This is a genomic window from Burkholderia sp. JP2-270 (genome assembly GCF_003233675.1).
Taxonomy (GTDB): Bacteria; Pseudomonadota; Gammaproteobacteria; order Burkholderiales; family Burkholderiaceae; genus Burkholderia; species Burkholderia pyrrocinia_C.
Genome location: NZ_CP029825.1, coordinates 1,780,788 through 2,004,521 on the forward strand (window position 1 = coordinate 1,780,788; position 223,734 = coordinate 2,004,521).

Below are 223,734 nucleotides of genomic sequence, written 5' to 3' on the forward strand. Positions count from 1 at the left end.
CAACTGCGAGACGACCTGCCCGTCCGGCGTGCGCTACCACACGCTGCTCGACATCGGCCGCGCGGAAGCCGAGAAGCGCGCGCAGCGTCCCGCGCGCGAGCGCCTGCTGCGCGCAGGGCTGCGTCACGTGGTGCCGCGCCCGGCGACGTTCGCCGCGTTGCTGAAGGCCGGCCGCACGCTGCGTCCGCTGCTGCCCGGCACGCTGCAGGACAAGATTCCGGCCGCCGTGCCCGCGGCCGCGCCGCGCCCGGCCGCGCGTCACGCACGGCGCGTGCTGATGCTCGAAGGCTGCGTGCAGCCCGCGCTGTCGCCGAACACCAATGCGGCCGCCGCGCGCGTGCTCGACCGGCTCGGCATCAGCGTGAGCCCGGCGCGCGAGGCCGGCTGCTGCGGCGCGACCGAATATCACCTGAACGCGCAGGACGCCGGCCTCGCCCGCGCACGCCGCAACATCGACGCATGGTGGCCCGCGATCGAGGCCGGCGCGGAAGCGATCGTGCTGACGGCGAGCGGCTGCGGCGCGTTCGTCAAGGAATACGGCGACCTGCTGCGCTCCGACCCCGTCTATGCGGAGAAGGCGCGCCGCGTCAGCGCGCTCGCGCGCGATCTCGCCGAGGTGATCGCGGCCGAGCCGCTCGACGCGCTGGCCGATGCGACGCCACGCCGCGTCGCGGTCCACTGCCCGTGCACGCTGCAGCACGCGCAGCGCCTCGGCGGCGCGGTCGAAAGCATCCTGACGCGGCTCGGCTTCGATCTGACGAATATCGCCGACGGCCACCTGTGCTGCGGCTCGGCCGGCACATATTCGCTGACGCAGCCCGAACTCGCGACGAAACTGCGCGACAACCGGCTCGACGCGCTCGAAGCCGCGCGGCCGGACCTGATTGTCACGGCCAACGTCGGCTGCCAGACTCACCTGAACGGCGCGGGCCGCACACCCGTGCGCCACTGGATCGAGCTCGTCGACAACCGACTGATCAACTGACCTGGTTCCGGAGGAAATCCATGCAGACGAAACCCGAACTCGAACTCGCCGATGCAGACCGCATGCTCGCCGCCGCCCGCGCGGAGGCGGAACGCCACGGCTGGGCCGTGTCGATCGCCGTCGTCGACGACGGCGGCCACCTGCTCGCGTTCGCGCGGCTGAACGGCGCATCGCCGGCCAGCTCGCATATCGCGCAGGACAAGGCGCGCGCGGCGGCGCTCGGCCGTCGCGAGACGAAGGCTTATGAGGATATGATCAACGGTGGCCGCACCGCGTTTCTCAGCGTGCCGCTGACGGGGTTGCTCGAAGGCGGCGTGCCGGTCACGGTCGGCGGCCGGATTGCGGGCGCGATCGGCGTGTCTGGCGTAAAGTCCGAGCAGGACGCGCAGATCGCCCGCGCCGGCACACAAAGCGTCGCGGAATAAAGGAGGGCCTGCTCACGCTAATAACGGGCTTGCGCTGGCCACCAGAAGGGCCGAGCGCAAGGAGCATGACGCAGCGATCGGCCCTTCTGGTGGCCAGCCCCATAAATGGTTTTTTTAAATCACGGGAACGAGCCTTGCCGGCCGCATTGCGGCGTCGCGCGTCGCTTGTTTGGCTCGGCCAAACGGCGCTCCTTGCTTCTTGCACTGCGGCCGGCAAGGCTCGTTCGCAAGCCCGTTATTAGCGTGAGCAGGCCCTCTAGCCGCGCGCGCATTTTTCCCCGGGAGGATAACGATGATCGACCAAGCAGGACTGCAAGTCGCGCCAGCGCTGAGCCAGTTCATTGAAAACGAAGCACTGCCGGGCACCGGCATCGACCAGGCCGCATTCTGGAGCGGTTTCTCGGCCCTGGTGCACGATCTGGCGCCGCGCAACCGCGAACTGCTCGCGGAACGCGACCGCCTGCAGCAGGAACTCGACACCTGGCACCGCGCGCACCCCGGCCCCGTGCGCGACCACGCCGCTTATCGCGCGTTCCTCGAAAAAATCGGCTACCTCGTGCCGGTCCCGTCGAACGTCGCGGCAGCCACCGCGAACGTCGACAGCGAGATCGCCACGCAGGCCGGCCCGCAGCTCGTCGTGCCGCTGTCGAACGCGCGCTATGCGCTGAACGCCGCGAACGCCCGCTGGGGCAGCCTGTACGACGCGCTGTACGGCACCGACGCGCTGCCCGAGGACGGCGGCGCCGAACGCACCGCGACCTACAACCCGACGCGCGGCCAGCGCGTGATCGACTACGCGCGCAACGTGCTCGACAACGCGGCGCCGCTCGCAAGCGGCTCGCACGGCGACGCGCTGCGCTATCGCGTGCAGGACGGCCAGCTCGCCGTCGAAACCGCGAAGGGTGTCGTGCATCTCGCACAGCCGGCGCAGTTCGTCGGCTACCAGGGCGCAGCCGGCGCACCGTCCGCGATCCTGCTGAAGCACAACGGCCTGCACATCGAGATCCAGATCGACGCGTCGACGCCGATCGGCCGCGCCGATCTCGCGAACGTGAAGGACGTCGTGCTCGAAGCGGCGGTCAGCACGATCATCGACTGCGAGGATTCGGTCGCGGCGGTCGACGCCGACGACAAAGTCCAGCTCTACCGCAACTGGCTCGGCCTGATGCAGGGCACGCTGGTCGAGGAAGTCGCGAAGGGCGGCAAAAGCTTCACGCGCCGCCTGAACGCCGACCGCGACTACACGACGCCCGACGGCGGCACGCTGTCGCTGCACGGCCGCTCGCTGCTGTTCGTGCGCAACGTCGGCCACCTGATGACCAACGGCGCGGTGCTCGACCGCGACGGCAACGAGATTCCGGAAGGGATCCTCGACGGCGTCGTCACGACGCTGTGCGCGCTGCACGACCTGAAGGCGAAGCGCAATTCGCGCACGGGTTCGATCTACATCGTGAAGCCGAAGATGCACGGCCCGGTCGAAGTCGCATTCGCCGATACGCTGTTCGCGCGCATCGAGGATCTGTACGGCCTGCCGCGCAACACGCTGAAGATGGGCATCATGGACGAGGAGCGCCGCACCAGCGTGAACCTCGCCGCGTGCATCGCGGCCGCCGCCGCGCGTGTCGCGTTCATCAACACCGGCTTCCTCGACCGCACCGGCGACGAGATGCACACCGCGATGGAAGCGGGCCCGATGATCCGCAAGGGCGACATGAAGTCGTCGGCCTGGATCACGTCGTACGAGCGCAACAACGTGCTCGCTGGCCTGTCGGCCGGCCTGCGCGGTCGCGCGCAGATCGGCAAGGGCATGTGGGCGATGCCGGACCTGATGCACGCGATGCTCGAGCAGAAGATCGCGCATCCGCGCGCGGGTGCGAACACCGCGTGGGTGCCGTCGCCGACCGCCGCGACGCTGCACGCGCTGCACTACCACCTCGTCGACGTGCAGGCCGTCCAGCAGGAGCTCGAAAAGACGCCGTACGCGAGCGAGCGCGACACGCTGCTCGAAGGCCTGCTGACCGTGCCGGTCGTCGAGCGTGCCAAATGGAGCGAAGACGAGATTCTGCGCGAGGTCGAGAACAACGCGCAGGGCATCCTCGGCTACGTCGTCCGCTGGGTCGAACAGGGCGTCGGCTGCTCGAAGGTGCCGGACATCCACGACGTCGGCCTGATGGAAGACCGCGCGACGCTGCGCATTTCGAGCCAGCACATCGCGAACTGGCTGCGCCACGGCGTGATCACCGAGGCCTTCGTGCTCGACGTGTTCAAGCGGATGGCGCGCGTCGTCGACCAGCAGAACGCCGGCGACCCGAACTATCGCCCGATGGCGCCCGGCTACGACCAGTCGACCGCGTTCAAGGCCGCGTGTGCGCTCGCGCTGCAGGGCACGTCGCAGCCGAGCGGCTATACCGAGCCGCTGCTGCACCGGTTCCGGCTCGCGTACAAGGCGCAACAGCGCGGCGCCTGAGCATGCGCATGCGGCCCCCGCATGCCGGGGGCCCGTATGCCGGGGGCCCGTATGCCGCTTCACGAAACGGGCGGCCGTCATGGCCGCCCGTTTTCATTTTTACGTTCGCGCGGCCATTGAAAACCGTATGTAGAAACCGATAATCGGCGCATATCGCGCGCTTTCAAGTTTCGCATGCGCCCGCCGTTAAACCGCCTACGCGGCGCGCTTGCACCGCCTTGCAGCAAAGCCTTGTGCTGCAACGCTCTGCCCAATATTTGCAAGCCCGGGATTTCACTGTTATTTGACCCCCATCAACGGGTCGCAACATTTTCCGCGCACGCGAATGCGCGCGTTATACTCGGTTGAATCCGCGCCGCCCGATTCGTCGGATCGTCGAATCGCGGCAGATGCCGCCAATGAATGCATGACTTACCGGTATATCTGGTCGCGATTACCGATAATCGGTGTCCATTTTCTCCGCCGGGCGGGAAGAAGGTGCCGGAAGAGGGCCGCACACCGGATCGCTGTCGACACGTCATACGAACAATCGCATCGGCCCGCCGCCTGGCGACGATGCCCATCGATCCACGGACCATGGCAGAAACCGACTACGCAATGCCCAGCGAATCCGGCCGGACAAGCCGTGTCGCCGCTCATCTGCGCCGGTTCCTGCTGCCGCACCTGATCTTCTACACGGGGCTGCTGATCGCGCTGGTCCTGCTGCTCCTGTGCGGGGTCCTGCTGTACGAAGGCCGCATCGACGCGCGCGACCGCTCGCGCACGATGCAGCAGAACCTCGCGCTGATGGCGTCGTGGGACATCGAGCGCAACATCGAGATCTATTCGCTGTCGCTGCAGGCTGTCGTCGAAGGCGCGAACGACCCCGCGGTCATTGCGCTGCCGATGCCGCTGCGCCGCCAGGTGCTGTTCGACCGCGCGACCACGGCCAAGTACCTCGGCGGCATCTATGTGCTCGACGCAAAGGGCGACATCGAGGTCGACGGCAAGAGCGACGTGCCGCGCAAGGTCAACTTCAGCGACGAGCCGTATTTCACCATCCACCGCGACCACCCCGACGTCGGCCTGTACGTGAGCAACCCGTACCATTCGCGGCTGCGCGGCGGCTCGCCGAGCATCGCGCTCAGCCGGCGGATCACGAAGCCCGACGGGTCGTTCGGCGGCGTCGCGGTGATGTCGATCCGGCTCGAATATTTCCAGAACCTGTTCTCGCGCCTGTCGCTCGGCGACCGCGGCTCGGTCGCGCTGATCAACACGCGCGGCCTGATGCTCGCGCGCGAACCGTACGACCCGAAGATCGTCGGCCGCGACATCAGCCGCGCCAGCACGTTCCGGCATTTCATGACCGCCAGCGAAGGCAGCTTCGCCGACACGGCGACGATCGACGGCGTGCGGCGCCTGTACGTGTTCCGGCACCTCGATCACCTGCCGCTCATCGTCATGGTCGCGCGCTCGGAAGCGGACACCTATGCCGCGTGGTACGACCGTGCGATTCCGGTCGGCTCCGCGATGGTCGCGCTCGCGATCGGCTTCGTCGGCCTGTCGCTGCTGCTCGACGTGCAGCTGCGCAAGCGCCATCGCGCGGAAACCGAGCTGCAGGCGCTCGCGCGCACCGACGGCCTCACGGGCCTCGACAACCGCCGGATGCTCGACGTCACGCTCGCGCGCGAATGGCGCCGCGCCGCGCGCTCGCAGCATACGCTGTCGCTGCTGTTCATCGACGTCGATTACTTCAAGCACTACAACGACACGCAGGGCCACCAGGCCGGCGACGACGCGCTCGCCGCGGTCGGCCATTGCATCGGCGGCTGCCTGCGCCGCCCGGCCGACTATGCGGCGCGCTACGGCGGCGAGGAGTTCGTCGTGGTGCTGCCCGACGTCGACACGGACGGCGCGGTGACGATCGCCGAGACGATCCGCACGGGCATCCTCGATCTCGGCATCCGGCACGACGCCGGCACGGCCGGCCGCCTGACGGTCAGCATCGGCGTGACGACGAGCTATCCCGAACTCGACGACGACATGCAGGCCGCGCTGAAGCTCGCAGACGATGCGCTGTATCGCGCGAAGGAAGGCGGGCGCAACCGCATCGTCGTACTGACGGCCGCATCTCCCGACAAGCTCGAGTCGCGGCGGGCCTGAGCGCCCGGTCACCTGAGTTGCGGCGGGGCAGCCGCCCGGTCGCAGCCGCCCGCGTGCAAAATCGCCGACAATGTCGGCTCGATACGCGGCCGCGCGGCTGACGCGCCCGGCCGGCCGCACCTGGCCGGCCGCACCTAGCCGGCCGCACCGGTTCGCGGCCGCTTCGCACCACCATGAGACTCAAGGCAAAGATCTTCCTTCTGGCCATCGTGCCGTTCCTGCTCGCGATCGCCGGCATCGGCTTCGGCGTGCGCCAGCAGGCGACGTCGCTCGCGCGCACGCAGCACGCGACGATCCAGGCCGCGTACCTGTCGAGCAAGGAAGTCGAGCTGAAGCACTACGTCGAGCTCGCGACGAGCGCGATCATGCCGCTCTACGACGCGAGCGGCCGCAATGCGCGCGACGACGCGCTGCTGCGCACGCAGGCGCTCGCGATGCTGCAGAAGATGGATTTCGGGCCCGACGGCTATTTCTTCGTGTACGACCTGCACGGCAATTCGCTGATGCACCCGCGCGAGCCCGAGCGCGTCGGTCACAACTTCTGGTCGATGCGCGACCCGCAGGGCGCGCTGACGATCCAGAAGCTGATCGGCGCGGCGTCGCACGGCGGCGGCTACGTGCGCTACGCATGGCAGCGGCCGTCGACGGGCCGCGTCGCGCCGAAGCTCGGCTATGTCGTCGCGCTCGAACGCTGGGGCTGGATGGTCGGCACGGGCATCTATCTCGACGACGTCGACACCGCGCTGCAGCGCATCGACGCGCGCGCGTCCGCGAATATCGAGCGCACGATGAGCTGGCTCACCGCGATCGCGCTCACCGGCGCGGCGGCGATCGCCGTGTGCGCGCTGGTGCTGAACGTCAGCGAGTCGCGCAGCGCCGACGCGAAGCTCAAGCTGCTCGCGCAGCGCGTCGTCGAATCGCAGGAGCAGGAACGCGCGCGGCTGTCGCGCGAACTGCACGACGGGATCAGCCAGATGATGGTGTCCGCGAAGCTGATGCTCGAATCCGCGCTCGCGCGCTTCGAACGCGGCACGTCGCGCGTGCCCGAGGCCGAGCAGGCGCTCGTGTCGGGCGTCGGGCGGCTCGGCGACACGCTGCGCGAAGTGCGACGCATCTCGCATGCGCTGCGGCCGTCGATGCTCGACGATCTCGGCCTCGCGGCCGCGCTCGAGCAGCTGGTCCGCGAACTCGGCGCCGAAAGCGGCATCGACATCGGCTATACGCAGGTCGCGCACAGCGGCACGCGGCCGCTGCCCGAGGCCGTCAACACCGCGCTGTTCCGGATCGCGCAGGAAGCGCTCAGCAACATCGTGCATCATGCGCATGCGACGCGCGCGGCCGTCACGCTCGACGTCGGCGCCCAGTCCGTCATGCTGACCATCGCCGACAACGGCTGCGGCTTCGACGCCGAACGCTCGCAGGCCGACGCGCGCCGCGGCATCGGCCTGCGCAACATGCGCGAACGCCTCGACGCGCTCGGCGGCATGCTGACGATCACGTCGCAGGTCGGCCACACGATCGTCGCCGCGCGCGTGCCGCTGCGCAGCGCCGCGTGACGACGCGCCCCATAACAGGAGACCTTTCACGCATGAGCGCCCCCGACACCGCCCGGCCCGCCGCCCGACTGCTGCTCGTCGACGATCACCCGCTCGTGCGCGACGGCTTGCGGATGCGGCTCGAAGCGGCCGACCTGTCCGTGGTCGGCGAGGCCGGCAACGCCGACGAGGCGCTCGCGCTCGCCGCGTCGCTCGAACCCGATCTCGCGCTGATGGACGTCGGCATGAACGGGATGAACGGCATCACGCTCGCGGGCGTGTTTCACGAGCGCTTTCCCGGCATCCGCGTGCTGATGCTGTCGATGCACGACAACCTCGAATACGTGACGCAGGCCGTGCGTGCCGGCGCGAGCGGCTACCTGCTGAAGGATTCGCCCGCGAGCGAGATCGTTCGCGCGATCGGCGCGGTGCTGGCCGGGCAGACGTTCTTCAGCGAAGGGCTCGCCGCGCGGATGATCCACGCGAGCGCAACCGCGTCGCCGCTCGATCGCCTGACGCCGCGCGAACGCGACATCCTCGATGCGCTGGCCGAGGGATTGTCGAGCAAGCAGATCGCGCAGCAGACGGGGCTGTCGGTGCGCACGGTGGAAACGCACCGGCTCAATCTGAAGCGCAAGCTCGAGATCGAGGGGCAGGCCGAGCTGATCAAGTTTGCGGTCGAGCATCGGCGGCGGTAGGGCAGCGCGGCGCCGTGATCCGCAACGAAAAAGGGCGCCCGAGGCGCCCTTCATGCATCCGGACTGCGAGCCGCGCCGCGGCCGTCAGTTCGTCCGCGAATTGTGCTTCTGCAGATACGCGATCAGCCCGTCGATCCCGCCCGACGCGAGCTGGCTCTTGAACTGGCCCTGGTAGACCTGGATCAGCCACGCGCCCGACATGTCGATGTCGTAGATCTTCCAGTCGTTGCCGACCTTGCCGAGCCGATAGCCGACCGACTGGCTGTCGCCCGGCGTCGTCACCGTCGACTGCACGAGCGCGTCGGCGCCCGACGCGCCGCCGGCCTTGAACGAGAACTTCGCGTCCTGGCTGCCGAGCTGCGCGAGCGACGCGGCGTAGGTGCGCGTCATCAGCAGCCTGAACTGCTTGTACAGCTCCTGCTGCTGTTGCGGCGTTGCCTGCTTCCACGCGTCGCCGACGGCGATGCGGGTCGTGCGCTCGAAGTTGGTCGCGGGCAGGAAGCGCTGCTCGACGACCTGCGTGACCTTCGCCATGTCGCCGCCGCGTGCGGCCGGATCGGCCTTCATCGCGGTGACGGTGCCCTCGACCGCATTACGGACGATATCGACCGGCGCGCTCTGAGCGAAAGCGGAAACCGACACGGCGGCCGCCGCGACGAAAGCAAACAGATGACGTTTCATACGATTATTCGCACTCGATGGGAAAAAACGACCGGCTCTTTGCATCGGCCGGTGCAGCGAAGTATACCGGGCCTGACGCCCGGTTGCCGCGCCGTGACCGACTGTTACCTTTCAGCTGCATTTGTCACAGGCGCGGGCAACAGACGGCGCAGCGTCGATTATGTAAATGCCTACCGACAAACCGGCCGGCCGCCCGTGCCGATTCCTCCGCCGCGAACAAATCTCCTTCCCGCCCCGAAACCCGCAACGTCACGTCAGCCGCCGCGCCGCGCCGGTATACTTGGCTACTTTGCCCTTGCCAGCCGCTCCCCACCGCCACATGGTGACAAATCTCATCGTCCGACTCGTTGCGTGGTCGGTGCGCCGTCCCGTCTGGGTCGTCGTCCTGTCGCTCGTCATCGCTGCCCTCAGCGGTGTCTACGTCGCGCAGCATTTCAAGATCAACACCGACATCAGCAAGCTCGTCGATGCGGAACCGCAATGGGCTGCGCTCGGCCAGGCCGTCGATAAAGCGTTCCCGCAACGCAACGGCACGATCCTCGCGGTCGTCGAAGCGCCCGCGCCCGAATTCGCGAATGCCGCCGCGCATGCGCTGACCGAAGCGCTGCAGAAGCAGGCCGAAGCCGGCCGCATCGGCCAGGTCGCCGAGCCCGGCGGCGGGCCGTTCTTCGAGCACAACGGGCTGCTGTTCCTGTCGCCGCAGGAAGTCTCCGATACGACGTCGCAGCTCGCGAGCGCGCGCCCGCTCGTCAACGAACTCGCGAAGAACCCGAGCCTGACCGGGCTCGCGACGACGCTGGCCACCACGCTCGGCCAGCCGCTCCTGACCGGCCAGGTGAAACTGCCCGCGATGGCGAAGCTGCTCGCGCGCAGCGCCGCGACGGTCGACGACGTGCTGGCCGGCAAGCCGGCCGCGTTCTCGTGGCGCGCGCTGGTCGACAGCGACGCCGCACGGCAGCCCGCGCGTGCATTCGTCACCGTGCAGCCCGTGGTCAACTACGGCGCGCTGAAGGCCGGCGCGGAAACCAGCCAGGTGATCCGCGACGCTGCCCGTTCGCTCGACCTCGAAAAGCGCTACGGCGCGGCCGTGCGCCTGACCGGCGAACAGCCGCTCGCCGACGACGAATTCGCATCGGTCGAGGACGGCGCGGCGCTCAACGGCGTGCTCACGCTGCTCGCCGTGCTCGTCATCCTGTGGCTTGCGCTGCGCTCGAAGCGGATGATCGGCTCGGTGCTCGTCACGCTGTTCGTCGGCCTCGTCGTGACCGCCGCGCTCGGCCTCGCGATGGTCGGCTCGCTGAACATGATCTCGGTTGCGTTCATGGTGCTGTTCGTCGGCCTCGGCGTCGATTTCTCGATCCAGTACGGCGTGAAGTATCGCGAGGAACGCTTCCGCGATCAGCGCATCGATCACGCGCTGATCGGCGCCGCGCACTCGATGGGCATGCCGCTCGCGCTGGCCACGGCGGCCGTTGCGGCAAGCTTCTTCTCGTTCATCCCCACCGCCTATCGCGGCGTGTCCGAGCTCGGGCTGATCGCGGGCGTCGGGATGTTCGTCGCACTGCTGACCACGCTCACGCTGCTGCCCGCGCTGCTGCGCCTGTTCGCACCGCCGGGCGAATCGAAGACGCCGGGCTTCCCGTGGCTCGCGCCGGTCGACGATTTCCTCGATCGCCATCGCAAGCCGATCCTGATCGGCACGCTCGCGGTCGTGATCGGCGCGCTGCCGCTGCTCGCGTTCCTGCGCTTCGACTTCAACCCGCTGCACCTGAAGGATCCGAACAGCGAATCGATGGCAACGCTGCTCGCGCTGAAGGATTCGCCCGAAGCGGCCGTCAACGACGTCACGCTGCTCGCGCCGTCGCTCGCCGAAGCCGATGCGGCCGCGAAGCGTCTCGACGCGCTGCCCGAAGTCGGCCGCACCACCACCCTGTCGACCTTCATCCCCACCGACCAGCCGGCCAAGCGCGCGGCGATCGCCGCTGCCGCGAGCGACCTGCTGCCCGCGCTGACGCAGCCGGCCGCGCCGCCCGCGACCGACGCGCAGCGCGTCGCCGCGCTCAAGCGCGTGTCGGATCTGCTCGGCTATGCGGCGGAAGATCACCCGGGCCCGGGCGCGGCCGCCGCGCAACATCTGTCCGCGTCGCTCGCGAAGCTCGCCGCCGCCGACAGCGCGACGCGCGACCGCGCGGAGCGCGCATTCTCCGATACGCTGCGCATCGCGCTCAACCAGCTCGCGGCGCTGCTGCAGCCGCAGGACATCACGCGCGAATCGCTGCCGCCGCCGCTCGTGCGCGACTGGGTCGCGCCGGACGGTCACGCGCTCGTGCAGATCTCGCCAAAGGTGCCGAAGGGCGTCGACCCGAACGACGACACGATGCTGCGCCGTTTCGCGAAGACCGTAAAGGCCGCGGAACCGGGCGCAACCGGCGGCCCGATCTCGATCCTGCACTCGGCCGACACGATCATCAACGCATTCCTGCATGCGGCGTTGTGGTCGATCATTTCGATCACGATCCTGCTGTGGGTCACGCTGCGCCGCTTCGGCGACGTGCTGCGCACGCTGGTGCCGCTGCTCGTGTCGGGTGTCGTGACGCTCGAGATGTGCGTCGTGCTCGGCATGCCGCTCAACTTCGCGAACATCATCGCGCTGCCGCTGATGCTCGGCGTCGGCGTCGCATTCAAGGTCTATTTCGTGATGGCGTGGCGCGCGGGGCAGACGGGATTGCTGCACTCGAGCCTCACGCACGCGGTGCTGTTCAGCGCCGCGACGACGGCGACCGCATTCGGCAGCCTGTGGCTGTCGCACCACCCGGGCACGTCGAGCATGGGCAAGCTGCTCGCGCTGGCACTGACCTGCACGCTGATCGGCGCCGTGGTGTTCCAGCCCGTCCTGATGGGCAAACCGCGCGTCAAACGCGCCAAGAACCAATCGCAAGGAATCAATGACTAAGGTGCGAATCATTGCGGCGACCGTCGCCGCCAGCGCAATGCTGACCGGCTGCGCGACGGGACCGAACCGCAATCCCAACGACCCGTTCGAGCCGATGAACCGGACGATGTACAAGATCAACGACACCGTCGATTCGAACATCGCCGTGCCGATCGCGAAGGGTTACCAGAAGATCACGCCGACACCCGTGCGCACCGCGATCAGCAACTTCTTCTCGAACCTCGGCGATCTCGGCAACATGGCGAACAACCTGCTGCAGTTGCGCATCACCGATGCGACGCAGGATCTGATGCGAGTGACGATGAACTCGCTGTTCGGCGTCGCCGGCCTGATCGACATCGCGACGCCGGCCGGGCTGCCGAAGCATCACCAGGATTTCGGCCTGACGCTCGCGCGCTGGGGCGTTCCGTCCGGCCCGTACCTCGTGCTGCCCGTGTTCGGGCCGAGCACGATCCGCGACGGCGTCGGCCGTGCGGTGGACGTGCGCTTCAACCTGCTCAACTACATCGAGCCGGCCGCGCGCAACCCGATGTACATCGCGCAGTTCATCAGCGCGCGTTCGGACCTGCTCGGCGCGACCGACCTGCTGAAGCAGGCGGCGCTCGATCCGTATTCGTTCGTGCGCGACGCGTACCTGCAGCAGCGCAAGTCGCTGACGTATCGCAGCCAGTCGTCGTCGACCGCGCTGCCGAACTACAGCGAGCCGAGCGAATCGGGCGCCGTGCCGGCTGCGACGCCGGCCGTGCCGGGGCTGCCGAACTACGAGGATCCGGGCGAGTCGGGCGGCGCATCGGGCGCCGCGCCGAACAATGCGCCGGCTGCGCCCGGGTTGCCGCAGTACGACGATCCGGGTGCGGACCATGCGATGCCCGCGAGCACGCCTGCCGCGCAGTAACGCTGCAACGGCGACCGCCGCAAAGACAAAGAGCGCTGCATCATGCAGCGCTCTTTTTTTGTCCGCTAAAAATGAGAGAGAGAAGGGAAAGAGAAACGCGGCGCGTGCCGCTCAGACAATCCGCATCGCACCGGCACGCTCGAACGCGTGCCGCGCCTGGATCAGCGTCGTGCGCGCCGCGCGCGCATCGCTCGCGACCTGCAGCAGCGGGCCGAGCTGCGACGGCTGCTTCAGCAATTCGCGCAGGATCGGCAGGATCGCCGTGCTGCCGTCGTCGCGCAGGCCGGCCGTCGCCGCGCGCGGCAGCGTGCGCCACGCCGGATCGACGATCGCGCGGCACACCGCGAACGGCACGCCGCGCGCGGCCGCGAAGGCCGCCGCGATATGTGACTCCATGTCGACGGCGAGCGCGCCCTTCGCATGATGCAGCGACGCCTTTTCCTGTTCGCTGACGACCGGCGCGCCGACGGCCGCGATCGTGCCGCGCGTGACGCGCGCCCATACCGGCGTGTCGTGCAGCGCGGCGACGAGCCGCGCGCTCCAGCCCGTATCGGTCTCGACGCGGCCGAACGGCCCGTCGATCGCGTTCGCGATCACGAGCGCGCCGGGTTCCAGATCGGGCGCAAGGCCGCCCGCCGTGCCGAAGCTCACGATGCCCGCGCAACCGTGCGCGGTCGCGTCGGCCAGCGCGCGCTCGAGCCGGTCGGCCCGCGCGGCGAATACGGCTTCGACGCCGTCGCCGCGCGCGATGCGCGCCTCGAACGCCATCCCCGTCACCGCGATGACGGGCAATGCGCCGTTGTGCCGTGATGCGCCCACGCGTTACATCCCGACCGTGACGCGCGTCGCGTTGTCACGCTTCAGGTTGCGGTAGCGCGCGAGCGCCCACAGCGGGAAGAACTTGCGATAGCCGTGGTAGCGCAGGTAGAACACGCGCGGGAAGCCCGTCGCCGTGAAGCGCGTCTCGTCCCACAGGCCGTGTTCCTTCTGCTCCGCGATCAGATAGTCGATGCCGCGCGCAACGGCCGGGTTGTTCACCTCGCCGGCCGCCATCAGGCCGAGCAGCGCCCAGGCCGTCTGCGACGCGGTGCTCGGCGCCTGCTCGAAGCCGCGGTAGTTCAGCTTGTAGCTGTCGCCGTCCTCGCCCCAGCCGCCGTCCTTGTTCTGGATCGACAGCAGCCACTGCGCGCCGCGCTTCATGCGCGGATCTTCCGGCCCGAGGCCGGCCGCGTTCAGCGAGCACAGCGCGGTCCACGTGCCGTACACGTAGTTCATCCCCCAGCGGCCGTACCAGCTGCCGTCCGGCTCCTGCTCCTTCAGCATGTAGTCGAGCGCGCGGCGGGCCGGCTCGCTGTTCGCGGCCGTCTCGCCGAGCTGCGACAGCATCGACAGGCAGCGCCCCGACACGTCGGAGGTCGGCGGATCGAGCAGCGCGCCGTGATCGGAGAACGGGATGTTGTTCAGGTAGTACTGCGTGTTTTCCGGCTCGAACGCGCCCCAGCCGCCGTCGCTGCTCTGCATGCCGACAACCCATTCGCGTGCGCGCGCCATCGATTCGCGATACGCATCCGACTGCCTGAGCTTCTGCGCACGGTCCATCGCCATCACGACCACGGCCGTATCGTCGACGTCCGGGTAGTGCGCGTTCGCGTACTGGAACGCCCAGCCGCCGGGCCGCACGTTCGGGCGGCGCGAGATCCAGTCGCCGCGCACGTCGAGAATCTGCAGCGGACGCAGCCAGTCGAGACCGCGCAGCACGGCTTCCTCGGCGCGCGCATCGCCGGTTTCGAGCAGCGCGTGCGCCGCGAGCGACGTGTCCCACACCGGCGACAGGCACGGCTGGCAATACGCTTCGTCGTCCTGCACGACGAGCAGCTTGTCGAGCGCCTTGCGCGCGATCGCGCGGTTCGGGTGATCCTCCGCGTAGCCGAGCACGTCGTACATCATCACCGCGTTGGCCATCGCCGGATAGATCGCGCCGAGGCCGTCCTCGCCGTTCAGGCGCTCGTCGACGAACGACACGGCCTGACGGATCGCGCGTTCGCGCGTATAGCTCGGGAACAAGCCGTCGGCCGCGCGCAGCGCATGGTCGACCACACGGAAGAACGCGAACCAGCCGGCGCTCTGGTGACCCTGGCGCGGCAGCAGCCCTGCGTTGACGGGCGGATCGATGAACAGCTCGTCGATGCGCACGCCGCGCGGGTTCTTCGCGAGCGGGCGCTTCGCGTTCAGCACGAGCAGCGGCACGATCACGGTACGCGCCCAGTACGACACCTTCGACAGGTGGAACGGGAACCATTGCGGCAGCAGCATGATCTCGACCGGCATCATCGGCACCGCGCGCCACGGAATCGCGCCGTACAGCGCGAGCTGGATGCGCGTGAACACGTTCGACATCTCGGCGCCGCCCATCGCGTGGATCGCCTTGCGCGCGCGCTGCATGTGCTCGGCGTTCTCGTCGTCGCCGATCACCTTCAGCGCGAAATACGCCTTCACGCTCGCGCTGATGTTCGGCGCGCCGTCGGTGAACAGCGGCCAGCCGCCGTCCGCCTGCTGGATGCGGCGCAGATACCGGCCGATCTTCTGTTCGAGCTCGAGGTTCGGCGTCTCGCCGAGATAGTGGACGAGCAGTACGTATTCGGCGGGAATCGTCGAATCGGCTTCGAGTTCGTAGACCCAGTGTCCATCCGCGTTCTGCGCGGCCAGCAGCGCGTCGGTCGCACGCGCGACGGCCGCGTCGATGCCGACCGGCGCGGTGCCGGCGGACAGGGTAGCCATTTCGGTGAGATCGTTCATCGGTCCCTCTGTTATTGCGTCTGGAGCACGTCCGCGGCCAGTTGGCCGGCACGGATCGCGCCCTCGATCGTGGCGGGCAAGCCGGTGGCAATCCAGTCGCCCGCCAGCACAAGATTGGTCCAGCGCGTACGCACGGCCGGACGTTTCATTTCCTGCGACGGCACCGCCGCAAAACCCGCGCGCGGCTCGACGACGAGCTGCCACGCGGGGATGGTTTCCGGGTTCGCGCCGGTCACGCGCGCGACGTCTTCCCAGATCCGCCGCGCGAGCGTATCGCGCGGCATGTCGAGCCAGCGGCCCGCATCGCGGATCGTCGCCGCGAGCTGGCCGCCGCCGGTGCGCACCGCATCGACGACGCCGTTGACGACGGTCGTCTGCAGCGGGCTGCCGGCCTGCGGCTCGACCGCGAAATACGCGGTCACGACCGCGCTGAATGTATCCGGCGCGGTGAGTTCGGGTACGAGCGGCAGCGCGACCTCGGGCGGCACGGCCAGCACGACCGCGTCGCCCGGCGCGAGATCGACGCGCTCGCCGCCGATCACGGCCGCGTCGACCGCATTGCCGTGCGCGCCGAACTCGAACGCGTCGAGCCGCGAGTTCAGCCGGATCTGCGCTCCGCCGTGCTGCAGCATCCGCAGCGCCGGTTCGACGAATGCGCTGCCGAGCCCGTGGCGCGCGACGAGCGGACGGCAGCCGGGGCCGCCCGCGGCAAACGTGCTGCACAGCACTGCGCGAGCGAGCTCGGCACTCGCGTGGCGCGGCTCGACGTTCAGTATCCCGAGCAAATACGGCCGCAGCCAACGATCCCACAGCACGCCGTCGCATCGCATCGTCTGTGCGAGCGAGCGGCCCGTGCGCGCGAACGCGAGCGGGGCGAGCGCGAGGTAGTCGAGCGGTGTCGTGCCCGGCGCGCGCGACGCCGCATCGAACAGCCACGACGGCCAGCGCCCGTTGCCGAAGCGCAGTGTCCAGCGCTGCTGCGACCCGACGTCGACGACCGGAAATTCAGGTAGCGCGGGCCCGACCAGCTGATCGGCCGCGCCGACCGCACGCAGGTAGCGCTGCGTTGCCGCCTGCCCCGCGAAGACCACATGCAGCCCACTGTCGAGCGTCGTGTTCAGCGTCCCGTCGAACCACGAACGGCAGCGGCCGCCCGCATGCGCGTGCGCATCATGCAGCACGATGTGCCGCCCGCGGCGTTGCAGCTCGACCGCGGCCGACAGGCCCGCGAGTCCGGCACCGATCACGTGGACGGTTCTGGGCATCGACTCGGTCGACTCAGAACAGCGCGTAGCGCGCGGCGATCATCAGCATGCGCGCTTTCGGCTTGCGCAGCGGGGCGCGCGGGGCGGCAAAGCCGCGTGCGATCGCGGCTTCGAGAATGCAGCGATACGCGCCCGACATGATGCGCGGCGCCTTCACCTGCGCACGCGGGCAGGTATCCATCACCGCGTCGGCCTGGCGGAAGTGATCGAGCGCGCGCTCGACGAGCGTCGCGCACACGCGCGGCAGCGCCGGATCGCGCACGATCGTCGCCGGATCGCTGATCGCGATGCCTTCGCGCGCAAGCAGCTCGCGCGGCAGGTAGCAGCGGTTGATCGCCGCGTCGTCGTCGATGTCGCGCAGGATGTTCGTCAGTTGCAGCGCACGGCCGAGGTGGTGCGACAGCTCGATCCCTTCGGCTTCCGGCATCCCGAAAATTCTCACCGACAGCCGGCCGGCCGCGCTCGCCACACGATCGCAAAAGAGGTCGAGCGTCGGCTCGTCGGGTGCGCAGATGTCTTCTACCGCGTCCATCGCCATCCCGTCGATCATCGCGTGGAAATCGTCGCGCTGCAGGTTGAATGCGCGGATCTCGCGGTCGAGCGCGGCCAGATGGCGCGGCGGGCGGCCCGCGAAGCACGCGTCGATGTCCGCGCGCCAGCGGTCGAGCCCCGCGGTACGCTCGGCGCGCGGCAGGTCGCTGTCGGCGATGTCGTCGACCGCGCGGCAGAACGCGTAGACCTGGAACATCGCATCGCGCTGCACGGCCGGCAGGATGCGCATCGCAAGATAGAAAGAGCTGCCCGATGTGACGGCAGCGGCGTCGGTTTCTTGTTCGTCCACGACGGAATTGGAAACGGCCAAGACAAGCTCCACGGAGACACCCACGCGGGGCGATTGAAGAAGCCATGCCCGGCTGGGATGGTCAGGGTGTCAAATGCGTGCGAGATATGCGAACGATCGACACAGACAGGCACAAATTACCGGCCGGAAGCCGGAATTGGGCGAAAGTATAGCAATCTTTGAAGTTCGATGGCGGACACGCGCCATGCCCGGCGGGGCGCCGGGAGCCGTTGGCAGGCCGGCGCGGCCGGCCTCGGCGGGAACGGGCGCCGCTCGACATCAGCGGGCGCCGGCGGCCCGTCAGCCGTAAACGATATCGCGCTGCAGGTCGAGCGCAATGAGCCCCATTTCGCGGGTGAGCTGCAGCATCGAGCGGCGTTCGAGGCGCGAGCCCATGAAGCTCGTCACGCGGCCGTCGGGCTCCACGGTGAACTGGAATACCGCGCCGCCCGTGCCGAACCATGCGCCCGGCACGTCGGGCGATTCCTGCCAGTCGATCTGCTCGAACACGCGCGCGATCCCCGCGCGCACCAGCTCGCCCGGGCCGATCGGCGGCGCGATGTCGCCCAGGTCGTCGAGCGAATAGGGGCCGGGTTTGTCCGGCTTCCGGTAGAAGAGATAGTCGACGTTCATGGGGCGCAATTGCGAGCAAAGCAACAAATTAGCGCGCTTCGGCTCAAATTCATATCGGATCCGGACGAAATGTGGCCTGCGCGAGACAAAAGGGACGGACCGCTGTCGATAACGCGATCGCGCCGTGCGTTCGCGCTTGGGCGCGCACGGGTTCGTCTAAGATGACAGCTTTCTCGAAAAAACACGGACACCATGGAGACGAACGTAACCGCCCCCCGCAGGCCGACCATCCCGTGTTCGTGCTCGTGCATGGCGCGTGGCATGGCGCGTGGTGCTACGCGCACGTCGCGGCCGCGCTGGCCGCGCGCGGCTACCTGTCGATCGCGCGCGACCTGCCCGCGCACGGCATCAACGCCCGCTTTCCCGCGTCTTATCTCGAACGGCCGCTCGACAAGGACGCGTTCGGCGCCGAGCCGTCGCCGGTCGCGAACACGACGCTCGACGATTACGCGACGCAGGTGATGCAAACCGTCGACGACGCGTATGCGCTCGGCCGCGGCAAGGTCGTGCTGGTAGGGCACAGCATGGGCGGCCTCGCGATCACGGCTGCGGCCGAACGCGCGCCGGAAAAGATCGCGAAGATCGTCTATCTCGCGGCATTCATGCCGGCCTCGGGCGTGCCGGGCCTCGACTACGTGCGCGCGCCCGAGAACAAGGGCGAGATGCTCGGCGCACTGATGCTCGCGAGCCCGCGCGTCGCCGGTGCGCTGCGCATCGATCCGCGCAGCGGCGACGCAGCCTATCGCGAGATGATGAAGCGTGCGCTTTACGACGACGTGCCGCAGGCCGATTTCGAGGCTGTCGCGAACCTGATGACCTGCGACGTGCCGGCCGCGCCGTTCGCGACCGCGATCCCGACGACCGCCGCGCGCTGGGGCGCGATCGACCGTCACTACATCAAGTGCCTGCAGGATCGCGTGATCCTGCCCGCGCTGCAGCAGCGCTTCATCGACGAAGCCGATGCGTTCGCGCCCGGCAACCCGACCCGCGTGCACCAGCTCGACAGCAGCCATTCGCCGTTCGTGTCGGAACCGGCCGTGCTGGCCGGCGTGCTGGCCGACATCGCGAAAAGCTGAACGCGGCACGCACGGGGCGAAACCGCTTCGCGCGGTGCGGAGCGGGCGCGCCTACGCGTAGGCGACCGAACGGTCGCGCCCGAGCCGCTTCGCGCGATAGAGCGCGGCGTCGGCCTCGTTGACGAGCACGTCGCAGGTCGATGCGCCCGTCTTCGCGCACGCGCCGCCGACGCTCGCCGTCACCGGCACGCTGACGCCCTCGGCATCGACCGGCGAGCTGCCGATCGCGTCGCGCACCTTGTCGGCCACCAGCATCGCCTCGTCGAGATTCGTGCACGGCAGCAGCAGCGCGAATTCCTCGCCGCCGAAACGGCCGAACGTATCCTGCGCGCGCACGATCGACGCGACGCGGCGCGCCGTCTCGCGCAGCACGGCATCGCCGGCCGCATGCCCGAAGCGGTCGTTGATCGTCTTGAAGTGATCGAGGTCGAACAGCAGCACCGACATGTCGCCGCCGTAGCGCTGCCAGCGCGCGAATTCGTCGCCGAGCCGCGCCTCGAAGAAGCGCCGGTTCGCGATGCCGGTCAGGCCATCGCGATTCGCGTGTTCGCGCAGCTTCGCGACCGCTTCCTCGCGCTCGCGCTGCATCACGCTCACATGCGTGACGTCGGAGATCGTCACGCACACGGCCTCGACCTCGCGGCCGCGCGTGAGCGGCATGAACGTGCAGTCCTGCTGCATGTAGTCGACGCCGCCGGTGATCGGCCGGTCGTGCTCGAAGCGGAACAGGTAGGGCCGCTGCTCCCACGAGCTGAACGCGAAGCTGCCGAGCTGGAACACGCTCTCGAGCTTGCGCGACAGCCATGCGCGCGGCAGGTCGGGAAAGCAGTCGAACAGGTTGCGGCCGATCACGTCGGCGGCCGGGATGCCGCTGTGGTCCTGCATGAAGCGATTCCACATCAGCACGCTCATCGAACGGTCGAGCACGAACAGGCCGAAGCCCACCCGCTCGATCACGAGGTCGCTCAGCGACGGTGCGACGGCCGTCATAGCGCGGACAGCAACGCGTCGAGCGCGTCGCCCATCAGCCGGATCGAATCCTCGGCCATCAGCATCACGAAGTGGGCGCGGAACGCATGATCCTCGAGCCCGAAGTTCACCTCGAGCAGCAGCGCGACGCTCCACGCGAGCTCGGGCGGCTGGAATACGTCGTCGAACGACACGTTCGAACCGAGCAGCCCCGGCGGAAAGAACACGGGCTTGCGGCCGAGCTCGTCGAGGATCGACGCGACGCATGCACCCATCAGCACGTTCGCGACGTCGAACATGAGCTCGTCCGGCGTCGCCATCCCGCCGTACACGCCATCGCCGAACGTGCGATCGACGATCGTCATGAGCCGCGCGACGCTCGCGCTGCGGCACAGCACGATCGCCTCGCCCTTGATGTCGGAACGGAAGCCCTGGCGCACGGCGGTCACGTTGTCGTGAATGCCCGTCATCTCGCGCAGCGCGTCGCCCGCGTCGGCCGCTTTCACGACGCGCACGCGCGGCACCGACAGCTCGATGAAGCGCCCGAGCAGCAACGCAAGCCGCGCGGCGGCGCGGCCCATTGCAAGGTTGGCGATCTCCTGCAACGCGTCGCGTTGCTCCGCCGTGAACACCGATTCAGGCATACAACCCATACTCCTTGAGAATGGGCAGCAATGCGTCCGACGTCACGGGCTTGGCAACGAATGCGATCGCGCCCAATTCGCGCACGCGTGCTTGCGCCTGCGGCTGGATATCGGCGGATACCACGATCACGAACGTGTTCAGATCTTCGTGGCGCAGTGTTTCCAGAACCTGATATCCGCTCATGTCGGGCATCGTCAGGTCCAGAAACATCACGGAAGCTTTGCCGTCACGATAGAGCGCCAAGGCCTCGCGACCATTCGCTGCATACGCGACGTCAACGTCCCAGTCTCCCGGCAACGCCTTTGTCAGAAGTTTGCGAGCGAGCAGCGAATCGTCGGCAATTACAATCGGCAAAGGCATGGGGCGATACGGTATACGGAATGGTCTCTCTCGCGTTAACGGCCGCGCGGCGCACTTCTTGAGGCGCCATGCGTTCGGGCGCGGGCAACCACCTGGCGGCCGTGCGCGGGCGCCGCGACGCAGGTGCGCGCGACGCACCGCGCGGCGAACGCCGGCGGGCGCATATATCTGTCATAGGGAAAGCAAGGCGCGATTCTCGGAGTAAACCGAAGTCGGTGCAACTCGCCATTTTCACCATTTCGAACAGAATCGATCCAATCCTGCACCATTCCGAAAACAGCCGCGACCATTTTCGAGATAAGTACGCAAAATTTTTCCTTGTGTACGTTTGCGCTGCCGGATTCGTCGCGTTTTCAATCCGACAATTTCCCCCTGCCGGAATAGGCAGAATTGTGCGTGTACGGCGCGGTGCGGCGGCCCGTCGCAACTCGTTTATGATGGCAGGCACCTCTGCCTCACCCGCTGCCTCGATGACGTCCGACCGGCCTGCCGACTCCCACGCCCCCGCCTCCGCTCCCGCCGACGACTGGCAGGACGACGGCACCTACGCGTCCGGTGCGCCCGAGCACGATTTCGCGGTCCGGCGCGTGACGCTGATCGTGCTGCTCGTCGCGGCGATCGTGCTGCCGTGCATCTACGTGATGGTGATGGCGTACAACGACCTGAAGGCGCGCGAGGCCGCCGCGAGCGACGTGACGATGCGCACCGTGCGCGTCGCCGAAGAGCACGCGCTCAAGGTGTTCGACCTGAGCGAAACGCTCGATGCACGCATCGTCGATCTCGTGCAGGACATGGACGACGCGACCGTGCGCAACAGTGAATCCGACATCCACGACGCGCTGAACACGATCGGCGGCGGCTACCCGCAGGTGGCCGCCGTGTCGATCTTCGGCGCGAGCGGGATGCTGCTCGCCAACAGCCTCTACTATCCGGCGCCCTATGCGTCGATCGCGAACCGCGACGACTTCGCCGGCATCCGCGACGGCAAGGTCATCGAACACATCTCGCGGCTGATGATGGGGCCGCTCAAGCTCGAGAACATTCCCGTATTCAACACGGGCGTCGCGCGGCGCCATAGCGACGGTTCGTTCGCCGGGATGGTGTCGATCGCGCTGAAATCGTCGTATTTCAACGCGTTCTACCGCGACCTGCTCGGCGGCGCGAGCACGCCGATGACGATGGCGCTCGCGCGCTCGGACGGCGCGGTGATCGCATCGTATCCGCCGCCGCCGTCGCTCGCGCATACCGATCGCACGGCCACGTTCGGCGACGCACGCAACGATCCGCGCGCGGGTGTCGTGCGCGTGCGCCACGACGGCTCAAGCAGCGAGATCGTCGCGTACCGCCAGGTCGGCAGCTATCCCGTCTATGTGTCGTGCGCATACCGCACGTCGGCGATCTGGCATGAATGGTACGAACACCTGAGCGTGCTGTTCATCTCGATGTTCGCGCCGTCGATCGCGCTGTGGTCCGTGATCTGGCTGTCGCTCAAGCGGCTGAAGGCGGAAGAGGAGGCGTGGGACCGCTGGCAGGCGGAAGCGTCGATGCGGCGCTCGATCGAATCCGCGTACCGGCAGTCGCGCAAGATGCAGGCGCTCGGCAACCTCGTCGGCAGTGTCGCGCACGACTTCAACAACCTGCTGATGATCATCTCGAGCAATGTGCAGATCGCGCGGCGACGCGGCGTCCAGCATCTCGACAAGGAACTCGGCGCAATCGAACGCGCGCTGAAGAACGGGCAGTCGCTCACGCGCCAGCTCCTTGGCGTCGCGCGCAAGCAGCCGCTGCACAACGAGACGATCGACGTCGGGCAATGGGTCGGCACGTGCCGCGAACTGCTGAAGACGTCGCTCGGTTCGAAATCGTCGCTGGTCGTCGCGATCGAGCCTGGCGTCTGGCCGATCCGCGTCGACGTCGCGGAACTCGAGCTCGCGGTAATCAACCTCGCGGTCAATGCGCGCGACGCGATGGCGACCGGCGGCCGCTTCACGGTCGGCGCGCGCAACGTGACGCTGCGCCGCGAGGACGGCTTTCCGCTGACCGGCGATTTCGTGCAGATCTCGCTCGACGACACGGGCTCGGGCATGGCGCCCGACGTGCTCGCGCGCGCGTTCGAACCGCTGTTCACGACGAAGGCGCAGGGGATGGGGACGGGGCTCGGGCTGCCGCAGGTGTTCGCGTTCTGCGAACGCTCGGGCGGACTCGCGACGATCGACAGCGCCGTCGGCGCAGGCACGTCGGTGCGCCTCTACCTGCCGCGCGCGCGCGCCGAGGACGTCGTCGCTCGGCCGCAGGCCGTCGTGCAAGACGCAAGCGCGCTCGCCGGGCTGCACGTGCTGCTCGTCGAGGACAACAGCGAAGTCGCGGCCGGCACCGAAGCGCTGCTGTCGCTGCTCGGGCACCGCGTAACCTATGCGCCCACCGCCGACGACGCGTTGCGCCTGATCGAAGGCGCAGCCGCGAACGACGCGTTCGACCTCGTGATTTCGGATATCCACATGCCGGGCCGCCTGAACGGCATCGACCTCGCCGAAGCGGTCGAGAAGCGGCCGGGGAAGCTGCCCGTGATTCTCGTCACGGGTTATGCGGAAGAGCTCGACCGCACGCGCACCGTCAACGTCCGCGTGCTGTCGAAGCCGTTCGATATCGCGCTGCTCGACGAGATCCTGCTGGGCATCCGCGAAGCGCGTGACGCGCGGCACACCGGCACGTAACCCGCTGCATGCGGGCCGGTGCCGGTGCCTGCGCCGGCTGCATGAACGGCCGCGGTGATCACGCCGAAGTCGTCAGGCCGCCTTCAGCAGGCGCACCCAGCCCGCGTAGCGATCGACGAAGCCCTGCAGGAACTTGCGGGTGTCCTCGCTGACGATCTGGCCTTGCTCGTCGATGCGCGCCGGGTCGTGCTTGATGAACATCTCGGGCTGCCCGAGCGTCTTCACGTCGAGGTACGCGAGCACGTTGCGCAAGTGCTGCTGCGCGAGCGCCGTGCCCGTTGCACCCGGCGACGTGCCGAGCACCGCGCCCGGCTTGCCCGACCACGAGTTGGAACCCCACGGGCGCGAGCCCCAGTCGAGCGCATTCTTCAGCACGCCCGGAATCGACCGGTTGTACTCGGGCGTGACGAACAGCAGCGCATCGGCGGCTTCGATCGACTGCTTGAAGCGCTTCGCGACTTCCGGGAAATCCGCGTCGTAGTCCTGGCTGTACAGCGGCAGTTCGCCGATCTCGACAAACTCGAACGAAAAATCGGCGGGCGCGAGCGAGATCACGGCGTGCGCGAGCGCGCGGTTCGACGAAGCGCGGCGCAGGCTGCCGACGACGACCGCAATACGATAGGACATGACGTTCTCCTTCCGGTGAGTGAGGAATCGGATCGATTGCTTCCGAACAGGTGACAAAGGTCTGTTTATAGGCAGGCCAGCCCGCGAACCGCCAGACGGGGCCGTCCGGCCGACTTTCCACAAGGTTTTCCACAGAAATTGTGGATAACTCGACCGTTATGTTCTGACGTTACAAACTGCCCGCCGCGCGGCGCCTTCGGCGCGCGATACGGATTTCGGCAAGCATAGCGCAGCGCGCCGGCCGGTTTCGTGAATTCGTGACGGAACATACGTTGCGGGCCGGCGCCGCGCCCAGTAAGCTGCTCGCACCGCGATGCGCCAGCCCGGTGGCGCAAGCGCGATCGCCTCGAGACACTGCTTACCAGACATGCCGTCCGCGTACGACGACCCCGTTTATCTCGCGCAACTGCGGCGCGACCTGCTGCGCTTCGCGCGACTCCAGCTCCGCGATGCCGACGCGGCCGAAGACGCCGTGCAGGAAGCGCTGACCGCCGCTTGGTCGCACGCGGGCGATTTCGCGGGGCTGTCGGCCCACAAGACCTGGGTGTTCGGCATCCTGCGCAACAAGCTGATCGACGTACTGCGTGCGCGGCAGCGGACGGTGAGCCTGTCCGCGCTCGACGCCGAGCTCGACGGCGAGTCCGTGCTCGATCGCGAGCTGTTCAAGGAAAATGGGCATTGGGCCGCGCATGCGAAGCCGCGGCCATGGCCGCGCCCCGAGACGCTGTTGCAGCAGCAGCAGTTCTGGGCGCTGTTCCAGGCCTGCCTCGATCACCTTCCGGAGCAGATCGGGCGCGTGTTCATGATGCGCGAATTCCTCGACGTCGAGATGACGGACATCTGCAGCGAATTGACGCTGACGACGAATCATTGCAGCGTGCTGCTGTATCGGGCGCGCACGCGCCTGCGAACCTGCCTGAGCGAAAAAGGACTGACGACCGAAGATGCTGCCGGGGAAATGTACTGACGTGACGCGCCTGCTGTCGGATGCGCTGGACCGGCATCTGACCCTGCACGAGCGCCTGCAGGTGCGCGTGCACCTGCCGACCTGCAGTGGCTGCAGAGCCTATCGCGGGCAGATTGCACTGCTGCGGACGGCCGCGAAAGCGGCGGCGGGGCGGGAACCGGGCGACGACGACACGTCGTCCGGGGCAGGCTAGATCCGGTCCGCGTTGCCGCTATTGTCCGGGCGGTGGGTGTGCGCTGCCCGGCGATCCCACCGGCTTCAATTGCTGGCGTGCGCGCCGGGCTGATGCAATAAGAAAAATACGCCGGACAAGAATTATTCGAACAGCGCTTGCACCGATTCGGGCGGCCGGCCGATGGCCGCCTTCCCACGATAAACGACGATAGGACGCTGCAGCAAGACCGGATGAGCGGCAATCGCCTCGTAGGCTTGCGCATCGGTCAAATCCGCGCGTGCCAGATCCAGTGTCTTGTACGGCTCCTCGCCGTCGCGCAGCATGTCGCGAACCGGGCGGCCGAGCTGCCGATGCAGCGCCTCCAGTTCCTCGACCGTCAGCGGCGTCTTCAGGTACTCGACGACGTTCACCGTCGAGCCTGTCGTGTTCAGCGTCTCGACCAACGCAAGCGTCTCGCGCGATTTCGAGCATCGGGGGTTGTGGTAGATCGTGATCATCATTCTGGCCTGGATGGGGGAGGGCTGTATTGTAGCCAGTCTGCATCGGGTGTTCCGGTGGGGTCGGCAATGGGGTAGCCGTGCGCGAATTCGATGCTTTGGGGAGGCCGGTTGACGGGAAGACGCCGCCAGCGACACGGGTCACGGGAGAGGCGATGTATCGGGGATACGCTTCAAGGGGCTGATGTGTTTATGCGCATAAAGTCGTGCGGCAAGGATAAGGATTCGTGAGCCTGCGCATCGTGATGCGTGCATGGGTGGCGAAAAGCGCAGGAGCTAGCGTGGTACGCCGATTGGTTTATGCGCATAAACCCAGCGATCGCTCGACAGGGTACCGGGCGATTCATCGCGCCGACGAGCGTCGACAGTCACGGCACCGAAGCAATCGGTCGCATCGATGCGCTGCCGTGTCAGGGCATCCTCGCTTGCCGAATTCATCCAGAGGCGGCACGTGATCGCTCGGCACTCGCCATCCATCGACCTCGGTTTATGCGCATAAACGTAGCGGCTCGGTATGGCGTGATGCCGATGCCCGTAGGCTCAATGGCACACCTACCGAGCTGCATATCTGACCGGGGCGAATAAGATCACACCGGCGCTCAACCATGCTCGACTGTCCTGCCGCATGGTTGGCCTCCCCAGTCGCCGCAGAGTTTATGCGCACAAACTCACCCGCCCGCAGACGAACATCCGCCACCGTCACCCGAAAGGGCAGCCCACGTCGGTATCGCCGGCAACCCGCCGAGCACACCGACGATGCCCTTCGTGACGACGTATCCATCGCGCGGTTCATCGACGTCCGCCGACATCAGCCACGCCATCCGATCACGTCACCGATCATCGCCGGTTCGTTTATGCGCATAAACCGATAGCCCGAATGGCTAACGCGTAGTTGTCGAACGACAATTTCATTGAAATATAAATATCGTCCTGTAGAATTCCAACGACCAAAATAGGAGTGAAAATTGGCCGCGGAAATCATTGCAGTCACTCAACAAAAAGGTGGCGTCGGCAAAAGCACGATTGCCATGCACCTCGGCGCCGCGTTCCATGAAAAAGGGAAGCGCATCCTCGTCATCGACGCAGACCGTCAAAACACCCTGGTTCACTGGTCGAGTGCATCCGGCGACAGCGACACCGGCATTCCGTTTCCGGTCGTCAATCTTGCCGAAGCCGACGGCCAGATCCATCGCGAGATCAAGAAGTTCATCAACGACTACGACATCATCGTCGTGGACTGCCCGCCGTCGATCACCGAGAAGGTATCCGGCGTTGTCCTGCTGGCCGCATCGATTGCGGTGATCCCGACTTCGTCGTCGCCGGCCGATTACTGGTCGAGCGTCGGGCTGGTCAAGCTGATCCAGCAGGCGCAGGTCATGAACGAAGACCTCCGCGCGGTATTCCTGCTGAACAAGACCGAAGAGAAGCGCATGCTGACCCGCGAACTCAAGCGCGCGCTCGAAGAGCTCGGCTTCCCGTTGCTGAAGACGCAGATCCCGACGCGGGAAGCGTACAAGCAGGCGATGGCGCTCGGTCAGACCGTGCTGCAGATGAACGATCGCGGCGGCAAGCTCGCCGCCGCCGAAATTCGCGCATGTGCCGACGAAATCGTCGCCATGCTGCCCTGACTTTATGCGCACAAAGGAGTCACATGAAACCTTCCCAATTTGCAAAAGGATTCCAAGCGCGCCCGGATATCACGACGAGCGAGAAGCGCACGGCGCTCGATCGGCTCAATGCGATTGACGGCATCGTCAAGTCCGAGACGCCCGCCGCGGCACCGACCAAATCCGCGAAGAAAGACATCGCGCTGCCGCCCGCTCCCGAACTCACGCTCGATCCGTCGATCGACGAATCGCAGCAATATCGCGCATGGCGCCTCGAGAACCGCTATGCGCCCGGGCAGGTGATCGAGCTGTCGTTGAAGGCGATCAAGCATAGCCCGTTCAATCCGCGGCACTTCTATCTGAAGTCGTCGATTGCCGAACTCGCGGTCAACCTCGCGAAGCAGGGGCAGCAGCAGGCGATCCACGTGATTCCGGATTACGACAATCCGGGCACGTATTTCGTCAGCGACGGTGGCCGTCGCGTGCGGGCGCTGAAGGAAGCAAACAAGGAATCGGTGAAGGCGATCGTGATCGACGTGCCGATCGGTATCCAGAGCTACAAGCTCGGCTACGATCTGAACGTCCAGCGCGATTCGCAGACGGTGTTCGACAACGCCGTCGTGTGGCGCCGCTTCCTCGACGACAAGCATTTCCAGAGCCAGAAGGAGCTCTCCGAGCATCTCGGCCTCGACGAGTCGACGGTGGCCGTCGCGCTGTCGATCGGCAAGTTGCCGGAAGCCATCATGCAGGAAATGGTCGCGCGTCCCGATCGCTTCGGTTCGAACATGGCGTATCAGGTCGGCCGCTATCACAATGCGCGCGGCACCGAGGCCACGCTGCGGCTGATCAACAAGATCGTGTCGGACGATCTCAGCACGCGCCAGGTGTCGGACATCGTCAAGGGCCGCGTCGCTGCGCAGGAGACGCCGAAGGCCGCGGGCCGTCAGCGCTACGCGCAGCGTCTCGAGATCAAGCTCGGCGGCAAGTCGGTCGGCGACCTGAAGTCGTATGGCGAAGACCGCATCGAATTGCGCCTGCGCGGCCTCCCGAAGGACAAGCGCGACGCGATCCTCGAGCAGCTCGAGCGGATGCTGTTGTCGGAGTGATGGAAGCGGCCGGCAAGGCCTGGTGAAGACGCCGGGCCCGCCCGGCCGGGCAGGCGGCCGGCGGCAGGCCCGTCAGCGGGCCTGAGCGGGCCTCAGGCGGCCCGCGACTGATTCAGCGTGAACGACAGCAGGTCGCCGTCCGTCGGCTCGCCCCAGGTCTTCTGGGCCAGCCAGTCGAAAAAGGCCGTCTCGGCCAGCTTGGAATCGAGGCCGCGCTTGCGCCAGTCGTCGCGCAGATGCGAGCCCATCGTCGGCAGCGCCTCCGACTCGAACGACTCGCGCGCCACTTCGCGCTCGGCGTCACCCTGCTCCTCGTACAGCACCTTCGCTTCCTTGCGACGGAACGCCGAGAATTCGCTCAGCAGGCGCGCCTTCAGGTCGTCCGGCTGCGCCGCTGCGACCTTCGCGGACGGCGTGCCGGCAGGCAGCGCGTCGACCGACTCGACCGGCGGCGCATAACCCTTCTTCAGCGCGTCCTTGAACAACGCCGGCGCGCTGCGCACCGGCGGCAGCGTCGTGCTGCGCATCCGCTGCTCGGTCATCTGCAGTGCGGCGCGAATCCGGTTCTCTTCGCTGTCCGCGTAGAGCGTCTGAGCTTCCTTCAGCGGGATCCCGAGTTTCACCATCCGGTCGACCAGCGTGCTGTCGAACACGTTCGGGTGTTCGTCGAGCGCGAGCATCGGCTGCTTGCGCTCGGTCACGCGAAACTGGATCTCCGCGACCCGGCGCCCTTCGCGGTGCTCGATCAGCTCGACGAAGATGTTGGTGACCGCGTTGACTTCCGCGATCGCCGGACGCAGATAGTCGCGCTTGAAGTACTTGTACTCGCGCTTCGCCTCGTCGCCGGCTTCGGTGTCGGGCGTGCCCGACAGGATCGGCCGCCACCATTCCCACGGCTCGCGCATCGTCAGGTGGCTCGGATTCGTCAGATAGCGCACGCAGATCTCGTACAGCGCGAGGCCGGCGCTGCTGCGCAGCTGGCTCTGGAACTGCAGGCTCAGGCGCGCGTACTGGACCGGGTCCAGCAGCTTCTTCTTGATCTTCGGCGCGAACGAGAATTCGACCCACACGCGGCGGGTCGCCGGATCCTCGAGAATTTCCGCGTCGGCGATCAGCGTCGAGATCCCCCACTTGCGGCCCGGCTTCTGGCTCGAGGTCCCCGTACTCCATTCGACCTGCACCGACACCATGCGGCGCAGGTGTTCCTTCACCAGTGCGGTGTCGTTCGAATCGAAGGCGGAGTTTGCGACGATGTCCGACAGCAGCGCGCGATACGTATCGCCCGAGTCGTCAGCCTGCTGCGCGACGGCCAGCAGGACGTTGAACAGCTTGCGGGTCAGGAGCGTGATCTTGCCGCTCTTCGGCTGAATTGCGATCGCCTCGACGGCCTTGCGCAACTCGGCTGAACTGGCACTCACCACATCCACATCGGTTTTCTTGGCGCGCTTCGTCGTGGCCATACGTCGGGTCGGAGGAGAAGTTTTCCGGAAGGATAGCGCCTGCGGTGATGTGCGTCCAGAACGACATGCTCACCATAGCCGGTGAAGCGCGCGTGCAAAATGGCACTCACCCCAACCGCTCCCGAAAACGCTCACCTGTCCGGAATTGCGGCGTTCCGGACTCATCCAGACGTGCCGCGGGATGCGCCGATTCACAGAATTTCCCCTGTGCATGACACGTGCGAAACTCGCTCCCGTATCGGCTCACCTTTCGATTTGTCGTAATTTTGCGACTGCACGCCCGTGAGTTCGCCACAGGGTCGCGATCGCACCTCATCGTGCGTCACCGATTGCGCCGCATCGAGCTGTATGCATGTACAGGCGGGGCTCGCCGGGTGATCGTGATCGAATCCGGCACCCGGAAACGCGCCGTCGAAACCGGCCCGCGCCGCCCGATCGGACCTGCTGTGCCGGCCCGGGCGCGCATTGTACAGCGCCCAAACCGAGTCGGGTCCCGAATATACTCACCTTGAGCACAGCTTGTCCTTTCGTCTCGACGCCACCGAATGTCCGGCACACGCGGGATTGGCTATCGGAGCCTCCCGAAAACGCTCACCTCATTGAAAAAATGCGGCACAGCAACGGGCACGAGAATGGCTCCCGAAAAACCTCACCGTAACTGTCGCGGTATCAAAAACTCCAATGCCTTCCGATACTTATGCACAGAAGGCATTTGGCTGTGCCCGGCAGACATCCCCCGAAAAACCTCACCTTTCGACGAGAGTCCTTCATACGACAACCGTATGTCGACTCCCGAAAATCCTCACCTGTGCCAAAAAGGGGCACAGCAAAAACGAGATTTCTTCCAGTCCTGGCGGGCTTTTCAGCGATTCCGACCGCTCACAAGTCCCGAAAAGCCTCACCTTTGACCGTTTTTCGAGCAAATACCGTTCCCGAAAATGCTCACCTGTGACCACGATCACAGCCTGTGATCCATGCCCCGAAAAAGCTCACCTCAGTTAGATCAGGGCAGGAAAACCCGGATTTCCCTCCCGAAAAGCCTCACCTTTAGTGCATCACAGGCCCCGGAGAGCACTTTTACTGTGCAAAATGGCGTTCGTTTCCCGGAAATCCTCACACCAAATTCCTGTGGAGTCCCGTGAAACCTCACCTTTCGCCAAAACTGCCTAAAAGATGGGCAGAATCGGGGCGCGAAGAGGGTCCCGCAAATTCTCACCTATGTCTGCACAGGCAGAAAACTGTGCAGTCAGGCACAGTGCGGGTTCTGTGGCTGTGAGGCCCCGAAAACCCTCACCTTTTGGAAATCTCGTGTTTCACTGTGATCCCGAATCCGCTCACGACCTTTCCTGCAACGGCTCACGCAGCTCCCTGAACCCCATCACGTCAGCTCCCGCAGAAGATCACCTTGGCTCCCGTAAAACTTCACCTTGTCGGCCGGAAAGCCTTGCTACATAAGGCTGTGCCGTGGCGTTAACGTTTTTAACTAAGGGTTCAAGGGTGTTTACTTCTAATACTCTCAAGACTTCGGCTGACGAGTTTTCCACAGAGACCCCAAACCCTGAACACCCACAGGGAATCGGATCCGCCGTCACGTGAAACAAATGCCGATTTTCGGGGTCTGCTGGAAAGTACTTGTATTACAAGGACTTGGCTGACTTTCTTCGCTTTGTTTCACGGAATTTTGGGCCACGTTCGTCCAGAGAAGCTCACAGACCCGATTTCTATGCAAAGCGACGTAAATTCGCAACGTCGCCCCGCAGAAGGTATCAATAGATACGTATTTCGTTATGATTTCCACATTTCAATGTCTGCGAACTCTGCCATGACCCTAGACGAAATGCGCCAAGTCATTCGGGACGAACTGGAATCGCTACGTGCAAGCGGTGCGCGGCGCCAGGAATTGTCATTGCATGCGTGCAAGCGCCTGTTCTTCGATCTGGGTATCCGGCCGTCGGCGGCCAACGTCCGCGATCTCACCCAAACCGGCAGCGCCAGCGACATCCCGAAAGACATCGATCATTTCTGGGAGCGCATCCGTTCTGCGTCCAAGATCAGGCTCGACGGTGCGGCAATTCCGAAGGCCGTCGAGGAAAAGGCCGGTGCGCTGCTCGGCGCGCTCTATGAAGAAGCGTTGAAAGCGGCACGCGACAGTCTCGATGGCGATCGCGAGCAGGTTCGAGCCGGCATTGCCGACGCCGAACAGCGGTTGCGCGATGCTACGGTCCGCCATGAGACGCTCGAAAGCGCGCTCGCGCGCGGCGAAGCCCGGAACGAGCAATTGCAGGCGCGCGTGACCGAACTCGAGGTTCAGCTCGCATCACAGACAACGCACGGTTCGGCAAGCGAAGCGACGTTGCTCACCACAGTCGCCCGACTGGAGAAGGAACTGGCCGCCGCAGCCGGCCGCGTCGACGCCGAGCAAGCGCAAAACGCCGTGCTGCGCGACCGCATCGATGCGCTGCAAGCCGAATTGCAGCAGCGCACCGAGCACTACGCTCAGCAAATCAAGGACGCGGTGGCCGAAGCAGAACGCCGCGTCAAGCCGATGCTGGTCGAGCTGGACTCGCTTCGCAGCATGGCGTCGACCTACCAGAGCGGCTTGCGCGACGTTCAGCGCAAGGAATTCGATTTCCTTCAGCAACTGAGCTCGGCCAAGGCACGCGCCGACCGGCTCGAAGAACAGTTGCGCAGCCAGAGCGACGAACTGGAACGTGCGACGCGCGACGCGAGTTCGTTGCGCGCGAGCCGCGGGATGAATCCGGAAATTGCCGCGCTGATCCGGCGCCTGGCCAATGCCGGGCAACTCGATGCGGAAGCGTTTGCCGCGATCGGCACGTCGCTGGATCAAGAGATTCCGGTACCGGCCCAGTGCCCGCGTTGCGATGGCGAACCGGAACTGTCGCAGAGCGACGAGGGTTTTGAAGTGGCGTGCCCTGAATGCGAGCACGCTTCGGGCGCATGGCCGTCCCGATTCGAAGCTATCGCGCGTTTTGCGCACACCTGACCCGAAGATCGGCGGCATCCGCACCGGTGAGACGATCCAGGACGCTTGAGGTGAGGTTTTTCGGGAGCTGTGAAACGGTGAGGCTGCGCCATGCAAGGCTGCTCACGGATCGTGTCGCGAGAGCAGCCGTTTCCGGATCAGTGAGTTTCGTCGCTGTCGGACGCGTCACCGTCACCGTTGCTGTCGGTCAGGCCATCGCGCCAGTTTTTCCACGCGCGATGCAGGCGGCTCGACGAGATCGGCCGCATGAAGCCCAGCCATTTGCCGACCCGTTCGGGCGGTACGTCGTTTTCGAACAGTTCGGCCGCGTAGGTATTGCGCAGCGTCTGCGGGCTCGCGCGCGCGGTACGCGACGACGTGAGCCCGGCCGATTCGACGATCGCATCGATGGCGCGCAGCATCGTCGCCTTGTGCATCGGCCGCCCGGCATGCGACGCCGGGAACACGAGCTCGCCCGGAATTTCCTGGCGCTTGCGCTCCGTGAGCCACGCTTCGAGCAGCGCGATCGCGAACGATGCCAGATGGGTTTCGCGCGCGTAAGCTGGGTGCGCCGACTGGATCTGCAGCGATGTTCCGCTCGTATTGACGCAACTAATCGTAAGCGCACGCGCTTCGCCGGTTTTAATGCCGGCGCCGAGAAACGCGGCCACGAGCGCGCGATCGCGCCGCTCTTTCCAGTACGCGGAACCGGATACGCCGATCGGCGAAAACAGATACGCGAGCAATGTTGCGCGTTCGGCGGGTGTCAGGAAACCGGTCGGCTCGTTGTCGCGCGCCTTGCGCCAGTTCGCTTCGCCATCCTGAGCAATGAAACGGGCCGGGTTGGTCGACGCGTACTCGGTGCGCCGGATGTGGTCGAGCACACGCTCGATCAGCCGCAGATAGCGTAATCGCTGGGTTTTCCGGATCGGCAATTCGCCGACGAAGTTCGCGATCGTTGCCGTATCGACCGTTGCCAGATTTTTCTGATGCGCGCGCATCCACGTGAGAAACGCACCCCATTGCGTGCGATAGACGTCGGCCGACGAGCGGCGATAGTCCTGCATGGCCAGCCACGCGTCGAATGCGGCTTCGGGCGACACAATCCAGTCGGATGCGCCGCGGTCGAACAGATCCTTTTCTTCCGGGCGTGCCGGCGTGTCGGGAGAGGCGGGAAGGGACATGTTATTTATTCCGTTAGTTGCGTATATGGTAGCCCTTTCCGCAACGTCTCGGGCAGCAAGAGGCTGGACAGGCCGCCATGCGCGGCGGCCCGGGTTGGCAGTCAGTCGCCCCACGCCTTGGACGGACGGTGAGCGCGCTCGCGGGGCGCCGTGTCGCGCGACGTTGCCGCCGCTTCGTATGCGAGAACCGCGAACGAAAAGACGGCGGGCAGCGCATTCGAGCGCCCGAAGTCGATCGGATCGTCCGTTTCGGGAAACGCCATGTCCGACGGCCGTTCGAACAATTGACGCATGCCGGCTTCGTGCCGGCTGGCAAAGCCGAGATCGGCGAGCGCCTCGGCTTCGATCGCGTGCAGCAGGCGCCACGTCAGCGGTACGCGCTGACGGATATAGCGCCCGGCAATATGGCGAACGATCAGCTCGAGGTCGTGTGCGGCAGCCTTGAAGCTGAGCGCGGCCAAATCTTGTTCTTCTGTCATCGCAGGCTCCTGTCGACCGGGGCGGGCGCCTCCGTGCGCCGGCTCCGGCCCATGCATGGCGGAATGTCCGTATACTGTACAAACATACAGTATTTTCCGCAACTAGCCCTTTGGTCAGCTACACGCGCCGTCAGCGATGTATCACGATCAGCAGTGCCCGCGCTTCGGCCTTGCCGGGATTGCGGATCGCATGCGGCTCGTCGGCCGGGTAGCGCGCGGTGTCGCCGGCCTTCAGGCGCCGGCTGGCCGCCGCGGCTTCGATCTCCATCGCGCCCTGCAGCACGGTGAGGTGTTCGCGCGTGCCGGGTTCGTGCGCGTTCGATACGAGTGCGCCGCCGCCTGGCAGTGTCAGCTCGTACCACTCGAACTTGCCGGCGAGATCGATCGGGCCCCACACACGCAACTGGTACCGGCCGTCGTGCCCGGCGAGCGTCGGAATGTCGTGCGGGCCGTCTACACGGATCGTCTCCGGCGCCTTCGGCTGCGAGAACAACTCGTCGAGCGTGATGCCGAGCGCGTTGGTCAGCCGCCAGGCGACGGCGATCGTGGGGTTGGCCTTGTCGCGTTCGATCTCGGAGAGCATCGATTTCGATACGCCGGCCGCGCGCGACAGGTCGTCGAGCGTCAGCTTGCGCTCGTTGCGCAGCCGCTGGATCTGCTCGCCGACACGCGGCGGCGTGGCGGCCGGCGGCTGCGATGCGGCGCCGGCAGGCGGGCGCCGCGATCCGGAGGAACTTGCCATTTGGATTCCGTTCGCTTAGAGTTGTTCGATATTTCGAATTCTAGTTCGGAATATCGGATAAATGCGGTCAACCGAACGACCGACTATAACAGTAGCAGGCCGTTGCGCCGCCGCCACGAGCGGCGCGCTGCGGAATGCGAATCCCTGTCAGGAGCTTTGCGATGCGTGATGCCTTTCTCGCCCAGGTGCGCGGGACGCTCGACCAGATCCGCGCGGACGGTTTTTACAAGACCGAGCGCGAGATTGCGAGCCCCCAGGCGGCGGCCGTGCGGCTTGCCGGCGGTGCCGGCGTGCTCAATTTCTGCGCGAACAACTATCTGGGTCTGGCGAACGATCCGCGCCTGATCGACGCGGCGAAAGCCGGCCTCGACCAGGACGGCTTCGGCATGGCATCGGTGCGTTTCATCTGCGGCACGCAAACCGTGCACAAGCAGCTGGAAAGCGCGCTGGCCGCGTTTCTCGGCACCGAGGACAGCATCCTCTATTCGAGCTGCTTCGATGCGAACGGCGGGCTGTTCGAGACGCTGCTCGACGAGAACGACGCGGTGATCAGCGACGAGCTGAACCACGCGAGCATCATCGACGGCATCCGCCTGTGCAAGGCGAAGCGCTTCCGCTACCGGAACAACGACCTGTCCGATCTCGAGGCGAAGCTCAAGGAAGCCGATGCGGCGGGCGCGCGCCACAAGCTGATCGCGACCGACGGCGTGTTCTCGATGGACGGCATCATCGCCGACCTGAAAGGCATCTGCGATCTCGCCGATCGTTACGGCGCGCTCGTGATGGTCGACGATTCGCACGCGGTCGGCTTCATCGGCGCGCACGGCCGCGGCACGCCCGAGCATTGCGGCGTCGAAGGCCGCGTCGACATCATCACGGGCACGCTCGGCAAGGCGCTCGGCGGCGCATCGGGCGGCTATGTCGCTGCGCGCCGCGAGGTCGTCGAACTGCTGCGCCAGCGCTCGCGCCCGTATCTGTTTTCGAACACGCTCACGCCGAGCATCGCCGCGGCATCGTTGAAGGTGCTCGAACTGCTCGGCAGCGACGAAGGCGCGAAGCTGCGCGAGCGCGTTCGTGAGAACGGCGCGCGTTTTCGCGAGCAGATGACCGAAGCGGGCTTCACGCTCGTGCCCGGTGCGCATCCGATCATCCCGGTGATGCTCGGCGACGCGCAGCTCGCGACGAACATGGCCGACCAGCTGCTCGGCGAAGGCGTCTACGTGATCGGCTTCTCGTTCCCCGTCGTGCCGCGCGGCCGCGCACGCATCCGCACGCAGATGAGCGCCGCGCATACGCCCGAACAGATCGACCAGGCGGTCGCCGCGTTCGTGCGCGTCGGCAAGTCGCTCGGCATCGTCTGACGGAGGCGCGACCATGAAAGCACTGGCAAAGCTGGAACGCGGTCCCGGCCTCACGCTCACGCGCGTGAAGCGCCCCGAAGTCGGCCACAACGACGTGCTGATCAAGATCCGCCGCACGGCGATCTGCGGCACCGACATCCATATCTGGAAGTGGGACGACTGGGCGCAGAAGACGATTCCCGTGCCGATGCACGTCGGTCACGAATATGTCGGCGAGATCGTCGAGATGGGGCAGGAAGTGCGCGGCTTCGCGATCGGCGATCGCGTGTCCGGCGAAGGCCACATCACGTGCGGTTTCTGCCGCAACTGTCGCGCGGGGCGCCGGCATCTGTGCCGCAACACGGTCGGCGTCGGCGTGAACCGCGAAGGCGCGTTCGCCGAGTATCTGGCGATTCCGGCATTCAACGCGTTCAAGATTCCGCCCGAGATCTCCGACGATCTCGCGTCGATCTTCGATCCGTTCGGCAACGCGACGCACACGGCGCTGTCGTTCAACCTCGTCGGCGAAGACGTGCTGATCACCGGCGCGGGCCCGATCGGCATCATGGCCGTCGCGATCGCGAAGCACGTCGGCGCGCGCAACGTCGTCATCACCGACATCAACGACTACCGGCTGGAACTCGCGCGCAAGATGGGCGCGACGCGCGCGGTCAACGTCGCACGCGAGTCGCTGCGCGATGTGATGGCCGACCTGCACATGACCGAAGGCTTCGACGTCGGTCTCGAGATGTCGGGCGTGCCGAGCGCGTTCACGAGCATGCTCGAGGCGATGAACCACGGCGGCAAGGTCGCGCTGCTCGGCATCCCGCCCGCGCAGACGGCGATCGACTGGAACCAGGTGATCTTCAAGGGGCTCGAGATCAAGGGCATCTACGGCCGCGAGATGTTCGAGACCTGGTACAAGATGGTCGCGATGCTGCAGAGCGGCCTCGACCTGTCGCCGATCATCACGCATCGCTTTAAGGCCGACGATTACGAGCAAGGCTTCGCCGCGATGCTGTCCGGCGAAAGCGGCAAGGTGATTCTCGACTGGACGGTCTGAGTGCCGAAGGGGCAGCGCGGCTCGTTCGCCGCCTGCCCCGCTTTCGTTTGCATGTGTGTCGTCACGATCGGAACGCGCGAATCCGGGCTTGAGGTGAGATTATTCGGGAGATGTGTTTGCGCGTCGAATTGCGACGCGATCGCACATCGGTGACTTGCAATCGCGCGTTCGCTTCACCTGTCAGCCCTTACCTCGCTTCCCTCCATCACGCCAATCGGCGCCTGTTCCTCCTCTTCCGCACGCTCCCCTGCTTCGCTTGTCGAGCAATTGCTCGCTACGTACCTCATGCGATGCCGTGCCGAACCGGGACGTCAACCGTGAGCTGGTGAACCTCGTTCCCACTCACTCATACGCAACGCAATCTGCATCGAGCGGTGCGCGGACTGCTACCTGGTCTGTTCACCGTTCAACCATCGCGGTTCGAGCTGGAGATTCAACACGACGAGCCAGCGCTTCGGGCACTGCGGCGCAACGTCGATCAGATCGCCGTGCGGGCCGGAAACCGTGACGAACCCGTGCTGCACCGCGTACCGACAGGCGCGTGATGCATCGGCTTGCAGCCAGAAGCTGACGAGCGCACAGGTCACGAAGCGGAACAACAGCAACGTCGCGGCTTCGGGCGCGAAACCGGCCGCGACGAGCAGGCCTTCGAACGCGAACGTCAGCGCATGCGCGACCGCGATCGTGACGATCGTCAGCTTCATCACGCCGCGCAGCCGCAGCGCCGCACGCACGCGTGCCTGCCGGACGGCGAGCTGCGCGCGATCGCCATCGCCATCGTGCTTCTGCACTTCGTGTTTCATGACGCCGCACCTGCTTGCCGCGCAACGTCGATCTGCGCCGTGTCGCAGGCACGCATGCGGTCGTCCGCGACGCCGACGGATTTGCACAGGATCGCGCTGTCGTAGTTGTGTCCCGGAAAACGCATCACGTCGACCGGTTGAAATCCTTCGCGACGATAAAAATCGATGAGCCGGACCGCTGCATACGGCGCGTCGAGCGCGAGGTGCGTCGCGCCGCGCGCGGCCGCCCGCCGTTGCGCGAACGCGAGCAGCGAGCGGCCGATGCCGCGCTCCTGCCAGACGGGATCGACGGCCAGCTGGCCGAGTGTCGCGACGTGCCGGCTGCGATACGGATCGCAGCGTGAATCGGGATCGTGCGAATGCATCGTCATCGTCGCGACCAGATGCGCGTTGCCGAGCGCGACGAAACACTCGCCGGTGAGCACGCGTTCGCGTGTCGCCGATGCCGGCTGATCGACGCACGGGCAGTTGAAGCCCAGCGCGCCGAGCGGCGCGAACGCGCGATGCAGCAGCGCGGTCAGCGCGTCGTACGAATCGCTGCGCGGATCGAAGCGCCGCACGACGACGCGGCCGTCGAGCCGCTTGGCATAAGCCGCATAGGCGCGCGCGGGGCGCGCGGATTCCGGTCGCTGCATGATGTCCTTTCGCCCAGACAGGGTGACCGAAGTGTAGTGAGCGTCACGCATCCGCTTCAAGAAAAAATGTCGTAAACGCGGCGGGCCGCATCGCGCGGCCAGGCCGCGATTCAGCCCTTTCACCGATATGGTGATTTAACACAGGAGTTGACGACGGAGAACGATCGTTCTACCGTAAACGCATGAATACACGACACGACACTTCCGGCGAACCGGGCGTTCGCGACCGGCTGCTCGATGCGGCCGAAGCGCTGATCTATTCGGGCGGCATCCATGCAACGGGTGTCGACGCGATCGTGAAGCGGTCCGGTGCGGCACGAAAGAGCTTTTATTCGCAGTTCGAATCGAAAGAGGCGCTGGTGGTCGCCGCGCTCGAACGTCGCGACGAGCGCTGGATGCGCTGGTTCGTCGATGCAACCCATGCGCGCGGCAACGCGCCGCGCGCGCAGTTGCTCGGCATGTTCGACGTGCTGCGCGATTGGTTCGGGCAGCCCGACTTTCATGGCTGCGCGTTCCTGAACGCGTCGGGCGAGATTCCCGACGCCGACGATCCCGTGCGCGTCGTCGCGCGTATGCACAAGGCGCGCCTGCTGGCATTCGTGCGCGAGCGGTTCGATGCGTATGCCGACGCAACGGGAATCGAGCGCCGCGGGCTCGCGCGCCTTGCGCGTCAGTGGCTCGTGCTGATCGACGGCGCGATCGGCGTGGCGCTCGTCAGCGGCGACGCCAACGCCGCGCGCGATGCGCGCGCGACAGCCGAACTGCTGCTCGACACCGTTTCGCGGTAGTCGGTGCGGCGAATCCGAACCGGCCGCGGTCGTCCGCGGCCAGAACCCTGAACAGGAGCAAATCCATGTCCGCTTCCCCCGAAGTCCGTCCGCCCGTTCCGCCCTTTACGCTCGAATCGGCACGCCAGAAGGTGCGTGCCGCCGAGGATGCGTGGAACACACGCGATCCGCAGCGCGTGTCGCTCGCCTATACGCCGCAAAGCCGATGGCGCAATCGCGCGGAATTCGTGACCGGCCGCGACGAGATCGTCGGGCTGCTGCAGCGGAAATGGACGCGCGAGCTCGACTACCGGTTGATCAAGGAGCTGTGGGCGTACGGCGGCAATCGCATCGCGGTGCGCTTTGCGTACGAATGGCATGACGACGCCGGCAACTGGTTCCGTTCGTACGGCAACGAAAACTGGGAGTTCGACGAACACGGCCTGATGGCGCATCGCCACGCGAGTATCAACGACTTGCCGATTCGCGAGGCGGACCGTCTCTATCACTGGCCGCTCGGCCGCCGTCCGGACGATCATCCAGGGCTGTCCGATCTCGGGCTGTGACGTTCTCGCCGCGCCAGTTCAGCGGATCGGCGAACACATCGACCGTGCTCTATGGTGAGGAAATTCGGGAGTCGATGCGCTTAAGGTGAGATTTTTCGGGACCAGGTGAAATGCCGCGTCGGACTGTGTGCTTCGCGCAGATCGAAACGGCATCGCACCGGGTAAAGCGGACATGTCGATATCGCGTGATGCACCTATCGATGCGCAGCGGTGTGCTTCACCACGCAATGCATCTCACCGATCGAACCGGATCGACGGTCTGTTGGCGATCGGTGTGCGTGAACATGATGTGCAACTCACCGATCGGATCGATTTCAACGAAAGACACTGCAAGCAGTGCGCGTGGCGGTGTGTCGTTGCTCACCGCAGGCTGATTCGTGAAGCCGTTTCCCGGTGCGATTGCTCGCACCGGGCCTGACCGTCAGCCTGCAATCCGCGCGGCGATCGCCTCGCCCACTTCCTGCGTGCCCGCGTTGCCGCCGAGATCGCGCGTATGCGGTCCGGCACGCAGCACGTCTTCGATCGCGGCGACGATCGCATCGTGCGCTTCGCGTTCGAGGCCCGCACCGTTGCCGAGGAAGTCGAGCATCATTGCCGCCGACCAGATCATCGCGACCGGATTTGCGATGTACTGCCCCGCGATGTCGGGTGCGGAGCCGTGCACGGGTTCGAACAGCGACGGAAACGTGCGGTCGGGGTTGAGGTTCGCCGACGGCGCGATGCCGATCGTGCCCGTACAGGCCGGCCCGAGATCCGACAGGATGTCGCCGAACAGGTTCGATGCGACGACGACGTCGAAGCGGTCCGGCTGCAGCACGAAGCGCGCGCACAGGATGTCGATGTGCTGCTTGTCGACGGCGATTTCGGGATAGCGTTCGGCCATCTCGGCCGCGCGCGCGTCCCACCACGGCATGCTGATCGCGATGCCGTTGCTCTTGGTCGCGACGGTGAGGCGCTTCGCGCGCCGCTGCGCGAGCTCGAACGCGAATTTCAGCACGCGCTCGGTGCCGTGACGCGTGAAGATCGACTGCTGCATCACGACTTCGCGGTCGGTGCCTTCGAACATCGTGCCGCCGACCGACGAATATTCGCCCTCGGTGTTCTCGCGCACGATCATGAAATCGATGTCGCCCGGGCGGCGGCCGGCGAGCGGCGACGGTACGCCGTCGAACAGGCGCGCGGGCCGCAGGTTGATGTACTGGTCGAACTCGCGGCGGAACTTCAGCAGCGAGCCCCACAGCGAAATGTGATCGGGCACCGTTGCGGGCCAGCCGACCGCGCCGAACAGGATCGCGTCCATGCCCGACAGTTGCGCCTTCCAGTCGTCCGGCATCATCTGGCCGTGCTGCGCGTAGTAGTCGCAGCTCGCCCAGTCGATCTGCACGAAATCGAAGCGGATGCCGAAGCGTGCGGTCACGGCGTCGAGCGCGCGCAGGCCCTCGGGCATCACTTCACGGCCGATGCCGTCGCCGGGGATCACGGCAATTCTGTAAGTCCTGTCGGTCATGCAAAGCTCCTTGGCTGGTCGGCCTGCTGCCGGGGATGCAGTGGCACGTCACGCCATTTTATTTATTTCCATTCGGATTAAAATCGCACGAAAGGTTAATCGACTTTCCACGAATCGTGAATAAATCACCGAACCTCGACGATCTGCGCGTGTTCAGCCTGGTCGTCCGTCTGACGAGCTTCAGCGCGGCCGCCGAGCAGCTCGCGGTGTCGCCCGCCTATGTCAGCAAGCGCATCGCGCTGCTCGAGGCGCAACTCGGCACGCGCCTGCTGCATCGGTCGACGCGCCGCGTGACGGTCACGGAAGCCGGCGAACGCGTGTTCGCACGCGCCGAGAAGATTCTCGACGACGTCGATCATCTCGTCGAGGACGTGTCGACGACGCGCACGGTGCCGCGCGGCACGCTGCGCATTTCGAGCAGCTTCGGCTTCGGCAGGCACGTCGTCGCGCCGGCGCTGCTCGACTTCTCGGCACGCTATCCGCAATTGAACGTGCGGCTCGATCTGTTCGACCGGCTCGTCGACGTCGCGGGCGAAGGCTACGACCTCGACGTGCGTATTGGCGACGAAATCTCCGATCACCTGATCGCGCGCCGCCTCGCCGCGAACTACCGCGTGCTGTGCGCGTCGCCCGACTATCTCGCGCGACGCGGCACGCCACGTTCGCTCGCGGATCTCGCATCGCACGACTGTCTCGCGATCAAGGAGCGCGATCATCCGTTCGGCGTCTGGCGGCTGAACGTGCGTGGAGAAACGGCCACGGTGAAGGTCGGCGGCGCACTGTCGACGAATCACGGCGAGGTTGCCGTGCAATGGGCGCTGGCCGGGCGCGGGATCGTGTTGCGCTCGATCTGGGAAGCCGGGCCGCTGATCGAACGCGGCGCGTTGTGCCGCGTGCTGCCGGACGCGACCCAGCCCGCGAACATCTGGGCGGTTTATCCGGAACGCGTCGCGGCATCGGCGAAAGTGCGCGTGTGCGTGGATTTTCTGGCGGAGACGCTGGCCGGCCTGAATGCCGCCGCAGGTGACGATATGGCGTGAGGCCGGCCAAAGGTGAGCTTTTACGGGGGCGTGTGCAGGCATCGGTAGACGCTCTTTCACAGCTCGCGAATGGCGGTCGCGAGCATGCAGCGTGCAGCGCGTACAGAAGCATTGCCGGCTGCGCCGCGCTGTCGATCCGCTCGCCGGGCCGGACTTCGACGGTGCCGGCGGGCGGGTCATGCCGCACTCGACGCGCCGAGCATCAGGTCGAGATTCTGCACAGCTGCGCCGGATGCCCCTTTGCCGAGATTGTCGAACACGGCGGACAGCAGCACTTGACCGTGATCGGCATGGACGAACACGCCGAGCCGCAGGTCGTTGGTGCCGTTCAGCACTTGCGGATCGAGATGCGTGATCGCGCGCGTGTCCGCGAGCGGCGTGACATCGACATGACGCGCGTCCGCGTAGTGATGCGCGAGACACGCGTGCAGCCGCTCGCCGGTCACGCCGGCCCGGAGAAGGCGCAACTCGATCGGTACGGTCAGCACGATGCCTTGCCGATAGGCGCCGTACGCCGGCACGAACAACGGACGGTGCGCGAGCCCGGCATGCAGCTGGATCTCGGGCACATGTTTGTGCGCGAGTGCGAGGCCATAGACTTGCAGCGGTTTCGCGCGCGAAGCCCCGTCCGATTCGAATTCGTCGATGGCGGTCCGCCCGCCGCCCGAGTAACCGGAGACGGCATGGATGCTCACCGGATAGTCGCGCGGCAGCAGGCCGGCCTGTTGCAGCGGCCGCAGCAGGGCGATCGCGCCCGTCGGGTAGCAGCCCGGATTGGTGACGCGCCGCGCATGCGCAATTTTCTGCGCGTGCCCATCGACCATCTCCGGAAAGCCGTAGACCCATTCCGGTTCCGTGCGATGGGCCGAACTCGCGTCGATCACGCGTACCGCCGGATTCCGGATGAAGCCGACCGCTTCGCGCGCGGCCGCGTCGGGCAGGCACAGAATTGCGATATCGCACGCGTTGATTGCCTCGGCGCGCCGTACGGGATTCTTGCGTTCTGCCGCCGGCAGCGTGAGCAGCTGCAAATCGTTGCGCTCGCGCAGGCGCTCGTGGATCTGCAGTCCGGTCGTGCCTTGGTCGCCGTCGATATAGACAGTGGGGAGGCTCATGATGGTCACGTTCCTTGCGTTCGGTCGTCGGGAGAAACCGTATCGTCGATCGAACGCCTAGAATATGAAAAGTTGAATTTGCTGATTGTCGGATTCAGTTTTCCTGAACGAGAGGTGGGGAATGCGGGAGATCAGTCTGGACCGCCTGCGCACGCTGGTCGCGATCGCCGACCAGGGATCCTTCGCGGCCGCGGCGCAACTGCTTCATCTCGCGCCGCCGACCGTCAGTCTTCACATAGCGGAACTGGAAAGCCGCATCGGCGTGCCGCTGCTGTCCCGCACGCGCGGAAACGTGCGGCCGTCGACCATCGGTGAAGTGCTGGTGGAGCGGGCGCGCCGTCTGCTGGCCGAGGTCGAGTCGACACTCGACGACGTGCAGCGTCAGGTGCAGGGGCTGACCGGACGGGTGCGCCTGGGTGCGTCGACCGGAGCGATCGCGCACCTGTTGCCGCAGGCGGTGGCGCGGCTGCGCGAACAGCATCCGGACATCGACGTCCAGATCGCGGTGCTCACGTCGCACGACACGCTGGCACGCATTGCGCAGGGCACGCTCGACGTCGGGCTGGTGGCGCTGCCGCAGGCGTCGGTCGCGGGGCTGTCGATCCGCGCGTGGCGGCGTGATCCGGTGATGGCCTTCCTGCCAGCGGACTGGCGGCTCCCGGCTCGCGTGACGCCGGCCTATCTGGCCGCGCGTCCGCTGATTCTCAACGATGCGACCACGCGCCTGTCGCGGCTCACGACGGAATGGTTCGCGCTCGGCGGCCATCGGCCCGAGCCGCGGATCGAACTCAACTACAACGATGCGATCAAGAGCCTGGTCGCCGCCGGTTACGGCGCGACGCTGTTGCCGCATGAGGCCGGAGCGCCGCTGCCGGATGCACGCATCGTCATGCGCGCACTGCGACCGGCGTTGTGGCGGGAACTGGGGATCGCCCATCGGGCGGGACCGGTCGAGCGGGCGACGCAGCACGTGCTTGATGCGCTGTGGGTGCTCGGCGCGCGATAGCGGAGCGTGGCACGGCTGCCCGTGCGTTCAGAGCCGGTTGTCCTTCGCGAGCATGAGGACACGCGCCCAGCGCCGTGCATCGCGCTTGTCCGTCATCGGCAGCTTCCATTCGCTGCGCACCGCGTCGCGCACGCGCACGACGAGATGCCAGCGGCCGCCGATCGGCGCGGCCTGGCAGCCGTCGAGCTGCGACAGCGTATAACGACCGTCCGCGCCTTCGTGCGACAGCCACAGCAGCCCTTGCGTCGCGGACACACGCAACTCGCCCCATGCGCGATGCACGATATGTGTCCAGCCTTCTTCCTTCGTATTCGGCGCGATGTCGCGGCGGCGCTTGATCCACCACGCGACCAGCGCGATCAGGACCGCGGCGGCGAGCACCGCGGCCGCGATCGCGACCGGCTGGCCGAACTGCGCGGCGATGACGTGAAACAGGTGAACCGCGCCCCATCCAATGGCGATAAGCGCGAACAGTGCGATGAAAATCGGCATGTCGAATCGGAGATCGGAGAAAAGGACGGACCGGCGCATGCATCGCCCCGATCCGTCGCACACGGCATCACCGGCGGCGGTGAATGTCGTGCGTCACGAAGCCCGCGTCGTTGTTAGGCAGCGCGAGGCCGTCCTTCACCGCGAGCGTCTTGCGGATGTCGTCGAGGCCCGCGGACCAGTGGTCGCGCATCGTCGACAGACCGAACTGATAGTCCTTGTAGTGATGCTCGTACGCCTTCTGCTGATAGATCAGGTGCTGGATGTTGTACTTCTTCCCGCTCGACATCGCGTCGGCCTCGATGCACCACGGGTCGTTCTTGCGCTGTTCTTCCGGCACCTGCTCGAGCACGTGGCGCAGCACGTTGCGGTAGCGCTGTTCGCGCTGCAGCGTATCGGTGACGAAACGCGTGCGGCTCGAATACTGCACGTCCTTCGTGCGTTCGGCGACGTCGGCCATCGTGCGCGGCAGCGGCCCGCGCGCGCTCCACAGGTCGACCTGGAACGCGAGCGTGTCGCTGCGCGGCCGTGTGCGGAGCACTTCCATCAGCGGCGTGTTCGACACGACACCGCCGTCCCAGTAATACTCGCCGTCGATCTCGACCGGCGGGAACGCGGGCGGCAGCGCGCCGGACGCCATGAAATGCTCGGGTGCGAGACGGATGCGCGAGTTGTCGAAGTACACGAAGTTGCCGGTGCCGACATTGACCGCGCCAACCGATATGCGCGTCTCGCCCGAATTGATCCGGTCGAAGTCGCACAGCTTCAGCAGCGTCGTGCGCAACGCCGACGTGTCGTACCAGCTGATCTTTTCAGGATGGTCGGACACGCCCGGCAGCGGCGGCGGGAAGCGCGGCGAGAAGAAGCCCTGCTGGCCCTGCATCATCGCGCTCGCGGCCTGCGACGCGGTGAAGAACGTACGGATCTGGTCGATGCTGTTGAACAGTGCGAATTCGAACGCGGCCGGAATCGCCGGAAAGAATGCCGGCTGGCAGATCGTTTCCCAGAACTCGCGCAGCCGCTCGACGCGATGCTCGGGCGCATTGCCGGCGATCAGCGCGGTGTTGAGCGCGCCGATCGAGATGCCCGCGATCCAGTCGAGCGGAATGCCCGCCTCGTGCAGCCCTTCGAACACGCCGGCCTGATATGCGCCGAGCGCGCCGCCGCCCTGCAGGACGAGCGCGATCGTTTCGTACGGCAATGACCGCGCAGTGGCCGGCGGGCCGGCTTCGTGATGCAAGTCCGTCGCATCGACGGCCTGCTTTTCTGTACGGGCATGCGGTTTCATCAGTTGCTCCGAGAAATCCCGCCATCGATGGCGGAGAGGAAAGGAGTGACGTCGACAGACGGCATTCCATCGTTGGAGTGATCGGTTTGATCCTTGTCTACCGCTATCGCGTGAAGTCGCTCAACGGACTCCTGAACAAACGGAGCCGTGCGGTGAACTACGTCTGGAACTTCTGCAGCGACACGTGGAAGCACACGCTCAAGCGGAACAGGAAGTTCCGATGCGGACGTGTTTTGCCAGGTGCGGGAATCGCCTCCCGTCAGGGAGGCGAGGGCGTTACTGCATGAACCAGCCGTGGCTGACGATGAACGACTGGCCGGTGAGCGCGGCGCTCGGGAACGCCGACAGGAACAGCACCGTCTGCGCGACGTCCTGCACCGTCGTGAACACGCCGTCGACCGTGTTGCCGAGCATCACCTTCTTCACCACTTCCTCTTCGCTGATCCCGAGCTCCTTCGCCTGCTCCGGAATCTGCTTGTCGACCAGCGGCGTGCGCACGAAGCCCGGGCACACGACGTGCGAGCGCACGTTGTGCTTCGCGCCTTCCTTCGCTAGCACGCGTGCGAGTCCGAGCAGGCCGTGCTTGGCCGTTACGTATGCCGACTTCAGCGGCGACGCTTCGTGCGAGTGCACCGAACCCATGTAGATCACGACGCCGCCGCGATCGTCCTTGTACATGTGCTTGAGCGCGGCCTTCGTCGTCAGGAACGCGCCGTCGACGTGGATCGCCTGCATCTTCTTCCAGTCGGAGAACGCGTAGTTCTCGATCGGGTTGACGATCTGGATGCCCGCGTTCGACACGAGGATGTCGACCGAGCCGAACGTTTCGGCAACCTTGTCGATGCCGCTGTTCACGGCTTCCTCGTTCGTCACGTCCATCGCGACGCCGATTGCCTTGCCGCCTGCCTTGTTGATCTCGTCGGCGACCGCATTCGCGCCGTCCTGGTTCAGGTCGGCGATCGCGACGGCCGCGCCCGCTTTCGCGAGCTCCAGCGCAATTTCCTTGCCGATGCCGCTCGCGGCGCCCGTGACGACTGCGGTTTTGCCATTCAGGTTGCTCATTTCGAATTCCCGTGGTGAAAGGATTGACAGGGAGAAAGGACTGCGGACGTGTTACTGAGCCAGATAATCGTAGACGACTTCGCCGAGACCGAGTGTCAAATCTGCGACGAGGTGCCGGGCTTCGACGATCTCGAGCACGGGCAGGTCGGCTACCGGCGCGAGCGCGTGCGGCGCCAGCTCGAGCGATGCGGGGCCCGTCCACGCGCCCTTCATCTTGATGTCCTGCATGTAGTAGCGCACCAGTTCGCACACGCGCGCGGTGCCGTCGACGTGCGGAATGATCTTCAGCAGGAAATTGGGGCCGGCGAGGCGCTTCGTCTGCTCGGCGATGTCGAGTTCCTTGTGCTTGTAGCCCATCGTGCCGGTCGCGACGCGCACCTTGCCGTAGTCGAGCGTGCCGAGGAGGTGATCGGTATTCACATGCAGGGTGGGCGACGCGAGCTTCTTCGGGAAGCCCCACAGCTCGCGGCCGCCGGCGATCGGCGGGTGATCGTCGAGATACATCGCGAGCGTGTAGCCGCCCGGCTGGCCGTTGTATTCGACGGGAATCACCTGGCCGCTTTCGGTGTAGTCGCCGAAACCGGTCGAATCGGCCATGCGGATGAATTCGTAATGCACGAGCGGCTCGGTGATCTGCAGCGGCTCGGGGACAATTTCACGGAGACGGTCCGGATCGGTGCGATACGTGATGATCAGAAACTCACGGTCGACGAAACGGTACGGGCCCATCGGGAAGGCAGGGCTGGTCAACGGCATCGCAAACGCTTTCGATCGGACATCGCTGGGTTTCATGCGGACTCCTTGTTGTTGATCGCTTCGTGGATGAGTGCTCGTAATCGTATGCCTGTGCGTTGCCGTTGTGCGACGCCGCATCTGGAATTAATTGTTGCCGATTTCGGCGGATTTACCGCGTAAATATTGAGACAAACGACGAAACCGGCGTGGATGGCGCCCGGCGCCCCGATGCTCGCATGCGTCGATGACGCCACGATGTGAAAAAGGTGAGTCTTTACGGGATATCAGGTGAGCCTTTTCGGGAGGCGGTCGCCCGGGAATATGACAATTTCGTGAACTTTTATTGCACTGCAAGCTCTAACTACGTTCGCCGCGGCGGTCGCGCCCTGTCCCGCAGGCCTGCCGCATTAAGCATCGCTTAAGCGGGCGCGCCCTAGCATCGTTCGTGTCCGACCGGGCAACCGGTCGAATCTTTATGTTCCACGCAACCGGATTCATGCAGAACCTCAATCTCGCCCTTTTTTCCGCCATCAACGCCGGGCATGCGCCGCAGCCGGGCGCGGCCCGCGTCGCGATCTTCGCCGCCGACTGGCTCGTCTATGTGCTGCCCGCGATGCTGCTGCTGACCTGGATCTTCGGTGCGCGCCCGACGCGGCGCCAGGCGATCGAAGCCGGCGTAGGCGTATGCGCGGCGCTCGCACTCGCGCAGGTGCTCGGGCATTTCTGGTTCTCACCGCGGCCCTTCACGGCCGGCGTCGGCGCGCAGCTGATTCCGCACGCGCCGGACAGCTCGTTTCCGAGCGATCACATGACGTTCGCGTGGAGCATGGCGGTCGGCCTGATGCTCGGCGGCACGACCCGGTTCACCGGGTTCGTGATGGCCGCGATGGCCGTGGCGATTGCGTGGGGCGTATCTATGCGGGCGTGCACTGGCCGTTCGACATGGCGGGCGGCGTGCTGGTCGGCACGGCCGGCGCGCTGGCCGCGCACCTGTACGGGCAACGTGTGACCGCGCTGCTCGAACGGTTCGGCGATACGGTGCACGCGGTCGTGATGGGGCGCCGGCACGCGCCGTAAGCGGAAGGAAGTCGGGCAGGAGGCCGTCAGCCGGGCGAGCCCGGCGTGTGGGCCGGTTCGGCCGATGCTGACGGGCCGCCGCCCGCATCGTGCAGTTCGGGCGTATCGGCCGGGTGTTGCGCGGCGTCGCGTTCAAGGGCGCTTTCCTTCAGGATCGCGCACATCGCGACGAACAGCGCGAGTACGACCGCGGCGAGGCCGCAATAGCCGGCGATCTTCAGGTTGCGAAGGAAAGGCGAAGCGTGGCTTTCTTTTGTCATGACCGGGCGCTCCTGGACGGGCTGCGGCGGCTGTCGCGTGACAGCGGCGTCGCAGACGTACATATATACCAGCCGCGATGCCGATGCCAAGCCCGTCGGTGCGCCGGCGCCACGGTCGCATCACCCGTTCGCCGGCCGGGTGCCCGTAAGCCGGATACTCGTCGGCGGGAGCCCGTATGCGTCAATCTTCCAGCGTTTCGTGCACGGCCGCCGCGCCGCGCTTCCAGTAGGCCGCCGCGCGGATGCGCGACTTGTCGACGCCGCGCTCGCCGGTCAGGTGCTGGCGCACCGCGCGTATCGACAGCGCTTCGCCGGCCGCCCACACGTAGCCGTCGCCGGACGGCGGCAGCGGCAGGTCGCGAACCGCATTCAGCAGCACGTCGCCGTTCGCCGCGTCGGCTTCCGCACGGAAGCGCCAGATCTCACGCACGTCGGCCCGCGTATCGAACGAAATCTGCGCGGTGCGATCCGCGACTTCCAGCACGACCGCCGCGCGCGCGCCGGCCGGCAGTTCCTCGAGACGCCGTGCGACAGCCGGCAGCGCCGTATCGTCGCCGATCAGCAGGTGCCAGTCGAAACCGGTCGGGACGACGAACGAACCGCGCGGCCCGCCGATACCCAGCCATTGGCCGACGCGCGCCTGCGCAGCCCATTGCGACGCGGGGCCGGGATGGTTCAGCACGAATTCCAGATCCAGTTCGCACGCGGCGCGGTCGAAGCGGCGCGGCGTGAAGTCGCGCGCGACCGGCTTCGGTTCGCTTTCGGGAAACTCGGGGCCGTTCGCGCCGAGTGTCGGCATCGCGGGCCGTTCGGCGCCGGGCGGCGGGAAAAATACCTTCACGTGATCGTCGAACGATGCGGATTCGAAATCCGCGAGATCGGGGCCACCGAGCGTGACGCGCAGCAGATGCGGCGTCACGGCATGCACGCGCAGTACCTGCAGCAGGCGGAACTTGAGGGTATGGCGCACGCGGGTCACGGTGCGCTCGGATGTGTTCTGCATCAATCCGTTCTCCTTGGGTTTGGCGGGGCGGCGCGGATTACGCGCCGGTGCCGCCTTCGATTTCGGCCGTCGCGCGGCGCATGATTGCCGCGATGCGGCGCTGTTCGTCGGGGCCGGCTGCGCTCTTGTGCAGCAGCGCCCGCTTGAGCGCGACGCGCGCCTCGACGAACTCCGGCAGCCAGCCGGCCTGCGATTCGTCCTGCGCGTCGTTGCCTGCCGATTCCCCGGCGAACGCGCGGCGCATGAATTCCATCTTGCGTGCGAGGTGCGTGAGGCGTGCGAACAGCGTGTCGACGCGCTCGCGTTGCGCGTCGAGATGCGCGCGGCCGGCGTCGGTCAGCGCATAGCGCTTGCGATTGCCTTCCGCCTGCGATGCGACGAAGCCGACTTCCTCGAGATACGTGAGCGCCGGATACACCATGCCGGGGCTCGGGCTGTAGAAGCCGTTCGAACGCGTGTCGAGCGCCTTGATCAGCTCGTAGCCGTGGCTCGGTTGCTCGGCGACCAGCGCGAGCAGCAGCAACTGGAGATCGTCGGATGTGAACTGGCGGCCGCGCGGCATGCCGTCGTCGCCGAAATCGCCAAAGCCGCCGCGCCCGCCACGGCCGCCGAACGGGCCGCCGCCGAACGGATCGTGGCCGCGACGGTGGCGACCGATCGCGTACCAGAGACCGGCGAACCAGTCAGGGCGGACATGCGCACCATGACCGTCGCATCGGGCATGGCCGCGGGAGGGGTTGTGTCGCATGATCGTGTCCTATATGTCGTAAAACATATCTAAAGATATATATCGAAAGATATGGCGTCAAGGGGGATTTATTTGGGGTGGGATGGAGGGGTGCCGTGTCCGTCTGTTTGCGATGAGGATTCCCGTCGATGCGTTCCATCGACCTGGCGAGTCGATCGGACGATCGCCGTAAGGTCTGATTTCGCCGTTGCTGCGAGCCATTGATCGTGAGGCACAACTATGCCGCCCTCATTCGCCTGCCGATGACATTGCGAGAAACTCGCCGTGGTGCAACGGGCTGTCGGAATAAATAAAGCAATACTGATTTTAAGAATTCTGGCGGTAATTATTTAAATTACCGAAATGATTTAATTTATTTTCTGTTCATCAAACAAAATTTCTGCGGCTGCAAAGGTGCTTGAATCCGGCCCGTCATTCAATGTGATCTCATCCGGGTAACGCGCGCCGGCCGTGGTTTTGCACGTCGATGAAGATTTTCGACCCTTTATTTGCAGCCCGAAAATTCCTCGAAAATGTAAAGCATTGCAATATAAAACCGAGGATTGAGTATTCCGGTTGCGGCGCGTGATTTTGTTTGGCAGGATTTTCAACAAGTTGCTCGATTTTAAAACGACAAAACGGTCGACCATTCAATTGACCGAAATAACAGGTGCCGGATGAGCAACGATTCGAAAGGAAGCTGACGAGAAATCAGGTAACGAGGCGGCGAACAGTCGACATTGTTCGCGATCATCGAATCAATCTCTCACCCGGCAGCGCCGATGCGTCACTCGAGCGATCCGGGCGAATCCGACGCGGGGCGACCATGGCGATACTCAAGAACGATTCATCCGGAGAAGCGTGCCTGCTCCGCGCCTATCACGTGTTCGGCCGCGATGCCGCGCGCTGCGACACGGTCGTCCGGGACGCGTCGGTGTCCCGAGTCCATGCCCATATCCGCTGGATCGGCGGGCGGTGGGAGCTCCACGATCACAGCAGCAACGGCACGTCGGTTTCGGGCATGCGGTTGCGCCACGGCGAGCACGCGGTGCTGCAGCCAGGCGACGTGATCCGGTTCGGCAGGGCGGGTATCGCGCCGTGGCGCGTCGATGCGCTCGACGATCCGGCCGATACGCTGTGGCCGATACGAGGCGCCGCGCATCCGATCGTGCTCGCGCCGCGCCAGATCCTGGCCGCACGCGCCGCGCAGCCGGTCACGATCGTCCGGTCGCCGGCCGGCGAGTGGCTGTGCGACGACACGTTGCCGCCGCGCGCGCTCCATGACGGCGATGAAGTATCGACCGGCGACGTCACGTGGCGTCTGGCGGTCGTGCGCAACGGCTCGACGATGATGCTTGCCGCGCCTGCCGATTCGGCCGCGCCGGCGCAACTGCTCGAATTCTTCGTCAGCCGCGACGAAGAGCACGTGCGCATGCTGCTGCATGTCCGCGGCGGCGTGGTCGACCTCGGCGAGCGCGCCCATCACTACAGTCTCGTCACGCTCGCCCGGGCGCGCGCGGCCGACATGCAGGCCGGCTACGACGCCGCCACGCAAGGCTGGATCGAACTCGACCGGCTGGCGCGCATGCTCGGCATCGATACGTCCCATGTCAACGTGCAGATTCATCGCGCCCGGAGCCAGTTCGCGGCCCTGCCGGGGCTGGACGCGAGCCAGCTCGTCGAGCGCCGGCGCGGCAGCGTCCGGTTCGGCGAATTTCCGTTCCGCGTCATGCGCGGCGAGCATCTCGAATGCCAGTCGGTGCCGGCCGCCCAGCCGCGTATCGGTGTGCATCGTCCGGCGCCGGACCCGGTCGCCCACTACTCGTGAGCACGGGAGAACCGGCCGTGTTGCCGACCGTGTTCCGCGCGCCCGTCATGCCGGAAGCACTTGAACCCCGGCAACCCCGGCAGCCCGCCGCGCCTTTCGCGGAACTTGCCGGCAAGCGGCATTACCGGCTCGGCTCGCTGCTCGGCGAAGGCGGCAATGGCGTGGTGTTTCGCGCGACCTGCGGCGCGACGGGGCAGGACGTCGCGATCAAGCTGATGCGGGACGACGCCGCGTGTACCGCGACGGAGCGCGCGCGTCGACGCGTGCGCTTTCAGCGCGAGACGAGCCTGTGCGAGGCGCTGCGGCACCCGAACATCGTGACGTTGCTGGACCAGGGGGTAGCGCCCGACGGCCGGCTGTTCGCCGTATTCGAGCTGGTGCAGGGCCGGACCTTGCGCGACCGGCTCGCGGCAGAGGGGCCGCTGTCGGCCGTCGACACGGGCCGGCTGATGACGGAGGTGCTCGACGCGCTCGCGGCCGCGCATCGGCGGGGCATCGTGCATCGGGACCTGAAGCCGCAGAACATCGCGATCACGATGGCCGACGACGGGCCACACGCGAAGCTCCTCGATTTCGGCATCGGCGCGTTGCTGCCCGGCACGGAAGACCTCGCGCGCCAGACCTCGACGCTGGCGACCGAGGTGCTCGGCTCGCCGCCCTACTGCGCGCCCGAGCAATTGCGCAACGAGCCGCCGACGCCCAGGAGCGATCTGTATGCGTGGGGCCTGATCGTGATCGAATGCCTGACGGGCGATGTCGTCATGCACGGTGCGAGCGTGGCCGACATTCTCTACCAGCAGCTCAGCCCGGTGGATGTCGCGCTCCCTCGGTCGATCGCGTCGCATCCGCTCGGCTCGGTATTGCGGCGCGCGCTGAGCAAGAATCCGGAACAGCGCGCCGCGTCGGCCGACGAACTCGCGGAGCCGTTTCGCGCGCTCAACTTCGCCGCGCTCGTCGGCCAGTTCGATGCCGGCCGCGCAAGCGGGCAGATGCGTCCGCGCCCGTTCGCGCCGCGCGGCGAGACGATCGCAACGGTGGGCGAGTACCGTCAGATCACCACGCTGTGCTGTTGCGTGACGATCTCCGGAGAGGGGCGGCGACGCCACGCCGGAACCGATCACGGCGACTTGCTCGACAGCTACGAGGAGCAATGGCTGACGAAGTGCGCCGACATCGCCGTTGGTTATGGCGCGCAGGTCGACGGACGGCTCGGCGACACGCTGCTGTTCCATTTCGGCTTGCACGGCGACATCGACCGGCCGGCGCGCCGTGCGGCGCGCGCGGCGCTCGACATGGTGCGGGTGGCCGAGCGCGCACGGCTGCCGGTGCCGGCCGGCGGCGAAAGCTGGCGCGTCGAAGTGGCCGCCGCGATTCACGTCGGGCAGGTTCTCGCTCATGCATCGCGCATGTCGGGCGTCTCGACGCCCGCGGCGGCGGCGCGGCTGCTGCGGCTTGCGGGGCCCGGGCAGATCCTGATCAGCGACGATGCGCGGCTCGCGCTCGAACGGCATGCCGACTATCGGCCGACCTCGTTGCGGCTGGCGCGGGCGGGCCTCGTGCCGCAGCCGGTTCATGAATTGCTCGGCGAGCGTCGCGCCGATACGCCGTTCGATTCGCTCGACTCCGGCATGCGGGCGCCGATGGTCGGCCGCGAGCGCGAACTCGACGCGCTGTTGCGCGCGTGGCGGGAGACGCTCGCGCGGCATCGTCGCATGATGCGCGGCGAGCCTGCGCCGCACGGCGTGCCGCGGCTCGTCGTCGGCGATGCGGGAATCGGCAAGTCGCGCCTCGTGCACGAGCTGTGCGAGGCCGTCCGGATCCACGGCCACGCCTTCGCGCATTGCGGGTGCCTGCCCGAGCGGGAAAATCATGCGCTGTTTCCGATCCTGCGATTCATCGGCGCGCATTGGCATATCGACGCCGACAGCCCGGCCGGTCCCGCGCTCGCGGCGATCGACGCCATGATCGCGCCGCTCGAATGCGATCACGCGGCGGCCCGTGTCGCGCTCGCGACCTGGCTGGGGCTGCCCTGCGATGCGAAGGGGTTCCTGTGGTCGAGTGCGCGCGAACAGCACGCGCTGTTCGACGTCCTCGGGCAACTGATCGTGTCGCTCGGCAACGGCGGTCCGGTACTGCTCGTTGTCGAGGACGTCCAGTGGATCGATCGCTCGACCGAGGACTTTCTTGCGTACCTGCAGCGCTCGCCGCATGCAGCGGCGCTCGGCATCGTGTTCACGTCGCGTCCCGACAAGCTCGAGCGCTGGCGCGCCGCGACCGAACGCGTGGTGCTGCGCCGCCTGCCGCGCGACGACGCGCAGCGCCTGATGTCGGCGTGTCTGGGCCAGGGCGTGCTCGATCCGGCCTGGCTCGACCAGCTCGCCCATCGCACGGCGGGCATCCCGCTGTTCATCGAGGCCGTCGCGCGCGAGCTGATGATGAACGGCGCGGACGGCTCGCTCGCAGGGCTGCGGGCCACGGACCCTTATCCGCTTCCGCTCAGCCTGGGCGGCATGCTCGGTCTCGCGTTCGATCGGATCGACGACGCGCGCGACACCGCGCAGCTCGCCGCGACCATCGGGCTCGAGGTGGATGCGCAATTGCTCGCCGACGCATCGCCGCACGATCGCGCCACGCTCGATGCGCATCTGCGGCTGCTGCTCGAAGAGCGGATCGTGTACGCGCAACATCGGCGCGATCGCGTGTTCTATTCGTTCCGCCACGCGTTGATTCGCGATGCGGCCTATGAATCGATGCCGCCCGCCGTGCGGCGCGGCAACCACGCACGCGTCGGCCGCGCGCTGGTCGCGGAGGCCGACCGCGGCGCCGGTGCGCATGCGTTCGGCGTCGCCGGGCACTTCGCGCGCGCGGGTGCCTTCGCCGACGCGATCGCTCACGGCATCGACGCGGCGCGCCGCGCACTCGAACGTTCCCGGTACGACGATGCGATCCGCTACGGACAGTCCGTGTTCGACTGGCTCGGCAACGCCGACTACGCGCAACGCGAGCACGACAGCGCGCGCATCCGCGCCACGTTGACGCACGCGACGATGGCGCGGTTCGGCTGGGCGGATCCGCAGGTGCGCGAGCATGCGGAGCAACTGTTGCGGCAGATGCAGACGCTCGACGACCCGGAGCTCGAGATCAGCGCGCTATGGACGCTGTCGACCTACTACCACGTCGCCGGCGATCGCCCCACCGTGCGCGGGATCGGCATGCGGCTCGACGCGCTCGCGACCGAGCGCGGCGATGCCGGCGTCCAGGTCGCGGCGGACGCGATGCGCGGCATGAGCCTGTGGGTCGACGGCGACTATGCGCGCGCCCGCGCCGCGTTCGACGCGGTGCTGGCCTGCTACGACGTGCGGCGCGACGCGGACCATCGGCGCGTCCTGGGGCTCGATACGCGCGCATGGACGATGGCGTCGCTCGCGAGCGTGCGCTGGTGCATGGACGACGATCCGCAGGCCGCGCTCGCGATGGCGCGCGACGCGGTGTATTGCGCGACCTGCCTCGACCATCTGCCGACGCTCGGCGTCACGATGATGTACCTCGCACGCACGCACCAGCTGGCGGGCGATCGCGACGCGGCCCGCACGCTGTCGGAAGCGATTCTCCGTCTGTCGGACGTGCATCGGCTGCGCGCGGTCGAGCACTACGCCGCGATCATTCATGCGTGGGCACGAGGGGATCGTGCAGGCGTCGTCGCGCATCTCGATGCGCAGCGGCAGTCGGGCGGCCTGCTCGGCCTGACCTACTATGCGTCGCTGCTTGCCGAGCTGGACGCCGGGCGCGGCGACTACCACGCCGCGCTCGCGCAGATCGAGCAGTGTCTCGCATGGTGCGAGTCGACCGGAGAACGGTATTACGAAGCACAACTGCTGCTGAAGAAGTCCGAGTACTTGCGCCAGGCCGATCCGCGATGCGGCGGCGTGGCCGCGCTGGTCGCGTGCCGGCATGCATGCGAAGTCGCAACAACGGCGGGCATGGGCCGCATTGCCAGGCTCGCCGAAGCGATGTTGCAGTCGTTGCCGTAAGTGGTTCCATTCGTCAATCAGGAGAACATACCGATGAGCAAGGATCTTCGATTACCGACGTACGAACAGTTTCTCGAATACCGGTCAACCATCATCCGGGCGATCGCCCTCGCATGGCATTCACCGGCGTTTCTCGATGAACTCGAGGCCGATCCGGTCCACGCGTTGCGCGAGCATTTCGACTATCACTTTCCGTTCAACCTGGACCTGAAGGTGCAGACCAAATCGTCGGCCTGGACGCCGGGCGTCAACGGCGACTGGACGGCCGGCCGGAAAAACAAGCTCACCCTGTTTCTGCCGCCCGCGCCGGCGGACGAGGCGCAGTTCGCGCAGGCGCTGGCCGCGTACAACGCGAACCACATCACCATCATGGAATGACCTCGGGGAAACCGACATGGCAAAGGACAACGCTAATCCGACGCTCGAATCGATGCTGGAGTTTCAGAAGGTCTATCTGCGTGCGATCGCGCTTTCCTGGCGGAACCCGGAGTTCAAGGGCGAACTGCTGGAGAAGCCGCTGGAGACGCTCGCGAAATACTTCGGTTACCAGTGCCCGTGGATCATCGACATCGAGGTCGTCAAAACGGACGGAGATCATGGCTGGACGAGCCACGGAAACGGCAGCGGGAGCTGGAACCTGCCGCGCAACGTGATGACGGTCGGCATACCGGCGCAGCCGACGAACCTGGACGAAGAGGCCGTCGCGCTCGCGGCCTACTGCGACGCCGGGCCGAGCTACCTGTTCACCTGCTGCTGACCTGGCGCGGCCGAACCGCGCACCGTCGCGCGCCCCGGGCCGGCTGCCGGGGCGCGCGATGTTCGTTGACCCGCCGCACGGAACCCGACGATGCTTGATGACCTTTCGCGCGTGTTGCGCTTCAAACCGCATTTGCTCGTGCTCGATGCGGGCCCCGAGACGCTGTTCGTCGTCGACGAATTCAAGCGCGCGATGCTGTCGGGTGCGATCTTCGTGCGGATCGCCGCCTGCCTGCGGGCGCGGATGACGATCGCCGAGATCATGACATCGCTTGCCGGCACGTTCGGAGAATGGGACGTGCTCGCGCGGCTCGATCACCTGGTGCGTCGCGGGTACGTGCGCGCCGACACGCCGCACGACGACGATGCGGCGCGCGGCTTCTTCGAGCGCACCGGACTAGACGGCGACGCGGCGTGTGCGCGTGTCGTTCAACTGGGCGTCGCGGTCGAGGCGTTCGGAGCCGACGATGCGGCGCTCAGGCGCGCGCTCGACACGGCCGGCATCGATGTCGTGCAGGATGCCGAATTGACCGTCGCGATCACCGATACGCACGATCGCGACGATCTCGCCGCGTGCGCCGCCCGTGTGGCGGCGCGCGGCGGGGCATTGCTCGTCGTGGCGGCCGGTGGCGTGCAGACGCTGATCGGGCCGTTGCTAGCCGGCCGCGGTGCGCTGGCCGACGCGCCGTGCATCGAATGCGTGCGCTACTGGATTCGCATCAACCGGCCTGTCGAGGCGCTGCTTGCGCGCCATCATGGCAGCGACGCGACGCGTCTGCCGCCGGCCGCCTCGCGTGCCGGGGCAGCTGCAACGGCGGCGCTCGTGGCGGCGACGGTCGAGCAGATCGCGGTTAGCCGCACGGCATCGGAACGGCTGGAAACGCATATCGTGGCGCAGCGTATCGACACGTTGGCCGCCGAGCGGCACCGCGTGCTCAGGCGCCCGCAATGCCCGTGCTGCGGCAATCCCGCGTGGATGCGCGAGCAGGCGGCGCGGGCGCCGCGGCTCGCCGATCATGCTCCGTTGGCGCGCGCCGATGGCGGCTACCGTACCGCCGATCCGCAACAGGTGTTCGAGCGTTATGCCCATCTGATATCGCCGGTCAGCGGCGCGATCGCGTATCTGCACCCGATGCCGAAGCGACACGCGGGCCTGCGCAAGGTCTATGCGTCGGGCTTTCTCGTGTGTCCGGCCGCTGTACCGGGAAGCAACCGGTTCGACAGGATCTGCTCCGGCAAAGGCCGCACCGACGATCAAGCCCGTGTGAGCGCGCTATGCGAGGCGCTCGAACGATACAGCAGCGTGTATCAAGGCGACGAGGCGACGCTGACAGGAAGCATGGAAAGCCTGCTCGCCGATCCGGCATGCGACGCCCTACCGATTCACGTGAACGATCTTCAGCAGTTCAGCGAACGGCAATTCGACGCGCGCGACGCGATCAACGCGCTGACCCGCGATGTTCGAAAGCAGGTGCCGCCGCGTTTCACTGCGCGCGACGTCATCGACTGGACGCCGGCCTGGTCGCTCGTGACCAGCAGGCGACACCTCGTGCCGCTGAGCTACTGCTATGCGGAAACACCCGACAGTGCGCGGGTGCATGCCACATGCGTGCACAATCCCAACGGCTGCGCGGCGGGATCGAGCGTCGACGAGGCGATTTTGCAGGGCATGCTCGAATTGATCGAGCGCGATGCGGTCGCGATCTGGTGGTACAACCGGATCCCGCGCCCCGGCATCGATCTCGCGAGTTTCGACGATCCGTATTTCGATGCGCTCGTGCGTGAGTACGCGACGTTCGGGTGGCGTTTGTGGGCGCTCGACATCACCACCGATCTCGGGGTGCCGACCGTGGCCGCGCTGGCGGAAAATCCGCAGGACGGGCGCTTCTCGATCGGCTTCGGCTGCCATCCGGACGGCCGAATCGCGGTGCAGCGCGCGCTGACCGAAGTCAACCAGTTGCTCGATGTCGCAGCGGAGGCGCCGCACCCGTGGGATCGCGACAAACTGTCGGCAACCGGTTTCCTGTATCCGGCGAACTGCATGCGCTGCACGACGCGCTCGACGTGGCGGCCGATCGACGCTGCGTCGTTGCCGGCGGCGCTCGCGCATTGCGTCGGGCGCATCGCGGCGGCCGGCGTGGACGTGCTCGTCGTCGACAAGACGCGGCCCGACATCGGCTTGTCCGTGGTGCAAGTCATCGCGCCGGGGCTGTGCCATTTCTGGCCGCGTTTTGGCGCGCGACGGCTTTATTCGGTTCCGGTGGAACTGGGATGGCGCGCGCAGCCGTGCGGCGAACAGGAACTGAATCCGGCGCTGCTGTTTCTGTGACTTGACCGATTGTCCTTTCATGGCGGCGCGACGGATTCGCCGGCGGAAAGCGGCGGGCGGGCCGATTGCTCCCACCCGGTGCTGCCGGGCGCCTCACGCCGATCACGTTCCGGTCTTGTCGAGGTGCCGGTTCGAGATTACCGGTTGTTGATGGTGAGGTAAGCATCCCAGGTGACGTAGCCCTTCAGTTGCGCGTGCCGGTCGTAAACGGCGACGACGAACGCATAGGTCTCTTGGCCGGAAGCGAGCACGGTGGCTTGCGCCCAGTAGTCCGCGCGCTGCTCCGCTTTCACACTGTTGTTGTCGGGCCAGCCCTGTACCGGGTAAGGCTCGTTGACGTTCTCGGTGTGGTACGAAACTTCGCCCAGAAGATTGCGGGTGATCGCTTTGAAGCGATACAGGAAGCACTTGTAGCTTTCCGTGTACGTCAGAGACACGGTGCGCCAGTAAATCACGTCGTCGACATTGGCCTTGAGCAGCAAGTTGCTGCCGGCCTCGCCTTGGTACACACCTTGCACCGAGCCTTGGCTATAGCCATCCGCCGCATCCGCCAGCGGGGTGATCATGTAGACGGAATCGGGGTCGTTCCCGAGCGAGGTCGCCTTATCCGGCTCCGTGCCGAGCGAGTTGTTGTTCTTTTTCAGGATCTCATCGACATCGAACGCAATCAGGACATCGATGAATTTGAAGGTATCCAAGCTATGAGACATGGCAGTTCCTTTCACGTTTTATCGTTGAAGAACACTCTGCTGAGTGACGACGCCCGCGGCGCCGGCATCTCTCCCATCCTGCGAAGCAGCGCCTGCGGGGAAATCGGGCGCGCGGAAGGGTATCGACAGCGTACGGAGTATTGATCTGCAAATCGATTACACGTGGTTACAGTGCGCGCGTGACGAGATGTGCGGTGCGGGCATGTGAATCCTGCGGCCGGTGCACGGATGTACCAGCGTCGCCGGAACCTGCGTCCTGCAGTTGGCCGGACAGGCCGATTGCGTCGCCGCCGACAGGATTCGCCGGGGGCTGGAACCTAGAATCGCGTACTGAACCCGATCCGCGCGATCGACTGCAGCGCGCCGTTCGCGTCCATCACGCCGTTGATCTGTGCGTTGCTGCCATGGTTCGCGCGCTGATGCACGCCCGCGCCCCAGTTGCGCACGCTGGTCGGCGGCAGCCCGGCCGACGCGCCGTATTTCTGGTTCGTATAGGCCGCACCCGCGCCGAACGGGCCGTTGTCGTAGCTCGCGCCGACGCTGACCGTGCTGTTCGCGCCGACCAGGCGGCGCGTGCGACGTTCGACCTGTTCTTCGATCGCTATGTGCACGATTCGATTGCCGGTTTCAAGAAGCAGATGGAAGACGGTCACGTCGGCTTTGCCGAGTCGAGCCGCTGGACGGTCAACCGCCAGTACTTCATGGGCAAGCGCGGCAAGAAGTTCCTGTACTGGCGTTACGAAGGCGACAAGGCCGAGCAGGCCGCCACGCAAGTGGCCAAGGCCGATCCGGCCAAGCAGGCGGACCCGACGGCGGTCGGCGAGCCGCAGCTTGCCAGCAACCAGCCGGCGGCGGGCGGCGGCGATGCGCTGCCCGATGCGACGTCGACGGCCTGACGCCGCACGCGACACCGTTCGCAACCGCAAGCGGACGACCTGACGTCGCGGCAGACCGGATCTGCCGCGACAGCTCCCTCTCTCACCGCAACTGCACCGCCGCGAGAAACAGCACCATGCTGCCGATGGCGCCGTCCAGCACGCGCCACGCAACGGCCTTGCGGAACCACGGCGCCAGCAATCGCGCACCGTAGCCGAGCCCGAGAAACCACACGAAGCTGACCGTCATCGCGCCGATCGCGAACGCAAGCCGCGCGCCTTCCGGCTCGCGCGCGCCGGCCGTGCCGATCAGCAGGAACGTGTCGAGATACACGTGCGGGTTGAGCCACGTGAACGCGAGCGTCATCAGCACGATCGCGAGCCCGCTCTGCGGCGGCGGCGCGACCGCGTCGCCGCGCACGTCGAGCGTTGCGTGGCCAGGCTTGAACGCGCGGCGCAGCGCGTTGATGCCGAACCATGCGAGATACGCGAGGCCGACATACAGCACCGCATGGACGAAAGTCGGATACCGCTCGACGAGCACCGATGCGCCGCCGACACCCGCGCCGATCAGGATCATGTCGGACAGCGCGCACAGCAGCACGATCTTGCCGACATGCGAGCGCATGATGCCTTGGCGGAGCACGAACGCGTTCTGCGCACCGATGGTGACGATGAGCGACGCGCACAGTGCGGCGCCATGGGAAAAAGCGAGCCAGTTCATGGTGGTGACAGCGGTAGACGCAGTAGAAGCAGTAGACGGATGAATCGGGTAGCGCTAGTCTGCGGTCAGCATGAAAATAAGAGAAGCTAATTTACCTAATGCGGATTAAGGAAATCTAATGCTCGACTACGCCCTGCTCGATGCCCTCGCGGCCGTGATCCGGTACGGCTCGTTCGAGCGCGCGGCCAAGGAGCTGAACGTCACGCCGTCGGCCGTGTCGCAGCGCGTGAAGCTGCTGGAGGAGCGCGTCGGCAGCGTGCTCGTCAAGCGCGGGCAGCCGTGCGTCGCGACGACGTCGGGCGCACTGCTGTGCCGGCATACCGAGCGCGTGCAACTGCTCGAGGCCGAGCTGGGCGGCCGGATGCCGGCGCTGCCGGGCCAGATCGCGAGCGCATGGCCGATGTTGCGCGTGGCCGTCAACGACGACAGCGTCGCGACGTGGTTCATCGACGCGGTCGGGCCGTTCTGCACGGAGCGCGAAACGTTGCTCGACCTCGTGATCGACGACCAGGACTACACGGCCGCGCGCATCCGCGATGGCAGCGTGCAGGGCGCCGTGACCGCGCAGGCCGAGCCGATCCAGGGATGCCGGTCGCAGCGGCTCGGGCGTATCCGCTATCGCGCGGTGTGCTCGCCGGCATTTTACGAACGCTATTTCGGCGCGGGCATCACGCGCGATGCGCTGCGTCGCGCGCCGTGCGTGATGTTCAATCCGAAGGACGGGCTGCAGGCGCGTTTCATCCGGCGCGTGACGCGCGCGGATCTCGATCCGCCGCAGCACTGGATACCGCACGTCGCGGGCTATTTGCGCGCATGCGAAACGGGATTGGGATGGGGGATGTGCCCGGACCGGATGGTCGACCGCCAACTGGCGGCGGGCGAGCTGGTCGACATGTCGCGCGGGCGCACCGTCGACATCGATCTTTACTGGCAGAGCTGGCGTCTGTCGATCGGCTGGCTCGACGATTTCAGCGCGGCGCTGAAGGCGCGCGCCGCGCTGTTTCTCGATTGATCGGTAACGTCACGCGGGCGGCACGCGAGATGCGCGCCGTGCGGGATCAGACGTGATGCAGGCCGTCGAAGTCGATGATCTGCACGTGGCGGCCCTGCATTTCGATCAGGCCGCGCTTCTGGAATTTGGACAGCGTGCGGCTGACCGTTTCGAGCGTCATGCCGAGATAGCTGCCGATGTCTTCGCGCGTCATCCGCAGGTTGAATTCCGACGGCGAGTAACCGCGCTTCAGGTAGCGCGACGATACGTCGAGCAGGAACGCGGCGACACGTTCTTCGGCATTCAGCGAACCGAGCAGCATCGTCTGCGACGTTTCGCGCACGATCTGCTCGCTCATCAGCTTGTGCATGCGCAACTGCATCGAGCCGGCTTCCGAGCACAGCGCCTTCAGCGCGCTGTATGGAATCACGCAGACGGAGCTGTCTTCGAGCGCGACCGCGGTGCGCGGATGCGTGTCATCGCAGATGCCGTCGAGGCCGAGCGCTTCGCCCGCGAGATGCAGGCCTGTGACCTGTTCGCGGCCGTCGTGGCGCGTGGCGACGGTTTTCAGCGAACCCGAGCGCACCGCGTACAGGTTGTCGAACGCGTCGCCTTCGCGGAACAGCGCTTCGCCGCGCTTGACGGGGCGCGCCGCGCAGATGACCGATTCGAGGCGGCTGAGCGCTTCGGGCGCCAGGCCTTGCGGCATGCACAGGTGCCGCATTGCGCACGACGAGCAGTGCGCGGCCTGGCGAGGAGCCCAGCTGCCGGCATGAGGCGTGGCGGCGGTACGTGTGGCGACGGGCGTCAGCATGATCGTTTACTCCGGCGTTGAATCGACTGAATCATTGTCCCACCGCAAGATGCCGCCGTCGGGTGACAAAACGTCGCGATCGGCCGCGGATGCCGAACGCCGTTCACGCGGCTTGCTCGTGCGTGTTGGCGGCGGCCGGAATCAGCAGCACGGGCAGCGTTGCGTGCCGCACGCATTGTTCCGCGATGCTGCCGAGCACGAGACGGCGGAACCCGCGGCGGCCGTGCGTGCCGAGCACGAGCAGATCGGCGCCGAACGCCTTCGCGCCTTCGAGGATCAGCTGCGACACATCGTTGAGCGACGTCGCTTCGGCCAGCTTTGTGTCGCCTTTCACGCCCGCTGCCTGCATCAGCTTCGTGAAATCCTTCGCGAGATCGTTGCCTTGAGCGACGAGCTGATCGCGCAGCACCGACGGATCGTAGCCCGGCACGTTGTAGTAGATCGCGGCGTTCTCGACGACGTAGAACGGTTGCAGCTCGGCGCCGTGTGCTTTCGCGAGCGCCAGCGCGGCATCGAATGCATGGCGGGACGTGTTGCTGCCGTCGACGGCAACCAGAATACGCTTGTACATAGTGTCTCCGAGTGGCGGGTTGAAACGAAGTCGGCCGGATGGCCGATCCGTCTGAGCAATGCTGCGAGGCAGAGTAAACCAATGGCGGGGACTTTGCAGTGCGGTGCCCGCGTTGCTGCGCGGCCGCGACGCTTCTGTCGCCGCAGCGCACGACCATGCGCGCGGCGCCAGGTCGCATCCGTCGTCCGCGCGGTCGCCGCGCGGCTCGCGGCAGTCGAACCCATGACATTGACGGGTGAAGACGGCATCGTCGCGGGGAGCGAATGCGCAGGCATCGGAATCCCGCGTTGCACCGGCGCATGCGTCGCGGCGCGCACATGCCGCACCGACACGGTGCGAAGTCACGCCGATGAACCGCACGCATCGCCATTCAATCGCAACCGCGCCGTTTCGACATGACTTCGATCAATACATGTGCGTCGGCGCGATTCGCGGCATGCATGAAGCTGCCGATGCCGATGCGCGGCATCGTTCGCTTGAGCACCTGTCGCGTGCGCCGATCCGCCGGCATTGATTGTTGACCGAAATCGATTCGCAAACGAACGATCGATTCAAACGCCGTGCCGGCTACCTCGGCACGGCCGTCAGTTCGATCACGCGTTCCGGCCGCCGTCCGTGGCCGGGCCAGTACGCGCTGCCGTACATCCGGTGGACGGGGCCGAACTGGGCATCGTCCGCGGGCGACGGTGCGGCGAAGCCTTTCTCGATCACCGCGTAGCCCGCGCGCAGCGCGAACGCCGGATGGTTGCCGCCGGTGCGGCTGTCGAAACCGGCGAGGCCGTCGCCGGCTTCGGGCATCGCATTGACGAGCGACGCGTTGCTGCCGGTGATCTGGTCGGGCGAGATCGGCCCGCCGCCGGCGAGAAGCCAGGCCTCGCGGTTCTTGCCGTCGGTGTCGACCGTGCTGTCATGGGTGTCGTCGTTGTCGAGCTCGACGCTGTGCGGATGCGAACGACCTGTTTGACCGGATGATTCCATCACGGCTCTCCTGGCGGCGAAGCGCTCCGGATCGAAGCAAATCCCGTTCCGGATAAGACGGGAAAGAGGTGCGCGGGCGCCCGCCGCGGTCGCTCGGCACGCACTGATTTGTCGTGATTTATTTCAGCTAGAAGACGCGTTTTCTACAGAGTATGATTCTTTTCCTACGAAGCGGCGACAGGGGATGCGATCTCGCCGCCTCTGCCCGCGCCGGGGCGCCGCAGCACCCTTAAAGACGGGTAGTGAACAACAAAGCAAGGGACTAGAGGTGGCGGATTCATGCAAGCGACTACTGCCTTCACGCACCGCGGTTATCTGTTGAATTGCGCGCCCGCGCGCGCCAGTGACGGTTCGTTCAAGCCCTACGTCGTGATCTCCCGATCGAGCGACGGGGAGTTGGTTGCGAACCGTTTTTTTCCGACCGAGCTCCAGTTCAACGACGAAGGCGCCGCGATCGCGCACGCGCGCGACTGGGCCGTGCGCTGGATCGACGCGAGCAGCATCGTGATCTGACGCCGTCGCGTTTCCGGCATCGTCGGCCGTCCGGCCGATCCCCCGGTGTGCCGCTCCCGGACAAAAAACGCGGTAATCTTGTGGAACCCGTCACTTTATTAGCGGCCGTGCGACCGAGCGCGGCCGCCTGCATTTGCATATGTCGACATCACCCGTCCGTCAGTGGGGCCTCGAAGAAATCGTCGCCGGCTTGCGCGAGTCGCGCGAGGAACTCCATCGCACGCGCCATCCGCGCGGCATCCGCGAACTGCCGTCCCGCGATGCGATCTGCAAGATTGTGACCGGCCTGCGCGCGTCGATGTTTCCGACGCATTACGGCGCGCCGGATCTCACCGACGAAAGCGTCGACTATTACGTCGGCCACACGCTCGAAAGCACGCTGCGCGTGCTGTGCGAGCAGATTCGCCGCGCGCTGCCGTTCCTGCCCGAGCATGCGGACACGCCGTTCGCGGAGCTCGACGAGCGCGCGTTCGAGATCGCGCGCGAGTTCGGCCGGCAGTTGCCGGCGGTCCGCGCGCTGCTCGTCAGCGACATCCAGGCCGCGTACGCGGGCGATCCGGCCGCGCAGCACATCACCGAGATCCTGCTGTGCTATCCCGGCGTGCTGGCGATGATGCACCACCGGCTCGCGCACGCACTGCACCAGCTCGGCGTGCCGCTGCTCGCGCGCTTCATCAATGAGATCGCCCATTCGGCCACCGGCATCGACATCCACCCCGGCGCGCAGATCGGCCCGAGCTTCTTCATCGACCACGGCACCGGCGTCGTGATCGGCGAGACGGCGATCATCGGCGAGCGCGTGCGCGTGTACCAGGCCGTCACGCTCGGCGCGAAGAGCTTCCCGGCCGATGGCGAAGGCGCGCTGGTCAAGGGCAACGCACGGCATCCGATCGTCGAGGACGACGTGGTGATCTATGCGGGTGCGACGATTCTCGGCCGCGTGACGATCGGGCACGGCTCGGTGATCGGCGGCAACGTGTGGCTCACGCACAGCGTGCCGCCCGGCACGAGCGTCGCGCAGACCAAGGCCCGCGAAGGCGGCAGCGGCGAGAAGCCGTAACACGGCGCGCGGCCGCCGGCTGCCTGCCACCGCTGCGCGTGCGTCAGTGCTTGCCGGCGGGCGAGCGGTGCTTGTACAGCACGTCCTGGTCGACGCGGATCAGGTTCTGCCCCGCATCCACCACGAAATCCACGCCGTTATAGGCGTTGCCCGTCAGCAGCAGGATCGCGCTCGCGACGTCGTCGGGGCCTGCGATGCGCGCGAGCGGCGTGGATGCGCGGCTCGCGTGTTCGAAGTCGGCCTGCGTCTGGTCGTCGCTTGGCAGCATCAGCCCCGGGAATACCGCGTTCACGCGCAGTACGGGCGCGGACGACAGCGCGAGCATCTGCGTGAGGTTGCCGAGCGCGGCCTTTGCGACCGTGTAGCTGAAATGATCGCGGTGAAAGTTTTCCTTGATCTTCTGATCGACCACATTCACGACGACACCCTGCGTGCCGGCCGCGCGCGCCCGTTCGTAGAATGCACGCGTGAGCAGGATCGGCGCGCGGCAGTTGACGGCCCACGCCTGGTCGAATGCCGCGAGATCGAAGCTCGGGAAGTGGTCTTGCCAGAACACCGACGCGTTGTTGACGAGCACGTCGAGGCGCCCGAAGCGCGCATACACCTGGTCGATCAGCGAAGTGATCTGCGCGGCATCCGACAGGTCGGCCTGCAGCGCGATCGAATCGTGCCCGCGTTCGGCGATCGCGCGGGCCGCCGCGTTTGCGGCGTCGGCCGAACGGTCGTAGTGCACCGCGGTGCGATAGCCGTGCGCGGCGAAATACTCGGCGAACGCGCGCCCGGCCCGGCGCGCGGCGCCGGTCACGAGCACGACGGGCGCATGCGCCGCTTGCTTCGTCGACTCCATTACGTATTCGTCAGGTTGACTGAAGAAGGATTGGCGACGATCGACAGGAATTCGCGCCGCGTCGACGGATCGGTGCGGAACGAGCCGAGCATGCGCGACGTGACCATCTCGACGCCCGGCTTGTGCACGCCGCGTGTCGAGATGCACTGGTGCGCGGCTTCGAGGATTACGCCGACGCCCTTCGGCTGCAGCACGTCGAACAGCGTATCGGCGATCTGCACGGTCATCTTTTCCTGGATCTGCAGGCGCTTCGCGAACGCGTCGACGAGGCGCGCGAGCTTCGAGATGCCGACCACGCGATGGTTCGGCAGATACGCGACGTGCGCGCGTCCGATGATCGGCACCATGTGGTGCTCGCAGTAGCTCTCGAAGCGGATGTCCTTCAGCACGATCATCTCGTCGTAGCCGTCGACTTCGCTGAACGTGCGCGCGAGGATGTCGCGCGGCTCCACCGCATAGCCGGCGAAGAACTGCTCGTACGCGCGCACGACGCGCGCGGGCGTGTCGACCAGGCCTTCGCGTGCGGGATCGTCGCCGGCCCAGCGCAACAGCACGCGGACGGCGGCCTCGGCTTCTTCACGGCTCGGCCGGGATGCGGCCTGCTCGGGCCGCGCGGATTTTTTACCCATGTAGTGGCTCCATCGTAGGCCGCCTGCGGCGGCCGATATCCGGCAATTGTTTCATGCTTTCGCGGGTCGTGCGTGCGGCCCTAGCGCTCACTTCGGCCATTCGTCCTGCTCGTCGTTGAACAGCGACGCGACGACGCCGCGCAGCCACGCGGTGCGCGGATCGTTGTGGTACTTGCGGTGCCAGTGCTGCTTCAGGTCGAAGCGCGGCAGCGCGAGCGGCGGCTCGACGGGCACGATGAACGCATGTTCGGCCGCATACGCATAGCCGATCGCATGCGGCACCGTCGCGATCAGGTCGGTGCGGCTCAGGATGAACGGCAGGCTCATGAAGTGCGGCGTCTCGAGCACCGCGCGGCGCTGCATGCGCTGCTTCGCGAGATATTTCTCGAGCACTTCCTGGCTGCGGCCTTCGGCGCGTACCACCGCGTGCCCGCACGCGAGAAACTGCTCGACCGTGAACGGCGGCGTCTGTTCGAGCGGATGGCCGCGCCGCATCAGGCAGACGAACCGGTGCGTGAACAGACGCTGCTGGAAGAAGTTGCTGCCGCCGAGGTCGGGGAAGTAGCCGACCGCGAGATCGATCGACCCGGCTTCGAGGCCGCGCCCGACTTCATCGTGCGCGAGCGAGACCGAACGCAGGTTCGCGTGCGGCGCGCGCGTCGCGAACGCCTGCAGCAGCTTCGGCAGGAACACGATCTCGCCGACGTCCGACAGCGCGATCGAAAACGTATGCGTGCTCGCGGCCGGGTCGAAGTCGTGCGGCGCGACGAGGCCGCGCTCGATCTGCGCGAGCGCGTCGCGTGCGGCCGGCAGCAGCGCGAGCGCGCGCGGCGTCGGCTCCATCCCGCGCGACGTGCGCACGAACAGCGGATCGCCGAAATACTCGCGCAGCCGGCCGAGCGCCGTGCTCACGCGCGGCTGGCTCACGCCGAGCAGGTCGCCGGCGCGGCTGACGTTGCGCGTGTCGTCGAGCGCGACGAGGTAGGGAATGAGGTTCAGATCGAGCGAATCCATCATCGGGCCAATATCTTCAAAACGTATACAACATATCTCCTGAATCGCGTTGCCGCATAGTCGGGAAAGCGCTCAAATGTGTTCCATTACTCGAACCAATGTTCAGGAGACGAACAATGCGCACCCAAGTCGCGATCATCGGCGCCGGTCCGTCCGGCCTTCTGCTTTCCCATCTGCTGCGCCTGCAAGGCGTCGATTCCATCCTCGTCGAAGCGCGTTCGCGCGAATACTGCGAGAACCGCATCCGTGCCGGCGTGCTGGAGCAGGGCACGGTCGATACGCTGAACGAAGCCGGCCTCGGCGACCGGATGCGCCGCGAAGGGCTCGAACATCACGGCATCGAGCTGCTGTTCTCCGGGCAGCGTCACCGCATCGACCTGTCAGAGCTGACCGGCGGGCGCGCGATCACCGTCTACAGCCAGCATGAAGTCGTGCGCGACCTGATCGCGGCCGGCGTCGAGCACGGCCACCCGATGCACTTCGAAGTCAGCGACGTCGCGTTGCACGACGTCGAAGGCGAACACCCGTTCGTCACGTTCAAGCACGCGGACGGCCGCGCGGAGCGCATCGACTGCGACTACATCGCCGGCTGCGACGGCTTCCACGGCATTGCGCGCCAGACGATCCCGGCCGAGCGGCTGAACACGTTCGAGCGCGTCTACCCGTTTGCATGGCTCGGCATCCTCGCCGACGCGGCGCCGTCGCTCGACGAACTCGTGTACGCGCATCACGACAACGGCTTCGCGCTGTTCTCGATGCGCTCGCCGACCGTCACGCGCCTGTACCTGCAATGCAAACCCGACGAAAACCTCGCCGAATGGTCCGACGCGCGGATCTGGGACGAATTGCACACGCGCTTCTCGAACGACACGGGTTGGACGCCGACCGAGGGCCGGATCACGCAGAAAAGCGTGACGCCGATGCGCAGCTTCGTGTCGGAGACGATGCAGCACGGCCGGCTGTTCCTCGCCGGCGACGCCGCGCACATCGTGCCGCCGACCGGCGCGAAGGGGATGAACCTCGCGGTCGCCGATGTCCGCGCGCTGTCCCGCGCGCTCGGCGCACGTTACCGGACGGGCGATGCGACGCCGCTCGACACGTATACGGCGACCTGCCTCGAGCGCGTATGGCGCGCCGAGCACTTCTCGTACTTCATGACGAACATGCTGCATTCGTCGCCGGAGGATTCGCCGTTCGTCAATCGCCTGAAGTTTGCCGAGCTGAAATACGTGACGCGCTCGCGGGCCGCCGCGCAGTCGCTCGCCGAAAACTACGTCGGGCTGCCGTTCGACGATGCAGGGACCCCCGAGGCAACCCGCCTTGACAACGCGCTGTGCACGACTCTATGATCGGCCCATCGTTCGCTAATCGAATCTAGGTTCGATTGGCGAACAAATGCCGGGGTCGAAATCGGCCCGGCGCGGCACGCGGCACGCGCGTGTCCCCTCGACAGGCCGCGCATCGTGCCGCGGGTTCGTATCAGGAAGAGACATGGTCAACAAGATTTTCGAATCGCTTCAGTCGGCGGTGGCCGACATCCACGATGGCGCGACAATCATGATCGGCGGCTTCGGCACGGCCGGCATGCCGTCCGAGCTGATCGACGCGCTGATCGAACAGGGCGCGCGCGACCTGACGATCGTCAACAACAACGCGGGCAACGGCGAGACGGGCCTGGCGGCGCTGCTCAAGGCGAAGCAGGTGCGCAAGATCATCTGCTCGTTCCCGCGCCAGAGCGACTCGCAGGTGTTCGATGCGCTGTACCGCGCGGGCGAGATCGAGCTGGAGCTCGTGCCGCAGGGCAACCTCGCTGAGCGCATCCGCGCGGCGGGCGCCGGCATCGGTGGCTTCTTCACGCCGACGGGTTATGGCACCAAGCTCGCGGAAGGCAAGGAAACGCGCGTGATCGACGGCAAGCCGTATGTGTTCGAGACGCCGATCCACGCCGATTTCGCGCTCGTGAAGGCGTACAAGGGCGATCGCTGGGGCAATCTCGTGTATCGCAAGACCGCGCGCAACTTCGGGCCGATCATGGCCAGCGCCGCGAAGGTCGCGATCGTGCAGGTGTCGGAAGTCGTGCCGCTCGGCGCGCTGAACCCGGAACACATCGTGACGCCGGGCATTTTCGTTCAGCGCATCGTCGAGGTGCCGCAGGCCGCTCATGCGGCCGAGCTGGCCGCCGAACACGCTGCATCGCAAGCTGCTTAAGGGAGATATCCAGATGAAACGACTGACCCGCGATGAAATGGCCAAGCGCGTCGCGCAGGACATCCCCGAAGGCGCGTACGTGAACCTCGGCATCGGCGTGCCGACGCTGGTGGCGAACCACCTCGACCCGAGCAAGGAAATCTTCCTGCACAGCGAGAACGGCCTGCTCGGCATGGGCCCCGCGCCCGCGCCGGGCGAGGAAGACGACGAACTGATCAACGCCGGCAAGCAGCACGTGACGCTGCTCACCGGCGGCGCGTATTTCCACCACGCCGATTCGTTCGCGATGATGCGCGGCGGCCACCTCGACTACTGCGTGCTCGGCGCGTTCCAGGTGTCCGCGAACGGCGATCTCGCGAACTGGCATACGGGCGCGCCCGATGCGATTCCTGCCGTCGGCGGCGCGATGGACCTGGCGATCGGCGCGAAGCAGGTGTTCGTGATGATGGAGCACCTGACGAAGCAGGGCGAAAGCAAGATCGTCGCGCAGTGCTCGTATCCGGTCACCGGCGTGCAATGCGTGAGCCGTATCTATACGGATCTCGCCGTGCTCGACGTGACGGCCGACGGCCTCGCGGTGAGCGAGATCTTCACCGACCTGTCGTTCGACGAACTGCAGAAGCTGACCGGCGTGCCGCTGATCGACGCGACGCAAAAGGCCGCCGCCTGAACCGCAGGCGTGCCGACGCGCGCGATCGAGCGCACGCCGGCACGCTTGGGTGGACAATAGGCGCACGCCGTTTACCCAATCTGATGCCATGCTCGAAGACAGCGCCCGCCTGACCTCCCTCATCTGCGGCACCGAGCCGCTCAACCGGATCTGGTCGCCGCGCGCGACGATCCAGCGGATGCTCGACGTCGAGGCCGCGCTCGCGCGCGCGCTCGCCGCGCAGCAGGTGATTCCCGCCGCCGCGGTCGCGCCGATCGAACGCGCGTGCGACGCAAGCCGGCTCGACGCCGACGCGCTCGCGCACGGCGCGGCGCTCGGCGGCAATCTCGCGATTCCGCTCGTCAAGCAGCTCACCGCGCAAGTGAAGGCCGACGACCCCGAGGCCGCGAAGTTCGTGCACTGGGGCGCGACGAGCCAGGACATCATCGATACCGCCACCGTGCTGCAGCTGCGCGACACGCTCGACGTGCTCGAGCCGATGCTCGACCAGGCGTGCGCATCGCTCGCGGCGCTCGCGCGCACGCATCGCGCGACGCCGATGATCGGCCGCACCTGGCTGCAGCAGGCGCTGCCGATCACGCTCGGCCTGAAATTCGCCCAATGGCTCGATGCGCTGCTGCGCCATCGCGCGCGCTTCGCCGAATTGCGCGAGCGCGTGCTGGTGCTGCAATTCGGCGGCGCGGCCGGCACGCTCGCGAGCCTGCGCGAGCACGCGCGTGGCGTCACGGCCGCGCTCGCGACCGACCTGAAACTCGCCGTGCCGGCCGTGCCGTGGCATACGCAGCGCGACCGCATCGCGGAAGCCGCATCATGCTTCGGGATGCTGACCGGTACGCTCGGCAAGATCGCGCGCGACGTGTCGCTGCAGATGCAGACCGAAGTCGGCGAACTCGGCGAGCCGGCCGCCGCCGGCAAGGGCGGCTCGTCGACGATGCCGCACAAGCGCAACCCGGTCGGCTGCGCGGCCGTGCTGACCGCCGCCGTACGCGCACCGAACCTCGTCGCGACCGTGTTCGCGGGGATGGTCCAGGAGCACGAGCGCGCGCTCGGCGGCTGGCAGGCCGAATGGGATGCGTTGCCCGACCTCGCGCGGCTGACGGGCGGCGCGCTCGCGCAGATCGCGCAGATCGTCGCGGGCCTCGACGTCAATACAGAACGCCTTGCCGAGAACCTCGACCTGACGCACGGGCTGATCCTCGGCGAAGCCGTGATGCTCGCGCTCGGCGACCGGGTCGGCCGGCTCGATGCGCATCACGTCGTCGAGCATGCGTCGAAGGAGGCCGTGCGCACCGGCGCGACGCTGTTCGACGTGCTCGCCGCCGATGCAACCGTGTCCGCCCACCTGTCGCGCGACGCGCTCGCGCGGCTGCTCGATCCCGCACATTACGTCGGCGAGGCGCAGGCCTATGTCGACGCCGTGCTCGCGCTGCATGCGGGCACGACCCAACCAGGAGAACATTGATGCCTTTCGCCACTGTCAACGGCGTGAAACTGCATTACCGGATCGACCGTGCCGCGCGCGACGACGCGCCGTGGCTCGTTTTCTCGAACTCGCTCGGCGCCGACCTGCAGATGTGGGCGCCGCAGATCCGTCCGCTCACGCCGCACTTCAACATCCTGCGCTATGACACGCGCGGCCACGGCCATTCCGACGCGCCGGCCGGTTCGTACACGATCGACCAGCTCGCCGGCGACGTGATCGGCCTGCTCGACCACGTCGGCATCGCGCGCGCGCATTTCTGCGGGATCTCGATGGGCGGGCTGACGGGCGCCGCGCTGGCCGCGCGCTACCCGTCGCGCATCGTTCGCGCGGTGCTGTCGAACACCGCCGCGAAGATCGGCTCGCCGGAAGTGTGGGTGCCGCGCGCGCAGAAGGCACGCGCCGAAGGGATGGCCGCGCTCGCCGACGCCGTGCTGCCGCGCTGGTTCACCGATGCGTTCGTCGAACGTGAGCCGCGACTGTTCGACGCGATCCGCGACACCTTCGTGCATACCGACAAGGACGGCTACGCGGCGAACTGCGATGCGCTGAACGCGGCCGACCTGCGCGAAGAGGTGAAGGGCATCACGCTGCCGGTGCTCGTCGTGACCGGCGCGAAGGACATGTCGACGCCGCCCGACCAGGGCCGCGCGCTGGCTGCCGCGATTCCCGGCGCGCGTCACGTCGAATTCGATGCCGCGCATATTTCGAACATCGAGTGCACCGGCGGCTTCAACCGCGCGCTGCTCGATTTCCTGACCGCGTGAGGCACCGACGATGGACGACCAGGAACGTTACGAAGCAGGGATGAAGGTGCGCCGTGCGGTGCTCGGCGATGCGCACGTCGACCGTTCGCTCGAGAACCGCACCGAGGTGACCGACGAATTCCAGAACCTGATCACGCGCTATGCGTGGGGCGAGATCTGGACGCGCGACGGCTTGCCGCGCCATACGCGCAGCCTGCTGACCATCGCGATGATGGTCGCGCTGAACCGAGGTGAGGAACTGGCGCTGCATCTGCGCGCTGCGCGCAACAACGGCGTGACGCGCGACGAGATCAAGGAAGTGCTGCTGCAGACCGCGATCTATTGCGGCGTGCCGGCCGCGAATTCCGCGTTCCATCTCGCGGACAAGATCTTCAAGGAACAGGACGCGGCCGCGTAAGACGGCCGGTCAGGAGCGGTCGGCTGACGGCGACCGCAACCGATCGCGTGGCCCGCTGTCGCAAGCGGGCCGTCGACGATGGGAGCGATGAACGTGCCGGCAGAGCATCGGCGCGCGGCACACCGGATGGCCGGTGGGCGAACAAAGGAAGGGCGCGGCCGACATGCCGTATTGCTCATATACATATTAGCGTTGCATGGGACCGGAGTAGGCGCTGAAGCGCCAATTCCGGTCGACATAGGAGACTCGCGATGAATCGCGCACCCGTGGTCGATGTCCAGACCTTCATCAACGAGCAGCCGTTCGGCGGCTTTCAATGGCTCGTGTTCCTCATGTGTTTCGTGATCGTGCTGCTCGACGGCTTCGATACGGCCGCGATCGGCTTCATCGCGCCGTCGCTACTCGGCGAATGGAACCTGACCAAGCCCGATCTCGCGCCCGTGCTGAGCGCCGCGCTGTTCGGCCTCGCGTGCGGCGCGCTCGTGTCGGGCCCGTTGTCCGACCGGCTCGGGCGTCGCTCGCTGCTGCTCGGCTCGGTATTCCTGTTCGGCGTCGCGTGTTTCGTGTCCGCGTTCTCGACGACCATCGGACACCTGACGATCCTGCGCTTCGTCACCGGCGTCGGGCTCGGTGCGGCGATGCCGAACGCGGTCACGATGATGGGCGAATTCTGCCCGGACAAGCGCCGTGCGACCGTGATCAACCTGATGTTCTGCGGCTTCCCGCTCGGTGCCGCGTTCGGCGGTTTCCTGGCCGCGTGGATGATTCCGCATTTCGGCTGGCGCAGCGTGCTGATGCTCGGCGGCGTGACGCCGCTGCTGCTCGGCGTGCTGTTGCTGCTGAAGATGCCGGAATCGGTGCGCTTCATGGTCGCGAGCGGTCAGGCCGTCGACAAGATCCGCGCAACGCTCGCGCGCATCTCGCGCGACGCGCTGAATGCCGGCTCGTTCGCGATGACCGAGGCCGCGCCGCAGACGGGCGGCAAGGGGCTCGGCGTCGTGCTGTCGCGCTCGTACATCGTCGGCTCCGTGATGCTGTGGATCGCGTACTTCATGGGCCTCGTGATCTTCTACGCGTCGATCAACTGGATGCCGATCCTGTTGAAGGATGCCGGCCTGACGCCGAAGAGCGCGACGCTGATCTCGGCGCTGTTCCCGCTCGGCGGCGTGGGCGCCGTGCTGTGCGGCGTGCTGATGGACCGCTTCAACGCGAACCGCGTGATCGCCGTGTGCTATGCGCTGACGGCGGTGAGCGTGTATGCGATCGGGCAGGCGGCCGGCAACGTCGGGCTGCTCGTGCTGGTCGTGTTCGTGGCCGGCGTGCTGATGAACACCGCGCAATCGTCGATGCCGGCGCTTGCCGCCGCGTTCTATCCGACCGAGGGGCGCGGCACCGGCGTCGCGTGGATGCTCGGCGTGGGCCGCTTCGGCGGGATCGCCGGGTCGTTCCTCGTCGCCGAACTGACGCGCCGGCACTTCACGTTCGCGGGCGTGTTCGCGACGATCGCCGTCGCGGGCGTGCTCGCGTGCATCGCGCTGCTGATCAAGCAGATGGCGCGGCCGCATGGCGTCGCGCAGCCGGCAGGCAAGATCGAATCGCTCGGGCATTGAGTGAAGCGCGGGCCGGTGCGATGCGCCGGCCCTTTGCGAACGGCACACTTCGCGCCGCTATTCCTCCGCGTCGTGTTCCTTGACGAAGTTGCGCAGATACGCGCGCAGCGCGGCCTCCCGGCCGCGATGATCGGCGAGGTTCGCGGCGCCCATCTCCTCCTCTTCGCCGAACAGCGTGGGCGGCGCGCAGTAAATGCCGACTTCGATGTTCTCGCGCAGCACGCGGATGTCGTGCGTGAGCGGGCGATACTCGGCGATCCAGTGCATCCCCTCGATATGCTCGCCCGTCCTCAGCATGGGTTTCATCGGCTTTCTCCCGGCGGCAGCGGCGCGACCGCGAAGCGGCTGCGCGCGCCCGTACCGAAAGGGTACGCCTGCATCACATGAATCTCAACGGGCGCGCTGTGAGCGCTCACTGCGGGAGCAGATGCGCGATGAGCGGATACAGCGACAGGATCAGCAGCACGGCCATCGTCACGTTGAAGATGCGCAACGCGCGACGGTTCGACAGGAAGCGGCGCAGGCCGAGGCCGAACGCGGCCCACAGGCTGATGCACGGAAAGCCGATCAGGATGAACACGACGGCCATCCACGCGGCGTTCATGCCGTAGTCGGCGGACAGGCGGATCGTCGTCGCGGCGGTCAGCACCATCATCCAGGCTTTCGGGTTGACCCACTGGAATGCGGCGGCTTCGATGAACGTCATCGGCCGCGGCTTGCCGCCGTTTGCCTTCACTTCGCCCGACGTGCCGATGCGCCACGCGAGGTACAGCAGGTACGCGACGCTTGCGGCTTCGAGGATCGTATACAGCAGCGGCATGCGCTTGAACGCTTCGCCGAGGCCGAAGCCGACGCAGAGCATCAGGATCGCGACGCCGATGCTGATGCCGAACAGGTGCGGCATCGTGCGGCGGAAACCGAAATTGACGCCGGATGCGAGCAGCATCGTGTTGTTCGGGCCGGGTGTGATCGACGTGACGAGCGCGAACAGCATGCCGGCGGGCAGCGCGCTCAGGGTGAGGAATTCCATCGCGGATTCTCCATTCGGTTCGAGACTGGGATGGAGGTCAGTTTAGCGACGGTTGACGGTACGGTACCGGTACAGTTGGTCTGGCGATTGCCGGTACGGGAGAGGGGTTAGGGCCGGTGCTTGTGCTGGGCTTTTGTTGTCTCTCAGAAAAGATGTCCGCAGTCTCAATAAGTTGTCTTTGAATTTTTGAGATTAAAAGAAGAAGTATCGCTTGTGTTCTGCTTAGTCATGAAAAAATATTGGAATAATGTTCTTTGAATGGCGACATATTTGGAATTTTGCGTCTGCACCTTACCCGTCGCCGCGAGCAAAACCACGCCTTGTGCCTGCTCGCCTAGTCGCCGTCGGTGCTTTTTCGCTAGCTAGTCTAGTTGTCGACCGACGATCGAGGTTATGAAGTAAGTGCCCGCACTCATACGCGGTGCCGGAAACTGATCCGGCGATATCGAAGGTCGAGAAGCAATGTACGTAACCAAGACGGTTACATTTATCGATCCTACCGCCTCGGCGATTGATGGAATCCGTTGCATCAACATGACCGGAATACGGCCGCAAATTCACACTCAAGCTGAACAGTGAATGTGAGCAACGCTGCAGCGCTGGCTCCGTGCTTTATGCCACTGCGTTGGTGCTGCGTCAGGTTCGACGTCTGGTGGGACGCACAGGCCACTTGACACCATCGTCAATTCCGACGATGCTACTTGCATGACATATCCCGGTGGCAAAGGCCAATTATTTCGTCGCTTGATCAATCTCATCCCGGAGCACGAGACGTACATCGAAGCGTATCTCGGCATGGGAGCCGTGCTACGGAACAAGCTTCCCGCGTCCGTGAACATCGGCATCGAGTCGGATCCGGAGGTGTTGGCCAAGTGGCGTGGCGACGAAGTTCCGAACTTGCGCCTTGTTCAACGTGACGCTTTAGAATTTTTGAGGACTTTTGAGTTTAAAGGAGCCGAGTTCATCTATTTGGACCCTCCGTACCTACCTGCTACGCGTCGTCGCTCGACAATCTATCGTCACGAGTATACGTCGTCGGATCATGAAGCCTTGCTTGATGTGCTCGTCAACGTTCCGTGCCGCGTAATGATCTCGGGGTATGGCAGCGATCTCTACAGCGAGCGTCTTCGTGATTGGCGTGAACTCTCATTCAATATGGGGAGCCACGGCTGCGCGCGCGAGGAACGCGTTTGGCTCAATTACGATCCGCCAACCGTTCCTGCAGATCTGCAATGGGTGGGCGAATCGTACCGTGATCGACAACGTATTCGGCGTAAACAGGAGCGGCTCCGCGCAAAAATAGTTGGTCTGCCGGATGTAGAACGTGCGTTGCTATTGAACTGGATGCGAGACACATTTGCAGATCAGACTGGCGTACGCGCTGAGCCGTACTCGTCATCATAGGGAGGGGCGATTCTGTGCGCTATTTCGGCTCGAAATCCTCGACGCTCGAGGCAGTAGTTGGCCTCGCCCTTGATGGAATGCGAATCCAGACGGCGGCCGATGCTTTCGGGGGGCTTGGAACTATTGGTGCTGCACTGCGGCAGCGTAATGTTCGCGTCACCACTTGCGATATCCTGTCCATGCCACATGCTTTTCAACATACTCGGGTGGTTTGCTCGAGCGTGCCAAGATATTTGCATGTCCGTCGGAATTTGAATTTGGACTCACGGGAAGCAGTGCTTGACCATTTGGTTCAACAGCGCAACTCACGGTCATGGATCGTGAACGAGTTTGCCAGACAGAGAATGTTTTTCACCGTCGAAAACGCGATTCGCATTGCAGGTGTTTGGGACGAGATGTGCCGATGGAATGAAAACGGGTGGCTATCGACCTCGGAACGCGCGCACCTGGTCTCCTCATTTGTTGACGCGATGGACGCGTGCGCCAACACGGCCGGCACCTACTATGCCCACCTCAAACATTGGGATCGCAAGGCTTTACGTCCCTTCACCCTGTCATTCCTGCCGGTATCTTCGGGCTTTCCCCCTGGGCAAGCCCTCCGTGGCGACGCGCTGGAAACCTTGCGAGGCCGCAACTTCGACCTGCTGTATCTCGATCCGCCATACAACGACCGGGACTATGCCCGTTATTATCATCTGCCAGAATCTTTGGCCCAGTTGAACCGGCCGCGAACAAACCCGGACAGCCTTGCAGGGCTACCCAAAACAATTGGTGTGGAGAGTGCTCAGTTCCGACAGGCAATGAGACTCGATTACCTCCAGAAATTGTTGGGTGAGGTTGGCTGGAAGCGCGTTGTCGTGCAGTATTGCGATGACGCTTTTATTCCTTTGCCCGATCTCAGGGCCTGTCTCAGTGCGCGGGGTACGATGACGGAATATGAGGTCAACGCATTGGGCTACACCACAACAAGCCGGAAACGGCGTTCCAGGCATCATGTGTTCATCGTCGATCGGCCGACCGGCTCCCCTACCAAACGCCCTGTCTGATGTTCAGGACCTCAAGCCCTTTGCTCAGGTTGAACTCGTCGTGCTCGACCTGGACGGCACGCTGCTTACAAATTCCGATGACCTGCCGACCAAAACTGAGTGGGGTAAGCGATCTCACTTGGTGAATCGCCTGAAATCCCGTGGCGTCCCGCTGACGCTTGCTACTGGCCGGGCGCTTGCCGGGGCTCGGCCTGCAATCGAAGCAGTATCTCGACATAAAGACATTCCGGTCATCCTCTACAACGGTAGCGTCGTGATGACGGCCGCTGGTGTACTGTTGGCGCAACGCGTTCTGAGTACTGAGTCGATTGACGCGCTGACGGGCGCGGTATCAAGCCTCGGGGGGAGTGCCCTACTGTATTGGTTGCATGCGGATCTCGCCGGCCGGTTGGATGGTGAATGGGCAACATTCGTTGGTCAAGGTATACCGCCCGAGCGGGAATTCAACGGACTTCCGGTATCTCCGATTGAGTCAGTGCCATCGGACGCAAATTGCGTTGCGGCATTGCTTTGGTCCGAGGACGCTACTGTGAGAGCGCAACTTGCGGTAGTGCTCGAGCGCATTCCTGGTATTTCGCCGACGGTCAGCGGATCACGTTATATTGAGGTGCGGCCATTTGGGTCGAGCAAGGCGGTAGGCTTGGAGTCCCTCCTGGGTTATTTGCGGATCGCTCCAAATCAGGTGATGGCAATAGGCGATAACGACAACGACGTCGAACTGCTTCAGGCCGTGGGAGTGAGCGTTTGTGTCGCGAATGCGTCTACTCAAGCACAATCGTCTAGCCGCTTTCGAACAACATACCCATCTACGAATGGTGTGATCGAAGCACTTCAATTGGTCGCCCAGGCTCGCAGATTACTAACGGGGAAAATAACGCGACATGGAAATGACTAGCAGTGAAGCGAAGGCCGCGCTGGAACAGCTGATCGAGGAGACCAACTGGCTGTTCCTTTCGCCTCGGGAGGTGACGTGTCGACTCGACGAGATTGCGGGGGCATTGTTCGCCCGGCGCCTTAGGGTACAAATCGATCAACTCGGCCAGAAATATTTCTGGGGGGCGCTTGGAGACGACGCGCCTTCCCTTGTGTTGCAGAAAGGTGATCTAAGTGCCGATGTGCAGTTCACGGTATTCGGCGATTGCTTTCCGGAGACGGCAGAAGAGCAGGAGATTCTTCCACGGCTGAAAGTTTTGGCGAAGGCACTATGGGGCGAGGATATGCGCCCTGCCGGCGGTTTGGCCTGGAAACGAGAGTCTGTACGCGTCCGTCTGCCGAAATCAGTGGAACGCTTGCGAGAATTGTCTCCCGACAGAGGATCCATCGCGATTCTGTTTGCTGACCTGGACAAATTCAAAAACCTGAACGACCAAGCGGGTCATGAGAAGGGCGACGAAGCAATTCGCATGGTCAATCGTGAGCTACATGATCTCTGCTTGCATCACGGCGGACTGCCTTTTCACCCGAGCGGTGACGAGTACTACCTGATCTTGCCTGACGTGGGCCTGCTTCCCATGATGAAGGCACTCTACGATCTGCGCCAGCGAATTCAACAACATGCATTTCGTGGAGATGATGGCCGCTCCCATAATATTGACTTGACGCTGGGGATGCAGTTTCTGCACGACGATGTGACGTTTGAGCGAATCAAGCAGACCATCGATCAAGCAGAAGAGGCGACAAAATCGCCGCTGGTCGACGGTGAGAACATCACATCGGCAGCGGAATCGAACAGCGAGAGTCGCGACAAGGAAAAGCGCCGTGGACGGCTTTCTATTGCGAGTGTCGTTGGGGTGTCGGGCGTTAGTACGACGGCCTGTAGTTTTGCTCACTTCGGCACTGTATTGATTCGACGTCGGGCGTGCCTATCTCGTCCTACATTCCCTGATCCGCGATTGGGGATGATCGAATTGGTGGCGCAGAATCACAAGGTGGGCGGAGCGGCGACTCTTGACGAAGCGATAGAACATCTCACGCAGTGGCTTGATATCCAGACGACGCCGACTTGCTCAATGGGAAGTTTGCTGCAAGAGCAGCCGGCGCAAGTAGTGCCGCAAATCGCGTTAGCAATTGCAGTCGCCAGCGGAATTTTACGGGCGCAATATACTGCCGACCAAACACTCCCCAATGACCTACGTGTTGCGTTCACATCTGACGGCGCGCGTGCGCAAGTGTTGGTTGACGGGAATGTGAAATGGGGGGGCAGTCTCGAAGGTTGTGAGGGCGTTGAACAAGCAGAAATCCTCACTCCCAAGCGCGAGAGAAAATCGGCGCCTTTGATTGGGTTGCAGGTCGGTTTGTCAGACCGACCCGCGTTTGAAGGTAAAGAGATATTACCACTCGACATATTTTCCCACGTAGTGGTAATCGATGATCGGCCGAACTCAGGTGGAGGTCTGCCTGATTTCTGGCAGGTGGCTGTTGCACAAGTATGTCAGTCAGCAGCGCGTGGTACCGATACTTTATACATCTTCGGATGGGGTAGAGCGTGCGATAACAGCGAAACAGTTCGCCGTCTGAAGCAGGAGGTCGGTTGGAATATTGATGAAGTCGCTTCACTCGCTGATATCAGCTCCGACACGGTACGTGTTCTGATGCCAATGCTGAAACAGAACCTCAAAATCGTAAAGACTGCAGAGGAACTGGTCGAATCGCTATACGAGAATGCGCCAGTGGAGGTCGCGGAGGAATTTCACCAAGCAGGCGAGGCGAATCCGACTTTGGACGTCTTGGCACGCAAGATGCTGGAGTCGCAAGCGCTTGAGTCGATCGATGGGGTTCGCTGTCGGACTGCGGCCCAGGCATACCCAGTCATCATCGATGTGCTTCGTCGAGCAGCGACTCGACGGTCTGCCGATGACGCGTTTCAGACTTTGAGAGAGCTGATCGCGTTCAAGCTTGTGCTCGAAGCACCTCAGCAAGATGCTATACCCGCTTACCTTCGGTCGCAAGGTGATGATATGGCGCGTTACGCCTCGGAAGTATTGATCGGGCCGCAGAGCCGCATTGGAGAGATTCTGGAGAAGGACAATCAGGTGGAGGTGTTTATACGGGAGTTGGCGTCTTGCTACAACGCCGGCTCTGAGCATCGTTCCACTCGCCGCGCATTGCTGGTCGTGCCGCACAAACCTAAGCCTGATGGTTCACCCTCGCCAGAAGGTCTTGTTTCCATCTGGGCCTCGCCGAGGGTTGGCGACGTGACCGAAGGGAACATCGTGGACTGGGTGTTTGTGTGGCGCACAGTCGAGGCCTTTATTGGTTTGCCTTACAGCCTGTACGGTTCGATTCAACTTGCCCAATCGCTTTTAGCGAATGGAACGTCCGAGGAAACGTCGTCGCTACCCCAACTTAGAATGGGGCAACTTACGTATGTCGCCTTAAGTCTGCACATGCGCGTCGACGGTGTTCATCGTCGCATTGCTAAACGAATTGTGGATTTGTCCAGTGACTAATGCTGATCGACTGATTCTTCCTGCCGATGACACGTTGATTGGCACGTTGCTGCGTGAGCCGAATGTCACGGTGACGTATCGCTCGCCAAGCCTGGCTGTTTTAGTCTGCACCTGTTCGGCGCCCAGTGCCGTGTGGCGTAACGGTGGCTCTGGATGGGCACGTGTTTTCGAGCATACTTACATGGCCCCAGTGTCGGACGGTATCGCACGCAGTCATCTGGTTGCAGAGTTCTTCAATTGGCTAGGAGATCGCTACGGACTTGAGATCGACGCGACGAGAAACAAAGCGTGTTATGAGTTCCTGTTTGATCACGCACAAGAGCTTAGGAACCGTTCCTCATGTGCGACGTTGCTTGACATCGGATGCGGGCCAGGGACGATCTTGGGGACAACGTTGCCAGTGCAGGTGCCAACGATTAGAGGATTCGATATCGGTGATGAGGTCCGGCTGGCGGCGCACAATGCCGGCCTTCCTGTCATGACTGAAGACGAATTCCATTCCGGAAAACAAGATATCCACGTCGCATTGAGTGCATATGTGATGCATTACGCATGCGATCTGGATCAGACGCTAACATCCGTCGCGCGCCATTTAGCGCCAGGAGGTGTTTGGATCATGAATTTTCACAAGGGAATGAATTCCTCTCTATTCATGGAGCACCTTCCAGGTACTGGGTTACGCTTGGCGAATGATCCACATGACTCTCCCTTTGGCCTCGTCGTTGCGGTGGCAACTTGAGAAAGATAACTGATAATGTGCCGTTGATTCGATTGTTTGACGAGTCCGATCCAACACATGCACAGTGGAAGCGGATTGGAATGCTGCCGACAATCACTGGGCCAGACAATCAGACGTGGGTATCTCAAGGCCAGTTCGATCGGCTGTCTATCCTCACGTCCTCGGCGTTCGATTGGGGCAACGAGCCACAGCTCACTGACGACCTCTTTGCTCCAGCAATCATTACCCCTCTCGGTTCCCATACGTGTGTGACGGCGGGAGCCGCCGCAGTCCGGTCTTCAGCGGAAGAGCTGTGGATGCAGCTTTTGCCGCTTTGGGTAGACAGAAGGACAGGCAATCTCTGCAAGCAAGCGTCGTCATGGCAAGAGCTGGATTTGCGCGAGTATCGGGCATACACCCTTGATGTGTCGCTGATGGAACGCGCGACCCAAAGCAGGTTGCGGCACCAACAGCTCGCTGCGAGTCGTAGCGGGCTATTTGCCAGATCTGCGAATTACATGGGCTCAAAGGCTGCATTAGCGGGCCAAATACTGGACGTAGTGGATGCTGTGGCATCAGATGGAACCACGATAGTGGACTTAATGTGTGGTTCCGGTGCCATGGCGGGCGCTTTTTCGCGTCACTACCCAACCATTGCGTCAGATGCACAGATCTTTTGTAGATATCTTGGTCTGGTTCAAGGTGGCGGAATGACGCTCGCAACCGGAACCGTGATTGCGGAGACGGTGATACGAGGTGCGAGATCTCGCTATGAGTCGCTCTCCGACGAGCATCGGGAGCGAATCGATGAAGAGGATCGGTTGTTGAATTCGGAGCTGTCGCCAACGGTGCAGGACTCCGTTGCCGCAAGCCTTCAGCGTCGCACGCTAGCCTGGGAGCACGAGCACCGGGGCGGTATCGAGGCCGTGACGGATGCTTGGCGCAATGGACATCTCTTGTCGCACCTTTATTCAGGTCTTTACTTCGGCGAACGTCAAGGGGCCGAACTAGATTGCCTGCGTCAAGCTATTGACGATTTGCCTGAGGAACGCGATCGGAGGTGGGCGCTTGGCGCTCTTGTATGCGCGGCGAGCGCCTGTGCGTATACGTACGGGGGGCACTTCGCGCAACCGAAACTTGATATCGCTCCAGACGGCAAGCGGCGTGGCGACTTGTCAGAGGCGTTAAAGCAACGCTCGTTGTCAGTGTCACACGAGTTCTTCGTCCGTCTAACGAGATTAGCGGAGGAGAGTGAGCACGTTAAGTATCCTGTCGAAGTGATGCCTGGACCTTGGGAGGTCGCGCTGCAAGCTCTGAAGCCGAATGTAGAGCAGCGACCGATGTGCGTGTACGTCGATCCACCCTATACCCGAGACGAGTACAGTCGTTACTACCACGTGCTGGAAGCGGTCGTTCAATACCAACCGCATTCCGTGTCCGGAAAGGGGCGGCTGCCGCAGCGGGGTAGCCAAGTTCGATTCGCATCGCCATTCAGCGGACGACGTCCAGAATTGATCGAACGGGAGATCGCTAAGGTCCTGCACGCCTGCCTTGCGAATGGGTGGACCTGCCTATGGAGTTATTCCAGTTCCGGCACGGCTTCTATAAAGGGGACGCTTAAGCATTTGAGCGACGTTGCTCATAGCATCGAAATTTTCCAGATGAATCACGTGTATAAAGCGCAAGGGAAGCGTAACGCCAAGCAGGTGATGGAATATGCAATTTACCTGCAGCCTCGTCAGTAACTGCTTCCGATCTCGCTAATATGGGTCGGCTAAATTAATGGGATAAAAGGCGATATCATCGTTGAAGGTGTGATCGCAAAAATCAAGCGCAAGGAGGAGGAAAATGCCCATCGTTTTCGTGCACGGTGTCAATAACCGGATCGAGGATGTGGACTATGCGGAGGGGGTGGCTTGCAAAACGGAGTTTCTGAAAACGCTACTCGCGCCCAGACTCGGTCTCGATGTCGCGAAGGTCTCTGTCTTCTTTCCTTACTGGGGCGGGGAAGGGGTGAAATTCCGTTGGAACCAGGCCTCTGTGCCGTCGGGATCGGATGATGTCGAGGCGCTTGCGCTTGGTGGTGCCGGCGGCGTTGTTGCCAATTCCGAGATTTGGCTTGGCGAAGCGCGATTCCAGTACGGGCGGGACGGCGTAAACCTTGGGCGACTAAGCAAGACCAAGGGTTTCGCGACAGCCGTGGACCTCGTCTGGGATACGGCATCCGCGATACAGCAGTCTAGTCAGGGCTATCGCGAGGTACTCGACGGCTATGTGGCTTCCGTGGCCTATGCGGAGAAGCATCCCGTTCCAGCCTGGGCTTTTCAGGAGCCGTCATTGTCCAACCAAGCATTCGTTGAGCGGCTGATGACGGAGATCGAACCCTTCCGCGTAGCTCATGCGGGGGGAAAGGTCTCGGAGGCACTGGGCTTGGGCAATTGGCTTCAATCCTTGCGCGAGGCGGTTAGCCGTTTGGCCAGCGCGCCTAGCGACGTCTTGTCAGCAGCTGTTGTTGGTACGGGGCGTAAGTGGGCGCATGCCAAGGCATCACGCTTCCTCGGTGACGTCTTTGTTTACCTAGACAAGCGTGGCACCCCGGAGAAGCCGGGCAAGATCCTTGAGAACGTGCTGGCTAATCTGCGCGCGGCCGAGGCAGCCAGACAGGACGGCGACGATCGACTCATCGTTATCGGGCACAGCCTGGGCGGCGTCATTATGTACGACCTGCTCACCTACTTTGCACCTGATGTCAAAGTAGACCAGTTCGTTACCGTGGGGTCACAAGTGGCCTTGTTTGCGGAGATGGATCTTTATGGCGCGAAACTACTGAAGCCGTCGATCAACCCCGACAAGGACCGACTGGAGCGACCGGCGAGCGCTGCGCGCTGGTTGAATGTATACGACACGAACGATGTGTTTTCATTCTGCGCTGAGAAAGTCTTCAACGGCGTGGTCGATTACCGCTTCGACACAGGCTACGGGCTTCTGGAGGCTCATGGCGGCTATTTCGCGCGGCCGAGTTTCTACAAGCGGCTGGCGTCCCGATTGAACGAGGGCGCATGATGGGGCTGGTCTTCGAATCGGATGCGGTGCGGCAAAACCCGACGATCACCGCGACTCACGTGCTGTTGGTTGGCTGCGGCGAATACCCGAGCTTGGCCGCAGCGGGATACGGTGGCTTGAAGTCGCTCCGTTCGCCGCGGCTGTCCGCCGGGGCCATGGCGGATTGGTTTCTGAGCGGCGCCGACGCGATGCCGGCTGGACGACAACTGCCGCCTGACCTAGCGTTCCACAACCCTGATGCGCCGCTAGGTTCGCTGGTGATGTTGACTTCACCTGCCGATCCTTACGAGGCGCCATCTGGCGCCGTCTCACCGACCACGCGGCCAACCTTGGCCAATATCAAGGCTGCCTACATACAATGGCTCAGTAGGCTTGGTGCTAATCCCAACAGTCGCGGAGTGTTTCATTTCTGTGGACATGGCGTAAGTGACGGCGTTAGCCAATTCTTGGTGGCTGACGATTTCGGCGAAGATCCGGATGATCTCTGGCAAGGGGTCTTCCATGTGTCCAACACTTGCCAAGCTTCGATCCGCAAGACATCAGCCAGCCTGACTTTCTTGATCGACGCCTGTATGGAACTCAGCGAGGAACTGATCAACCAGATCGACGGCCCAAGAGCGCTAATCGGCGGTAGACGGAATGGTGCACCGCAGACCACTGAATGGGCTGTTCTGCGCGCGACCACCACAAGCCGGCTTGCCTATGCGCCACCGGACGGTGTGGCTCGGTTCACAGCGGCGCTGTTGCAGGCGTTACAGGGGCATTGCGGAAGCCAAGACACCGCTGGGCCAGGCTATGGTGTTGGTGTATCCGACCTGCGCGATGCCGCGGCGGTGCTGCTGACGCTCTCACAGCAGGCGGAGAGGGGTGAACGGCAGAAATTGGGCCAGACAGAAGGCGAAGGTAACTGGAATGTGCCGATGCACGTCCAGACTCGGCGACCTTCCGTGGTGGTGGAGTTGGATATCGAACCAGAAGGTTATCGGCCCGTGGCACGTGCGTTCATGGAGGATGCTGCGAAGCTGAGAGACGTCAAGACGCTCGCGGCTGGCCCTGCCCGTTTTGTCAAGGAGCAGGGTGAATGGACGTACGGTACCAATGCCATGAACAATGAGTACGGCGAGCAGGTAATCACTCGACGGTTTCTTACGAAAGCGGTCTTTACCTCCCGCTTCGTCATACCTTGAAGGAGGACGGCCATGGTGCAATTGACCGTGTCTGTATCAGGTTGGCCGAGAGAAAGGCGGCTTTTGACTCTGCCGGTCGACGTCTATGCCCCCGATGGGACAGTGCTCGCCAGCGGGGTTGCCTCGGCGGGGCGGCCGACGCAGTTTGAGCTTTCGCCGCGAGCAGAGGGTCTAGATCGGGTGCATGTGCTGGGCAGGCTGCCCAACGGGGAGACTCTGCAGCAGACGGCTGAATTGCACGGCAGTCGGGGTAGTGCCACGCTGGATCTCGGAAACGACAGCCCGCACGAGTGGCTGCAATGGGTGGCGCCGTTCCGCTCACTGCACCATCTGCAGACTAGCGCTGTATCGGGGAATATTCCACCGAGGCGTATCGGCAAGGTATGGATGACGCTATGGGCCTTGCGTGATGGCCGATGGGAAGCCCAAGACGCGCGAGCGGTCGATCGGAGGCGTGATAATGGGATGCAGATGATTGTCCTCGACCTCCCGCAGGCACCTCATTTGCTGCAGATCGGTGGCGAGGAGGTGGCTTGGCGCTTGGTGGCGCTACCTCCAGGTGGCCCCGTGCGCGTGGCTTTGACGCGCAGTCCGACGGAGGAGGGGGATACGCTCGAAATCACCATCGGGCGCTCCGAGCCGGACAACGATTTGATCATGTCTTATCTGGCGCGCGGTGCGATTTCAGATGCGAATCGTCTAGCCGAAGCCTGGAACGCGGCAGACCTGTCGCTTTATGCCAAGCGACGAGATCCGGTGGCCGCAGCTGCCGGCGCTTACCTCTTGCTCAAGGACCGGCGTCTGCAGCGCCGTCGACACTGGGTTGATAACCTTGTTGAGTGGGTCCCCTATTTGGCGGACGGCGCCATCGTTTCAGCTGCTCTTGCTCTCCAGCGGGACGATAAGACAGAGGCCGATGTCCGCAAGATGTTGGAGGTTGCACTTGAGCGCGGGCTGCCGATTTTTGCCATGGGCGCGACGGTGTTGGTAGAGACTATGGCAGCTATTCATCGTGGAAAGAAGGAAACGAAACGATTTCACGCTGCCTACCTGGCAGCGCAGGCTTATGCGAGGGCGCGTTGCTCCACGGGGGCGTACTTCGCTTTCTATGGCAAGAGTCCGGCAGAGCCTTCCTGGACACCAATTTACGGATTGGAAGGAGGTGCCGCGACCAATCCGGCGAGCGCTGAACTACGGGAGGCTGTGGTTTATGCTCGTCCCTGGGATGGCATCCGGGCGGGCAAATTCGGCGGTACACGCGTGGCCCTGCCCCGTGCCCCGGTCAGTGCCTCAGTCGTCGAAGCACTTCGGTCAGGCGGCTCAATGTCAGACGACCGGCAGTCTGGTCAGATGCCCCAAAGGCCTGACCAACGGCCGATAGAGCCTGAGCCGTTGTTTCGACGGACCGTGGATCTAGGTATCCCTGTCGTAGAAACCAGTTTTCTGCAAGAGTTCTCGGCAGCCTCAGAGCGTGGGATTCCGCGCGTAGCTAGCCAGGCACCTTCGCGGCGACACGATGACTTGATTGCTGAGACTCCCAAGTCTATGCCAGCCAAACGCGTGCCACGGCAAACTCCGAAGTACTGGCGCGAGGAGCGCCGCAAGCATGCGACATCAGTTTTCGATGGCGAGGAGTGAGTTAGTACACTTAACCGTTCAAGAACCGTTCTCACTGGGTGCGCTGTAGGTGCCGGGACGATCTAGGCATTATCCTGCTGCAGACTGAGCTATCAAGAAGTCTGCTGATCGCGACAAACATTAGCCTAATGTACTGACGCCCTCGCTGCACAATGGCGGGCACCTCGTGGTGCACTGTGATTGTTGATGTCCACGCAGAACTGATCCACCGGTGGGTCAAGATTCGGTGGAAATCAACAGTAAGAGGGCGGTCTCAAGAATCAAGTGCAACGTTTAGCCAACCCGGTGGCAGCCAATTCCATCGCCATGGCCTCTTCGGGGGTTTTCCAGTTGAGGGTTTGACGAGGGCGTCCGTTCATCAGCTTGGCAATATCGTTCAACTGCATCTGGGTCACGCCTGACAGGTCCATTCCTTTGGGTAGAAACTGGCGCAGCAGGCCGTTGGTATTTTCGTTGCTGCCTCGTTGCCAAGGCGCGTAGGGATCCGCGAACCAGATATCCAGATTCAATCGTTCAGCCAGCTCGACATGACAGGTCATTTCCGATCCGCGATCGTAGGTCAGGCTTTCCCGCAGAAAGGCCGGCAGCTTCTTCATCTGGCGCGTGAAGCCTTCCAGTGCATCCTCGGCCGTGCAGCCATCCATGCGGCACAGCACCACGAAGCGCGTCTTGCGCTCGACCAGTGTGCCGACGCAGGAACGATTGAAGGCCCCCTTGATGAGATCGCCTTCCCAATGACCGGGCCATTGGCGCGTTTCGATTGCCTCGGGCCGATGGACGATGCGAAGTTCTTCCGGCACAAAGCTCTTGCGGGCCAGCGTCTTGCGTGCGTTGCCACGCACCGGTTTCTCCTGACGCAGGGCCTCAATCATGGCCTGCTTCAAGCCGCCGCGGGGATGGGTATAAATCGCCGCGTAGATCGTTTCGTGGCTGACTCGTTGCTCGGGGTTGTCTGGATGCATCTCGCGAAGTCTCGCAGCAATTTGCTGCGGCGACCAGCACCGATAAACCAGATCGTGATGCACCCGCCAGTACAGCGTGCTTCCTGCTGCCAGTTTCGCCTGACGCCGACTTCGCTCGCGGCGCGTCCGATAGGCTCTGGCCGCGCTTGTGGCGTCATAGCAGCGAGGCGCTTCCGTACGATTGCGCGCCAGTTCTCGTGTGATCGTCGACGCGCTGCGGCCAAGCAGCCTTGCAATCGCTCTGACGCTCGTGTTCCGGGCCTTCTCGATCATGATCACCGCGCGCTCTTCGGCGCTCAGATGCTTGTAATTCGTCATCGCAACACCCTATCTCATCAAAGGTGTTGCACTTGAAGCTAGAGTCTAAGGAGGTACGGCGCGAAATGACCAATTGGGTAACCAACCGACTCAGTGAGACGCAGTCGGATCTTCCTTTGCAGGATGCAGAAGGGATCAAGTTTGTGGTTTTCGATGCCTTCGGAACACTTTGCCGGATCCGGGATCGTCTGCACCCCTATGGAAAGCTGCTGCGTTGTTGCGACGACCGCTCGGCGGCTCGCAAACTGATAATGACCAGGCCACTGACGCTGCGCGACGCTGGGCAGCATCTGGGTGTTCACGATGACGCGCTAATCGCTTCGCTCGAAGCGGACCTTGCCGTTGAACTGGCGAGCATTGAGTTATACCCAGAAGTAGTTGACGTACTACACGGATGGAAAGAACGGGGTATCAAGATCGCGGTGGCATCAAACCTTGCGATGCCCTACGCCGAGCCGCTGCTGAGACTGTTGCCGTTTCCGCTCGACGCATATGCCTGGTCATTCGAGATCGGCTACACAAAACCAGCACCTCCTTTTTACGGGTGGGTGATCGCCCAACTGGGCGGCGATGCCGTGATTGGCATCCACAATACTGTACTGTGGGTGGGAGATAGTCTGCCCAACGATTATTGCGGCCCGATTGAATACGGATTGCGCGCGATCTTGATCGAACGCGAGCCGACTGGCCTACCGTCCCGTCATAGCCGAGCACTCATGGTGTTGCCGGAGCTACCGAATCCCCAGCTGATTCGAGGGCTGGCGTAACGAAGTCTGCCCAACCAGTTAATCGTTTGTGCCCCTTGGTCCGAGCGCGTCTGACCCTTTGAAGGCGGATGTCGCTCTATGGTCGTTCGAAGTCGGAGGTTATCGTCACCGCGCGTTTGCAAGAGTGCGGGCGGATCGCCCGGGACGATGTTGTCGATCGTATCGGCGATTTCCAAAGCGGCTTGAGTGCTCAGTGCGGCCGTCTTGCGGCGAATACGCCTTGCCGCCGCACGAATCCCTACGTCTTGATGCAGTGATATGGAATGCAGATTGGCCATCCGTTGTCGATCTGCTACCCGGCTCAGACTTGCCCTAAAAGTGTAACTTTCACACAACGGTCGCCGGTCGGCCGGCAGGCGGTGCTCGTCCGTCGTCGAAAATTTGTGTGCGTTTTGAACACCTATCGGTTAATTTTCGCCGATTTCAGCGCGCACTCGGTCCAGAGGTTTTACGAACGAATTGACCCTACTCGGGAAACGCCAGAGCCGGGACTTGTACAAAAAGGGAAATTATTTTCTTCTCATTTTCTGCGTCTCCATAACATGCCCCACTATTTTTCTATTCACGCGAGATTTCTTCTGCCCGTGTTGTCGCGCGGAAAAAGAAAAATTCCCTTGCCGGCCGGCTGGGTCACGGCATAGATTGAGAGATAGGAAACATCAAGGTGCGAAGCGATGACGCCATTTTCGAATGCGCTGGTGTATCACCGACAGCGAGCTGGTCTCAGTCAGACTCATTTGGCCAAGCGGCTTGGGGTCGCGATCCAGTACGTCTGGAAGCTCGAGCGCGCCATCAAACCACCACCGTCAACCGAGCAAATCGAGCGCATCGCCGCGGCACTCGAAATGAGCGAAGCCGATGTCGCTTTGTTGCTGGGGGCGGCCCAGGATTCCCAAAAAAAACTGCGGCTGCCTGACGAACTCGGTTCAGATACGCTGCGCGTAATCAATCGCCTGGTCAGGGCATCGACGCGTCTCAACAGTGACGAAGTCACTCTGCTGAACGAACTGGTTACGAAGCTGGATCGATAACGTCACCCCGAAATGTTTTTCCCCATCGACCTATTGAGTTAGGAGTACTGCCTATTCGACAGAAAAGAAAAAACCAACCCATCTAGGACGGATTGGTTCTTTCGACCCGGATTAGCGGGGAAATGCTGAGGCCTAAGCAACTTCAGTATAGCTCCCTCCTCATTCGCGTCAAGCCCCAACTCGTCTCCTAGTTGCGTGGAAGTGACATCCACGCGGTCGGCGCTCGCCCATACGGGCCGGCGCCCTCTCATCCACGCGCCCGTCGAGGCGCAGGAGACATCACCATGCCTTCGTACGATACCCGCAGTGGCGGAAATTTTCGAGGTTTCACGCCATCCGTCAAAAACGCTTGCTCGACGCCATGGTATTCCCTGGCTGAAGAGGCCACGACCCTCTTGCTCGAGTTCAGCCAGGAGGTACTGCGCTTCCGTAGCGCTCAAGATAGAACATTTGTCCTCCGTGAGGCCAGTCAGGTTTTTCGATACACGCCCGACTACGAGGTTGTGCGTCGCGACGGTTCGACTGTCTTCGTCGAAGCCAAGCCCGCAAAGGATTTACAGAAGCCTTCAGTGCAGGCCCGCATGGCGCGTGCGAGGGCCGTCCTCGCGCAGCATGGATACGCCCTCTTCATTTGGGATGAACGTACCTACATCGCCGGCACGCGTCACGAGACGCTGCGGCTCTTGCGGCCGTGGCGGGGGCGAATTTCATCCGAACGGATTCGGGAAGCACAGTGGCTTGTTGAAAAGAAGCATCCGAAGACTTTCCGAAATCTCGTGCATCTGGCCCGTACGCGCGACGTCGCGTTGACCTGGATCGCCAATGGCGCCGCAGGCATCGATCTCGATGTGCCACTGACCTCCGACGCAGCCATCTACGTCGCTCCTTCGGAGGTGCGTCATGCAAAAATTTTTGCTTAAACGTGGCGTCGAGTTCTGCGAGGGCGAGTACGTCTGGCGTGTCCAGAGTGCGATGCCCGATGGTCGAATCGAACTCAGCTCCGAGTACGGCTCGCCAATACGCCTGCACGAGGCGGAAATCTGGGCACGGCATGGTAACGGCCAATGGTCCGTCAGAGTCGAATCGCTGCTCGAGACAGGGGCGTCACCGATCGTCGTTGCTCGGCGCGATGTTTCAACATTCGAAGAGAAAGATATTGTCGTAATGCGTGCAAGGCTCGTCTATCTGAGAGCCGTCGAGGCGGCGAAGTGCTCACGCGTTCGCGAGGTCGAGAAGGTCATCAAACGGGTGGCGTGCGAGGTTGGCGCATCGATGCCGCCGGACTATCGAACCTTCTGTCGCTGGCGCAAGCGCTACCTACATTCGAGTGATGTCATGGACGTGGTGCCGCGACATGAAAACAAGGGGCGACGCGAAATCCTCGATGGTCCACTGCTCACGCTGGTGGAAGATGTGATCGATACGCACTATCTCAACGACCAGAAACTCAACGTCGCGAGATTGTACGATCATGTCGAGGAGGCCATCGACGTTCATAACGAACGTGATCCAGATAATCCGTTGCCAACGATAAGTAGGTCAACGCTTTATCGTCATGTCGAGAAACTGAACAGCTATCTCGTTACTGCGGCCCGGGAGGGTCGCGCCGAAGCACTGAAGCAGTATCGGCCAGTGTTTCGCCGACTCAAGACAAAAAGGCTCAACGAACGGTGGGAAATTGACCACACGCCAGTGAACTTGATGTGCGTCTGTGAGCGCACCCGTATGGTCATCGTTCGTCCCGTACTGACGCTCATCATTGACGCGCACACTCGTATGGTGATGGGGTTTCATATCGGGGCGCGCTCACCTGGCCAGGAGGAGGTCGGATGGGCAATGCAAATGGCCATGCTCAGCAAGTGCGATCTGTTGAATCGATTGGGTCTGGGACACCTTGAATGGCTGGCGCGAGGTGTGGCTGAGATGGTCGTCGGCGACAACGCGTGGGAATTCCACGGGTCCGCCATGCGAGCAGGCTGTGACGATCTGGGTATTTCACTCGTGTACTGCCCGAGGCGTGCACCCTGGTTCAAAGGCCGCATCGAACGGTTCATGCGCACGATAGCAGAACAGCTCTTTCACTTGATCCCCGGGACGACCCGATCGAATACCAAGGATCGTGGAGACTACCCGTCCGAGAAGCTTGCGTGCGTTTCGCTCGAGGAGTTGACGGTGTTTGTCGTGCGCTGGATTGTGGAGTGTTACCAGCACACGCCACATCGCGGCTTGAAGCGCAAGACGCCAGCCCAGGCTTGGCAGGAAAGTGCACGTCTGACACCTACCTATATGCCGGCCGATCCGGTTCAGTTATCCATCGCATTTTCGGACGCGATCATGCGCCCTATTACAAATAGTGGCGTGACATTTGATCACCTTTCATACAATTCCACTGCACTGCAGTTGCTCCGTCACAGCATTCCCGACGATGAAAAAGTGCGGGTGCGGTACTTCAACGATCAGACCGGCCATATCTTCGTCTACGACCCGCGAAGCAAGGAATACCTTCGCGTCGATTGTACGGATCCGGATTACACGAAGGATCTAACGCGATGGATGCATAACGAGATCACCGGCGGCATGCGAGACAGCAGCATCGACATCAACCCCGTCTCGCTTCGCAAGGCACGTATCCGTCTCGCAGACGATATTGCCAAGGCGGAACTTGATCAGAAACTCAAGAAGCGTAAATGGGTTGCGCAGATCAAGGGGAAGTCGAGCAAGGAACTTTTGTTGGGAACCGCCGGCGGGAACGCCGTGGACGATACCGCCGAGTCAGATCAAGTCGATTCCACGGTCGTCAGATTCGATAGTTTTCCTGAATTTTCAGTCATGAAGCGTACCGAACGGTAGGAGATCGTCATGAAACGATTCAATGTCCGCAAAAGCATCGTCGAACATCCCGATTTCGTTGCTGCGCTCAAGAGTATCGAGGACATCCATCAGTGGCTACGGGAATCCGGCGAAGCCGGTTGCCTGGCCACCATCGGAGAGTCTGGTGCCGGAAAGTCGACCGTGCTCGAATGCTACCGTGCCAAATTCCCGGTGCGTGAAGAGGTACTGCGCCGGCACGTACCGGTTCTCTACGTGATCGTGCCTGCGGTGCCAACCGTCCGGTCTCTTGCAGAGGCGATCCTGATTGCCTTGGGTGAGCTTCCGCAAGCTGGTCAATCGAGTGCGCGCTTGACGGAACAGATTGTCAAGCTAGTACATGGTTGTGGCGTCGAGATCATTATGCTCGACGAGTTTCAGCACTTTGTCGAGGGCGATCGTCGTTCATTGAGACAGGTCGCGAACTGGTTGAAGGTGCTGCTGGACCGACTCCCCACCGCTGTTGTGCTCTCGGGGCTGCCTTCGCTGCTCCGCGTACTGCAGGTCAATGGGCAGTTGCGGCGCCGGTTTTCTCGTGTGGCGGAGATTCGCTCGTTCGATGCCAACACTAAGGAGGGTGGTGAGAGGTTCATTGGCGTGATGCATGCACTTGCCAAAGATATGCCTCTGCCGATGATGGACATCGCAAATAAGCGGGTCGCGATGAAGTTGTATTACGCGACATCAGGACTGGTGGACTACATGTGCAAACTGTTGAACGGTGCGTATCGGATTGCAGAACAACGCGGGGCGAAAAGCGTCTCGCTGAATGACTTTGCCGCGGCATTTCTCGTCCATATCTGGAAGGATGCGCCGCCGGCACGCAATCCGTTCGATGCGAAGTTCAACGGTTACCCTCTCAACAAACCCGGTGAACCTTTTGCGGGAGACGTGCAATGACGACCCCGCTTCTTCTTAGCGTCGCACCGCATCGCGGAGAGTCGCTCTCGTCGCTGTTGCATCGCGTTGCCGAGGTCAATGGGCTGAGTGGGCCGGGGATGGTTCTACGACGTGCGGGCATGGCGGCATTCCGGCCGCGCTTTGCCTCGGAGGCTGATGCGCTTGCCAGTGTTTGTCGGCTTTCGTCGAAGTTGGTCCGGGCGATGACACCGCTGACCGTGGGCGCGATTGACCGTAACGGAACGAAACGTATCAAGATCAGCTTTTATGGTCACTGGGTCGAACCCGATTTGATTCTTGTCGGCGCCAACGAGCGCATATGTCCGGCGTGCATCGCGGAGCATAAACATATGCTTGGCGTGAGCGCATACGTGTTCGCAACGAGTTGCGCCGTTCACGGCGTGCGTCTCCTCGATCGCTGCCCAAACTGTAAGCGCGATGTGTCGGCCATGCGGCCCAGTTTGGCGCGTTGTCAGTGTGGGAGTGAGCTTGGCTCGGCAACGTGTCAACCTGCGGAGGCGAGCGAGATGCTGATTGCCCGGCTCATCGATCGGCGGTGGCGCATGAGCTTTGAACGAGATGTGCCGCGTTGTCCGCTGGACGTGCCACCGGATTTTTCAGCGCTTGATCTGGGAGAACTCTTGCGCGTGCTGTCGTTTCTGTACCGCGTAAGTGGTGCGACAAGTGGTTCGACGGACAAGGGGCTGCGGTCGAAGGCGATTGATGAACTTGGCCCGCGAATGCAGAAGATCGGACGCGTCTTGATGGACTGGCCCGACGGCTTTGCAGAACTTGTCAATGCGGAACGACAGTATCCGACGCGATCGAAGTCGCTCGTGGACTCGGCGCGAAGCGTTGAGCATATTTCTTTCCGCTTGTTTTCTGAGCTCCCTGAGCCGCAGTTCGCGTTCCTCCACCATGCCCTTGTCGACGCGATAGGACGCAATGCGTCGCGAGTCGCGTGACGCGAGGTCGTAATTGGCCGGTGGCGATCCGACTTTGATCAGATCGCCACCGGGTTCGCAGTGGGATGTCAAATTTCGATACGGTGAACATCGTGAAAACGTGCCGTTGTGGCGCATGTCGACCCGAATGCATGGTCGAGCGCGTGTCGGATGAGGTCTGGGATAGGTTGGTGAATCTTGTGCAGCGAATGGTCAATGACTCAGGTGAGCCGGAGGGGTTCGACGCGAAAAGGTGGTTGTGTACGTGGTTGCAAGAAGAGGTCCCTTCACTTGGATGGAGGAAGCCCGTTATCTATCTCGATAGCACCGATGGAGAGGAACTGGTGATCACGACACTGATGAGTATGCAGTCAGGTGCCTATCGTTAGTGACGAATGTTGTATCGGTCGCGAGTTCGATATGGGAAATTGGAGTTGGGTTTCTTGACCCACGAGCCGGGAGGATTCGATGTCACGATCACCGCTTGCACTTCGCGTCGACCCACATCCTGACGAATCGCTGTCGTCGATGCTCATGCGTCTGGTGGATGCGAACGGCCTGCGAAGTGTTGAGGCGTTGCTACGGGACGTCGGTTGTGTGGCCTTCGGTCCATTGGTTTCAGCCGAGATTGCAGAACTGTCGCGTGTTTGCCGCATTGGGCAATGCACCATGAGAATGATGTGTCCAATTGAAACCGGCGGACGGGCGCGTGGAACCGCGTTCGGGTACGCGATTGGTCATCATGTGATCGAGGCGAGGCATCTGCTTGTTCGGGCGCGCGAACGCATTTGTCCGCTGTGTGTTGTAGACGATGGGATCATGCTCGCCGTACATCGGCTGACATGGATGACGGCATGTCCCGCGCATTCCGTTCAGTTGCTTGACGTTTGCCCACAGTGCCAAAAGCCGATTGTGATGACGCGGCCGAACATGGCGCGATGCCGATGTGGCTTCGATTTTTCACGTATTTCGCCAGTAACATGCGCCGCGGCGGAGGCTGAGAATGCACACTATCTGTACCGGTGCTGGCGTATGCCGACGACGACAGGGTGCGAGCTTTCGGAAGGACTCGCTGCGGTGGAGGCACTAATAAGCCGCCGGCATATCGTGCAAGCGAAGAATGGTATCGGCCCGATCGACCGGCGAGCAGTTCCATTGAATCAGATCCGGGAAACTATGGGTTTTATCTGACTGCGCGGAGGTCGATTTGGGATGCGTGTCGATCGGTGTCCGAGAGCCGGATATAGCGACAAGCTTGCCAAGGTTGGCCAAGATGAACCGCCTCGGTGTCCTTCGTCAGGTAGTGCTGAATGCACGTGTTGGAGGCATCGATGCCAAATCGAATGGTGAATAGAGATGGATCTCGCTGACTTTCACATCGGACTCGAGTTCGTTGAGGGACCTTTCAGATGGCGATGTACGGACGTGGGATCTCGGACGGTGATCGCCATTCGACTCGTCGAGCGCGATCCGAACTGGTATCAAGGGCCGCCATACATGGTTGAGGAAGTAGTTCTCAGCGAAGAGAGACTTGGAGATTGCCATCTAACCGTGGAGCAGCACATCGAAGCGGCGATTGTCGAGGCCGATACGCTTGGCCATCCGGGCTATCCGAACGACGCGGTTCGTCGCATGAGAGAGGCCAGACACAAATCCTCAGATTATCCGCACAAGAGAATTTTCGGATTTGACCGCGTTCGTGACGATGGTGAGATCGTGCATCCATATGCGGCTCATAAGGCTATGGATGACTGGATGGTCAGCTTCTATCTGCCGTTTTCCCAGGATTGGGGAGAGATGCCGGAGTCGAAGTTCATCGCGTTGCCAATCGCAACGCCGGCGGACGTCAGGCAGCGATCAGGGCACGCATAGTCGATGGGGTATTCGGGCGACAGATCCAGTCGCCTTGGGGGACGCAGACGTCCCGCTACCAATAGCCACGCCAATGCAAGAATGCAGGGTCACCCGCTGGAAATCTCCACTTCCGATCGCAACCCGTACATGCTGCTGGCCGAGCGCCTGAGCAAGACCAGCAGGATCGCCCACGCGACCAAGCCGGGTATACGAATAGGATGAATCAAAGGTCTGATAGAAAGCAACCAAGGTTAAGCGTGTTGCAAGGACTGATGCCTGCGGCTGAAAGGAGACCCGCGAGGTGAGCGGTAGTGGACCGAATTATGGGGGTCTATGGCGCACCGAAGCTCGCGTTGTAGTCGATGAAATGAGAATGATCGGGAACGGGGCGGGCAACAATTGCGGTGGCCGGCAGGCTTTCGGTAGGCACAGGCAACGGTCTAGCGATGACTGTTGAAATCGGCCATCGTAAGCGTGACAGGTCCGTCGCCATGCGCGAGGATCTTGCGCTCTGCTATGGCAACGAGACGCCCGCGGCCGTCCGCTACCGCTTGGAGGATGCGCGTCTCGCTGGCACCTGTAGGCACCCAGAAGTGCTGTTCCAACACTTCCCGCTGCACATGACACGCGAACTCGCGGCCGCAGTTTGATAGTACAAAAATGATGCATCGCCCGTCGGGCGAGACATGTGGGTTAAGTTCAGTTGCTTCCACGATCGAAGTCCATTGGAAAAATGGTCCGGTGACTCCCTACATCGTACCGGCGAGATCACGTGTTTCTCAACTCAGGTCAAGCCCGCAAGGGAGTCGCCCAAAGTGGTTCACTCTACTGCCGTACAGGACTTGGCGACGCGTGCAACGGGGAACCACGGACCACCAGATGCTCTTCGAGGTCCCGCGTCAGAAGAGCGATCTGAAAGTACTAGACCCAACGGCAAAATTTCTGTTAGTTCAAAAATCAGGACCGGATACAGTTGCGCCCATGATGTCCAAGGTTAGACGGGGCGTCCCGCGGCGTCTCACTCGAACCAGCTGAACGGATGACGCGGATGACGCGGATGACGCGGATGACGCGGATGACGCGGATGACGCGGATGACGCGGATGACGCGGCGACGCAGTACGTCGACGAGCGGTTGCAGCAGCGCCGCAGGGTGACCAACCCACTTCGCCAGCAGCGAGCGATCCAGCTCGACACCTTCGCGCGCATAGATCACCGACTGCCGGTAGAGCGGCAGGTGATCCACGAACTTCGCGACCAGTACGCCTTGGATAACGTCCGGCGCGATCGAAAAGCCGCACGCCGATCTGGCCCTCCAGGTTGGCCAGTGTATGGCTAACCACGGACTGCGCCCGCGGAGCTTGCGGCCCGCAGCGGAGAAACTGCCTTCGTCGGCGGCCGCGATGAAGGTGCGAAGCTGGTCCAGCGAGGCGGCATCGAGAATATATCTATAGAGTAGATGGATTGTATCTAGAAATATATTCTATCTAGATAGGTGTCAAGTCTCTACTCTTCGTTCATCCACTCTTTGAAAGGATGAACACCATGAACTCGAACCTGAACGCCTCGCTGGACGAACACTCCGCAATCCCCGCCGTTGGCCGCACCCTTATCGCGGTCATCTTCTTCATCAGCGGCATTGGCAAGCTGATGGCCCCTGGCGCGACGATGGCCTATATCGGATCTTTGGGTCTCCCCGCGCCAGCGCTCGGACTGATTGGCGCACTGGTGCTGGAGCTGGCCGGCGCCACGCTCCTGGTCATTGGCTACAAGACGCGAGTGGTGGCTCTCCTCCTTGCTGCCTACGCCGTCGTGACCGCGCTGATCTTTCACCACGCGCTCGCTGACCAGAACCAGATGTTCCATTTTCTTAAGAACCTGGCAATGGCCGGTGGTCTCTTGCAGGTGGTCGCGTTCGGCCCCGGCGCCTTCAGTGTGGACAGCCGTCGCGCGCTGGCCAAGCGCGTTGCCGCCTGACACATCGCAGGAGCAGACATCATGAGCATCGCAACAACGCTGCTGGAGCAACACCTCCAGTTTCTTGTCGACGAGCCAGAGCAATGGCAGGGATTGATCGCCGACAGCATCGTCTGGGATCTGCCGTACGCACCCAGCCTGGGTCATCCGCTGAAACTCGAAGGTCGCGAATCTGTTCTGCGGCATGCAAGCTGGTTCGTGGGGGCGGTCAAGAACTTTCGCTTCTCCGACGCCATCGTGACTGCGACGGACGACCCGCAGCATGCGATTGCACGGGTGCGTGGAGAGGGCCTGATTGCGGCGACCGGCCGCACCTACCGCCAGGAGTATGTCGTTTTTCTGACTGCCCGTGACGGTCGCATCGTGCATCTTCGCGAGTATTTCGACCCGGTTCAGGCAGCGATTGCCCTTGACGCCCCTGTAGTGGGCGTCTCTTCCAGGAGCATCTGATGAAAGCAATCCAAGTGACTGCCTACGGCAGCCCCTTTGGCATGACGCTGGTCGAGGCGGACGACCCCGTACCGGGCGACAACGAAGTCTTGATCGACGTTGCCGCCGCGTCAGTCAATCCCATCGACTGGAAAATCGTAAGCGGCGCCATGCAGGCTTTCATCCCACTGCCGTTGCCGTTCACGCCGGGCGTGGACGCAGCAGGGACTGTCATCGCCGTCGGGCGCAACGTGAACACGCTGAAGCCGGGGGATGAGGTGATGGGATTCATCGGCATTGTCGGCGCCTTCGCCACGCGCGCCGTGGTTGAGGCAACCCGGCTGGCACGCAAGCCCGCATCCCTGGCGTTCGCGGACGCCGCTGTGACTCCCGCGGCGACGTTGACGGCATGGCAGGCGCTCCACGAGCACGGGGTCTTGCGAGCTGGTCAATCTGTCCTGATTCACGGTGCGGCAGGCGGCGTCGGCAGTGCAGCCGTGCAGCTTGCCAAACTGGCCGGTGCCCACGTGATTGGCACGGGCTCGGCCCTGAGTCGCGAATACGTGGAAAGCCTGGGCGCTGATGCCTTCATTGATTACCGCACGGAGGATTTCGCCGAGCGTGTCTCGACATTAGATCTTGTGCTGGATTTGATCGGCGGCGAAACCCAGGAGAAATCATGGTCCGTACTGAAACCGGGCGGCACGTTGGTTTCGACGGTCGCCAGACCCGATGCAGCCCGGGCCAAAGCTGCACAGGCGAACGGCAGACACTTCGCCACGCGTAGCGACGCGATGCAGCTTGAGCACCTGGCAGCGCTCCATGCGTCGGGCCATCTGCGCACCCATATCGATTCGGTCTACGGGCTTTCGGGCGTCGGCAAGGCGCTTGACCACAGCAGGGGCGGCCACGTAAGAGGCAAGATCGTTGTTGACGTGGCCCAGTAGCGCGCACCTAAGCGACAAATCGCACCGCCGGCGAGAGAGTGAAGGACTCACGCATGTCGCGTGCCTCTTCCACCGGCGTTCGCCCGAAAAGCCGCTTGAACTCCCTGCTGAACTGTGAAGTGCTCTCGTAGCCGACGCGTCCCGCTGCTGCCGCAGCGGTGACGCCGTCGCGAATCATCATCAGGCGCGCTTGATGAAGGCGGGTCGACTTGATGTACTGGATTGGCGAAGTCTGGGTCACCATGCGAAAGTTGGCGTGAAAGGCTGGCACGCTCATGCCGGCTTCTTCAGCCAGGCGTGTCACATTGAGGGGTGCCGCATAGTCCGTATGGATGCGCTTCAGCGCTCTCGCGACGCGGCCGAAGCGCCCGTGGTGGGCAAGAGCAGCACGCATTGCGCCGCCCTGTGCCCCCGTCAACACGCGGTAGCAAATCTCCCGCACAAGGCCTGGACCCAGAATCTGGGCATCCATTGGCACCGTCAATGCATCCAGCAGCCTGACGGTTGCGCCAGCCAGATTCTCGTCTAGCTGCGTAGATACCATGCCGTTTGGCGGCTCTTCAGGCAGATGTCCTGCTGCACCGATCTGCGTGATCAGCTCGCTGAGTTCGACGAGGTCCAGACGGATGGACACCGCCAACATGGGTTCTTCTGGCGAAGCCTGAGTTTCCGTGGAAAACGGCAACGGTACGGACAGCACCAGATAGTGCTGTGCGTCGTAGACATAGACCTCATTGCCCAGGAAGCCCAGCTTGCGGCCCTGGCACACGATCACGATGCTCGGCTCGTACAACACCGGTGTGCGTCCGAGGGGGCGGTCTGAGCGCATCAGCCGAACGCTGTCGAGCGTCGACTGTGTGTAGCCCTCATTGGGCGCCAGTTTCTCGATCAGACGAACCATCTTGGCGGAAGCGGGGGAGCGGACCTTCGACACCGCAGTCTCCTGTTGTTTGCCTACAGACGCCATTCTAGCCGCGCCTCTCCCGCTGCGCCAGCCCATTCGATAGGAATAGGCAATAACGGCATCGGTCCGTGTATTCGCCAACAGGCAGGTCATCCCTATCATTCACTCACCGGCCGACAAACCATACCGCTTCATTGAAGGCCGAAACGTGACTGCAAGGCGTCCCAATTCAAGCGGCGACCTATGCGGCCAGATCCGAATCAACGATAGGAGTATGCAACATGGCAAACGTACCCAACGAATCGAAAGTCATTCTGATCACCGGCGCAAGCAGCGGCATCGGCGAGGGCGCCGCTCGCCTGCTCGCCGCGCAAGGACACCGGCTCGTGATCGGCGCACGACGGACCGACAGGCTTGCCGAGTTGACGGCGTCGATTCAAGCGTCTGGCGGCATCGTTCGTTACCGCGAGCTCGACGTGACCTCGGCCGATGATGTGGCGGCATTCGCACGGTTCGCGCTCGATGCCTTCGGTCGCATCGACGTCCTGATCAACAACGCGGGCGTGATGCCGCTTTCACCCCTCAACGCTCTGAAGGTCGGCGAATGGAACCGGATGATCGACGTGAACATTCGTGGCGTGCTGCATGGCATTGCCGCCGTGCTGCCGACGATGGAAGCGCAAGGGCTGGGCCAGATCATCAATATTTCCTCGATTGGCGGACTTTCCGTGTCGCCCACTGCCGCGGTTTACTGCGCTACCAAGTTCGCCGTGCGTGCCATCTCCGATGGGCTGCGCCAGGAGACCGACAAGATTCGCGTGACGGTGATTTGCCCCGGCGTCGTGGAATCCGAACTGGCCGACTCGATCTCTGACGACACCGCGCGTAGTGCGATGCAGGAGTTCCGTCGCATCGCCATTACGCCGGACGCCATCGCTCGCGCCATTGCATACGCGGTGGAGCAGCCGGCCGAAGTCGACGTCAGTGAGATCGTGGTACGACCAACCGCCAGCCCGTTCTGACCCATCCGGCCGAGCAAGCATTCAGTACGCAACCCTCTCAGGAGAACATCATGACGACACGCAACACAGCAAGCGGCGCCTTTGCAGGGAAAGTCGCTATCGTTACCGGTGCAGCCAGCGGCATTGGCCTGGCCACCACGGAACTGCTCCACGCCGAAGGTGCGAATGTGATTGCCGTTGGGCGCAGCGCCAACGTGGAAGCGCTGGCGCGACCTGGCATCGTTCCCATCGTCGCCGATGTGGCGCGAGAGGACAGCGCCGTGCAGGCCGTTGCCACCGCAATGGAGCGGTTTGGCAAGCTCGACATCCTGGTCAACAACGCGGCGGTCATCATTAACAAGCCGCTGGTGGATATGTCGCTGGAAGACTGGAATGGCATTCAGGCCGTCAATGCCACAGGCGCGTTCCTGTTCTCCCGAGAAGCCATGCGCGCCATGGTGCCGGCAAAGACGGGTGCCATCGTCAACGTGGGGTCCTACGCCTGCTATCAGGCTTTTCCGCTCATTGCAGCGTATGCGGCGTCGAAGGGCGCGCTGGCGCAGTTGACGCGGGCTCTCTCGCTGGAAGCCATCGAACACGGCATCCGCGTCAATGCGGTGGGCTCAGGCGATGTCATCACCAACATTACCAACCACATCCATGCCGACGGCCAGGCGTTCCTGGCCGAACATGGCAAGAAGGCGCCAATCCGACGTGCAGCACAGCCGAAGGAAATTGCGGAGGTTATCGCCTTTCTCGCATCGGAGAGGGCCAGCTTTATCGTCGGCGCCGTGGTCATGGCCGACGGTGGCATGAGCGTGGCCCTGCCCTGAAGAACACCACTCCGTAACTCATTCTTCTTTACTGACTCAAGGAATTCGCATCATGAAACAGGCATCCCGCACATGGTTCATCACCGGCGCATCGAAGGGCGTAGGTCAGAAACTTGTTACGCATTTGTTGGAGCAAGGCCATCGGGTGGCGGCAACCTCGCGAACGGCCGCTTCGCTGACAGAGACGTTCGGTGAGGCATCCGACCGCTTTCTACCTTTGGAGGTCGATCTGACCAATGATCGCAGTGTACAGCAGGCGATCGAGAAGACCGTGCAATGGTTCGGCGTAATCGATGTAGTCGTGAACAACGCCGGCTACGCCCAGCAAGGCACTGTCGAAGCGTTGTCAGACGAGGAGCTGCGCGGCAATTTCGAGGTCAACTTCTTCGCGCCGATGGCTGTCCTGCGCCATGCGCTGCCGCAGCTTCGCCGCCAGCGCAGTGGACACATCATCAACATCTCGTCCATCGTTGGCTACCAGGGCGGGTATGCGGGTTGGGGCAGCTACGTCGCTAGCAAGTTCGCGCTGTCGGGTCTGACGGAATCCCTCGCGGCGGAAGTTGCCGAGCTGGGTATCCGCGCGACGGTGGTGTATCCGGGCCCTGTGCGCACGGAGTTTCTGTCGAACGGTGCCCTGGCGGTAGCCAAGCGCCAGATCGACGACTACGCGGAGGCGAAGGCTTCGCTGGACCTGCATCTTGATACCTTGCATGGCCATCAGGCGGGCGACCCGGATAAGCTTGCCCTTCTGATCATCCAGGCCGCCGCTGTCGAAGCGCCTCCGCTGCATCTTTTCGCTGGCAAGATCGCCAATGAACTTGCGACGGCGAAGGCGAGCGCCGTCGCAAAGGATCTCGACACTTGGAGGGGATCGTCCGAAGCCACCGACTTTGCAGACTGATTGAGAGCGCGCATGTCCCGGCTTTGCCGGGACTGTTTTCTTCTGAATCCCAAAACACGAACGGCGCGCTTTGAGCATGTACCCATTCAAGTCTCGCAATGACAGTTTCGGCCAAGATGCGACATTCGAAGAGCGAAGCGATATGTCTCAAACCGCCGGTAGCAGACTCACGTGGAAGCCCGCTTCCGACCCGATGCAGACGTTCAACGCTTGAGACCGACACAGGCCGGTTCTGCTACTACAGCCGACGTCCGCACACCGCACCTCGCCGACAACTTCGCGGACCGGTTGCTTGGCAGAGTGCCCCGTTCCCAAAGACAAGTTGACCGCTGAGGCGGGATTCACGACGACGCATCGGGAAGAGCGCCAATAACTTCCTTGACGAGCAGGTCTGCTCCGCCAATGTCGAAGTGCGGGGTTTGGGCATTGCCGAGTCGCACTGACATTACGATCCAGTTCGACGTTGACCAAGATGCGGCAGCGGCCCAACGGCGTAGTGCCATGGCGGATGCCGCGGCTAAAGGCTACCTGGTCGGCGCGGCACACATTAGTTTTCCAGGTATCGGCCGTGTTGCCGCTAAAGGGACTGGGTACACTTGGATTCCAGTCAACTATAGCGAAGTCGGGTTGTAACACTAAATTATAGAAACAGGCAATCACGGACGAGGAATGCACATTTCGGACTGCAGTCCTCGCTTCTATCATGAACTCATCTGAAAGGAGATCATGATGAAAAAAACTTGGTTGATTACCGGCGCAAGCCGTGGCCTGGGATTGGAAATGGCTAAGGCGGTATTGGCTGCCGGGGATAATGTGGTTGCCACCGGTCGCAACCCTTCGCATGTCCAACAGGCCCTGGGTGAGCACAATCACTTGCTGGTACAGCAACTCGACGTCAATGACCGGAGGTCCATCACTACCGCGGTGAATGCGGCGGTTGAACGTTTCGGCCGCATCGATGTACTGGTGAACAATGCTGGCTACGGCCATCTCGGCTTTTTTGAGGAAACGACTGCCGAAGACGTTAAAGCACAATTCGACAGCAATGTTTTCGGCCTGATGGACGTTACCCGCACAGTATTACCGGTAATGCGTGCAGCAGGCAGTGGGCGCATCTTTAACCTTTCCTCACTCGCGGGCATGCGGGGATCGGCATTCAGCTCACTGTACTGCGCAAGCAAATTCGCCGTGGAAGGTTTTTCAGAATCTCTGGCTGCGGAAGTGGCTCCCTTTGGCATCAAGGTGACGATAGTCGCGCCCGGACCATTCCGCACTGACTTCCTGTCGACTAAATCACTACAGGTTGGCAGCTCGGCTTTGCCTGACTACGATGCGGCACGCGACAAAACACGCGCCACTTTTGAGGAGCGTAATGGCAAACAGGCCGGTGACCCGGTCAGGTTAGCCGCCGCCATGATCCAGCTGGCCAAGCACCCTGAGCCACCAATGCGCTTTGTAGCGGGAAGTGCGGCTCTACAGATCGGCCGACAAAAACTGGCCGAGGTAGACGCTGACCTGGACGCCTGGCAGGAGGTATCTGAAGAAACCGATGGCAAGTACACCGATACCCAAGCGTGGCGCCCTGCCAATCAATCCTGACATATGGAGAGGCATGAAATGACTCAAGAAAAGAACAAATATGTAGGCATGTGGGTAACGGCCGATGGCTACATCCGCCATGAATTACTTCCTAACGGCCGGTATGACGAAGCACGCGGTAGCAAACAAAGCGCTTATCAGGGCGATTACCTGATAACTGGCGACCATATCGATTACGAAGACGACACCGGTTTCGTCGCCGACGGCGATTTCCGCGACGACGTGCTGTATCACGCCGGCATGGTCCTTTACCGCGAGCGTCACTGAAACCACTACATTGCGTACTCGGAACGGCGTTCTGCTTGCATCAGCATCAGGGCGCTCTTCATTTCAATAGCTTCTTGTGGCGGCGTCATCAACATGGCATCGATTGGCGCGTACACCGTCAGCCCGACTGCAGCGGTCTATTGCGCTACGAAGTTCGCGGTCGCCGCTATTACAGAAGGCTTGCGCCAGGAGGTCGGCGCCGACATCCGTGTGACGTTGGTTTCGCCTGGCGTAGTGGAATCGGAACTCGCTGAATCGATTTCCGATCCAGCAGGCCGCGAAGAGATGCGTAGTTTCCGGCAGATTTCCATTAAGCCGGATGCCATCGCACGCGCTATCGAGTTCGCCATCCAGCAGCCAGCCGATGTCGACGTGAGCGAGATCGTCGCGCGCCCGACAGCCAGCCCGTACTAACCTGCTTGGGCCTTCAAGCGGTTCACAAACCAGCGGCCCGCTGGGCCGGGTGGATGTTCCATCAGATGCACAGCATGCATGGAAAAGCCCGGCCCAACGTTTGGCTGTATTTCCAGGTTCAGCGTTACCAGCTTGCCGCTGCGCAGGTCCTCCTCCACCATCGGTAATGGCATGTATCCCCAGCCTAGCCCGGCTCGCAGGAATGCGTGCTTGGCTCCCATGTCGCCGAGCCGCCAGGTCTTCGCAGACACGACACCGAAATTGCGGCCCGCAGTTAGCGAAGATCGGTCAGCCAGCACCAGCTGCACATGCTCCGCGGCCACCGAGCGCAGGATAGGCCCCTCAATTGCCGCCAAGGGATGGCTTGGCGCTACCACCGCCACGGCACCCACACTCAGTAGGAACTCCGACGCGCAGCCAGCCGGGATTTCGGGCAGCGAGCCGATAATGGCTACCCTGCAATCGCCAGCCAACAGGGGCTGCAAAACCGCGCCCAAAGCCTCTACATACAAGCGCAGTGGGGTTCCGGGGAATTCCTGATGAAATGCGTGCACAGCCGCCGTCAAATCCTCAATCGGAAACATCACGTCGACCGCCACGGCCAGCTCGGGTTCCAGCCCTTCCGCCAAGGTCCGTGCCTTCGCCTTAAATGCGTCCATGCCCGCAGCGGCCAGTCTTGCTTGCTCCAGCAACGCACGGCCCACTTCAGTCAACTGCGGATAGCGCCCCGTGCGCTCAAACAAAGCAAAACCCACCTGTGCCTCGAGATTGGCAAGTGTAGCGCTGACCACCGACTGTGCGCGCCGCAGCTTGCGTCCAGCCGCCGAGAAGCTCCCCTCATCCGCAGCGGCAATGAAGGTTCGTAATTGGTCCATAGACATACCGTCAAGCATGCATCGCCTCCTTGGATACTTGGAATCTAATTATATAGGCTATTCAGATGGATTGCCGATCAATAAGATTCGGTCATGCACACAAACAACGGAGCCAACGAAATGAACTCAACCGTCCAACGCAGCATCGGTTATCGCAGTAAAGGGAGCACCCGCGGCGGCATCAACCGCCTCGTCAGTCCTGGCGACCTGGGCCAAATAATTAAGCCTTTCGTCTTCCTCGACCTGTTCCAGCTTGAGACGCCGGCAAGCAAGATGGGCATGCACCCACACTCGGGCATCGCCACCGTCACTGTGGTCATGGACGGCGCGCTGGAGTACCGCGAAACCACCGGCAGTCAAGGCCAACTGCCAACTGGCGGCGTCGAATGGATGAGCGCAGGCGGCGGCGTCTGGCATGAAGGCGGCGCAGCGCCTGGCCAGCACGTGCGCGGTTTTCAGCTGTGGCTGGCCCTGCCGGCGGAAGATGAGAACGGCCCGGCAAGCAGCCAATACGTGGCGCCGGCGCAAGTTCCCAGCCATGGACCGGCGCGCGTGATCATCGGCAGCTATGGCGGCGTCAGCAGCCCGATCCGCCCGCGTGCTCCGATCAACTACCTGCACGTGAAACTGCGCGACGGCGAACGCTGGACTTTCACGCCGCCGGACAACCATGACGTGAGCTGGGTCGCCGTCGCTTCCGGCGTCTTGCACACGGCCGGCACCACGGTACAGCGCGAAGTGGCGATCTTCGAAGAAGGCAGCAGCGCCATTGAGCTTCTTGCCCAAGGGGCCACCGAGTTTGTGCTGGGTTCCGCAGCCAAGCACCCGCACGATCTGGTCACTGGCTACTACTCGGTGCACACCAGCGCCGCAGCACTGGAACAAGGCGAGCGGGAAATCCGCCGCATCGGCGCCCAGCTGCGCGCCGCCAATTTGATGTAAGCACCGTCGTTTTTTATTTCACTTTAAATCGAAAGGACTCACCATGAAAACCGCAAACACCACCACTATCGCCCCAGCCATTGGCCGCGTCCTGCTGGCCACCATCTTCGTTTTCAGCGGCGTCGGCAAATTGCTGGCGCCGGCCGCCACCATCGGCTACATCGCCTCATCCGGACTGCTGTTTGCGCCGCTGGCCCTGGCGGCTGCGGTCGCGGTCGAACTGGGCGGCGGTCTGATGCTGGCGCTCGGCATCAAGACCCGACTGGTCGCCGCGCTGCTGGCCGCCTTCTCCATCGTCACCGGTCTGGCCTTCCATAACGCGATTGGCGACCAGAACCAGCTGATCCACCTGCTGAAAAATATCGCGATGGCCGGCGGCCTGCTGCAGGTGGTGGCCTTCGGCGCCGGCGCCTTCAGCTTCGACAACCGCCGCACCGCTGTTCGCCAACTGGCTTAAATCGAATCTTTCAAATACAGGAGTTCATCATGAAAACGAATACCGTAGGCATCATCGGCGCCGGCGCCATTGGCCAGGCCTTTGCCAAGCAACTGGTTAAAGCAGGCATCAACGTCATCCTCAGTAACAGCCGTGGCCCTGAGACGCTGGCTGAAGTGGTAAGCGGCCTTGGCGGCAAAGCCCGCGCCGGCACGGTGAAGCAAGCAGCAGAAGCCGACATTGTCTTCGTCAGCACTAACTGGAGCCGCACCGAGGCCGCGCTCAAGGGCCTGAACTGGGACGGCCGCATCCTGATCGACGCCACCAACCCTGTTCTCCTCCCAGGCTACAAGCTGGCTGAATTGAACGGCAAGAACTCCAGTCAGGTGGTCACTGCATGGGCGCCAGGCGCCCGCGTCGTCAAAGCGTTCAATACCCTGCTCGCAAGCGTTCTGGCGCAAGACCCGGCCCAATCGGGTGGTCGCCGCGTAGTGTTCATCTCGGGTGACCATAGCGATGCGAATGTCGAAGTGGCAGAATTAACGGCCCAGCTAGGCTTTGCCAGCATCGACTTGGGTGGGCTGGAGGTTGGCGGTTATCTGCAACAATTCCCTGGCGGTCCGCTGCCAGCTGTTAATCTCCTGAAATTGGGATAAGAGGTGACAATGAACGCCACTCCGCGTACATCCGCTGAGGCGTTCGAAGAACACATCCCCGGAGGACTGCTCGCGGAACATCGCGCGCAGTCCTCCGGGGATGTGTTCGTTCAAATCCTGGCGCGGCGTCAGGAACAGGCAAACATCACTATTCCTGCAGTACCGGAGGCGCTCATTGTATGGATACTGTCGGGTGAAGCGGACGTCGAAGAGCGCCCGCCCGGCGGCGAGTGGCTCGCCAACCGTGTCGTCGCAGGAGACTTTTTCCTGACCACTGCGACCACGCCCACCGAGATGCGCTGGAAGGCGGAGCCAGGCACGCCGTTCACGGTGATGCATGTGTATATCGGCGTCTCGATGATGCAAAACATCGCCATGCGCGAGGTATCGGGCGAGCGCGACGAAACGCTATCGGCATTGCTGGAGCATATCCGCGCCGAGATGATCGAGCAGCATCCTGCGAGCGGTCCTTTCATCCAGGGCATCGCACAAGCGCTGGCTGTACATGTAGCGCGGACTTACAAGATCGATGCGGAACGCCTGCGAGGCGGACTCCAGGCGTTCAAGCTGCACCGCGTATTCGCGGCGATGCGGGAGCGGCTTGCACAGCCATTCGATCTTGCCACATTAGCCGGCCTCGCGGAGCTTAGCGAATTCCATTTCAGCCGTGTTCAAGCAATCCACGGGCCTTTGAGCCACAACATCGATGACGGAACACCCCGGTTCCGGTTGTGTGGTGAGTCAACCTTGTTCCGTTCGAATCTTGGGTCTTCCATCCTCAGCATCATGGGGGCCGTCACGAAATTGCGGCGAACTGGCTGAAATGAGCAGCTTGCTCGATGTCGGAGGGCGAAATTCCCAAAGGCAGCTTTTTTGAGAATTTTGTGACCCAGGGACATCTTTTCTGAGACGACTCGGGGCGGCTCGTCTCACAAAAGTTGTCCAAGTCATTGATTTGTATAGGGTTCAAAAGGCAAATTTTCTGAGAGCCCACAGCTTTGTTGTCTCTCAGAAAAGATGTCCGCAGTCTCAATATGTTGTCTTTGGACAAAAACTGCATTTCATGAGTGAAGAATGTTCGCCGCATCGATCTACGAGAAATAGTCGATCAATTTTTCAAAAAGATGGCTTTCGGCGCAATGTTCGGTCGACACCAGCGTATCGTTGTCGCCGTATTGGGGGCACTCAGCTACCGGATGGCGACGTCACGAGCTCGTTCCGTGGCGTCGCTACCGGGCGCGGCGGAAAGCCGGTCAGCCGCGTGCGGATAGCGCGCATTGGTCTTTCTCAAGCAGCCGGTCGCCGATCCAGAGCGCGTCGATATCATGGCGCGCAAAGCCGCGCAACGCGTCGACCGGCGCCTCGACGAGCGGCTCGCCGGCGACGTTGAAGGACGTGTTGAGCAGGACGGCGATGCCGGTCATGCGTTCGAACGCGCGCAGCAGCCGGTGGAGGGCCGGATTGTCGTGCGGCGAAACAGTCTGGGGCCGCGCGGTGCCGTCGACGTGCGTTATGGCGGCGAGGCGCTCGCGCCACTGCGGCCGTACCGCGCAAATGCGAAGCATGTACGGGCTGGGTGCGTCGAGCGCGAAATAGCGCGCGGCGTCCTCGACCGGAACACATGGCGCGAATGGCCGGAATGCCTCGCGCCGCTTCACCTGCAGATTCATCCGGTCGCGGGCGTGCGGGTGCGCGGGACTCATCAATAGCGACCGGTTGCCGAGCGCGCGCGGGCCCATCTCGGCGCGCCCAGCGTGCAGCGCGACGCAATGCCCTGCGGCAAGAAGCTTTGCCGCACGTTCAGCCAGTTCGTCGGCCGTGCCGCGTGTCTGGCGGTAGCGCGCCCGGTCGGGCATCGCGGCGATCGCGGCCTCGACGTCCGCGTCACCGTATGGCCGCCCGCCATAGGGAGAAAACGGCCCGGGACGGAACGGCACGCCCTGCACGCCGTGATATCCCCAGAGTGCCGCGCCCAGCGCAGTGCCGCAATCGGCGCCGGCCGGCCCGGCAAACACCGCGTCGAACCCGGCGTCGCGCCACACGAGATCGTTGGCCCGCCCGTTGAGCGACACCTCGCCCGCGAGACACAGCCGGCGCATACCGGTTGTCTCGCGCACCATCCGCGCGAGATGGAGCATCGCTCGCTCGCATTCACGCTGCGCCGCACGGGCGAGCGCGGCGCGGGCCGTCAGGGTGGCGTCCGCCGGTGCCGGAAGCGGGGATATGCCGAACAGCCGCGTGCCGTCCGGGTCGCAGCAGGCGCTGTAATCCACGGCCAGGCCCTCGAAGCGGCCGGCGAGATCCGGTGCGGCTGCGTCGTCGCCATAGGGTGCCAGCCCCATCGTCTTGCCGGTTTCGTGCGCGCCGAAGCCGATGGCGATCGTGACCGCCTCGTATAGCGCGCCGATGCCGCAGGAGGCGCTGCGCATCACGGGCTCGATGCGTCCGTTCCAGCCGATCCATACGCTTTGCGACGACGGCGTCGTACCTTGTTCCCGTCGGTGGCCGTCGACGACGAGGATCGCGGCCTCGTCGAACGGCGAGCAGTAGTATCCGGCGGCCGCGTGGCAAAGCGCATGTTCGACGCGTAGCTGCGGCACGCTGTCGGCATACGGCGGGAGCGGGGCGGTATGCCCCGTATCGACGCACGCCACGAGCGACGGCGCCGTGTCGGCGGGTAAGTCGAGCGCAATGCGGCATGCATCCAGTGCAGCGGCCGGGTAGGCGCTGGACTGCTTGACGCGGTCGAAACGCTCCTGCCCGGCATGCGCGACTCGGCGCGCCCCGGCCGTCGTCGTGACCCATGCGGCGCCGGTGCTGGACGCCGGTCCAGTCTGCACGCCCAGCACGCCTTGCGCGCGGGCCGGGGGGATTCTTTCTGGCATCAACGAGGCATTTCCTTAAAAGTCGCGGCGCAAGCCGCTATTCGCCTGCGCGCGCGTGCCGCCTCGGCGGCGGCCATGCGCGATGACTATCCGTGGTCCTGCTCGGCGAGCGGTGCAAACCCGCCCCCGCGCTTCCACCGGTAGATCGCGGCGCAGACGAGCCAGCTTGCCGCGCAGAGCACGATGATCGCGTAGCCTGCCGCGCCGAGATGCGCGTTCAACGTGTCGAGCAGGTCCCTGAGCGCGCCCCGCATGCCGAACGTGTCGCCGAGCAGCGCGAAGCCCTCGACGCAGCCGACGAGCAGCGCGACCGCCGCGGACATCGCCGTAATCCCGATGTTGTAGTAAAGCTTGCGAACCGGCTCGCGGAAGGCCCAGCCATATACGCCGAGCATCAGCACGCTGTCGGCGGTATCGACAAGGGCCATGCTCGCGGTAAACAACGCCGGGAACACCATGATCGACCAGACGGGCATGCCGTGCGCCGCGCTCGTCGCGGAGATCCCGAGCACGCCGATCTCGGTCGCCGTGTCGAAACCCAGCCCGAACAGCGCGCCCAGCACGTACATGTGCCAGCTTTTCGTGACGAGAACCAGGACCGGCCGCAACAGGCGCGCGAGAAATCCGTGGTGGTGCAGCGCCGTGTCGGCGTGCGCGTCGGCGTATCGCTCGCCGCGTTTTACGCGGCGCAGCGTGCGGACGACCGAATGCAGCGTCACCAGATTCGCGACGGCGATCGCGAGCAGGAACGTCGTCGACACAAGAGTGCCGACCGTGCCCGCAATGTCGTGAAACGCGGCGAGGCGGTCGCGCAACCCGAAGGCCGCCGCCGTGATGGCGATCGATGCCATGATCACGATGGACGAATGCCCCAGCGAGAACATCAGGCCGACCGTCAACGGACGCTGCCCTTCGTGCATCAGCTTGCGCGTCACGTTGTCGATTGCGGCGATGTGGTCGGCGTCCACCGCATGACGCAGGCCGAACGTGTACGCGAGCGCGCACGCGCCCATCAGCGCCGGATGGCCGCCGAACAGCGCGACGGCCCAGGCCCAGGCGGCCAGGTTGAACGCCGCGAGCGCCGCGAACAGGACGACGAGCTTGCCCCGCACGCCGATCGCGCGGACGCCGGTTCCCGGCAGGACGGGCGCGGTCATGACGGCCGGCGGCGCGGGGCCAGTCGACGGCCGGCCGGATGCGGCGCGGCGCGTTCACCGTGGCGTGACGGCGGTGTGGGAGTGCCGAGCGAGCGTCGGCGAGGCGGGGTGGAGCAGCTTGCTGGGAAATCCATCGTGTCTGGGTCGAAACTGTTGCGTTGCCGCGATGTGGCGCGCGGACCTGCGGCCGGCATTGTGCCGCGTTGCTGAGCCGCGTGCAGCGCGGCAAATTCGCTGACCCATGCAACTTCCGTTCCCGTTAGCGCGACGGGCAACCCGTCGCGTGTACCGCATGGCGTTGCCCCCGAGGTTCGCGTTGCGCCCCGCCGCCCAGCCATGCGGGGGCGCTGGTCAACCCGTTGCCAATTTGGTCGCTCAACCGGATGCGCCGTGACTACTTGTCCACGCGGCGCGCGCCGAAGCCGCCCCGTGCCTGCCGACGAGTTTTCCCTTTTGATACAGATCAATGGGATCGAGCGGCAACGTCCGTACGGCCGGCACGCGTGCCTGGCACGGATCTTGTTGTTAAGCACGATACTCACGCCGAAGCCGACGCTCCGGCACCGCTCCGGCATCGCCCCGCATGCCGGCGCTGTCGGCCAGATGGCCATCAAGGAACCGCACCGTGATTGAAACGTTTTATGAGGTCATGCGCCGCCAAGGGATCTCGCGCCGCAGCTTCCTCAAGTTCTGCTCGTTGACCGCCACATCGCTCGGCCTGGGGCCGGCCTTCATGCCAAAGATCGTCGAGGCGATGGAAACCAAACCCCGCACGCCCGTTCTCTGGCTGCACGGCCTCGAATGCACGTGCTGCTCGGAATCGTTCATCCGCTCGGCGCATCCGCTCGCGAAGGATGTCGTGCTATCCATGATCTCGCTCGATTATGACGATCTGTTGATGGCGTCAGCCGGCCATCAGGCCGAGGCGATCCTCGATGAAGTCATGACGAAGTACAAGGGCAACTACATCCTCGCCGTCGAGGGCAATCCGCCCCTGAACCAAGACGGGATGAGCTGCATCATCGGCGGCAAGCCGTTCGTCGATCAGCTGCGCCGCGTGGCGAAGGATGCGAAGGCCGTGATTTCGTGGGGGTCGTGCGCATCGTGGGGCTGCGTGCAGGCCGCGAAGCCGAATCCGACGCAGGCGGTGCCGATCCACAAGGTCATCACCGACAAGCCGATCATCAAGGTGCCGGGCTGCCCGCCGATCGCGGAAGTGATGACGGGCGTCATCACGTACATGCTCACGTTCGACCGCGTGCCGGAGCTGGACCGCCAGGGGCGGCCGAAGATGTTCTACAGCCAGCGCATCCACGACAAATGCTACCGTCGTCCGCACTTCGATGCGGGACAGTTCGTCGAGGCGTGGGATGACGATGCCGCGCGGCGCGGCTACTGCCTCTACAAGGTTGGCTGCAAGGGCCCAACGACCTATAACGCCTGCTCGACCGTGCGCTGGAACGGCGGCACGAGCTTCCCGATCCAGGCGGGACATGGCTGCATCGGCTGCTCCGAGGACGGCTTCTGGGACAAGGGATCGTTCTACGACCGCCTGACCCACATCAACCAGTTCGGCATCGAAGCAAATGCCGACAAGGTCGGCGCCACCGCGGCCGCCGTCGTGGGAGCCGCCGCCGCCGCCCATGCTGCCGCATCGGCGATTCAGCGCGTCAGCGCGAAACGCGATCGCGACGGCAGCTAGCCGCCCGCTCGCGCAGCCCATACACGCACAGGAAATACACAGCATGGCAGCCTATTCCACTCAAGGATTTCAGATCGACAACAGCGGACGCCGGATCGTTGTCGATCCCGTGACCCGCATCGAAGGCCACATGCGGGTCGAGGTGAACGTCGATTCGAACAACGTGATCCGCAACGCGGTGTCCACCGGCACCATGTGGCGCGGACTCGAAGTGATTCTCAAGGGCCGCGACCCGCGCGATGCCTGGGCATTCGTCGAGCGCATCTGCGGCGTCTGCACCGGCTGCCACGCGCTGGCGTCGGTTCGCGCGGTCGAGGATGCGCTCGGCATCCGGATTCCGCCAAACGCACACCTAATCCGCGAGATCATGGCCAAGACGCTGCAGGTGCATGACCATGCGGTGCATTTCTATCACCTGCATGCGCTGGACTGGGTCGACGTCGTGTCGGCGCTCAAGGCAGATCCGAAGCTCACGTCCGAACTCCAGCAGCGCGTCTCGCCGTCGCATCCTCTGTCGTCCCCCGGCTATTTCCGCGACATCCAGACCCGGCTGCGAAAATTCGTCGAGAGCGGCCAGCTCGGGCCGTTCATGAACGGCTACTGGGGAAACCCGGCCTATCTGCTTCCGCCCGAGGCGAACCTGATGGCCGTGACGCATTACCTCGAGGCGCTCGATCTGCAAAAGGAATGGGTCAAGATCCACACGATCTTCGGCGGGAAGAATCCGCACCCGAACTACCTCGTCGGCGGCGTGCCGTGCGCGATCAATATCGACGGCGACCTGGCCGCTGGCGCGCCGATCAACATGGAGCGCCTGAACTTTGTTCGGGCGCGGATCGAGGAGGCGGAGACGTTCTGCCGGAACGTCTACGTACCCGACCTGCTCGCGATCGGCACGATCTACAAGGCACGCGGCTGGATGCATGGCGGCGGCCTCGCGGCGACCAACGTGATGGACTACGGCACGTATCCGCTCGTCAACTACGACCCGAGTACCAACCAGATGCCGGGCGGCGCGATCCTGAATGGCGACTGGGACACCATCTTGCCCGTCGACGCGCGCGATCCGGAACAGGTGCAGGAGTTCGTGACCCATTCCTGGTACCAGTATCCCGACAACGATCGCGGGCTTCATCCGTGGGACGGCATGACCGAGCCGCACTACGAACTGGGACCGAAGACGAAGGGCACGCGCACCGCGATCGAATCGGTCGACGAGGGCGCGAAGTACTCGTGGGTCAAGGCACCGCGCTGGCGCGGACACGCAATGGAGGTCGGGCCGCTCGCGCGCTACATCCTTGGCTATGCGCACGCGAAGCAGGGCAACCCGCACGGCGCCCGCATGAAGGCACAGATCGACGCGGCGCTCCAGTCCGTCAATCACGACATGCCGAAGCTCCTCGGCTTACCCGAGACGACGCTCGGCGCGAAGCAGCTTCTGCCGACCACTATCGGCCGCACGCTCGCGCGCGCACTCGAGGCGGAATACTGCGCCGAGATGATGGCGGACGACTGGCAGCGGCTCGTCGACAACATTCGCAACGGCGACACGTCGACCGCCAACGTCGAAAAGTGGGATCCCTCGACGTGGCCGGCCGAGGCGAAGGGCGTTGGCACCGTCGCTGCGCCGCGCGGCGCGCTTGGTCACTGGATCCGGATCAAGGACGGGCGGATCGAGAATTACCAGTGCGTCGTTCCGAGCACGTGGAACGGCGGCCCGCGCGACGCGAAAGGCCAGATCGGCGCATTCGAGGCGAGCCTGATGAACACGCCGATGGCGAACCCCGAGCAGCCCGTCGAGATTCTGCGGTCGCTGCACTCGTTCGATCCGTGCATGGCGTGCTCGACGCACGTGATGAGCGAAGACGGCGCGGAAATGACCGCCGTCACGGTGCGCTGACCGTGAAGCGCCGTTGGCGAGACTTCTCGCGTCGAGACACAGCTGCTTGACGCATCACTGGTAACCAGAGGACGCCATCGCGGCCAGCTTCGGCCGGCCCGCACGGCAAGGAAGAATGATGACGATGCAAACGCAGTCGCGGCGCGGCCGCGCGCCCGATACGGTTCCGGCCGCCAAGGCGATCTACGTGTACGAAGCGCCGGTGCGCATCTGGCACTGGATCAATGCGGCGTCGATCGCGGTGCTGTCGATGACCGGATACCTGATCGGCTCGCCGCTCGCGACGCAACCGGGCGAGGCCAGCGCCCATTTCCTGATGGGGTACATCCGGTTCGCGCATTTCGCGGCGGCCTACCTGTTCGTCGTCGGGCTCGCCGGCCGCGCGTACTGGGCGCTGGTCGGCAACCACCACGCGCGCGAGATGTTCTGGGTGCCCGTGTTCACCCGGGACTACTGGCTCGACGTGCTCGGGATGCTGCGCTACTACCTGTTTCTCGGCCCGTGTCCGCGCCAGTACAGCGGCCATAATCCGCTGTCGCGCTTCGCGATGTTCTTCGTGTTCCTGACGGTCTCGCTGTTCATGGTCGTGACCGGTTTCGCGCTGTACGGCGAAGGCGCACAGGCCGGCTCCTGGCAGCAGCGCGCGTTCGGCTGGATCCGGCCGCTGCTCGGACAGTCGCAAGGCGTCCATACCTGGCATCACCTCGGGATGTGGGCGATTCTGCTGTTCGTGATCCTTCACGTGTACGCGGCGATTCGCGAGGACATCATGGGCCGCCAGAGCGTGGTCGGCTCGATGATCTCCGGCTACCGCACCTTCAAGGACTGACGCATCGATGCAGATTCCCTCTCAACCCATTACGCCGGCGCAGGACGCTGCCGCGATTGTCGCGCTCGGCATCGGCAACGTGCTGTGGGCCGACGAAGGTTTCGGCGTGCGCTGCATCGAGGCGCTGCAGCAGCGTTTCGAATGCGCGCCGGGCGTCACGTTGATCGACGGCGGCACGCAGGGCCTTTATCTGATCCAGCACGTCCAGGCGGCCGACTTCCTGCTGATCTTCGACGCGGTGGACTACGGGCTTGCGCCGGGCGAGCTGAAGATCGTCGAGGACGACGAGGTGCCGAAGTTTCTCGGCGTGCGCAAGATGAGCCTGCACCAGACCGGATTCCAGGAAGTGCTGATGCTGGCGCAACTGACTGGCAAGTATCCGCGCCGCGTCGTGCTGATCGGCTGCCAGCCGGAGGAGATCGACGACTACGGCGGCAGTTTGCGTCCGTGCGTGAAAGCCGCGCTCGAACGGGCGCTCGAAGCGGGTGTCGTGTACCTGCGCGAGTGGGGCTGCGCGCCGGTGCCGCGGCGCACCGCGCTGCGCGACGACGAGGCCGTCACGCTTCACCATCTGGCGCTGTCGCGTTACGAAGGCGAGCGCCCGAGCGAAGCCGACGCATGCCGCATCGGCGATGCGCGCGTGCTCGCTCGTGCGCGTGCCAAGGAGCCGCCGCCATGTGCATAGGGTTGCCGATGCAGGTTGTCGATGCGCAAGGCGGCCATGCGTGGTGCGTCGGACGCGGCGTGCGACGCCGCGTGGACACCGCGCTGGTCGGGCCGTGCGCGCCCGGCGACTGGCTGCTCGTGTTTCTCGATGCCGCGCGGGAACGGCTCGACGCCGGACGCGCGGCGGAAATCGACGCGACCCTGGCGCTGATCGAGTCGGTGATGTCGGGCGAAGGCGGCGCGGCAAGCCCCGCCGCGTTCGCGCTGCCGTCGGCGCTCGGCGTGGATGAATTGACCCGGCTAATCGGCGGCCCGCAGCGCGCGGCCGGCAGCCATGCTATTCCTGAGGAATCGAAATGAGCGAAACAAGCGACTCCACGAACGGAGCAATGCTGCCCGCAGCGTCGAACGCACTGGCGGGCGGCCAGGATTGCCTGCCGGTCGTGCAGCGACTGATCGAGCAAGCACACGCGACGTTCGTCGACGAGCACACGCTGGACGGCTGGCTCGCCGATGGCGGCGAGTGCGTCGTGCTGCTGATGGGCGACCCGGTGCGGTTTCCCGAATCCCTCGACGTCGCGGTCGTGCTGCCAGAACTGGCGCGCATCGCGGCCTCCCGTTTCGGCCGTTCGCTGCGGCTTGCGGTGGCGACGCGCGCCGGTGAGAACGCGATCGCGCGGCGCTTCGGATCGCTGCGCTGGCCCGCGCTGCTGTGGCTGCGCGACGGCGAATACGTGACGCTGCTGTCCGGCATGATGGACTGGGACGACTACGTGAAGCGCGTGACCGACGCGCTCGCCAGCCCGACGACGCGCGCGCCGTCGATCGGCATTCCCGTCAACGTCGCCGGCGACTCGTCCGGCTGCCACTGAAATTCACGCTTGCCGACCATGCAGATGAAATCCTTTCCCGTCCCCGTCGTGCCGTTCGGACCGGGTAGCCAGCCCGAAGGCGATGCCGTGCTCGACTACATGCCGATGCCCCAGGCGATGCACACGTTCGTCGCGCCGTCGCTACCGCAACGCGCCGATGCCCGGGCGCTCGACGCGGTGCGCGGCATCCTGCGGGCCGTGCTCGGCGCGCTCGATGCGTGCCGCCGCGGCGAACGGCCCGCGGCGATCGATCTGACGGCGTGCGACGCCGATGCGCTGCGCATCCTCAACGCGGTGCTCGGCGAAGGCGAGGTCAGCGCGCGCATCGACACTGCCGACACCGGCAGCGTGCTGATCCAGGAGACCGTGTTCGGGGGCGTCTGGCGCATTGCTGAGGACGGCCCGACGGGCCGCCTCGACCGCATCGAAGTGGGCGGCGCGCCGGCCGCGCTGGCTGCGGCCGCCCACGCGTCGGCGGCGCGTGCGGTGCCGGTTTCCGACACGCACCCGAGCGGCGTGATGAACGCGCCGGCAATCCTCACCGAGGTTCGCGATCAGGTCGCCCGCTGGCGTGCCGGCGCCGCGCCGCACGTCATCAATCTGACGCTGCTGCCGCTATCGCCCGAAGACGGCGCGTTCATCGACGCGGTGCTCGGCGGCGGGCCGGTGTCGGTGTTGTCCCGGGGTTACGGGAATTGCCGGATCGCCAGCACCGGCATTGTCAATTGCTGGCGCATCGCGTACTTCAACTCCCAGGACACGCTGATCCTGAACACCATCGAGATTACCGATCTGCCCGAGGTGGTGCAGGCTGCGCCCGAGGATATCGACGATTCGCACGAGCGTCTCGCGCAATTGATCGACTGGGTCGAGGAGGCGTGACCATGAACGAACACGCGACGCTGTTCGAAGGCAGCTACCTCGGCGATCGCAGCCGCATCGCGCCCAATACGCGGCTCGAATGCAAGATCTGCTGGTGGATCTACGATCCGCGCCAGGGCGATCCGGTGTGGCAGATCCCGCCGGGCGTGCCGTTCGCCGCGTTACCCGCGCACTGGCGATGCCCGACCTGCGACGGCGATGCGGAGCAATTCATGGTGCTGAGGGACTGACGTTGACGACGCGAAGCCTACGGGGCGATGCGTTGAGTGCGTCGCCGCAAAGCGGCTCGTCCGATGCGCGCATCGGCGCGCTCGTCGCGCATTTCACGACGGTCGCGGCGACCACGATGCGCGGCATGCCGGTCGTCCATCCCGCATTGCGGGTCCAGGCCGTGGACTTCGGGCCGTTTCCGTCCTGCGGCGATGCCGGCGGCGATGTCCTCGGCATCCTTGTTGCGCCGTGGTTCATGAACCTTGTCTGGCTGCCGGGCGGAACGGACACGGGCCACCCGTGCCCGCCGCCGGGGCGGTTGGCCACGCGCCGCGTCGGCGCCGTCGAGTTCGACTGGATCGGCGCGCACGCGCCGCAGGTCGGCGCGCATGCGTGCTGTTCACTGTTTTCGCCGATGTTCGACTTCGCCGATCAGACGAGCGCGGTGGCGACCGCGCGCGCCGTGCTCGCACAGCTGCGATCCGGGGGCGCCGACGCACCGCGCACGAGCCGGCGCGCGTTCCTGCTGCGGCGGCCCGCGACCCGCGAGGCCGGCGCATGACTGGCGTCGCGAGCACGAAGGCCCGCGCGTACGGGTTGGCCGCGTGGGCCGGGCAATATGTCGTGCGTCCGGGCCGTTGGCCGAGCATCGACGGCGGCCGGCCGCCGCTCGCGGGCCTGCTGTTGCGCGGCCAGCCGGCGGCGCTGGCTGCGTCGCGCCTGTCCGCGGTGTTCTCGCTCTGCGGGCGCGCGCATGCGCTGTGCGCCGAACTCGCCGTGACGGCGGCTGGCGCGCCCGCGCCCGACCCGGCCGGCGACGGGGCTCGCTCGGCCGCGCTCGCGCGCGAGACGGTCGCCGAGCATCTGCGCCGCATATGGCTCGAGTGGCCCGCGCGTCTGTCCGGCGGCGCTCCGCGCGCGTTGCCCGATGCGCAGGCGGCGGGCACGCGCGAATGGATCGAACGCCATGTGCTCGGCGCACCGGCCAGCGGCTGGCTCGCCCGTTGGGAAGACGATCCGCGCGCATGTCTGGTCGCGTGGACCGAGCGGACGACGACCGTCCCGGCGTCGCTGCTGATGCATTGCCGCGCGGTCGCGGACGGCCTGCGCATGCTGCCCCGCGCGCTGTGCATCGACGACGCGCGGCTGAGTCCGATCGGCGCGGCGATCGCGTGCGACCCTCGCTTCGCGCAGCGGCCGCAGCAGGACGGCGCGCCCGCCGAGACCGGCGTCTGGACGCGATGCGGCGATCCGCGGATCGCCGCTTACGACACGGCATGGCTGCGGCTCGGCGCGCGCGTCGCGGAGCTCGCGCGGCTCGTGGCCGGCGGCCCGGCTGCGTTTGCGTTGCGATCGGGCGCGCTTGCGCTCGGGCCGGGCGAGGCGGTCGCGTGGTGCGAGATGGCGCGCGGCGTTCTGATTCACTGGGTCCGTCTCGCACCCGGCGACGCCACGCGCGTCGTCGACTACCGCGTGGTGTCGCCGACAGAGTGGAATTTTCATCCCGACGGCAGCCTCGCGCACGCGCTCGCACGGTTCGATACGCCACGAGGCGGGGGCGGCGATGCAGCGCTCGAGGCCGCCGTCGGCGCATTGATGGGCGCGTTCGATCCGTGCATCGCCTATGCTCTCGAAACGAACGCGCCGGTTCGGCGGGAACGATGACTCTCGGAACGGAAAACCATCCACATGCATGAAGTAAGTCTGGCGGGCGGCGTACTCGCGGCGGTCGAGGCGGCGGCCCGGCGCGAGCGCTTCGCGCGCGTCAACGTGTTGCGGCTCGAAGTCGGCCGGCTCGCGGGCGTCGAGGTGGAGGCGCTGCGTTTCGCGCTCGACGCGATGGCGCCCGGCACCTGCCTTGCCGGCGCGCGCATCGAGATCGCGGAGCCGCCCGGCCGCGCGTGGTGCCTGAACTGTCATTGCGACGTGCCGCTGGCGGTGCGCGGCGAGCCGTGCGGCCGCTGCGGCGGCTACTGGCTGCAGCCGAACGGCGGCACGGAATTGCGCATCGTCGACATGCTCGTCGACGATGCCTGAAATCAAACCGAATTGCGGAAGGAGAACGACATGTGCGTGGTATGCGGCTGCGACAGCCCCGGCGGTGCGGCCCGGGATCGACACGATGCGCATCGCGAGCACCCTGAGCCGGACGCCCACGTTCGCGCTGACGCGTCCAGCGGCGACCTCCACTACGGCCTCGGGCCGGCGGGTGTCACCGTGCATGGCCTCGATCAGGGGCGAACGGTGATCCTGGAGCAGGACGTGCTCGGCGAGAACGACCGCCATGCGGCGCACAACCGGCGGCATTTCGCCGCGCACGGCGTGCGGGCACTCAACCTCGTGTCGAGTCCCGGTTCAGGCAAGACGACGCTGCTGTGCGCGACCATCGGCGCGTTGCGCGCGCGCGCGCCGGCATTGCCGGTGGGCGTGATCGAAGGCGACCAGCAAACCGCCAACGACGCGCAGCGCATTCGCGCGGCCGGCGCGCCGGCGATTCAGGTCAATACCGGCAAAGGATGCCATCTCGATGCGGCGATGGTGGCGGCGGCCTATGAACGGCTGCCGTTGCACGATCACGGCCATAGCCATAGCCATAGCCATAGCCATAGCCATAGCCACGATCACGATCACCACCATCCGCACGGCCACGCGCATACGTCCGACGACCGCACGGCGGCGCAGCAGCCCGGCAGCGTGCTGTTCATCGAGAACGTCGGCAATCTGGTGTGTCCCGCGTTGTGGAATCTGGGCGAGGACGCGAAGGTCGCTATCCTGTCGGTGACGGAAGGCGAGGACAAGCCGCTCAAGTACCCGGACATGTTCGCCGCCGCGCGGCTGATGATCATCAACAAGATCGACCTGCTGCCATACGTGCAGTTCGACGTTGAGCGCTGCATCGAGTACGCGCGCCGGGTCAATCCGGCGCTCGACGTGATCCGTCTGTCCGCGACGACGGGCGAAGGCATCGATGCGTGGCTCGACTGGATCCTGCGCGCGGCGGACGCGCGCGATCCGGTGGTCGAGCGCATTGCCGCGCTGGAAGTCGAACTGGCGTCGCTGCGCGCGCTGCAACGACGCGACGGAGGCCCGGCATGACCCTGCGGCGCGAACGACTGCCGGGCGGGTGGGGTGCCGATACCGTGCTCGCAACCGGCGCATGGCTGAAGAATGCCGCGTGCGTCTGCATCGACGGTGACGTTTACTGGTCGCCGCTTCACGGCGATCTCGACGATCCGCGCCATTGCGCCGCGCTCGATGCGTCCGTCGCGTCGCTCGTCGAGGCGGCCCGGCGCGCGTGCCGGCCGGTGCGCGCGATCGCACACGATCTGCATCCGGATTTCCACAGCTCGCGGCTGGCCGTCGAATGGAGCGAGCGCCTCGGGGTGCCGGCCATCGCCGTGCAGCATCATCATGCGCATATCGGCGCGGTCGCGGCCGAGCACGGGCTCGCGGAGCCCGTCGTCGGCCTGGCGCTCGACGGTGTGGGACTCGGCACCGACGGCGCCGCGTGGGGCGGGGAACTGCTCGAGGTCGCGCCAGACGGCTGGCGGCGGCTGGGGCACCTGACGCCCCTCGCGCTGCCGGGAGGTGACGTGGCGGCCCGCGAACCGTGGCGAATGGCCGCCGCCGCCCTGCACATGCTCGGGCGCGCGAACGAGATCGACGCGCGGCTGGCCGGCGACGTCGGCGAACGCGCGGCACGCACGATCGGCACGATGCTGGCGCGTGGCCTGAATTGTCCGCCGAGTACGGGCGCGGGACGATGGTTCGACGCCGCCGCCGGCCTGCTCGGCATTTGCCGCCATCAGCGCGCGGAGGCGGAAGCCGCGATCGCGCTCGAACGGCAGGCTACCGACTATCTGCTGGCTCACCCTGAACCCGACACGTCGGGACTCTGGCGGGTCGCGGAGGACGGCGAGCTCGATCTGCGCCCGCTGCTCGTTCGCCTGCTCGAACTGGCCGACATGGGCGATATCGCGCACGGCGCTGCGCTCTTTCACCTCGGGCTCGCCGACTCGCTTACCGCGTGGGCCGCATCGGTCGCGAACGGTCGCCCCGTGCTGCTCGGCGGCGGCTGCTTCGCCAACCGGCTTCTGTCCGCGCGTTTGCGCGCGGCGCTCACCGCGCATGGCGTGCGGACTTGCGCTCCGTCGTCGGTGCCATGCGGCGACGCCGGTCTGGCTCTGGGTCAGGCGTGGGTCGCCGCGCATAGATTGACGTCGGGCGCAGTGCCCGCGACGTCCCAAGGAGTTTCGACATGTGTCTAGCCATTCCCGCACGCCTCGTCGAGTTGCGCGACGCCGACATGGGCGTCGTCGATCTCGGCGGCGTGCGCAAGACGATCTCGCTCGCGCTCGTGCCCGATGCGTGCGTGGGTGAATATGTGATCGTGCATGTGGGCTACGCACTCGGCAGGATCGATCCGGACGAGGCCGCACGTACGCTTGCGTTGTTCGGCGAATTGGCGCAGGCAGCCGGCGACGACGGCGTGCGTCCGACGGGAGCGCCGCGATGAAGTATATCGACGAATTCCGCGACCGCGCGCTTGCCGAACGCATCTCCGCGCGCATTCAGGCGGAGGCGCTGCCCGGCATGCGTTATCACTTCATGGAATTCTGCGGCGGTCACACGCATGCGATTTCCCGTTACGGCGTGACCGATCTGCTGCCCGGCAACGTGCGCATGATCCACGGGCCGGGCTGCCCGGTCTGCGTGCTGCCGGTCGGACGAATCGATCTCGCCGTGCAACTCGCGCTGGAGCGCGGGGTAATCGTCTGCACGTATGGCGACACGATGCGCGTTCCGGCGTCGGGCGGGATGTCCCTGCTGCGCGCGAAGGCGCACGGCGCCGACATTCGTATGGTCTATTCACCGCTCGATGCGCTGAAGATCGCGCGCCGGCATCCCGATCGCGAAGTCGTGTTCTTCGCGATCGGCTTCGAGACGACGACGCCGCCCACCGCGCTGATTGTGCGCGACGCGGCCGCCGCCGATGTCGACAATTTCAGCGTGCTCAGCTGCCACGTGCTAACCCCGGCCGCGATTACGCATCTGCTCGCCGCGCCGGCGGTGTCGGCCGAGGCCGTTCCGCTCGACGGCTTCGTCGGCCCGGCGCACGTCAGCATCGTGATCGGCTCGGCACCCTATGAGGGATTCGCGCGCGACTATCGCAAGCCGGTCGTGATCGCGGGCTTCGAGCCGCTCGACGTGATGCAGGCGATCCTGATGCTGATCCGTCAGGTCAACGACGGCCGCGCCGAGGTCGAGAACGAGTTCGCGCGGGTCGTCACGCGAACGGGCAATGCCGCCGCGCAGGCGCTGATGGACGACGTGTTCGAGACCCGGGAGAGCTTCGAGTGGCGCGGCCTGGGCGAGGTCCCGGCCAGCGCGCTGCGGATCCGCCCAAAATATGCCCGCCATGACGCCGAAGTGCGTTACGGGCTCGTCTACCGGCCGGTCGCCGATCACCGGAAATGCGAATGCGGCGCGATCCTGCGTGGCCTCAAGCAGCCGCGCGACTGCTCGCTGTTCGGCACCGTGTGCACGCCCGAGAATCCGATGGGTTCGTGCATGGTGTCGAGCGAGGGCGCGTGCGCCGCGCATTATTCATATGGCCGTTTCAAGGATATTCCACTGGTACCCGCATGAACTCGACACCGACGCCCCGGACAAAACCCGCCTACGTGCGGCCCCTCAATTTTCGCGACGGCCGGATCGACATGGGCCATGGCGCGGGCGGCCGCGCCTCGGCGCAGCTGATTCGCGAACTGTTCGTCGCCGCCTTCGATAACGAGTGGCTCCGGCAAGGCAACGATCAGGCGGCGTTCGCGCCGCCGGCGACGGCGCCGGGCGAGCGCATGGTGATGGCTACCGATGCGCACGTTGTCTCGCCGCTGTTCTTTCCAGGCGGCGACATCGGCAGCCTGTCGGTGCACGGTACGGTCAACGACGTCGCGATGTCCGGCGCGCGGCCGCTGTATCTGGCCGCCAGCTTCATCATCGAGGAAGGATTCCCGCTGGCCGACCTGAAGCGCATCGTCGAATCGATGGCGCAGGCCTCGCGCGCATGTGGCGTGCCAATCGTGACCGGCGACACCAAGGTCGTCGAGCGTGGCAAGGGTGACGGCTTGTTCATCACCACGACAGGCGTCGGGGTCGTGCCGCCGGGCATTCGGATCGACGGCGCGTTGGCGCGGCCTGGCGACGCCGTTCTGCTGTCCGGCACCATCGGTGAACACGGCGTCGCGATCATGTCGACGCGCGAGGCGCTCGAATTCGAAACGGAGATCCGCTCCGACAGCGCCGCGCTGTACACGTTGGTGGCGAGCATGCTTGCGGCCGTTCCCGGCGTGCGCGTGCTGCGCGACCCGACGCGCGGCGGCCTAGCGACCACGCTCAACGAGATCGCCAGCCAGTCGGGCGTCGGCATGCTGATCTGGGAGCAGGCGATTCCCGTGCTGCCGCAAGTCGATGCGGCATGCGAACTGCTCGGCCTCGATCCGCTTTATGTGGCCAACGAAGGCAAGCTCGTCGCCATCTGCGCGGCCGAGGACGCCCCCGCGCTGCTGGCCGCGATGCGTGCGCATCCGCTCGGTGTCGGTGCCGCGCGGATCGGCGAGGTCATCGAGGATTCCCATGGCTTCGTACAGGTCGAAACGAAGTTCGGCGGACGGCGTATCGCCGATTGGTTGTCCGGTGAACAGTTGCCGCGCATTTGCTGACGCGTCGGCACGACGAGGTTCGCGCGAGGCGGGGTATCATGCGCGTTATCAGGCCGCCTGCTGCCGCATTCCGCGTGCGGCGGGCCTGAATCAGCCGGATCCGCACGGCTTTGATCGACTCATGAGCTCGCCTTTACCCGTCCGTCCCAGCCCTGACCCCGACCCTGACCCGGTGCCGATGCGCAGGCCCGCAACCGTGTTGGTCGTCGACGACGAGTTGCGCGCGCAGGAAACGATTCGCCGCGTGCTGGACGAGGAGTTCGAGGTTCTAACCGCGAGCTCCGCCGACGAAGCGCGTGCGATCCTGCAGCAGCATCCGGTCGCCGTGATTCTTTGCGATCAGCGGATGCCGGAGCGCACGGGCGTCGATTTCCTGTGCGAAGTGCGCGAGATGTGGCCCGACACCGTGCGTATCATCGTCTCCGGTTACACGGATTCGGAAGACATCGTCGCGGGAATCAACCATGCCGGCATCCACCGGTTCGTGCTCAAGCCGTGGATGCCCGACCATCTGCTCCACACGGTGCGCCAGGCCGCGGAGGCGCAGTCGCTGCAGCAGGACATGCATCGGCTCGACCTCGAGTTGCGGGGCAGCGTTCCGTTGCTCAGGCAGCGCAGCCACGAGAAACTCGCACGGGTGCAGAGCACGTTCGGTTTCGATACGATCGTGCGCTCGCCGGGCAGCCCGCTCGATCCGATCTGCACGCTCGCGGCGAAGCTCGCGCGCTACGACCTGTCGATCCTTATCCACGGCGAGTCCGGCACCGGCAAGGAGTTGCTGGCGCGCGCGGTCCATTACGCCAGCCCGCGCGCCGCCGGCCCGTTCGTCGTCGAGAACTGTGCGGCCGTGGCCGACACGCTGCTCGAATCGGAGCTGTTCGGCCACAAGCGGGGATCGTTTACCGGCGCTGTTCACGACCATGTCGGCCTGTTCCAGCGCGCCAACGGTGGCACCATTTTCCTCGACGAGATCGGTGACACGTCGCTCGCATTCCAAGTGAGGCTTCTGCGCGTGCTGCAGGAAGGGGAGGTGCGGCCGGTCGGCGCGACGCGCGCCGTGCCTGTGGACGTCCGCGTAATCGCCGCGACGCATCGCGACTTGGAGCGCGAAGTTGAAGCCGGCCGTTTCCGTGAGGATCTCTACTACCGGATCGCGACGGCGACGCTGGCACTGCCGCCGTTGCGCGAGCGAACGGGCGATCTGGTGCCGATCGCCCACAAGCTTCTGCAGGCCATCGGCGAGCACGAGTCCCGGCCGACCAGACTGGGCTTCGCCCGCGACGCGCTTGCGGTGCTGCTGGGCTACCCGTGGCCGGGCAATATTCGAGAACTGCGCAACGAAATCTACCGGGCGGTCGCGTTGAGTGACGACGACCTGATTCGCGCGGACGCGTTCTCGGCGAAGGTGATGCGCGGGCAGTCGGGCGCCGCCGCGCGCGCGCCAGAAGCGCCGGTTTCTGCCGCCGGCACGTTGCAGGAGCGGCTCGATGCGATGGAGGCAATGTTGATCAAGGAAGCGCTGTTGCGGCATCGGTGGAACAAAACCCGCGCCGCGTCCGAACTCGGTTTGTCGCGAGCCGGGCTGCGGCAGAAAATGCAGCGATTTGGCCTGGAGAAGAGATGAGCGCGGATGCCCGAGCGCCCGGCGGCACGGGCGCGTTCAACGTACTGTGGCTGCAGTCGGGTGGCTGCGGTGGGTGCAACATGTCGCTGCTGTGCGCGGACACACCGGACTTTTCCGGCATGCTGTCGCGGGCCGGTATCCGGGTGCTCTGGCATCCGTCACTGTCGCTCGAGACCGGTGCGGACGCCCGCGAGGTGCTTCAGGCCTGCCTCGACGGTACGGTCGAGCTGCATGCGTTGTGCGTTGAAGGCGCCATGCTGCGCGGCCCCAACGGCACGGGACGTTTCCACGTGCTGGCGGGCACCGGCGTGCCGATGATCGACTGGGTCGCTCAACTTGCGCGCGTCGCGCATTACACGGTGGCAATCGGCACTTGCGCCGCCTACGGCGGCATCACGGCAGCGGGCGCGAATCCGGCCGACGCATGCGGGCTCCAGTACGACGGCGATCAGCCGGGCGGCCTGCTCGGCACCGCGTACCGGTCGCGCAGCGGGCTTCCGGTCGTCAACGTGGCTGGTTGCCCGACCCATCCCGAATGGGTTGTCGAGACGCTGAGCGGGCTGTCGATGTCGATGCTCGATGCGGCCGCCCTCGACACGTTCGGCCGGCCACGCTTCTACGCGGATCAGCTCGTGCATCACGGTTGCACGCGCAACGAGTTCTACGAGTACAAGGCGAGCGCCGAACGTCCGTCCGATCTCGGCTGCATGATGGAGCACATGGGCTGCAAGGGCACGCAGGCGCACGCCGACTGCAACACCCGCCTCTGGAATGGCGACGGCTCGTGCACACGGGGCGGCTACGCGTGCATCAACTGCACGGAGCCGGGCTTTGAGGAGCCCGGCCACGCATTCCACCGGACGCCCAATGTCGCCGGTATCCCAATCGGCTTGCCGAGCGACATGCCGAAGGCATGGTTCGTGGCGCTCGCGTCGTTGTCGAAGGCCGCGACGCCGAAGCGCGTGCGGGAAAACGCCACGTCGGATCATATGAAGGTCGCGCCCCCCGCCCGTTCCCCATCCCGCAACAAATAGGCCTTCTCATGTCCCGACTGGTGATCGGTCCGTTCAATCGCGTCGAAGGTGACCTTGAAGTGCGCCTCGACGTCGCCGACGGCCGAGTGAGCGATGCACACGTGAATGCCACCATGTTTCGCGGCTTCGAGCAGATCCTGCTCGATCGCGATCCGCTCGACGCGCTCGTCTACGTGCCGCGCATCTGCGGCATCTGCTCGGTTTCGCAGGGCATCGCGGCGGCACATGCGCTGGCCGACCTGGCAGGCGTGACGCCGACGCCGAACGGCCAGATCGCCATGAACCTGATGCTGGCCGCCGAGAACCTCGCCGATCACCTAAGTCATTTCTATCTGTTCTTCATGCCGGATTTCGTCCGGCCGTTCTATGCGGCGCGAGCGTGGCACGCGGAAGCGGTCTCGCGCTTCACGCCTTATCAAGGTGAGCGACACCGCGCCGCGCTTAGCGCACGGCAGCGCTGGCTGCAGCTGATGGGCACGCTGGGCGGCAAGTGGCCGCACACCGGATCGATCCAGCCCGGCGGAAGCGCGCGGGCGATCGAGAGCTCGGAGCGGATCCGCCTGCTGGGCTTCATTGGCGAATTCCGGCAGTTCCTGGAGGAGACCCTGTTCGACGCGCCCCTCGAGGAAATTGCGCAGCTCGACAGCGAAACCGCGCTGGCCGAATGGCGTGCGCGCACCGAAGGGCGGGGCGATTTCCGGTTCTTCCTGGCGCTCGCCGACGATCTCGGTCTGGACCGGCTCGGCCCGGGGCCCGGCCTGTACCTGTCATACGGCGCCTATCCGCAACCGGAGGGCAGTCAAGCTTTCCGTGCGGGGGTCTGGGACGCGCGTCGGATGCATCTCGATGCCGTCGATCTCGACGTGATCACGGAAGACGCGACCCATGCATGGCTTGACGATACCGGCGGCGCCCGGCATCCGTTTTCGGGGCTCACCGAGCCACGGGCGGAGAAAGCCGGGGCCTATACTTGGAACAAGGCGCCGCGCCTGAACGGCGCGGTGCTCGAAACCGGTGCGATTGCTCGGCAACTGGCGGACGGCCATCCCTTGATCGTGGATGCCGCCGCTCGTTGCGGCGGCACAGTCTATACGCGCGTCCTGGCGCGGTTGCTGGAGTTGGCCCGCGTCGTGCCGATGACGGAGCGGTGGGTGCGCGCGCTGGCGCCCGGCATGCCTTATTGCGCGACCTTCGTGTTACCGGACGAGGGCATGGGGGTTGGGCTCAACGAAGCAGCACGCGGCAGCCTCGGGCATTGGCTAGCGGTCAAGGACGGCAGGATCGCGAATTACCAGATTGTTGCGCCAACGTCGTGGAATTTCTCGCCGCGCGATGCCGGCGGTCTTCCGGGCGCGCTGGAGGCGGCGCTGATCGGCGCGCCGGTCGAGCCGGGCGAGACGACGCCCGTGGCCGTCCAGCATATCGTGCGGTCCTTCGACCCGTGCATGGTCTGCACCGTGCACTGATCCGGCCGCGAGTCGGCCCGAACCAGGATTCCGAATAGCGTACAAAGCGTCATGGCGAGCAATCAATCCAACCATCCCAAGCCGACGGCGAAGCGTCGGGCTGCGCCCGGCGCGGACGCGCTGAACCGTGCCACCGCGGGCCCGGATACCGGGCCGGATCTCGAAGGTCTCGACGACACCGCTTGGCTGGAAGTCATCCGCAAGATGGACGAGGTCTACTCGCAGCTCGTGCAGGACGAAATTGCGCTCGAGGAAAAGAACACGCAGCTCGAGCAATCGCAGCAGTTCATTCTCGGCCTGCTGTCGTCGATGTCGGACGTGCTGGCCGCATGCAACGCCCGCGGAGAGATCGAGGAAACGAATGCCGCGATGTGCGAACTGCTGGGGCAGCCGGACAGCGTCCTGCGCGGATCGCGTTTCGAGAGCTGGCTCGCCGACGACGCGAGCGCCGCCGCGCTTCGCGAGGTGACAGTCTCAGGCACGCCGGTGCAAGGCACGGTGGTCGAACTGAACATGCGGGACCGGCAGGGCGCGGCCGTTCCGGTTGATTTCAGTTGTACGTCGCGTGGCGGGCCGCGCGGCCGCAGGATCGGCTACCTGCTGGTCGGCCGCCCGACCGGCGAGCTCAAGCGCGCCTACCGCCAACTGCGCGAAGCGCATGACGCGCTCAAGCAGGCGCAACAGCAACTGCTCCACTCGGAGAAAATGGCGGCGCTCGGGCGTCTGGTCGCCGGCGTCGCGCACGAGCTGAACAACCCGATCAGCTTCGTGCTTGGCAACGTCCATGTGCTGAAGCGGTATGGCGAGCGCTTGACGCGCTTCATCGACGCGACGATGCAGCCGATCTCGCCGGTCGAGCGTTCACGGCTGCGCACGGAGCTGCGGATCGATCCGATTCTTGCCGACTTGCCATCGCTAGTCGACGGAATGGTTGAAGGCGCGCAACGTACCGCTGACATCGTTAGCGCGTTGCGGCGGTTCTCCGCGATCGATCGCGAAGAACTGGGCGCGGTCGACTTGAACGATGTCGTGACTCGCGCGATTCACTGGATCAGGAAAGGCGCGGGGCCTGATTTCGACGCCCACTGGTCGCCCGGAGAGCCGCAGTTGGTGCATGGCAGCGCCGGGCAATTGCTACAGGTGATGATGAACCTGATCCAGAACGCCTGCGACGCCGCGTCGGGCGCGCATCGCGGCACGCCCGAGATCTGGATCAATACGACGCGCAATGAAGGCAAGGTAATCGTCACGGTGCGCGACAACGGCTCAGGCATCACGGACGAACATCTGCCACGCGTATTTGAGCCGTTTTTCACGACCAAACCGCAAGGTCGCGGAACCGGGCTCGGGCTGTCGATCAGCTATGGCATCGTCGAACGTCACGGGGGAAACCTGACGGCCGGCAACGCGCAGCAGGGCGGCGCGATCTTCACCGTCGTGTTACCGGAGAGCCGTGACGGCGCATAACGGCCCGTCGGGGAGCATGCGCATCGTGACCCTGAACCCGGATCGAGCCGGGCGGTATGTCGGTCGCAGTCGGCACTTCGAACGCCGTCGACGGCTGAGACGGTTCATTGACGACAACCGGCAACATTGCGTCTGGAATCGCATCATCCGCTAGCAGGCCCTGCGTATAAAGGCGGCGCCACGCACACACCTGATTGGCATTGATGCCGTTCCCGCGAGCAACACGGGCGACCGACGCGCCGAACTCGAATGTCAGCGCGACGATGGTTCGCTTCCATTCCGTGGGATGTCGGCGAGTTTGCCGTTTCGGCGGGATCTCCACGGTCGGCACACTGGACCCCGTTTTGTGCAGAGCATCCTTAGCCGTGGTCTATTGTGAGCTTCGCAATTTCTGAGTCCAGGCCCAATCGGTGCGACTCCGCCGGCGTTCCGGAGGGCTGCTCCGTGGTCCATGATTCCATGAGCAAGCAGCAACAATCTCTTCCTCGCCGCCCTATAACTCTCGAGTGCTCGCCTGCCTAGACTTGAGTCATCGGTAACGAACAAGGTGTTCGAAGCCAGACAACCAGACAAAGTCGGAGGTAAGTATCATGAAGAACCTGATTCAAGCCGTTGTTGTTGCTGCCGCCCTTGCTGCTCCGGTCGCCGTTTTCGCTCAGAGCAGCGCGCCGCTCACTCGCGCGCAAGTCCGCGCCGAACTGATCGAACTGGAAAAGGCGGGCTACAACCCGGCAGTCGGCGAAGACCCGCACTATCCGGAAGACCTCCAGGCTGCCGAAGCCCGCGTGGAGCAACAACATGCGCTTGCCCGTACGCAAGGTGTCGACAACAGTGGTATCGGCAAGGACGCGCAAGGCGCCGTTGCGTCGGGCAAGCCCGCGAAGGTGGTGGCCCCGCGCGCCAATGACGAAATGAAGTCGCTGTATCGCGGTCACTAAGCGCCGTTTGAACGGCGCCGCCTGCGAGCGGGATGCCGTCCCCGACGGCCCCGCGTCAAACACGCGGCTCGCTATTTCGATCCTTGCGCGATCGTTGCAATAGCGAGCCGATTCCAGTTCGATAATTCGAGCGTCGTGCCCGGGCTGGCGGCCGGGCATGTTTCGTCGAGCCGTGTGCGTCACCCCCATCGTCGCGGCGAACGGCCTCGATGCGCTTCCTGATATGCCTCCGAGGAGGTGCGGTCCGTCCGGATGTAGGCGCCGCCGAGTCGGGTTAGAATCGCCCGCCCGATCCTCTACGCCTTCCCGAGACGAAAACCGTATGGAATTCCGTCAGTTGCGCTACTTTCTCGCGGTGGCCGAGTATCTTCATTTCACCGAGGCCGCCGAGTTTCTCGGCATCGCGCAACCCCCGCTCAGCCAGCAGATCCTCAAGCTCGAACGCGAAATCGGCACGCGCCTTTTCGTGCGCCATCCGCGCCGGGTCGAACTGACGGACGCAGGCCGGCTGTTCAGGGAGCGCGCGAGGCGTATCGTCGAAGAAGCAGAGCTGGCGCTCGCGGAAGCGCAAAACGCCGGTCGTGGCGAAAGCGGCCGGCTCGTGCTGGGGTTCGCCGGCTCGATCGTGTTCCATCCGCTCGTCGCGTCGCTGATGCAACGCTACCGGCGCGACTATCCGGGCGTGCTCATTCACTGCGAGGAGAGCAACAGCCCGGCGCTGGTCGACAAGGTGCTCGAGGCACGTGTCGATGCGGCGTTGGTGCGTTTGCCGCTGGATTGCCGGGACCTGGCGGTGCAGCCGCTCGTCGAAGAGCGGTTTCTGGCGGTGTTGCCGTCCGGCCACCGCCACGGCGGCGAGCCGGTGCTCGCGCTGCACGCGCTGTCCGACGATCCGCTCGTGCTGTTTCCGCGCGCGATCGGCCCGGCCCTGTATGACGCGATCGTCGGCGCATGCTGGACGGCCGGCTTCACGCCGGCCATCGGAATGGAGTCGCCGCAGATTCCGGCCGCGGTGAATCTGGTCGCGGCGGGGTTCGGTGTCACGCTGATTCCCGAGTCGGTGCGTCAGGCGCCGACAGGCGGCGTCACATACCACGCATTGCAGGGCGAACCGCTCCGCTCCCCGATCGCGCTCGTCCACCGGCCAAGAGAAAAGTCGCCGGTGATTCATCATCTCGTACGCGCCGTTCGCGCGCTCGCTCGCGAAACGGCCGACCGCACCGCCGCGCCGTGACGGACCTCGCCGACGGCTGTCGCTAGCAGCCGTGCGCCAGCCGGCGTAACGCCGCAGGCCGTGCGTGCGCCGTCTCCGGGCGGGCATGGCGTTTCCGTCTCGTCCCCGCCACCACCGTGCTTCCGATGCTTCGCGCGTGCGACGCTGTCCAACGGGTGTCTTCGCTCGTGCGGCGCGGCACGTGGACGTCTTCACGCACGCGCCGCGCACGCTCACGTGCCCCGCGGACCGCTGCGCCGTACAACGATCGATATGCATTTCGTCTTGAAGTCGCGTCCGCGCGATATTGGACTTCACCGGCTCGCACGCCTAGCCTTACGGGATTCGATCGGAGTGCGGTTCGGCGGTGCGCCGGCCGCCGCGGCTCCGTTCAGTCCATTACCCGCGCGCATCGCGATGCGCGGCCAACAGGAGAATTCACGTGTCAACCGTTTCAGGCGAATCGTCTTCGCCGCCGACACCGCGGAATGGGCGGCAGGAGGCGTTCATTCGTTCGCTGACGGAAATCGTCGGACACCAGGAGGTGCTGACGAAGGAGCCGGATACCCGACGGTACCGGACGGGCTTCCGGTTCGGCGATGGTCGGGTCCTGGCGGTGGTGCGGCCCGGTACGCTGCTCCAGCAATGGAAGGTGCTGCAGGCCTGTGTGGCCGCCAACGTGATCGTCATCTGCCAGGCGTCGAACACCGGGCTGACGGGCGGATCCACGCCTGACGGCAACGACTACGACCGCGATATCGTGATCGTCAGCACGGCCCGGATCCGGACGGTCCACGTCATCAAGGGCGGCACGCAGGTGATCTGTCTGCCGGGCGCGACGCTCGATCAGCTCGAGCAGACGCTGAAGCCGCTCGGGCGCGAGCCGCATTCGGTGATCGGCTCGTCGTGCATCGGCGCATCGGTGATCGGCGGTGTCTGCAACAATTCCGGCGGCGCGCTCGTGCAACGCGGGCCGGCTTATACGGAGATGGCCGTCTTCGCGTGGGTCGGCGCGGACGGGCGCCTGACGCTCGTGAACCACCTCGACGTCCGTCTCGGCGCCGTCCCGGAGGAAATCCTCGCACGCCTGGACAAGGGCGAGTTCGCGGAGAAGGACATCGTCGACAGCGGCGCGTCCGCGTCCGATCACCGCTACGCCGAGCACGTGCGGGACGTCGATGCGGACACCCCCGCCCGTTACAATGCCGATCCGCTGCGGCTGCACGAAGCGTCGGGCTCGGCGGGCAAGGTCATGGTGTTCGCGGTGCGCCTCGATACGTTTCCGATCGAGGCGGGTGCGAAGGTGTTCTATATCGGCACCAACGACATCGACGAACTGACCGACATCCGCCGCCACGTTCTCACGCAATTCAGCCGGCTGCCGATCTCGGGTGAGTACCTGCACCGCGATGCATTCGACATCGCGGAGAAGTACGGGAAAGACACGTTCCTGATGATTCATCACTTCGGCACGCAGCGCATGCCGATGTTGTTCGCCTTCAAGAGCAAATGCGACGCGTGGTTCGACCGGCTCGGCTTCCTGCCCCGGCATCTGAGCGATCGCGTGATGCAGGCGGTCAGCCGCCTGTTCCCGAAACACCTGCCCAAGCGCATTCGCGACTACGGGAAGCGATACGAACATCACCTGATGCTCAAGGTGTCGGCCGATACCGCCGACGAAGCGCAGACCTACCTGACCTCGTTCTTCGCCCGGCACACGGGCGCGTTCTTCGAATGCACGTCGGCGGAGGGCGCAAAGGCGTTCCTGCACCGGTTCGCGGCCGCGGGCGCGGCGATCCGTTACCGCAACGTACACACCCGTGAGGTCGAAGACATCGTCGCGCTCGACATCGCGCTTCGCCGCAACGACCGCGACTGGTTCGAAACGCTGCCGGACGAGATCGACGCGCCGATCGCGATCAAGCTGTATTACGGTCATTTCCTCTGCCACGTCTTCCATCAGGACTACATCGTCAGGAAGGGCAACAATTGCCTCGCGCTCGAACACGCGATGTGGAAACTGCTCGACGCGCGGCGCGCCGAGTATCCGGCCGAGCATAACGTCGGGCACCTGTACCACGCGAAGCCCGCGCTCAAGTCGTTCTACGAAGGGCTCGACCCGTGCAACTGCTTCAATCCGGGCATCGGCCAGACGTCGAAGTTCGCGAACTACCGCGAAGCACACGACTGATTCGACGCGGGGCGGCGCGCGCGTGTCGTTCGAACCGGCGCTTGCGGCCCGCGTCGGCCGGTCCTTCCTGCCGTCGATGGCCGGCCGCGCCCGCCGCTTCTTCTTGCGCCGAGCGTCGCCGGTCGAGCCGACGTAGCGGGCATCGCGTGGCGTCGTTCCAGGCGGCCACGCCGAACATTGAACCTGCAAACCCGTATCAGGAGTCGCTGCATTGAAAGTTGCCTTGTTCATCCCGTGCTTCATCGACGCGTTTTTTCCCGACGTCGGCATCGCGACGCTCGAACTGCTCGAGCGCCTCGGCTGCGACGTCGACTATCCGCTCGACCAGACCTGTTGTGGCCAGCCGATGGGAAACAGCGGCTGCGAAAAGCAGGCCGCGGCCACCGAGAACTTGTTCGTCAGCAACTTCGCCGGATATGACTACATCGTCGCGCCGAGCGGCAGCTGCGTGCATCACGTTCGCGATCACCTGACCGCGGCCGACCAGACGCCCGGCGCGATCGAGGTCCGGCGCAATACATACGAGCTGGTCGAGTTCATTCACGATGTGCTGCAGGTTCGCGAATTTCCGTGGGCGGAATTTCCGCACAAGGTGGGCCTGCACAACAGTTGCGGGACGCTGCGCGGCCTGAAAACCGCCAGCATGTCCGAAATCAACGGTCCGTTCTTCTCGAAACCCCTGACGCTCCTGAAGGGCGTGAAGGGCATCGAGTTCATCGAGCCGGATCGTCCGGACGAATGTTGCGGCTTCGGCGGCACGTTCTGCGTGTCGGAGGAGCCGGTATCCGCGCGCATGGGGGCGGACAAGGTACGCGATCACGCGCGCAACGGCGCCGAGTACATCGTGTCCGCCGACTCGTCTTGCCTGATGCATCAGCAGGGCTGCGCCGAGCGTCTCGGACTCGGCCTGAAGTTCATCCACATCGCGAGCATCCTGAATGGGGCACCCGAATGAAACGCATCGACCATGTCGGTTACTCGAAGAAGTTCATCGCGGACGAAAAACACGTCGAATTCCATGACAAGCGCCTGTGGGGCCTGCGCACTGCGCGCGATGCGGCGGTGCACGCGATTCCCGAGTGGGAGACGATGCGCGCGCTCGCGTCGGCGATCAAGGAGCATACGCTCACGCATCTGGCCGAGTATCTCGAGCAGTTCGAGCGCAATGCCGTCGCAAACGGCGTGATCGTGCATTGGGCGAAGGACGCCGAGGAGCACAACCGGATCGTCTACGGCATTCTGCACGGGCGCAACGTGCGCACGCTCGTGAAGAGCAAGTCGATGCTGACCGAGGAGTGCGACATGCGCCCGTACCTGGAGGCGCGGGGCATCGCGGTCGTCGAAACCGACCTCGGCGAGCGGATTCAGCAACTCGACGACGAGCTGCCGTCGCACATCGTCGTGCCGGCCGTGCACAAGCTCGCGACGGACGTGGCCCGGACCTTCGCGGACTCGTTCGGCACCGATCCGGCCGAAAGCAGCATCCCCCGGCTCGCCGAGGCGCAGCGACAGGCCACGCGCCCGCTCATCCTGGCGGCAGAAGCCGGCATGACCGGGTGCAACTTCGCGGTGGCGGAGACGGGCGGCATCACCGTCTGCACGAACGAGGGCAACGCCGACCTGAGTGCCAACGTGCCGCCGCTGCACATCGCGTCGATCGGCATCGAAAAGCTGATTCCTAAGCTCGAACACCTGGGCCTGTTCATCCGCATGCTGTCGCGCAATGCGCTCGGCACACCGATCACGCAGTACACGTCGCATTTTCGCGGCCCGCGCGACGGCGGCGAAATGCATTTCGTGCTGGTCGACAACGGCCGCTCCGAACGGCTCGCGATGGACGATTTCTGGTATTCGCTCAAGTGCATCCGGTGCGGCGCCTGCATGAATACATGCCCGGTCTACCGGCGCAGCAGCGGCCTGAGCTACGGTGGCGTCTACTCCGGGCCGATCGGCGCGATCATCAACCCGACCTACGACCTGAAGAAATACAGCTCGCTGCCGTTCGCGTCGACGATGAACGGCAGCTGCACCAACGTCTGTCCGGTCAAGATCAACATCCACGAGCAGATCTACAAGTGGCGGCAAATCGTTGCCGAGCGGCACGCGCTGCCATTCGTCAAGCAGGAAGCGATGAAGGTGGCCGGCCAGGTGCTTTCCAGACCGGCGCTCTATCGCGCTGCGATCAAGGGGGCCGCCGGCGCGATCGCGACGTTGCCGCGCGCGGTGCTCTACAACCCGCTCAACGCGTGGGGCAAGCAGCGTGAACTGCCGGAGCCGCCGACCGAAACCTTCCGTGACTGGTATCTGAAGAGGAACAAGAAATGAGCAGCCGCGACCTGATTCTTTCCCGCCTGCGGGGCGCCGGACGGTCGCCGCAACCGCTGCCGGCGGTGCCGTTGTTCGATCGGGATTTGCCGCCCGCCATCGACGCGTTCAAACGATCGCTCGACCGCGTGGGCGGCGTCTGGTGCGACGCGCCCGCGGACGGCGACATCGAAGCGCTGATCCGCGCGCGCTTTCCGGATGCACGGACCTTCTGTTCGGCGGTGCCCGAAGTGGCCGGCACGCGGCACATCGAAGCGGTCGAGCGTCCGCACGACCTGAACGATGTCGATGTCGGGATCGTGCGTCCGGCGTTCGCGGTCGCGGAGACCGGCTCGCTTTACCTGAGCGAGCGCGAGTATCGCGTGAACGCGCTCGGGTATCTGTCGCAACATCTGGTCGCGCTGCTCGATCCGGCGCGGATCGTCGGCAACCTGCATCACGCGTATCACCGCGGCGAGTTCTTCGATGCGCGCTACGCGTGCCTGATGAGCGGCCCGTCGGCGACGGCGGACATCGAAGGCGTGCTGATCCGTGGTGCCCAGGGCATCCGGTCGCTGACCGTGATCCCGGTCCCGCTCGCGGGTGCGGCGCGATAAGCGGTAGGGAGGGAAACATGGGCCTTGTCTCGACCGCCCGCGACCGAATACGGCGCTTTTTCAGTCTCGGACGGCGCCATCTGCCGATCGCGGAGGCGCTGCGGGGCGGCCTGATCTGCGTCGTGCCGGCCGTGGCCGCGGCGCAACTGCACATGCCGATGCTGTGCTGGTCGGCGATCGCCGCGTTCTGGACCTGTCTCGCCGACGAGTCCGGTCGCCCGGCTGCGGAGCGCTTGGCCAAAGGCCTGTGGTTCGGCATGCTGGGCGCCGCGGCGTCCGCGATCGCGATCGCGACCCATGCACTGCCGGTGCTGTCGATCGTCATCGTCGGGGCCGTCGCGTATCTCGGCGCGTCGGCGCGCAAGCGGGGCGCGGCGTCGGGCCTGCGCGGCATTCTGACCGCAACCGCCTGCGCCGTCGCCGCGTGCTTTCCGGTGCATGGCATCGCGTCCGCCGCGCAGTACGCGCTGTTCTACTTCGGCGGGTGCGTCTGGGCGGCGTTGGCGGGCATCGGCCTGTGGCAGACCGACGGCAGCGCACGGGCGCGTATGGCCACGATGGCTTTTCTGCACGCGATGGCGACCTTCGTCGAACGGCTCGCGCGTGCGGCGAACGGCGATCCTGCGTCGCTCGAGCGCGGCCGTGCGGCATTGCGCTCGCGGCTCGACGCGATGATCGCCGCGTCGGCGAACCGCCGCGACGGTCTTCCGCCTCTCTGCAGGAAGTGGGTCGCCGATGCGGAGCGGGCGATGGCGTTGCTCGCCGGCCTCGAGTCGCGCATCGCGGCCGCCAGCGTCGGCGAGCGGCGCGAGGCCGCCGCCGTGCTCGCGCCGGTTCTCGCGCAACTCGCGCGTCTCGTCGAAGGCTGCGCCAGCGCCAGCGCCGGTGACGCGGCGCAGGCGCTCGCGCGCGACCGCGCCGGACTACTGGACGCGCTCGCGCGTCGTGTCGCGCAATACCGGAACCTGCATGACGACGAGGGATCGACCTGGTTGCGCGCATGCGAAACGTTGATCGCGCGATTCGGGGCCGTGCTGCTGCAGCCGGTGAGCGACGAGATCGCGACTGACGACGCGGCGCGAAACGAGCCGCCAAAAGGGAAGCCCGCGAGCGGTGCGGGCCGGCTCGTCGCGCTGTGCAACGAGATGGCTGCGCCGAACGTGTTCCATCGCTACGCTTCGCGTCTTGGCGTTGCCGCGATGATCGCCGTCGCATTGGCGCGCATCTCCGGCGTGCAGCAGGGATACTGGCTCGCGTTGACCACGATGTTCATCCTGCAGCCGACGCTGTCGCAGACGGTGAAGTTGTCCGGACTTCGCATCGGCGGTACGTTGCTCGGCGCGGTGCTGGCGTCCATGTTGTCGCTGCTGGTCCATGATCCGTTGCTGCTGGCATTGGCGATCCTTCCGCTGGCCACCGGCACGCTCGCGGCCCGCAGCGTGAGCTACGTGTCGTACATCCTGTTCCTGACGTCGCACTTCATCCTGGTCGCGCACCTCGGGACGCCGGTCGGCCCGTCATGGATGCTGGCCGCGCTGCGGGTCGGAAACAGCCTCGTCGGCGTGCTGGTCGGCGTGATCGTCAGTCTGCTCGCATGGCCGGACCGCGAACATCACCGCATCGGCGAGGTCGCCGATCACGCGATGTCGGCCACCGCGACATACTTGCGCGCGGTCGGCGACGACGATCCGGCGCCCACCCGCGCCGGCCGGGGCTCGCTGACCGCGCTGCGGCGACGGGCGTGCGTCGCGATCGATATGCTCGATGCGACGATCGCGGCGACGCGTTTCGAATCGATTGCGGCGGACCCGCGCACGGCGAGTGCGAGCGTCGCGATGCAGCAGATGAAAGCGTTGGTGGGCGTGCTCGCGCCGGTCGAGTATCTCGACGATGCCCTCGACGCGATCGACCGCGCGGCGATTGCCGTGACGGCGCGCGAGGCCGGGCGACTGATCGCCGGCGAGCCGCCGGCCACAGCGCACGGGACGCGGCCGGCGGGGCCGAGCGGGCTCGACCGGGTGTCGGGGCACGCGCGCGAGATCCAGCGGGAAGTCGCGGAGCGCGCGTGGATCGTGCACGTATTGCGCGCGCGCATTGCGACCGGACAGGGTGCGCCCGAGCGCCGCCACGCGGAAATGGCGCCCGGCCGTCCGTCGCCCACGTCCAGGCAGAACGGATGAAACGACGGATTCGGGCGTCCGTGCGCTGCTGCATCGTCGTGCTGTGCGTCCCCGCCGCCGCGCGTGCGCAGGGCACCGTGGCCGTGTCCGGCCTGATCGACGGCGGGATCGCGTTCGTCGACAACCTCGGCAGTCGCCACGGCGACGCGCATGCGTTGCAGGCGAAATCGGGTGACGTGAACGTGAGTCGGTTGACTCTTTCCGGCAACGAGCCGATCGGCGCCGATCTCAACGCGGTGTTTCTGCTCGCGAGCGGCTTTTCGGTCACGAACGGTGCCATCGGCCAGCAAGGGCGTCTGTTCGGCTTCCAGTCTTACGCGGGGCTTGCATCCCGCAGATACGGCACGGTGACGGTCGGCCGCCAGTTCGATTCGACGCTGCAGCTCGTGCAGCCGTTCGCGCTGGGTGGAACGCCCTTCGGCGGAGTCGCGTTCGCGCATCCGTTCGACAACGACGACCTGGCGAACTACACCCGCAGCAACAACGCGGTGAAGTACACCAGCCCGCTACTCGACGGCTTCCGGTTCGGCGCGACCTACGGATTCTCGAACGAGGCGGGCGGCTTTGCCGACAACCGCGGCTACGCGCTGGCCGCCACCTACGAGCGTGGCGCGTTTGCCTTCGGCACGAGCTATCTGGCATTCGACCACGAAGGCAATCTCCCACCGGCCAATGCCGACGGCATGGAGCCGGCCGGTGCGCCGTTCAACGCGGCCCGGCAGCGCACCGTCAGCGCGGCGGCCGCCTACACGTGGGGCCGGTTGCGGATCTCGGCCATCGCGACGCGAACGCGGCTCGACGAGGCAACGTCGATCAACAACGTCGCCGATACGCCAATCGTGCTGTACGACGCGGGCATCACGTTCCGCAACGCGGAGGTCAACGCGCGCTATGCGCTGACGCGCCGGTGGACCGTGGCGGCGGCCTACACGTTTACCGTTGCGTCGTTCGACGGCCCGTCCGGACATGCGCGGCCGAACTGGCAGCAAGCCGGAATCATCGGGATCGATGCGCTGTCGCCGCGCACCGACGCGTATGCGGAAGCGCTGTTCCAGCACGCGAACGGACTTGACGGAACCGGCATTTCGGGTGCGCAGATTTCGAACTTCTCGCGCGCGTCCGGTGCGAATCAGCTGGTGCTGGCCGTCGGCATGCGACATCGGTTTTGAGTCGGGCGAGGGCTCGGTGTGAACGCGATCGAACGATGCGAAGCCGCTGCACGAACGGGGCGCTCGCTCGTTCTGCAGCAGGTCTTCGGCGGAGAACGGGGTGTGACGGATCGAGTCGATCTCGATAGAACCCGGCCCGTCGAATGCTACGGTCGGCATTCTGCCGAAGAGCGAGGTGCGATGCCCTGACGGCGCATCGCACCCGGACGCGGTGCTCTAAGCGACGTGGAAAAACGCTTCCAGCACTTGTGCGAGCTCGAATCAGAACAGGTGCTGGATGTCCGCGTAGACGCCCGTCTGGCTATGCCCGGGTGTCGGATTGTCGTTGTAGCCGCCGCCGGCGCCGGCGGCGTTCGACTCCAGACCGAAGTTCGCGTTCTTACTGTTGCGAACGGTAGCAATCTGCATGTCGAGGAGCGTGCGCTTCGAGATGTTGTATGTGCCGCCAATCGTGTAAATGTTGGCGTTGCCACCGCCATGATTGGCGTTGACGTGATAGACGGCGCCGGTCAAGGCTGCGGCCGCTGTAGCCTGCCACGTCGCGCCGCCCCAGACTCGCTGCGTCGAAGTGCTGCCGTTGTTGGCGGCCGGCGCGCCATTTGCGTGCGATGTCTGATAGGCCGCCTGCAGTTTGAACTGGCCGAGGAATACGTTCAGGCCTGCCGTAGCCGTAATCGCTTTGTGCGTCGTGACATCCGGTGTGAAAAAGATGCGCCAAGGGGCGCTGCGGGTGATGCCGTCACACTGGAACAAGTGCCCGCGCCGGTAAAATCGACGATCGAGCGAAAGCGACAAGGTCGAAGCGCCGAGTCAAATCGGCGCGATCCCCTACGGCGCACCCGACGTCGAGCTTGGACAACACGGTAAGCGTTGCAGCTTCGATGCGCTTCTCGACAAGCGCCAAATAGATGACCCGGCGCTACTCAAGCTCGTCGAGATCGTGCGTGGTGCCGATCTAATCAAAACTGTTGTTCGTAGTTGAGCAACACGTGCTCGGGATGCGTTTCTCCATTTTGGGTGATCGACAGTTCGATGTGGTAGGTCCCTTTCCAGCGCGCATCGAACACGTTCCCGTATGTGATCGCACCGCCCTCCCGCACTGGGTCTAGCTGCATCGTCACAGCCTTGGAATGCACCCGGCTGGCCTCGCTGCGAGGTCCTCTGACGACGGCTACGACGTGTGCATCTTCGATGCGCTTTCCTGTCGATTTGTCAAAGAGCGCGACCGTCAGCACGTATAGGTTCACGTTGCGTATTGCTTGCGGGCTGCTGCGGGTCGGCGCCGAGGTTTGGCTCGTCGGGACAACCCCGTAATGGATCGAAAGATCACGAGTCGTCACGCTGCGTGTGAGATCGTCCGCATAAGCAGCCGATATGTTGCCAACCAGCATAAGCAGCCAGACGAGCAGGATCGTGTTAATTCGCAGTCGCATCGGGATCTCCTCACTGAGGCCACCGCTCGCATGTCCATGAACGGAGTGGCCAATCGCTGAGTTTTATGCTGGCGCAGAATGAAGGTTTGAGCTTGATGCAGATCAAGCCCTGTCGGCTACGCACCGATTGGGTCGCAGTATCTACTGCATTTCCTCTTTGAATGAGCGCTGCTTTGGGGGAAGTGAGGCACATCACCGCAGTCGATCGATCGCGCTCCGAATCATTCGGCCGACGAGCTTTGCTTTTCAGAACGTACGGGAAGGCGAATGACGTCGACATGTCCCGGTAGATCGCCGGCCACGTCGCTCTCGGCGTATGAGAAATACAACACGACGAGACGCTTCATATCGAGAATACGAATTACGTGTATCGATCGAAATACAGGGTCTACCGATTCGTCGAACACTTGTGCCTGTTGCGGCACATGCGCCGTAGTCGCGAGTGTTCCGACTTGATGGCAGGACACTGACGATTCGCCGTTGCTATGTCTGTCACGGAACTCGGGGCGTTGACCGCTTTTATGCGGTTCCGAAACGAAGCACGTCACCCCCTTGAGCAGCGGATCGTCGTACGCGGAAATTCCGATATGGATCCCGTAGCGCTGAGAGTGAGTCGGTATGCGCGCCAATTCTTCAGCAGTGGCAGTTGGCGAGGCGAGCATCGCAAAAACCGTGGAAGCAATCCCCAGGGCTGTTCGTAGCGTGATCATCGCGGGAGTCCTCAATTAATCATCAAGCTCGTTTCGCCCGCTGTTTGTGGCGTCGAGGCCGCTTTGATAACCAGCTTAGGTTTCTGCGTGCGTCGATCGCTTGATTTGAGTCAAGGTCGAACTGGTGGGCGGCAGGATGCTTATGGCGAGAGCAGCGAGATTCGTACGCGTAATCTCCGCGGCCGTCCCGCATCGTTCGTATCCGGGCAATAGCGGATGCAAAAGATGCTATGTGCAATCGGAGATGATCATGTGGACCAGAATTGCCGGCGCGCTATGCACATCGATATGCCTTCTTGCCATGGCAACGAGTACCTTTGCCGATTCGGTGCTGACGCCGGTCGAGCACGACGGGGTGACGTATGTGACGGGCGGTGTCGGTGCCGAAGAGGTAAGTGCGTTTCGCGAAGTGGCCTCCCGTTATAACTTGCGGATGACCTTTGCATCGAAGACAGGCGAGTACCTGTCCGACGTGGATGTCGAGATCTCGGAAGGTGTACGGCATGTCCTCACGGTTCGGACGACGGGGCCGTTCCTGTACGTGCGTCTGCCAGCGGGTCGCTACACGGTATCGGCACGCGATCGTCATCTTAACGAGACGAAGCAGGTCCGTATCGATTCTCGTCGAGCCGTTGATGTCAAATTCTACTGGGAAGATCCTGATCGGCACGATGTCATGCGTCTTTGCACTGGGTGCGCAAAGGCGGGCCGGCATATTGCGCGATGACGCCAGTCGGATCTGTTCTGACTGTCTTGGCTGGCAATAGCGCTTGGGGAACCCGATATATCGGCTGGGTCGAGCCGTCGATACGGCAATCTCCGGTCGGGTTCCTCCGAGTGTTCGAATCGATCGAGCAGGTTGCAGTACGACATTGCGCCGACCACCGGACGCCTGGACGTTAAGAATCCGGTAAGGAATCCGCCCGAACATGAACGCATCGCTCAGGAGAATCACGATGCGGATATCCCATTCATTTCGCGCGCTTTGCGACCCTTGCCTTTGGGTTGCGATGCTGTTTGGCGCCATTGCCAGCGCACATGCCGATACGCCAGCCCAGTTGCTGAGCGGCTATACAGCGCAAGCAGGCGCGGGCGCAATGCCGTCGCGAGGTCAACAGTTCTTCACGTCTCGACACGGGCGCGACTGGAGTTGCGCGACCTGTCATGGCAGCACGCCGACCGGCCCCGGCCGGCACGTCGTCACTGGCAAGGCCATCGAGCCGCTCGCTCCCGCGTTCAATCCGGCCCGGTTCACGGACGGGGCCAGGACTGAAAAATGGTTCCGCAGAAACTGCAAGGACGTCGTTGGACGCGAATGCTCTGCGGCCGAAAAGGCTGACGTCCTCAGTTGGCTCATGAGCCTGAAACCCTGATGGTGAACGGTCATGAATAGCGTTGATTCGACGATCTCCGTGCGCAAATTCGTTTGCCTAAGCCTTGTCATGATGTTGCTGCTGCCGCGTGCGGCGCTGGCGGAAGAGGAGATGCGGGGTGCCGCGATTCCGTTGCTGCCCAAGTACAAGCAGGAGTGCGCGACCTGCCATATCGCGTATCCGTCGGGGGCGCTGCCTGCCGAGTCATGGCGCCGCATCCTGAACGGTCTTGATCGCCACTTCGGCACCGATGCGACGCTGGATGCGGCAACGGTCGGGCAACTGGAGACCTGGCTGACGGCACACGCGGCGACGGGCTCCGCGGCCCGCCGCCCGCCGGAAGACAGGATTACCCGATCGTCGTGGTTCATCGCCACCCACGATGAAGTCCCGGCGTCGTTGTGGCACAGCCCCGCAGTCAAACGGCCGTCGAACTGTGCCGCGTGTCATGCACAAGCAGACAAAGGAAATTTCGATGAACGATTCATCCGCATCCCCGGTACAAGGTGAACCGCAGAAGTCGCGTCCCGCACGGATACTGGTTTGGGACGCACCGCTGCGCGTGTTCCACTGGTTTTTGGTGGTTGCCTTTGGCGGCGCATGGCTTACCGCCGAGAGCGAGCAATGGCGGCTGATGCACGTCGCGTTCGGGTACACGATGCTGGGGCTCGTTGCGTTTCGCGTCGCGTGGGGCCTTGCCGGAACGCGTCATGCGCGGTTCTCTTCGTTCGTGCGTCCGCCGGCGACCGCTTTTCGCTACTTGCTGAGCCTTGCCAAAGGCAGGCCTGAACATTACGTCGGCCATAATCCGGCCGGCGCGGTTGCGATTGTCGCCATGCTGGCGATGACGGTTGTCACCGGCGCGACCGGCTGGGCGGCCTATACGGGCAATGGCGAATCGTTCGGTGATTTTCATGAGGGTGCGGCGAACATCATGCTCGCGCTCGTTGCGGTACATGTCGCCGCCGTTCTCGTCAGCAGCGTCGTGCATCGAGAGAATCTGGCCGGCGCGATGGTGACCGGCTACAAGCGCGGTGCGCCAGTTGACGGCATCCGGCGTGCTTGGTGGGGAATTGCGGCCATCATGACAGCAGCGGTGATCGGCTGGTGGTGGACACAATGGCGTGCGGCACCGCAGCCCGTACCAGCGGACCGGCCCGTCGCGACGGACACCAACCGTCCCGCGAACGGGGCGGGCCGGGACGACGATTGACGGCCGCAGGCGGAGTACTTCATCGTGCGTATCCTGCTCGTGGAAGACGACGTCCTGCTCGGTGATGGAATCCGCGCCGGATTGCGCCAGCAAGGGTTCCAGGTCGACTGGGTGCGCGATGGCGACGCGGCCCAGCGCGAGTTGCGCGCGCATGTGCATGCCGCGGCGGTCCTTGATCTCGGTTTGCCGCTCGTGGATGGCATGGATGTCTTGCAACGCATTCGTCGCGACGGTATTGCGTTGCCGATCCTGATTCTTACCGCGCGCGATGCCGTGCCCGACCGCATCAAGGCGCTCGATGTGGGGGCCGACGACTACGTGATCAAGCCCGTAGACTTATACGAGCTCGGCGCGCGCCTGAGAGCGCTGGTTCGGCGCTCCCATGGCAGACCGACGGAGCGGCTCCAGGCGCAGGACGTCGAGCTGGAGCCCGCGTCGCGAACTGCGCGCCGCGCCGGCGTCGCTGTTGCGCTGTCGACGCGCGAGTTCGACCTGCTGCACATCCTGATGCTGAATGCCGGTCGGGTTCTGTCGCGCGAGCAGATCGAGCAGTATCTGTACAGCTGGGGGCAGGAGGTGGAGAGCAACGCCGTCGAGGTGCACATACATCGTTTGCGTACCAAGCTTGGCAGCGAGCTGATCCGGACCGTGCGTGGCGTGGGTTACGTGCTGATGCGGGACGGCGCATGAAAGCCATGCTGCCCGCTCGCTCGTTGCATGGCCGGCTGCTGACGCTCGTGCCGGCCGTGGTCCTCGGCGTCTGGCTGTCGACGCTGATGCTGACCTGGCTTGATGCTCAGCGCGAGATTGACCAGTTGCTCGACGGCCACCTTGCGCAGGCGGCGGCACTGCTCGTCGCTCAACAGGCGCGAGGGCCGGATGACGACGACAATGCGATTGACGCGCCGATCCTTCATCCGTACGGGCCCCGCGTGGCATTTCAGGTGTTCCATGACGGGCGGCTCGGCCTGCACTCCGAGAATGCGCCGTCGGTGCCGATGGTGGCTTCCGAGCTGATCGGGCGCGATCGCGCCTCCGGATTCTGGACCGTCGTGATTGACGGGGCTGCGTGGCGGGTATTTGTCGTGCGCGGATTGCGCGACGATGTTCAGGTGTTCGTGGGCGAACGAATCGATTCACGCAAATCGATCCTGGGCGCCGTCATGCGAAGCGCCTTGTGGCCGATGGCGGCTGCCTTGCCGTTGCTGGTGCTGGCCATCGGCTGGGCGGTACGCCGCGGCACGGCGCCGCTGCGTGATTTTGGCCGGGCGCTGGCGAAACGGAATCCGCAGGCGCTTGACACGATTCAACTGGATCGGACGCCGCTAGAGATGCGGCCGATGCTGGACGCGCTGAACCGCCTGTTCGAACGGATTCGTACCGTGCTGGACGCGGAACGCCGTTTTACTGCCGATGCGGCTCACGAGTTGCGCACGCCGATTGCGGCCGTGAAGGCACAGGCGCAGGTTGCAATGGCAGAGCGCAATGACGAGCGGCGCCAGCATGCGCTGCGGGGCGTTCTCGAAGGGTGCGATCGAGCGGCACGTCTGGTGGATCAGCTCTTGTTGCTCTCGCGTCTCGATGCGGGCGCACTGGCGGATCGAGCGCCGGTCGATGTTTCGGCCCTGGCGAAGCGGGTGGTCGCGGAGGCGGCGCCACTGTCGATCGGGAAACAGCAGAGACTGGAACTCGATGCGCCGTCGCCGTGTATCGTCGGCGGCAACGAAGCATTGCTCGCGTCGATGGCACGCAATCTGGTCGACAACGCGATTCGCTATAGCCCGCCGCGGGCGCATATTGTCGTTTCGGTAAACCGAGAACAGCGGCGTACCACGCTACGGGTCGAGGACAGCGGCCCGGGCATTGGCGACGTCGACCTGCGCAGACTGGGTGAACGGTTCTTTCGGCCGGCGGGAACCCGGCCGAGCGGGAGCGGCCTTGGATGGTCGATCGTGCGGAGAATCGCATCGGCGCATGACGCGGACATCCAGATCGATCGATCGACCACGCTTGGCGGACTACGTGTGATCGTTTCATGGCCGGATGCTGACGAAATCGATACGGCACCAAGTTAGCCGATCGTGTACGTTCAGTCAGGCAGGACGAGTTCTACGTGTTGCGAGAGCGCGTGGGAACGGCCGGAGCCGCAGTACCGGCGCGTTCGGCAGCGGACGCGCCGAACCCATGTGATCATTGGCTGGCCGCGCCGTTTCCGGGACCGCCAGGTTGGCCGTGCATGTAGCCCATGCCCATGCCTTGCCCCCGATGCATGCCCTTCATGTGGGGGGGAACGTCCGGGAGCTTAATGCCGCGTGCTTTTGCCCGCTTCTGCATTTCGGCGTGGTGTTCGTCACGTATTTTTTCGCGCTCCTCGTCCGACGCCGCGGCGTGCATACGAGTACGGTATTCATTCCGCTCGGCCGGCGTCATCAGCTGGCTGCCGTAAATCATGCCTCCTGCCTCACTGGCCATACTGCGGGCGGGCTGACGTGGCTGGGCATCGGCAAAACCGAACGTCATCGCGATTGCAACGCCGAGCAGGCAAGAAACGGTGAACGTATTCGTTCTGGACATGGAAGCCTCCAAACCATTTTCGTGTATTCAACCGTATAGGGAAGGGCGGCAGATCCCTTGTTTCAGATCAAGTACCGGCGAGTGACCGTCAATACTATCGAACGCATACCGGGGATCACGTTGCGGTCAAATGTGCGCCGACCCGTCGATGATGAATGCCGCACGTGCGCGAATGGCGCTCGACGAACTTGCGCTCTGAACGTCTGCATTGGAACCGCGTGCGTCCTTGCCCCGTGTTTTCGACTTGCTGACATGCCATGACCGGTAAGCACGTGCCGACCCGGTTCGCTCAACCCTTGGGATGTGACACGGATCGTGACGTCAAAGAACAGCGATGATTTCCCGGAGACCGTTGCGGAAGCGACGCCAGCGGCGGCCGTGGCAGCCACTCGAAGCACCTGGGTGAGCGTCGCGGTGAATCTCGTGCTAAGCATCGGACAGGTGGTGATAGGCGTCCTGTCTCGATCGCAAGGTCTCGTCGCAGACGGTATTCATTCATTGTCAGATTTGCTCGCGGATTTCGTCGTCCTGGTGGCCAGTCACCATAGCAGGAGGCCCGTTGACGCAAAGCATCCGTACGGACATCAGCGCTTCGAGACCGGCGCATCGCTTGCACTTGCATTGATCCTGCTACTGGTCGGTGGCGGGATGCTCTGGTCCGCGATACAGAAACTGGAACATCCGGAAGCAATCCGGCGCGTCCACGCGGTTGCTCTATGGGTCGCGGTTATTGCGCTTATCGCGAAGGAAAGCTTGTTCCGTTACATGCTTGCGGTTGCGACGCGGGTGAAATCGAGCATGTTGGTCGCCAACGCATGGCATGCGCGCTCGGATGCCGCGTCCTCTCTTGTGGTCGCGTTCGGCATCGTCGGTAATTTGCTCGGTTACCCGCTTCTTGATCCCATTGCCGCGCTGATCGTCGGCGGGATGATTGCGAGAATGGGCGGTACTTTCGGTTGGGACGCATTGCACGACTTGATGGATCGATCCGCCGACGCCAAAGATGTGCAGGCGATCCTCGCGACGCTGCGTACGACACCGGGCGTGCTTGACGCGCACGATCTGCGCACGCGAAAGACGGGCGATCTGATCCTCGTCGACGTGCATCTCGACATCGATGCCGACCTCACCGTTGCTCAAGGGCATGCTATCGCAGTCGACGCGCGTGCTCGCGTGATGAGGCATCATCGTGTTCTGAACGTGATGACGCACGTCGATCCCCGCAAGCGGGAAAGCGTCACCGAAATCGCGTCGGAGATTCGACGTGCGTAGACAAGAAGGGCCCGCCGATACGCTCGTCCAAAATGCTGCCTCGGCGGGTGGGTCGGTGCAGGGCGGTGGCGCGTTTGCCTGCCATACTCTCCCGGGGCACGCCCGTTCATGTCATCCCGAGTTGCCCGGATGATGACCGCGTCGAAACGTCAATCGACGTTCGTTGACGAGTGCACGCCAATTGAGCTTCATCAACGCGAAGACGAAGCCGAGCAATACCAGTTGCGTGACGACGAAGTATCCGCCGAGGTAAGTGCCTTCGAGCTGCGATTCCACATCCAGCCGGGTCGACGCAAAGCGGCCGAGGAGCGCCCAGATCGCATAGGTCATTGCGCGGCCGATGAAGAACGCCGCGGCGATGATTTTGAGCGGCAACCCTGATAGTCCATACGCGATGAAGAGATAGTTCGATGGAAGCGGGCTCAATGCATAGAAAAAGAATGCGCTGGCGGTGAGCGTCTTGTGCTTCCGCAGCCAGTGTGTCGCGATGCCGATATTCTCGCGATCGGAATCCCGTATCCAGCGGGACCGGACGAGCGACCTCGCGAAGGTAGCCAGAATGACACGGCCCGTTGTCGCTGCGCCAGCCGCGACGACAGCAAAGATCAATGGATTTCCGGCAGGCAGATTGAACCCGACCCACGACATCGCCATCCAGGTCGGAGGGGCGAACGCCGGTATGAGATTCAGCAGAAGAATCACGAGGAACAGCACGGCCAGCGTTAGCACGATATCGACTCCAGGCCATCCGGCATCACGATTCCATTTTGCTGACGAAAGGAGTCGACGGCTTGACTCACGTCAAGCAAGGCGGCGTGCCCGCATTTCGCCGGAGGCACGTCGTCCTGACCCAGGTCAAGCATTGAACGGAAGCGTTTCTTAGACTGATGCAACGCGATCCGCGACCGGATTCGGGCTTGCCGGACACGTCCATGTACGGGGATCTGAAATATCGTCATGTCTCGAATTCCCTGGTCAATCGATTTCATGTTGCTGGTCTTTGCCGCCGTTACGCTCGCAGGTGGAGGCATGTGCGTTGCGTTCGGCCTGCCTTCACTTGCGCGAGTCGTCTGGCTGCTCGGCACGTTGCCGGTCTTGCTCGCGTTGACCGTATCCATTGCAAAGGCCGTCGTGAGGCGGCAGGCCGGCATCGATGTTCTCGCGTGGCTGGCGATCGGGCTGGCGATGGCGCTCGACGAGACGCTCACCGCCGCCGTCATTGCATTGATGCTGGCCAGCGGACGTACCCTCGAACGGTATGCGCAAGATCGCGCGCAACGCGAGATGACCGCGCTGCTCAGCCGTGCGCCCCGGCAGGCAATCCGATTCGAGAATGGTGAATGGCATTCTGTCGCGCTGGAAACTATCCGCCCCGGCGACCGGCTGCTCGTGCGAAGCGGTGAATTCGTGCCGGTCGACGGCACGCTGACCGACGACGCGGAACTGGACGAATCCATGCTGACGGGCGAGTCGTCGATCCAGCGGCGAAGCTCCGGGGAGCTCGCGTGCAGCGGCGTGGTAAACGCCGGCGCCCCGTTTGAAATGGTCGCCCGCGCGACGGTCGGCGACAGCACATTTGCCGGCATCGTCCGGATGGTCGAGAGTGCGCAACGGGAGCGCAGTCCGGCCGTCCGTCTTGCGGATCGCTATGCGGCATTCTTCGTGCTGGTTTCGCTGCTGATCGCGGGTATCTCCTGGCTGGTGACGGGCGACGTTGCACGCGCGCTTGCCGTGCTCGTCGTAGCCACTCCATGTCCGTTGATCCTCGCAGTGCCGGTAGCAATCGTTTCCGGCATGTCGCGCTGTTCGAAGCGAGGCGTTCTGGTCAAAGGCGGAGGCGCGCTGGAACGTCTAGCGCAAGCGACGATTCTCTTCTTCGACAAGACAGGGACGCTGACGGGTGGCCGGGCGCGCATCGTTTCGATCGAGTGCGGCCCGGATGTCGGAACGCACGATGTGCTGCGTTTCGCGGCATCCTTGGCGCAAGCTTCGGGGCACGTCATCTCGGATGCGTTGACGGTCGCGGCGCGGGAACGCCACGTCAACCTTTCTCCGCCGTCGGCCGTCGAGGAAACGGCCGGCGAAGGCGTGACGGGCCAGGTCGACAACCGGACCGTCGCAATCGGCAAGTTCGGGTACGTATCCGCCCGTTCGACCGTTGTGCCCTGGAGCGACGCCTTCCTTCGGCGGGTCGGCAGCCAGGGCGGGGCTGCTGTATTCGTTGGGGTGGATGGCGTCATGATCGGCGCAATTCAAATGGCCGACCAGGTGCGGCTGGAAACGCCGAGGGCATTGCGGCTGCTGAAACGCGAGGGCGTCAAGCGTCTCATCATGCTGACCGGTGACCGGCGGGACATTGCGGAAACCGTTGGCGAACTATTGGGCGTAACTGATGTGCGCGCCGAGCAAACGCCAACGGACAAGCTTGCCGCCATTCGGGCAGCTCGCAAGGAGGGCGTAGTGATCATGGTGGGCGACGGCGTGAATGACGCGCCAGCGCTGGCGGCGGCCGATGTCGGTATTGCGATGGGTGCGCGCGGGGCGGCGGCGTCGTCGGAAGCGGCCGACGTGGTACTGCTGGTGGATCGGCTGGATCGACTCGTGGACGCGATGCGTATCGCCCGGCAGTCGCGCCGGATTGCACTGCAGAGCGTGGTGATTGGCATGTCGTTGTCTGTTGCCGCCATGACGATTGCTGCGTTGGGATTCCTGCAGCCGATCGCCGGTGCGGTGATTCAGGAAGTCATCGACGTGGTCGTCATCATCAATGCGTTACGGGCGTCACTTGTGCGCCCGAGGTCGACGGAGGCTCGCGTCGCCGACATCGACGTCGAAAAACTCAAGAGCGAGCATTTGGCATTGGCGCCAGTGATGGACCAGATCCGGGATCTGGCAGATCGCATACCTAAGCTATCCGGCGCACTCATGGCCAGCGAACTCGCTGATGTAATCGACTCGCTGGACGAACGGCTTCTGCCTCACGAACAATCGGACGACCTCGACGTCTACCCGCGTCTCGCGCCGCTCCTCGGTGGCGAGGACCCGCTCGCGGCGATGAGCAGCGCGCACAGGGAAATTTTCAAGATGGTTCGGTCGCTCAGGCAGATGGTCACGGACATGCCGGATGACGGACCGGACGTCACGCAGATGCAGGCGATACAACGCTTGCTGTACGGATTGGAAGCAATCGTACGCCTGCATTGTGCTCAAGAGGAGGAACTGTTCCACGCAGTCGGAACGGATGCGTGACAAAAAACGCGTCACTCGCGACGCGCATTCACGAGAAGGACAGGCGTCTTCGTGATCCGTGCGACGCGGCCTGCAACGCTACCGACAACCCAGCCCGCGATGCCTCGCCGCCCATGGGTGCCCATGACGATCATGTCCGCATTCCATTCGATAGCTTCGTGCACGATTACCTGAGAAACGTCTGAGCCGGTTCGATCCGTTTGAAGCAGTCGCGACTGCGAGTGCGCGGCTACGCCATCGAGCACGGTCGTGGCTTCTTGCAGCGCCTGATTCCCTTCGTTGATCAATGCGCCCTCTATTGCTTCGACAGGTACGAAGTCACCCAGCGATACGGCGCGATCCTGTACGTAGATCGCGCGTAACTCGGTATCGGGTCTCGAGAACTGCAATCCGACTCGCAATGCGTGGAGCGCCAGCGGACTTCCGTCAACGGCAAACAGGATCCGCTGCGGCAGATGCCCGGCAGCCGAGACGAAACTTTCCGGAACGATAAGCAGCGGGCAACGAACAAGCCTGGCAAGCGGGCCCGAAACCGTTCCTTCAATCCATCTGCGCAAACCATGGTGCTGATGTGCACCGACAATCAGAAGCTCGGCCTGGAGAACTTCCGTACTCTCGACCAGTGCACGCACGATATCGCCGCCATGCTTGGACAGGTCGATTACTTCCGTGTCGATGTCGATATCGTCGCGCTGCATTGCGTTTTTGGCGCGTGACACGGAGTCGGATGCGTCTTTAAGCAACTCGTTGCGCGCGGCCTCGAGAAATGCAGTGGCCTGTGATCCGAGCGGAACGAGCGTTCGCGGATTTTCCGCAATACTTACGATGTGTACCGACGCATTCGGTGGAACGATGTGCTGCGCATAGGCGACTGCCCGGTCGGATGCAACGGAGCCGTCGATTGCGATCAGTACCCGTTGGAGAGAAGCCCCTGCCTGGAAGGTTGACGTGCTGGTGCTCATGAGCGTCTCCCGGTGGCAAACCAAGGTATTGCACGGGGTAATTTTTTGCGCGCGCGGCTCGTGGCAGCTTGATCGCCATCAAGTTTTCAAGAATTAGCGGGCGACGTTCCGGCCCCACTCGGATCACGCGCGTTGCGTATGGGCGTCCGCGCGTTTCGCGTGCTCGGTGCCGGTACGTATTTCCTGTTCCAGAAGCGCTTTCGCGGCTTGCCACGCCCGCCCTGCAGATGCCGGATCGTTGAACGCTCTCGCTTCGACTGTTGCACCGTCCAGCAGCATCATATAAACGGTCGCCAGCCGTTGTGCCGTTTCGGGCGAAACGAGATTCGCGAGCAGTTCGGCGATCCATTCGACCATCTTGCGGCGATAGCGGATCGCGACATCCGAGATGGGCGCATACGCCGTTCCGAATTCGGCCAGCGCGCGCTCGAACAGGCAGCCGGCGAATGCCGGCGTATTGAACCACGCTTCGTACCAGTCGAAGATCGTCTTGACCCGCTCGACCGGATCGGCGACGTGCTGCAGTTGCGCGCTGATACTGCCTACGATCAGGTCGTAACGCTGGACCAGCACTTCCCGGATCAGTTCGTCCTTGCTCGGAAAATGCCGATATAGCGTCATTCGGGCGACGCGAGAATCGTCGATTATCCAGTCGACACCGACCGGATGAAAACCGTGTTTCGAGAACAGTTCGGTAGCTTTATCTACCACCAACTGGCGTTTGCTGGCTCGCACGAACGGTTCCCTCCTTGATTCTTCCGACTGCATAGAACGGACATTCTAGCATTGTACCGCTCGGTCACATCCGGTCTCGCCACCGATCTCCCGGACTTGGCGGGCCCGCCCATGATGTGCGTTCGCAAGTTGTCTTGACTATGATATAGACCGATATGTATCATTTGAAACTGGTAAGCGACGGTCGATGCTGCGTGCTTTAAAAAAACTGGAACGTGAGCCATCGATTCACCGCTCGACGGTGCCGCAGCGGGCACAGTGGCGGAATTGAAGGAATGCCGGCGGCGCATTGTGCCTCTTGCCGGCTTCTGGCGATGCAGTGGTAATACGCAAGACAAAAAGAGAACCTGAGAGAGCCTTGGCTACGTGTCGGTGCTGGCGGATGGTATTCGCCGCGCCGCGCGCAAACCGGTGCGCGCTCGCGGGGTGGGATCGCGCGAAGCAGTCGGCGCAAATAGAACTCGAGGAAAGTACTCATGTATCGCCGTTTACTCGCACCGGGGCTGCTGTTGCTGCTGGCCGCGTGCGCGCAGGATCCGTCCGTGACCAGCAACGCGGTGCGGATCTGCGACGACACCGGCTGTTCTGATCGACCTAAAGATCAGGTCTCCTACCAAAATAGGGGCGATGCGGACGATCGCGAAGACCCTCGCATCGTCGCGCTGAAGCAGGCCGCGAAGGCCCAGCCGAAGGCGGCCTACGATCTCGGCCTGCGTTATTTCCGCGGCGACGGCGTGCGCCAGGACAGCTACCAGGCACTCAAGTGGATGCGCGACGCCGCCGAGCGCGGCGACCTGCGTGCGCAGAAGGCGCTCGGCAGCTTCTACCTGTTCGGCCTCGAGGAAATGGGCTCCGATCCGCGCGAAGCGGACAAATGGCTGTCGATCGCGGCCGGCCGCGGCGACAAGGAATCGAAGAAGCTGCTCGAACTCGCGCGCCAGGCGAAGAAGGAAGACGAAGAAGACTGGAAATGGCGCACGCAATGGCGTGACGTCTATTACGGCTACTGGTATTCGGGCTATCCGTACTACGGCGTCTGGAATCAGACGTACTGGTACTACTGACCAGGCCGGAAGCAACGGGGGCGGCAGCGGGGAGACCACCATCGCGCGCCACGCCGGGGGGCTTATCGACGTTCGTACGGACACGTAAGCCGAACAACGACTCTATCGAACGATAACGACATGAAGACCATCCTTTCCCATCGTCTCACCCAAGGTGCGCTGGTTGCAGCGCTTTGTGCGTCCGTCGCGGGCTGCGGCGGCGTGGTGACGCCCGGAGGCCAGAACGCCGGCGTGACGGGTGCCGCGGCAGGCGGCACGAGCGCCGGCGCCGATTCGGGGCTGCAGCGCTGCGCGTCGCCGCTGGGCACGATCGCCGTCGACGACGGCCGCAACGCCGACTGGTGGGGCCCGTTCGGCAGCGCGACCAAGATGACGACGATCGACCCGCTGCTGCGCCTGGCGGTCCAGCAGTCGAACTGCTTCGTGATCACGTCGATCGGCAACCAGAAGAGCGACGCGCGCCTGTCGCGCATCACGCAGCTGCAGCGCAGTTCGGGCGAATACCGTGCGGGCTCGAAGCAGCAGAAGGGCCAGCGTGTCGCGGCCGACTACTACATGGAACCGCAGATCGTCATCAACGATTCGCCGATCGGCGGCATCGGCAGCATGATCGGCGGGCTGATCGGCAACGGTGCGGTGGCGGCGGTGGCCGGCCACCTGCAGACGAAGGCGTCGGTCGTGACGCTGACGCTGTTCGACGTGCGCTCGGCCGTGCAGATCGCGGCGTCGGAAGGCAGCTCGACGGCGACCAACTACGGCGCGGCGCTGGGCGGATTCGGCGGCGGCGTGGGCGGCGCGCTCGCCGGCTTCTCGTCGACGCCGGAAGGCAAGGCGACGGTCGTCGCGTTCATCGACGCGTACAACAAGATGGTCGTCGCACTGCGCAGCTACAAGGCGCAGGACGTCAAGGGCGGCCTCGGCCGCGGCGGCCAGCTCCAGGTCAATTGACGTCCACGGGCCGGTGGTGCGCCGCCGGCCGATTTCCGATACGTGAATGTCCGTGCGCGCGGCGTGATCTGCGCGTATCGGCTTCGTCCGTCCTTTTCGTTCCGAGGTGACTCCGATGAAAGCCTTTGCATTGATCGCATTGACCTGTCTGGCGCTAACCGCTTGCGGCGGCGACGACAATTCCTCGCCCGCATCGTCCGGCAGCGGATCGGGCACGAGCAATAACGGCGGAAGCGGCGGCACGGGTTCCGGCGGTACGGGAAGCGGCGGCAGCGGTGGCAGCGGCGGTTCGGGTGGCTCGGGCGGCAGCACGCTGACGCTGCGTTACGACGCCCAGCCGACCGCGGCGGATCAGGCGAGTTTCCTGACGCTGCTCAACGGTGAAGGCGCGAAGGGCTATCGTTATCTGGGCGACTACTTCTACAGCGCATCCAACGGCGGTTCGCGCTCGATCTTCGTGAACGACGGCACCGTGCAGACCTATACGTACCAGTTGCAGTCGACGCCGGCCGACATGACGGGCTTCGTCAGCCAGGCCAACGCGCAAGGCGCGAACGGCTACCGCTTCGAAGGGCCGCTTACGTACGGCTATCTCTATCGCAAGGACGGCGGCTCGTCGGCTACCTATACGTACGCGACAACGGGCCTGCCGGCCGACACGAACGCGTTCCTCGCGCAGGCGAACGGCCAGGGCCAGTCGGGCTACTGGTTCGTGGGTCCGATGATGGTCGGACCGGTGCAGGCGAACGTGTACATGAAGAACAACGCGTCGAATGCGACCTACACGTACGATGCGCTGGTGCCGACGTCGAACGTCAGCGACTTCATCGCGCAGGCCAACAGCGAAGGCGCGAAGGGTTATCGCGCGAAAGGCGGGATGCTGTTCGGCAGCACGATCTCGTGGGTCTACGTGAAGGACCAGACACAGTCGCCGACCTTCACGTACCAGTCGGCCTCGATCCAGTCGACCGGCGACAGCTTCGTCCAGCAGTCGAACACGTTTGGCGCGCAGGGCTCCGCGTATCTGGGCGATCTCGCGCTCGGCACGACGACCCCGGTGATGGCGTCGTTTTATTTCAAGCCGACGAACTGCACGGGCTTCCTGTGCACGACACTGAATCCGCTCACGCAGAACTGAGCGGGCGCCTCCGGCGTAGTCGCATCGCGCGGGTCATTCGCTGCTGAATGACCCGTGCTCGCTGAAGCGAGTGCCTCAGGTGCGCCACGTCATCCGCGGACGCATCTTTTGCCGCCGGCTTGCCGGCGGTGTTTCGTTTTCGCGTATGACAGAAGCCAGCCAAACGCCGGCCCCTTTTTGTCCGGCGGACCAGAAAACCGGCCGGAGCCGAAGCGAAGCTGCCGGCCTCCATCGACCGTCGGGCCAGGGACACACTGATTCGTTTTCCTGAGGGACAGAAGCCGTGCCGGACGCTGGTTTCCGCGAGTGCATCACCTACAATGTAAAGATGGTCGCGACCTGTCAAGGAGGTTGCCATGACTCAGTCGATGATTAGCTTTGTAGTTGGCCTGGCGGTCGTATTCGCCATCGCGGTCATGCTGGCGCTGCGTTACCTGCGCGACCACAAGGGCGAAGGGATGGTTCAGTGGCTTGATGCACATCACATGGGCTGGCTGCACCACAAGCACTGACGACGTGGTCAACGATGCGGTTCCGATCCCGCTCCACGGAGCAGTGACGATAGTTGTGCGCGACGCTGAACAAGCCGCCGCGTACGCTGTGCGTCGCTTGGGTCGTGGGGCCGGGAAAGTGCTGGCCGGCGGCCGCCAAGTCCGGGTTGATGACAGGAGTGTGGCCTGGAGGGAATCGTGCCGCTGATGGCACTGACGCGAGATAGCGCTTGCGTGGCCGTGATATAGGGCGCATTCTCATGAGGTTCGATGTGCGCGACCGGTGATTTTGTTTCGACTCCTTACGCTTCCCCTATCCGCACAGTTCCGCAGAACGCTCACCACAACGACCCCGCGCGCGAACGTCGAAGCTGCGAACGTCGTGCGTCAACCCGGCCCCCCGCGAGGCTCGATCCGGCAGTTCAGGGCGCAACAGAGGCCGTCGGCGGCAAGCCCGCGGGTCGTCTTCGTGCCTCCTGCAGGGCGGACGACGACGAAATTCGGTCACCGCGACGGTCCGGACATTTGAAATTCACTTTTCGGGAACCGGCATGCCCAAGCAAACCGAAGGAAAGTCCGCCACGTCCGTCAGGCAAAACGATTACGTCGACGTGCAGAAGTCCCGCGCCCAGGCACTGAAGCGCGCGGACATCGAGCGCGCCGAGAAGCGACGCGAAAATGACGCCCGCCTCGATGTCAACGCGAGCAAGTGGCGTTATATCTGCCAGGAGGGTTAGATGGGAAAAATCGACGCGGCACTCAACTTTCCTAATCCCAGTCGCACCTACGACATGTCCAGACACTGCGTGTGCTTCTGGGGCTACGACAATGCTCGCGAGATTACCTTTCTGGTCGACGATGCGATGCTGGCGAAACTGAACTCCGACATGGATTCGAGCGAGCCCGCGTTGCTGGCGGCCTTCGACCGCAACCGCGACCGGATCCTCGGGCTCGCCAGAGATCTTTACAAGGGCGGCCCCCAGAACAGGTACATGATCTCGTGAGACGGGGCCGCTTTACGCACGCACCCGACCCGACGTACGCCTTCCTTCCGACCTGTACTGGCCGTGGGTAATCGTCCGCGGGCGTCGGGACTGCCGATCGTTCGGGCGGAGAGCCCGGGCGGCTCGGTCCGGCGAGCCCGCGACTATTTCCTGTCGATCGCATACTGAAGACCTCGGGGAAAACAAGCACTCGCACCTAGGCGAATTCGACTTGAAGGAAGGTGCGTACCGGATTCGACGACGTGATGACGGCCGCGCTCCTGCGTCGAGCCATCCGGTTCTGTGCAGTCGCGTGTGCGGGTATTCCGGGTCTGAGGTGGACATGGATCGGTTAAGGCATGCGCTGCTCGATTATCACGAACGCAGCAAGCACCGTCTCGACTTCTACGCTCCCGGCCCCGGGAGGCTCGACTGGGCAACCCAGCCGGACCCGTTCCGGGTGTTTCGCGGCGCACCGCGCGTTGCTCTGCCATTAGACGCGGACACGCTGGCCACGCGCTACAACGCGTTGCGTTGCGGCAACCTGCCGCCCGCGCACGAATTCGATCTGTCCAGTCTGGCAATCCTGTTCGAACTCTCGCTCGGCTTGTCGGGGTGGAAATCCTATGGGGCGCAGCGGTGGGCATTGCGCTGCAATCCTTCGAGCGGGAATCTGCACCCGACCGAGGGCTATCTTCTGTGTCCGGCGCTGCCTGGCTTGTCCGCAGGCGTCCACCATTACCTGAGCCGGGATCATGCGTTTGAACATCGTGCCGCGGTGGACGAGCCGCAGTGGACCGACGCGTTCTCGGGAAGTGGCGTCCTGGTCGGCATCAGCTCGATCCATTGGCGCGAAGCGTGGAAATATGGAATGCGCGCCTGGCGCTACTGCCAACAGGATTGCGGCCATGTCGTCGCTGCGATGAGTTATGCAGCCGCCGCGCTCGGCTGGCAGACGCGGTTGGTGGAGGCGGCTGCGGATGATGCAGTTGCCGATTTGCTTGGAGTGGATCGCCGCGAAGATTTCAGCGAAGCCGAAGCGGAGGCACCGGACCTTTTGCTCTGGATCGGCAACCCCGAGATGCGACCCGATCTCGAGAGCATGCGGCTCGCGTTGGGTAGCGCACAGTGGCACGGGCGCGCCAATCAGCTGAGTTCGGGGCATGTGACGTGGCCGGACATCGATTCGATTCATCGCGCCACGCACAAGACCCGCACTCGCGAGCCACCGTCGCCGAACCCGGAGCCGTGCTCGGCGCCGGCGACGCCAGCCCTCGATCTCGGCTTCGCCCGAATCGCCAGACAGCGTCGCAGCGCCGTGAATTTCGATGGCACGACGCGCATCGGCGACGCGGCCTTCTTCAGCATGCTGACATGCCTGCTGGCACGTTCCGGCACACCGCCGTGGAATGCGCTGACGTCTCCAGCCACGGTGCAGGCGGCGCTGTTGGTGCATCGTGTCGACGGCCTGGAGCCGGGCCTCTATATGCTCGCAAGAAACCCAGGCGCACTGCCGAATCTCAAGCAATCCCTGCGTTCGGAATGGCTGTGGCAAAAGACCGGACCGGACGACCTGCCGCTCTATCTTCTACTGCCTTACGATTTGCGCGCGACGGCAAGGTTGATCTGCTGCCATCAGGATATCGCCGCCGAGTCCTGCTTTGCGCTCGGGATGATCGCGAGATTCGAAATCGCGTTGGAGCAACCATGGCGCTATCGCCATCTGTTCTGGGAGTGCGGGATGCTTGGCCAGGCGCTCTATCTCGAAGCAGAAGCCGCCGGCGTGCGCGCGACGGGGATCGGCTGCTTTTTCGATGATGAAATGCACGCATTGCTCGGCGCGAAGGATCATGTCTGGCAATCCCTGTATCACTTCACCGTCGGTGGCGCGGTGGACGATCCACGTTTGTCGGCATTTCCGCCGTACGAGAGACAGCCTTGACGGACAGCCCGCGCGTCGATCCTGTCCGGATTCGACCTCTCCGGTCAATTTCATCCGGAGTGCTAGGATGATTGAACACATGAAGAAAGTCATCATGGACGATTTCACATTCAGTACCAAAACCCACTTCGCACGCATTCGTGTGATGGAATCTGCGCGTGGCGTGTACCGAGGCTATGTGTATTTGCGCCGAGCCGACGAGGGGCCGAACGATGATCCCCCATACCAGACCGATTTCGATCGGGAGCAGTACGATCTCGCGCTCGAAGACGCCAAGATCCTCGCGCAACGTCTGCTTCGCGAGTTCGAATCTTGAGCCGATGACGCTTCGTGGCGTCGCGCCGCTCCGGGTGGAGGCCGCAATCACTGCAGGAGCGACCTATGTCGGGGCAGCCATCTCCGATTGACAATCATCTGCTCGCAGCCTTGCCGGCAGAAGCTCTGGCGCATATTTCGCCGCATCTCGTGCTGGTCGACATGCCGTTGGGAAAGGTGCTGTACGAGTCGGGTGGCGCGCTCAGCCATGTCTATTTTCCAACGACATCCATCGTCTCGCTGTTGTATGTGATGGAGGACGGTTCGTCAGCCGAAATCGCCATCGTCGGCAACGACGGGTTGATCGGCATCGCGCTGTTCATGGGGGGCGAAACGACCCCGAGCCGCGCGATTGTCCAAAGCGCCGGACACGCTTACCGACTCGATGCACGCATCCTGAAAGAAGAGTTCCGTCGAGGCGGGTCGACGCAGCGGCTCTTGCTGCGCTACACCCAGGCGCTCATCACCCAGATGGCGCAAACCGCCGTTTGCAATCGACATCATTCAATCGATCAGCAGCTTTGTCGATGGCTCCTGCTCAGTCTCGACCGGCTGCCATCGAGCGAACTGAAAATGACGCAGGAGTTGATCGCCAACATGCTCGGTGTCAGACGGTCGGGCGTGACGGAAGCTGCGCTGAAACTTCAGGATGCCGGGTTGATCCGGTACAACTATGGACACATCGAGGTATTGGATCGCGCCGGGCTCGAAAAGCGCGTGTGCGAATGCTACGGCGTGGTCAGGCGAGAATTCGACCGCTTGCTTCCTGATTTGAAACGCCTTTAGAACCGGCACCGAGGCCACGTGCCTGTCCGTGCCATCGGGTCCGTACGGCAGCGTACCGACTGCCGGCGCCCGCAGGCGCATGCTTGTTTGTGACGTACAGACAGCCGATCGGCCGCAGACTTCATGGAGATGGGTACGCCGTGATGGAAGCGGGCCGTTGCGATCCATATCTCTTGCACAGCTTGATCTCGACTCGGGCGGTGCAAGCCAGTCCATGACGAAACGCGGTTGCTTGAGGGAGCTTGTTGATGAACGATCATCCGAAACGAGAAAAGAATTCGCAGGACGGGCAACAAGAACACGCGGACGCACGCGCGACCGACGACGGCATGCCCGTTGTTCATCCGGACTGGCAAAGACGCCATACCTTTTCGTGGAAAGCCGTCACGCCCAAGCAACGCATTTCCGATGCAAGGAAACGGCTGGGCATGGGTTTCATGTCGAACCATTGACCCACGTGTAGCAAAACTCCTCGTTCTCAAACAGCACGAGGAGCCGCCCCAGCAAGGCGGAACTCGAAGCCGGCCAAGCGCCGGCTTTTTACTTTGGCACGTCGCTCGTTACGACAAACGGCGCCTGCAATGCCGCGATGTCCGTCGTCGGGCAGCGGCGCCAAGGGTGCCGGTTCTTTATGATTATCCCGATACGGGACAACGTCGTCGCAGTGATCGACGAGCATATGCAAACGACCGCATTTGAACCCCGCTGCGGGAGATGATTGGTTCATCGATGCTGCAAGCACTCGTCCGCATCGAACGAGCAATTGCCGGCCCGCTTGTACGAGCGATGTCGTTGCGCGGAGCAACGCGGGATCACGGCGAGCGCCGAATTCTCGATCCGCCTGCGCCAGCGTATCTGACGCCGAACCGTCCGCGGTGCAGCCTGCGCGATGCGCGCACGACGACGCGAGGCGCGAACGTCAACCGCCGCCTGTGCCGGGAGCAGTGCCGCGTCATTTACTTCACCCGATGGTCGGGGCTGAAATAGCGCCACTTGCTCGCATTGGAGTTGATGTGGGTGTCGTTTTGCGTACGCCTGTCGGCCCGTTCGATGTCGGCGCGGGCGAGGTCGTCGCGCAGCTTTTGCCGGGTTGCCTGATCGCGTCGATCGATTGCCGTGCTTTCCTGGTATTTCATGGTTCCCTCGGAGCGAAGTGAGCGGGTTGTCGGCCAGTCGCGGCGAACTCGCTGCGGTTGGTGGGGCGGAGCTCTGCTGGAGCGATCTCGCCGTCGACGATGCCCCTGCCGAATTGCATGGCCAGTTCGACGGCGAACACCGCCGTTTGCGGCGCGCCTTCGTGGAAAACGGCCGTGTCGCGCGGCTCGGCCGGGGAGGCGGTCGGGCTGCGCAGCAGCCGGCGGCACGGTTGTTGCCGATCGATCGAGTGATGCCGGGTTGCAACCGGCGGTCTGCGCCATCTGCGTGATTGGACGCATTGTCGCTCGTGCGAGTGCTGCCGCGATCAGACCTGCTCCCTGAGGTAGCGGATGCACTTCATCCGTAGACTCGCCCGACCGGCGAGAGCGTCTCGTGGAGGGGGCGCCGGGTCTTTCGCCGCATCAGGGAGCGGGTCCGGCAATGCAGCGTGGTCGACCGGGCGGACCGACTTCGCTATCTGAAGCGACGCATGGCCGATCCAGACACGATCGCGCCACTCGCATTTCGCGCGATGGACGATCAGCCAGCCTTGCAGCGATTCGACGAGCTGAAAGGGCGACAGCCACTCGCGCGTCTGCCTTTGGGTGACGAGTTGCAGGACAACAAGGAAATAGAGCAAATCTACGTACTTGGTCGGGACGCGCATAGTCCATCTTCTGGTTGTCGACGCTCGCGAGTGTGCCGCGTCGACTCATCCCTGAATGCTGAGCGCCTTCTCGATCGCAGCAATCAGTTTGAACGCATCGTCCCGCCCGATCAGAAAACCGCGGCTGGTGTACTCGCATCCGAACGCATAGAAGCTCGGCAGCAGCGTCACCATGTCTTTCTGCTGATCGAAATCGACCTCGCATTTCGTCAGCGGGAAAAACGGCGGAGCTTCGCCCGGCATGTTGTACACGGTGTGTTCCCTAGTACATTTTGCGGGGCGGCAACATGCGCTTCGCCCGCAGGCGCTGCCTGGAGACGGCGCTGGCCTTTTTTCGCTTGCGTTCCGTCGTGGGTTTTTCGTAGCTGGTGCGACTGCGCAACTCCCGAATCAGCCCGGTTTTCTCGATGCTGCGTCGGAATCGCCGCAGCGCGACGTCGATCGGTTCGTTGACCTTGAGTGTGACTGTTGTCATGTGGATCCTGTTTGGGAACGTTTGAACGGAGAACTAGCCGAGTCGTGTCATGACGGCGCTCGCTATCTCGTCGGACTCGAATTCCGAATATCCGGCGCCGATCGATAGTGCGCGTACCGCCACGAACATTTGCAGTTCTTGCTGATGGCTTCGTGCCGAGTCGGCGATTCCGGCGGGCAGGACGGTGCCGGTCCAGCTGACCTCACGTCGTCTGATCAAGCCGAGTAGTTCGTCGATGATCATGTTGTCCTCCAAATCGCCGACAGATTGCGTTGCGTTGACGGGGCGCGTCAGAGCCCGTTGGAAAAGAAGCCCTGTTTCTCGCGATTGTCGTCGATGATGTTCTCCGCGTAGCGCAGCGAAGCGCGACGTGCGTCACCGGCGCTGTCAAACGGGGAGTTGTCGTGCAATCTGAACGTCTGGCTCTGCGTCACCGTGTCGGTGGTGCCGCGAAGGCAAATCTTGACTGCCGCGTCGAAACCGGCGTCGTAGTTATGCGGACAGCCATTCGGCGCCGGTACGTGGGGGTAAATCAGTGGATAAATCTCGAATCCACGGTAGACATGCATGCTCATGGCAAACTCCTGGCGTTCGGCCACCACGAATTGCATGGGCGAACACATCCGGCCAGTATCGCCGTTGCAGGGCGTGCCGGTAGGGTGAAAGGGACAACGTTGCAGCGCGAGGGAGGGGCGATGCAGCAAGAGGATAGATGGAGGGGTGAGCAGCCAGACGGCAAATGATCGCCCGAATGAATCCATCATACGCGCATCGTATGTTGGGCGTTCAACTTATTCCGGATCGTGCGCGTCGATGCGCTTCGGCCCATCACGTCGAGATCGCGCTGCACGGCAGCGGTGGCTGCCTCTTTACCTCTTCGTCGCGCAGCGGTTGGCCCGATCCGCTATTACGGAGCAGGCGGGCGCTTCTTCGGCCGCGATTTCGCGCTAGCGGGAGCCTTGGGCGGCACCCAGTTCAATGCCGTGCCGAGCTTGGGCAGGGCCATGGCAGGCTTGGTGCGCGGCGGCGGCGCCTTGTTACTGCGAGGTTGACTTCTGGTCATGCGGGTTCTCCTGCTGCGCGGCTTGAGCGATCCGTCGAGCGGGACTCGTCCGATCACGCACGCGCGGCTGGACACGCGCGCTGCGAGGGGCTGGGCATCTGCATACGCACATGTTCGACGGCCGAATGCGAAACGGACGACCCGGTCGAGCTTGCATCGGGACGCGTGGCGCCCGCGATGGAGGTGCGTATGCGCAGGATGCGGCAGTTACGTGCCGCTCCGTGAACGGGACTGACGGCTTGTGGGGACTTACAGGCCGGTAATGTTCGACGCCTGCAGGCCTTTGGGGCCGCTCTTGGTTTCGTAGCTGACTTTCTGGCCTTCGGCGAGCGTCTTGAAGCCGTCGCCGCGAATCTCCGAGAAATGCGCGAACAGATCGTCTCCGCCGGCGTCAGGCGTGATGAAGCCGAAGCCCTTGCTGTCGTTGAACCACTTGACGGTACCGGTATCCATGTTAGATCTCCTGAAAATGGACGAGCGTATGCGCCCTGAATGGACGCGGGAAAAATAATCAAGGAGGGAGAGGACAACGAATACCGCAGGCCGCGGTTAATGATGGGCAGCAATCGCGCTTCTTGAATACTTCAGCGGTTGACAGTACGCCTCGGCAACGAAGGTGTCAAGCGCTTTCGGCCGAGGGGCAGAGCAAGCGACTGCCCGGGAAAATCAGCATTCCGTAAAAAAGATGCGCGAAAAATCCCCGCGCGGCCCTTCGTCACCCTGGCAGCACGCCGTCCCTGCGGCAACGTCAGAGGGTTGCCAGCAAATGCAACTGATGCTCGGTCTCTGTTCCAGTGATCAACGTGAAGAACCCCGTTTCCCGACGCTCGATCATCGAAAGGCCCTCTGCGTCCGAGAAGATATTCCACGCGATGTCATCGACATGTGCGCACCTTCCGCGAGTCCGCGCGAACGCTCGCAACAACGGGCTCGCTTCGCGGCGGAGCACCAGGCGGTCTGCATTCAACACATAGGGCGGCCAGCCGGCACGAAGGACGAGGTAGTGGGGAATGGAACTGCGGTCGATTTTCATGGGTGGCGCTGTTTGTTCCAGGGAGGGCTTACGTTAGCCGGTCCAACTCGTGTCGACGCCGTTCGATTCGCAGAATATCGCGCGAATGCACCCGTTGATATCTCCGGCCGGCACAACCCGGCACTGCCTGCTCGAAGCCTGCGACGCCTGATGAAGCCATCCATGCGAAGCGGCGCCGATGCATGGCCCGGCACACGAATGATGTCGCCCCACAAGTGCCGTGACCGCTTTCCGGAACCGGCGAGGATACATACGAAAACGACCGGCCAGACCTCGGACCTCTTGCGGGTGCCCGATTCTCGAACAGACGCGCGAATGTCGAGGGAAGCTGGCTCCACTATACGCGCTGTCGCCGTGATTCGTGCCGTGCTGTCGTGTGACGGTCCGCTGTGGCGGCACGCGTTCTCAGGAAATTTCGCTATGCAAATTTATGGAACGGCGTAGCATCGAATGGTTGGATGACTCGTGACCGGTTCCAACGCATTGCTCAGCGTGCTCCCATGAATGCGATCGGGCTTCTCGTCGAATCTGGTGAAAGGCGACCGATCACCCGAGCACGCTTGATAAGTGTTTGACACCCCTTTCTTGTCCCACCGCTCGAGTGCGGCTCCGAAGGAATTCCGGAGCAACGGGCTTCAATCCCTGCCCAGGGGCAGCATTTCGCTCGCTGGCCTATCCGTGACCATTGCTACGACGTCGATACGGATGTTTTCCCGAGGTCGGTATCGGGTTGCGCGCCGCGGTTCGAAAGCGGGATGGTGCGTCGTGAATCCAGTCAGGACGCCGCCCGGATCAAGGCACGGCTGCAAGTCCGACACTTTCTTGTGCTGCTCCCGCGACAGCCTGGTTCGCGGCAACCAAACGGGAGGAGAAAATGCTCTTCAATACGACACGGTTCCGGATCGATCCGACGCCACGCAGGGCTGATGGGGAGTACATCGCGCATGTGAGGATCACCACGATGCTTTTGGATGGCGGTGAGCGAGAGGTTCACTCCAGCGGCGATCTGGCTGGCTTCGATGCGCGGGACGACGCGGTTGCATACGCGAAAAAGTGGGCAGAAGGATGGCTGAACGCCCAATTTGGTTGAAGGCGACGGGCACTTCGTCCGAAGCGTTCGCCGCGGGGATCGAACCGCAATGAGCAAGAAGCCGGTTTCGACAGGGAGCGCAGCCGAAGCGATCGCTTCGTGCCCGGCGTACTGGCGAGAACGGGTTCGGTCCGGCGGTCGACGGGCGTGTGCGTCGGATCGATGCCGCTCGGCAGGCCGCTGGCCGCCGGCAGGTTGGCGCCGGCGACGATGGAGAGCCATGCGATTCCCGATTCCGTGACGAAGGTCATGGCAGCCAGCGTGATGAAGATCGCCCACAGCAGCTTGTCGTTGCCGACGGTCTTTATGTGAGCTTGTACACGCTCATCGCGATGATGCCGACCACGGCGGCCGCGACGCCATAGAAGACCGCCAGCATCCACGACAGCCCGCCGAAGTGCGCATGGAGCGAGTCAAGCACCGCTCATCTGTTCCAGCAGCTGATCGTCGTTTTCCGTGTGTTGACGCGTGCCGGCCATCACGGCCGCGAAGCCGACCGCTTCGGGGGCGGCGGGACCGCCGACGTCGAGCGCATGCTCGATCTCGCCGAGCCGTATCAGCGCCGGGTCCTTGTCGAGACCGAAACTCGCCAGCAAGACCTCGAACGTCACGCGCTCGCCGACGTGCGTGAACGCGGCGCCGTCGAAGCCGAAGCCCAGTGCATCAGGCGGGCAATCCGCGGGCGATGCGAGCCAGACGAAGCGGCGCGCGCGTCGATGAAGCGGCGGATCAGCCATGCGCTGGCAACACGGTCGACCCACATTCGCTGACGGGTGGCCCAGGTGCAGCCCTGGTACTCGTCGGCAGCAAGCCGGCGGATGGCGCGATTTGCGGCGGCGGCTCGCCCGGCGACAGCAGCGTGTCGACCAGCGCGATGAAGTCCTGCAGCGCGACTTCGGCGCGGGGCGCCGCATCGCCCGGAAATAGTCGATCGCGCGATCATGTGGAGAGTGCTACTTCCTGAGGCTCTACAAGATTGCTTTCGGGGACGGGCGGCGTGGCGTTGTGGGGCATGTGTAGCGGCGGTCAAGCACTGGTGGTTCGCAGTTCGAGCTCAACCTTTCGTGTCGCTGAATATACTCCTCCCCCCTATATGGAAAGTCCTTTCCGGATATACTCCCCCCCGGTATATCAAAGGATCGCCATGAGCCACACCGTCAAGGAAAAGCAGAAGCTGCTGAATCGTGTCCGCCGGATCAAGGGACAGGTCGAAGCCATCGAACGCGCGCTGGAGGAAGAGCGCGGCTGCAACGAAATCCTCCAGCTCATCACGAGCGGCCGCGGTGCGATGAACGGCCTGCTCGCGGTCGTGCTCGAGGATCACATCCGCAGCCATCTTGTCGATGCCGACGGGCACGCGGACGAGGGCAGCGCGACCGAACAACTGATCGAAGTCGTTCACAGCTACTTCAAATAATCGGGGCAGGGATGAGCGACTTCAGGAACGACGCCTTCGGCGCAGGGCACGACCACATCTTTCTCGGCGCCGCGCACGAACAGAACGAACGCAGGACCTGGATGGTCATCGGGCTGTGCGCGGCGATGATGGTGGCCGAGATCGTCGGCGGGTCGATTTTCGGCTCGCTGGCGCTCGTCGCGGACGGGCTGCACATGTCGACGCACGCGGGCGCGATGCTGATCGCCGCGCTCGCGTACACCTATGCGCGCCGGCATGCAAGCGACCCGCGGTTCGTGTTCGGCACGGGCAAGCTCGGCGACCTGGCGGGCTTCACGAGCGCCATCGTGCTAGCGATGATCGCGCTGCTGATCGGCTATGAAGCGGTTGCGCGTTTGCTCGCGCCCATCCCCATCCATTTCGGCGAGGCCATTCCGATCGCGGTTGCCGGCCTGCTCGTCAACATCGCGAGCGTCTGGCTGCTGAGCGGCGATCACCATGGGCACGGTCATGGGCATCACCACGGGCACGGGCGCGACGATCACGACCATGACCACGATGACGTGACGCACAAGGTCTTCGACCAAAGCGGCGCGTTCTTCGTGTCGATCTTCGAAGACGGCGTGCCGCCGGTGTTCCGGATCTCACCGGCGATCTCAGGCACGACGCTCGGCGACGTCACGGCTGCATCGATCACGACGACTCGTCCGGACGGTACGCGGCAGGCGTTCGCGATGAGCGTGCGCGGTGCGTGCCTGGAGTCGCTCGAGAACATTCCCGAGCCGCATGAATTCACGGCGATCGTCCGGTTGAACGGGCGCGAGCACGAACTCGCATTCGAGGAGCACGACCATGGCGCGTCCGCGGTTGCCGCGCGCGATCACAACATCCGGTCGGCCTACGTCCACGTGATTGCAGACGCGGCGGTCTCCGTGCTGACGATCGTCGGGCTGCTGCTCGCGCGCGCGTTCGGCTGGCTCTGGATGGATCCGCTGGCCGGCATCATCGGTGCGCTCGTGATCGCGAACTGGTCATACGGATTGATGCGCGACACCGGCGGCATCCTGCTCGACATGAGTGCGGACCGTCGGTTGGCGGACAACGTGCGCAGCGCAATCGAAGGCGGCGGCGACACGATCAACGACCTGCACGTCTGGCGTCTCGGGCCGGGGCACATGAGCGCGGTCGTATCGGTGGCGACGGACGACCCGAAGCGGGATTCGCGCTTCTATCACGGCGTGCTCCAGCGGTTCAAGGGTCTGTCGCATGTCACCGTCGAAGTCGTGCCGGCGACAAGGGGGCAATAGGCATGGCAGTCAAATCGCCTTGCATCGACGTGTGCTCGTTCGACGGCAGGACGGGCTACTGCGTGGCGTGCCTGCGAACGCGGGACGAAGCGCGCGCGTGGAAGAAGATGACGGATCATCGGCGTCACCAGATCGTGAACGACCGGGCCCGGCGGCAGGCAAAACTCGCGCGGGAAACATCGGACTGATCGCGCAATCGCGGCGATCGCGGCAATCGCAGCGATCGCGGTGGCGACGGCCGCGATCCGGAAGACCCTGGTTCGGCAAAGGCATCGATTCGTGCGTCGATATCGGCCCGATCGAATCCGGTGCCGACGCGTCACCATTTCGCCATGTCACAAGCGCTGTTCCCGGCGCTCCCCGTGCTTGCGCAACCGCCAACGCGCACACTTGAACAGCAGCCGAAGCGCACCGACACCGCCCGCCACCGGAATCCGCGGCAGCAGAAACGGATCGTCGGACACGTCGGCGCAACCGCGCCGGGTCGTCGTCGCATTGCCGTAGCCGGCGGCGGCGACCTGGTCGCGGACGCGCGCGTCCAGATCGCCGTACGGATAGCAGAACGATTCGACGCGCCGGCCGCTCAGCGCTTCGAGCCGCAGCTTCGATTCGATTACCTGAAGGTCCGACACGTGCGCCGGCACGTGCGACAGCGCGACGTGATCGAGCGTATGCGAGCCGATTTCATGGCCGTGATCGCGCCACGCGAGCATGTCCTCGCGCGTCATCAGCGGCGAGCGTGCGGTATCGGCGCCCACATCCCAGTCGTTCTCGCCGCCGAACCGGCCGGCGACGAAATAGCAGGTCGCGGTGAACCCGAGCTCGTCCAGCACCGGCATCGCATGCGTGAGCACGTTGAGAAAGCCGTCGTCGAACGAAATGCCGAAGACCTTCCCGCTGCGCTCCCCGCGCAGATACGGTTGCAGTTCGCGCACGCTCAGGCCGCGGTAGCCGAGCCGCCTGAACAGCGTCATCTGGCGGCGGAACGCGTCGGGCGCGACGCTCAGGCCGCGCAGCCGGTCGGGCGGCGGCGGCAGCGGGCGTATCTGGTGATACATCAGGATCGGATGACGCGTGGCGGACAGAAGCATCGGCGGATCGTGACAAGGCAGGGTTACGCGTCCTTGCGGAAAATCCGCAGGGTCTTGAAGTCGCCGACCTCGACGAAATCGGCGTGCGCTGCCCATTGCTCGATGATCGGTTCGGCCTTCCGGTAGGCCGACGAGCCCTTGTAGAACAGCAGGTGACCTTCGCGTGCGGTATGGCGGGCGAACAGGTCGAGCACTTCCGCGTCGGTCTTCGCGCCGTAGCGGCTGTTCGTCTCGTCGCGGAATTCGCACAGGTGGAACAGCGTGACGACGTCGAACGACGGCAGCAGGTCCGAGTTGCTCGTATAGATGTCGCCGAAATACGCGAGGTAGGTCTTGCTCACTGCCGGTTGCCGCGTGACGAGATCGACATACGACTTGTATTCCTTCGGCGACGCCGTCACGCCGAAGACCGTGTTGTTCAGGTGAGGCCGCGCGCATTCCACGCCGACATGGTGGTGGCCGCCGGTGCCGAAGTGATAGATGCGGATGCCATTGAGGCGAACGGATTCCAGCCACTCGACGAAGTGCACGTCGCACGGGCACTCCTGCGTCCGCAGGCCCCAATACTTCTTCCAGATATTCATGGCCATTACATGGACCTCAACGATGCCACCCAGCGATACGGGTTGTGTCGAATCGATTTCTGATAGACGGACAAAGTCGCATCGACGAATGTGTCGAACGAGAACTCTCGCTTGCCTTTCAGCCGCGCGCTGCGCCCCATCGCGCGAACGCAGCCGGGCTCGCGCACGATCGCGCGCAGAATCTCGCCGATCGCTTCGGGCGCGCGCGGCGGAACGACCCATCCGTCCACGCCCGGCTCGACGTTCTCGGGCAGCCCGCCCACGCGCGTCACGATCGCGGGGCAACCCAGCGACATCGCTTCGCGGCACGCGTACGACAGGCTCTCGTGGTACGACAGCACGAACGACACGTCGATGATCGAGAACGGCGCGCATGCGTCGTCGAGCCGTCCGGTGAACGCGGTGCGCGACGTCATGCCGTGCCGCGCGATCTGCTCGCACTGGTCGCAGGACGGCTCCGCACCGACCAGCAGCACGCGAAACCGCTCGCGCTCGTGTTCGGGCAGGCGGCCCAGCGCCGCGATCAGATCCATCCAGCCTTTTTCCGGCGCGGTGCCGGCACTGCTGCCCAGCACGATCGCGTCCGCGCCGGATGGCCCGAACAGCGCGACCTTGCGGCGGCGGATCTCGTCGCCCGCCAGCCGTTCCGCGGCCTGCCTGCGCACGCCGTGCTTGACGACCGTGACGTTCCCGTACGGCGACCGGAGCGCGAGCATGCTCGCGACATAGTCGCTGACCGCGATGGTGTGGTCGGTTGCAAGCCGTGCTCGCAGCAGATTGCCGAAGCTGTCGGCGCGATACGTGTTGTGCTTGGTGAGCACGACCGCGGGCCGGTGCCGGCACCCGAGCAGCGCCAGCATCACCTGCCGGTGATCGGCGGACCCGTTGACGTGAATGACATCGAAGCGCTCGGCGACGATCCGCTGGCGCAGCCGGACGAGCTCCTGGCACAGTCGGTTCCAGCGCGGTTTGAATTCCATGTCGAAGATGGCCACGTCGGGGCTGTCCTTCAACAGTCGCGACAGGCGGCTTCCCTCCGGCGACGCGACGGTCACGCGGTGATGCCGGCTCATCGCGGCGGCGAGATCGCGGACGTAGGTATCCTGGCCGCCGCCGTAGTCGCCATGGAAGTTGGTGTACAGAATGTTCATCACGATGCCGATTTTTCCCGTTCGTTCATTGGGAGGACTGCTTATCAAGCGAACGACTCGCCCTGTCTGGAACAATGGCTCGAACGCGGCTCCGCATTCCCGACTCGCGATTGCGCATTGCCGCTCGGGCGTAACGGCAACGCGAATCATTTCGAAATATTACATAGAGGTTACGTCCGGTAGTGTCGAGGTCTGCGCATCTTTGTGCGAATGTGTCGCGATCGTCTTCCCGTGTCGTCGCCGGTCGACACGGGCGGCCTGTCCGTCGAGGTCGCGGCGCTCGATGGCCGCTCGCGCCGTTCAGCCGGATCGCGACCAAACCCGCCTTTCCGGCGGGCGTGCCGCGCGCATCGCTGGTCGTGATCGCGGCGACGCTCAACCAGTTCAACATGCCCGAAGCGGGGCTGCTGCTGATCATGGGCGTCGACATGTTCCTCGACATGGGGCGCTCGGCCACCAACGCCGTCGGCAACTCGATCGCGGCTGCCGTGGTCGCGAAGTGGGAAGGGCAACTCGACGCGCCGCGCGACGACGACGATCCGGACGGAGGGCGCGTCATGCAGGTGAAGGTGCCGGAGACGTCGGCATCGGCATGATGCGTGGCAACGCGGCGGCGACGGCGCATTGCCTGCCTCGTGATCAATGACGATCGCCGGCCTGGATTTGAAACGGATTCAGGCCGGCGATTTGTGTTTGGGGCAATGATTCCGCATTGCACGCGGTAGCTTTTTCCCGATTCTCCGGAAACGGCATTCGCGGTTTCAATCTTTCGTCGTTGAACAAGCGGCGATATTCCCGCAGGCGAACGGCCTGATTTCTCCGATTTCCCCCATTCCCGATCGCGCGCGCAAGTGAACATTCACTGTCGCACCGCTGCGCCCGCTGTCGGGGTGGCTGGTTGCCGCGGGCAATGCGATCGAAGCCGATCCGGTGAAAAGCGCCGCGCAAGCGGCTCGCAATTTTTTTCGATTTATATAACGCTATTCTCGCCTTGCTCATTATCGAACGCATGCCGCACGTAATACCGACTGCGCCGGATGATTCAGCGGAATAATTTACGCATCGCGGATTTCAAGCCATCCGGCCGGCCGACCCGTCATGTGAATGTTTGCCCCATTCAGGAGAGAGCATCAGTCATGGTCGCTGGAAAACGTATTCAGGCTGCACTTCTTGCCACCGTGATCGCCGCGATCGCGCCGGCCGCTCACGCAGGCAACACCACCGACTGGCTGGCGAACACGTACGGCACGCTCGCGGCCCACGTCGGCAACGTCGCGCGTTCGATGTGGGTCGCGCCCGAAGGTGTCATCTACACGGCGTCGATGTGGGACGAAGACGAAGGCGGCGTCGCGATCTACCAGAACGGCAAGAGCGTCGGCTCGATGGGCACGCATTCGGAATTCCAGGGCAGCGCGATCACGGGCAACGCGACGTCGCTGTTCGTCGCGCTGCAGCCCGGCAAGACTTACGGCAGCGGCGCGGTTGGACGGTACAACCGCGCGACGAAGTATCGCGACCGCGTGATCCAGATCAGCGCGGCGACCAACCAGCCGCGCATCGACGTCGTCACCGGGCTCGCGACTGCCGGCTCGCTGCTCTATGCGAGCGACTTCTACGGCAATCGCGTGCGCGTGTTCACCACCGACGGCGTATGGCAGCGGGACCTCGACGTGTCGGGGCCGGGTGCGCTCGCGGTGGATGGCGCGGGCAACGTGTGGGTTGCGCAGAAAAGCGCGGGCTCGGTCGTCGGCTTCAGCCCGGCCGGCGCGCTGCTGAACACGATCCGGATGCCGGCCGGATCGCGGCCGTCGGCGCTGTATTTCGACGCGGCGGCCGGGCAGTTGATGGTGGGCGACGAAGGCCCAGACATGAACATCAAGCGCTATACGGTGTCGGGCCGGCCCGCGCTGGCCGGCACGTTCGGCGTGCGCGGCGGTTATCTCGACACGACGACGGGCATCAAGGGGCAGGTCGGCGCGAAACGCTTCACGCGCATCGCCGGGATCGGCAAGGACAGCGCCGGCAATCTCTATGTGCTCAACAACCCGTGGGGCGGAAGCTGGGATCTCGGCCGCAACGGCGCCACCGATATTCATGCGTACAGCAGCGCCGGCAGCCTGCGCTGGACGCTGCAGTCGCTGAACTTCGAAGGCATCGCCGCGCCGGACCCGGTCACGGACGGCGCGCTGTTCTACGGTGGCACGCATGTATACAGCGGCAGCGCGGGCGGCACGTTCGTCGCGAATACCGTCGATCCGTTCACGTACCCGTCGGATCCGCGCATCAACATGAGCGACGCGCAGCGCGACGAGCATTTCGGGCTGCTCACGTCTGTCGGCGCGAACCGGATCCTCGTCGCGGCGGGGCAGAACCCGCCGGTCTTCTACTTCTTCCATTTCAACGCGGCGAACGGTTATATCGCGATTCCGGACGGATCGATTCCGGGCCCCGCATTCAACACGACGCAGCGTGTCACGAGCGGGTTCAGCATCGACAGCAAGGGCGGCGTGTGGGCCGGCCTCGACAAGACCGGCGCGATCTACCACTACCCGCTGACCGGCTTCGACGCGAGCGGCAAGCCGTCGTGGGGGCCGGGTGTCGCGACCCGCGTTCCCGCCAGCATCCAGCCGCTGACGCGCATCGTCTACCTCGCGGACAGCGACACGATGGTGCTCGCGCAAGGCGCGGTCGGGACCAACGACTGGACGTCGATCGGCACGCGCATCGAGGTGTATCACGGCTGGAGCGCGGGCAACACGACGAAGCCCGACCCGGTGATCACGCTGCCGCACAGCGGCGCGAAGTCGATCGACGCGGCCGGCAACCATCTGTTCGTCGGCTACTGGTTCAGCAGCAGCGGGCCGCTGTGGCCCAATGTCGACGCGTTCAACCTCACCACCGGCAACCTCGACACCACGCTGGTCAACGCGAGCCCCGCGACCGTGGATACCAGCAGCGCGATCGACGCGATGTACAGCATTCGCGCATATCGTCGATCGAACGGCGAGTACGTGGTGATGAAGAACAACGTGAAGGGGAACAGCATCACCGTGTATCGATGGACGCCTTGACTGCGGTGCGGCCGGTTGCGGTGACACATGCCTGGCGCCGCTTCGACTGGCGGCCGGGCCCGCGAAGCAACGATCGTATTCGACGTTTCCGATGAACGGCGCGTGCAACGCGCGCGTCGCCGCCTTCGGCGGCCGTCCCCAACCTCCCGACGCGCAAACGCGGTTCCGTGCACAATGACAGCGGCACGGGCGGAGGCTGCCTGTGCTCGTGATATTGAACCTGAACGACCGAACGGTGCGCCGGTGCGTTGCAACGCCGGCGAACCTGCGCGGCATGCCCCGTGCCGCGTTTCCCAAGCACGAAGCGACCAAACAATGAAGATGAAAACGACACCGAACCGCCTGTTGCTGATTGCCGTGCTGGCGGGCGTGCTGAGCGGTCCTGTCCACGCCCAGACGGCGGCTGCGTCGCAGCCGTCCGGCGCGACGCCAACCGTCGCGACCGTCAACGGCACGGCGATCACGCAGGCGGACGTCGATGCGGCGCTGCGCGCGTCGGGGCAGCCCGACTCGCCGCAAATCCGCGATGCGATCAAACAGCAACTGATCACGCGCGTGCTGGTTCAGCAGGCCGCCGAGAAGGCGAACTACGCGGACAAGCCCGAGGTCAAGGCAGCGATCCAGCAGGCGAAGGCGAATGCCGAGGTGCAACTGTACGTGCGCGACAACGTGAAGCCCGAGCCGGTGACCGACGAGCAGGTCAAGGCGCGCTACGACGCACTCGTCGCGGCGCTCGGCAAGAATGAGTACAAGCCGCGGCTGATCGTCGTCAGGGATCCGGCGACGGCCGCGACCGTGCTGAGCGAGCTGAAGTCGGGCAAGCCGTTCGACGGGCTGGCGCGCCAGTACAGCATGGCGCCGAGCCGCGATGCCGGCGGCGAGCTGCCGTGGGTGAGCTTCAATACGCCGGCGGCGGAAGGCAAGACGGGCGGATTGCCGCTGCCGATCGCGCAGGCGCTCGAGAAATTGACGGTCGGCGCCGCGACGAAGGATTCGATTCCGGTCGATGGCGTGCGGGCCATCGTGAAGCTGGATGCGAAGCGGCCGACGCAGGTGCCGGGCTTCGAGACTGCGAAGCCGGTGCTTCAGCAGCAACTGCAGGCGATTGCGGTCGAGAAGGCGAGTGCGCAGATGATCGGCAAGTTGCTGAAGGACGCGAAGATCACGCAATAACGTGGCGTCGAAACGGCGGGCGCTACGCGCGCCAGATCATGCTCGCGCTCGTTTCCGTTTCCGACTCGATGCGAAAGCCGAGCCGTTCGTAGAGCCGCCGCGCCGGATTGCCGTGCAGCACGCCGAGCGATACGCACACGTTCGCGCGTGCCGCATCGGTCAGCAGTTCGCGCAGCACGGCCTCGCCGATGCCCTGGCCCTGGCGGGCGGGCAGGATCTGGATCTGATGGACATGCCATTCGCCGGCGGCGCGCGTCACCTTCAGCAAGCCGATTGCATCGGCGCCTTCGCAGACGATCATCGCGTCTTCGAAGTGCGCGCGGATGCGCCGGTCGTGCGCTTCATCGTCGGTCGGTGCGCCGACCCGTTGCAGGTGCCCTGTCATCGTGAGTCGGCGGAGGGTCAGCAGGAAGGGGAGGTCGGCGGGGGATGCCGTGCGCAGGTTGATTGCGGGTGTCATGGCGGGTAATTGTTCGCTCCAACGCGGATTGCGAACCGAATGGGTCTCCGGGACGCGAAGCGCAATGCTTTCGTATCTCTTTCGAATCGACTACCGTTCAGCCGGTCGGCACAATTCTAGCGACCTTGCCCGAGGCTTTCTGTTGGCAGCACCCATTCGCCCGCGATCTTTTCCCGTGTTTTCCGGTCACAAGCACCAGGCGTCGTGGGCCTGGCGGCCGCCGCGGATGCCGTCCTGCCGGTATTCCATGGCCTGCCCCGTCCGCATATCATGCGCACATCGCGTACGTGCCGGAGGTCGGCGCATCCGCCGCTTACAACGCGGCCGGCGCGCTCGCCTGCACGGCGCAGCACACAGGAATCCTCGATGGACACCAAACGTTCCCGCCCGGGGCTCGTCGCCGCGCTGCTCTGGGCGGCGCTGTATCTCGCGACCGGCTACATCTCGCACGAGTTCAACGGTCCCGTCCGGCTGACCGGTTATATCTGGCTGCCGGCTGGCGTGACGGTCGGCGCGTTCATGCTGCGGCCGTCGCGCGAATGGTTGACGCTGGCCGCTGCGTTCCTCGTCGCGCAGCTCGCGCTGACCGGCATCGAACACGGCAGCCTGATCAACGCGGCGCTGTTCACGGTCGACGAAGTCGGCGCGGCCGCGCTCGCGGTGTGGCTCGTTCAGCGCGTCCGCTTCTCGCTCGAAGGGCTGTACTTCCTGCGCTCGGTGATCCTCGCCGGGCTGATCGCGGGCGTCGTCGGTGCGGTCGGCGGCGCGGCGTGGTACGCGACGCTCAAGGACGCGTCGTTCTTCGACGTGTGGTGCGTGTGGGCTGCGTCCGATTTCGTCGGCGTGCTGCTGGTCACGCCGGTGCTCGCGTCGTGGTCGCGCTTTCGCGCGCACCGTTCGGGCGATCATGAGCGCTTCGACCTGATGCTCGGCGTCGTCGCGTTCGTGCTGCTCGCGATCGTCGCGCTCGTGATCTTCGACGGCGACACGCCGCAGAAATTCGGCACGGGCGCCGGCTTCGCGCTCACGTATGTCCCGCTGTTCCTGACCGTCGCGGTGACGCTGCTGCTCGGCGGCCGCGCGGGTTCGTCGTCGGTGCTGGTCCTTGCGTTGATCGTGATCGAGCAGACCGCGCAGGGCGACGGCCCGTTCGCGTCGTTCCACGAGCACTACGGCAGTTCGCTGCTCGAGGCGCAGCTCTATCTGGCGGTCGCGTCGCTGCTGGTGCTGACGGTGAGCACGCTGAAGACGACGCGCGAACGCGTGCACGAGCATGCGGCGGTGTTGCAGAACAACATGGAGCTCGCGCTCGCGAGCGCCGGCCAGATCGCGTACGTGCTCGATCCGGAGTCGGGCCGGATCGAGTGGAGCGGCGACATCGAGCGCGTGTTCGGCGTCGGCGTCGACGCCGCGCAGATCGCGACCGTGCCGCTCGTGCTCGAACGCGTGCAGCCGGGCGACCGCGCTGCGCTGAGCGACTACTGGAACGCGGAGATCGCGGGCGAGGATCGCGCGTCGCTGTCGCTGCGTATCGTGCAGCGTGACGGCGGCACGCAGACGATCACCGATCACGGCGCGCCGCTGCTCGATTCGAACGTCGACGTGACGGTGGTCGCGGGCGTCTGGCAGATCGAGCGCGTGTGGCCGGCGGACGAATGAGCGGACACGCGTCATGACAGGTCGCACGGGCGTCCTGCTGATCCACGGGCTCGGCGGCACGCAATACGATCTCGGTTCACTGCACAAGGCGATGCGGCGCGCGGGCGGCGACACGCACATGATCACGCTGCCGGGGCACGGCACGCGCCCCGAGGATCTGGTCGGCGTGCGCGCGGAGGCGTGGCTCGACGCGGTGACCGAACAGTATCGCGTGCTGGCAAGCGAGTACGAGACGCTGCATGTCGCAGGCATGTGCATGGGCGCGCTGGTCGCGCTGCTGCTGTGCCACCGCGTGCAGCATGCGCGCGGCCGGCTCGCGTTGCTGGCCACGCCGGTGTTCATCGACGGCTGGTCGACGCCGTGGTATCGGTCGCTGCGGCATGTGCTGTATCGCGTGCCGGGTATTGCCGAACGGATGCGCGTGGAGGAAGGCGAGCCGTTCGGCATCAAGAACGCGACGATCCGCGCGATCGTGAAGAAGAAGTTCGAGCGGCAGGACGGGTTCCATTATGCGTGGGTGCCGCTCGCGTGCGTGCGGCAGGTCGACCGGATGCGCGACTGGGTGCTCGAGGCCGCGGCCGATACGCGGTGCCCGACGCTCGTGCTGCATGCGCGCGAGGACGAACTGACGAGCCTGCGCTCGGCCGATTTCCTGCTGGAGACGATGCCCGATGCGCGCGGGATCGTGCTGGAGAACAGCTACCACATGATCTGCGCGGACAACGATCGTGACGACGTCGCACGGCATGTGCTCGAATTCTTCGGTTTCGATCCGGGGTATGCGGTGAGCCCGGCGACGGCGCGCAGGATGGGGCGGCTGGAGTCGTGATGGTTGGGGCGCCGGCGTGTTGCCGGCACCGCGAACGGATGACGGCTTATGCCACTTCCGGTCGACGCGCGATCCGCTCCCGGATCTCGGGCGACGCAAGGCATGTGGCAACCGCTTCGTAGCCGGGCGCGCCCGGGTAAGGCGCCACGCGAGAAGGCGGGTTGTGATTGGCCGGGCACAGGATGATGGTTTCGTTCGGGCCGACCGCCGACAGATCGAGGATCGCCGACGAGCGCGTCAGCACGAACATTGGCCGCATCCCGGCGGTTGCGCGCTCGCGCAGATGGGCGATCAACGCCAGTTGCGCGGGCCATTCGCTTCGAGACTGGCGAGCAGCGCGGTTAGTGCTATCGACGGCGTTGCACCGTTGCCAACGAGCACGGCCGATGCGCGGTCGACGCGCGACTTCAGTTCCGGATCGACGCGCAACGCATCGCATGCGGCAGCGCCATCGTTTTCCAGCCGATCGAGACCGACGAACGCGGCGCCTGGCAGCGCGTCGGCCAGCCGAAGCGCCAGCCGCGTCTTGCCGCTTCCGAGCGAGCCGATGATGTAGTTCAACGGCCGGATATCGCGACACTCGAACCACTCGCCGCCCCACGGCCACGGCAGGCTGAACGCGACGCCGCTGCCGGTGTCGTCGAGCAGTCGCGTCAGTTCGCCGTCGGCCGGCATCCGGCCGCGCGCAAGGCCGGCACGGATCGAGCGCACGCTGTCGACCTTGCGCACGAGATCCTGAATGCCGTGGTCGAGCGCCGCTTCGTGAGCTGCCAGCGCGTCGTCCAGGCCGCGTGCGTCGCCATCGAGCACGCTCGCCACCTGCGCGAGGCTGAGGCCGAGCGCTCGCAGCGCCGCGATGTCGGCCGCGCGTGCGAGGTCGTCCGGGCTGTAGGCACGGTATCCGGCAGGCGTTCGCTGCGGTGTCACGAGGCCGTGCTGTTCATACAGCCGCAGCGCTTTGACCGATACGCCGAGCTGCGCGGCGGCCGCCGATGCGCTCAAGCGGGGCGTGGACGTACCCATCCGTCACCTCTCTCTGCTGTCGATTCATTGTGGACAGCATAAAGGCGACCCCAAGGGCCGGGTCAAGCACGATTACGCCACCGCTCAGTCGCCGTACGCAAACTCGTCACGCAGCGCCCGATATAACCGCCGATACCGCGCAAGCCGCCCCGCCAGCAGATCGACTGCCGCCGAATCGGACGTGACCGTCTCCGTGATCGGCGGCGCGACACAGACCTCCGCAAGCGTGTCATCCGTCGCGGCGAGCCGCGCGAGACGCGCGGCGCCGAGTGCCGCGCCGACTGCGCCGTCCGCGTGGCGCTGCATCGCGAGCCCGGTCGCGTTCGCGCACAGCCGCGCCCAGAATGCACTCTTCGATCCGCCGCCGATGAACGACACCGCGTCGAGCGTCGTACCCGCCGCACGCAGCGCGTCGTAGCCGTCGGCCATCGCGAACGCGACGCCTTCCATCACCGCATACGCGAGGTCGACCGCATCGTGCTCGTTGGACAGCCCGAAGAACACGCCGCGCGCATGCGCGTCGTTGTGCGGCGTGCGCTCGCCGCCGAGATACGGCAGGAACAGCGGCGCGCGGGCCGGATCGGCGCGTTCGGCGCGCGCGGCCAGCACGCCGGCGGTCGTGCCGTGCGCGCGCGCGAGCCAGTCGAGGCTCGCGGCGGCGGACAGGATCACGCTCATCTGGTGCCAGCGCCCTTCGACGCAGTGGCAGAACGCATGCACGGCGGCGTCCGGGTTCGGCGCGAAGCGGTCGTTGCCGGCGAACAGCACGCCCGACGTGCCGAGCGACAGGAAGCCGCTGCCGGCGCCCGTGACGCCCATGCCGATCGCGGACGCCGCGTTGTCGCCGGCGCCGCCGGCGATCGTCACGGGCCCCGCGATGCCCCATTCGCGCCGCAGCGCGTCGCGCAGCTGCGCGGCGGCCGCATTGCCCTCGACGAGGCGCGGCATCTGCGCGCGCGACAGCTCGGTCGCGGCGAGCATCCGGTCGGACCAGTCGCGGCGCGCGCAGTCGAGCCACAGCGTGCCCGATGCGTCGGACAGGTCGGACACGAATTCGCCGGACAGGCGCCAGATCAGGTAATCCTTCGGCAGCAGCACCTTGTGCACCGCGCGGAACACGGCGGGCTCGTATTTCGCGAGCCACAGCAGCTTCGGCGCGGTGAAGCCCGGCATCGCCATGTTGCCGGTGATCGCGCGCGATTCCGGCACCAGCGCCTCGAGTTCGACGCATTCGGTGCCGGCGCGCGTGTCGTTCCACAGGATCGCGGGGCGCAGCACCTGGTCCGCGCGATCGATCAGCGTCGCGCCGTGCATCTGCCCGGACAACGCGATGCCGCGCAGCGCGGCGAAGCCGGCCGGATGCGCGGCGCGCACCGACGCGATCGCGTCGAGCATCGCGTGCCACCACGCCTGCGGGCTCTGTTCCGACCAGTGCGGATGCGGGCGGCTGATCGACAGCGTGGCCGAGCCGGTCGCGAGGGGGATCGAACGGGAATCGGTGAGGAGAACCTTGACCTCGGACGTGCCGAGATCGATGCCGAGAAATGTCACGTATGAAGCATCCTGTCTGGGGCGCGCGGCGGCGCACGTCGCGGGGGCGGCGCGTCGTTGCGGCCGTGCGGTTCGTTGAGCCGGTGCAGCGCGCGGAACCTCGACGGCGGCACCTGCTTCATCGCGAGAAACTGACGGTTGAAGTTCGACAGGTTGTTGAAGCCAACCCGGTAGCAGATGTCGGTCACCGTCAGGTCGGAAAACATCAGCAGCTCGCATGCCTCGTTGATGCGCAGCCGGTTCAGGTAGCGCACGAAGGACGAGCCGGTATGGCGGCGGAAAAAGCGCGTGAAGGTGCTCACGCTCATGCCGGCGAATGCGGCGACGTCGGTCTCGCGCAGCATGCCGGGCAGGTTCTGCTGCAGGTACGACAGCACCTGGTTGATCGTCGACGACATGTAGTGCTGCGCATCGCTGCGATAGCCGGGGCCTGCGAGCACACGCCGCTCGCGGCACGACGACAGCCGGTCGAACAGCGACATCAGGATCTCGACGCGCCGGCAGCCGTGCGCGTTCGCGATTTCGAGCATCAGCGGCGCGACCTCGATGCCGACGCGGTCGGGAAACTGCACGCCGCGGGCCGCGTCGTCGATCAGGTCGATCACCGGTTGCAGCTCGCTGAACGCGCCGACCATCTTCTCGATCGCGTCGCGCGAGAACTGCAGCACGACGTCGCGCGACGGCACGCGTTCGCCGTCGGCGAGTTCGCTGACCCAGTTGTGCGGCAGGTTCGGCCCGGTGACGATCAGGTTGCCGGGGCCGAAATCGCCGATGTGGTCGCCGACGAACACCTTGCCGTGCGACGCCTGGATCAGATGAATCTCGTACTCGGGATGGAAGTGCCACTTCGCGACCGAATGCGGATAGTCGTGGACCCACGCGCGGAACGATTCGTCGCGGTGGGTGGGAACGATCTCGAGATCCGGGTTCATCGTGTGCTCCGTCGGGTCGTGCCGGCGCGCTACGAACGGGACATCGACCAGCCCGTCGCGGCAGGCGGCGTGGCGCGCGTCGCAGCCGCCGGCGGCACCGCGTGCGCGATCGGGTTCGCATCCGGCAGCGCGACGTTGCGTTCGGTGCCGGCGTCGAACAGATGCAGGGCTTCTTCGTCGAAGCGGAACGCTACCACGGCGCCCGGCGCCGGGGCCATCGGGGCCGGCACGAGGGCCGCGCACGGCTGGCCGCGCCAGTCCAGCGTGACGAGCGCCTCGGCGCCGAGCAGCTCGACGAGCTCGACCGTGCCCGTCAGCGCGAGCGCGCCGGGGGGCGGATCGCTTTCGGCCACGAGCCGCAGGTGGTTCGGGCGGATCGCGGCCTTCACCTGCTGGCCATCCTGCAGGCGTGCGAAGCGCGGCGCCGCGAGCGGCCAGCGCGCGCCGTTGCAGTCGAGCAGCAGGTTCGCGCCGATGCGCTCGATCGTGCCCGCCGCGAAGTTCATCGCGGGCGTGCCGACGAACCCGGCGGCGAACACCGTGTGCGGCTGGCCGTACAGCTCGGCCGGCGTGCCGATCTGCTCGATGTGGCCGCCGCGCATCAGCACGACGCGGTCCGCGAGCGTCATCGCCTCGAGCTGGTCGTGCGTGACGTACAGCGTCGTCGTCTTCAGCCGCCGGTGCAGCCGCTTGATGTCGCCGCGCAACTGCGTGCGCAGCTTCGCGTCGAGATTCGACAACGGCTCGTCGAACAGGAATACGGCCGGCGTCTTGATCATCGCGCGCGCGATCGCCGCGCGCTGCTGCTGGCCGCCCGACATCGCGCGCGGGCGGCGGTCGAGCAGCGCGTCGAGGCTCAGGATGCGCGCGACGTCGCGCACGCGGCGGTCGATCTCGTCGGCCGGCACCTTCAGGCGCCGCAGGCCGAACGCGATGTTGTCGTACACCGTCATGTGCGGGTACAGCGCATAGTTCTGGAACACCATCGCGACATTGCGCTCGCGCGACGGCAGGTCGTTGACGACCCTGTCGCCGATCACGAGCTCGCCGCCGGTGATCGCCTCGAGGCCCGCGATCATCCGCAGCATCGTCGACTTGCCGCAGCCGGACGGGCCGAGCAGCACGATGAATTCGCCGTCGGCGATCTCGAGGTCGAGCGGGTGCAGCACGGCGGGGCCGCCGTCGTAGTGTTTCGACAATGCCTTGCAGGTGATCCGGGCCATGGCTCAATCCATTTCGATCTGAATCTTGACGTCGCGCGGCTGGCCGCTCGCCGCTTCCTCGAAGGCGCGCACGCCTTCGGAAAACGGGAACGTGCGCGAGATGAACGGCTTCACGTCGATCGCGCCGGACGCGATCAGCGCGAGCGCGCGCGGAAAGATGTTCGCGTAGCGGAACACCGATTCGATGCGCCCTTCCTTCGCCTGCAGCGCAACCACATCGAGCGGCACGGGGGCGACCGGCATCCCGATCAGCACCGCGCAGCCGCCTGGGCACATCAGGTCGACGAGGCCCGGATACGCGTTCGCGCTGCCGCTCGCCTCGAACACGACGTCCGCGCCCCAGCCGCTCGTCGCTTCCGCCACCGCATCGGCGAGCGGCCGCGTGCGCACGTCGACGGTCGTGACCGCCGGCTTGCCGTCGAACAGCGCGAGCTTGTCCGGCACGACATCGGCGAGGATCACGCGCGCGGCGCCGCCCGCGAGCGCGGCGAGCGCCGTCATCGCGCCGATCGTGCCCGCGCCGATTACTACCGCGATGTCGCCGGGTTTCATCGCTGCCTTCTTCGCGGCCTGCAGGCCGATCGACAGCGGCTCGACGATCGCGCCTTCGGCGAACGACACGTTGTCGGGCAGCCGGTACGTGAACGCGGCCGGATGCACGACGAATGGCGTCAGGCAGCCGTGCACCGGCGGTGTCGCCCAGAAGCGCACGTCGGGATCGAGGTTGTAGAGGCCGCGCAGCGTCGCGGGCGAATCGAGGCGCGGCACGCCGGGCTCCATGCATACACGGTCGCCGACGCGCAGGTGCGTGACGCCGGCGCCGGTCTCGACGACGGTGCCGGACGCCTCGTGGCCGAGCACCATCGGCGCGTCGACGCGGAACGGGCCGATCCCGCCATGAACGTAGTAATGCACGTCGCTGCCGCAGACGCCGACCGTATGGATCTTGATCCGGACGTCGCCGGGGCCGACCTCTTGCGGCAGGTCGATGTCGCGCAGCGCGAGCTCGCGCGTGCGTTCGAGTACGAGCGCTTTCAACGCATCCTCCTTATTTTCCCTTGACCATCGAATTGAGCAGGCGGCTCAGCATGCCGACGAACACCAGCGGCGGCAGTGCGAGCAGCACCGTCGACGCGTTGATCACACCCCACGGCACTTCCTGGCCGAGCGACGTGAACGCGGACGCGACCACCGGCAGCGTCGCGCTGCGCGACGACGTGAGCGCGAGCGCGATCATCAGTTCATTCCAGACCAGCACGAAGCTGAACACGATGCCGCCGAGCAGCGTGCTCGCGCACACCGGCAGCGCGATATGCCAGAACACCGCGTACGGGCCGTAGCCGTCGAGCGCGGCGGCTTCCTCGATCTCGCGCGGCAGCCGGCGGAACACGGGGATCGACAGCCACGTGATGGTCGACAGCGTGACGAGCAGGTACGTGACGATCATCGACAGCTTCGTGTCGTACAGCCCGAGATCGACCCAGATCGCGATCAGCGGCAGCGCGACCGCGACCGGCGGCAGGAAGCGTAGCGACAGCAGGAAGAACTGGATGTCGCGCTTGCCGCGCACCGGGTAGCGCGCGATCGCATACGCGGCCGGCACGCCGAGCGTCGCGCCGATCACGACGGCCGCACCGACGATCGCGATGCTGTTGCCGAGCCCGATCATCACCTCGGGGCTCGACAGCACCTGCTCGTAGTTCGCGAGCGTCGGCGTGAAGAAGAAGCGCGGTGTCGGCGTGACGATGTCGAGCAGGTGCTTGAGCGAATTGAGCACGGCCCAGAACAGCGGGAACGCGGCGACGAGCAGGATCGCGCCGGCGACCGCGACGGTGGAAACGGTGGCGGCGGTGCCGCGGCGGGCCATCAGTCGTCCCATTTGTTGACCCTCTTCCAGATGAGCGTGAAGACGAGCGTGGTCGCGACCATCATCAGCACGGCCATCCCCGACGCATACGACACCTTGCCGGCGAGGCCGATGCCCTGCTGGTACGCATACAGGTCGAGCGTTTCCGTCGCGATGCCGGGGCCGCCCTTGGTCATCACGTAGATCAGGTCGAACGAGCGCAGCGACTCGACCATCTTGATGAACACGAGGCTCACGAGCGGCGCCTTCAGCATCGGCAGCGCGATGTACGCATGCACCTGCCACGTCGTCGCGTAGTCGAGCCGCGCCGCTTCGAGCGGCTCGGGCGGCAGCGTCTCCAGCAGCTTCAGGATCACGACCGCGAAGAACAGCCCCCATTGCCACACGTCGACCAGCGCGACCGCGTACAGCGCGAGATGCGGATCGGCGAGGAACGCGGTGTTCTCGATGCCGAGCGTGCCGAGCAGCCAGCTCAGGATGCCGGTGAGCGGCGCGTACATGAACTTCCAGATGAACGCGGCCGACACGCGCGGCAGCAGCACCGGCATGATCAGCACCAGCGATGCGACGCGGCGCCAGCGGCCGTGCACGCGCTCGAACAGGAACACGGCGAGCGCGATCCCGACGATGACCGCGCCGGCGACCGTGACGATTTCCCACAGCACCGACACCTCGATCGCGTTCAGGAAACGCCGGTCGGATGCGAGCCGCACGAAGTTGCGCAGGCCGACGTATTCGCTGTCCGGGTAGCGCAGCACGCGGTTGCGCAGCGCGAGATTGATCGCGGCAACCGTCGGGACGAGGCTCAGGACCGCGAGCAGCGCGAGCGTCGGCGCGAGGAACACCCACGGCAGGCTCGAGCGGTCGCGGCGCGCGCGGCCGCGCCGGGCGGGAAGGGCCTGGCGGACGCCGAGCGCGCGTCCGCCGGCGCCGTCATTTGCGAGCGCCATGTTCGAGCGCATCCTTCGCGTACTGGGTCGCGTCGTCGAGCGTGCCGCGCACGTCCGTCTGCGTGCCGGTGAACACCTGTTCGAGCGCGATGCCGAGGTTGTCGCCGATATCCGGCCACTGCGGCGTGCGCCAGATCGTCACCTGCGTGACCGGGTTGGTGTCGTTCAGCCCGGCCTGGATCTGCGGCGCGACGTGCTGCTTGAAGTACGGGCTGCCGATCGTGCTGGTGCGGTTGTAGTCGCTGAACACGCCGTTGCGCAGCCGCGCCTGCTCCTGGTCCTTGCTGGTCGCCCACGCGATGAAGCGGCCGGCGGCCATCCGCGTGCAGTCGTCCTTCGCGCCGACCGCCGAAATCGCGAAGCCGTGGCCGTACGCGGCCGACGGCAGCGGCGCGGGCGGGCGCGTGTAGCCGACCTTGCCGGCCACGCTCGACTTGCTCGAATCCTCCATCCAGTCGGCGAACGGCGTCGATTCGATCATGAACGCAACCTTGCCCGAGCGGAACGCTTCGAGCGCGTTGCTCCAGTCGTAGGTCGCGGCGCCCGGCGGCGCGTACTTGAACAGGTCGCTGTAGAGCTGCGTGGCCTTCCCGGCAGCCGGCGAGTTGAACGACGGCTGGCCGCCCTTGTCGGTCCATGCACCGCCCATCCCGAGCATGAACGGCGACCAGCGCCACACGTTCATCCCCGAGCCGCGCTGGCCGCGCGCGACCCAGCCGTACAGCTTCGGCGGCGCGTTCAGCTTCTTGATCGCGGCGACGAGCTGGTCGAGCGTCTTCGGCACCGGGATGTGCGCGGCATCGAGGATGTCGCGACGGTAGAACAGGAAGTCGCCGCCGCCGATCAGCGGCGCGAAGTATGCGACGCCGTTGTAGCTCGCGACCGCGCGGCGGCCGGGCAGGAAGTCGTCGTAGTCGTATTCCTTCGGGTAGTACTTGAGGAGCGGCACGATCCAGTTGGCCGACGCGAATTCGGCGACGTTCGCCTCGTCGACGTAGTAGATCTGGTACGAGCCGGCGCCGGTCGACGCGTCGAGCCGCGATTTCGCGCGGCGGTCGTTCTCGCCGAAATAGCTGATCTCGACCTTGGTGCCGCTCTTCTTCTCGTAGTCGGCCAGCGATTTCTCCATCACCGACAGGCCGAGACTCTTCTGCGCGAGCACCCGAAGGGTCGGCACCTTGCAGACTTGCGCGGCCGCGACGCCCGGCAGGCAGGCGCCGAGCAGCAGGCCGGCTGCGACGATTCGCATCTTGTTCACCCGTGTCTCCTTGATTCTGCTTGTTCGAATGCCGTCGATGACGGCAGGAACAATGGTGTGACGGGGGCCATGCGTTCACCACATCAAAAGAACGGGTGGACCGATACTTTTTGCTCAGGGTCGGTCGTGCAATGCACAAAATGTGTCGGTCGAGCGGCGCGCGATGCCCGGTCGAAACGGGGAGAGGGTGAGGGAAGTCTAGTTGCCGCGAGCCGAGCGGGATGGCTCGTCGAGCGCAATCCGGTAGACGCGCAGCGCGTTGTCATGCCAGATCGCGCGGCGCGCCGCGCCGTCGAGGTTCGCCATCGCGCGGGCAAACGTGCGCAGCAGCGCGGGATAGGACACGCGCAGGCCGGCCACCGGAAAGTTGCTGGCGAACTGGCAGCGCTCCCAGCCGAAGATCGCGATCGTGTCGCGGATGATCCGCGCGTTGTCCGCATCGTTCCACACGGCGTCGCGCAAGCCGAGTTCGGAAATCTTCACGACCACGCGCGGCGATGCCGCGAGTGCTTCCATGCCGCGGCGCCAGCGCGCGAGCCCTGCGTCCGAGCGATCCCACGGCAGCCCTGCGTGTTCGAGCACGACGTCGACAGCGGGTGCATCGGCAAGCAGCGCGGCCGCGTCGCCGAGATGCCAGAACGGCACGCGCAGATCCCAGCACAGGCCGTGCGCGGCGATGCGTTCCAGCGCGGCCGGCCAGCGCGGATCGTGCAGCGTGCCGGGCCCGTCGACGGGCGCATGGGGCGACGATGCGGTGCGCGGCTTGAAGCGCACGCCGCGCACGCGCGGCCACGCGGCCTGGTCGGCGAGCCGTTCGTCCGCATCGCCGGCCAGCAGGTCGACCCACGCGACGACTGCCGACGGCAGCCCGTGCGCCGCCGCGACCTCGTGCAGCCAGCGCGTTTCCGCCAGCGCTTCGTCGCGTGCGCGTTCGGCCTCGACGTGCACGCTGGCGACGATCGGCGCGCGCTGCGTCGCGCGCCGGAAATCGTCCGCGCCGAAATCGCGGCACAGCGCCGCGTAATCGCCGAACATGAAGCGCGCCGGATCGTATTGCGTCTGCAGCCACGGATAGTGCGCGCCCGCATCGAGCCGCCACAGGTGGTGATGCGCATCGACGAGCGCGTCCGGCATGCCTTCGGGCGGCGATCCGTCTCGCATGTCAGCGTGCTCCCGCGAGCACGTACGACGCATCGGGCTCGCGCAGCGTCGCCAGCGCGCCGACGAAACGCCAGGTTTCGAGATCGAGTTCGCGCACGTAGTCGTCCTGGAACGACACGTAGGCGACGCGCCGCGACGGATGGAACGACAGTGCGGTCGGGTTCGCGGGCAGCGCGATGCGTTCGATCTCCTCGAGCTGGCGTGCATCGAACACGGAGATCGACCGTTCGCCCGAATTGGTCAGCAGCAGCAGGTCGCGGCCGTCCGGCGCGCTGGTCCGGTAGATGCGGTTCGGATCGCTGCGCGTCTTCACGCGGCGGCCGCAGGTCATCGTCTCCGTGTCGATCTCGACCAGCGTGTCGTCGCCGCGATTCGCGACGAACAGCGTGCGCTCGTCGGCCGACAGCGCATTGCCTTCGGGGCGCGGGCCCGGCATCACCGCGCGCGGCGCGACCGTCGCATCGCGCGGATGGAATTGCGTGACCGTGTTCGACAGCAGGTGCACGCCGTACGCGCGGCTCGCGTCGCGCGTGAGCGTCACGAGGTGCGTCTTCACGCCGCCGGACGGCACGGCCATGTTCGGCACGGGCTGCCGGGTCGGCTCGTCGAACACGAGCAGCATGTCGTGCGCCTCGCTCATCGCGTACAACCGGCCGTCGCGGTCGCTCGCCATGCCGTGCGGCCGGTAGTACGGCCACAGGTCGAGCATGCGCGTGTGCGTGCGCTCGACGAGGTCGATCTCGGCGATCCGGTGGTCGCCTTCATGGCCGCGCGACCACGCGGTCTCGATCCCGAAGATGCCGACATACGCGTAGCGCTCGTTCACGTCGACGGTGAACTCGTGCGGGAAGTTCGGCAGCACGATGTGCTTGAGCGCGGCTTTCGTGTCGAGGTCGTAGAAACTGAAGGTATGGGCGCATTTCTGCACCAGCAGCAGGGTGTCGTTCAAGGCGTGTCTCCGTAATTTCGTTCGCGGGCTGGCGTATCGGGTATCAGGCATCAGTCCTCGCAGCGCTTCGGCAGCGTCAGCGCGAGCAGGCCGGCCACCGCGAGCGTGACCGCGAGGCTGAGCACGCCGGCCGCCGCGCTCACGTGCTGGGTCAGCACGCCGACCGCGTACGGGCCGCAGAACCCGCCGAGATTGCCGAGCGCATTGATCAGGCCGCGCGCGCTGCCGGCCGTCTCGACGCTGCACAGCTTCGGCGGAATCGCCCAGAACACGCCGGCGGCTGCCTGCAGGAAGAAACCGCAGCCGATCAGGAACACGAACGACACGGCCATCGACGCGTGCGTGAGCACCGACAGCGCGAGGCACGCGGCGAAGCCGACGAGCGGCAGCAGCACGAACAGGCGTCGTTTGCCGGTTCGGTCAGACAAATACGACGTGACGAACATCCCGATCACCATCGCGACATACGGCAGCATCGCGAGCAGGCCGACCTTTCCCATCCCGCCGTGCGTGAGGTTTTTCAGCAGCGTCGGCAGCCACATCGTATAGCCGTAGATGCCGACCTGATAGCAGAAGTTGATCGCGATGAGCAGCCAGATCGTCGGGTTGCGCAGCATCTCGCCGAACGATGCGGCGGCCGGCGTGCCGGCCGCGCGCTTGCGTTCCTGTTCGTCGCGCAGCGCGTCGAGGATGTACGCCTTCTCGCGCGGCGACACCCAGCGCGCGGTCTCCGGGCCGTCGTCGGCGAGCAGCATCCACGCGACCAGGCACAGCAGCGACAGCGCGCCCGCGCTGTAGAACAGGTGACGCCAGTCGTACGCGGCGAGGATGAAGCCGGACAGCGGCGCGGTGATCATGCCGGCGAGCGGCACGAACATGATGACCATCGCATTCGCGCGGCCGCGTTCGCGGTCGGGGAACCAGCGGCTGACCATCGTGAGCACGACGGGCAGCATGCCGCCCTCGGCCACCCCGAGCAGGAAGCGCAGCGCCAGCAGCTGCCAGGTATGCGTGACGAGCCCGGTCAACACCGACAGCACGGCCCAGCTCACGAGCGACCACGCGATGAATTTCTTGCCGCTGCCGAGCGCCGCGCGCCGGCCGCCTGGAATCTGCAGGAACAGGTAGCCGAAGAAGAAGATGCCGCCGGCGAGGCCGGCCATCGTCGCGTCCATGCCGAGCTCGGCGTTCATCCCGCCGGGCATCGCGAACGCGATGTTCACGCGATCCATGTAGGAAATGATGCAGGCGAGCAACAGCGGCGGAATCACGCGCAGCCAGCGGCGGCGCGGAATGGCTTCGCCGGCTTCGTATGCCGGGGCGGCCGGGGTCAACAGGGTCATGATGTCTCCATCCAGTTTGGGTTGTCGGCCGCGGCAGCCTTCCGATGGGCCGCCGTCTTGCCGTGGCGAGCCGGCGGGTGCCGGCCGCCGACGCGCGACGCCTTCTTGTCGCGCGTGCATCCGATGCCTAGCGTCCCCAGCGCAGCACGAGCGGGTCGAGCCGCCGCGCCGTATCGAGCAGCCCCGCACGCACCTGCGGATGCAGTTCCGGCCACGGCGCGCGCGGCCGGTCGCACGCGATCACGCCGCCCTCCAGCATCAGCGCCTTCGCGGTCAGGAAGCCCGACTGGCGGTTCTCGTAGTTGATCAGCGGCAGCCAGCGCGCGTACTGCTCGTACGCTTCGTCGCGGCGTCCGGCGAAATGCGCGTCGGTGATCCGGCGAATCCCGTCCGGATAACCGCCGCCCGTCATCGCGCCGGTCGCGCCGGCATCGAGATCGGCGAGCAGCGTGATGCCTTCCTCGCCGTCCCACGGCCCCTCGATCGCATCGCCGCCGAGCGCGATCAGCTCGCGCAGCTTCGACGCGGCGCCGGCCGTCTCGATCTTGAAGTACGACACCGCATCGATCTCGCGCGCGAGCGTCGCGAGGAACGACGCGGGTAGCGCGACGCCGCTGGCCGGCGCGTCCTGGATCATCAGCGGAATGCGGAGCCCGTCGGCCGCTTCGGCGAAGAACGCGCGAACCTGCGCTTCGGGCACGCGGAACGTCGCGCCGTGGTACGGCGGCATCACCATCACCATCGCCGCGCCGAGCGCCTGTGCGTGCCGGTTGCGTTCCGCGCAGATCCGCGCGCTGAAGTGCGACGTCGTGACGATCACCGGCACGCGGCCCGCGACGTGCTCGAGCGTGGTGCGCGTGATCAGTTCGCGTTCGTCGTCGCCGAGCGCGAACTGCTCGGAGTAGTTCGCGTGGATGCAGAGGCCCTGCGAACCGGCATCGATCATGAAGTCGAGGCAGCGGCGCTGGCCGTCGAGATCGAGCGCGCCGTGCGCGTCGAAGATCGTCGGCGCGACCGGAAAGACGCCCTGGTAGCGTGCGTTCATGGCCGGCCTCACTCGACGATGTCGAACTGGTCGAGGAATTCGGTCTTCAGCGTGAGGCCGAGGCCCGGCACGTCATCGCGCAGTTGCAGGAAGCCGTTTTCGGCCACCGGCTCGCCGTCGAAGATGTAATAGAACAGCTCGTTGCCGACCTCGACGTCGAACATCGGGAAGTATTCGCTCATCGGCGATGCGAGCGTGCTCATCGTCAGGTGATAGTTGTGCATCTGGCCCGCATGCGGAATCACCGGCACGCTGTACGCCTCGCACAGCGCGTTGATCTTGCGCGCCATCGTGATCCCGCCGACGCGGTTCGTGTCGTACTGGACGACCGACACGGCCTTGCGGTCGAGCAGCTGCTTGAAGCCGTACAGCGAGAACTCGTGCTCGCCGCCGGAGATCGGAATGCGCGTGAGCTGGTTCAGCTCCGCGTAGCCGTCGATGTCGTCGGCGATCACCGGTTCCTCGAGCCAGCGCGGCTGGTATTTCTCGAGCTTCGGCAGGATGCGCTTCGCGTACTCGAGATTCCAGCCCATGTAGCACTCGAGCATCAGGTCGTTGTCGTAGCCGATCACCTCGCGGATCGCCGCGACCGACTTCAGGTTCTCGACCACCCCCTGCTGCCCGTGCGCCGGCCCGTAGCCGAAGCGCATCTTGAACGCGCGGAAGCCTTCCTTCAGATACTGCTGCGCCTCGTCCTGCATCGCCTTCAGGTCGGTGCGGTAGAGCTTCGAGTAGTAGCAGGGGATCTTTTCCTTGGTGCGGCCGCCGAGCAGCTTGAACACCGGCTTGCCGACGCTCTTGCCGAGGATGTCCCAGATCGCGATGTCGACCGCCGAGATCGCCGCCATGCCGACGCCCTTGCGACCCCACGCATGGGCGGCGCGATACATCCGCTGGTTCAGGTATTCGTAGTCCCACGGATCCTGGCCGATCACGAGCGGCGCGAGGTACTGGTCGATGATGACCTTCGCGACGTGCGGCGCGAGCGCGACGTTGCCGAGGCCGACGATGCCGTCGTCGGTCTCGACTTCGACGACCGTCCACGCATGGAAGCGGAACGTGCTCATCGTTTCCTGCGGCGCATACAGCAAATCCATCGCATTCGAGCAGAAGTTGCCCTGCGGCGGGACGGTCTTTCCTTTCCACTGGAATACGCGTGCGCGCACGGACCGGATTTTCATGGTGGTGTCTCCGAGAATCGATGTTGTCGTGTGTGAAAGGCGGGCGGCCGGCGTGGCCATCAAGCGGAAACGGAGGGGGTGTGGCGCGCGGCGCCCATCCGGCACGCGATCTGCAGCGCCTGCCAGGTGGCGCCGACGTCGGCCGTGCCGCGGCCCGCGATGTCGTACGCGGTGCCGTGCGCGGGCGTCGTGATCGGCACGGGCAGCCCGCCCTGCACGGTCACGCCGCGCGAGAAGCCGAGCAGCTTGATCGCGATCTGCCCCTGATCGTGGTACATCGTGACGATCGCCTGGTAGTCGCCGGCCTGCGCCTTCAGGAAGATCGTGTCGGCGGGGAACGGGCCGTGGAACGGCGCGTCGGTCGGCCAGTCGCGCGATTGCAGCCCGCGCACCGCGGGCTCGATGATGTCGATTTCCTCGCGGCCGCAACTGCCGCCGTCGCCGCCGTGCGGGTTGAATGCGGCGATCGCGACCTTCGGCGCGGCCACGCCGTTCGCGAGCAGAGACCGGTAGATCAGTTCGGATGCCTGTTCGATCCGCTCGATGCTCAGGCAGCCCGCCGCGTCCTTCAGCGGGATATGCGACGAGATGCGCGCGGTCCACAGTTCGCCGAGCGTGTTGAATTCGCAGAAATAGCCGGTCACGCCGAGCGCTTCGGCGAAGTGGTGCAGTTCGTCGTCGTGGCGGAGCCCGCCGAGCTTCATCGCGTACTTGTTCAGCGGAGCGAAGCAGATCGCGTCGATGTCGCCGGCAAGCGCGGCGTCGAGACACCGGTCGAGCACGGCGAGCGTCGAGCGGCCGCCGGCCGCGCCGGCCTGGCCGATCGTGACCTGTGCGAGAGCGACCGTATCGACTTCGACGAACGCGGCGCGCGCGGTCGACGGCCGGCCGCGCACCGCGGCCAGCGACGCGACGGGTTCGACGGCGACCTGCACGCCGGCGACGCGCTGGCCGGCTTCCCACAGCCAGCGATCGCCGATCAGCACGAGATTCGCATGAGCGGTGGCATCGGGCCGCGCGAGCAGTTTCGCGATCAGTTCGGCGCCGATGCCGGCGGGGTCGCCGAGCGTCAGTGCGACGACGGGCAGGGGGGCGGCGGTCGATGGGGTGTTCATGCTGCGTCTCCGGTGGCGGCGCGTGGCCGTTCGTGTATGGGGTTGATGCTAGGTAGACGGAATGAGTCGGTAAATTGAAAACTCTTGATGAATCGATAACCTGGAGTAATCAAACATGGGCTCGATCGACAGACGAGACTCGACCCCGCAGTTGCTGAACCGGCTGCGCATGCGGCAGATCGCGCTGCTGCTTGCCGTGGACGAATGCTCGACGCTGCGTGCGGCGGCCGAGCAGATGGGCCTCACGCAGCCGGCCGCGACGAAGATGCTGGCCGAACTGGAGAGCGCGCTCGGCCAGCGGCTGTTCGATCGCATCGGGCGCGGGCTCGTGCTGAATCCGGCCGGCGAGCGCGTGCTCGGCTATTTCCGCGGGATCCGCGGCAGCATGGAGGCGTTGAATCGCGAGCTCGGCGAACTGCAACTCGGCAGCGCCGGGCGGCTGGCGATCGGCAGCATCATGGCGGCGTCGCCGGGGCGGCTCACCGAGGCGCTGGTGCGGCTGAAGGCGCGTTATCCGCTGCTCGCGATCGACATCGCGGTGGACACGAGCGACCGGCTGATGCCGCAGCTTCGCGAAGGCGTGCTCGAAGTGGTGATCGGCCGCAACGTCGGGACCGATTGCGACTTCCGCGTGGTCGACGACGAGGCGCTCGCGATCATCGCGGGCCGCGACCATCCGCTCGCGGGCGCCGGGCCGGTCGGGTTCGATGCGCTGCTCGATTACACGTGGATCCTGCAGCCGGCCGGCAGCCCGGCACGCGAGGTCGTCGAGCGCGAGTTCCATGCGCGTCACCAGCCGATGCCGCGCGGGCTGGTCGAGACGGGCTCGATCCTGACCACGATGAACCTCGTCGACCGTTCGACGATGCTCGGCGTGATTCCGCAGACGGTCGCGCAGCGCAACGCGGAGCACGGGCTCGTCGCGATCGTCGACTACGCGCTCGATCAGAAGCTGCCGTCGTACGGCAGCATCGTGCGGCGCGACCGGCCGCTGAGCATCCCCGCGCAGCATTTTCTCGCGCTGTTTCACCGGGAGGGCGCCGAGGAGGATGCTGCTTGACGGAGCGGTTCGCAGGCCGAGCCGATCACGCGTCGCGGAACGTGGCGATGCGTGATGGCGGTGCGGGCGGCACGGGCGGGACGGGTGACGCCGTGGCGAGCCGGTTTAGTGCGCCGACGGCGCGACGGGTGCCTCGGCGAGCGTCGGCATCGATGCCGACAGCGTGCGGTCCGGGCGAATCCGCAGCGCGGCGACGATGCCGATCAGCAGCATCGCGACCGAACCGATGAACGGCAGCGTCCAGCTGCCCGTGCGGTCGACGAGATAGCCGAACAGGATCGGCGACAGGATCCCCGCGATCGCGGAACCGGCGTTCATCATCCCGCTCGCGATACCGGCGTGGGTTGGCGCGATGTCGCTCGGCACGGCCCAGATCGGCCCGATCGTCAGCTCGAGGCACAGGAACGACCCCGACAGGCACAGCGCGACGCCGGCCGTGGAATGCACGAACGCGAGCGGCAGCAGGCAGGTGAGCGCGCCGGCGAAGCTCGTGACGATCACGCTCTGGCGCGACAGCGCGAGGTTGCCGGTCTTCCGGTAGATCCGGTCGCAGAGCCAGCCGCCGAGCGTGTCGCCGACCACGCCCGCGAAGAACACGCCGGACGCGAACAGCGCGGTCGATTTCAGGTTCAGGCCCTGGCCGTTCAGGAAGAACGTCGGCAGCCACGTGAAGAACAGCCAGGCGGTCCAGCCGTAGCAGAAGTAGACGAAGATCGTCGGCGCCATCCGGCGCAACAGCGGCCCCCACGGCGTCGGGCCGGACGGCGGCGCGGGGCGGGCGGCACGCGTGCTGCCGTCGTCGTCGCCGAGCGGATGCTCGCGGAAGCCGACGATCCACCAGACGAGCCACACCAGCGTCACCGCGCCGATCACGAAGAACGCGGCGCGCCACGACAGCCACGTCATTAGCGCGGCGACGATCGGCGGCGTGACCGCGTTGCCGAGCCGCGAGAACGAATGCGTGAAGCCTTGCACGACGCCGCGCCGTTCACGCGGGAACCAGTGCGTGATCGCGCGGGCCTGGGCAGGCAGCGTCGCGCCTTCGCCGATGCCGAGCAGCAGGCGCGCGGCGAACAGCAGCGTGAGACTGTGCACGAGCCCCGTCGCGAAGGTCGACACGACCCAGATCAGCCCGCAGCCGATCAGCGTGATGCGGGCGCCGAACCGGTCGGCGATCCAGCCGCCGCCGATCTGGCAAATTGCATACGAATACGCGAACGCGGAGAACGCGACGCCGAGCTCGGTGTTCGACAGGCCGAGCTCGGCCTTGATCGCGCCGGCCGCGGTCGCGAGGTTGACGCGGTCGACGTAGAGGATGAACGAAAGCGCGCACAGCAGCCACAGCGTGTGGCGCCGCTGACGATGGTCGTTAGGCATGTGTCTCACTCCATTCTCGTGCGCGGCGTTGCAATGACGCTGCGTTCACTGGTCGGGCCAGCATCGCGCGCAGGAGGAGGCACCGTCTAATGAATCTTTTGGATCAGTTGATAACCTGAGGCATTCGGTTTCGTTGCGGTCTGGAGGCCGTGCGGCACGCGTTCGCCACGGACGAACGGCAGCGGGCTCACGCCGCATGCACGCGGGCCTTGCTTGTTCGTGTAAATAAGCCGCAGCGACAGCTTTGGAAGGCGCGCGCCGGGCGCGCGCCGCCCATACTCAGATGCGACCCAGCAGCACCAGAATCACGACAATGACGACGATCAGCCCGACGGTCCCCGATGGCCAGTAGCCCCAGCTTCGGCTGTGCGGCCATGTAGGAAATGCACCGACGAGCAACAGAATTAGTATGACGATAAGGATCGTGCCGAGCATCGCACCCCTCCTGGACCGTGTTCGACGGACGGCGTGTGCTGTCGCAATTCATGTGCCGCCGCACGGGGCGGCTGGCGAAATCGTCGTGTCCGGGTATGTGAAATTCACGCACTGAATACTCGTCGATTCAGAAAATAAATTTCAAAAATGCACCCCCGCTCGCTATGCTGAATCCTTCTGATCCGGCGGGCATGCGATGGCTGAACTCTTTCTGGTACGGCACGGACAGGCGTCGTTCGGCACCGACGACTACGACCGGCTTTCCGCGGCCGGCGAGCAGCAGGGCGTCTGGCTCGGCGAATACTTCGCGCGGCAGGGCCTGGCGTTCGACCGCGTGATCTGCGGCACGCTGAACCGCCACGCGCAGACGATCGACGCGATCCTGCGCGGGATGGGCCGCGAAGGCGTGCCGTACGACCGCCATCCGGGCCTGAACGAATACGACTTCCACGGGCTGTTCGCGGCGGCCGCCGGCGACTATCCGGAGATCGCGCGGCTCGCAGCCGGATCGATGAAGGAATATTTCCTTGCGCTCCGGCAGGTGCTGCAGCTGTGGTCCGAGGACAAGCTCGGCGATGCGGCCCCCGAGACCTGGGCGCATTTCCAGCAGCGCGTCGCCGACGCGCGCGCCGCGATCCGCCACGGCGGCGGCCAGCGCGTGCTCGCGGTGAGCTCCGGCGGCCCGATCGCGGTCACCGTGCAGCAGGTGCTCGCGGCACCGCCGTCGAGTGCGATCGCGCTGAACCTGCAGATCCGCAACAGCAGTCTTTCGCAGTTTTTCTTCAACGCCGATGCGTTCCACCTCGCGTCGTTCAATGGCATCCCGCATCTGGAGGATCCCGAACGACTCGCGCTGCGAACCTACGGCTGACCCACGAACGATCGCGACGATGACGAACCCTTCCCAGCAACTCGACACAGCCCGCCTCACGCGCTATCTGGAAGCGCACGTGCCGGGCTTCGAAGGCCCGGTCGACACGGAGAAATTTGCCGGCGGCCAGTCGAATCCGACTTTCCTGCTGAACGCGAAGAGCGGCCGCTACGTGCTGCGCCGCCAGCCGCCGGGCGAACTGCTGAAATCCGCGCATGCGGTCGACCGCGAATTCCGCGTGCTGACCGCGCTGTCGGGCACCGCGGTGCCGGTCGCGCGTCCGTATCACCTCTGCGTTGACCGCGACGTGATCGGCAGCATGTTCTACGTGATGAGCTTCGAGGACGGCCGGATCTTCTGGGATCCCGCGCTGCCGGAACTGCCGAAGGCCGACCGCGCGGCGTGCTACGACGCGCTGCTGCGGACGATGGCCGCGTTGCACGACGTCGATGTCGACGCGGTGGGCCTCGCCGACTACGGCCGCCCCGGCAACTACTTCGAGCGCCAGATCGGCGTATGGACGAAGCAGTATCGCGCGGCCGAAACCGGGCGCCTCGACGCGATGGAGACGCTGATCGACTGGCTGCCGAAGGCGTGCCCCGAGGACACGGGCCGGCCGGCGCTGGTGCACGGCGATTTCCGGATCGACAACCTGATGTTCGCGCGCGACAGCTATCGCGTGCAGGCCGTGCTCGACTGGGAACTGTCGACGCTCGGCAACCCGCTCGCCGATCTCGCGTATTTCTGCATGTGCCTGCGGTTGCCGTCCGGCGGGCAGGTGCGCGGCATCGCGGGCCTGGATCGCGCCGAACTCGGCGTGCCGGACGAAGCGGCGATCGTCGCGCGCTATTGCGAATTGCGCGGGATCGAGCCGATCCGCGACTGGCATTTCTATCTCGCGTTCAGTTTCTTCCGCCTCGCGGCGATCGCGCAGGGCGTGAAGGCGCGCGCGCTGCAGGGCAACGCGTCGAGCGAGCAAGCGCTGCGCGTCGGCGCAATGGCCGGCCGGCTCGCCGAACTGGCCGTAAGCGTGATCGACGCGCGTCGCTGACATCGCTGACATCGCTGACATCGCTGACATCGCTGGCATCGCTGGCATCGCCGGGATCGCAGAGCGGCGACACGACAAACCATCAATGGAGGAGCACAACGACATGGCAACGAATCTGTTCGACCTGACCGGCAAGATCGCGCTGGTGACGGGCGCGAGCCGCGGCATCGGCGAGGAAATCGCGAAGCTGCTTGCAGAGCAGGGCGCACACGTGATCGTGTCGAGCCGCAAGCTCGACGATTGCCGGGCCGTGGCCGACGCGATCGTCGCGGCGGGCGGCCGCGCCGAGGCGCTGGCCTGCCACGTCGGGCGGCTGGAAGATATCGCCGCTACGTTCGAGCATATCCGCGGCAAGCACGGGCGGCTCGACATCCTCGTGAACAACGCGGCCGCGAATCCGTATTTCGGGCACATCCTCGATACCGATCTCGCCGCGTACGAGAAGACCGTCGACGTGAACATCCGCGGCTACTTCTTCATGTCGGTCGAGGCCGGCAAGCTGATGAAGACGCACGGCGGCGGCGCGATCGTCAACACGGCATCGGTGAACGCGTTGCAGCCGGGCGATCGTCAGGGCATCTACTCGATCACGAAGGCGGCGGTCGTCAACATGACGAAGGCGTTCGCGAAGGAATGCGGGCCGCTCGGCATCCGCGTGAACGCGCTGCTGCCGGGCCTGACGAAGACGAAGTTCGCGGGCGCGCTGTTTGCCGACAAGGACATCTACGAGAACTGGATGGCGAAGATCCCGCTGCGCCGCCACGCGGAGCCGCGCGAGATGGCCGGCACCGTGCTGTATCTCGTGTCGGATGCGGCGAGCTACACGAACGGCGAGTGCATCGTCGTCGACGGCGGCCTGACGATCTGAGCGCACGATGAAAATCGACAGCTATGCCGGGCAGGCCGTGATGATCACCGGCGCCGCGAGCGGTTTCGGCGCGTTGCTCGCGAGCGAGCTGGCCGCGATGGGCGCGCGGCTGGCGCTGGGCGACCTGAACGGCGAAGCGCTCGAACGCGTGGCCGCGCCGCTGCGCGCGGCCGGCGCCGACGTGATCGCGCAGCGCTGCGACGTGCGTGCCGAAGCCGACGTCGCGGCGCTGGTGCACGAGGCCGCCGCGCGCTTCGGGCGGCTCGACGTCGGCATCAACAACGCGGGCATCGCACCGCCGATGAAGGCGCTGATCGACACCGACGAAGCCGATCTCGACCTGAACTTCGCGGTGAACGCGAAGGGCGTGTTCTTCGGGATGAAGCACCAGATCCGCCAGATGCTCGCGCAGCGCGAAGGCGTGATCCTGAACGTCGCGTCGATGGCCGGGCTCGGCGGCGCGCCGAAGCTGGCCGCATACGCGGCGTCGAAGCATGCGGTGGTCGGGCTCACGAAGACGGCTGCGCTCGAATACGCGCGCCACGGCATTCGCGTGAACGCGGTGTGCCCGTTCTACAGCACGACGCCGATGGTCACCGACAGCGATATCGGCGACCGCCAGGATTTTCTCGCGCAGGGCTCGCCGATGAAGCGGCTCGGCCGGCCCGACGAAATCGTCGCGACGATGCTGATGCTGTGCGCGAAGGAAAACACTTACCTGACCGGGCAGGCCGTCGCCGTCGACGGCGGTGTCTCGGCCTTCTGACCGAACGGAAAAACGGAATCTCGAGGAGTCGATCATGGACTTTGGCTACACCCCGAAAGTGGAAGAACTGCGTGAGCGCGTGAGCGCGTTCATGGACGCGCACATCGTGCCGCGCATCCGCCAGTGGAACGAGGAAGTGCATGCGGGCCAGTATCCCGTGTCGTTCATGGAGGAGCTGAAGGAACGTGCGAAGGCGGAGGGGCTGTGGAACCTGTTCCTGCCGCACCTGAAGGGCGACGAGCCCGGCACGGGCCTGACGAACCTCGAATACGCACCGCTCGCCGAGATCATGGGGCGCGTGAGCTGGGCGTCGGAGGTGTTCAACTGCAATGCGCCGGACACGGGCAACATGGAGCTGCTGCACATGTTCGCGACGCCCGAGCAGCGCGAACAGTGGTTGCTGCCGCTGCTGCGCGGCGAGATCCGTTCGGCGTTCGCGATGACGGAGCCCGACGTGGCGTCGTCGGATGCGACGAACATCACGACGCGCATCGAGCGCGCGGGCGACGAGTACGTGATCAACGGCCGCAAGTGGTTCATCACGAACGCCGCGCATCCGAACTGCAAGATCTTCATCGTGATGGGCAAGACCGATCCCGATGCCGAGTCGCACCAGCAGCAGAGCATGATCCTCGTGCCGCGCGACACGCCGGGCGTGACGGTCGTGCGCAACATCACGGTGGTCAATCACCACGCACCGGAAGGGCACTGCGAGATCACGTTCGACAACGTGCGCGTGCCGGCGCGCAACCTGCTCGGCGACGAAGGCAGCGGCTTCGCGCTCGCGCAGGCCCGCCTCGGGCCGGGCCGCATCCACCACTGCATGCGTTCGATCGGCGCGGCCGAGCTCGCGCTGGAGCTGATGGTCGACCGCGCGCAATCGCGCGTCGCGTTCGGCAAGCCGCTGAACCGGCACGGCACGGTCGGCGAATGGATCGCGCGCTCGCGCATCGAGATCGACCAGGCGCGCCTGCTGGTGCTGAAGGCCGCGTGGATGATCGACAAGGTCGGCGCGAAGGCCGCACGCAAGGAAATCTCGATGATCAAGGCGCTCGTGCCAACCGTGTATACGGACGTCTGCGACCGCGCGATGCAGGTGTTCGGCGCGGCGGGGTTGAGCCCCGATACGCCGCTCGCCGATCTGTGGACCTGGGGCCGCGCGCTGCGTTTCGCCGACGGCCCGGACGAGGTGCACCTGCAGGCGATCGCGCGCATGGAGATCAAGGACGGCGAGCCGGGCTCGACCGCGCGTTACCTGACGCCGCCGCCGCGCGGTTGAGCGGCGCGTCGGGATGCGCAACGCGTCTGGTGTCGCTCGCGGGGCCGGCATGGACGAACGAATGGCGCACGCCGTAAGATGCCGGCAAGGAGATCCGGCGATGCGCCTTTCGAAGATTGATCTGAACCTGTTCGTCGTATTCGAGGCGATCTACAACAAGCGCAACCTGACGCGGGCGGCCGAGGTGCTGAACCTCACGCAGCCGGCCGTCAGCAATGCGCTGGCGCGGCTGCGCAAGACGCTGAACGATCCGCTGTTCGTCAGCACGCCGGCCGGGATGATGCCGACGCCGATGGCCGAGAACATCGTCGGCCGAGTGCGCGAGGCGCTGCAGCTGCTCGATTCGAGCGCGCACGAAGGCGACGTGTTCGATCCCGCATCGTCGGCGCGCGTGTTCCGGCTCAGCATGAGCGACCTGACCGAAGCGCTGCTGCTGCCCGCGCTCGGCGAACTGCTGCAACGGGAAGCGCCCGGCATGCACGTGCGCAGCTATACGATGGACCGCCGCGAAGTGGCCACCGCGCTCGCGAACGGCTCGGTCGACATCGCGATCGACGCGCCGCTGATCGGCGATCCGCATCTGCACCAGGCACTGCTCGTGCGCGACCGCTACGCGTGCATGATCCGCGACGATCACCCGTTCAAGGGCGACACGCTGACCATGGACGACTACCTGTCGATGGGGCACATCCACGTGTCGAGCCGCCGCAAGGGCAGCGGGCACGTCGACGCGGAACTGACGCGCCTCGGGCTGCGCCGCAATATCCAGATGCGCGTGCAGCACTACATGGTCGCGCCGCTGATCGCGATGCGCGGCGATCTCGCGCTGACGGCGCCGCTGCGGCTGCTGCAGCGCTATCCGGCGCGCATCCTCGAACTGCCGTTCGAGATGCCTGGCCTCGATTACTTCTGCTACTGGCATCGCAGCGCCGATCAGGATCAGGGCAGCCGGTGGCTGCGCGAGCAGTTGATGACGCTGATGGGCGGGATGGGCGAGCCGCGGTGACGTTCGACGTTCTGCGGGCAGAGCGCGTGCGCGCTTAAAACGGATCGTCGTCGACGCGGGAGGATGCTCGCCGGCGCTTCATGTCTTTCAGCCAGTCCCTGACCTTTTCCGGATCGTCGAACTCGCGCAGCGCCGCGTTCAGGTCGTGGTTGCTGCGCTGCATGCCGGCAATGTCGCGCGTGAGCATGCGGACGACGGTATCGGGCGCCAGCTTGACGGACGGCGCGATGCCGTAAGTCCGCCGGAACCCGGTCTCGACGTGCAGGACCTCCTGATCCAGCTCGCGGATCTGTTCTTCCAGGATGCCGTTGTAGCGCGTCAGCCGATCTTCGCCGAGGCCGGCGATCGCGCGCCGGTCAATCTGTTCGATCTCCAGCTGCAGTTCCAGCAGTTGCAGCAGATTGCCCTTCGCATAAGCGTGGTTGACCCGCTGCATCAGCACGGTCTTGCGTTGCTGTTCCCGGGGATCGGATTCGCGATCGGGGTGCAGCGCGCTGGCAAGCTTGCGATAGACCTCGCGGATCGACCGGCTCGATTCGGCCTGCTCGGCTTCGCGCCTGGCCTGCGCGGCCAATTGCCTGGGCGATTTCTTGCGCTTGGCGCGCTGTGCCTCGCGGGCCTCGTGGGCGGCCATGTCGCGCCTGAACTGTTCGTCGTGCTCGGCTTGCATGCGCTCGGCGAGTTCGTCGGGAGACAGCGTGTCGAGATCGTCCGCCGGTTCAGCGGCGGGTGTCGGCTCTGATGCTTGCTTCGTCGGTGCGCGATCAGCCGCTGCGCGGTCGTCGTCGCCGGATGCGGCGTGCCGGTTGTAGATGACTTTCAGCTGCGCGTCGTCGCCGACGTCGAGCGGGTTGCGCGCCATATCGGCGATCAGCGCGGACAGCGTGCGCTGCTCGGCCTTGCTCAAACCCTTCCGCAGGAACGCGTCGTCGAGCCGATGGAGCAATCTGATCCGCAACGCCGTCGATGCCTGTTCGAGCGGCAACAGCCCGTCGACGAATTTTTTCTGGAAGACCGGCATGACGGCTTCCCACGCACCGAGACGTTCGCGCCGCTTTTCGATTTGCTCGACGAGCGTATTGAACGTCTTCTGGGCTTTCGACAGGCTGGCTGTCTCGTGGCTGGGCGCGATGACGACCGCGGCTCCGCGACGTGCGGTCATGATTGATGTCCTCCGGCCGCGGCAGGAGGCGCAGCAGGCCGGTATTTTAGCCGGACGGGCGCGTCCCCGAAACGACCGGCGGCGCGTTACCGCTTTATTGTCGCGACCGACGGCGCGCCCGAATCCGTGCCCGGCGTGCCGTTCGCCCCGTAGGCGGCTTCCGCGCTCTTGTGCTCGGCGAGGCGCTTGGCGGCCAGGCGTTCCTGCGCGGCGACGATGTCGCCCGGATAGTTGTCGCCGTCGCCGGCAACCGGCTCGTAGCCGACCGATTCGAGGTCGAGCAGTTCCTGGCGCACCTGTGCGCGCGTGAGCGTCGAGTGCGACGACTGCGACGACTGCGCGTACGACGCGGCCGGTGCGGCGAGAAGAGCGGTGGCGGTAGCGGCGACAGTGGCGATGGTGACGATGATGGATTTCACGGTTTCCTCAGACGATTTCGTTGCGGTTCGGCACGAATTCGCTTCGCTGAACCGACGAGACAAGTTTAGGAACCCGGACTGGCCGGATAAATGGCGATTCCTGACCAGCTGTGTTGCAGGATGAGTCAGAGTGAACGTGCGTGCGCAACACGACGAAGATCGACGTCAGGCCGAGGAGGGGTTGCAGTGGCGTGCGCAGCGCCGTTGCATCAGTCGCCGAACAACTGCCCCTGCCCGGAGATGACGCGTTCGAAATCGTCGCGCAGGAACGGCAGGATCGCATCGGCGACCGGTTGCAACTGGCGGCTCAGATAGAACGCGTAGTCGATCGGCGAGCGCATCGTTTCGAGCGGCTCGGGGCCGGCCGTCGTCATCACGTAGCTGATCCAGCCGCCGCGCTGATACTGCAGCGGCCGGCCCTGCGCGTGGTTGAACTCGTCGGCGATCCGCGCCGCGCGCACATGCGGCGGCACGTTGCGCTCGTACTCGCGCAGCGGCCGGCGCACGCGCTTGCGGTAGACGAGCTGGTCGTCGAATTCGCCGGCGAGCGTGCGCTGCACGTAATCGCGAATGAAATCCTGGTACGGCTCGCGCCTGAACACGCGCCGGTACAGCTCGCGCTGGAACTGCTGCGCGAGCGGCGTCCAGTCGGTGCGCACCGTTTCGAGCCCCTTGAAGACGAGATCCTCGCCGCCGTCGGCCGTCGCCGCGAGGCCCGCGTAGCGCTTCTTGCTGCCTTCTTCCGCACCGCGCACGGTCGGCATCAGGAACCGGCGGTAATGCCGCTCGTACTGCAGCTCCAGCGCGCTTTCGAGCCCGAAGTGGTCGCGCAGATGCGCGTGCCACCAGCGGTTCACGTGCTCGACGAGCGCGCGGCCCTTGGCGCCGGCTTCGTCATCGTCGTGCGCGTGACCGAGCCACACGAACGTCGAATCGGTGTCGCCGTAGATTACTTCGTAACCCTGATCTTCGATCAGCTCGCGCGTACGGTGCATGATCTCGTGGCCGCGCATCGTGATCGACGACGCGAGGCGCGGGTCGAAGAAGCGGCAGCCCGTCGAGCCGAGCACGCCGTAGAACGAGTTCATGATGATCTTCAGTGCCTGCGACAATGGCGCGTTGCGCTGCCGCTTCGCATCGTCGCGGCCTTCCCACACGCGGCGCACGATATCGGGCAGGCAGTGCGCGGTGCGCGAGAAGCGCGCGCCGAGAAAGCCGGGCACCGATGCGTCGCCGCCGGGGTTCTCGAGCCCTTCGATCAGCCCGACGGGATCGATCAGGAACGTGCGGATGATCGACGGATAGAGGCTCTTGTAATCGAACACGAGCACCGAGTCGTATAGCCCGGGGCGCGAATCCATCACGAAGCCGCCGGGGCTGTTCTGCCCCGTCACGTCGCCGAGGTTCGGCGCGACATAGCCGAGCCGGTGCATGCGCGGCAGGTACAGGTGCGTGAACGCCGCGACCGACCCGCCGGTGCGATCGGCGGCGAGCCCCGTGACGCTCGCGCGTTCGAGCGCGAAGGACAGCAGGTCGGCCTTGTCGAAGATGCGCGTGACGAGCTCGCAGTCCTTCAGGTTGTAGCGCGCGAGCGCCGGCTTGTCGTGGTCGAAGCGGCGCTGGATTTCATCCATCCGCTGGTACGGATTGTCGATCGATTTGCCTTCGCCGAGCAGCGCTTGCGACACGTATTCGAGGCTGAACGACGGGAACGTCCACGTCGCCGATTTCAGCATGTCGATGCCGTCGAGGATCAGGCGGCCGGCCGCACCCGCGAAGAAGTGGTCGGGCTGCTGGCCGTGCGCACGCCAGTCGAGCACGCTGCCGCCGCGCCCGAGCTTCAGCGGCACGCCGTATTGCTCCGCGTGCGCATGCAGGATGCGCAGGTCGAACTGCACGAGGTTCCAGCCGATCACCGCGTCGGGATCGTGTTCGCCGAACCAGTCGTTCAGCCGCGCGAGCATCGCGGGCCGGCTGTCGCAGTAGTCGAGGCGGAAGTCGATGGCGCTCGCGTCGGCATCGCCGTTCGGCGGCCCGAGCATGTAGACCTGCCGTTGCCCGCAGCCTTCGAGCGCGATCGAATACAGTTCGCCGTGGACGCTGGTTTCGATGTCGAGCGACACGCAGCGCAGCGCCGGGCGATAGCCGGTCGCGGGTTTCAGCTCGCCGCCGGTCAGCGTGCCGTCGCGGCCGGGCTGGCCGCGAAACTGCACGCATGCCGTGATGAAGCGCTCCATCGCGTAGCGGTCGGGCGGCTGCACGTCGGCTTCGTAGACGTCCACGCCGGCCGCCGCGAGGCGCTTCTGGAGCCCGGACAGGTGGCGATAGCGCCGGCAATAGAGACCGACGACCGGGCGCTGGCTGAAATCGCGCAGCGCGAGCGGGCGCAATTGCGCATCGCGTTCGCCAGCCAGTGTACGTTCGGCGAGCGCCTGCTGTTCTGCCGGAATGAACGCGACGGCTTCCTGCGGGCGCAACCGCACGCGGCGCGGACCGTGTTCGGTTGCCAGCCAGAACTCGATCTCGATACCGGATGCGGTGTCCCGCCAGTGGCGGGTAAGGATGAAACCCTGCTCGAACGCAGTCAAAACGCTTGCTCGTCGTGGATGCCCAGGCGGCGGATTTTAGCGCTTGGGCGGGGTCCGTGCCTGACGCGGGCATCGACGAAATGGGGATGGAGCGATACTGATTTATTGACTGATCTGTCAATAACGCCTATTCTGCGGCAATGGTGAGACCACGTGAATTCGATCGGGACGAGGCACTGGAGCGCGCGTTGCGCGTGTTCTGGGAGAAGGGCTATGCCGCGACGTCTACCGATGACCTGCTGAGTGCGATGCAGATCGGCAGGCAGAGCCTCTATAACGCGTTCGGCGACAAGCGCAGGCTATATGTCGAAGCGCTCGAACGCTACCAGTCGGAAAGCGTGTCGGGCCACGTCGCTCGCCTGACGGCACCGGCGTCCGCGATCGCGGGTATCGAGGCGCTGCTGCTCGGCGTGATCGCCGGCAACGCGGCCGAGCGCGTGCTCGGCTGCATGGGCGTCAATGCGATCTGCGAATTCGGCACGGCCGATCCCGAGCTGGCCGAGCTGCGCGAGAAAGCCGGCGCGATGCTGCACAAGCAGGTCGCCTCCCGCGTCCGCGAAGGGCAGGATGCGGGCGAGATCGACCGCGCGATCGATGCGCGCGAGGCCGCGAGTTTCATCCTGACGACGATGCAGGGTATCCAGCTCGGCGCGCGTGCCGGGTCGAAGCTGCAGGCGTTGCGCACGACCGCGGAATTCGCGGCCGATCGCCTCAGGGCGCGCTGATACCGATACACGCAGGACAACGCGCCGGCACGGTTGCCGGCGTTTTTTTGGGCAATTTATTGACTGATCAGTCCATAAAGGAGCGAATCATGACAGGCATTTCCGGCGGCGCACGCAAGGCCGCGATCGTATTCGGCGGGTCGCGCGGGATCGGCGCGGCCATCGCCCGGCGGCTCGCGGCCGACGGCGCGGATGTCGCGTTCACCTACGTCTCGGCGCCCGAGCGCGCGCAGGAAACCGCTGCCGCGATCGAAGCGAGCGGGCGGGCAGCGCTGGCGATCCGGGCCGACAGCGCGAATGCGGACGAGATCCGCCAGGCGGTCGCGCAGGCGGTCGGGCGCTTCGGGCGGCTCGATGTCGTCGTGGTCAATGCGGGCATCCTGAAGCTGGGCGACGTGGCCGAGGTCAGCGTCGACGATCTCGACCGGATGCTGGCGGTCAACGTGCGGGGCGTGTTCCTGGCCGTCCAGGCCGGCGCCGCGCACCTGACGCACGGCGGCCGGATCGTCACGATCGGCAGCAACGCGGCCGTGCGCAGCGGGCATCCGGGGTCGAGTGTCTATTCGATGACGAAGGCCGCGGTGGCCGTGATGGTCAAGGGCATCGCCGTCGATCTCGCACCGCGCGGGATCACGATCAACAACGTGCAGCCGGGGCCGGTCGAGACCGACATGACGGCCGATCACCTCGACCGGATTCGCCCGCTGATTCCGCTGCGGCGAGCCGGCAGCCCGGACGAGATTGCATCGCTGGTGGCGTGGCTCGCGAGTGCCGAATCGGGATACATGACGGGATCGAGCCTGACGATCGACGGCGGGATGGCGTTGTAGCGCGGTGCGCAACGGAGCCGCGCGACGCGGAATCAGCCGACCGGAAGCCGCTTCGCGACACGCCATGCGATGCGCGCCGCATCGGCCGGCCGCAGCAGCCAGCGTCGCGCGGCAACCGCATGCCGGTTCTGCGTGACGTATGCGTCGACGGCCAGTTCGAGCGCATCGTGGTCGTCATCGGGCCTGACGAGCATCGCCGATGCGCCCGACCCGTCGACGAATTCGATCACCGCCGGTTGCGGCCGATTCGCATCGAGTGTCGTGCCGACGTGCACGACGCTGCCCGGATAGAGATGCGAATGACTCGCGCGCAGCAGCACGGCGGTGGGCATGGGCGACGCTCCGGAGCAGGCGGGTAGGGACACTGCGACTACGCTGCACGATGCCGCAGGATAGCCCCGTCACTCCTTCGGCAGCAAATACGCTTGCCGCGCGAACAGCCGCCATCCGTCAGGATGACGCTGCCACACTTGCAGCACGCCGATATGCGCGGTGCTCGTCTTGCCGTCCGGCAGGTTGTTCACCGAATCGAACGTATGGCGCACCCATGCGCTATCGCCGTTCACTGTCACCGTCTGGCCCGGCAGCGCGATCGACTGGAACGCATGCGTGCCGTCGAGCGTCTTCAGGAACGCGGCGCGGTCCTGCAACTGGCCGGACGAGTGGCCGTAGGTGAGATCGTCCTCGATGAGCGTGCGCAGCGCGGTGCCGTTGCCGTCGAGCATCGCGACGCGCAGGCGCTCGACCGCATGCGCGACGCGCTCGGCATCGGAATCGGCGGCATGAGCGGCGGCGCTGCCGGCAAGCAGTGCGGCAACGGCGACGAAACGGGCAGCGGCGCCGAAGCGCTTGAGCAATGACATGGCGAACGGATTTCCTGTGACGGGAGAGGGGAACGACGTCAACGGCGCATCACACATGGCCTTCATGCTCGATCGGGCTTCCATGCGCGGGCCGTGCGGCCATCGACGGCAGCGACGCGCCGCTTGCCCGCGCCGCCCGCCGCGCCCACATCGCAGTCAGAATCGGCACGAGTATCGCCGTAACGAGGCAGGCAGTCGCGACGATCGCGGTCGCGGCCGGCACCATCGGTTTGAACTTCGGGATCATCTCGCCGATGATCGCCGGGTTCGCGACCGCGGCGCCGGCCGTCGACGACGCCGCGAGCCCGGCCGTGCCGTTGCCGCCGCCGACGAATTTGTCGGCGAGGATCAGCGGTACACCCGTCACGACGATCACCGCGAGCCCCAGCGCAATGCCGGGCAGGCCGCTTTTCGCGATCACGTTGAGATCGATGCCGTTGCCGAGCGCGAAGCCGAAGAACGGGATCAGCGGATGCACGCAGCGCCCGAACAGCTCGCGCAGGTCCGCATCGAGATTGCCGAGCGTGAAGCCGATCAGGAACGGCAGCACCGCGCCGATGAACAGCCGCGTCTCGAACACCGCGACGCCGGCCGCGCCGAGGATCAGCATGCTGACGAGCGGCCCCGATTCGATCGACATCAGCACGAACGCGCCGGCTTCCTCCTTGCTGCCGTACTGCTGCATCACGGCTGCATAGAGGCCGCCGTTGGTCATGTCCATCGACGTCGTGATCGCGAGCAGCGACAGGCCCGCGAACAGGCCTGTCCGGATGCCGTCGTCGGGGATGAACTGCGCGGCGAGCAACGTCGCGAGCCACGCGACCACGATCTTCGTCGCGAGCAGCGTGCCCGATTTGCGCAGCACGACGCCCGTCGCGCGCAGGTTGATCGTCGCACCCATGCAGAAGAACCACACGGCGAGGATCGGCACCGTGCCCGCGATCAGGCCGTTGGTGAACGAGCCGAAGTACTTCCCGGCGTTCGGTGCGAACGTATGCACGCACGCGCCGAGCAGCATCGGGACCAGCATGAGCCCGCCGGGAATGCGGTCGATGGCCTGTTTCAGCTTCACGTCTCCTCCGTGGACGTCGATGCGTCCCGTTGTCAAATGATGTCTGCTGACTGACTATAGGACATGATTCGGAACGTCAGTCCGTTTTTATGAATTTGTCCGGTAGTCGTATACCCGTAATTTCATAAATTACTGATAAAGAAGGGATTAATTGCGCCGTAGCGCGATGCTAAAAATACGGTTCGTCGTTCCGAATCTACAAAATTTGTGCTTCAATTCATCGTATGACCGTCGGCCGCACAGGCATCGGCGGTGTGTCCATCCCCCACGGAGAACCGGCATGGAAGTGCGGCAGGGCATCCACAGCGAACACGCGAAAGCGCTCGACACGGCCGGCCTGCGCCGGCATTTCCTGGTGGAAAACGTGTTCGCGCCGGACGCGCTGTCGCTCACCTACAGTCATATCGACCGCATCATCGTCGGCGGCGCGTGGCCGGCCACGCGGCCGGTCGAGGTGCCCGCATCGCTCGGCGCCGCGATGGGCGTGAGCCATCTGCTGGAGCGGCGCGAACTGGGCGCGATCAACATCGGCGGGCCCGGCTGGGTCGAGGTCGACGGGCAGCGTCACGCGGTGGGCACCGAGGAGGCGATCTATATCGGGCAAGGCGGGCAGGGCGTCGTGTTCGGCAGCGACGATCGCGCGCATCCCGCGAAGTTCTACGTGAACTGCGCGCCCGCGCACACCGCGTATCCGACGCGCACCATCACGCTCGCGCAGGCGTCGCCCGAAACGCTCGGCGACGCGGCGGCGAGCAATCGCCGCACGATCTACAAGTTCATCGTGCCCGACGTGCTGCCCACGTGCCAGTTGTCGATGGGGATGACGAAGCTCGAGCCGGGCAGCCTGTGGAACACGATGCCGTGCCATACGCACGAGCGCCGGATGGAGGTGTATTTCTACTTCAACCTCGCCGACGATGCGGCCGTGTTCCACCTGCTCGGCGAACCGCAGGAAACGCGCCACGTGGTCGTGCACAACGAGCAGGCGGTGATCTCGCCGAGCTGGTCGATCCACTCGGGCGTCGGCACGAAGGCGTACACGTTCATCTGGGGGATGGTCGGCGAGAACCAGGTGTTCAAGGACATGGATCACATCGCCGTCGCCGACCTGCGCTGACACCATGAAACGCGACAACCCCGATCTTCCTTCCGCCGTCGCGCGTTCCGCGCTCGCCGGCCTGTTCGACCTGACCGGCAAGGTCGCGATCGTCACCGGTTGCAACACGGGGCTCGGTGCGGCGATGGCTGTCGCGCTCGCGTCGGCCGGCTGCGACATCGTCGGTGCGAACCGCTCGGCGCCGGATGCGACGTCGGCGCGCGTCGCAGCGGCCGGGCGGCGCTTCGTCGACGTGCGCGCGGACCTGTCGACGCTGGAGCCGGTCGAGCGGATCGTCGGCGGCGCGGTCGATGCGTTCGGTCATGTCGACATCCTCGTCAACAACGCGGGCGTGATCCGCCGCTGCGATGCGCTCGATTTCACCGAGGCGGACTGGGACGCCGTCGTCGACGTGAACCTGAAGAGCGCGTTCTTCCTGTCGCAGGCGGTGGCGCGGCAGATGGTGCGGCAGGGGCGCGGCGGCAAGATCGTGAACATCGCGTCGATGCTGTCGTTCCAGGGTGGCATCCGCGTGCCGTCGTACACGGCGTCGAAGAGCGGCGTGCTGGGCCTCACGCGGCTGCTCGCGAACGAATGGGCCGCGCGCGGCATCAACGTGAACGCGATCGCGCCCGGCTACATGGAGACCGACAACACCGCGCAGCTGCGCGAGGACAGCCGGCGCAGCGACGAAATCCTCGGCCGCATCCCGGCCGGCCGCTGGGGCGTGCCCGACGATCTCGCGGGCGCGGCCGTGTTCCTCGCATCGCGCGCGTCGGACTACGTGCACGGCCACACGCTCGCCGTCGACGGCGGGTGGCTGGCGCGCTGACGGTATCGCGCGGCGGACGCGTTATGCTCTCCCGATTCGCATCTCATGGATTCACGGACCTGACAGCAACGCCCAGGCAGCGCAAGCGCGATCAGGCGAACATGGCACCGCCGGCCGACCCGTCGGCGGCCGGCGCCGCGGAGAAGGCCGATTCGGTCGCGGCCGTCGGGAAGGTCTTCACGATCCTCGCGGCGCTCGGCGATCGCCGCGAGATCGGCATCAGCGAGCTGTCGCAACAGCTCGGCATGTCGAAGACGACGGTCCATCGCTTCCTGCAGACGCTCAAGACGCTCGGCTATGTCGCGCAGGAAGGCGAGACCGACCGCTACCGGCTGACGATCCGGCTGTTCGAACTCGGCAGCAAGGCGCTGGAGAGCGTGGACCTCGTGCGCGAGGCCGATCTCGAGATGCGCCGCATCGGGCAACTGACGCGCGAAGCCGTGCACCTCGGCGCATTCGACGAGGACGCGATCATCTACATCCACAAGATCGACGCCGATTACGGGCTGCGCATGCAGTCGCGGATCGGCCGGCGCAATCCGCTCTACAGCACGGCGATCGGCAAGGTGCTGCTTGCGTGGATGTCGCCCGACGAGGCGCGCGTGGTGCTGGCCGGCATCGAGTTCAGGAAGTCGACCGCGAAGACGCTGTCGTCGGCGGACGCGGTGATGAGCATCCTGCCGCATGTGCGGCAGCAGGGCTACGGCGAGGACAACGAAGAACAGGAAGACGGCCTGATGTGTCTTGCCGTGCCCGTGTTCGATCGTTTCGGCTGCGTGATCGCGGGGCTGTCGATTTCGTTTCCGACGATGCGCTGCGGCGCGGATACGAAGGCGCATTACATCGCATTGCTGAAGGAGTCGGGGCGGGCGATTTCCGCGCGGCTCGGACATCATCCGGAAGCGGCCGGCGTCGAGCCGGCGGCGGTCGCGCAGGATTGAGCGTCCGAGGTGTGCGCAATATGGTCGCGCACCTCGGCGGCAACGCCGCTACGCCCACGCGCAATCGCGCCTCAGGTTCTCCGCCCGCTGCGGCCACTGATACAGGTAGCCTTGCGCGTACTGAATCCCGATCGCCTCCAGCGCGCAATGCTGTGCTTCGGTCTCCACGCCTTCGGCGATGATCTTCAAGCCGTAGTAATGCGCGACGGCGGCGATCCCCTCGATCAGCCCTGCGCCGCCATCGCTCAGTCGTGTGGTGAACTGGCGATCGATCTTCACGTAGTCGAACGGAAAGCGCGACAGCATGTCGAGATTGCTGTGATTCGTGCCGAAATCGTCGATCGCGAACTTCGCGCCTTTCGACCTGAGCGCATGGAATATCGCGGTGGTCCGCGCGTTCTTTTCGAGCAGGATGCGCTCGGTGACCTCGAGCACCAGCGTAAAGCCTGGCGGCAGCGAGCGGATTGCTTCGTCGACGACGGACACGAACCGCGCGCTTTCGAGGTCCTTTGGCGAGACATTCACGGCGATGCGCAGCGGCACGGACGGCGTCAGCGCGGTCAGTTCGGACACGGCTGTCCGCAGCACGAATTCCGTCACCTTCGGCAGGATCGTGCTCGATTCGACCTGCGGGATGAACAGCGCCGGGCTGATTGGCCCCCATTTCGGGTGGTGCCAGCGCAGCAGCGCCTCGACGCCGACTGTCCTGCACGTCCGGACCTCGACGATCGGCTGGTACACGACATGGAACTCGTTGCGCCTGAGCGCTTGGCGAACGGCCTTCAGCAACAGCCGCCGCGGCGCCATCGCCAGCAGGTAGGCGGCCATCACGAGGCCGTCGGCGAGCAGCGCGATCGTCATGCAGATCAACCGATAGTGGCGCTGGACCTGCGACGCGTAGTGCGTCGACGCGCCGACCGACACCGTGAACGGCCATCGGTGCGACGCGATCGTGCTTCCGTCTGCGAGGCCCGCGTCCGATTCCGGCGCGTACTTTCCGTTCTGGTCGAGATGGCCCGAACCTGCGATCGACAGCGTCGCGGTTTCCGTGCCGTGATGGGCGCCGCGCGCGAGCGCGTCGGCCACGTAGTCGCCCTCGATCAGGTAGAGCACACCCGCGCCGCGCGCGGTGGCGCGAAACACGGACAGCACCGGAATGTCGTGCTGAAACGGCGTCTGGCGCAACAGCGTGACGATTGTCGATCCCGGTTCCGGCTCGCGCGTGTACGCGTCGAGCGGCACGTCGATCGCGCCGAGCGCCGACGAGCACGTGACGCGACCGTGGTTCACCAGCCCGACGGCACGCAGGTAGCGCAGGCGAGTACCCACTTCGGCCAGCGTCCGGAAGATCGTCGCGCATGGCCGCCCGACGAGCGCGGTCAGCTCGTCCGCATGTCGCAGGCGAACGCTGTCGAGGATGCGGTCCACCGATGCCACGATGTCGTTCGCGGTGACGCGCTCGTGTGTGGTGACGGCATCGCGCGCGTAGCGATCGGCAAGCACGATCGCCAAGGTCGGCACGATCACGCAAACGATTATCGCAACGAAAAAGACAACCCGCGGCCACGCGCCGCTGCGCTGGAAAACTGGCTTAGAGCCTGGCGTGAGCGCCGACATTCCCGCAGTTGCCTTTCGTGTTGTTCGCATGGAGACGCAAGCCGAACCGGTCGATGCGCAAACGGCGAGCATGCGTCATGCCGGGTCCGGCAATACGGCGCGCGCGCGCCGATATCTCGATGTTAATCGATTCAACGGTCGCGAGGGCCATGGGCGGCGGCACCTCGCGATCGGCCATTCATCCGGTGGCTCGCGTCCATAACATGTGCCTGTTGCGCATGTAATTGACGTAGCACACCGAAAAAAAACCCGGCCGCAGGGTCGTGCGGCCGGGACGAAAGACACCTTCTCTTGGCACGAGGATGGTGCGCGGCAAGTATAAGGC

The 223,734-nt window shown here is 64.8% G+C and carries 218 protein-coding genes and 13 pseudogenes (1 of these 231 cut by a window edge); 137 read left to right on the forward strand and 94 right to left on the reverse strand.

Annotated elements, in window-relative coordinates:
• The 6 genes from glcF to DM992_RS25895 all read left to right on the forward strand — a co-directional run.
• Positions 1-985 carry the 3' portion of a glycolate oxidase subunit GlcF gene (gene glcF / locus DM992_RS25865; protein WP_111019215.1) on the forward strand. 236 nt of this gene lie to the left of the window's left edge, so only the last 985 of its 1,221 coding nucleotides appear in the window; its start codon lies beyond the left edge, outside the window; it ends in the stop codon at positions 983-985.
• Between the two features lie 20 nt (positions 986-1,005).
• On the forward strand, positions 1,006-1,410 hold the full coding sequence (locus tag DM992_RS25870; RefSeq protein WP_111019216.1) for a heme-binding protein: 405 nt from the start codon (positions 1,006-1,008) through the stop codon (positions 1,408-1,410).
• Positions 1,411-1,702: 292 nt separating this feature from the next.
• Positions 1,703-3,877 carry a malate synthase G gene (locus DM992_RS25880; protein WP_111019217.1) on the forward strand — a complete coding sequence of 725 codons (2,175 nt, stop codon included), beginning with the start codon at positions 1,703-1,705 and terminating at the stop codon, positions 3,875-3,877.
• Between the two features lie 576 nt (positions 3,878-4,453).
• Positions 4,454-6,019: a sensor domain-containing diguanylate cyclase gene (locus DM992_RS25885; RefSeq protein ID WP_111019218.1), complete on the forward strand. Its 1,566-nt coding sequence runs from the start codon at positions 4,454-4,456 to the stop codon at positions 6,017-6,019.
• 173 nt (positions 6,020-6,192) lie between these two features.
• On the forward strand, positions 6,193-7,575 hold the full coding sequence (locus DM992_RS25890) for a cache domain-containing protein (protein WP_111019219.1): 1,383 nt from the start codon (positions 6,193-6,195) through the stop codon (positions 7,573-7,575).
• A 32-nt stretch (positions 7,576-7,607) separates the two neighbouring features.
• Positions 7,608-8,252, forward strand: a complete 645-nt coding sequence (locus tag DM992_RS25895; protein ID WP_034181525.1) for a response regulator transcription factor — start codon at positions 7,608-7,610, stop codon at positions 8,250-8,252.
• 84 nt (positions 8,253-8,336) lie between these two features.
• Here the strand turns inward: DM992_RS25895 and DM992_RS25900 are convergent, their stop codons facing one another.
• Positions 8,337-8,933 (reverse strand): ABC transporter substrate-binding protein, encoded by a 597-nt coding sequence (locus tag DM992_RS25900; protein ID WP_034181524.1) that lies wholly within the window; start codon positions 8,931-8,933, stop codon positions 8,337-8,339.
• Between the two features lie 319 nt (positions 8,934-9,252).
• Here DM992_RS25900 and DM992_RS25905 point away from each other — a divergent pair, with 319 nt between their 5' ends.
• Both DM992_RS25905 and DM992_RS25910 read left to right on the forward strand, forming a co-directional pair.
• On the forward strand, positions 9,253-11,886 hold the full coding sequence (locus DM992_RS25905) for an MMPL family transporter (RefSeq protein ID WP_111019220.1): 2,634 nt from the start codon (positions 9,253-9,255) through the stop codon (positions 11,884-11,886).
• Complete coding sequence (locus DM992_RS25910; RefSeq protein WP_111019221.1) at positions 11,879-12,781, forward strand: VacJ family lipoprotein; 903 nt, start codon at positions 11,879-11,881, stop codon at positions 12,779-12,781. The genes DM992_RS25905 and DM992_RS25910 overlap by 8 nt, the downstream gene beginning before the upstream one ends.
• A 111-nt stretch (positions 12,782-12,892) precedes the next feature.
• Here DM992_RS25910 and DM992_RS25915 read toward each other — a convergent pair whose 3' ends face one another.
• The 5 genes from DM992_RS25915 to DM992_RS25940 all read right to left on the reverse strand — a co-directional run bounded on the left by DM992_RS25915 (position 12,893) and on the right by DM992_RS25940 (position 18,316).
• Entirely contained in the window at positions 12,893-13,600 is a 708-nt protein-coding gene (locus DM992_RS25915) for a phosphorylase (RefSeq protein ID WP_072444940.1), read from the reverse strand.
• A 3-nt stretch (positions 13,601-13,603) separates the two neighbouring features.
• Positions 13,604-15,577 (reverse strand): squalene--hopene cyclase, encoded by a 1,974-nt coding sequence (gene shc / locus DM992_RS25920; protein WP_111019222.1) that lies wholly within the window; start codon positions 15,575-15,577, stop codon positions 13,604-13,606.
• A gap of 11 nt (positions 15,578-15,588) precedes the next feature.
• The gene (hpnE, locus tag DM992_RS25925) at positions 15,589-16,842 is read right to left on the reverse strand and encodes a hydroxysqualene dehydroxylase HpnE (RefSeq protein WP_111019223.1); all 1,254 of its coding nucleotides are present in this window, start codon (positions 16,840-16,842) and stop codon (positions 15,589-15,591) included.
• A 13-nt stretch (positions 16,843-16,855) separates the two neighbouring features.
• The gene (hpnD, locus tag DM992_RS25930) at positions 16,856-17,704 is read right to left on the reverse strand and encodes a presqualene diphosphate synthase HpnD (protein WP_111019224.1); all 849 of its coding nucleotides are present in this window, start codon (positions 17,702-17,704) and stop codon (positions 16,856-16,858) included.
• Between the two features lie 279 nt (positions 17,705-17,983).
• Positions 17,984-18,316, reverse strand: coding sequence for a hypothetical protein (locus DM992_RS25940; protein ID WP_111019226.1), 333 nt, complete (start codon positions 18,314-18,316; stop codon positions 17,984-17,986).
• A gap of 192 nt (positions 18,317-18,508) precedes the next feature.
• On the opposite strand from DM992_RS25940, the pseudogene DM992_RS25945 reads away from it, so the two are divergent.
• Positions 18,509-19,392 (forward strand): annotated as a pseudogene (locus DM992_RS25945) (alpha/beta fold hydrolase).
• A gap of 51 nt (positions 19,393-19,443) precedes the next feature.
• On the opposite strand, the gene DM992_RS25950 reads toward DM992_RS25945, so the two are convergent.
• From DM992_RS25950 to DM992_RS25960, 3 genes are read right to left on the reverse strand one after another with little or no spacing between them, the layout of a single operon-like run.
• On the reverse strand, positions 19,444-20,382 hold the full coding sequence (locus tag DM992_RS25950; protein ID WP_111019227.1) for a diguanylate cyclase: 939 nt from the start codon (positions 20,380-20,382) through the stop codon (positions 19,444-19,446).
• Positions 20,379-21,005 carry a chemotaxis protein CheC gene (locus DM992_RS25955; RefSeq protein WP_111019228.1) on the reverse strand — a complete coding sequence of 209 codons (627 nt, stop codon included), beginning with the start codon at positions 21,003-21,005 and terminating at the stop codon, positions 20,379-20,381. Before DM992_RS25955 ends, DM992_RS25950 begins: the two co-directional genes overlap by 4 nt.
• Positions 20,998-21,366 carry a response regulator gene (locus DM992_RS25960; RefSeq protein ID WP_034181513.1) on the reverse strand — a complete coding sequence of 123 codons (369 nt, stop codon included), beginning with the start codon at positions 21,364-21,366 and terminating at the stop codon, positions 20,998-21,000. Before DM992_RS25960 ends, DM992_RS25955 begins: the two co-directional genes overlap by 8 nt.
• A 470-nt stretch (positions 21,367-21,836) precedes the next feature.
• On the opposite strand from DM992_RS25960, the gene DM992_RS25970 reads away from it, so the two are divergent.
• The gene (locus DM992_RS25970; RefSeq protein ID WP_111019230.1) at positions 21,837-24,080 is read left to right on the forward strand and encodes a hybrid sensor histidine kinase/response regulator; all 2,244 of its coding nucleotides are present in this window, start codon (positions 21,837-21,839) and stop codon (positions 24,078-24,080) included.
• A gap of 72 nt (positions 24,081-24,152) precedes the next feature.
• On the opposite strand, the gene DM992_RS25975 is transcribed toward DM992_RS25970, so the two are convergent.
• Complete coding sequence (locus DM992_RS25975) at positions 24,153-24,707, reverse strand: NAD(P)H-dependent oxidoreductase (protein ID WP_111019231.1); 555 nt, start codon at positions 24,705-24,707, stop codon at positions 24,153-24,155.
• A 367-nt stretch (positions 24,708-25,074) separates the two neighbouring features.
• Here DM992_RS25975 and DM992_RS25980 point away from each other — a divergent pair, with 367 nt between their 5' ends.
• Entirely contained in the window at positions 25,075-25,674 is a 600-nt protein-coding gene (locus DM992_RS25980) for an RNA polymerase factor sigma-70 (RefSeq protein WP_111019232.1), read from the forward strand.
• Entirely contained in the window at positions 25,652-25,867 is a 216-nt protein-coding gene (locus DM992_RS25985) for a zf-HC2 domain-containing protein (protein ID WP_034181509.1), read from the forward strand. The genes DM992_RS25980 and DM992_RS25985 overlap by 23 nt, the downstream gene beginning before the upstream one ends.
• Positions 25,868-25,989: 122 nt before the next feature.
• Here DM992_RS25985 and arsC read toward each other — a convergent pair whose 3' ends face one another.
• Complete coding sequence (gene arsC / locus DM992_RS25990) at positions 25,990-26,349, reverse strand: arsenate reductase (glutaredoxin) (RefSeq protein WP_111019233.1); 360 nt, start codon at positions 26,347-26,349, stop codon at positions 25,990-25,992.
• A gap of 962 nt (positions 26,350-27,311) precedes the next feature.
• Here arsC and parA point away from each other — a divergent pair.
• Together parA and DM992_RS26000 are read left to right on the forward strand one after the other, a co-directional pair.
• Positions 27,312-27,974, forward strand: a complete 663-nt coding sequence (parA, locus tag DM992_RS25995; RefSeq protein ID WP_034181507.1) for a ParA family partition ATPase — start codon at positions 27,312-27,314, stop codon at positions 27,972-27,974.
• Between the two features lie 23 nt (positions 27,975-27,997).
• A complete protein-coding gene (locus DM992_RS26000) occupies positions 27,998-29,059 on the forward strand; it encodes a ParB/RepB/Spo0J family partition protein (RefSeq protein WP_072444962.1) in 1,062 nt (353 codons plus the stop codon).
• A gap of 92 nt (positions 29,060-29,151) precedes the next feature.
• Here DM992_RS26000 and DM992_RS26005 read toward each other — a convergent pair whose 3' ends face one another.
• Positions 29,152-30,519, reverse strand: coding sequence for a replication initiation protein (locus DM992_RS26005; RefSeq protein WP_111019234.1), 1,368 nt, complete (start codon positions 30,517-30,519; stop codon positions 29,152-29,154).
• A gap of 1,822 nt (positions 30,520-32,341) precedes the next feature.
• On the opposite strand from DM992_RS26005, the gene DM992_RS26015 reads away from it, so the two are divergent.
• Positions 32,342-33,523, forward strand: coding sequence for a DNA-binding protein (locus tag DM992_RS26015; protein ID WP_111019235.1), 1,182 nt, complete (start codon positions 32,342-32,344; stop codon positions 33,521-33,523).
• Positions 33,524-33,660: 137 nt separating this feature from the next.
• On the opposite strand, the gene DM992_RS26020 is transcribed toward DM992_RS26015, so the two are convergent.
• The 3 genes from DM992_RS26020 to DM992_RS26030 all read right to left on the reverse strand — a co-directional run bounded on the left by DM992_RS26020 (position 33,661) and on the right by DM992_RS26030 (position 35,907).
• A complete protein-coding gene (locus DM992_RS26020; RefSeq protein ID WP_111019236.1) occupies positions 33,661-34,686 on the reverse strand; it encodes a tyrosine-type recombinase/integrase in 1,026 nt (341 codons plus the stop codon).
• A 101-nt stretch (positions 34,687-34,787) separates the two neighbouring features.
• On the reverse strand, positions 34,788-35,165 hold the full coding sequence (locus DM992_RS26025) for a DUF2471 family protein (RefSeq protein ID WP_111019237.1): 378 nt from the start codon (positions 35,163-35,165) through the stop codon (positions 34,788-34,790).
• Positions 35,166-35,295: 130 nt separating this feature from the next.
• Positions 35,296-35,907, reverse strand: a complete 612-nt coding sequence (locus DM992_RS26030) for an XRE family transcriptional regulator (RefSeq protein ID WP_111019238.1) — start codon at positions 35,905-35,907, stop codon at positions 35,296-35,298.
• Between the two features lie 161 nt (positions 35,908-36,068).
• Between DM992_RS26030 and DM992_RS26035 the strand changes: the two genes are divergently transcribed.
• Positions 36,069-37,268, forward strand: coding sequence for a glycine C-acetyltransferase (locus DM992_RS26035; RefSeq protein WP_111019239.1), 1,200 nt, complete (start codon positions 36,069-36,071; stop codon positions 37,266-37,268).
• A 13-nt stretch (positions 37,269-37,281) separates the two neighbouring features.
• Complete coding sequence (gene tdh, locus DM992_RS26040) at positions 37,282-38,310, forward strand: L-threonine 3-dehydrogenase (RefSeq protein WP_105391301.1); 1,029 nt, start codon at positions 37,282-37,284, stop codon at positions 38,308-38,310.
• 386 nt (positions 38,311-38,696) lie between these two features.
• Here tdh and DM992_RS26045 read toward each other — a convergent pair whose 3' ends face one another.
• Together DM992_RS26045 and DM992_RS26050 are read right to left on the reverse strand one after the other, a co-directional pair.
• Complete coding sequence (locus tag DM992_RS26045; RefSeq protein WP_111019240.1) at positions 38,697-39,113, reverse strand: hypothetical protein; 417 nt, start codon at positions 39,111-39,113, stop codon at positions 38,697-38,699.
• Positions 39,110-39,748: a GNAT family N-acetyltransferase gene (locus tag DM992_RS26050; protein WP_111019241.1), complete on the reverse strand. Its 639-nt coding sequence runs from the start codon at positions 39,746-39,748 to the stop codon at positions 39,110-39,112. Before DM992_RS26050 ends, DM992_RS26045 begins: the two co-directional genes overlap by 4 nt.
• 182 nt (positions 39,749-39,930) lie before the next feature.
• Here DM992_RS26050 and DM992_RS26055 point away from each other — a divergent pair, with 182 nt between their 5' ends.
• Together DM992_RS26055 and DM992_RS26060 are read left to right on the forward strand one after the other, a co-directional pair.
• Positions 39,931-40,536: a TetR/AcrR family transcriptional regulator gene (locus tag DM992_RS26055; RefSeq protein ID WP_072444980.1), complete on the forward strand. Its 606-nt coding sequence runs from the start codon at positions 39,931-39,933 to the stop codon at positions 40,534-40,536.
• 65 nt (positions 40,537-40,601) lie between these two features.
• Positions 40,602-41,081, forward strand: coding sequence for a nuclear transport factor 2 family protein (locus DM992_RS26060; RefSeq protein WP_111019242.1), 480 nt, complete (start codon positions 40,602-40,604; stop codon positions 41,079-41,081).
• 421 nt (positions 41,082-41,502) lie between these two features.
• Here the strand turns inward: DM992_RS26060 and DM992_RS26070 are convergent, their stop codons facing one another.
• On the reverse strand, positions 41,503-42,588 hold the full coding sequence (locus DM992_RS26070; protein ID WP_111019243.1) for a tartrate dehydrogenase: 1,086 nt from the start codon (positions 42,586-42,588) through the stop codon (positions 41,503-41,505).
• A gap of 116 nt (positions 42,589-42,704) precedes the next feature.
• Between DM992_RS26070 and DM992_RS26075 the strand changes: the two genes are divergently transcribed.
• Positions 42,705-43,628, forward strand: coding sequence for a LysR substrate-binding domain-containing protein (locus DM992_RS26075; protein WP_111019244.1), 924 nt, complete (start codon positions 42,705-42,707; stop codon positions 43,626-43,628).
• Positions 43,629-43,804: 176 nt separating this feature from the next.
• Here DM992_RS26075 and argC read toward each other — a convergent pair whose 3' ends face one another.
• Positions 43,805-44,743, reverse strand: coding sequence for an N-acetyl-gamma-glutamyl-phosphate reductase (gene argC, locus DM992_RS26080; RefSeq protein WP_111019245.1), 939 nt, complete (start codon positions 44,741-44,743; stop codon positions 43,805-43,807).
• Positions 44,744-44,864: 121 nt separating this feature from the next.
• Between argC and DM992_RS26085 the strand changes: the two genes are divergently transcribed.
• Positions 44,865-45,749: a LysR family transcriptional regulator gene (locus DM992_RS26085; RefSeq protein ID WP_111019246.1), complete on the forward strand. Its 885-nt coding sequence runs from the start codon at positions 44,865-44,867 to the stop codon at positions 45,747-45,749.
• A gap of 27 nt (positions 45,750-45,776) precedes the next feature.
• On the opposite strand, the gene DM992_RS26090 is transcribed toward DM992_RS26085, so the two are convergent.
• Both DM992_RS26090 and DM992_RS26095 read right to left on the reverse strand, forming a co-directional pair.
• Positions 45,777-46,241, reverse strand: coding sequence for a hypothetical protein (locus tag DM992_RS26090; protein ID WP_111019247.1), 465 nt, complete (start codon positions 46,239-46,241; stop codon positions 45,777-45,779).
• 67 nt (positions 46,242-46,308) lie between these two features.
• The gene (locus DM992_RS26095) at positions 46,309-47,526 is read right to left on the reverse strand and encodes a patatin-like phospholipase family protein (protein WP_162631738.1); all 1,218 of its coding nucleotides are present in this window, start codon (positions 47,524-47,526) and stop codon (positions 46,309-46,311) included.
• Between the two features lie 86 nt (positions 47,527-47,612).
• Between DM992_RS26095 and DM992_RS42890 the strand changes: the two are divergent.
• Positions 47,613-47,744 (forward strand): annotated as a pseudogene (locus DM992_RS42890) (RNA-guided endonuclease TnpB family protein); the annotation flags it as partial.
• 58 nt (positions 47,745-47,802) lie between these two features.
• Here DM992_RS42890 and DM992_RS26105 read toward each other — a convergent pair.
• Complete coding sequence (locus tag DM992_RS26105) at positions 47,803-48,588, reverse strand: 3-hydroxybutyrate dehydrogenase (protein ID WP_105391308.1); 786 nt, start codon at positions 48,586-48,588, stop codon at positions 47,803-47,805.
• A gap of 51 nt (positions 48,589-48,639) precedes the next feature.
• Entirely contained in the window at positions 48,640-49,380 is a 741-nt protein-coding gene (locus tag DM992_RS26110; protein WP_111019248.1) for an acetoacetate decarboxylase, read from the reverse strand.
• Positions 49,381-49,819: 439 nt separating this feature from the next.
• Here DM992_RS26110 and DM992_RS26120 point away from each other — a divergent pair.
• Positions 49,820-50,400: pseudogene (locus DM992_RS26120) on the forward strand (phosphatase PAP2 family protein).
• Between the two features lie 26 nt (positions 50,401-50,426).
• On the opposite strand, the gene DM992_RS26125 reads toward DM992_RS26120, so the two are convergent.
• From DM992_RS26125 to DM992_RS41820, 4 genes are all read right to left on the reverse strand, one after another.
• Positions 50,427-50,660, reverse strand: coding sequence for a hypothetical protein (locus DM992_RS26125; RefSeq protein ID WP_111020394.1), 234 nt, complete (start codon positions 50,658-50,660; stop codon positions 50,427-50,429).
• Between the two features lie 181 nt (positions 50,661-50,841).
• Positions 50,842-51,663: a siderophore-interacting protein gene (locus tag DM992_RS26130; RefSeq protein ID WP_111019250.1), complete on the reverse strand. Its 822-nt coding sequence runs from the start codon at positions 51,661-51,663 to the stop codon at positions 50,842-50,844.
• A 37-nt stretch (positions 51,664-51,700) separates the two neighbouring features.
• Positions 51,701-52,411 carry a PadR family transcriptional regulator gene (locus DM992_RS26135; RefSeq protein ID WP_111019251.1) on the reverse strand — a complete coding sequence of 237 codons (711 nt, stop codon included), beginning with the start codon at positions 52,409-52,411 and terminating at the stop codon, positions 51,701-51,703.
• A 347-nt stretch (positions 52,412-52,758) separates the two neighbouring features.
• Positions 52,759-53,040, reverse strand: a complete 282-nt coding sequence (locus DM992_RS41820; RefSeq protein ID WP_162631739.1) for a hypothetical protein — start codon at positions 53,038-53,040, stop codon at positions 52,759-52,761.
• 176 nt (positions 53,041-53,216) lie between these two features.
• Between DM992_RS41820 and DM992_RS26140 the strand changes: the two genes are divergently transcribed.
• From DM992_RS26140 to DM992_RS26160, 5 genes are all read left to right on the forward strand, one after another.
• Positions 53,217-54,218, forward strand: coding sequence for an FHA domain-containing protein (locus DM992_RS26140; protein ID WP_111019252.1), 1,002 nt, complete (start codon positions 53,217-53,219; stop codon positions 54,216-54,218).
• Positions 54,215-58,249 (forward strand): TOMM system kinase/cyclase fusion protein, encoded by a 4,035-nt coding sequence (locus DM992_RS26145; RefSeq protein ID WP_111019253.1) that lies wholly within the window; start codon positions 54,215-54,217, stop codon positions 58,247-58,249. The genes DM992_RS26140 and DM992_RS26145 overlap by 4 nt, the downstream gene beginning before the upstream one ends.
• Before the next feature lie 33 nt (positions 58,250-58,282).
• Entirely contained in the window at positions 58,283-58,627 is a 345-nt protein-coding gene (locus DM992_RS26150; protein ID WP_111019254.1) for a BMA_0021/BMA_0022 family TOMM bacteriocin, read from the forward strand.
• Between the two features lie 16 nt (positions 58,628-58,643).
• A complete protein-coding gene (locus DM992_RS26155; RefSeq protein ID WP_111019255.1) occupies positions 58,644-59,006 on the forward strand; it encodes a BMA_0021/BMA_0022 family TOMM bacteriocin in 363 nt (120 codons plus the stop codon).
• A 90-nt stretch (positions 59,007-59,096) separates the two neighbouring features.
• Positions 59,097-61,334, forward strand: coding sequence for a TOMM precursor leader peptide-binding protein (locus DM992_RS26160; protein ID WP_111019256.1), 2,238 nt, complete (start codon positions 59,097-59,099; stop codon positions 61,332-61,334).
• A 137-nt stretch (positions 61,335-61,471) separates the two neighbouring features.
• Here DM992_RS26160 and DM992_RS26165 read toward each other — a convergent pair whose 3' ends face one another.
• Together DM992_RS26165 and DM992_RS26170 are read right to left on the reverse strand one after the other, a co-directional pair.
• Entirely contained in the window at positions 61,472-62,044 is a 573-nt protein-coding gene (locus DM992_RS26165) for an AidA/PixA family protein (protein WP_111019257.1), read from the reverse strand.
• Between the two features lie 317 nt (positions 62,045-62,361).
• Positions 62,362-62,607, reverse strand: a pseudogene (locus DM992_RS26170) (porin); the annotation flags it as partial.
• 42 nt (positions 62,608-62,649) lie between these two features.
• Between DM992_RS26170 and DM992_RS26175 the strand changes: the two are divergent.
• Complete coding sequence (locus tag DM992_RS26175; protein WP_239511347.1) at positions 62,650-62,940, forward strand: hypothetical protein; 291 nt, start codon at positions 62,650-62,652, stop codon at positions 62,938-62,940.
• A gap of 82 nt (positions 62,941-63,022) precedes the next feature.
• Here the strand turns inward: DM992_RS26175 and DM992_RS26180 are convergent, their stop codons facing one another.
• On the reverse strand, positions 63,023-63,643 hold the full coding sequence (locus DM992_RS26180) for a LysE/ArgO family amino acid transporter (RefSeq protein WP_047902058.1): 621 nt from the start codon (positions 63,641-63,643) through the stop codon (positions 63,023-63,025).
• Between the two features lie 118 nt (positions 63,644-63,761).
• Here DM992_RS26180 and DM992_RS26185 point away from each other — a divergent pair, with 118 nt between their 5' ends.
• The gene (locus DM992_RS26185) at positions 63,762-64,655 is read left to right on the forward strand and encodes a LysR family transcriptional regulator ArgP (protein ID WP_111019258.1); all 894 of its coding nucleotides are present in this window, start codon (positions 63,762-63,764) and stop codon (positions 64,653-64,655) included.
• 46 nt (positions 64,656-64,701) lie between these two features.
• Here the strand turns inward: DM992_RS26185 and fnr are convergent, their stop codons facing one another.
• The 3 genes from fnr to DM992_RS26200 all read right to left on the reverse strand — a co-directional run bounded on the left by fnr (position 64,702) and on the right by DM992_RS26200 (position 66,997).
• Positions 64,702-65,448 (reverse strand): fumarate/nitrate reduction transcriptional regulator Fnr, encoded by a 747-nt coding sequence (gene fnr / locus DM992_RS26190; RefSeq protein ID WP_034181468.1) that lies wholly within the window; start codon positions 65,446-65,448, stop codon positions 64,702-64,704.
• A 103-nt stretch (positions 65,449-65,551) separates the two neighbouring features.
• Complete coding sequence (locus DM992_RS26195) at positions 65,552-66,019, reverse strand: universal stress protein (RefSeq protein ID WP_111019259.1); 468 nt, start codon at positions 66,017-66,019, stop codon at positions 65,552-65,554.
• Positions 66,020-66,586: 567 nt separating this feature from the next.
• Entirely contained in the window at positions 66,587-66,997 is a 411-nt protein-coding gene (locus tag DM992_RS26200) for a DUF3005 domain-containing protein (RefSeq protein ID WP_111019260.1), read from the reverse strand.
• Positions 66,998-67,276: 279 nt separating this feature from the next.
• Here DM992_RS26200 and DM992_RS26205 point away from each other — a divergent pair, with 279 nt between their 5' ends.
• Both DM992_RS26205 and epsC read left to right on the forward strand, forming a co-directional pair.
• Positions 67,277-67,510, forward strand: coding sequence for a hypothetical protein (locus DM992_RS26205; protein WP_034181465.1), 234 nt, complete (start codon positions 67,277-67,279; stop codon positions 67,508-67,510).
• A 139-nt stretch (positions 67,511-67,649) separates the two neighbouring features.
• Positions 67,650-68,570 carry a serine O-acetyltransferase EpsC gene (gene epsC / locus DM992_RS26210; protein ID WP_111019261.1) on the forward strand — a complete coding sequence of 307 codons (921 nt, stop codon included), beginning with the start codon at positions 67,650-67,652 and terminating at the stop codon, positions 68,568-68,570.
• Positions 68,571-68,613: 43 nt separating this feature from the next.
• On the opposite strand, the gene DM992_RS26220 is transcribed toward epsC, so the two are convergent.
• The 3 genes from DM992_RS26220 to DM992_RS26230 form a co-directional block, all read right to left on the reverse strand.
• The gene (locus tag DM992_RS26220; protein ID WP_111019262.1) at positions 68,614-69,417 is read right to left on the reverse strand and encodes an SDR family oxidoreductase; all 804 of its coding nucleotides are present in this window, start codon (positions 69,415-69,417) and stop codon (positions 68,614-68,616) included.
• Positions 69,417-70,046, reverse strand: a complete 630-nt coding sequence (gene folE, locus DM992_RS26225) for a GTP cyclohydrolase I FolE (protein ID WP_034181462.1) — start codon at positions 70,044-70,046, stop codon at positions 69,417-69,419. Before folE ends, DM992_RS26220 begins: the two co-directional genes overlap by 1 nt.
• 87 nt (positions 70,047-70,133) lie before the next feature.
• Positions 70,134-71,060, reverse strand: coding sequence for a LysR family transcriptional regulator (locus tag DM992_RS26230; protein WP_162631784.1), 927 nt, complete (start codon positions 71,058-71,060; stop codon positions 70,134-70,136).
• Positions 71,061-71,176: 116 nt separating this feature from the next.
• Here DM992_RS26230 and pobA point away from each other — a divergent pair, with 116 nt between their 5' ends.
• From pobA to DM992_RS26265, 7 genes are all read left to right on the forward strand, one after another.
• Positions 71,177-72,409 (forward strand): 4-hydroxybenzoate 3-monooxygenase, encoded by a 1,233-nt coding sequence (gene pobA, locus DM992_RS26235; protein ID WP_111019264.1) that lies wholly within the window; start codon positions 71,177-71,179, stop codon positions 72,407-72,409.
• A gap of 142 nt (positions 72,410-72,551) precedes the next feature.
• Positions 72,552-73,268, forward strand: coding sequence for a 3-oxoacid CoA-transferase subunit A (locus tag DM992_RS26240; protein WP_034181459.1), 717 nt, complete (start codon positions 72,552-72,554; stop codon positions 73,266-73,268).
• Positions 73,269-73,281: 13 nt separating this feature from the next.
• Positions 73,282-73,938, forward strand: a complete 657-nt coding sequence (locus DM992_RS26245) for a CoA transferase subunit B (RefSeq protein WP_089431929.1) — start codon at positions 73,282-73,284, stop codon at positions 73,936-73,938.
• An 88-nt stretch (positions 73,939-74,026) separates the two neighbouring features.
• Entirely contained in the window at positions 74,027-75,400 is a 1,374-nt protein-coding gene (locus DM992_RS26250; protein ID WP_111019265.1) for a 3-carboxy-cis,cis-muconate cycloisomerase, read from the forward strand.
• The gene (gene pcaD / locus DM992_RS26255) at positions 75,400-76,185 is read left to right on the forward strand and encodes a 3-oxoadipate enol-lactonase (protein ID WP_111019266.1); all 786 of its coding nucleotides are present in this window, start codon (positions 75,400-75,402) and stop codon (positions 76,183-76,185) included. The genes DM992_RS26250 and pcaD overlap by 1 nt, the downstream gene beginning before the upstream one ends.
• Before the next feature lie 10 nt (positions 76,186-76,195).
• Positions 76,196-76,582 (forward strand): 4-carboxymuconolactone decarboxylase, encoded by a 387-nt coding sequence (pcaC, locus tag DM992_RS26260; protein ID WP_059523513.1) that lies wholly within the window; start codon positions 76,196-76,198, stop codon positions 76,580-76,582.
• A gap of 251 nt (positions 76,583-76,833) precedes the next feature.
• Positions 76,834-78,192, forward strand: a complete 1,359-nt coding sequence (locus tag DM992_RS26265) for an MFS transporter (protein ID WP_111019267.1) — start codon at positions 76,834-76,836, stop codon at positions 78,190-78,192.
• A 57-nt stretch (positions 78,193-78,249) separates the two neighbouring features.
• Here the strand turns inward: DM992_RS26265 and DM992_RS26270 are convergent, their stop codons facing one another.
• Complete coding sequence (locus tag DM992_RS26270) at positions 78,250-78,498, reverse strand: hypothetical protein (protein ID WP_111019268.1); 249 nt, start codon at positions 78,496-78,498, stop codon at positions 78,250-78,252.
• Between the two features lie 106 nt (positions 78,499-78,604).
• On the reverse strand, positions 78,605-79,222 hold the full coding sequence (locus DM992_RS26275; RefSeq protein WP_111019269.1) for a LysE family translocator: 618 nt from the start codon (positions 79,220-79,222) through the stop codon (positions 78,605-78,607).
• 705 nt (positions 79,223-79,927) lie between these two features.
• Here DM992_RS26275 and DM992_RS26280 point away from each other — a divergent pair.
• From DM992_RS26280 to DM992_RS26320, 9 genes are all read left to right on the forward strand, one after another.
• Positions 79,928-80,626, forward strand: a complete 699-nt coding sequence (locus DM992_RS26280) for a DNA adenine methylase (protein WP_111019270.1) — start codon at positions 79,928-79,930, stop codon at positions 80,624-80,626.
• Positions 80,627-80,946: 320 nt separating this feature from the next.
• Entirely contained in the window at positions 80,947-81,672 is a 726-nt protein-coding gene (locus DM992_RS26285) for a hypothetical protein (RefSeq protein WP_343212428.1), read from the forward strand.
• A 40-nt stretch (positions 81,673-81,712) separates the two neighbouring features.
• Positions 81,713-82,567: an HAD family hydrolase gene (locus DM992_RS26290; RefSeq protein WP_157637067.1), complete on the forward strand. Its 855-nt coding sequence runs from the start codon at positions 81,713-81,715 to the stop codon at positions 82,565-82,567.
• On the forward strand, positions 82,554-85,121 hold the full coding sequence (locus DM992_RS26295) for a diguanylate cyclase (protein WP_111019272.1): 2,568 nt from the start codon (positions 82,554-82,556) through the stop codon (positions 85,119-85,121). The genes DM992_RS26290 and DM992_RS26295 overlap by 14 nt, the downstream gene beginning before the upstream one ends.
• Entirely contained in the window at positions 85,114-85,860 is a 747-nt protein-coding gene (locus DM992_RS26300) for a class I SAM-dependent methyltransferase (RefSeq protein WP_162631740.1), read from the forward strand. The genes DM992_RS26295 and DM992_RS26300 overlap by 8 nt, the downstream gene beginning before the upstream one ends.
• 80 nt (positions 85,861-85,940) lie before the next feature.
• On the forward strand, positions 85,941-87,584 hold the full coding sequence (locus DM992_RS26305) for a DNA adenine methylase (RefSeq protein ID WP_111019274.1): 1,644 nt from the start codon (positions 85,941-85,943) through the stop codon (positions 87,582-87,584).
• Positions 87,585-87,687: 103 nt separating this feature from the next.
• The gene (locus tag DM992_RS26310; RefSeq protein ID WP_111019275.1) at positions 87,688-88,902 is read left to right on the forward strand and encodes an alpha/beta fold hydrolase; all 1,215 of its coding nucleotides are present in this window, start codon (positions 87,688-87,690) and stop codon (positions 88,900-88,902) included.
• Positions 88,899-90,089 carry a caspase family protein gene (locus DM992_RS26315; protein ID WP_239511348.1) on the forward strand — a complete coding sequence of 397 codons (1,191 nt, stop codon included), beginning with the start codon at positions 88,899-88,901 and terminating at the stop codon, positions 90,087-90,089. Before DM992_RS26310 ends, DM992_RS26315 begins: the two co-directional genes overlap by 4 nt.
• Positions 90,090-90,101: 12 nt before the next feature.
• Positions 90,102-91,727 carry a hypothetical protein gene (locus DM992_RS26320; protein ID WP_162631741.1) on the forward strand — a complete coding sequence of 542 codons (1,626 nt, stop codon included), beginning with the start codon at positions 90,102-90,104 and terminating at the stop codon, positions 91,725-91,727.
• A 260-nt stretch (positions 91,728-91,987) separates the two neighbouring features.
• On the opposite strand, the gene DM992_RS26325 is transcribed toward DM992_RS26320, so the two are convergent.
• Positions 91,988-93,007, reverse strand: coding sequence for an IS30 family transposase (locus DM992_RS26325; RefSeq protein ID WP_080484403.1), 1,020 nt, complete (start codon positions 93,005-93,007; stop codon positions 91,988-91,990).
• 65 nt (positions 93,008-93,072) lie between these two features.
• Between DM992_RS26325 and DM992_RS26330 the strand changes: the two genes are divergently transcribed.
• From DM992_RS26330 to DM992_RS26370, 8 genes are all read left to right on the forward strand, one after another.
• The gene (locus tag DM992_RS26330) at positions 93,073-93,774 is read left to right on the forward strand and encodes an HAD family hydrolase (RefSeq protein ID WP_162631742.1); all 702 of its coding nucleotides are present in this window, start codon (positions 93,073-93,075) and stop codon (positions 93,772-93,774) included.
• 674 nt (positions 93,775-94,448) lie between these two features.
• The gene (locus DM992_RS26335) at positions 94,449-94,805 is read left to right on the forward strand and encodes a helix-turn-helix transcriptional regulator (protein WP_111019278.1); all 357 of its coding nucleotides are present in this window, start codon (positions 94,449-94,451) and stop codon (positions 94,803-94,805) included.
• A gap of 284 nt (positions 94,806-95,089) precedes the next feature.
• Entirely contained in the window at positions 95,090-95,725 is a 636-nt protein-coding gene (locus DM992_RS42895; protein WP_230944691.1) for a TnsA endonuclease N-terminal domain-containing protein, read from the forward strand.
• Positions 95,706-97,655: a Mu transposase C-terminal domain-containing protein gene (locus tag DM992_RS26345; protein ID WP_111019279.1), complete on the forward strand. Its 1,950-nt coding sequence runs from the start codon at positions 95,706-95,708 to the stop codon at positions 97,653-97,655. The genes DM992_RS42895 and DM992_RS26345 overlap by 20 nt, the downstream gene beginning before the upstream one ends.
• 9 nt (positions 97,656-97,664) lie before the next feature.
• Positions 97,665-98,573 (forward strand): TniB family NTP-binding protein, encoded by a 909-nt coding sequence (locus tag DM992_RS26350; RefSeq protein ID WP_080323111.1) that lies wholly within the window; start codon positions 97,665-97,667, stop codon positions 98,571-98,573.
• Positions 98,570-99,538 (forward strand): TniQ family protein, encoded by a 969-nt coding sequence (locus tag DM992_RS26355; RefSeq protein ID WP_080323112.1) that lies wholly within the window; start codon positions 98,570-98,572, stop codon positions 99,536-99,538. Before DM992_RS26350 ends, DM992_RS26355 begins: the two co-directional genes overlap by 4 nt.
• A 447-nt stretch (positions 99,539-99,985) precedes the next feature.
• Complete coding sequence (locus tag DM992_RS26365) at positions 99,986-100,708, forward strand: TniQ family protein (RefSeq protein ID WP_080323113.1); 723 nt, start codon at positions 99,986-99,988, stop codon at positions 100,706-100,708.
• A 249-nt stretch (positions 100,709-100,957) separates the two neighbouring features.
• Positions 100,958-101,389 carry a hypothetical protein gene (locus DM992_RS26370; protein ID WP_239511349.1) on the forward strand — a complete coding sequence of 144 codons (432 nt, stop codon included), beginning with the start codon at positions 100,958-100,960 and terminating at the stop codon, positions 101,387-101,389.
• Here the strand turns inward: DM992_RS26370 and DM992_RS26375 are convergent.
• The 4 genes and pseudogenes from DM992_RS26375 to DM992_RS42900 form a co-directional block, all read right to left on the reverse strand.
• Positions 101,375-101,620, reverse strand: coding sequence for a cyclophilin-like fold protein (locus DM992_RS26375; protein ID WP_111019281.1), 246 nt, complete (start codon positions 101,618-101,620; stop codon positions 101,375-101,377). The two genes, DM992_RS26370 and DM992_RS26375, sit on opposite strands and share 15 nt — an antisense overlap.
• A gap of 191 nt (positions 101,621-101,811) precedes the next feature.
• Positions 101,812-102,084, reverse strand: a complete 273-nt coding sequence (locus DM992_RS26380; protein WP_111019282.1) for a DUF1488 family protein — start codon at positions 102,082-102,084, stop codon at positions 101,812-101,814.
• A 388-nt stretch (positions 102,085-102,472) separates the two neighbouring features.
• Positions 102,473-102,649 (reverse strand): annotated as a pseudogene (locus DM992_RS26385) (transposase); the annotation flags it as partial.
• Positions 102,636-102,814, reverse strand: a pseudogene (locus DM992_RS42900) (LysR family transcriptional regulator); the annotation flags it as partial. The pseudogenes DM992_RS42900 and DM992_RS26385, both read right to left, overlap by 14 nt.
• Positions 102,815-102,906: 92 nt before the next feature.
• Here DM992_RS42900 and DM992_RS26395 point away from each other — a divergent pair.
• The 3 genes from DM992_RS26395 to DM992_RS26405 are packed head-to-tail and all read left to right on the forward strand — an operon-like array spanning position 102,907 to position 104,723.
• Entirely contained in the window at positions 102,907-103,347 is a 441-nt protein-coding gene (locus DM992_RS26395) for a DoxX family protein (protein WP_204356123.1), read from the forward strand.
• A 21-nt stretch (positions 103,348-103,368) separates the two neighbouring features.
• Positions 103,369-103,797 (forward strand): nuclear transport factor 2 family protein, encoded by a 429-nt coding sequence (locus DM992_RS26400; protein WP_111019283.1) that lies wholly within the window; start codon positions 103,369-103,371, stop codon positions 103,795-103,797.
• A complete protein-coding gene (locus DM992_RS26405; protein ID WP_111019284.1) occupies positions 103,797-104,723 on the forward strand; it encodes an NADP-dependent oxidoreductase in 927 nt (308 codons plus the stop codon). Before DM992_RS26400 ends, DM992_RS26405 begins: the two co-directional genes overlap by 1 nt.
• 7 nt (positions 104,724-104,730) lie before the next feature.
• Here DM992_RS26405 and DM992_RS26410 read toward each other — a convergent pair whose 3' ends face one another.
• Positions 104,731-105,624 (reverse strand): AraC family transcriptional regulator, encoded by an 894-nt coding sequence (locus tag DM992_RS26410; protein ID WP_111020397.1) that lies wholly within the window; start codon positions 105,622-105,624, stop codon positions 104,731-104,733.
• Positions 105,625-105,908: 284 nt separating this feature from the next.
• Between DM992_RS26410 and DM992_RS26415 the strand changes: the two genes are divergently transcribed.
• The 6 genes and pseudogenes from DM992_RS26415 to DM992_RS26440 all read left to right on the forward strand — a co-directional run.
• Complete coding sequence (locus DM992_RS26415) at positions 105,909-106,649, forward strand: SDR family oxidoreductase (protein WP_111019285.1); 741 nt, start codon at positions 105,909-105,911, stop codon at positions 106,647-106,649.
• A 50-nt stretch (positions 106,650-106,699) separates the two neighbouring features.
• Positions 106,700-107,461, forward strand: coding sequence for an SDR family oxidoreductase (locus DM992_RS26420; protein ID WP_111019286.1), 762 nt, complete (start codon positions 106,700-106,702; stop codon positions 107,459-107,461).
• Positions 107,462-107,513: 52 nt separating this feature from the next.
• Positions 107,514-108,362, forward strand: a complete 849-nt coding sequence (locus DM992_RS26425) for an SDR family oxidoreductase (protein ID WP_111019287.1) — start codon at positions 107,514-107,516, stop codon at positions 108,360-108,362.
• 726 nt (positions 108,363-109,088) lie between these two features.
• Positions 109,089-109,961, forward strand: coding sequence for an oxidoreductase (locus tag DM992_RS26430; RefSeq protein WP_239511350.1), 873 nt, complete (start codon positions 109,089-109,091; stop codon positions 109,959-109,961).
• 18 nt (positions 109,962-109,979) lie between these two features.
• The gene (locus DM992_RS26435; RefSeq protein WP_111020399.1) at positions 109,980-110,228 is read left to right on the forward strand and encodes an Atu4866 domain-containing protein; all 249 of its coding nucleotides are present in this window, start codon (positions 109,980-109,982) and stop codon (positions 110,226-110,228) included.
• Positions 110,229-110,312: 84 nt separating this feature from the next.
• A pseudogene (locus DM992_RS26440) lies at positions 110,313-110,642 on the forward strand (SDR family NAD(P)-dependent oxidoreductase); the annotation flags it as partial.
• On the opposite strand, the gene DM992_RS26445 reads toward DM992_RS26440, so the two are convergent.
• Complete coding sequence (locus DM992_RS26445; RefSeq protein ID WP_111019288.1) at positions 110,639-111,535, reverse strand: LysR family transcriptional regulator; 897 nt, start codon at positions 111,533-111,535, stop codon at positions 110,639-110,641. The pseudogene DM992_RS26440 and the gene DM992_RS26445 overlap by 4 nt on opposite strands.
• Before the next feature lie 102 nt (positions 111,536-111,637).
• On the opposite strand from DM992_RS26445, the gene DM992_RS26450 reads away from it, so the two are divergent.
• Genes DM992_RS26450 through DM992_RS26465 form a run of 4 tightly spaced genes read left to right on the forward strand, consistent with a single transcriptional unit; the run spans position 111,638 to position 114,373 of the window.
• A complete protein-coding gene (locus DM992_RS26450; RefSeq protein ID WP_111019289.1) occupies positions 111,638-112,459 on the forward strand; it encodes a pirin family protein in 822 nt (273 codons plus the stop codon).
• Positions 112,460-112,502: 43 nt separating this feature from the next.
• Positions 112,503-112,916 carry a DoxX family protein gene (locus DM992_RS26455; protein ID WP_111019290.1) on the forward strand — a complete coding sequence of 138 codons (414 nt, stop codon included), beginning with the start codon at positions 112,503-112,505 and terminating at the stop codon, positions 112,914-112,916.
• Between the two features lie 29 nt (positions 112,917-112,945).
• Positions 112,946-113,551, forward strand: coding sequence for an NAD(P)-binding domain-containing protein (locus DM992_RS26460; protein WP_111019291.1), 606 nt, complete (start codon positions 112,946-112,948; stop codon positions 113,549-113,551).
• Between the two features lie 9 nt (positions 113,552-113,560).
• Positions 113,561-114,373, forward strand: a complete 813-nt coding sequence (locus DM992_RS26465) for an AraC family transcriptional regulator (protein WP_204356125.1) — start codon at positions 113,561-113,563, stop codon at positions 114,371-114,373.
• 431 nt (positions 114,374-114,804) lie between these two features.
• On the opposite strand, the gene DM992_RS26470 is transcribed toward DM992_RS26465, so the two are convergent.
• The gene (locus tag DM992_RS26470) at positions 114,805-116,400 is read right to left on the reverse strand and encodes a carbamoyltransferase C-terminal domain-containing protein (RefSeq protein ID WP_239511351.1); all 1,596 of its coding nucleotides are present in this window, start codon (positions 116,398-116,400) and stop codon (positions 114,805-114,807) included.
• A 122-nt stretch (positions 116,401-116,522) separates the two neighbouring features.
• Entirely contained in the window at positions 116,523-117,593 is a 1,071-nt protein-coding gene (locus DM992_RS26475) for a HoxN/HupN/NixA family nickel/cobalt transporter (protein WP_111019293.1), read from the reverse strand.
• Between the two features lie 583 nt (positions 117,594-118,176).
• Between DM992_RS26475 and DM992_RS26485 the strand changes: the two genes are divergently transcribed.
• The 20 genes from DM992_RS26485 to DM992_RS26580 all read left to right on the forward strand — a co-directional run bounded on the left by DM992_RS26485 (position 118,177) and on the right by DM992_RS26580 (position 136,967).
• Positions 118,177-119,295, forward strand: a complete 1,119-nt coding sequence (locus tag DM992_RS26485; protein ID WP_204356126.1) for a hydrogenase small subunit — start codon at positions 118,177-118,179, stop codon at positions 119,293-119,295.
• Between the two features lie 43 nt (positions 119,296-119,338).
• Positions 119,339-121,195, forward strand: coding sequence for a nickel-dependent hydrogenase large subunit (locus tag DM992_RS26490; protein ID WP_111019295.1), 1,857 nt, complete (start codon positions 119,339-119,341; stop codon positions 121,193-121,195).
• A 118-nt stretch (positions 121,196-121,313) separates the two neighbouring features.
• Positions 121,314-122,024: a Ni/Fe-hydrogenase, b-type cytochrome subunit gene (gene cybH / locus DM992_RS26495; protein ID WP_111020401.1), complete on the forward strand. Its 711-nt coding sequence runs from the start codon at positions 121,314-121,316 to the stop codon at positions 122,022-122,024.
• Positions 122,025-122,031: 7 nt separating this feature from the next.
• A complete protein-coding gene (locus tag DM992_RS26500) occupies positions 122,032-122,709 on the forward strand; it encodes a HyaD/HybD family hydrogenase maturation endopeptidase (protein WP_111019296.1) in 678 nt (225 codons plus the stop codon).
• Positions 122,700-123,050, forward strand: a complete 351-nt coding sequence (locus DM992_RS26505; protein ID WP_111019297.1) for a HypC/HybG/HupF family hydrogenase formation chaperone — start codon at positions 122,700-122,702, stop codon at positions 123,048-123,050. The genes DM992_RS26500 and DM992_RS26505 overlap by 10 nt, the downstream gene beginning before the upstream one ends.
• Complete coding sequence (locus tag DM992_RS26510; protein WP_111019298.1) at positions 123,047-123,562, forward strand: hydrogenase; 516 nt, start codon at positions 123,047-123,049, stop codon at positions 123,560-123,562. The genes DM992_RS26505 and DM992_RS26510 overlap by 4 nt, the downstream gene beginning before the upstream one ends.
• Positions 123,563-123,580: 18 nt before the next feature.
• On the forward strand, positions 123,581-124,444 hold the full coding sequence (locus DM992_RS26515) for a hydrogenase expression/formation protein (RefSeq protein ID WP_111019299.1): 864 nt from the start codon (positions 123,581-123,583) through the stop codon (positions 124,442-124,444).
• A gap of 2 nt (positions 124,445-124,446) precedes the next feature.
• Positions 124,447-124,674, forward strand: a complete 228-nt coding sequence (locus DM992_RS26520) for a rubredoxin (protein WP_111019300.1) — start codon at positions 124,447-124,449, stop codon at positions 124,672-124,674.
• A 2-nt stretch (positions 124,675-124,676) separates the two neighbouring features.
• Positions 124,677-125,216: a [NiFe]-hydrogenase assembly chaperone HybE gene (hybE, locus tag DM992_RS26525; protein ID WP_111019301.1), complete on the forward strand. Its 540-nt coding sequence runs from the start codon at positions 124,677-124,679 to the stop codon at positions 125,214-125,216.
• Positions 125,213-126,319 carry a hydrogenase maturation factor HoxV/HupK gene (locus tag DM992_RS26530; RefSeq protein ID WP_239511352.1) on the forward strand — a complete coding sequence of 369 codons (1,107 nt, stop codon included), beginning with the start codon at positions 125,213-125,215 and terminating at the stop codon, positions 126,317-126,319. The genes hybE and DM992_RS26530 overlap by 4 nt, the downstream gene beginning before the upstream one ends.
• A 24-nt stretch (positions 126,320-126,343) precedes the next feature.
• Positions 126,344-126,691 (forward strand): hydrogenase maturation nickel metallochaperone HypA, encoded by a 348-nt coding sequence (locus tag DM992_RS26535; protein ID WP_111019302.1) that lies wholly within the window; start codon positions 126,344-126,346, stop codon positions 126,689-126,691.
• A 30-nt stretch (positions 126,692-126,721) separates the two neighbouring features.
• Positions 126,722-127,750: a hydrogenase nickel incorporation protein HypB gene (gene hypB, locus DM992_RS26540; RefSeq protein ID WP_111019303.1), complete on the forward strand. Its 1,029-nt coding sequence runs from the start codon at positions 126,722-126,724 to the stop codon at positions 127,748-127,750.
• Entirely contained in the window at positions 127,747-128,922 is a 1,176-nt protein-coding gene (locus tag DM992_RS26545; RefSeq protein ID WP_111019304.1) for a carbamoyltransferase HypF, read from the forward strand. Before hypB ends, DM992_RS26545 begins: the two co-directional genes overlap by 4 nt.
• Positions 128,913-129,170 (forward strand): HypC/HybG/HupF family hydrogenase formation chaperone, encoded by a 258-nt coding sequence (locus DM992_RS26550; RefSeq protein WP_111019305.1) that lies wholly within the window; start codon positions 128,913-128,915, stop codon positions 129,168-129,170. Before DM992_RS26545 ends, DM992_RS26550 begins: the two co-directional genes overlap by 10 nt.
• A complete protein-coding gene (hypD, locus tag DM992_RS26555) occupies positions 129,167-130,303 on the forward strand; it encodes a hydrogenase formation protein HypD (protein WP_111019306.1) in 1,137 nt (378 codons plus the stop codon). Before DM992_RS26550 ends, hypD begins: the two co-directional genes overlap by 4 nt.
• Entirely contained in the window at positions 130,300-131,376 is a 1,077-nt protein-coding gene (gene hypE, locus DM992_RS26560) for a hydrogenase expression/formation protein HypE (RefSeq protein WP_111019307.1), read from the forward strand. The genes hypD and hypE overlap by 4 nt, the downstream gene beginning before the upstream one ends.
• 178 nt (positions 131,377-131,554) lie before the next feature.
• A complete protein-coding gene (locus DM992_RS26565; protein ID WP_111019308.1) occupies positions 131,555-133,000 on the forward strand; it encodes a sigma-54 dependent transcriptional regulator in 1,446 nt (481 codons plus the stop codon).
• Positions 132,997-134,034 carry a HupU protein gene (locus DM992_RS26570; RefSeq protein WP_111019309.1) on the forward strand — a complete coding sequence of 346 codons (1,038 nt, stop codon included), beginning with the start codon at positions 132,997-132,999 and terminating at the stop codon, positions 134,032-134,034. Before DM992_RS26565 ends, DM992_RS26570 begins: the two co-directional genes overlap by 4 nt.
• Positions 134,035-134,042: 8 nt before the next feature.
• A complete protein-coding gene (locus DM992_RS26575; protein ID WP_111019310.1) occupies positions 134,043-135,500 on the forward strand; it encodes a nickel-dependent hydrogenase large subunit in 1,458 nt (485 codons plus the stop codon).
• Between the two features lie 51 nt (positions 135,501-135,551).
• Positions 135,552-136,967, forward strand: a complete 1,416-nt coding sequence (locus DM992_RS26580; protein WP_111019311.1) for an ATP-binding protein — start codon at positions 135,552-135,554, stop codon at positions 136,965-136,967.
• Here DM992_RS26580 and DM992_RS26585 read toward each other — a convergent pair.
• Positions 136,930-137,298, reverse strand: a complete 369-nt coding sequence (locus tag DM992_RS26585) for a transposase (RefSeq protein WP_343212431.1) — start codon at positions 137,296-137,298, stop codon at positions 136,930-136,932. The genes DM992_RS26580 and DM992_RS26585 overlap by 38 nt on opposite strands.
• A 259-nt stretch (positions 137,299-137,557) precedes the next feature.
• Here DM992_RS26585 and DM992_RS26590 point away from each other — a divergent pair, with 259 nt between their 5' ends.
• The 8 genes from DM992_RS26590 to DM992_RS26625 all read left to right on the forward strand — a co-directional run bounded on the left by DM992_RS26590 (position 137,558) and on the right by DM992_RS26625 (position 147,579).
• Positions 137,558-137,905, forward strand: coding sequence for a DUF4148 domain-containing protein (locus DM992_RS26590; RefSeq protein WP_111019313.1), 348 nt, complete (start codon positions 137,558-137,560; stop codon positions 137,903-137,905).
• 322 nt (positions 137,906-138,227) lie between these two features.
• The gene (locus tag DM992_RS26595) at positions 138,228-139,139 is read left to right on the forward strand and encodes a LysR family transcriptional regulator (protein ID WP_111019314.1); all 912 of its coding nucleotides are present in this window, start codon (positions 138,228-138,230) and stop codon (positions 139,137-139,139) included.
• A 421-nt stretch (positions 139,140-139,560) separates the two neighbouring features.
• On the forward strand, positions 139,561-141,309 hold the full coding sequence (dld, locus tag DM992_RS26600; protein WP_111019315.1) for a D-lactate dehydrogenase: 1,749 nt from the start codon (positions 139,561-139,563) through the stop codon (positions 141,307-141,309).
• Positions 141,310-141,520: 211 nt separating this feature from the next.
• Positions 141,521-142,264, forward strand: a complete 744-nt coding sequence (locus tag DM992_RS26605) for a (Fe-S)-binding protein (protein WP_111019316.1) — start codon at positions 141,521-141,523, stop codon at positions 142,262-142,264.
• Entirely contained in the window at positions 142,261-143,634 is a 1,374-nt protein-coding gene (locus tag DM992_RS26610) for a lactate utilization protein B (RefSeq protein ID WP_111019317.1), read from the forward strand. The genes DM992_RS26605 and DM992_RS26610 overlap by 4 nt, the downstream gene beginning before the upstream one ends.
• Positions 143,631-144,230 (forward strand): LUD domain-containing protein, encoded by a 600-nt coding sequence (locus DM992_RS26615; RefSeq protein ID WP_111019318.1) that lies wholly within the window; start codon positions 143,631-143,633, stop codon positions 144,228-144,230. Before DM992_RS26610 ends, DM992_RS26615 begins: the two co-directional genes overlap by 4 nt.
• 17 nt (positions 144,231-144,247) lie before the next feature.
• Positions 144,248-146,410 carry an FUSC family protein gene (locus DM992_RS26620; RefSeq protein WP_111019319.1) on the forward strand — a complete coding sequence of 721 codons (2,163 nt, stop codon included), beginning with the start codon at positions 144,248-144,250 and terminating at the stop codon, positions 146,408-146,410.
• On the forward strand, positions 146,407-147,579 hold the full coding sequence (locus DM992_RS26625; RefSeq protein ID WP_111019320.1) for a porin: 1,173 nt from the start codon (positions 146,407-146,409) through the stop codon (positions 147,577-147,579). Before DM992_RS26620 ends, DM992_RS26625 begins: the two co-directional genes overlap by 4 nt.
• A gap of 261 nt (positions 147,580-147,840) precedes the next feature.
• Here the strand turns inward: DM992_RS26625 and DM992_RS26630 are convergent.
• A pseudogene (locus tag DM992_RS26630) lies at positions 147,841-148,242 on the reverse strand (porin); the annotation flags it as partial.
• A 148-nt stretch (positions 148,243-148,390) separates the two neighbouring features.
• On the opposite strand from DM992_RS26630, the pseudogene DM992_RS26635 reads away from it, so the two are divergent.
• Positions 148,391-148,534 (forward strand): annotated as a pseudogene (locus tag DM992_RS26635) (chromate resistance protein ChrB domain-containing protein); the annotation flags it as partial.
• Between the two features lie 4 nt (positions 148,535-148,538).
• Here the strand turns inward: DM992_RS26635 and DM992_RS26640 are convergent.
• Both DM992_RS26640 and DM992_RS26645 read right to left on the reverse strand, forming a co-directional pair.
• Complete coding sequence (locus tag DM992_RS26640) at positions 148,539-149,012, reverse strand: DUF4426 domain-containing protein (RefSeq protein ID WP_111019322.1); 474 nt, start codon at positions 149,010-149,012, stop codon at positions 148,539-148,541.
• A gap of 221 nt (positions 149,013-149,233) precedes the next feature.
• Entirely contained in the window at positions 149,234-149,722 is a 489-nt protein-coding gene (locus tag DM992_RS26645) for a CreA family protein (RefSeq protein WP_111019323.1), read from the reverse strand.
• A gap of 250 nt (positions 149,723-149,972) precedes the next feature.
• On the opposite strand from DM992_RS26645, the gene DM992_RS26650 reads away from it, so the two are divergent.
• The 6 genes from DM992_RS26650 (at position 149,973) to DM992_RS26675 (ending at position 154,383) form a co-directional block, all read left to right on the forward strand.
• A complete protein-coding gene (locus tag DM992_RS26650) occupies positions 149,973-150,449 on the forward strand; it encodes a carboxypeptidase regulatory-like domain-containing protein (protein ID WP_111020403.1) in 477 nt (158 codons plus the stop codon).
• Between the two features lie 283 nt (positions 150,450-150,732).
• On the forward strand, positions 150,733-151,095 hold the full coding sequence (locus DM992_RS26655) for a DUF1924 domain-containing protein (protein WP_239511445.1): 363 nt from the start codon (positions 150,733-150,735) through the stop codon (positions 151,093-151,095).
• A gap of 12 nt (positions 151,096-151,107) precedes the next feature.
• A complete protein-coding gene (locus tag DM992_RS26660) occupies positions 151,108-151,605 on the forward strand; it encodes a diheme cytochrome c (protein WP_111019324.1) in 498 nt (165 codons plus the stop codon).
• On the forward strand, positions 151,571-152,308 hold the full coding sequence (locus DM992_RS26665) for a cytochrome b/b6 domain-containing protein (protein ID WP_111019325.1): 738 nt from the start codon (positions 151,571-151,573) through the stop codon (positions 152,306-152,308). Before DM992_RS26660 ends, DM992_RS26665 begins: the two co-directional genes overlap by 35 nt.
• A 24-nt stretch (positions 152,309-152,332) precedes the next feature.
• Entirely contained in the window at positions 152,333-152,998 is a 666-nt protein-coding gene (locus DM992_RS26670; protein ID WP_111019326.1) for a response regulator, read from the forward strand.
• 5 nt (positions 152,999-153,003) lie between these two features.
• Positions 153,004-154,383 carry an ATP-binding protein gene (locus DM992_RS26675; protein WP_111019327.1) on the forward strand — a complete coding sequence of 460 codons (1,380 nt, stop codon included), beginning with the start codon at positions 153,004-153,006 and terminating at the stop codon, positions 154,381-154,383.
• A gap of 115 nt (positions 154,384-154,498) precedes the next feature.
• Here the strand turns inward: DM992_RS26675 and DM992_RS26680 are convergent, their stop codons facing one another.
• Positions 154,499-154,882: a hypothetical protein gene (locus DM992_RS26680; protein ID WP_111019328.1), complete on the reverse strand. Its 384-nt coding sequence runs from the start codon at positions 154,880-154,882 to the stop codon at positions 154,499-154,501.
• A 402-nt stretch (positions 154,883-155,284) separates the two neighbouring features.
• On the opposite strand from DM992_RS26680, the gene DM992_RS26685 reads away from it, so the two are divergent.
• Positions 155,285-156,154 carry a cation diffusion facilitator family transporter gene (locus DM992_RS26685; RefSeq protein WP_343212475.1) on the forward strand — a complete coding sequence of 290 codons (870 nt, stop codon included), beginning with the start codon at positions 155,285-155,287 and terminating at the stop codon, positions 156,152-156,154.
• A 111-nt stretch (positions 156,155-156,265) separates the two neighbouring features.
• Here the strand turns inward: DM992_RS26685 and DM992_RS26690 are convergent, their stop codons facing one another.
• Positions 156,266-156,883, reverse strand: a complete 618-nt coding sequence (locus DM992_RS26690) for a hypothetical protein (protein WP_111019329.1) — start codon at positions 156,881-156,883, stop codon at positions 156,266-156,268.
• A 228-nt stretch (positions 156,884-157,111) separates the two neighbouring features.
• Between DM992_RS26690 and DM992_RS26695 the strand changes: the two genes are divergently transcribed.
• Positions 157,112-159,403, forward strand: coding sequence for a heavy metal translocating P-type ATPase (locus DM992_RS26695; RefSeq protein WP_111019330.1), 2,292 nt, complete (start codon positions 157,112-157,114; stop codon positions 159,401-159,403).
• 11 nt (positions 159,404-159,414) lie between these two features.
• On the opposite strand, the gene DM992_RS26700 is transcribed toward DM992_RS26695, so the two are convergent.
• Complete coding sequence (locus tag DM992_RS26700; RefSeq protein WP_111019331.1) at positions 159,415-160,365, reverse strand: universal stress protein; 951 nt, start codon at positions 160,363-160,365, stop codon at positions 159,415-159,417.
• A 123-nt stretch (positions 160,366-160,488) separates the two neighbouring features.
• Positions 160,489-161,100, reverse strand: coding sequence for a TetR/AcrR family transcriptional regulator (locus DM992_RS26705; protein ID WP_111019332.1), 612 nt, complete (start codon positions 161,098-161,100; stop codon positions 160,489-160,491).
• 476 nt (positions 161,101-161,576) lie between these two features.
• Here DM992_RS26705 and DM992_RS26710 point away from each other — a divergent pair, with 476 nt between their 5' ends.
• From DM992_RS26710 to DM992_RS26750, 10 genes are all read left to right on the forward strand, one after another.
• Positions 161,577-162,164 (forward strand): SEL1-like repeat protein, encoded by a 588-nt coding sequence (locus DM992_RS26710; RefSeq protein WP_111019333.1) that lies wholly within the window; start codon positions 161,577-161,579, stop codon positions 162,162-162,164.
• Positions 162,165-162,284: 120 nt separating this feature from the next.
• Positions 162,285-163,112: a hypothetical protein gene (locus tag DM992_RS26715; protein WP_111019334.1), complete on the forward strand. Its 828-nt coding sequence runs from the start codon at positions 162,285-162,287 to the stop codon at positions 163,110-163,112.
• A 115-nt stretch (positions 163,113-163,227) separates the two neighbouring features.
• Positions 163,228-164,250 carry a hypothetical protein gene (locus DM992_RS26720; protein ID WP_111019335.1) on the forward strand — a complete coding sequence of 341 codons (1,023 nt, stop codon included), beginning with the start codon at positions 163,228-163,230 and terminating at the stop codon, positions 164,248-164,250.
• A gap of 356 nt (positions 164,251-164,606) precedes the next feature.
• On the forward strand, positions 164,607-164,762 hold the full coding sequence (locus DM992_RS42385; protein ID WP_204356127.1) for a hypothetical protein: 156 nt from the start codon (positions 164,607-164,609) through the stop codon (positions 164,760-164,762).
• Positions 164,763-165,292: 530 nt separating this feature from the next.
• The gene (locus DM992_RS26725) at positions 165,293-165,478 is read left to right on the forward strand and encodes a hypothetical protein (RefSeq protein ID WP_111019336.1); all 186 of its coding nucleotides are present in this window, start codon (positions 165,293-165,295) and stop codon (positions 165,476-165,478) included.
• Positions 165,479-165,745 (forward strand): DUF1488 domain-containing protein, encoded by a 267-nt coding sequence (locus DM992_RS26730; protein ID WP_034181437.1) that lies wholly within the window; start codon positions 165,479-165,481, stop codon positions 165,743-165,745.
• A gap of 322 nt (positions 165,746-166,067) precedes the next feature.
• Positions 166,068-167,666 carry a SagB/ThcOx family dehydrogenase gene (locus tag DM992_RS26735; protein WP_111019337.1) on the forward strand — a complete coding sequence of 533 codons (1,599 nt, stop codon included), beginning with the start codon at positions 166,068-166,070 and terminating at the stop codon, positions 167,664-167,666.
• A 79-nt stretch (positions 167,667-167,745) separates the two neighbouring features.
• A complete protein-coding gene (locus DM992_RS26740; protein ID WP_239511353.1) occupies positions 167,746-167,982 on the forward strand; it encodes a hypothetical protein in 237 nt (78 codons plus the stop codon).
• A 65-nt stretch (positions 167,983-168,047) separates the two neighbouring features.
• On the forward strand, positions 168,048-168,767 hold the full coding sequence (locus DM992_RS26745) for a Crp/Fnr family transcriptional regulator (protein ID WP_111019338.1): 720 nt from the start codon (positions 168,048-168,050) through the stop codon (positions 168,765-168,767).
• Between the two features lie 248 nt (positions 168,768-169,015).
• Positions 169,016-169,219 (forward strand): hypothetical protein, encoded by a 204-nt coding sequence (locus tag DM992_RS26750; RefSeq protein ID WP_111019339.1) that lies wholly within the window; start codon positions 169,016-169,018, stop codon positions 169,217-169,219.
• Positions 169,220-169,723: 504 nt separating this feature from the next.
• On the opposite strand, the gene DM992_RS26760 is transcribed toward DM992_RS26750, so the two are convergent.
• From DM992_RS26760 to DM992_RS26795, 8 genes are all read right to left on the reverse strand, one after another.
• Positions 169,724-169,903 carry a hypothetical protein gene (locus DM992_RS26760; RefSeq protein WP_111019340.1) on the reverse strand — a complete coding sequence of 60 codons (180 nt, stop codon included), beginning with the start codon at positions 169,901-169,903 and terminating at the stop codon, positions 169,724-169,726.
• Between the two features lie 326 nt (positions 169,904-170,229).
• The gene (locus DM992_RS26765) at positions 170,230-170,571 is read right to left on the reverse strand and encodes a hypothetical protein (protein ID WP_111019341.1); all 342 of its coding nucleotides are present in this window, start codon (positions 170,569-170,571) and stop codon (positions 170,230-170,232) included.
• 45 nt (positions 170,572-170,616) lie between these two features.
• Positions 170,617-170,823, reverse strand: a complete 207-nt coding sequence (locus DM992_RS26770) for a hypothetical protein (protein ID WP_105391362.1) — start codon at positions 170,821-170,823, stop codon at positions 170,617-170,619.
• Between the two features lie 10 nt (positions 170,824-170,833).
• The gene (gene rpsU, locus DM992_RS26775) at positions 170,834-171,046 is read right to left on the reverse strand and encodes a 30S ribosomal protein S21 (protein ID WP_105391363.1); all 213 of its coding nucleotides are present in this window, start codon (positions 171,044-171,046) and stop codon (positions 170,834-170,836) included.
• A gap of 33 nt (positions 171,047-171,079) precedes the next feature.
• On the reverse strand, positions 171,080-171,289 hold the full coding sequence (locus DM992_RS26780; protein WP_111019342.1) for a hypothetical protein: 210 nt from the start codon (positions 171,287-171,289) through the stop codon (positions 171,080-171,082).
• Between the two features lie 47 nt (positions 171,290-171,336).
• The gene (locus tag DM992_RS26785; RefSeq protein ID WP_111020407.1) at positions 171,337-171,621 is read right to left on the reverse strand and encodes a hypothetical protein; all 285 of its coding nucleotides are present in this window, start codon (positions 171,619-171,621) and stop codon (positions 171,337-171,339) included.
• A gap of 737 nt (positions 171,622-172,358) precedes the next feature.
• The gene (locus tag DM992_RS26790; RefSeq protein WP_034181431.1) at positions 172,359-172,562 is read right to left on the reverse strand and encodes a cold-shock protein; all 204 of its coding nucleotides are present in this window, start codon (positions 172,560-172,562) and stop codon (positions 172,359-172,361) included.
• A 295-nt stretch (positions 172,563-172,857) separates the two neighbouring features.
• Positions 172,858-173,142 (reverse strand): hypothetical protein, encoded by a 285-nt coding sequence (locus DM992_RS26795; RefSeq protein ID WP_111019343.1) that lies wholly within the window; start codon positions 173,140-173,142, stop codon positions 172,858-172,860.
• 874 nt (positions 173,143-174,016) lie between these two features.
• Here DM992_RS26795 and DM992_RS26800 point away from each other — a divergent pair.
• Positions 174,017-174,232, forward strand: coding sequence for a hypothetical protein (locus DM992_RS26800; RefSeq protein ID WP_111019344.1), 216 nt, complete (start codon positions 174,017-174,019; stop codon positions 174,230-174,232).
• Positions 174,233-174,432: 200 nt separating this feature from the next.
• On the opposite strand, the pseudogene DM992_RS42905 reads toward DM992_RS26800, so the two are convergent.
• Together DM992_RS42905 and DM992_RS26805 are read right to left on the reverse strand one after the other, a co-directional pair.
• Positions 174,433-174,638: pseudogene (locus DM992_RS42905) on the reverse strand (chromate transporter); the annotation flags it as partial.
• Positions 174,627-175,170 (reverse strand): annotated as a pseudogene (locus tag DM992_RS26805) (chromate resistance protein ChrB domain-containing protein); the annotation flags it as partial. The pseudogenes DM992_RS26805 and DM992_RS42905, both read right to left, overlap by 12 nt.
• A gap of 206 nt (positions 175,171-175,376) precedes the next feature.
• Between DM992_RS26805 and DM992_RS26810 the strand changes: the two are divergent.
• From DM992_RS26810 to DM992_RS26820, 3 genes are read left to right on the forward strand one after another with little or no spacing between them, the layout of a single operon-like run.
• The gene (locus DM992_RS26810; RefSeq protein WP_111019345.1) at positions 175,377-175,649 is read left to right on the forward strand and encodes a metal/formaldehyde-sensitive transcriptional repressor; all 273 of its coding nucleotides are present in this window, start codon (positions 175,377-175,379) and stop codon (positions 175,647-175,649) included.
• 11 nt (positions 175,650-175,660) lie between these two features.
• Positions 175,661-176,935: a CDF family Co(II)/Ni(II) efflux transporter DmeF gene (gene dmeF / locus DM992_RS26815; protein WP_111019346.1), complete on the forward strand. Its 1,275-nt coding sequence runs from the start codon at positions 175,661-175,663 to the stop codon at positions 176,933-176,935.
• Positions 176,936-176,937: 2 nt separating this feature from the next.
• Positions 176,938-177,123: a DUF1289 domain-containing protein gene (locus DM992_RS26820; RefSeq protein WP_152855903.1), complete on the forward strand. Its 186-nt coding sequence runs from the start codon at positions 176,938-176,940 to the stop codon at positions 177,121-177,123.
• A gap of 147 nt (positions 177,124-177,270) precedes the next feature.
• Here DM992_RS26820 and DM992_RS26825 read toward each other — a convergent pair whose 3' ends face one another.
• The 3 genes from DM992_RS26825 to DM992_RS26835 are packed head-to-tail and all read right to left on the reverse strand — an operon-like array spanning position 177,271 to position 179,761.
• Positions 177,271-178,026 (reverse strand): polysaccharide deacetylase family protein, encoded by a 756-nt coding sequence (locus DM992_RS26825; RefSeq protein WP_239511354.1) that lies wholly within the window; start codon positions 178,024-178,026, stop codon positions 177,271-177,273.
• 23 nt (positions 178,027-178,049) lie between these two features.
• A complete protein-coding gene (locus DM992_RS26830; RefSeq protein ID WP_111020408.1) occupies positions 178,050-178,610 on the reverse strand; it encodes a hypothetical protein in 561 nt (186 codons plus the stop codon).
• 5 nt (positions 178,611-178,615) lie between these two features.
• Positions 178,616-179,761, reverse strand: a complete 1,146-nt coding sequence (locus DM992_RS26835; RefSeq protein ID WP_111019349.1) for a glycosyltransferase — start codon at positions 179,759-179,761, stop codon at positions 178,616-178,618.
• A 332-nt stretch (positions 179,762-180,093) separates the two neighbouring features.
• Here DM992_RS26835 and DM992_RS26840 point away from each other — a divergent pair.
• Positions 180,094-180,357: pseudogene (locus tag DM992_RS26840) on the forward strand (cation:dicarboxylase symporter family transporter); the annotation flags it as partial.
• 43 nt (positions 180,358-180,400) lie between these two features.
• Here DM992_RS26840 and DM992_RS41830 read toward each other — a convergent pair.
• On the reverse strand, positions 180,401-180,760 hold the full coding sequence (locus DM992_RS41830) for a hypothetical protein (RefSeq protein WP_162631744.1): 360 nt from the start codon (positions 180,758-180,760) through the stop codon (positions 180,401-180,403).
• Positions 180,761-180,897: 137 nt separating this feature from the next.
• On the opposite strand from DM992_RS41830, the gene DM992_RS26845 reads away from it, so the two are divergent.
• Together DM992_RS26845 and DM992_RS26850 are read left to right on the forward strand one after the other, a co-directional pair.
• On the forward strand, positions 180,898-182,832 hold the full coding sequence (locus DM992_RS26845; protein ID WP_111019350.1) for an SMP-30/gluconolactonase/LRE family protein: 1,935 nt from the start codon (positions 180,898-180,900) through the stop codon (positions 182,830-182,832).
• Between the two features lie 315 nt (positions 182,833-183,147).
• Positions 183,148-184,005 carry a peptidyl-prolyl cis-trans isomerase gene (locus DM992_RS26850; RefSeq protein ID WP_111019351.1) on the forward strand — a complete coding sequence of 286 codons (858 nt, stop codon included), beginning with the start codon at positions 183,148-183,150 and terminating at the stop codon, positions 184,003-184,005.
• A gap of 22 nt (positions 184,006-184,027) precedes the next feature.
• Here the strand turns inward: DM992_RS26850 and DM992_RS26855 are convergent, their stop codons facing one another.
• A complete protein-coding gene (locus DM992_RS26855) occupies positions 184,028-184,465 on the reverse strand; it encodes a GNAT family N-acetyltransferase (protein WP_111019352.1) in 438 nt (145 codons plus the stop codon).
• 366 nt (positions 184,466-184,831) lie between these two features.
• Here DM992_RS26855 and DM992_RS26860 point away from each other — a divergent pair, with 366 nt between their 5' ends.
• Positions 184,832-186,124 (forward strand): MASE1 domain-containing protein, encoded by a 1,293-nt coding sequence (locus DM992_RS26860; protein ID WP_111019353.1) that lies wholly within the window; start codon positions 184,832-184,834, stop codon positions 186,122-186,124.
• Between the two features lie 13 nt (positions 186,125-186,137).
• Positions 186,138-186,953, forward strand: coding sequence for an alpha/beta fold hydrolase (locus DM992_RS26865; protein WP_111019354.1), 816 nt, complete (start codon positions 186,138-186,140; stop codon positions 186,951-186,953).
• A 46-nt stretch (positions 186,954-186,999) separates the two neighbouring features.
• On the opposite strand, the pseudogene DM992_RS26870 reads toward DM992_RS26865, so the two are convergent.
• From DM992_RS26870 to DM992_RS26935, 14 genes and pseudogenes are all read right to left on the reverse strand, one after another.
• Positions 187,000-187,976 (reverse strand): annotated as a pseudogene (locus DM992_RS26870) (MerR family transcriptional regulator).
• Between the two features lie 84 nt (positions 187,977-188,060).
• Positions 188,061-189,527: a xylulokinase gene (gene xylB / locus DM992_RS26875; RefSeq protein WP_111019355.1), complete on the reverse strand. Its 1,467-nt coding sequence runs from the start codon at positions 189,525-189,527 to the stop codon at positions 188,061-188,063.
• On the reverse strand, positions 189,524-190,459 hold the full coding sequence (locus DM992_RS26880) for an AraC family transcriptional regulator (RefSeq protein WP_111019356.1): 936 nt from the start codon (positions 190,457-190,459) through the stop codon (positions 189,524-189,526). The genes xylB and DM992_RS26880 overlap by 4 nt, the downstream gene beginning before the upstream one ends.
• Before the next feature lie 29 nt (positions 190,460-190,488).
• Positions 190,489-191,682: a sn-glycerol-3-phosphate ABC transporter ATP-binding protein UgpC gene (gene ugpC / locus DM992_RS26885; protein WP_111019357.1), complete on the reverse strand. Its 1,194-nt coding sequence runs from the start codon at positions 191,680-191,682 to the stop codon at positions 190,489-190,491.
• Between the two features lie 3 nt (positions 191,683-191,685).
• Positions 191,686-192,720, reverse strand: coding sequence for an NAD(P)-dependent alcohol dehydrogenase (locus tag DM992_RS26890; protein WP_111019358.1), 1,035 nt, complete (start codon positions 192,718-192,720; stop codon positions 191,686-191,688).
• A gap of 10 nt (positions 192,721-192,730) precedes the next feature.
• Positions 192,731-193,561: a carbohydrate ABC transporter permease gene (locus tag DM992_RS26895; protein ID WP_111019359.1), complete on the reverse strand. Its 831-nt coding sequence runs from the start codon at positions 193,559-193,561 to the stop codon at positions 192,731-192,733.
• Positions 193,549-194,499 (reverse strand): sugar ABC transporter permease, encoded by a 951-nt coding sequence (locus DM992_RS26900; protein ID WP_239511355.1) that lies wholly within the window; start codon positions 194,497-194,499, stop codon positions 193,549-193,551. The genes DM992_RS26895 and DM992_RS26900 overlap by 13 nt, the downstream gene beginning before the upstream one ends.
• Positions 194,483-195,757 (reverse strand): sugar ABC transporter substrate-binding protein, encoded by a 1,275-nt coding sequence (locus tag DM992_RS26905; RefSeq protein ID WP_111019360.1) that lies wholly within the window; start codon positions 195,755-195,757, stop codon positions 194,483-194,485. The genes DM992_RS26900 and DM992_RS26905 overlap by 17 nt, the downstream gene beginning before the upstream one ends.
• 198 nt (positions 195,758-195,955) lie before the next feature.
• Positions 195,956-196,918 (reverse strand): amidohydrolase family protein, encoded by a 963-nt coding sequence (locus tag DM992_RS26910; RefSeq protein ID WP_111019361.1) that lies wholly within the window; start codon positions 196,916-196,918, stop codon positions 195,956-195,958.
• Between the two features lies 1 nt (position 196,919).
• Positions 196,920-197,867, reverse strand: a complete 948-nt coding sequence (locus DM992_RS26915) for a YncE family protein (protein WP_111019362.1) — start codon at positions 197,865-197,867, stop codon at positions 196,920-196,922.
• A gap of 50 nt (positions 197,868-197,917) precedes the next feature.
• Positions 197,918-199,210, reverse strand: coding sequence for an MFS transporter (locus tag DM992_RS26920; RefSeq protein ID WP_111019363.1), 1,293 nt, complete (start codon positions 199,208-199,210; stop codon positions 197,918-197,920).
• Between the two features lie 127 nt (positions 199,211-199,337).
• Positions 199,338-200,255 (reverse strand): dihydrodipicolinate synthase family protein, encoded by a 918-nt coding sequence (locus DM992_RS26925; RefSeq protein ID WP_111019364.1) that lies wholly within the window; start codon positions 200,253-200,255, stop codon positions 199,338-199,340.
• 8 nt (positions 200,256-200,263) lie between these two features.
• A complete protein-coding gene (locus tag DM992_RS26930) occupies positions 200,264-201,436 on the reverse strand; it encodes an L-rhamnonate dehydratase (RefSeq protein WP_111019365.1) in 1,173 nt (390 codons plus the stop codon).
• 59 nt (positions 201,437-201,495) lie between these two features.
• A complete protein-coding gene (locus DM992_RS26935; protein ID WP_111019366.1) occupies positions 201,496-202,551 on the reverse strand; it encodes a 4-hydroxythreonine-4-phosphate dehydrogenase PdxA in 1,056 nt (351 codons plus the stop codon).
• A gap of 115 nt (positions 202,552-202,666) precedes the next feature.
• Between DM992_RS26935 and DM992_RS26940 the strand changes: the two genes are divergently transcribed.
• Positions 202,667-203,611, forward strand: coding sequence for a LysR family transcriptional regulator (locus tag DM992_RS26940; protein ID WP_111019367.1), 945 nt, complete (start codon positions 202,667-202,669; stop codon positions 203,609-203,611).
• A 105-nt stretch (positions 203,612-203,716) separates the two neighbouring features.
• Here DM992_RS26940 and DM992_RS26945 read toward each other — a convergent pair whose 3' ends face one another.
• Positions 203,717-204,988 carry an MFS transporter gene (locus DM992_RS26945; RefSeq protein WP_111019368.1) on the reverse strand — a complete coding sequence of 424 codons (1,272 nt, stop codon included), beginning with the start codon at positions 204,986-204,988 and terminating at the stop codon, positions 203,717-203,719.
• 279 nt (positions 204,989-205,267) lie between these two features.
• Positions 205,268-205,423: a DUF3309 family protein gene (locus DM992_RS26950; RefSeq protein ID WP_111019369.1), complete on the reverse strand. Its 156-nt coding sequence runs from the start codon at positions 205,421-205,423 to the stop codon at positions 205,268-205,270.
• 196 nt (positions 205,424-205,619) lie between these two features.
• Here DM992_RS26950 and DM992_RS26955 point away from each other — a divergent pair, with 196 nt between their 5' ends.
• The 6 genes from DM992_RS26955 (at position 205,620) to DM992_RS26980 (ending at position 211,264) form a co-directional block, all read left to right on the forward strand.
• On the forward strand, positions 205,620-206,294 hold the full coding sequence (locus tag DM992_RS26955; RefSeq protein ID WP_111019370.1) for a histidine phosphatase family protein: 675 nt from the start codon (positions 205,620-205,622) through the stop codon (positions 206,292-206,294).
• A 19-nt stretch (positions 206,295-206,313) separates the two neighbouring features.
• The gene (locus tag DM992_RS26960) at positions 206,314-207,345 is read left to right on the forward strand and encodes a phosphotransferase (protein WP_111019371.1); all 1,032 of its coding nucleotides are present in this window, start codon (positions 206,314-206,316) and stop codon (positions 207,343-207,345) included.
• A gap of 103 nt (positions 207,346-207,448) precedes the next feature.
• Positions 207,449-208,213, forward strand: coding sequence for an SDR family oxidoreductase (locus DM992_RS26965; RefSeq protein ID WP_111020410.1), 765 nt, complete (start codon positions 207,449-207,451; stop codon positions 208,211-208,213).
• Between the two features lie 7 nt (positions 208,214-208,220).
• Positions 208,221-208,979: a glucose 1-dehydrogenase gene (locus DM992_RS26970; protein WP_111019372.1), complete on the forward strand. Its 759-nt coding sequence runs from the start codon at positions 208,221-208,223 to the stop codon at positions 208,977-208,979.
• A 34-nt stretch (positions 208,980-209,013) separates the two neighbouring features.
• Positions 209,014-210,258, forward strand: coding sequence for an acyl-CoA dehydrogenase family protein (locus DM992_RS26975; RefSeq protein ID WP_111019373.1), 1,245 nt, complete (start codon positions 209,014-209,016; stop codon positions 210,256-210,258).
• Positions 210,259-210,358: 100 nt separating this feature from the next.
• Positions 210,359-211,264: a LysR family transcriptional regulator gene (locus DM992_RS26980; RefSeq protein WP_111019374.1), complete on the forward strand. Its 906-nt coding sequence runs from the start codon at positions 210,359-210,361 to the stop codon at positions 211,262-211,264.
• A 34-nt stretch (positions 211,265-211,298) separates the two neighbouring features.
• On the opposite strand, the gene DM992_RS26985 is transcribed toward DM992_RS26980, so the two are convergent.
• The 3 genes from DM992_RS26985 to DM992_RS26995 all read right to left on the reverse strand — a co-directional run bounded on the left by DM992_RS26985 (position 211,299) and on the right by DM992_RS26995 (position 215,433).
• Positions 211,299-212,426, reverse strand: a complete 1,128-nt coding sequence (locus DM992_RS26985) for a J domain-containing protein (protein WP_111019375.1) — start codon at positions 212,424-212,426, stop codon at positions 211,299-211,301.
• A gap of 86 nt (positions 212,427-212,512) precedes the next feature.
• Positions 212,513-212,845, reverse strand: coding sequence for a DUF4148 domain-containing protein (locus DM992_RS26990; protein WP_111019376.1), 333 nt, complete (start codon positions 212,843-212,845; stop codon positions 212,513-212,515).
• Positions 212,846-213,054: 209 nt separating this feature from the next.
• The gene (locus tag DM992_RS26995) at positions 213,055-215,433 is read right to left on the reverse strand and encodes a DNA polymerase II (RefSeq protein ID WP_111019377.1); all 2,379 of its coding nucleotides are present in this window, start codon (positions 215,431-215,433) and stop codon (positions 213,055-213,057) included.
• A 140-nt stretch (positions 215,434-215,573) separates the two neighbouring features.
• Here DM992_RS26995 and DM992_RS27000 point away from each other — a divergent pair, with 140 nt between their 5' ends.
• On the forward strand, positions 215,574-216,158 hold the full coding sequence (locus DM992_RS27000; RefSeq protein WP_111019378.1) for a TetR/AcrR family transcriptional regulator: 585 nt from the start codon (positions 215,574-215,576) through the stop codon (positions 216,156-216,158).
• Between the two features lie 89 nt (positions 216,159-216,247).
• Entirely contained in the window at positions 216,248-216,988 is a 741-nt protein-coding gene (locus DM992_RS27005) for an SDR family oxidoreductase (RefSeq protein WP_111019379.1), read from the forward strand.
• 32 nt (positions 216,989-217,020) lie between these two features.
• Here the strand turns inward: DM992_RS27005 and DM992_RS27010 are convergent, their stop codons facing one another.
• The 3 genes from DM992_RS27010 to kdgT form a co-directional block, all read right to left on the reverse strand.
• Positions 217,021-217,320 (reverse strand): hypothetical protein, encoded by a 300-nt coding sequence (locus tag DM992_RS27010; protein WP_111019380.1) that lies wholly within the window; start codon positions 217,318-217,320, stop codon positions 217,021-217,023.
• Between the two features lie 69 nt (positions 217,321-217,389).
• Positions 217,390-217,851, reverse strand: coding sequence for a nuclear transport factor 2 family protein (locus tag DM992_RS27015; protein WP_111019381.1), 462 nt, complete (start codon positions 217,849-217,851; stop codon positions 217,390-217,392).
• Between the two features lie 49 nt (positions 217,852-217,900).
• Positions 217,901-218,923, reverse strand: a complete 1,023-nt coding sequence (gene kdgT / locus DM992_RS27020) for a 2-keto-3-deoxygluconate transporter (RefSeq protein ID WP_111019382.1) — start codon at positions 218,921-218,923, stop codon at positions 217,901-217,903.
• Positions 218,924-219,203: 280 nt separating this feature from the next.
• Between kdgT and kduI the strand changes: the two genes are divergently transcribed.
• From kduI to kdgR, 3 genes are read left to right on the forward strand one after another with little or no spacing between them, the layout of a single operon-like run.
• Entirely contained in the window at positions 219,204-220,040 is an 837-nt protein-coding gene (kduI, locus tag DM992_RS27025; RefSeq protein WP_111019383.1) for a 5-dehydro-4-deoxy-D-glucuronate isomerase, read from the forward strand.
• Between the two features lie 4 nt (positions 220,041-220,044).
• Complete coding sequence (kduD, locus tag DM992_RS27030; protein ID WP_111019384.1) at positions 220,045-220,851, forward strand: 2-dehydro-3-deoxy-D-gluconate 5-dehydrogenase KduD; 807 nt, start codon at positions 220,045-220,047, stop codon at positions 220,849-220,851.
• Between the two features lie 59 nt (positions 220,852-220,910).
• Positions 220,911-221,792 (forward strand): DNA-binding transcriptional regulator KdgR, encoded by an 882-nt coding sequence (gene kdgR / locus DM992_RS27035; protein ID WP_204356182.1) that lies wholly within the window; start codon positions 220,911-220,913, stop codon positions 221,790-221,792.
• A gap of 48 nt (positions 221,793-221,840) precedes the next feature.
• Here the strand turns inward: kdgR and DM992_RS27040 are convergent, their stop codons facing one another.
• Positions 221,841-223,439 carry an EAL domain-containing protein gene (locus tag DM992_RS27040; RefSeq protein WP_111019386.1) on the reverse strand — a complete coding sequence of 533 codons (1,599 nt, stop codon included), beginning with the start codon at positions 223,437-223,439 and terminating at the stop codon, positions 221,841-221,843.
• Positions 223,384-223,587, reverse strand: coding sequence for a hypothetical protein (locus tag DM992_RS41835; protein ID WP_162631682.1), 204 nt, complete (start codon positions 223,585-223,587; stop codon positions 223,384-223,386). Before DM992_RS41835 ends, DM992_RS27040 begins: the two co-directional genes overlap by 56 nt.
• Positions 223,588-223,734: the final 147 nt, after the last annotated feature.

What these genes read in the sequence shown, in the direction of transcription:
- DM992_RS25870 (WP_111019216.1), top strand. Translation starts at nt 1,006, where the DNA reads ATGCAGACGAAACCCGAACTCGAACTCGCCGATGCAGACCGCATGCTC.
- DM992_RS25880 (WP_111019217.1), top strand. Translation starts at nt 1,703, where the DNA reads ATGATCGACCAAGCAGGACTGCAAGTCGCGCCAGCGCTGAGCCAGTTC.
- DM992_RS25885 (WP_111019218.1), top strand. Translation starts at nt 4,454, where the DNA reads ATGGCAGAAACCGACTACGCAATGCCCAGCGAATCCGGCCGGACAAGC.
- DM992_RS25890 (WP_111019219.1), top strand. Translation starts at nt 6,193, where the DNA reads ATGAGACTCAAGGCAAAGATCTTCCTTCTGGCCATCGTGCCGTTCCTG.
- DM992_RS25895 (WP_034181525.1), top strand. Translation starts at nt 7,608, where the DNA reads ATGAGCGCCCCCGACACCGCCCGGCCCGCCGCCCGACTGCTGCTCGTC.
- DM992_RS25900 (WP_034181524.1), bottom strand. Translation starts at nt 8,933, where the DNA reads ATGAAACGTCATCTGTTTGCTTTCGTCGCGGCGGCCGCCGTGTCGGTT.
- DM992_RS25905 (WP_111019220.1), top strand. Translation starts at nt 9,253, where the DNA reads ATGGTGACAAATCTCATCGTCCGACTCGTTGCGTGGTCGGTGCGCCGT.
- DM992_RS25910 (WP_111019221.1), top strand. Translation starts at nt 11,879, where the DNA reads ATGACTAAGGTGCGAATCATTGCGGCGACCGTCGCCGCCAGCGCAATG.
- shc (WP_111019222.1), bottom strand. Translation starts at nt 15,577, where the DNA reads ATGAACGATCTCACCGAAATGGCTACCCTGTCCGCCGGCACCGCGCCG.
- hpnE (WP_111019223.1), bottom strand. Translation starts at nt 16,842, where the DNA reads ATGCCCAGAACCGTCCACGTGATCGGTGCCGGACTCGCGGGCCTGTCG.
- DM992_RS25940 (WP_111019226.1), bottom strand. Translation starts at nt 18,316, where the DNA reads ATGAACGTCGACTATCTCTTCTACCGGAAGCCGGACAAACCCGGCCCC.
- DM992_RS25950 (WP_111019227.1), bottom strand. Translation starts at nt 20,382, where the DNA reads ATGACGGCCGTCGCACCGTCGCTGAGCGACCTCGTGATCGAGCGGGTG.
- DM992_RS25955 (WP_111019228.1), bottom strand. Translation starts at nt 21,005, where the DNA reads ATGCCTGAATCGGTGTTCACGGCGGAGCAACGCGACGCGTTGCAGGAG.
- DM992_RS25960 (WP_034181513.1), bottom strand. Translation starts at nt 21,366, where the DNA reads ATGCCTTTGCCGATTGTAATTGCCGACGATTCGCTGCTCGCTCGCAAA.
- DM992_RS25970 (WP_111019230.1), top strand. Translation starts at nt 21,837, where the DNA reads ATGACGTCCGACCGGCCTGCCGACTCCCACGCCCCCGCCTCCGCTCCC.
- DM992_RS25975 (WP_111019231.1), bottom strand. Translation starts at nt 24,707, where the DNA reads ATGTCCTATCGTATTGCGGTCGTCGTCGGCAGCCTGCGCCGCGCTTCG.
- DM992_RS25980 (WP_111019232.1), top strand. Translation starts at nt 25,075, where the DNA reads ATGCCGTCCGCGTACGACGACCCCGTTTATCTCGCGCAACTGCGGCGC.
- DM992_RS25985 (WP_034181509.1), top strand. Translation starts at nt 25,652, where the DNA reads ATGCTGCCGGGGAAATGTACTGACGTGACGCGCCTGCTGTCGGATGCG.
- arsC (WP_111019233.1), bottom strand. Translation starts at nt 26,349, where the DNA reads ATGATGATCACGATCTACCACAACCCCCGATGCTCGAAATCGCGCGAG.
- DM992_RS26000 (WP_072444962.1), top strand. Translation starts at nt 27,998, where the DNA reads ATGAAACCTTCCCAATTTGCAAAAGGATTCCAAGCGCGCCCGGATATC.
- DM992_RS26005 (WP_111019234.1), bottom strand. Translation starts at nt 30,519, where the DNA reads ATGGCCACGACGAAGCGCGCCAAGAAAACCGATGTGGATGTGGTGAGT.
- DM992_RS26015 (WP_111019235.1), top strand. Translation starts at nt 32,342, where the DNA reads ATGACCCTAGACGAAATGCGCCAAGTCATTCGGGACGAACTGGAATCG.
- DM992_RS26020 (WP_111019236.1), bottom strand. Translation starts at nt 34,686, where the DNA reads ATGTCCCTTCCCGCCTCTCCCGACACGCCGGCACGCCCGGAAGAAAAG.
- DM992_RS26025 (WP_111019237.1), bottom strand. Translation starts at nt 35,165, where the DNA reads ATGACAGAAGAACAAGATTTGGCCGCGCTCAGCTTCAAGGCTGCCGCA.
- DM992_RS26030 (WP_111019238.1), bottom strand. Translation starts at nt 35,907, where the DNA reads ATGGCAAGTTCCTCCGGATCGCGGCGCCCGCCTGCCGGCGCCGCATCG.
- DM992_RS26035 (WP_111019239.1), top strand. Translation starts at nt 36,069, where the DNA reads ATGCGTGATGCCTTTCTCGCCCAGGTGCGCGGGACGCTCGACCAGATC.
- tdh (WP_105391301.1), top strand. Translation starts at nt 37,282, where the DNA reads ATGAAAGCACTGGCAAAGCTGGAACGCGGTCCCGGCCTCACGCTCACG.
- DM992_RS26045 (WP_111019240.1), bottom strand. Translation starts at nt 39,113, where the DNA reads ATGAAACACGAAGTGCAGAAGCACGATGGCGATGGCGATCGCGCGCAG.
- DM992_RS26050 (WP_111019241.1), bottom strand. Translation starts at nt 39,748, where the DNA reads ATGCAGCGACCGGAATCCGCGCGCCCCGCGCGCGCCTATGCGGCTTAT.
- DM992_RS26055 (WP_072444980.1), top strand. Translation starts at nt 39,931, where the DNA reads ATGAATACACGACACGACACTTCCGGCGAACCGGGCGTTCGCGACCGG.
- DM992_RS26060 (WP_111019242.1), top strand. Translation starts at nt 40,602, where the DNA reads ATGTCCGCTTCCCCCGAAGTCCGTCCGCCCGTTCCGCCCTTTACGCTC.
- DM992_RS26070 (WP_111019243.1), bottom strand. Translation starts at nt 42,588, where the DNA reads ATGACCGACAGGACTTACAGAATTGCCGTGATCCCCGGCGACGGCATC.
- argC (WP_111019245.1), bottom strand. Translation starts at nt 44,743, where the DNA reads ATGAGCCTCCCCACTGTCTATATCGACGGCGACCAAGGCACGACCGGA.
- DM992_RS26085 (WP_111019246.1), top strand. Translation starts at nt 44,865, where the DNA reads ATGCGGGAGATCAGTCTGGACCGCCTGCGCACGCTGGTCGCGATCGCC.
- DM992_RS26090 (WP_111019247.1), bottom strand. Translation starts at nt 46,241, where the DNA reads ATGCCGATTTTCATCGCACTGTTCGCGCTTATCGCCATTGGATGGGGC.
- DM992_RS26095 (WP_162631738.1), bottom strand. Translation starts at nt 47,526, where the DNA reads ATGAAACCGCATGCCCGTACAGAAAAGCAGGCCGTCGATGCGACGGAC.
- DM992_RS26105 (WP_105391308.1), bottom strand. Translation starts at nt 48,588, where the DNA reads ATGAGCAACCTGAATGGCAAAACCGCAGTCGTCACGGGCGCCGCGAGC.
- DM992_RS26110 (WP_111019248.1), bottom strand. Translation starts at nt 49,380, where the DNA reads ATGAAACCCAGCGATGTCCGATCGAAAGCGTTTGCGATGCCGTTGACC.
- DM992_RS26125 (WP_111020394.1), bottom strand. Translation starts at nt 50,660, where the DNA reads ATGACAAAAGAAAGCCACGCTTCGCCTTTCCTTCGCAACCTGAAGATC.
- DM992_RS26130 (WP_111019250.1), bottom strand. Translation starts at nt 51,663, where the DNA reads ATGCAGAACACATCCGAGCGCACCGTGACCCGCGTGCGCCATACCCTC.
- DM992_RS26135 (WP_111019251.1), bottom strand. Translation starts at nt 52,411, where the DNA reads ATGCGACACAACCCCTCCCGCGGCCATGCCCGATGCGACGGTCATGGT.
- DM992_RS41820 (WP_162631739.1), bottom strand. Translation starts at nt 53,040, where the DNA reads ATGGTCGACCGTTTTGTCGTTTTAAAATCGAGCAACTTGTTGAAAATC.
- DM992_RS26140 (WP_111019252.1), top strand. Translation starts at nt 53,217, where the DNA reads ATGGCGATACTCAAGAACGATTCATCCGGAGAAGCGTGCCTGCTCCGC.
- DM992_RS26150 (WP_111019254.1), top strand. Translation starts at nt 58,283, where the DNA reads ATGAGCAAGGATCTTCGATTACCGACGTACGAACAGTTTCTCGAATAC.
- DM992_RS26155 (WP_111019255.1), top strand. Translation starts at nt 58,644, where the DNA reads ATGGCAAAGGACAACGCTAATCCGACGCTCGAATCGATGCTGGAGTTT.
- DM992_RS26160 (WP_111019256.1), top strand. Translation starts at nt 59,097, where the DNA reads ATGCTTGATGACCTTTCGCGCGTGTTGCGCTTCAAACCGCATTTGCTC.
- DM992_RS26165 (WP_111019257.1), bottom strand. Translation starts at nt 62,044, where the DNA reads ATGTCTCATAGCTTGGATACCTTCAAATTCATCGATGTCCTGATTGCG.
- DM992_RS26180 (WP_047902058.1), bottom strand. Translation starts at nt 63,643, where the DNA reads ATGAACTGGCTCGCTTTTTCCCATGGCGCCGCACTGTGCGCGTCGCTC.
- DM992_RS26185 (WP_111019258.1), top strand. Translation starts at nt 63,762, where the DNA reads ATGCTCGACTACGCCCTGCTCGATGCCCTCGCGGCCGTGATCCGGTAC.
- fnr (WP_034181468.1), bottom strand. Translation starts at nt 65,448, where the DNA reads ATGCTGACGCCCGTCGCCACACGTACCGCCGCCACGCCTCATGCCGGC.
- DM992_RS26195 (WP_111019259.1), bottom strand. Translation starts at nt 66,019, where the DNA reads ATGTACAAGCGTATTCTGGTTGCCGTCGACGGCAGCAACACGTCCCGC.
- DM992_RS26200 (WP_111019260.1), bottom strand. Translation starts at nt 66,997, where the DNA reads ATGGAATCATCCGGTCAAACAGGTCGTTCGCATCCGCACAGCGTCGAG.
- DM992_RS26205 (WP_034181465.1), top strand. Translation starts at nt 67,277, where the DNA reads ATGCAAGCGACTACTGCCTTCACGCACCGCGGTTATCTGTTGAATTGC.
- epsC (WP_111019261.1), top strand. Translation starts at nt 67,650, where the DNA reads ATGTCGACATCACCCGTCCGTCAGTGGGGCCTCGAAGAAATCGTCGCC.
- DM992_RS26220 (WP_111019262.1), bottom strand. Translation starts at nt 69,417, where the DNA reads ATGGAGTCGACGAAGCAAGCGGCGCATGCGCCCGTCGTGCTCGTGACC.
- folE (WP_034181462.1), bottom strand. Translation starts at nt 70,046, where the DNA reads ATGGGTAAAAAATCCGCGCGGCCCGAGCAGGCCGCATCCCGGCCGAGC.
- DM992_RS26230 (WP_162631784.1), bottom strand. Translation starts at nt 71,060, where the DNA reads ATGGATTCGCTCGATCTGAACCTCATTCCCTACCTCGTCGCGCTCGAC.
- pobA (WP_111019264.1), top strand. Translation starts at nt 71,177, where the DNA reads ATGCGCACCCAAGTCGCGATCATCGGCGCCGGTCCGTCCGGCCTTCTG.
- DM992_RS26240 (WP_034181459.1), top strand. Translation starts at nt 72,552, where the DNA reads ATGGTCAACAAGATTTTCGAATCGCTTCAGTCGGCGGTGGCCGACATC.
- DM992_RS26245 (WP_089431929.1), top strand. Translation starts at nt 73,282, where the DNA reads ATGAAACGACTGACCCGCGATGAAATGGCCAAGCGCGTCGCGCAGGAC.
- DM992_RS26250 (WP_111019265.1), top strand. Translation starts at nt 74,027, where the DNA reads ATGCTCGAAGACAGCGCCCGCCTGACCTCCCTCATCTGCGGCACCGAG.
- pcaD (WP_111019266.1), top strand. Translation starts at nt 75,400, where the DNA reads ATGCCTTTCGCCACTGTCAACGGCGTGAAACTGCATTACCGGATCGAC.
- pcaC (WP_059523513.1), top strand. Translation starts at nt 76,196, where the DNA reads ATGGACGACCAGGAACGTTACGAAGCAGGGATGAAGGTGCGCCGTGCG.
- DM992_RS26265 (WP_111019267.1), top strand. Translation starts at nt 76,834, where the DNA reads ATGAATCGCGCACCCGTGGTCGATGTCCAGACCTTCATCAACGAGCAG.
- DM992_RS26270 (WP_111019268.1), bottom strand. Translation starts at nt 78,498, where the DNA reads ATGAAACCCATGCTGAGGACGGGCGAGCATATCGAGGGGATGCACTGG.
- DM992_RS26275 (WP_111019269.1), bottom strand. Translation starts at nt 79,222, where the DNA reads ATGGAATTCCTCACCCTGAGCGCGCTGCCCGCCGGCATGCTGTTCGCG.
- DM992_RS26280 (WP_111019270.1), top strand. Translation starts at nt 79,928, where the DNA reads ATGACATATCCCGGTGGCAAAGGCCAATTATTTCGTCGCTTGATCAAT.
- DM992_RS26295 (WP_111019272.1), top strand. Translation starts at nt 82,554, where the DNA reads ATGGAAATGACTAGCAGTGAAGCGAAGGCCGCGCTGGAACAGCTGATC.
- DM992_RS26305 (WP_111019274.1), top strand. Translation starts at nt 85,941, where the DNA reads ATGCTGCCGACAATCACTGGGCCAGACAATCAGACGTGGGTATCTCAA.
- DM992_RS26310 (WP_111019275.1), top strand. Translation starts at nt 87,688, where the DNA reads ATGCCCATCGTTTTCGTGCACGGTGTCAATAACCGGATCGAGGATGTG.
- DM992_RS26315 (WP_239511348.1), top strand. Translation starts at nt 88,899, where the DNA reads ATGATGGGGCTGGTCTTCGAATCGGATGCGGTGCGGCAAAACCCGACG.
- DM992_RS26320 (WP_162631741.1), top strand. Translation starts at nt 90,102, where the DNA reads ATGGTGCAATTGACCGTGTCTGTATCAGGTTGGCCGAGAGAAAGGCGG.
- DM992_RS26325 (WP_080484403.1), bottom strand. Translation starts at nt 93,007, where the DNA reads ATGACGAATTACAAGCATCTGAGCGCCGAAGAGCGCGCGGTGATCATG.
- DM992_RS26330 (WP_162631742.1), top strand. Translation starts at nt 93,073, where the DNA reads ATGACCAATTGGGTAACCAACCGACTCAGTGAGACGCAGTCGGATCTT.
- DM992_RS26335 (WP_111019278.1), top strand. Translation starts at nt 94,449, where the DNA reads ATGACGCCATTTTCGAATGCGCTGGTGTATCACCGACAGCGAGCTGGT.
- DM992_RS42895 (WP_230944691.1), top strand. Translation starts at nt 95,090, where the DNA reads ATGCCTTCGTACGATACCCGCAGTGGCGGAAATTTTCGAGGTTTCACG.
- DM992_RS26345 (WP_111019279.1), top strand. Translation starts at nt 95,706, where the DNA reads ATGCAAAAATTTTTGCTTAAACGTGGCGTCGAGTTCTGCGAGGGCGAG.
- DM992_RS26350 (WP_080323111.1), top strand. Translation starts at nt 97,665, where the DNA reads ATGAAACGATTCAATGTCCGCAAAAGCATCGTCGAACATCCCGATTTC.
- DM992_RS26355 (WP_080323112.1), top strand. Translation starts at nt 98,570, where the DNA reads ATGACGACCCCGCTTCTTCTTAGCGTCGCACCGCATCGCGGAGAGTCG.
- DM992_RS26365 (WP_080323113.1), top strand. Translation starts at nt 99,986, where the DNA reads ATGTCACGATCACCGCTTGCACTTCGCGTCGACCCACATCCTGACGAA.
- DM992_RS26395 (WP_204356123.1), top strand. Translation starts at nt 102,907, where the DNA reads ATGAACACCATGAACTCGAACCTGAACGCCTCGCTGGACGAACACTCC.
- DM992_RS26400 (WP_111019283.1), top strand. Translation starts at nt 103,369, where the DNA reads ATGAGCATCGCAACAACGCTGCTGGAGCAACACCTCCAGTTTCTTGTC.
- DM992_RS26405 (WP_111019284.1), top strand. Translation starts at nt 103,797, where the DNA reads ATGAAAGCAATCCAAGTGACTGCCTACGGCAGCCCCTTTGGCATGACG.
- DM992_RS26410 (WP_111020397.1), bottom strand. Translation starts at nt 105,624, where the DNA reads ATGGTTCGTCTGATCGAGAAACTGGCGCCCAATGAGGGCTACACACAG.
- DM992_RS26415 (WP_111019285.1), top strand. Translation starts at nt 105,909, where the DNA reads ATGGCAAACGTACCCAACGAATCGAAAGTCATTCTGATCACCGGCGCA.
- DM992_RS26420 (WP_111019286.1), top strand. Translation starts at nt 106,700, where the DNA reads ATGACGACACGCAACACAGCAAGCGGCGCCTTTGCAGGGAAAGTCGCT.
- DM992_RS26425 (WP_111019287.1), top strand. Translation starts at nt 107,514, where the DNA reads ATGAAACAGGCATCCCGCACATGGTTCATCACCGGCGCATCGAAGGGC.
- DM992_RS26430 (WP_239511350.1), top strand. Translation starts at nt 109,089, where the DNA reads ATGATGAAAAAAACTTGGTTGATTACCGGCGCAAGCCGTGGCCTGGGA.
- DM992_RS26435 (WP_111020399.1), top strand. Translation starts at nt 109,980, where the DNA reads ATGACTCAAGAAAAGAACAAATATGTAGGCATGTGGGTAACGGCCGAT.
- DM992_RS26445 (WP_111019288.1), bottom strand. Translation starts at nt 111,535, where the DNA reads ATGCTTGACGGTATGTCTATGGACCAATTACGAACCTTCATTGCCGCT.
- DM992_RS26450 (WP_111019289.1), top strand. Translation starts at nt 111,638, where the DNA reads ATGAACTCAACCGTCCAACGCAGCATCGGTTATCGCAGTAAAGGGAGC.
- DM992_RS26455 (WP_111019290.1), top strand. Translation starts at nt 112,503, where the DNA reads ATGAAAACCGCAAACACCACCACTATCGCCCCAGCCATTGGCCGCGTC.
- DM992_RS26460 (WP_111019291.1), top strand. Translation starts at nt 112,946, where the DNA reads ATGAAAACGAATACCGTAGGCATCATCGGCGCCGGCGCCATTGGCCAG.
- DM992_RS26465 (WP_204356125.1), top strand. Translation starts at nt 113,561, where the DNA reads ATGAACGCCACTCCGCGTACATCCGCTGAGGCGTTCGAAGAACACATC.
- DM992_RS26475 (WP_111019293.1), bottom strand. Translation starts at nt 117,593, where the DNA reads ATGACCGCGCCCGTCCTGCCGGGAACCGGCGTCCGCGCGATCGGCGTG.
- DM992_RS26485 (WP_204356126.1), top strand. Translation starts at nt 118,177, where the DNA reads ATGCCGGCGCTGTCGGCCAGATGGCCATCAAGGAACCGCACCGTGATT.
- DM992_RS26490 (WP_111019295.1), top strand. Translation starts at nt 119,339, where the DNA reads ATGGCAGCCTATTCCACTCAAGGATTTCAGATCGACAACAGCGGACGC.
- cybH (WP_111020401.1), top strand. Translation starts at nt 121,314, where the DNA reads ATGACGATGCAAACGCAGTCGCGGCGCGGCCGCGCGCCCGATACGGTT.
- DM992_RS26500 (WP_111019296.1), top strand. Translation starts at nt 122,032, where the DNA reads ATGCAGATTCCCTCTCAACCCATTACGCCGGCGCAGGACGCTGCCGCG.
- DM992_RS26505 (WP_111019297.1), top strand. Translation starts at nt 122,700, where the DNA reads ATGTGCATAGGGTTGCCGATGCAGGTTGTCGATGCGCAAGGCGGCCAT.
- DM992_RS26510 (WP_111019298.1), top strand. Translation starts at nt 123,047, where the DNA reads ATGAGCGAAACAAGCGACTCCACGAACGGAGCAATGCTGCCCGCAGCG.
- DM992_RS26515 (WP_111019299.1), top strand. Translation starts at nt 123,581, where the DNA reads ATGCAGATGAAATCCTTTCCCGTCCCCGTCGTGCCGTTCGGACCGGGT.
- DM992_RS26520 (WP_111019300.1), top strand. Translation starts at nt 124,447, where the DNA reads ATGAACGAACACGCGACGCTGTTCGAAGGCAGCTACCTCGGCGATCGC.
- DM992_RS26530 (WP_239511352.1), top strand. Translation starts at nt 125,213, where the DNA reads ATGACTGGCGTCGCGAGCACGAAGGCCCGCGCGTACGGGTTGGCCGCG.
- DM992_RS26535 (WP_111019302.1), top strand. Translation starts at nt 126,344, where the DNA reads ATGCATGAAGTAAGTCTGGCGGGCGGCGTACTCGCGGCGGTCGAGGCG.
- hypB (WP_111019303.1), top strand. Translation starts at nt 126,722, where the DNA reads ATGTGCGTGGTATGCGGCTGCGACAGCCCCGGCGGTGCGGCCCGGGAT.
- DM992_RS26545 (WP_111019304.1), top strand. Translation starts at nt 127,747, where the DNA reads ATGACCCTGCGGCGCGAACGACTGCCGGGCGGGTGGGGTGCCGATACC.
- DM992_RS26550 (WP_111019305.1), top strand. Translation starts at nt 128,913, where the DNA reads ATGTGTCTAGCCATTCCCGCACGCCTCGTCGAGTTGCGCGACGCCGAC.
- hypD (WP_111019306.1), top strand. Translation starts at nt 129,167, where the DNA reads ATGAAGTATATCGACGAATTCCGCGACCGCGCGCTTGCCGAACGCATC.
- hypE (WP_111019307.1), top strand. Translation starts at nt 130,300, where the DNA reads ATGAACTCGACACCGACGCCCCGGACAAAACCCGCCTACGTGCGGCCC.
- DM992_RS26565 (WP_111019308.1), top strand. Translation starts at nt 131,555, where the DNA reads ATGCGCAGGCCCGCAACCGTGTTGGTCGTCGACGACGAGTTGCGCGCG.
- DM992_RS26570 (WP_111019309.1), top strand. Translation starts at nt 132,997, where the DNA reads ATGAGCGCGGATGCCCGAGCGCCCGGCGGCACGGGCGCGTTCAACGTA.
- DM992_RS26575 (WP_111019310.1), top strand. Translation starts at nt 134,043, where the DNA reads ATGTCCCGACTGGTGATCGGTCCGTTCAATCGCGTCGAAGGTGACCTT.
- DM992_RS26580 (WP_111019311.1), top strand. Translation starts at nt 135,552, where the DNA reads ATGGCGAGCAATCAATCCAACCATCCCAAGCCGACGGCGAAGCGTCGG.
- DM992_RS26590 (WP_111019313.1), top strand. Translation starts at nt 137,558, where the DNA reads ATGAAGAACCTGATTCAAGCCGTTGTTGTTGCTGCCGCCCTTGCTGCT.
- DM992_RS26595 (WP_111019314.1), top strand. Translation starts at nt 138,228, where the DNA reads ATGGAATTCCGTCAGTTGCGCTACTTTCTCGCGGTGGCCGAGTATCTT.
- DM992_RS26610 (WP_111019317.1), top strand. Translation starts at nt 142,261, where the DNA reads ATGAAACGCATCGACCATGTCGGTTACTCGAAGAAGTTCATCGCGGAC.
- DM992_RS26615 (WP_111019318.1), top strand. Translation starts at nt 143,631, where the DNA reads ATGAGCAGCCGCGACCTGATTCTTTCCCGCCTGCGGGGCGCCGGACGG.
- DM992_RS26620 (WP_111019319.1), top strand. Translation starts at nt 144,248, where the DNA reads ATGGGCCTTGTCTCGACCGCCCGCGACCGAATACGGCGCTTTTTCAGT.
- DM992_RS26625 (WP_111019320.1), top strand. Translation starts at nt 146,407, where the DNA reads ATGAAACGACGGATTCGGGCGTCCGTGCGCTGCTGCATCGTCGTGCTG.
- DM992_RS26640 (WP_111019322.1), bottom strand. Translation starts at nt 149,012, where the DNA reads ATGCGACTGCGAATTAACACGATCCTGCTCGTCTGGCTGCTTATGCTG.
- DM992_RS26645 (WP_111019323.1), bottom strand. Translation starts at nt 149,722, where the DNA reads ATGATCACGCTACGAACAGCCCTGGGGATTGCTTCCACGGTTTTTGCG.
- DM992_RS26650 (WP_111020403.1), top strand. Translation starts at nt 149,973, where the DNA reads ATGTGGACCAGAATTGCCGGCGCGCTATGCACATCGATATGCCTTCTT.
- DM992_RS26655 (WP_239511445.1), top strand. Translation starts at nt 150,733, where the DNA reads ATGCTGTTTGGCGCCATTGCCAGCGCACATGCCGATACGCCAGCCCAG.
- DM992_RS26660 (WP_111019324.1), top strand. Translation starts at nt 151,108, where the DNA reads ATGAATAGCGTTGATTCGACGATCTCCGTGCGCAAATTCGTTTGCCTA.
- DM992_RS26665 (WP_111019325.1), top strand. Translation starts at nt 151,571, where the DNA reads ATGAACGATTCATCCGCATCCCCGGTACAAGGTGAACCGCAGAAGTCG.
- DM992_RS26675 (WP_111019327.1), top strand. Translation starts at nt 153,004, where the DNA reads ATGCTGCCCGCTCGCTCGTTGCATGGCCGGCTGCTGACGCTCGTGCCG.
- DM992_RS26680 (WP_111019328.1), bottom strand. Translation starts at nt 154,882, where the DNA reads ATGTCCAGAACGAATACGTTCACCGTTTCTTGCCTGCTCGGCGTTGCA.
- DM992_RS26695 (WP_111019330.1), top strand. Translation starts at nt 157,112, where the DNA reads ATGTCTCGAATTCCCTGGTCAATCGATTTCATGTTGCTGGTCTTTGCC.
- DM992_RS26700 (WP_111019331.1), bottom strand. Translation starts at nt 160,365, where the DNA reads ATGAGCACCAGCACGTCAACCTTCCAGGCAGGGGCTTCTCTCCAACGG.
- DM992_RS26710 (WP_111019333.1), top strand. Translation starts at nt 161,577, where the DNA reads ATGTATCGCCGTTTACTCGCACCGGGGCTGCTGTTGCTGCTGGCCGCG.
- DM992_RS26715 (WP_111019334.1), top strand. Translation starts at nt 162,285, where the DNA reads ATGAAGACCATCCTTTCCCATCGTCTCACCCAAGGTGCGCTGGTTGCA.
- DM992_RS26720 (WP_111019335.1), top strand. Translation starts at nt 163,228, where the DNA reads ATGAAAGCCTTTGCATTGATCGCATTGACCTGTCTGGCGCTAACCGCT.
- DM992_RS42385 (WP_204356127.1), top strand. Translation starts at nt 164,607, where the DNA reads ATGACTCAGTCGATGATTAGCTTTGTAGTTGGCCTGGCGGTCGTATTC.
- DM992_RS26725 (WP_111019336.1), top strand. Translation starts at nt 165,293, where the DNA reads ATGCCCAAGCAAACCGAAGGAAAGTCCGCCACGTCCGTCAGGCAAAAC.
- DM992_RS26730 (WP_034181437.1), top strand. Translation starts at nt 165,479, where the DNA reads ATGGGAAAAATCGACGCGGCACTCAACTTTCCTAATCCCAGTCGCACC.
- DM992_RS26735 (WP_111019337.1), top strand. Translation starts at nt 166,068, where the DNA reads ATGGATCGGTTAAGGCATGCGCTGCTCGATTATCACGAACGCAGCAAG.
- DM992_RS26740 (WP_239511353.1), top strand. Translation starts at nt 167,746, where the DNA reads ATGAAGAAAGTCATCATGGACGATTTCACATTCAGTACCAAAACCCAC.
- DM992_RS26745 (WP_111019338.1), top strand. Translation starts at nt 168,048, where the DNA reads ATGTCGGGGCAGCCATCTCCGATTGACAATCATCTGCTCGCAGCCTTG.
- DM992_RS26750 (WP_111019339.1), top strand. Translation starts at nt 169,016, where the DNA reads ATGAACGATCATCCGAAACGAGAAAAGAATTCGCAGGACGGGCAACAA.
- DM992_RS26760 (WP_111019340.1), bottom strand. Translation starts at nt 169,903, where the DNA reads ATGAAATACCAGGAAAGCACGGCAATCGATCGACGCGATCAGGCAACC.
- DM992_RS26765 (WP_111019341.1), bottom strand. Translation starts at nt 170,571, where the DNA reads ATGCGCGTCCCGACCAAGTACGTAGATTTGCTCTATTTCCTTGTTGTC.
- rpsU (WP_105391363.1), bottom strand. Translation starts at nt 171,046, where the DNA reads ATGACAACAGTCACACTCAAGGTCAACGAACCGATCGACGTCGCGCTG.
- DM992_RS26780 (WP_111019342.1), bottom strand. Translation starts at nt 171,289, where the DNA reads ATGATCATCGACGAACTACTCGGCTTGATCAGACGACGTGAGGTCAGC.
- DM992_RS26785 (WP_111020407.1), bottom strand. Translation starts at nt 171,621, where the DNA reads ATGAGCATGCATGTCTACCGTGGATTCGAGATTTATCCACTGATTTAC.
- DM992_RS26790 (WP_034181431.1), bottom strand. Translation starts at nt 172,562, where the DNA reads ATGGATACCGGTACCGTCAAGTGGTTCAACGACAGCAAGGGCTTCGGC.
- DM992_RS26795 (WP_111019343.1), bottom strand. Translation starts at nt 173,142, where the DNA reads ATGAAAATCGACCGCAGTTCCATTCCCCACTACCTCGTCCTTCGTGCC.
- DM992_RS26800 (WP_111019344.1), top strand. Translation starts at nt 174,017, where the DNA reads ATGCTCTTCAATACGACACGGTTCCGGATCGATCCGACGCCACGCAGG.
- DM992_RS26810 (WP_111019345.1), top strand. Translation starts at nt 175,377, where the DNA reads ATGAGCCACACCGTCAAGGAAAAGCAGAAGCTGCTGAATCGTGTCCGC.
- dmeF (WP_111019346.1), top strand. Translation starts at nt 175,661, where the DNA reads ATGAGCGACTTCAGGAACGACGCCTTCGGCGCAGGGCACGACCACATC.
- DM992_RS26820 (WP_152855903.1), top strand. Translation starts at nt 176,938, where the DNA reads ATGGCAGTCAAATCGCCTTGCATCGACGTGTGCTCGTTCGACGGCAGG.
- DM992_RS26825 (WP_239511354.1), bottom strand. Translation starts at nt 178,026, where the DNA reads ATGCTTCTGTCCGCCACGCGTCATCCGATCCTGATGTATCACCAGATA.
- DM992_RS26830 (WP_111020408.1), bottom strand. Translation starts at nt 178,610, where the DNA reads ATGAATATCTGGAAGAAGTATTGGGGCCTGCGGACGCAGGAGTGCCCG.
- DM992_RS26835 (WP_111019349.1), bottom strand. Translation starts at nt 179,761, where the DNA reads ATGAACATTCTGTACACCAACTTCCATGGCGACTACGGCGGCGGCCAG.
- DM992_RS41830 (WP_162631744.1), bottom strand. Translation starts at nt 180,760, where the DNA reads ATGAGCAAGGCGAGAATAGCGTTATATAAATCGAAAAAAATTGCGAGC.
- DM992_RS26845 (WP_111019350.1), top strand. Translation starts at nt 180,898, where the DNA reads ATGGTCGCTGGAAAACGTATTCAGGCTGCACTTCTTGCCACCGTGATC.
- DM992_RS26850 (WP_111019351.1), top strand. Translation starts at nt 183,148, where the DNA reads ATGAAGATGAAAACGACACCGAACCGCCTGTTGCTGATTGCCGTGCTG.
- DM992_RS26855 (WP_111019352.1), bottom strand. Translation starts at nt 184,465, where the DNA reads ATGACACCCGCAATCAACCTGCGCACGGCATCCCCCGCCGACCTCCCC.
- DM992_RS26860 (WP_111019353.1), top strand. Translation starts at nt 184,832, where the DNA reads ATGGACACCAAACGTTCCCGCCCGGGGCTCGTCGCCGCGCTGCTCTGG.
- DM992_RS26865 (WP_111019354.1), top strand. Translation starts at nt 186,138, where the DNA reads ATGACAGGTCGCACGGGCGTCCTGCTGATCCACGGGCTCGGCGGCACG.
- DM992_RS26880 (WP_111019356.1), bottom strand. Translation starts at nt 190,459, where the DNA reads ATGAACCCGGATCTCGAGATCGTTCCCACCCACCGCGACGAATCGTTC.
- ugpC (WP_111019357.1), bottom strand. Translation starts at nt 191,682, where the DNA reads ATGGCCCGGATCACCTGCAAGGCATTGTCGAAACACTACGACGGCGGC.
- DM992_RS26895 (WP_111019359.1), bottom strand. Translation starts at nt 193,561, where the DNA reads ATGGGACGACTGATGGCCCGCCGCGGCACCGCCGCCACCGTTTCCACC.
- DM992_RS26900 (WP_239511355.1), bottom strand. Translation starts at nt 194,499, where the DNA reads ATGGCGCTCGCAAATGACGGCGCCGGCGGACGCGCGCTCGGCGTCCGC.
- DM992_RS26910 (WP_111019361.1), bottom strand. Translation starts at nt 196,918, where the DNA reads ATGCGAGACGGATCGCCGCCCGAAGGCATGCCGGACGCGCTCGTCGAT.
- DM992_RS26920 (WP_111019363.1), bottom strand. Translation starts at nt 199,210, where the DNA reads ATGACCCTGTTGACCCCGGCCGCCCCGGCATACGAAGCCGGCGAAGCC.
- DM992_RS26925 (WP_111019364.1), bottom strand. Translation starts at nt 200,255, where the DNA reads ATGAACGCACGCTACCAGGGCGTCTTTCCGGTCGCGCCGACGATCTTC.
- DM992_RS26930 (WP_111019365.1), bottom strand. Translation starts at nt 201,436, where the DNA reads ATGAAAATCCGGTCCGTGCGCGCACGCGTATTCCAGTGGAAAGGAAAG.
- DM992_RS26935 (WP_111019366.1), bottom strand. Translation starts at nt 202,551, where the DNA reads ATGAACACCCCATCGACCGCCGCCCCCCTGCCCGTCGTCGCACTGACG.
- DM992_RS26940 (WP_111019367.1), top strand. Translation starts at nt 202,667, where the DNA reads ATGGGCTCGATCGACAGACGAGACTCGACCCCGCAGTTGCTGAACCGG.
- DM992_RS26945 (WP_111019368.1), bottom strand. Translation starts at nt 204,988, where the DNA reads ATGCCTAACGACCATCGTCAGCGGCGCCACACGCTGTGGCTGCTGTGC.
- DM992_RS26950 (WP_111019369.1), bottom strand. Translation starts at nt 205,423, where the DNA reads ATGCTCGGCACGATCCTTATCGTCATACTAATTCTGTTGCTCGTCGGT.
- DM992_RS26955 (WP_111019370.1), top strand. Translation starts at nt 205,620, where the DNA reads ATGGCTGAACTCTTTCTGGTACGGCACGGACAGGCGTCGTTCGGCACC.
- DM992_RS26960 (WP_111019371.1), top strand. Translation starts at nt 206,314, where the DNA reads ATGACGAACCCTTCCCAGCAACTCGACACAGCCCGCCTCACGCGCTAT.
- DM992_RS26965 (WP_111020410.1), top strand. Translation starts at nt 207,449, where the DNA reads ATGGCAACGAATCTGTTCGACCTGACCGGCAAGATCGCGCTGGTGACG.
- DM992_RS26970 (WP_111019372.1), top strand. Translation starts at nt 208,221, where the DNA reads ATGAAAATCGACAGCTATGCCGGGCAGGCCGTGATGATCACCGGCGCC.
- DM992_RS26975 (WP_111019373.1), top strand. Translation starts at nt 209,014, where the DNA reads ATGGACTTTGGCTACACCCCGAAAGTGGAAGAACTGCGTGAGCGCGTG.
- DM992_RS26980 (WP_111019374.1), top strand. Translation starts at nt 210,359, where the DNA reads ATGCGCCTTTCGAAGATTGATCTGAACCTGTTCGTCGTATTCGAGGCG.
- DM992_RS26985 (WP_111019375.1), bottom strand. Translation starts at nt 212,426, where the DNA reads ATGACCGCACGTCGCGGAGCCGCGGTCGTCATCGCGCCCAGCCACGAG.
- DM992_RS27000 (WP_111019378.1), top strand. Translation starts at nt 215,574, where the DNA reads ATGGTGAGACCACGTGAATTCGATCGGGACGAGGCACTGGAGCGCGCG.
- DM992_RS27005 (WP_111019379.1), top strand. Translation starts at nt 216,248, where the DNA reads ATGACAGGCATTTCCGGCGGCGCACGCAAGGCCGCGATCGTATTCGGC.
- DM992_RS27010 (WP_111019380.1), bottom strand. Translation starts at nt 217,320, where the DNA reads ATGCCCACCGCCGTGCTGCTGCGCGCGAGTCATTCGCATCTCTATCCG.
- DM992_RS27015 (WP_111019381.1), bottom strand. Translation starts at nt 217,851, where the DNA reads ATGTCATTGCTCAAGCGCTTCGGCGCCGCTGCCCGTTTCGTCGCCGTT.
- kduI (WP_111019383.1), top strand. Translation starts at nt 219,204, where the DNA reads ATGGAAGTGCGGCAGGGCATCCACAGCGAACACGCGAAAGCGCTCGAC.
- kduD (WP_111019384.1), top strand. Translation starts at nt 220,045, where the DNA reads ATGAAACGCGACAACCCCGATCTTCCTTCCGCCGTCGCGCGTTCCGCG.
- DM992_RS27040 (WP_111019386.1), bottom strand. Translation starts at nt 223,439, where the DNA reads ATGCGAACAACACGAAAGGCAACTGCGGGAATGTCGGCGCTCACGCCA.
- DM992_RS41835 (WP_162631682.1), bottom strand. Translation starts at nt 223,587, where the DNA reads ATGGCCGATCGCGAGGTGCCGCCGCCCATGGCCCTCGCGACCGTTGAA.